The sequence below is a fragment of the Kribbella aluminosa genome (assembly GCF_017876295.1).
Lineage (GTDB): Bacteria > Actinomycetota > Actinomycetes > Propionibacteriales > Kribbellaceae > Kribbella > Kribbella aluminosa.
Map to the genome: position 1 here is coordinate 3,814,253 of NZ_JAGINT010000001.1, position 228,483 is coordinate 4,042,735.

Here is a 228,483-nt window from a genome sequence, read left to right on the forward strand (position 1 = left end):
GGCGAGCTGCTCGACGACGTCAAGCGCCTGGCGGGCGAGCTGGCCGGTGCGCTCGGGCAGCAGTTGTCGGAGCTGATCACCACGGTCGAGCTGACCGCGACCCGGGAACGCTGCGCGGCCCTGCTCAAGACTGGGATCTTCCCGTTCCCGAGCGACGAGTGGCCCGCGATTCCCTGGCCGGCCTTCTAAGGCTGCACGGAGACGTTCCCGACGCGGCCGTGGTCGTCGAAGTCGACCGTGATCGTGCTTCCGTTCGGCGCCGTGGCGTGGAGCATGTTCGGGCCTTCGTCGGACGTCAGGCCGAAGTGCTGGAAGTAGCCGCGGACGACCTGCCGGTGGTCGCCCGGGAACACGCTGACCGCGGTCATCAGCAGCCGCGGCGTGGCGATCGCGTCGAAGCCCGCCAGCGGCAGCTGCTCGTCCGCGACGTGCAGGTACACGTGCCCTCGGCCCTCGTTGATCGCGGTCGACCAGACGCCGCGCCCGCCGAGAACGGTACCGGCCGTGATCGCGAGCATGATCGCGGCCTGCGCCGGCTGCTCGAACCCGCCGAGCTCGAGGGTCTCGGCGGTGAACTCGGCGATCGCGTGCCGCTCGCCGAACTCCCGGATCGCGCTCGCCGGCGCGACCGCGGGCGCATCCGGGCCGAAGCCCGGGTTCGCCCAGCCCCACAGCCAGGTCCGGTCGAGCTCGGAGAAGCTGCCGAGCAGCGTGACGCCGCTCAGCACGCCGCGGTCGCTGCTGAGCGTCCGTTCGTTCAGGTCGGCCTCCAGGGAGTCCGGCCCGACGACGTCGTTGAACAGGTCCTGCTGCTGGATCGCGGCCGCGGCGATCCAGCCGCCGTACGCGCGAAACTCGGCACTGAAGTCGGCAGTCATCGCCCAGGAGGGTATCCGCCGGCAGGGTGCACGCCGCGCTCCGGCCCACGGACTGGAACCGTGTCGCGTCATTGAAAATGGGACTGGCATAAGCTCCGATACATGCAGGCGTGGACGAAACCAGACATCCCGGTCGTACCCGGGCCGGCCCGGCGGCTACGCCTCTACGACACCGCCTCCGGCGGGCTGGTCGAGGTGGAAGCCGGCGACGGGAAGACCGCCCGGATGTACGTGTGCGGCATCACGCCGTACGACGCGACGCACATGGGGCACGCGGCGACGTACGTCACGTTCGACCTGGTCAACCGGCTGTGGCGGGACTCCGGGTACGACGTGGTCTACACGCAGAACATCACCGACGTCGACGACCCGCTGCTGGAGCGCGCGACCGCGACCGGCGTCGAGTGGACCGACCTCGCGGCGCAGGAGATCCAGCTGTTCCGGGACGACATGACGGCGCTGCGGGTGATCCCGCCGCAGCACTACATCGGCGTGGTCGAGTCGATCGACCTGGTGGCGAACGCGGTCGAGGACCTGCGGCGGGCGGGGGCGGTGTACTCCGTCGACGGTGACCTGTACTTCGCGGTGAAGACGGATCCGGAATTCGGTGGGGTCTCGGGGTACGACCGGGAGACGATGACGTCGCTGTTCGCGGAGCGTGGTGGGGACCCGGACCGCGAGGGCAAGCAGGATCCGCTGGACAGCCTGTTGTGGCGGCACGAGCGACCGGGGGAGCCGGCGTGGGACTCGGCGCTCGGGCGCGGTCGGCCCGGCTGGCACGTGGAGTGTTCGGCGATCGCGCTGAAGTATCTCGGGATGACGTTCGACGTGCAGGGCGGCGGGTCGGACCTGATCTTCCCGCACCACGAGATGTCGGCGAGCGGCGCGCAGGTCGCGACGGGAGAGCACCCGTTCGCGCGGGCGTACGTGCACCAGGCGATGGTCGGGCTGGACGGCGAGAAGATGTCCAAGTCCAAGGGCAACCTGGTGCTGGTCTCGAAGGAGCGGAACGCCGGCACCGACCCGATGGCGATCCGGCTGGCGCTGCTCACCCACCACTACCGGACCGACTGGTTCTGGACGTCGTCCGACCTGGCCGACGCCCAGGCCCGGCTTCAGCGTTGGCGCACCGCCGTCGCCCGCCCCTCCGGCCCGGACGGAGCAGCCGTTGCAGACGCCGTACGCGCGGCCCTCACCAACGATCTGGATGCGGCCGGAGCCCTGGCAGCCGTCGACGCGTGGTCGGAGGCCGACGGCGACGACCCCGAGGCCCCCGCCCTGATCGCCCAGGCCTGTGACGCCTTGCTGGGCGTCAAGCTCTAGCCGGAAGTCGGAGCAGGGCCTGCGCGTCGGAGGCGTTGAACATGAAATAGCGGGTGCTCAGGCACCACTTCCTGTTCAGCGCCTCGGTGCGCGGTCAGCCGGTGACCGGCTGGTGGGTTTTCACCGGGGTCGGGACCGGCGCCGCGGGTGGGGTGTTGACCTGGGGCGGGGCGGGGTGGTCCACCGGGGGTTTGGGGGTGGGCTTGGATTTGGCGGCGGGCTTCGCGCAGGTGGCGGAGGCCAGGTTGATGGTTTCGGCGCCGGCCAGGTTGATGGTCAGGCCGGTGACCGTGAAGGCGCCGTCCGAGTGCTTCGCCTGGCTGTTGACCTTGATCGACGCCAGCGGGTTCGACGGCAGACTCGCGCCCTGCTTCGTGGTCGGCAGCTTGACCGTCTGGCCGAGCAGCGTCAGCGCGCCGATGTCGATACCGCCGGTGTCACCCGAGCACCACACGTTCAGCGAGTCGATCGCGAGCAGCGACTTCGGCGGCGTGAGCAGCAGGTTGCACAGGTCCGGCAGGTTCTTCACCGGCAGGTCCGCGGTGCTCAGCTTCGGCAGGCCCAGGCCCAGGTCCGGCAGCGCGAGGTTCGGCACCGGGAGGTTGTCGGCGCCGGTCTTCGGCAGGTTCGCGCACTGCTGCTTCAGCTCCGGCGGGATCTTCACCTGACTGAGGATGTCCGGCCCGATCACGATGTCGAACAGCTCCACCGACGCCGAGTCGTTGCCCGCGGTCGCCGTCCCGGCCCGCACCGAGATCAGCGGGTTCTTCGGCAGTTCGAGCGCGGACGTCGTCTGCCGCTTGCCGTCCAGCGACTCGGCGTACGGCGTCTTCGCGACCGGCACCTGTCCTTCGGCGCTCACGGCGTACGCCGAGGACGGGCGCGCCGCCGCGTTGCCGACCGGGGCACTCGCGACCAGGCTGAACGTCACGACGCCCGCCACGGCCGCGGCCGTGAGCACCGTCGGAGCCAACTGTCGTCGCATCGGATTCTCCTTATTTGCTGTCGATCAGGACGAGCGTCCCGAGCGGAACCTGCTGCAGATCGGCGAGCGCGGCCTTCGGCACCCGGACGCAGCCCGCGCTGATCGCCGCACCGAACACGTGCGGATTCGGCCAGCCGTGGATCGCGACGGTACCAGGTCCGCCACCGAACGTGTCCAAGGTGGGACTGTGCGCACCCAGCGGAAGCACGATCGGCGACGCCGAGCGTTTGTGGTCGATGATCGAGCCGAGCAGGAACGTCCGGCCCGGGGGCGTCGGCGTCTTCTTCGCGCCGACCCCGGCCTTCCAGGTCCCGAGGCTCTTGTTGTCCAGGAAGAGCTCGAGCGTCCGCGAGCTGGTGTGCACGCGGACCAGGTACGACGAACTGGCCCGCTCGAGGTCCGTGTCCTGGAGCCAGCCGGTGGACCGGTTCGGCTTGGAGGGCAGCAGCACCCGGACCCAGCCGTCGGTCTGGTCCACCACCGGCAGCCAGGTCGGCCCGAACTGGGTCGGCCCGATCTTCCCGAACGCGTCGCCCGCGTCGGGCGAGGTGAACAGCGCGGCCTCGGCCCGGGGGTGCACGACCACCCCGCCGGTCCCGGCGAACGGGTTGGCGTCCAGCGGCGCGGTGGCGATCGTGGTCGCGGTCGTCGACGCCGTCAGCGTGCTGAGGTCGACCGTCTTCGCGCTGCCGGCCTTGTTGCCGAAGATGCCGATCGCGGCGACCACCCCGAGCAGGACGAGCACAGCCAGTGCAGGGACCGAACTACCACCCCGCTCGTTGCGCATGCCCCGCATGTCCCGGCTCCCAGCGATCCCGGTGACGGCGCGCCGTCACCCCCCAGTTGTCCGGTCGAATATAAACCCACTGGTAACAACGCGCCACACCCCGAGCGGTTACTCTCCTGGGCGGTTCTTGTTCCGCCGCTTGAGGTACCGCTCGAACTCGGCCGCGATCGCCTCGCCGGTGGCCTCCGGCAGGTCGGCGGTGTCGCGCTGCTCCTCGAGCGACTGCACGTACTCCGCGACCTCCGGGTCCTCCTCGCTCAGCTCGTCCGCGCCGCGCTGCCAGGCCCGCGCGAGCTCGGGCAGGTCACCCTCCGGGATGGTCAGGTCGAGCAGCTCCTCGACCTTGCCGAGCAACGCCAGCGACGCCTTCGGGCACGGCGTACCGGCGATGTAGTGCGGGATCGCGGACCAGATCGACACCGACGGCACGCCGAGCGTCGTGCACAGGTCGGCGAACACGCCGGTGATCCCGGTCGGGCCCTCGTACGTCGACGGCTCCAGGCTCCAGGCCGCGGTCAGCTCCTCGTCAGACGAGGTCGCGGACACCGGGATCGGCCGGGTGTGCGGCGCGTCCGCGAGCAGCGCGCCGAGCACGACGACGATCTGCGCGTTCGACTCGTCGACCAGCTCCAGCAGCTCCCGGGAGAACGCGCGCCAGCGCATGTTCGGCTCGACGCCGCGGATCAGCAGCACGTCCCGGCCGGTGTCGTCCGGGCGGGCCAGGTAGATCCGGGTGGTCGGCCAGGTCAGCTGCCGGGCGCCGTCGTCGTCGATCGCGACCCGCGGCCGGTTCACCTGGTAGTCGTAGTAGTCCTCGGGGTCGATGGCCGTCACGAGCTCCGCGTCCCACTCGTCGATCAGGTGGTCGACCGCTCCGGTGGCCGCCTCGGCCGCGTCGTTCCAGCCCTCGAACGCGGCGATCACGACCGGGTCCCTCAGGTTCGCGAGGTCAACCACTCGCAGGCCCCCTGTCGTCTCTCAAGCCAACACCGGCGGGTTGCCGGAATCCGGACTGCAAGCCTACGTGCTGCGACCGGGTCATGCGGCCGGTTTCACCCCGGGCGGAACGTGTCGCGACGGACCAGGGAGAATGGATCGAACGGATCTCGGGAGACGACGTAGAGGAGCTGTAGTTGCCGGCCCTGCAAGCGGTGCTGTGGGACATGGACGGGACGTTGGTCGACTCCGAGAAGGTCTGGGCGGAGGTCCAGCTGGAGCTGCTCGCGGAGCTCGGCGCGGCCTGGACGCTCGAGGACTGTCTGTCGTTGATCGGCAGCGACCTGCGGGACGCCGTGCAGGTCTGGATGGCGCGGATCCCGGAGGGCGTGATCACCGGCGACGAGCTCGCGCACCGGATGTTCTCCGAGGTGGTCGAGGCGCTCCGGCGAGAGGTCACGTTCCAGCCGGGGGCGCTCGAGCTGCTACAAGCGCTGCGTAAGGAAGACGTCCCGTGCGGGCTGGTGTCGGCGTCGTACCGGACGATGATCGACGCGGTGCTGGGGCACCTGCCGCCGGATCCGTTCGACGTGATCGTGGCCGGCGACGAGGTGACGCTCGGCAAGCCGAACCCGGAGCCGTACCTGACCGCGGCCGAGCGGCTCGGCGTCGACCCGGCGTACTGCGTCGTGATCGAGGACTCGATGACCGGTACCCAGGCCGGTACGGCGGCCGGCATGTACGTCGTCGCCGTACCGCAGTGGATCGGCATCCCCGACGCCCCGCGGCGGCTCGTGGTGACGTCCCTGGAGCCGCTGACACCGGAGTCCTTGCGCGCGCTGCTCCGTTGAGGGGCTACCGTCACTTGGTGCCCTCGGGGGTCGTTGATTATGCAGGTGGGGTAACGGGCTGGGGAAAGGTGAGACGGTGAGTGACTGGGTGCGCCGGTTGTCGGCGGCCGTGGCTGTCGGTGCGCTGGGGATCTGCCTGGCTGCCTGTGGTCAGCCGGACGACAATGCGCCGCACCCGGGGGAGCAGACGCCGAAGCTGATGCTGCTGCGGCTGGCGACCACGGACTCGGTCACCTCGCTCGACCCGGCCGGCCAGTACGACGTGGCCTCGCGGACCGTCCAGGCGAACCTCTACCAGACGCTGCTGACGATCCTTCCGGACAAGCCGACGCCGGTGCCGGACGCGGCGGACTGCCAGTTCGACTCGCCGACGACGTACACCTGCAGCCTGAAAGAGAACCTGACCTTCCCGAACGGGCACCAGCTGACCTCGTCGGACGTGAAGTTCAGCTTCGACCGGCTGGTCAAGCTGCGGACGCCCGGGGGACTGGCCCCGCTGTTCGCGTCGGTGAAGTCGGTGAGTACGCCGGATCCGCTGACCGCCGTGTTCAACCTGACCAGCCCGGACGCGCGGCTGCCGTACCTGCTGACTACGACCGCGGCGTCGATCGTCGACGAGCAGTCCTACCCGGCGGACGCGCTGCTGCAGGACAAGGCGATCGGCAGCGGGCCGTACCAGCTGGCCGGATTCAAGTCGGGCGCCGAGGTCGCGCTGACGAAGTTCACCAACTACCACGGTCCGCGGGCGGCGCAGAACGACGGCGTCACGATCACCACCGTGCCGAGCGCTGAGGACCTCTACCGGCAGATCGCCACCGGGAAGACCGACCTCGCGTTCCACGGTCTCGGCCCGGCGCTGCTCGACAAGCTCCGCACCGCCGGCGGCGTCCAGGTCGTCGACGCGGGCGCCGCGGAGATCCGGCTGTACGCGTTCCAGATGAAGTCGCTGCTGTCCCGCAACCCGGCGATCCGGCGCGCCGTGGCGCAGGTCGTCGACCGGGCCGCACTCGCGAAGACGGCGTACGGCGATCACGTGTCGCCGCTGTTCTCGGTCGTACCGCCGGGCTTCGGCGGACAGGTGGACGCGTTCAGGACGGAGTACAAGCAGCCGAACAAGACCGTGGCCGCCGCGATGCTGAGGAACGCGCACATCGCCGTACCGGTGCCGTTGACGGTCGGCTGGACGCCCTCGCAGTACGGCGTGGGCGCGAAGGCCGAGGTGCTGGAGCTGAAGCGGCAGCTCGAGGCGTCCGGGCTGTTCCGGATGACGCTGCGGAGCGCCGAGTGGCCGCAGTACCAGCAGGCGACGGCGGCCGGGGCGTACGACGTGTTCATGGCCGGCTGGACGCCGGACTACCCGGACGCCGACGACTACCTGCGGCCGTTCGTCGCGACCGACGGTGCGTTCGCGTCGAACGGGTACCGGTCGGCGGCGGCGACGAAGCTGCTGCAGCAGGAACGCGGCGAGCAGAACGGTCTGCAGCGCGACGACCTGATCGGTCAGCTACAGGGAGTGATCGCGCGGGAGGCACCGGTGATCCCGCTCTGGCAGGGACACGTCACCGTGGTGGCCGGCAAGGACCTGCAGAACGTGAAAACCGCGCTCGACCCGCTGTCGTTCCTGTATTTGTCCGGATTACGGCACTGACACAAAAATGCCATGGCAGTAACGGTTCGCGAGGTCCCGGCGACCGTCGGTGCGACGCCGTGGTTTACTGCGGAATGTCCACGATACGGGACGATTTCCTGACGATCACGATCGGGCAACGCAGCACTTTCCGCGTTTGACTCCGGGGTGTAATGGCGGCAGGTTAAGGCGGCAGTCATACCGGATTTCGTTCCGGTTCATCCGACGAACGAGGTAGGGGTACAGATCGCGTGAGCGCGCCACTCGAGGTCGATCCCGCATCATCGTCAGCCCAGCCGGAGGCGGTGCTCGAAGGCGTCGGCAAGATCGAGGGCAGGTCGCTCTGGCAGATCTCCTGGATGCGGCTGAAGCGGGACAAGGTCGCGATCGCCGGCGGGATCTTCGTGATCATCCTGATGCTGGTCGGGGTGTTCGCCCCGCTGCTGTGCAAGCTCGTCGGGGTCACGCCGAACGACTTCCATCAGGACCTCGTGGACGCGTCGCTGCAGACGCCGATCGGCAAGTTCGGCGGGGTCAGCTGGAGCCATCCGCTCGGCGTCGAGCCGGTGAACGGCCGGGACATCTTCGCCCGGATCGTCTACGGCGCCCGGATCTCGCTGCTGATCGCGTTCCTGGCGACGCTGCTGTCGGTGGTCATCGGGGTCGTGATGGGGATCGTCGCCGGGTACTTCGGCGGCTGGGTCGACACCCTGATCAGCCGGCTGATGGACATCTTCCTGGCGTTCCCGCTGGTGCTGTTCGCGCTCGCGCTGGTCGGCGCCGTACCGGACTCGATCCTCGGCCTCCAGGGTGACGCGCTGCGGGTCGCGCTGATCGTCTTCATCATCGGCTTCTTCAGCTGGCCGTACATCGGCCGGATCATCCGCGGCCAGACGCTGTCACTGCGCGAACGCGAGTTCGTCGACGCGGCCCGCAGCCTCGGCGCGGGCCGGCCGTACATCCTGTTCACCGAACTGCTGCCGAACCTGATCGCGCCGATCCTGGTCTACGCGACCCTGCTGATCCCGACCAACGTCCTCTTCGAGGCGGGTCTGTCGTATCTCGGCGTCGGCGTCCGCCCCCCGACCGCCAGCTGGGGCGACATGCTGTCGATCGCGGCGAAGTGGTACTCGGTCGACCCCTGGTACATGATCTCGCCGGGTCTGTCGATCTTCATCACGGTGCTGGCGTTCAACCTGTTCGGCGACGGGCTGCGCGACGCGCTCGACCCGCGGTCGCGGTAGGACTTCTCTCCAACCAGGGAGCCTGGGCTCTCACAAATAAAGGGGTGCAAGAAGAGATGAGATGGAATCGCATCACGACGGCCACCGCCGTCAGTGCGGCCGTCGCCCTGAGCCTGGTGGCTTGCGGGGGACCCAAGGCGTCGCCGGGCGGCGGATCCAGTGCCGGCGGCGCGACGGCCGAGTTCAACGCCGCTGTGGGCAAGGACTTCAAACCCAGCGACAAAAAGGGTGGCACGCTGCGGATGGCGATCACCCAGCAATGGGACTCGACCGACCCGGGTGACACCTACTACGGCCTGTCCTGGAACCTGGTGCGCAACTACGTCCGTCCGCTGATGACGTTCAAGGCGGCGCCGGGTGCGGAAGGAGCCAAGCCGGTTCCGGACCTCGCCGAGGCGCCCGGTGTGCCGAGCAACAACGCCACGACCTGGACCTACAAGATCCGCAAGGGGATCAAGTTCGAGGACGGTACGCCGGTCACCTCGAAGGACGTCAAGTACGCCGTCGCGCGGTCGCTGGACAAGGTCACGCTGCCGAACGGCCCGACGTACTTCAACGACTTCCTGCTCGACATCCCGAAGGGCTACAGCGTCTACAAGGACAAGACGCTGGCCGGGGTGGCGAAGGCGATCGAGACGCCTGACGACAACACGATCGTCTTCCACCTGAACAAGCCGTTCGCGAGCTTCGACTACTTCGCCCAGCTGCCGTCGACGGCCCCGGTGCCGCAGGCCAAGGACACGGGTGCGAAGTACAAGGAGCACCCGATCGCGACCGGTCCGTACAAGTTCGGCACCTACAACCCGAACAGCGGCTTCGACCTGGTCCGCAACGACCAGTACGACCCGGCGACCGACCCGGACTCGGGCCGCAAGGCGCTGCCGGACAAGATCACCATCGCCTACAACGTCGAGGGCACCGACATCGACAACCGGCTGCTGGCCGGTGACCTGGACGTCGACCTCGCCGGTACCGGTGTGCAGCCGGAGACCCAGGCGAAGATCCTCGCCGACCCGAAGCTGAAGGCACACGCCGACAACGTGCCGGCGCCGCGGCTGAACTTCACCGTGCTGAACAGCCAGGTCCCGCCGCTGGACAACATCCACTGCCGCAAGGCCGTGCTGTACGCCGCCGACCACGAGGGCTACCAGCGTGCGTACGGCGGTCCGATCGGTGGCGACATCGCGACGAACCTGATGCCGCCGGGCGTCAGCGGGTCGGAGCAGTTCGACGACTACGGTTTCAAGACCGACAAGAACGGCAACGTCGACAAGGCCAAGGCCGAGCTGCAGCAGTGCGGTCAGCCGAACGGCTTCGCGATGAACGTCACCTACCGCACCGACCGGGCCAAGGAGAAGGCGGTCGCCGAGATGCTGCAGCAGTCGCTGAAGCGGGTCGGCATCAACCTGACCACCAAGCCCTACCCGACCGGTGACTACACCAAGCTGTACGCCGGCAAGCCTGACTTCGCGAAGGCGAACAAGCTCGGTCTGATCGTCTACAGCTGGGGCGCGGACTGGAACGACGGCTTCGGCTTCCTGAGCCAGATCGTCGACAGCCGGGTGATCCGGGACGCCGGTGGTAACACCAACCTGGGTATCCGCATCCCCGAGGTCGACACGATGATCGACCAGGCGCTGAAGACGACCGACGAGACCGCCCGGAACAAGATCTGGGTGGACATCGACAAGAAGGTCATGGAGCAGGCGGCCGCGCTGCCGGGCATCTGGGCCAAGGGCCTGCTGTACCGTCCGGACACGCTGGCCAACGTCTTCACCAACGACGGTCAGAACATGTACGACTACGCGGCGATCGGTGTCGCGCAGAAGTAGTTGCTCCGACCAACCATCATTTCGCCAGCAGAGGTAGGTGAAGGCTGACGGTGACCGGTGATCAGCGATGATCACCGGTCACCACGCCGCGCACGGTGCTCGCATATCTGATCCGCCGGCTGATCGGGGCAGTGATCCTGCTCTTCATCGTCACGGCAGTCACGTTCTCGATCTTCTTCCTGGTCCCGCGGCTCGGCGGTGCCACGCCGGACGACCTGGCTTCGCGGTACGTCGGCCGGAGCGTCGGCAAGGAGCAGATCCACGAGACCGCGGTCAAGCTCGGCTTCACCGATCCGCTCTACGTCCAGTACGGCCGGTTCGTCAAAGGACTGGTCGCCGGCACGGAGTACAACTACGGCCCGGGCACCGAGCACTGCCCGGCACCGTGCTTCGGGTACTCGTACCTGACCCAGACCCCGGTGTGGCCCGACCTGGTCGCGCGAATACCGGTCACCGCCTCGCTGGCGGGTGGTGCGGCGTTCATCTGGCTGATCACCGGTGTCGGCACCGGCATCATCTCCGCACTGAGACGCGGGTCCGTGCTCGACCGATCACTCATGTCGGTGGCGCTGGCCGGTGTCTCGCTACCGATCTTCTTCACCGGCCTGCTGTCGCTGTCGATCTTCAGCTACGGTCTCGGCTGGACGGTCCAGGGTGGTACCAACCCACTCGACGAGACGAACCCGTTGTGGTGGGCGTACGACCTGATACTTCCGTGGGTGACGCTCGCGTTCCTGTACGCCGCGGCGTACGCGCGACTCACTCGGGCCGGCATGCTCGAGACGATGAACGAGGACTTCGTCCGGACCGCGCGGGCCAAGGGCCTGAAGGAGCGGGACGTGGTGATCAAGCACGGGCTGCGGTCCGCGCTGACGCCGATCCTGACCATCTTCGGCCTGGACCTGGGGCTGCTGATGGGTGGCGCGATCTTGACCGAGACCACGTTCTCGCTGCCGGGCATCGGCCAGTACGCCGTCATCGCGCTGCAGGCCAACGACCTGCCGAAGGTGCTCGGCGTGACGCTGGTGGCGGCGTTCTTCATCGTGTTCGCGAACCTGGTCGTGGATCTCCTGTACGCCGTTGTCGACCCGAGAGTGCGGATCTCGTGAGTGAGCCCATCGAAGTACAAGACGCCCCGAAGCAGCGGGTCGAGCGCGGTGAGGCGTTCCTCGACGTGCGCGATCTCAAGGTGCACTTCCCGACCGACGACGGTGTGGTGAAGTCGGTCGACGGGGTGTCGTTCAAGCTCGAGCGCGGCAAGACGCTCGGCATCGTCGGCGAGTCCGGCTCCGGGAAGAGCGTCACCAGCCTGTCGATCATGGGCCTGCACAAACCGGGCGTCGCGAAGATCAGCGGCCAGATCTTCCTGGACGGCCAGGACCTGGTGTCGTCGTCGCCTGAGGAGGTCCGGCTGCTCCGCGGCAAGCGGATGGCGATGATCTTCCAGGACCCGCTGTCCGCGATGCACCCGTTCTACACGGTCGGGCACCAGATCATCGAGGCGTACCGGGTGCACAACCAGGTCAGCAAGCAGGTCGCCCGCAAGCACGCGATCGAGATGCTGGACCGGGTCGGCATCCCGCAGCCCGACCGGCGCGTCGACGCGTACCCGCACCAGTTCTCCGGCGGCATGCGGCAGCGCGCGATGATCGCGATGGCGCTGTCCTGCGACCCGGACCTGCTGATCGCGGACGAGCCGACGACCGCGCTGGACGTCACCGTGCAGGCGCAGATCCTGGACCTGATCCGGGACCTGCAGCGGGAGTTCAACTCCGCGGTCATCATCATCACCCACGACCTCGGGGTGGTCGCCGAGCTGGCCGACGACATCCAGGTGATGTACGCCGGGCGCGCGGTCGAGTACAGCACCGCGGAGGACATCTTCGACCGGCCGCAGCATCCGTACACCTGGGGTCTGCTCGGGTCGATGCCGCGGATCGACCGGGAGCGCAGCGAACGGCTGATCCCGATCAAGGGCACGCCGCCGAGCCTGATCAACGTGCCGAAGGGCTGCGCGTTCAACCCGCGCTGCAACTACGCGCACCTGAACGACGGCCTCAGCGAGACCGAGCGGCCGGAGCTGCTGGACACCGGCGACGGCCACATGGTGGCCTGCCACCTCTCCCCGCAGAACCGCCGCGAGGCGTGGGAGACCGACATCAAGCCGAAGCTCTGAACGGGACGACTGTGACTACTACTGACACGGGATCAAGCTCAGGACCGACTCCGAACGCCCCGAAGGCGAACGAGGAGCTGCTCTCGGTCGACGGCCTCGTCAAGCACTTCCCGATCCGCAAGGGGCTGCTGCAGCGCCAGGTCGGCGCCGTGCAGGCGGTGGACGGCCTGTCCTTCGGCGTGAAGCAGGGCGAGACGCTGTCGCTGGTGGGGGAGTCGGGCTGCGGCAAGACCACGACCGGTCGGCTGCTCACCCGGCTGGAGACGCCGACCGCCGGGAAGATCGTGTTCGAGGGGCATGACATCAGCCACCTCAGCGAGGGGCGGATGCGCCCGCTGCGCCGCGACATCCAGATGATCTTCCAGGACCCGTACGGTTCGCTGAACCCGCGGCACACGGTCGGCAAGATCGTCGGCGCGCCGTACCACCTGCAGAACGTGAAGACCGAGCACGGCGTGAAGAAGGCCGTGCAGGAGCTGCTCGAACTCGTCGGCCTGAGCCCGGAGCACTACAACCGGTACCCGCACGAGTTCTCCGGCGGCCAGCGGCAGCGGATCGGCATCGCCCGTACGCTGGCCCTGCGCCCGAAGCTGATCGTCGCGGACGAGCCGGTGTCGGCGCTGGACGTGTCGATCCAGGCCCAGGTCGTGAACCTGCTCGAGGACCTGCAGGACGAGTTCGACCTGACGTACGTGATGATCGCCCACGACCTGTCCGTCGTACGGCACGTGTCCGACCGCGTCGCGGTCATGTACCTCGGCAAGATCGTCGAGCTGGCCGACCGGGTCAGCCTCTACGAACGCCCGATGCACCCGTACACGGTCGCCCTGCTGTCCGCCGTCCCGGTCCCCGACACCAAGCGCAAGGGCAAGCAGGATCGCATCCGCCTCCAGGGCGACGTCCCCAGCCCGATCAACCCACCCCCCGCCTGCCGCTTCCACACCCGCTGCTGGAAGGCCCAGGAAATCTGCAAAACCCAAGAACCACCCCTGCTCGAACTGGCCCCCGGTCACCAAACAGCGTGCCACTTCCCGGAGAACCTGGAACCCCCGGCCGCCAAGACCGTTCAGGACAGCTGATCCAGACGGACGAGCCGAAGGGGCAGGTGCTGCCTGCCGGGTCAGTGCAGTGCGGCGGGCAGTCCGAAGGGCGTGAAGTGGTCGGGGCCGATGAACGAGGTGAGATCGGAAATGTGTTCGCCTCGCAGCGTCAGCACGGTGATCGACCAGGCGAGGTGCGGGCCGGTGGCGTCGTTTCCCAGGTAGAACGCCACGGCCGGTTGGCCGTTCGCGCTGGTCGGGACGTGCCGCCAACTGGGGCAGCGGGTCAGCGGGACCTGTACGGCGAAGTCTGTGACGGCCTCGATGCCGTGGTACCAGTGTGGCAGCGGCGGCATCGACCAGGTGACATCGTCGGTCAGCAGCGCGACCAAGGCGTCGGCGTCGCCGTTCTCCAGTGCGGCGGCGTACTCGGCGACGATCTTCCGCAGGCGGCCGTCGTCGACGTTCCGCAGCGTCTGCTGCTGGGTGCGGGAGGGCACCTTTTCCGCGACGATCTTGCGGGCTCGTGCCAGAGCGGAGTTCACCGACGTGGTCGAGGTGTTCATCGTGGTGGCGATCTCGGCGGCGGAGAAGCCGAGGACATCGAAGAGCAGCAGGGCAGCGCGCTGGTTGCCCGGCAGGTGTTGCAGCGCGGCGACGAAGGCGAGTTCGACGGCCTCGCGTTGCTCGTAGCGCGCGTCCGGGCCGGCTTGGCTGCCGGAGAGGTTCGCGTCGGGGTAGGGCCCAAGCCAGGCGACGTCGGCCAGCGGGGCGTTGCCGTCGAGCACGGCGTGGTCGCTGGACGGGCCGAGGTCGACGGGCAGGGCACGCTTGCCGCGGGTTTCGGCGACGTCCAGACAGGTGCGAGTCACCACGGTGTAGAGCCACGTGCGCAGTGAACTGCGGCCCTCGAAGCGGGCGAGCCCCCGCCATGCCCGCAGCAGGGCGTCCTGCAGGGCGTCGTCGGCGTCGTGAGTGGAGCCGAGCATGCGGTAGCAGTGGGCATGCAACTCTCGGCGCAGTGGTGTCACGAGGCGTGTGAACGCGCCGTTGTCCCCGTCACGCGCCTTGCCCAGGTCGACATCCTCGGCACCCATCGCCGCCGTGTCCTGTGCGGGGAAAGAAAATTCGCTCACAAGCGACGATTCTGGCCCGCGGTGGGAGTCCCACCTCAGACAGGTCACGGCCGCTCCGGCCAGGCGCAGTGAAGAGCACGACCCACGACAGGAGACCCTTCCGACATGGCCGAGACAGAACCGAAAGCAGGCTACCACCGCGCGACCGACATCTGGCCGCTGATCCACGCCGAGCGGGCCGCGCTGGCAGTCGACCTCGCGGATCTGACCGGCGAGCAGTGGGTGACGCCGTCGTTGTGCACCGGGTTGTCGGTGCGTGAGGTCCTTGCGCACCTCACCGCGGCGGCGAGCCTCAACCCCGTGCAGTGGCTTGCGGGCGTGATCCGGTGCCGGTTCGACTTCGACAAGCAGGTGGCGATGCGGCTGGCCGAGCAACTGGGCGGGACCGCGGCCGAGACGCTGGAGCGGTTCCGCCGCGTGGTCACGAGCACGACCAAGCCACCCCTCCCGATCATTGCGATGCTGGGCGAATCGATCGTGCATGGGGAGGACATCCGACGGCCGCTGGGCATTCGCCGCGACTACCCGATCACGACGGTCACGGCGGTGGCCGAGTACTACCGGGGCTCCGACCAGGTCGTCCTCGCCAAGGGACGGATCCGTGGCCTTCGACTCGTCGCAACCGACGGGCCGTTCGCCGTTGGTTCCGGCGCGCTCGTGTCCGGTACCAGCCTGGCGTTGACGATGGCGATGACCGGGCGCAGAACCTACTGCGACGAACTCGAAGGCGACGGTGCCGCGACCCTACGTGACCGCTGCTAAACGGTGTGACCGCGGGGCGTGTCTACTTTCCCTGGTGCGGGGGGTGAGGCAAAGGGTTGGGTGTGGAGGCGAGGAGGACGCTGGCGATCAGGGAGTGGCCGGCGGCGTTCGGGTGGTCGCCGTCGGCGGCCAGCAGGGAAGTGATGTTCGAGCTGTCTTTGAACGGGGTGTAGATGTCGACGTACGTCGCGTCGTCGGCGGCCGCAGCGGAGTTGATCGCGCCGTTGGTGCGGAGCGTGAGCTGGTCGCTGGCGACCCGGCCGCTGGCGGGGTACTGGCGGGCCGCGACCTCGCCGTCCTCGAACACGTTCCAGTAGCCGGTCATCAGGATCGTGGTCGGCCGGTTGTCCCGGAGCGCGTGGATCCGGGACAGGATCTTGCCCAGATTCACGGTCAGCTGCTCGAACTCGTCGGCCACGCAGTCGGCCGAGCACTGCCCGCTGGTGACGTCGTCGTGGTGGTCGCCGAAGTCGTTCGCCCCGATCGTCAGCAGTACGACGTTCGCGGACGCGGTGGCGACCTCGGTGGGGGAGTTGGGCTGGTCCAGCGTCTGCAGCAGCCCGGTCGAGTCCAGTCCGCCGACGCCCAGGTTGGTGACGCCGACCGTGGTGTCGCTGCGGTCCTGGAGCAGGTCGCCGTACATCTGCGGGAACGCCGAGCAGTTGCAGTTGGAGCCGGACGTGACCGAGTCACCGAGGGCCACGACCTGGACCTGACCGGCTGGGGGCGGCCGGAAGACTCCACTCACCGTGTCGGCGTTGCTGATCACGGTGACGACGATGAGTACGACCAGGCCAACGGATAGCCGTCGAAGTGTCTGGATCACGCGGGTTTCGTGCGCCTCGTTTCGTGGTGCCCGGGAAGGGCGAGCTGACTGGTCGGGTGGTGTTGCTGGGACCCCGGGAGGGCCAGTTGGTTCGCAAGCCAAGGATAGGCCGTCGCGAAGGCGGGCGCTGCGAACTGCCACACATGCGTCCCGGGGGAGATCTGGACCTGGGACCAGATCCCGACCTTGGCGGCGGCCTTGGACAGCTCATGCGCCTCGCGCTGGTGGCGGTGTTCCTGGGTGCTGGTCAGGAACAGACCGTTCACGCCCGTGTACTTACCGTGTGCCTTCATCACCAGGAGCGGCTCGTTCTGGTGCTGGAGCGTCACGTTGCCGCCGTACAGGTCGTGCAGGGTGGCGGACGGCGTGCTCGTGTACGGCGCGAGGTCGCCGGAGACGTCGATGAAGTGCCTGAACACGTCCGGGTGCTCGACGACCAGGTCGAGCGCGCAGGTTCCGCCCATCGAGAACCCGGCGACCGCCCACTGCGCCGGGTCGGTGGAGGCACCGAAGGTCTTCTGGATGTACTTCGGGATGTCCTGGTCGAGGTGGTCGGTGGCGTTCCCGCGCGGGCCGTTCACGCACTCCGTGTCGTTGGTGAACCGCGCCGTCGCGTCGGCGAACACCAGGATCGGCGCGTACCCGTGGTGCAGGCGGGCGTACTGGTCGGACACCTGGACGGCATTGCCGAGCCGGACCCAGTCGCCCGGGCCGCCGCGCTCGCCGCCGATCAGCTCGACGACGGGCAGGGGATGCCGGTGCTCGGCCTTTACGAACCAGATCGGCGGCAGGTAGACCAGTTCCGGCCGGTGCTTGAAGTGGCTGTACGTCGCGGGAATGACGACCTGGACGAGCTTCCCGACGCCCGGAGGCTTCACCGCGTTGGCCTCATGCCGGAGCCTCGCGATCGACACCTGCCCCGCCAACGGGGTGTTGGTCCAGTCGCTCACGGCGGAGTCGATGGTCGGGTAGTACCCGACGAACTGGTTCACGCCGTTCGCGCACACCAGCGCGGCGAGCGCCGCGGCCACGACCGCCATGCCCCGTCGCCACCACCGCGCGGTCCGCCAGCCGGCGGCCAGCACGAGCAGGGCGGCGATGGCGAGACCCAGCCACAGCCACACCGAGAACGGCAGCGGATCGGTCACCCCGAGCGCCTGGGACCCCGGGTACGCCGCCAGCAAGGTCAGCAGCACCGTGACGCCTGCGATGAGCGGGAGCATCCGCCAGTGCCACTTGTGGTCGCGCCAGCCGACGGCCGCGATCAGCGCACCGGCGGCGAGCACGTCGAGCATCGCCGGAAACCAGCCCCCGAGCAGCGATACGTTCATCAATTTCCTCCGAAGCCGAGTAGACCCAAACCCCAGACGCCGCACAACCCCGGTTGGTTGGCATGCCGGTGCGGGGACCACTCAGCGTCCGCTCAGATTCGTACATCTGAGTGATCAGTCAGTCACCGAGTGTCGTAACCAGAAGCTCGGTGGCCGTCGTTCGACAATGTCGAACGGCAGGCGTTGTTCCGCGCGCGGTTCGCTCTTACATTCCAGCCAGCCGTGGTCGTCACGGCGAGGAAGGGAGGTTCGGTATGGCTACGACCGAGACGGTCAAGGCGAAGACCCTTCTGGGGGAGTGTTCCGCCGAGTTCCTGGGCACGTTCATCCTGATCCTGTTCGGCGTCGGCGTGGTGGCGCAGGTGGTCGCCGGTGGGATCGGCAACCACGACTCGATCGCGTGGGCGTGGGGTCTGGGCGTCACCTTGGGCATCTACGTGGCGGGCCGGATGACCGGCGCGCACCTGAATCCGGCGGTCACCATCGCGCTGGCGGCGTTCCGCGGGTTCAGCTGGAAAAAGGTGGCGCCGTACGCGGGGGCGCAGTTCCTCGGGGCGTTCCTGGCGGCGCTCGTGGTTCGCTGGAACTACACCGAGGCACTGAACAAGTTCGACCCGGGGCTGACCCGGAAGAGCCAGATCGTGTTCTCGACGCTGCCCGGCAACGGCTCGGACATCGGCGTACACCTCTGGGGCGGCTTCCGTGACCAGATCATCGGTACGGCGATCCTGATGCTGCTGATCCTGGCCATCACCGACCTGCGGAACACGGCCCCGGCCGCGAACCTGACACCGTTCATCGTCGGTCTGGTCGTCGTCGGCATCGGCATGGCGTGGGGTACGAACGCCGGCTACGCGATCAACCCGGCCCGTGACTTCGGTCCGCGGCTGGCATCCTTCATCACGGGATACGGCGGGGCGTTCAAGGACCAGTTCGGCGAGGTCTATTTCTGGGTACCGATCGTGGCGCCGATCCTCGGCGCGCTGCTCGGCGCCCTGATCTACGACCAGCTGATCGGCCGCTTCCTGCCGATCGCGGACGCGGACGAGGAGCCGGGCCGGATCCCGGAGGAGAAGACGAGCGCATGACATCGTTCTGTGAGGAGAGGAACTTCCATGGCTGACTTCGTCGGTGCTGTCGACCAGGGCACCACGAGCACCCGCTTCATGATCTTCGACCACTCCGGCAACGAGGTGGGCAAGCACCAGCTCGAGCACGAACAGATCCTCCCGCAGGCCGGCTGGGTCGAGCACAACCCGGTCGAGATCTGGACGCGGACCTCCGCGGTCATCCAGACCGCGCTGAACGCTCAAGGCCTGCACGCGAGTGACCTGGCGGCGCTCGGCATCACCAACCAGCGCGAGACCGCGGTGGTCTGGAACCGCAAGACCGGCCGGCCGTACTACAACGCGATCGTCTGGCAGGACACCCGGACCGACCGGATCGCCTCGGCGCTGGACCGCGAGGGCAAGGGCGACGTGATCCGGCAGAAGGCCGGGCTGCCGCCGGCGACGTACTTCTCGGCCGGCAAGGTGCAGTGGATCCTGGAGAACGTCGACGGCGTCCGCGCCGCCGCCGAGGCAGGGGACGCGATCTTCGGGAACACCGACACCTGGCTGCTGTGGAACCTGACCGGCGGCACCGACGGCGGCGTACACATCACCGACGTCACCAACGCCAGCCGCACGATGCTGATGAACCTCGAGACCCTGGACTGGGACGACGAGCTGATCAGCTTCTTCAACATCCCGCGGTCGATGCTGCCGGAGATCAGGCCGTCGTCGGACCCCAACAAGTACGGCGAGACGCTGGCCAACGGTCCGCTCGGCGGCGTCGTGGCGCTGACCGGCGACCTCGGCGACCAGCAGGCGGCGACCGTCGGGCAGGTGTGCTTCAACCCTGGTGAAGCGAAGAACACCTACGGCACCGGCAACTTCATGCTGCTGAACACCGGTACCGAGCTGGTCCGCTCGAAGGCCGGCCTGCTCAGCACGATGTGCTACAAGTTCGGCGACGAGGCGCCGGTGTACGCGCTGGAGGGCTCGATCGCGGTCACCGGTTCCGCGGTGCAGTGGCTGCGTGACCAGCTCGGCATCATCTCCGGTGCCAGCGAGACCGAGACGCTGGCCAGGCAGGTCGAGGACAACGGCGGCGTGTACTTCGTGCCCGCGTTCTCCGGACTGTTCGCGCCGTACTGGCGGTCCGACGCCCGTGGGGCGATCGTGGGATTGTCGCGGTTCAACACCAACGCGCACCTGGCGCGCGCGACACTGGAGGCGATCTGCTACCAGAGCAAGGACGTCGCGGATGCGATGGCCAAGGACTCCGGCGTGCACCTCGACGTACTGAAGGTCGACGGCGGGGTCACGGCGAACGAGCTCTGCATGCAGATGCAGGCGGACATCCTCGGCGTACCGGTGAGCAAGCCGGTCGTCGCGGAGACGACCGCGCTGGGTGCGGCGTACGCGGCCGGGCTCGCCGTGGGCTTCTGGAAGAACAAGGACGAGCTGGTACAGAACTGGAACGAGGACAAGCGGTGGGAGCCGCAGTGGAACGACGAGCAGCGGACCCAGGGGTACGCCGGCTGGCAGAAGGCCGTGCAGCGCACCCTCGACTGGGTCGACGTCGACTGAATCAGCGATTCAACTAGCTCGGAAGGACGAAACACAGTGGCTGTAGTGGCTCTGTCACCGCAAGCAAGGGCCGACGCGATCGACGCGCTGGCGGACGGACGCGAACTGGACGTCCTGGTGATCGGTGGCGGGGTGGTCGGCACCGGGTCGGCGCTCGACGCCGCCACCCGCGGCCTGACCACCGGACTGCTGGAGGCCCGCGACTTCGCGAGCGGTACCTCCAGCAGGTCCAGCAAGCTGATCCACGGCGGCCTGCGCTACCTGGAGATGCTCGACTTCCGGCTCGTGCACGAGGCGCTGCAGGAGCGCGGTCTGCTCCTGCAGCGCCTCGCACCGCACCTGGTGAAGCCGGTGCCGTTCCTGTACCCGCTGCAGCACCGCTGGTGGGAGCGGTTCTACGCCGGTGCCGGTGTCGCGCTGTACGACGGTATGGCGGTCAGCTCGGGCCTCGGCGCCGGGCTGCCGATCCACCGGCACCTGACCCGGCGGGGGGCGATGCGGCTGGTCCCGTCGCTGAAGAAGTCCGCCCTGATCGGCGCCCTGCTGTACTACGACGCCCAGGTCGACGACGCACGGCACACGATGGAGCTCGCCCGGACCGCGGCGTCGTACGGCGCCCTGGTCGCGAACCGGGTGAAGGTGACCGGGTTCCTGCGGCAGGGCGAGCGCGTCACCGGCGTCCAGGCGAAGGACCTGGAGAGCGGGCGCGAGTTCGAGGTCCGCGCGAAGCAGGTCGTGAACGCGACCGGCGTGTGGACCGACGACACCCAGGCGATGGTGGGGGAGCGCGGGCAGTACCACGTGCGCGCGTCGAAGGGCGTCCACCTCGTCGTACCGAAGGACCGGATCCAGTCCAGCACCGGGATGATCCTGCGGACCGAGAAGTCGGTGCTGTTCATCATCCCGTGGGGCCGGCACTGGCTGATCGGTACCACGGACACCGACTGGCGGCTGGACAAGGCGCATCCGGCGGCGACCAGCAAGGACATCGAGTACCTGCTCGACCACGTGAACGCCGTACTCACGACGCCGCTCACCCGTGAGGACGTCGAGGGCGTGTACGCCGGTCTGCGCCCGTTGCTGGCGGGGGAGTCGGAGAGCACGTCGAAGCTGTCCCGCGAGCATGTCGTCGCGCACGCGGCCCCCGGCCTGGTGGTAGTTGCCGGCGGCAAGTACACGACGTACCGGGTGATGGCCAAGGACGCGATCGACGCGGCCGCGGACGCGCTCGACGGACGGGTACCGCGGAGTGTCACGAAGAACATCCCGCTGGTCGGCGCCGACGGGTACCAGGCGCTGTGGAACCAGCGTCAGCTGATCGCGCAGCGCTCGGGGCTGCACGTGGCGCGGATCGAGCACCTGCTCAACCGGTACGGCGCGCTGGTCGACGAAGTACTCGACCTGGTCGCCGAGGACCCGACGCTGGGCGAGCAGCTGCCCGGGACACAGGACTACCTGAAGGCCGAGATCGTGTACGGCGCCAAGGCCGAAGGCGCCCGGCACCTCGACGACGTCCTGGCCCGCCGGACCCGGATCTCGATCGAGGCCTGGGACCGCGGCGTCGGCGCCGCCGAGGCCGCCGCCCGGCTGATCGCCCCGATCCTCGGCTGGGACGAGCACACGATCGAGCGCGAGGTCTCGTTCTACGTGAAGCGCGTCCAGTCCGAACGTGACTCCCAGGACCAGCCCGACGACGAGTCCGCCGACAAGGTCCGCCTCGAAGCCCCCGACATCGTGTCGCCGGCCTGACCCGGGAACGGGTCAGGGCTGACGCCATTCCTCGGCCAGTAGACCGAGGATGAGTTCGTCGCTGAAGGATCCGCTGACCCAGGCCGAGCGGCGCAGCACGCCTTCCCGGACGAACCCTGCCCGGGTGGCCGCCGCGATCATCGGCGCGTTGTCGGCGAGGGTTTCCACTTGCAGTCGGTGCAGCCCGAGCGTGACGAAGCCGTAGTGGCACAGAACGCTGGTTGTGTCGCCGCCATATCCGCGACGACGAAAGGCCGGAAGCAGGGCGACTCCTAGATGGGCCTGGCGGTTGTGGAGGTCGATCCCCCACAGCAGTGCCTCGCCCGCGAGGTCTCCGGAGGTCAGCTCGATCACCGAGAACGCGGCGACGTCCTCGGCTGGATCGGCTACGGCGTACGGCGAAGCGGCCGAGTCGGGCGGGACGGGTCGCCAGGGTCGGGAGTCTGCCCTGGAGCGGGTGGGGATGTCGTCGTACAGCCCGGATTGCAGGGGCGAGACGTCTTCTGCGTGTCGGGCTCTGAGCCCGACGCGTTCGCCGCGCAGCATGCGACCTCCTGGAGTAAGTGGGTGGGTTCGAGGCCGTACAGTCGAATCGGCATTGTCCTGGGTACGGGTCACACTCCGGTCGCCTCGGCCGTCGTCCGCGGGACGGGCACACTGCCGAAGCCGAGTTGGCCGGCCGGAACCATCCACGTCAGGATCTGCGGCGTAAGTCGCCCCGCCCGTACCGCCGGGTCCTGCGCACACAGTCGCCCGGCGGTGTCGGCGTCGACGGACCATACGGAGATGCCTCTCATCCGCGCGGCCGCTGTACCGACAATGGGGCCGGCCGCCATGACGTGGCCCTGCGCGATCATGTCGGCTGTGTAAGAAAGGTGCGCGTTCTGTAGCGCCGCCGTCTCGTTCTCCGTCATGACCGGCGCGTCCGGATCCAGGGTCAGGAGGACGACAGTGTGTTGGTCAAAGCGCATGCTGGCCTCCGGTACGCGTGGGTGGATGTTCGGCCGACGCGGAGGCGACGGCTCGCGACCGGACGCTGGCTACCACGTCGTGGTGGTTCAGGTAGACCACGATGCGCCAGCGTCCGCCGTCGAGGCGGAGCACGAACGTTGCCCCGAACTCCAGGGGCTCGGTGGACCGTGCGTTGGCGCCGAACCGGACCGCCCAGGTGGTTTCCGCCAGCGCGTGCCGGTCATCGAGCGGTGTCTCAGTGAGAGTGGTGAGGTCCATTCCCCGGGCGCCGATGGAGTCGAACAGCTTCTGCCGCAACGGCAGTGAACGGATCAGCAGGTCTCGGGCGATCGGCGCGGCGTTCGTGGGATCGAGGTTGAGGAACACCTCGTGGAAGCAGTCGTTGAGCGCCACGGTGTCGAGTGTGTCGCCGGCCTTCGCATACTGCTCGAAGAAGGCTCGGATCTCTGGTCGGACGGTGGATGTCACGGTCGCTCCGTTCGTGTCACATCATGTCGGCGAGCTTGTTGAGCAACGGGATCACCGCTTCGAGGCAGCGGCGTTCGGTGGCGGTGAACGAGTCTTCGAGCGCCCGGCCAAGGCCGCTCATGACGGCGAGTTCGCGGTCGCCGATGACCGCCGTACCTGCGGAAGTGATCGTGATGACGGTCCGGCGGCCGTCATCGGGATGTGCGGTTCGCCGGACCAGTTTCCGGCTCTCCAGTTCGCGAATGACAGCTGTGATCGCCTGGGTGGTCACCCGCTCGCGGCCGGCAAGTTGAGTGGGCGAGGTCGGGCCCTCGCGGGCGAGGTGCACCAGGACGGCGACCTCGGTGAAGGTGGGGCCGGCGCCGTCATGCATCGCATAGATCTGCCGCATCCGCCTGGCGACCCGCCCGATCGCGATCCGCAGCTCCTGCGCCTTCGCCGCAGCGTCGTTGCTGGTCATCTAGGAAACCTAGCTTACGTAAGTTGGATTACCAACTCTCGCCCGCGGAGTGGTCGAGAACGGTGTCAGAGTTCCTGGTCCTCGGGGCGGATCCAGTTGAAGGTGCGTTGGACGGCGGCCTGCCAGTTCGCGTACTCGGTGGCACGCCGTACCGGATCCATGTGCGGCATCCACTGGCCGGCGCGGTGCCAGTTGCTGCGGAGTCCTTCGAGGTCGGGCCAGTACCCGACCGCGAGACCGGCAGCGTACGCGGCGCCGAGGGACACCGTCTCGGTGACCATCGGCCGGACCACGCGGACGTCCAGGAGGTCGGCGAGGAACTGCATCAGCAGGTTGTTGGCCGTCATCCCGCCGTCGACCTTCAGGGCGGTCAGCGCGATCCCGGAGTCCGCGTTCATCGCGTCCACCACCTCGAGCGTCTGGAACCCGGTCGCCTCCAGGACCGCGCGGGCCAGGTGCCCCTTGGTGATGTAGCCGGTCAGGCCGGCGATCACCCCGCGGGCCTCGCTGCGCCAATGCGGCGCGAACAGGCCCGAGAAGGCCGGCACGATGTAGGCGCCGCCGTTGTCGTCGACCGTCCGCGCCAGGGTCTCGATCTCGGCGGCCGTGTGGATCATCCCGAGCCCGTCACGGAACCACTGCACCAGCGATCCGGTGACCGCCATCGACCCTTCGAGCGCGTACGTCGCCGGGTGGCCGGCGATCTGGAACGCGACCGTGGTGAGCATCCCGTGCTTGGAACGGACGATCTCCTGCCCGGTGTTCATCAGCAGGAACGAGCCGGTGCCGTACGTGCACTTCGCCTCGCCCGGGCTGAAGCACGTCTGCCCGAAGAGCGCGGCCTGCTGGTCGCCGAGCGCGGCGCCGATCCGGACGCCGGGGAGTACCTCGGTCGCGGTTCCGAAAACCCCTGACGACGGGCGGATCTCCGGCAGGATCGCCCGCGGTACGTCGAACGCCGCGAGCAGCTCGTCGTCCCATTCAAGCGTTTCGATGTTCATCAGCATCGTCCGGCTGGCGTTGGTGACGTCGGTGACATGCAGGCCGGGTCCGTTCTGGCCGCCGGTGAAGTTCCAGATCAGCCAGGTCTCCATCGTGCCGAACAGGATCTCGCCGCGCTCGGCCCGCTGCCGCAGACCGGGGGTGTGGTCGAGCATCCAGCGGATCCGCGGCGCCGAGAAGTACGTCGTCAGCGGCAGCCCGCAGCGGTCCGCGAACCGGTCCGGGCCGGCGTCGCCCGCGAGCTCGGTGACCAGCCGGTCGGTACGGGTGTCCTGCCAGACCACCGCATGCCCGATCGGCCGGCCGGTGACGCGGTCCCAGAGCAGGCTGGTCTCGCGCTGATTGGTGATGCCGATGGCAACGACCTGCGACGGATCGGCCCCGATCTGCCGGATCGCCGCCGGCACCACCCGGCTCACGTTCGCCCAGATCTCCTCGGCGTCGTGCTCCACCCACCCCGGCCGCGGGAACAACTGCCGATGCTCCCGCTGCGCCACCGAGACCAACCGCCCCCGCCGGTCGAACAGGATGCACCGACTCGAGTTGGTCCCCTGATCCACCGCCGCCACATACTGCTCAGCCATCCCCCCACCCCCCAATCACCCAGCCACCCCCACCACAACCCCCACACCAGTACGCCCGCCAACCCCCGCGCCGGCACGCCCGCCAAATCCTCCGGCGGTACGCCGGCCAACCCCTCTGGCGGTACGCCGGCCAACCCCTCCGGCGGTACGCCGGCCAACCCCCGGGGCAGACCCCACCGCCGTACACCCGCCAACCTCCGCCGCTGCGCTCCCGTCAACCGCGCCAGTCCGCCCGCGGAGTCTCGCCGTACCCGGCGTCGCGCCTGGTGCGATTTCAGGGGTTAACCCCTCAGTTGTACCGTTCGCGGTGCGCATACCGGGGGGAGAACCGGCCAGCTGAGGGGTTAACCCCTGAAATGGTCGGCCGGGGGGCTGTGGGTGCGGGATCACGTGTCGTCCCGGAGGTCGCGGGCGATGGCGTCGGCCGTGGCGCGGACCATGGTGACCAGGTCGTCGCGGTGGCGCATGCGGCTGTCGCAGATGCGCTCGATCCGGCCGGTCAGGCCGACGGCGCCGACCACCAGGCCACCGAGGCCGCGGATCGGGGCCGCGATACTCGCCAGCTCGACCGTGTGCTCCTCGAACTCGGTGGCCCACCCCCGCGCGCGGACACCCGCCAGCTCGACGCCCAGCCGGACCGGATCGGTGATCGTCCGCGTCGTGTACGCCTCCAGCGCCCGCGGTCGCGCGGCCCCGCTCGTGTCGTACGCGAGTACCGCCTTGCCCAGCGCGGTCGCATGCGGCGGCAACGTCGTACCGACATCCAGGTCCTGGTCGCTGTCGTCCGGCCGGAAGACGTGATGCACGACCACGACCCTCCCCTCGACGAGCCGGCCGACCCGGACCACCTCACCGCTGCGCGACGCCAGCGAGTCGGCCCAGTTGATCGCCCGGCTGCGCAGCTCGTTCGGATCCAGGTAGCTCTCGCCGAGCCGCCCGAACGCGTCGCTCAGGTGGTAGTGCGCGCCGCTCCGGTCCTGGTCGACGAACCCGACCTGATGCAGCGTCCGAAGGATCCCGTGTACGGTCGGCTTCGCCAGCCCGAGCGCGTTCGCGAGATCAGCGACCCCCAGCCCGTCAGACGCGGCGGCGAGCAGTCGCAGCACCGCCGCGGCCCGCTCGATCGACTGCACGGTGCCCGGCACACCCGCAGGCTACCTGTGAATCACTGGTCTGGCTCCACCTCACTCGGACGCGATCGCCCGCAACACATCCAGCCGAGCCGCCCGCCGGGCCGGCCACACCGCAGCCAGCACCCCGAACCCCACCGCAACCAGCACCGCGATGACCAACTGCAGCACCGGGATGTCCCGAACCGCCAGTCCGTTGTCCACCAACGTCGACTGGATCGAGGCCGCGACCCCGACACCGATCACCACACCCAGCAACGAGCCGAGCAAAGTGATCGCGATCGACTCGACCCGGAGCATTCGGCCGAGCTGGCGACGGTCCGTCCCGATCGCCCGCAACAGCCCGATCTCCCGGGTCCGCTCGACGACACCGAGGGCCAGCGTGTTCACGATGCCGAGCAGCGAGATGAGGATCGCCATCGCGAGCAGGAACCCGACGCCGGCCAGGACGCCGTTCACCGGTTGCCGAGCAGCGGCGGCGTACGCCTGCTGGTCGCGGACCTGGAGTGTCGGGTAGTCCTTGCTCAGCTCACCGAGGATCCCGGCCCGGACCTGCGCCACCTCATTGCCCTGGGCAACGTCGACGTACAGCAGGTTGTCGGTGCCGGCCCCGCCGATCTTCTGGTACGCCGGAAGCGACAGGAGGACCGCGTTGAGCAGCCGGTTCGGAGCCAGGATGCCGCCGACGGTGAGGCGGTGCGTGCCGGTGGAGGTCTTCAGGTCGAAGCTCTTGCCGACGGTGAGCTGCAGCGTCTTGGCAAGGTTGCGAGGGACGATCACCTGCCCAGCGCCGAGCACCGCCGCGGATCCGGAGTCGAACGTGGTGCTGATCGGCCCGCCGAGCGTCCCGTCGCTGACGCCGCTGACCTCGACGTTCGAGATGCCGACCTGGGCCGACTGCTGCCGGACCCGGTGCACGGCCACGACGCCCGGTACCTTCGCCGCCCGGTCGCCGACCTGGGTACTGAACGCGGGCGTGCCGTCGCTGGTGACCACGATGCCGGAGGTGCCGAGCGCGTCGGTGATGCTCTGGTCGATCGACGCCTTCGCGGAGGCCGCGATCACCAGCAGCCCGGCGATCAGCGACACCGAGATCATCAGCGCGGACGCGGTGGCCGACGTACGGCGGGGGTTCCGCTCGGCGTTCCGGCGGCCGAGGGTGACGGCGGCCGCGCGGCCGAACGGGTACATCAGCGCGCGGACGATGTACCGGCTGATCAGCGGGCTGAGCATCACGACGGCGAGAACGGCGATCCCACCGGCCAGGACGACGAGTACGGTGCCGGGGAGACCGCCGAGGTTCATCGCGATGCCGTACAGCAGGGCGGCCATCAGCAGCATGAAGGCGCCGATCGAGATCCGGGTCAGCAGCGAGCGCTCCGGAACGCCGACGTCGTCGCGCATCGCGGCGACCGGCGGCAGGTTCCCGGCTCGGCGGGCGGCCGGGGCGGCGGCGGCGACAGTGACACCGATGCCGAGCACGTAGCAGGTGATGATCGTGGTCGCGCTCACCTGTAGCGAGGCGGACGGGATCGGCAGCTCGAGCAACTGGTACGCGTACCGGATCGCGACCGCGACGCCGATCCCGATCAGCAGCCCGATCGTCGAGCCGAGGAAGCCGATGACGGCGCTCTCCGTGAGGATCGACCAGGTCACCTGGCCGCGGGAGGCTCCGATCGCGCGCAGCATCGCGAGCTCCCGGGAACGCTGCGCGACCACCATCGCGAACGTGTTGACGATCAGGAACGTACCGACGAACAGTGCCAGGCCGGCGAACAGCGCCAGGATCGTGCTGAATCCGCCGAAGGTGTTGTCGAGGTCGTGCTGCCCTTCGGCGGTGACCTGCTGTGCGGTCCGTACGTCGACGGAGCTGCCGACCGTCTTGGAGATCGCCTGCTGTACGGCGTTCTGGTCCGCGCCGGGCTTGAGCGAGACCGCGATCGAGGTCCAGCCGGGTTGCCCGAGCAGCAGGAGCTGGGCGCTCGCTCCGTCGAAGCTGACCAGCGGCGCGCCGGCTGCCACACCCGCGGCGGCGGGTGTGGTGAGCGCGGTCAGCGTCGCGGTCAGGGACCGCGCCGGCGTGACGATCCGTACCTGGTCGCCGACGTGGTACCCGACTCGGGACGCTGTCGACTCGTCAAGCGCGAGCTGTCCGGCACCCGCCGGGGGAGTGCCGCTGATTTGCCTGAACGGCGCGGTGCGCGCGTCCCGCGGCCAGGAGGCACCGAAGCTGGTCAGACCGTAGTTCTCGATCAGCTTGCCGTCCGGGCCGAGGATCTGCACATCGCTGACCAGCAGCTGCGGTACTGCGTCGGCGACGCCCGGCACGGTCCTGATCTGGTCGGCGACCGAGGACTCGAACGTCGGCGGCCGGTCGGTGCCGGTCGCGATCGGCGACGACGGTGTGACGGTGATGTCCGCCGTACTGACCTCGAAGTTCTTCTTCAGGGCGGTGGACAGTGTGTCGGTGAACACCATCGCGCCGGCGGCGAAAGCTACGCCGAGGGTGACGGCGATGGTGCAGAGGACGAAGCGGAGGCGGTGGGCGAGGACCGAGCGGAGGCCTAGCTTGAACATCAGCCGGCCAGCTCGCCGGCCGGGTCCAGTTGCTTCATCCGGTCCAGGACGGATTCGGCGGTCGGGTCGATCAGTTCGGACTGCAGCTTGCCGTCGGCGAGGAACAGGACGCGGTCGGCGTACGACGCCGCGGACGGGTCGTGGGTGACCATCACGACGGTCTGCTCGAAGTCGCGCACGGAGCGGTGCAGGAAGGCGAGGACGTCGCCGGAGGAGCGGGAGTCCAGGTTGCCGGTGGGTTCGTCGGCGAACACCACGTCGGGGCGGGAGGCCAGGGCGCGGGCGCACGCGACGCGTTGCTGCTGACCGCCGGACAGCTCGGACGGCCGGTGGCCGAGGCGGTCCCCGAGGCCGATCGTGTCGACGACCGTGGCCAGCCAGTCCTGGTCGGGTTTCCGGCCGGCCAGGTCGAGCGGGAGCGTGATGTTCTCCAGCGCGGACAGCGTCGGGACCAGGTTGAACGCCTGGAACACGAAGCCGATCCGGTCCCGGCGCAGGTGGGTGAGCTGCTTCTCGGGGAGCGTGGTCAGGTCGACGTCGCCGAGCAGCACCTTGCCGTCGGACGGCTTGTCCAGGCCCGCGAGACAGTGCAGGAGGGTGGACTTCCCGGAGCCGGACGGGCCCATGATCGCGGTGAACCGGCCCTTGCCGAAGTCCGCGCTGACCCCGGCCAATGCATCCACCTGCGTCGAGCCGCCGCCGTACCGCTTCCAGACCTCGATCGCCCGGACTGCCAGATCGCCCACACTCATGCGACGAACCGTATCCACCCAGGGTTCCTCGCCCGGGCCCAGGCCGGTGTCAGCCGTCGACGGTGATCAGATCGATGCCGGCGGACTCGGCCGCGACCTCCTCGACCGAGCGGGTCGGGAGCGGCGGTGGGGTACCGCCCCAGGCGGGGCAGATCGCCTTGTGGTCGCACCAGTCGCAGAGCGGGCCGGGGCTCGGGCGCCAGTCGCCGGAGTCGAGCGCGCGGGTGATCGCGACCCAGAGCGCGGAGACCTTCCGCTCACAGGCGCGCAGGTCGGCCTCGTCGGGGACGTAGCGGACGATCTCGCCGTTACCGAGGTACACGAGCTGCAGCATCGCTGGAACCACCCCGCGGAGCTTCCACAGCACGAGCGCGTAGAACTTCATCTGGAAGAGCGCCTTCGCCTCGAAGAACTCCGACGGCGAGCGTCCTGTCTTGTAGTCGACCACCCGGATCTCACCGGTCGGCGCGACGTCCAGCCGGTCGACGTACCCGCGGAGCACCAGGCCGGAGTCCAGCGCGGTCTCGACGTACAGCTCCCGCTCGGCGGGCTCCAGTGCGTTCGGATCCTCGAGGGTGAAGTACTTGCCGAGCAGTTGGTGCGCCTCGGCGAGCCACTTGGCCAGGTCGTCGCCGCTCGCGTCCTCCGCGAACAGCTCGCCGACCTCCGGCTCCTCCTCGAGCAGCCGCTGCCACTGCGGCTCGAGCATCTCCGCGGCCTGCTCCAGCGTCCGCTGCCCGCGCGGCAGGTCGAACAACCGCTCCAGCACCGCATGCACGACGGTCCCGCGGACTGCGGCCGGCGACGGCTTCTCCGGCAACCGGTCGACCACCCGGAACCGGTACTTGAGCGGGCAACTCATGAAGTCCGCGGCCCGGGACGGCGACAGGGCACCCCGCGGATGCGGATCGGCTACAGCTGCTGCAACGCTCATGCCCCAAACCCTAGGCACAACCACCGACACTTCGCGCGCACCCCACCCCGGCCTGTGGATAACCAGGGCCGTAGCAGCCAGTTACCCCGGGCCAAGTAGCGTTGCCTCGATGGCTGACTCGCGCGACCCCGACAACCCGGCCCCGCCGGCCGGCCCGACGCCGCCGGGAACGTGGGTGCTCGGTCGTGTCCGCGGGATCCGGCTGACCATGCGGTTCACCTGGCTGCCGGTGGCGATGCTGCTGGCGCTCGGCTTCGCGACCATCATCGGCCAGCAGTTCCCGTCGCTCGGCGGCTGGCGGTACGTCGCCGCGTTCGCGTTCGTGGTGGCGTTCACGTTCTCGATCCTGGTCCACGAGCTGGCGCACGCGCTGATGGCGATGCGGTTCGGGATCGGGGTCACCGAGATCAACCTCGGCTTCTTCGCGGCCGGTACGCACATCGAGGGCGAGCGGAAGTCGCCGCTCGAGGAGTTCGCGGTCTCGGTCGTCGGACCGGTCGCGTCGCTGCTGGTCGGCGGCGTGGCGTACTTCGGCTCCCGCGCGCTCGACGAGGGTGTCGGATACGTCGCGCTCTGGGAGCTCGGTATCGCGAACCTGATCGTCGGCGTCACGAACCTGCTGCCCGGCCTGCCCCTGGACGGCGGCTGGGTGCTGCGCGCGATCGTCTGGAAGATCACCGGGAACATGCACACCGGTACGGTGGCGGCGGCCTGGGCGGGCCGGGGGCTCGCGATCCTGGTGCTGGCCGGCCCGGTGATCGCCGAGCAGCTCTGGGGCTGGCAGCCGTCGATCATCGACTTCGTGATCGCGCTGCTGATCGGGTTCTTCCTCTGGTCGGGTTCCACCGCGTCGCTGATGCAGGCGCGGCTGCGGCGCAAGCTGCCCGCCCTCCAGGTCCGGACGCTGGCCCGGCGAGCCGTCGCCGTACATGCCGGTACGCCGCTGTCCGAGGCCGTCCGGATGGCCGGGGAGGCGCAGGCGGGAGCGGTCGTGGTGATCGACGGCGACGGCAAGCCGCACGCGCTGGTGTCGGAGTCCGCGGTCGCCGCCGTCGCCCCGAACCAGCGCCCGTGGACCATGGTGAGCGAGGTTTCGAGCCGGATCGGCGCGGGCCACATCATCGGCATCAACGACACCGGCGAGGAGATCCTCGCCACACTGCGTGAACAACCCGCCTCGGAGTACCTGGTGCTCGACGCCGCCGGCGGCGTGTACGGCGTACTCGCCACGGCGGATGTCGAACGAGCGTTCCGGGCCCGCTGATTACGGGGTTCCGGTGACCGAAAGTTAAGGTGAGCGCCTTATGGCTGACATGGCTGACTTGCGCGACTTTCCCGACCAGGCGTACTCCGGCGTCCACCACGGACCGCTGCAGGAGGGCGAGTGGATCACCCTGCAGGACTCGAAGGGCCGCCGGCACTCGGTGAAGCTGGAGCGCGGCAAGATCTTCCACACGACCAAGGGCGGGATCGAGCACGACGACCTGATCGACGGCCCGGACGCGGTCACGATCCGGTCCAAGGGCAACGTCGAGTACCTGGCGCTGCGCCCGCTGATGGCCGACTACTCGGTGTCGATGCCGCGCGGCGCCGCGGTGATCTACCCGAAGGACACCGCGCAGATCGTCACGATGGCCGACATCTTCCCGGGCGCGAAGGTGGTCGAGGCGGGTGCCGGGTCCGGTGCGCTGACCACCGCGCTGCTGCGTGCGGTCGGGATCCAGGGGCAGGTGATCTCGTTCGAGCGCCGCGAGGACTTCGCCGAGGTCGCGCGGAAGAACGTGACCGGCTTCTTCGGCGCCGAGCACCCGGCCTGGCGGCTCGAGATCGGGGACCTGGTCGAGAAGCTGAACGAGCAGGACGTCGACCGCGTCATCCTCGACATGCTCGCCCCCTGGGAGTGCGTCGACGTCGTTGCTGAGGCACTTTCACCCGGCGGGGTGTTCTGTGCCTATGTGGCCACCACGACGCAGCTGAGCCGGGTTGTCGAGACGCTCAGGGCACATGGCGAGTTCACCGAACCGCGCGCCTGGGAGTCGCTCGTGCGAGACTGGCACGTAGAGGGTCTCGCCGTACGTCCAGGGCACCGGATGCAGGGACACACGGCGTTCCTCGTCACCGCCCGGAGGATGGCGCACGGCGTCCAGGCGCCGCGGAAGAAGCGCCGTCCGGCACCGGGCGCGTACGGCGACGACTACGCCGGCCCGCGACGCGCGGAGCCGGGTAGCGAAGCATCGGCGGAACAGCCGGTGCAAACTTCCGGCGACATGCCGTAGGCAACCTGCTCATCCGCAACCGACACGTGATGGGATTCAGCTTGCCCGTCGAGGTTTTCTGGGTAAGGTCCATAGGGTCGAGCCCCACATGGTGAGGTGATGATCGTGGCTGGAGACGAGAGTCCTACCGCGGCAGAACTGCGTAACCAGGTCCGGTACCTGGAAGCCGAAGTCGCGGCGTTGCGACGTCGGCTGCTCGAGCACCCGGCTGACAGCCGGTCGCTCGAGAGCAGGCTGTCCGAAACCCAGGCCTCCTTGGCGAGTGTCACCGCTCAGAACGAGCGGCTGGCGGACACGCTGCGGGAGGCGCGAGAGAAGATCATCGCCCTGAAGGAGGAAGTCGACCGGCTGGCGCAACCGCCGTCCGGATTCGGCACCTTCCTCGGACGGAACGAAGACGACACGCTCGACGTGTTCACCGGCGGCCGGAAACTCCGGGTCGCGGCGAGCCCGTCGGTGGAGCTGGACGAGCTCCGGCTCGGCCAGGAACTGATGCTGAACGAGGCGCTCAACGTCGTCGAGGCCTGCGAGTTCGAGGTCGTCGGCGACGTGGTGATGCTGAAGGAGCTGCTCGCCGACGGTGAGCGGGCGCTGGTGATCGCGCAGGCAGACGAGGAACGGGTGGTGCGGCTCGCGTCGCCGCTGATGGACGTACCGCTCCGGGCCGGCGACTCGCTGCTGCTGGAGCCGCGCTCCGGGTATGTCTACGAGAAGATCCCGAAGTCCGAGGTCGAGGAGCTGATCCTCGAAGAGGTCCCGGACATCGACTACACCCAGATCGGTGGCCTGTCCGGCCAGATCGAGGCGATCCGGGACGCGGTCGAGCTGCCGTACCTGCACAAGGACCTGTTCCTCGAGCACGAGCTCAAGCCGCCGAAGGGTGTGCTGCTGTACGGTCCGCCCGGCTGCGGCAAGACGCTGATCGCCAAGGCCGTGGCGAACTCGCTGGCCAAGAAGGTTGCGGAGAAGACCGGCGCCGCCGGGCAGAAGTCGTTCTTCCTCAACATCAAGGGCCCCGAGCTGCTGAACAAGTACGTCGGCGAGACCGAGCGGCACATCCGCCTGGTCTTCCAGCGCGCTCGGGAGAAGGCCTCCGAGGGCATGCCGGTGATCGTGTTCTTCGACGAGATGGACTCGCTGTTCCGGACCCGCGGTTCGGGTGTCTCCTCGGACGTCGAGAACACCATCGTCCCGCAGTTGCTGAGCGAGATCGACGGTGTCGAGGGCCTGGAGAACGTCCTGGTCATCGGCGCGTCCAACCGTGAGGACATGATCGACCCGGCGATCCTGCGGCCGGGCCGGCTGGACGTGAAGATCAAGATCGAGCGCCCCGACGCGGAGGCGGCGCGGGACATCTTCTCGAAGTACCTGACCAGCGGACTGCCGCTGCACGTCGACGACCTCGGCGAGTTCGGTGGCGACCGGCAGGCGTGCGTGGACGGCATGATCCAGCGCACCGTCGAGCGGATGTACACCGAGGCCGACGAGAACCGGTTCCTCGAGGTCACCTACGCGAACGGTGACAAGGAGGTCCTGTACTTCAAGGACTTCAACTCGGGCGCGATGATCCAGAACATCGTCGACCGGGCGAAGAAGATGGCGATCAAGGCGTTCCTGGACGAGAACCAGAAGGGCCTGCGGGTGCAGCACCTGCTGCAGGCCTGCGTGGACGAGTTCAAGGAGAACGAGGACCTGCCGAACACGACGAACCCGGACGACTGGGCCCGGATCTCCGGCAAGAAGGGCGAGCGGATCGTCTACATCCGGACGCTCATCTCCGGCAAGCAGGGCACCGAGCCCGGCCGGTCGATCGACACCGCGACCAACACCGGGCAGTACCTGTAACACGCCGTACGACCGACCGCCCTCGCACCGTTTCGGTGCGGGGGCGGTGTCGTCGTCCCTGGTGGGGGGTGGAGCTAACCCCCGGTGCGATCGGGGGGTTTCCCCCATTGGAGGACTGCTCCGGCGGTCGTAGCGTGCTGCTATGGCGACGGACGATCTGCGCAAGGACCTGCGGGCAGCGGTGGCGGCGCGGCAGGAGCTCGGCTCGGAGTACGAGGCCGAGATCATCGACGGCTTCCTGGACAAGCTGGACCAGCGCGACCTGCACCGCCGTGCGGGACTGCTGCCCGAGCCGGTGCCGGGCCGGCCGGTGGCCAAGGCTCCGAGCCGCGAGACCGACCCGGGCGGGCTGGCGCTGGCGATCATCTCGATCGTCGCCGCGATCCCGATCACCGCGATCGCCGCCGGCATGATGGGCAAGTTCGGCGTACTGATCTGCTGGGCCGGCCTGGTCGGCATCAACTACGCCCGTATCCTCGCCCGGAGGCGCTAGCCGAGCTGCTTGCCCTGGGCGCCGAAGGCGCGGACCTCCGTCGTCAGGTTCTGCCCAGCGGTGAACGCCCGGACCTCCGTGTAGGCGATCCCCACAGCTCCTGGTCGCTCGCTGATCCTCCCGTAGCCGTCGACGGCTCCGTATCGTCAGTCGGGATGAGCTTCACATCAGCTAGTGATCGGACGCGGGCCGGATGGTCGCATCAGAGCTGGCTCCGGATCTCGCGCAGCCCGCTCGCGACCTCGTCGGCCAGGTGGAGCCGGAGGCCGCGGTGGACGCCGTACCAGGGGGATAGGCGGGCCCAGTCCTTGGAGCGCTCGACCAGATCCGGGGCAGGCCGGTAGGTCTCGAGGACGCCTGCGCGCACTGCTTCCGGCGCGCCGTTGAGCGGCCAGCAGAGGTCCAGCGCGGGGTCGCCGATGACAGCGTCGGTCCAGTCGATGATGCCGGTGATCCGGCCGTCGGCCGTGAGGATGTGCTCCGGTCCGAAGTCGCAGTGGATCAAGGAGGTCCGGACCTCTGCGACGCGGTCGAGCAGCTGCGCGGCCCGGTCGTGGACCTCGGCCGGGAGCAGCGGCACGATCTGCGACCGGAACTCCGCCAGCTCGGCCGTCTTCGCGGCTGTGGCGGTCGCTGCGTCGAGTGCGCCGTACGCCACGGCCTCCACCGGGTCGACGCCGTGCAAAGCCTTCAGGAAGGCGCCCAGCGCCCGTCCTATTTCCACGTCCCCGTCCGCCAGCGGTTCACCGGGAAGCGTCAGATGCCGTACACCGTCTGCTGTCCGCTCGGGTACCGGTACCGGAAGGGGCAACTGCGGGCCGAGCCAGGGGAGAAGCGTGACCTCGGCGAGCAACCGGGGCCGGACCTCCGGGCGACGCGGCGCGCGATGGATCCACGGGCCGTCGATCCAGGCGCGGCTGTCCCACCCTTCGAGGATCGTCATACCAGGCTCCGGACGTACGCACCCAGCAGCCCGACGCTGTCCGGCATGAACGCCCACTCGTCGAACTTGGTCACCAGCTCGGCCGGCGACATCCACGCGCCCCACGCGACCTCCTCCGGCTGATGCCGCACCGGACCGTCCCAGACGCAGGTGTACAGGTACGCGTGGTACCGCGTGTTCTCGTCCGCGTAGTCGCCCTCCGGCAGCCGCTTCAGCTCCACGCCCGCGATCCCGAGCTCCTCCTCGAGCTCCCGTACGACGGCATCGAACGGGTCCTCGCCCGCCGCCACCACGCCGCCCGCGGCGAAGTCGTAGCGGCTCGGGTAGACGTCCTTGGTCGGCGTCCGCCGGTGCACGTAGATGTCACCGGCCGGATTTCGGACGAGTACGCCGGTCGCCGAGTGCCGCAGGTTGTCGCGACGCATGACGGACCGCGGCGCCGCCCCGATCACCTGGTTGCCGTCGTCCAGCAGCGCCACCAGTTCGTCCGTCGAGCCGTTCATCCGGGCAGTCTCACACGTAACCCTGTGGACACAGCAAACACTTTCGTCGCCGGTACCGCGTAGGCTCAAGTCCATGAGTGTTCGGCGGATCATGGGTACCGAGACCGAGTTCGGGATCTCGGTGCCGGGCCAGCCCGGGGCGAACCCGATGCTGACCTCGAGCCAGGTGGTGAACGGCTACGCCCAGACGCAGCCGCTCGCGCGCAAGACCCGGTGGGACTTCGACGAGGAGCACCCACTACGGGACGCGCGCGGCTTCGACCTCAGCCGGGAGGTGGCGGACTCCAGCCAGCTCACCGACGAGGAGACCGGCCTGGCGAACGTGATCCTCACCAACGGCGCCCGGCTGTACGTCGACCACGCCCACCCGGAGTACTCGGCGCCCGAGACGACGAACCCGCGGGACGCGGTGGTCTGGGACAAGGCCGGCGAGCTGGTGATCATGGAGGGCGCGCGGCAGGCCCGGCTGATCCCCGGTGCGCCGCAGCTGAACCTCTACAAGAACAACGTCGACAACAAGGGCGCGTCGTACGGTGCCCACGAGAACTACCTGATGCGCCGGTCCACGCCGTTCGCGTCGATCGTCCGTCACCTGACGCCGTTCTTCGTGAGCCGTCAGGTGGTCACCGGCGCCGGCCGGGTCGGGATCGGCCAGGACGGCGCCACGCACGGTTTCCAGATCAGCCAGCGCGCGGACTACTTCGAGGTCGAGGTCGGGCTGGAGACCACGCTGAAGCGGCCGATCATCAACACCCGCGACGAGCCGCACGCGAACCCGGACCGCTACCGCCGCCTGCACGTCATCATCGGCGACGCGAACCTGTCCGAGATCTCGTCGTACCTGAAGGTCGGCACCACGTCGCTGGTGCTGGCGATGATCGAGGACGGCTGGCTGACCGACGACCTCGGCGTCGACCGCCCGGTGACCGCCCTGCACGAGGTCAGCCACGACCCGACCTGCACGCACCTCCTGACCCTGAAGGACGGCCGCAAGATCACCGCCGTCCAGCTGCAGACGGAGTACCTGGAGCAGGCGCGGAAGTACGTCGAGGACAAGTACGGCGACGACGCCGACCGGCAGACCAAGGACGTGCTGCACCGCTGGGAGCAGCTCCTCGACCAGTTGGCGCTGGACCCGATGAAGTTGTCGGACCAGCTCGACTGGGTGGCGAAGTACAAGCTGCTCCAGTCGTACCGCGACCGCGACGGGCTGGACTGGGACGACCCGAAGCTGCACCTGGTCGACCTGCAGTACGCCGACCTGCGCCCGGACAAGGGGCTCTATTACAAGTTGGTGAAGTCCGGGCGGATGCAGCGGATCGTCACCGACGAGGAGATCCGGATGGCGGTCGCGCACCCGCCGACCGACACCCGGGCGTACTTCCGCGGCCGCTGCATGCAGCAGTACGCGCCGCAGGTCGCGGCCGCCTCCTGGGACTCGGTGATCTTCGATCTGCCGGGCAAGGAATCGCTGCAGCGGATCCCGACGCTGGACCCGCTGCGCGGTACCAAGGCGCATGTCGGAGCACTTCTTGACCAATGCGACACCGCCAGTGACCTGGTTCGCACCATTACTGGGGGTGCGGCCGGGTAGGGTCGCTAGTGAAGGTCGATTTGGGCGGCCTTCCCAGCGGTTCTAGGAGGTGGCCAGATGGCGAAGGACGGCGGTCAGCAGCACAAGCAGCCGAAGCGTTCGTCGACCGAGGAAGAGGTCGAGCAGGTCGAGGCGTCCGAGGACGTCCAGGAGCGGAAAGAACGGCTCGACGAGGACGTCGACTCGATCCTGGACGAGATCGACGAGGTTCTCGAGGAGAACGCCGAGGAGTTCGTCCGCGGATTCGTGCAAAAGGGTGGGGAGTGAACCGCTCGATGACTTCTGATGCCTCCGGCCGGCTGCCGGAAGCCTTCCTGACCCCGGGTGGCTCGTCGTTCATGGACTTCCTGGCCGGGCACGCGCCCGACCTGTTGCCCGGACGGCGGTCGCTCGGGCAGGGCGACCTGTCCAGCGAAGTCCCGCACGGTACGACGATCGTCGCCGCCACCTTCCCGGGTGGTGTCGTGATGGCCGGCGACCGGCGGGCCACGATGGGCAACATCATCGCCCAGCGTGACATCGAGAAGGTGTTCCCGGCCGACGAGTACTCGGTGGTCGCCTTCGCCGGCTCGGCCGGTTTCGGGATCGAGATGGTCCGGTTGTTCCAGGTCGAGCTGGAGCACTACGAGAAGCTCGAGGGCGCCACGCTGAGCCTGGACGGCAAGGCGAACCGGCTGAGCGCGCTGATCCGCGGCAACCTGCCGATGGCGATGCAGGGCCTCACCGTGGTGCCGCTGTTCGCCGGGTACGACGTGGACCTCGAGGGCGGCCGGATCTTCTCCTACGACCCGACCGGCGGGCGGTACGAGGAGACCCACTTCTACAGCGTCGGCTCGGGCTCGCTGTTCGCCCGCGGCGCGCTGAAGAAGCTGTACCGCGCGGACCTGTCCGAGACCGACTGCGTGACGGTGACGATCCAGTCCCTGATCGACGCGGCCGACGACGACTCGGCGACCGGCGGACCGGACATGCTACGGCGGATCTTCCCGGTGGTCGGTGTGGTCACCGCGGCCGGTTACCGGCGGCTGCCCGAGGACGAGGTGGCGGCGCTCGTCGACGCCGTCTGGCACCAGCGGCACGAGCGCCCCGACGGCCCGGCCACGGCGTCCCTCACCTGACACCTGCCCTTCGACTGATTAGAGGACGACACCTTCGATGAGCGTTCCGTTCTACGTCTCGCCCGAGCAGCTGATGCGGGACCGGGCCGATTTCGCCCGGAAGGGCATCGCCAAGGGCCGCAGCGCGATCGCGCTGCAATATGCCGACGGCATCCTGTTCGTCGCGGAGAACCGCTCGCCCGCGCTGCACAAGGTGGCCGAGATCTACGACCGGATGGCCTTCGCCGCCGTCGGCCGGTACAACGAGTTCGAGAACCTGCGGATTGCCGGCGTCCGGCTGGCCGACATGCGCGGGTACTCGTACGACCGGCGTGATGTCACCGGGCGCGCGCTCGCGAACGCGTACGCGCAGACCCTCGGTGCGATCTTCTCCTCCGGCGGTGAGAAGCCGCTCGAGGTGGAGATCCTGGTCGCCGAGGTCGGCGCGAATGTGAGCGACGACCAGATCTACCGGCTCACGTACGACGGCTCGATCGCCGACGTCCAGGGGTACGCCGTGATGGGCGGCCCGGCCGACACGGTCGCGGAGTACATCGGCGAGCATTTCCAGGAGGGCATCTCGCTGGCCGGTGCGCTCCGGCTCGCGGTCGACGCCCTCGGCCACGACGGCACCGAGGTCCGGCAGCTGACCCCGGACCAGCTCGAGGTCGCGGTCCTGGACCGGACCCGGTCACAGGTGCGCAAGTTCAAGCGAATCTCCGAGCAGACGCTCGAACGCATTCTGTCGGAGTCCCACCCGGCAACCGACGACGAGGGCTCCGACGGCGGAGGCTCCGACGACGAGGGCTCCGACGGCGGAGGCTCCGACGACGAGGGCTCCGACGGCGGAGGCTCCGACGACGCGGGCTCTGGCGGCGGGAGCGGCGCGGACGGCGCGGCCACGGCCGGGGAGTCTTCGGCGAAGACCGAGGACGCCGGGTCCACCGAGACTCCGGTTGCTCCGCCTTCCGACGATGGCGACGTACCGGTCGCCCCGCCAGAAGACCCCGACGGCAACCGTCCGCTGTGACGGACCGGATCGAGGACTCAGCTGCCACCGAAAACGTGGCGGCTGAGTCGTCTGTGGGGTCGTCCGCGGGGTCGTCCGCATCGAGCGCGGCGCAGGCTGGGGGCGCGGCGTCCAGCCGCGCGTCGGGGGTGGCGTCGATCGACCCGGCGTCCGGTCGCGCGTCGGCGGCGGTGCCGGCGGATCCGGCGCCGTGGGAGTTGTTGGGGGAGGAGCTGGGGTTCGAGCGGTTCCTGTCCGTCCGGCTGCGGCGGTACCGGATGCCCGACGGGCGCGAGGTCGAGTGGGACGTGTTCGGCCGCGAGGCCGGGATCAACGCCGGCGTGACGGTGCTGCCGTTGACGCCGGAGGGGCGGATCGTGACGATCCGGATGTTCCGGGCCGGACCGGACAGCGTGGTCACGAACCTTCCCGGCGGTCTCGTCGAGCCTGGCGAGGACGTCGCCGTGGCGGGCGCGCGGGAGCTCGAGGAAGAGACCGGCTACACCTGCGAGACACTCGACGTGGTCGGCTGGCAGTGGTCCGGCGCGTCCTCGACGTTCCGCAAGTACGTCGCAATTGCCCGCGGCTGCCGCCCCGACGGCAAGCAGCAGCTGGACGAGGCCGAGGACTGCGTACCGGTCGAGCTGACCGTCGACGCCTTCCGCGCGGAGCTCCGCAACCCCGGCGCGATGACCGGCATCGACGCCGCCTACCTGGCCCTGGACCACGCCGGCCTCCTCTGACGATCGGGTTGCCCCCTCACGTGGAGGGTTGCCCCCTCACGTGGAGGGTTGCCCCCTCACGTGGAGGGTTGCCCCCTCACGTGGAGGGTTGCCCCCTCACGTGGAGGGTTGCCCCCTCACGTGGAGGGTTGCCCATTCACGTGGAGGGTTGCCCAGTGAAAATCTGAATGGGCAACCCTCCAGCTGAGTGGGTATGTGCGCGGGGCGCGCGGCGGCGGGCTGGCGAACCCTCGCCGTTCGACGAGCGGGCCGCCCTCGGCAGCAACTCGGCGGACGTGCGGTCCCTGCCTGCGCCGAGGTCCTCCGCCGCGCGCAGGGCTGCGGTTGACGGAAGGGCTTGCCGGGACGGGATCACGAAGCCTCCACTGGCCCGCCGGATACGGTCCAGCAACGCGCCGTGCCCATGGGTGGAGACAGGAAACCGTGCGAGGAGACCTGCAATGCCAGGTCCGCAGGCACCGTTCCTTGTGTCCGGTCCCGACCGCCGACCCCCGACCGCAGACCCCCGACCCCCGATCGCCGACCCCCGACCGGCTGTGGCGGAGGCCCTCGGAGTCGGGCTGTCGCGGGACCTCTGACGGGATATCCTGGAGCCGGACCGCGACTGGCGTTGAGGTGGACGAACCACCGGGGAACGGTCTGCCATCCGGCTTCGCCGCGCGCCTGGGCACCTTCGAACTCTGAGGAGTGCGCGCATGAGTGCTGAGCTGATGATCGGTACCGACCTCGCCGCCGGCATGGTGGCCACGGCGGCGGAGCGGGCGAGTGCCCTGCAGGAGAAGTACGGCGTGCAGCCGTGTCTGGCGACCGTGCTGGTGGGTGACGACCCGGCGTCGGCGACGTACGTGCGGATGAAGCAGAACCGGTCGAAGAAGGCCGGCATCGCGTCCCGGAGCGTCGTCCTGCCGGCCTCGACGACCACGGAAGAGCTGGTCGCGGAGATCACGAAGCTGTCCGAGGACCCGTCGGTACACGGGATCCTGCTGCAGCACCCGGTGCCGGCGCAGATCGACGAGCGGGCCGCGTTCGAGGCGATCGACCCGGCCAAGGACGTGGACGGCGTCACGATGCGGTCGTTCGCGGCGACGGCGTTCGACAGCCCCGGATTCCGCTCGGCCACGCCCGGTGGGATCCTGCGGTTGCTGGCGGCGTACGACGTACCGCTGGAGGGTGCGCATGCGGTGGTGATCGGCCGCAGCCCGATCCTCGGGAAGCCGGCCGGCATGTTGCTGCTGGCATCGAACGCGACCGTCACCTACGCGCACTCCCGGACCCGGGATCTCAAGGATCTGGTGCGGACCGCCGACGTGGTGATCGCCGCGGTCGGCAAGCCGAACTTCGTTCGCGGCGACTGGCTGAAGCCGGGCGCGGTGGTCGTCGACGCCGGGTACAACGAGGGCAACGTCGGCGACGTGCACTTCGCCGAGGCGGTCGAGGTCGCACGGCTGATCACGCCGGTCCCGGGCGGTGTCGGCCCGATGACGCTCGCGCTGCTGCTGGAGCAGACTGTCGACGCCGCTGAGACGGCTGTCCACTCTCTGACTGCTCTGAACTAGGGTTGGGGGAGACGAACTAGGAGGAGAGACGTGGCGGTACGCGCGATCCGGGGCGCCACCCAGCTGGACGTGGACGAGCGCGAGCACCTGCTCGAGCGGTCCGCGGAGCTGGTGAAGGCGGTCCTGGAGGCGAACGATCTGGAGAACGAGGATCTGATCAGCATCCTGTTCACCGTCACGTCGGACCTCCGATCGGAGTTTCCGGCGGTCGCCGGCCGGCAGATCGGGCTGACCGACGTACCGCTGATGTGCATGCAGGAGATCCCGGTGCCGCACGCACTGCCGCGCGTCGTCCGGCTGATGCTGCACACCGAGACGCCGCGCTCGCGGGACAAGATCCAGCACGTGTACCTGCACGGCGCGGTAGCTCTCCGCCCGGACCTGACCGGCGCCCAGTGAGTGGACTGACAGGCCCGGTCCGGATCGTGGGGACCGGGTTGATCGGGACGTCGATCGGGCTGGCGCTGGCCCGGCTGGGCGTGGTCGTGGAGCTCGTCGACGGGAACCCGGACAACGCGCTGATGGCCGAGCGGATCGGGGCCGGTTCGCGGCTGGTGCAGATCGAGCCGCAGCTCGTCGTGGTCGCCGTACCGCCGGACCACGTCGGAGCCGTCGTCGCCGAGCAGCTTGCGCAAACCAGCGCTGTGGTGACGGACGCGGCGAGCGTGAAGAGCAAGCCGCTCGCGGACGCGCGCAGCCTGGTGCAGGACGTCAGCCGGTACGTCGGAAGCCACCCGATGGCCGGCTCCGAACGCAACGGCCCGCTGGCCGCGCGCGCCGACCTGTTCGACGGTGCGACCTGGGCGATCACCCCGCACGACACCAGCGATCCGGAGGCCGTCGATCTGGTACGGCGGCTCGCCGAGGCCTGTGGTGCCCGGACGGTCGAGATGTCCGTCGCGGACCACGACCTCGGTGTCGCGCGCGTCTCGCACCTGCCGCACCTGATGTCCGCGCTCGCGGCCGGGACGCTGGCCGACGCCCCGTCCTCGCACCTCGAACTGTCCGGCCAGGGCGTCCGCGACGTCACCCGGATCGCGGCCGGCGACCCGAGACTGTGGACCCAGATCGTGTCCGCGAACTCGACCGCTCTGACCGGCCTGCTGGAGCAGATCCGCGGCGAGCTCGACCGGCTGCTCGTTGCCCTTGGCAAGGAAGAGGCCGGTGAGGAGCTGACCGCGATCCTCGGCCAGGGGGTGTCCGGCGCGATCCGGGTGCCGGGCAAGCACGGCGCCCCGCACATCGACCTGGTGACGGTCCTGGTCACGATCCCGGACCGCCCCGGCCAGCTGGCGAAGCTGTTCGCCGACGCCGCCGAGTCCGGCGCCAACGTCGAGGACCTCCGCATCGACCACAGCCCCGGCCGCCCGGTCGGTGAAGTCGAACTCTCGGTCAAACCCGGCACCGTGGACCAGCTGGTCGACGTACTGACTGACCGCGGGTGGGTAGTCCACACCTGAACTGTCCCCGTGCGACGGTAATCTTCGGGCATGATCATCGCTGTGGACGGGCCGAGCGGCTCCGGTAAGTCGAGTACCGCCCGCGGAGTGGCCACCCGGCTCGGACTGCGGTACCTGGACACCGGTGCGACGTACCGCGCGGTGACCTGGTCGGCGGTCGAGCGCGGGCTGGACCTGGACGACACGGCGGCGGTCGCGCAGCGTGCGCGGGACCTGGAGCTGGAGGTCAGCACCGACCCGGGCCGGCAGTTCGTGGTCGCCGACGGGACAGACATCACGGCCGCGATCCGGGAGCCCGGGATCAGCGAGGTGGTGTCGAAGATCGCGACCAACCTGGACGTCCGCCACGAGCTGATCCGGCGCCAGCGGGCGATCATCGACGACGCCCAGGAGACCGGCGGGATCGTCGTCGAGGGCCGCGACATCGCCACCGTGGTCGCGACCGACGCCGAGCTGAAGGTGCTGCTGACCGCCGACCAGGACGCCCGGATGGCACGCCGCGGCGCCGAGGTCAGCTCGTTGACCGCGGACCAGTTGCGGGACCAGATCGTCCGCCGGGACGCCGACGACTCGACCGTGTCGGAGTTCCAGGTCGCCTCCGACGGCGCGGTCACCATCGACTCCACCGACCTGACCCTTGAGGAGGTCATCGACGTGATCAGCCGACTCGCAAAAGAGACCTCCGCTCAAGGTCGGGAGCTATGACGGCGGAGGTCACCGGGCACAAGGACCTGCCCCGTACCGACGATCTGCCGGCGCTGCCGTACCGCTTGGCGCTGCCGATGCGGACGCTGGCCAAGCCGTACTTCTTCCGCAAGTACCACCTGACCATCCACCACCAGGACCGGTTCCCGCTGACCGGTCCGCTGCTGATGACGCCTAACCACCTGAGCCTGCTGGACGCGCCGCTGCTCGGGGCGGTCGCTCCGAGGATGCTGCACCAGCTCGGGAAGATCGAGGTGTTCGGCGGTTTCCAGGGCGCGTTCCTGCGCCGGGTCGGGCAGATCCCGGTCGACCGGTCGGCGTACGACATGCTCGCCGTCCGCCGGTCGATCCAGGTCCTGCGGGACGGCCGGGTGCTGAACGTCTACCCGGAGGGCACCCGCGGGCCGGGCGACTTCGGCCGGATCCGGCTCGGGGTGGCGTACCTGGCGATGGTCACCGGCGCGCCGATCCTGCCGGTGGCGCTGATGGGTACGCGGTTGCCGGACGGCGGCGTGGAGCGTCATCCGCCGACCGGAAGCCGGATCGACGTGGTGTACGGCGAGCCCTTCTCGGTCGAGCGCGTACCCTTTCCCAGGAGACATTCCGACGTACAGGCGGTCGCCGACCAGATCGGTGACGTGCTGCGCGCCCACGTGAAGGCGGCCGTCGAAGAAACCGGCCACCCGCTTCCGGGCTGGCGAGACCAGAGGGACCCCCATGACTGACCTGCCCACCGAACTACCGACGCACGACCGTGACGACACGGGACCGGTCCCCGTGCTCGCGATCGTCGGCCGGCCGAACGTGGGCAAGTCCACGCTGGTCAACCGCATCATCGGCCGCCGCGAGGCGGTCGTGGAGGACACCCCGGGCGTCACCCGGGACCGGGTGTCGTACGACGCCAACTGGGCCGGCCGCGAGTTCACGGTCGTCGACACCGGCGGCTGGGACCCGGACGCGGTCGGGATGGCCGCGCTGGTCGCGGCGCAGGCGGAGGTCGCGATCAACGCGGCCGACGCGGTGCTGTTCGTGGTCGACGCGGTGGTCGGCATCACGGACGCCGACGAGGCCGTCGTCCGGGTGCTGCGCAAGTCCGGGAAGCCCGTCGTACTGGCCGCCAACAAGGTCGACGACCAGCGGATCGAGTCCGAGGCGATGAACCTCTGGGCGCTCGGCATCGGCGAACCGTTCCCGATCTCGGCCATGCACGGCCGCGGGACCGGTGACATGCTGGACGCGATCCTGGCCGCCCTGCCCGACGCGCCGGCGGAGCGCGACGAGGCGCCCGGCGGTCCGCGCCGGGTGGCGATCGTCGGCAAGCCGAACGTCGGCAAGTCCTCGCTGCTGAACAAGGTCGCCAAGGAGGACCGGGTCGTCGTCAGCGACGTCGCCGGTACGACGGTGGACCCGGTCGACGAGCTGATCACGCTGAGCGGCACGGAGTACCGGTTCATCGACACGGCCGGCATCCGGCGCAAGGTGAAGAACGTCCAAGGTCACGAGTACTACGCGTCGCTGCGGACCAACGCGGCGATCGATCGGGCCGAGGTCGTGGTGGTGGTGATCGACTCGTCGGAGTCGATCACCGAGCAGGACCTGCGGATCATGAACGCGGTCGAGGAGGCCGGCAAGGCGCTGGTGATCGCGTACAACAAGTGGGACCTGATGGACGACGAGCGGCGCTACTACCTGGAGCGCGAGATCGACCGCGACCTGGTGCAGTTCCGCTGGGCGCCGCGGGTGAACGTCAGTGCCCTCACCGGCTGGCACATGGACAAGCTCGTCCCGGCCATCGAAGCCGCCCTCGAAGGCTGGCAGACCCGCGTCCCCACCGGCCAGCTGAACGCGTTCCTCGGCCGCCTGGTGGCCGCCCACCCGCACCCGGTGCGCTCCGGCAAGCAGCCGAAGATCCTGTTCGGCACCCAGGCCACCACGATGCCCCCGACCTTCGCGATCTTCACCTCCGGCCAGATCGAGGCGTCCTACCAACGCTTCATCGAACGCCGCCTCCGCGAGGACTTCGGCTTCGTCGGCAGCCCCATCCACGTCCAAATCCGAGCCCGCCAAAAGAACAAGAAACGCTGACCCAACCCAGTAAGAACCACCCCACCGAATGCTGTAGGGTTTACCCCGGTCGGCTGTTCGGGCGGACCATTCGGGCTGTGGCGTAGCTTGGTAACGCGTCTGGCTGGGGGCCAGAAGACCGCAGGTTCAAATCCTGTCAGCCCGACTTGATGAGGGGCACCGAAATTGTCGGTGCCCCTCTTTAGGTTTCCCCCATGACGACATCGGGAGATCGGCGAACCTGGGACGACGACGACCTGCGCCGAGCGGTCGAAGACAATCATTCGTGGCGCGGCGTTGCTCGGGCCCTCGGCTTGAAAGGCACGTCGGCGGGCACCGTACGAGCGCTCAAGAAGCACGCTGAGCGGCTTGCCCTGGATACACCGCACTTCACGGGTCAACGACAGTGGTCCGACCGGAAGCTGCGTGAGGTGATGCGTGACGCCACCTGCTGGTCGGATGTGATCGCCGGGCTTGGAGTCAGCGATGGCAAGGAGTCCCGGGTCCGCATCAAGGGGCACGCCGTTCGGCTGGGTCTGGACTGCACGAGTCTCCGGCCGTCCCAGCCGTCGCGCCCGGCTGACGAGCTGCACATGCTGCCTGTGCGCCCGGAGATGCTGCGGGCTGCCGCTCCGGCGCTGGCGACGGCCTGGTTCACACTCCATGGCTGCGCTGTCGCGCTACCGATGGAGCCGGAGGTGTACGACCTCTTGGTGACCACGAAGAACGGCATCCAGCGTGTTCAGGTCAAGAGCTCGGAGCGACCGGGCCGCGGTGGCCATTGGGAAGTCGGGATCGGGCGCCGTCCGTACGTGCTGGACAAGTCGGCGACCAAGATGCCGTACGACCCGGACGACATTGACCTGTTCTTCATCGTCCTCGGTAACGGAAGCATGTACCTGATCCCGAGCGGGGTGCTGGCGGGGCGAATTCGCATCTATGTAGACACCTACGCGTCGTACCGAGTTGCCGATGCGTCGGGGCTGGTTCGTGACGGGGCGTCAGCAGGCACTGACGCCCCGCGGCGGGTGTCAGCGTACGCCTGCGAGTTCGTCGGTTCGCGGGGTCTCGTCGACCCGAAGGTTTTCGCCTTCGATGTCTACGCGGGGAGTCAGGCGGTCTAGCCACTTCGGGAACCACCAGGCGCGGTCGCCGAGGAGGCTGAGGATGGCGGGGACGAGGGTCATCCGGACCACGAAGGCGTCGATGAGGACGCCGATCGTGAGGCCGAAGCCGATCGCCTTGATGATCGGGTCGTGGACGAGGATGAAGCCGGCGAAGACCGAGGCCATGATCAGAGCGGCGGCGGTGACGACGCGGGCGCCGTGGCCGAGGCCCTGGACGGTGGCGTCGTTCGCGTGCCGGCCGTGCACGAACTCCTCGCGGACGCGGGACACGATGAAGACCTCGTAGTCCATCGCCAGCCCGAACAGGATGCCCATCATGATGATCGGCAGGAAGCTCACCAGCGGGCCGGGGGAGTCGACGCCGACCAGCTTCGCCAGGTGCCCCTCCTGGAAGACCGCGACCGTGATCCCGAACGTCGCCCCGATCGTCAGGACGAACCCGAGCGTCGCCTTCAACGGCACCAGCACGGACCGGAACGCCAGCAGGAGCAGCAGGAACGACAACCCGATCACGACGAACAGGTACGTCGGCAACGCGTTGGACAGCTTGTTCGACACGTCGACCCCGACCGCGGTGTTGCCGGTGACGGAGATCTCGGCGCCACTCGTGGTGAGCGGGTGCACCGCCGATCGCAGGTTCTTCACCAGATCGGCAGTCTCCGAGCTGGCCGGCCCGCTCTTCGGGATCACCTGCAGCAGCCTCGTCGTGTGGTCCGCGCTGGCCGCGGCCGGCTGTGCCGCGACCACGTCGGGCAGCCCCTGCGCCTTGGCGAGCACCTGCTGTACGACGGCTTCGGACGTCGCCGCATCGTTGCTCTTCACAACGACCACGAGCGGCCCGTTCGCGCCCGGCCCGAAGGCCGCCGCGGTGAGGTCGTACGCGACCCGCTGGTTCGTACCGGCGGCCGCCGACGCGCCGTCCGGCAACGCGAGCTGCATGTTCTTCGCCGGGATCGCAAGCAGCCCGAGTCCGATGATGCCGACGGCAACAATTGGTACCCGGAGGCGAGTGACGAGACGTCCCCAACGGAATCCGAAGCCCTCGACGGGTGCAGCCGCGGTCGGCGACTTGCGCAACTTGCGCGGCAGTACCCGGTTTCCGACGAAGCCGAGCAGCGCCGGCAGCAACGTCAGCGCGACCAGTACGGCGGTCAGCACCGTCGCCGCCGCGGCCAGTCCCATCGCGGTCAGGAACGGTACGCCGACCACCGACAGCCCGGCCAACGCGATCACCACGGTCGCCCCGGCGAACAGCACCGCTGACCCGGCCGTCGCCGTCGCCCGCGCGACCGACTCCTCCGGATCCATGCCCTCACCCAGCTGCGACCGGTGCCGTGAGCTGATGAACAGCGAGTAATCGATGCCCACCGCGAGCCCGAGCATCAACGCCAGGATCGGCGCCGTCGAGGACACGTCGGTGAACGCGGTCACGACGAACAGCCCGGCCATCCCGGCCAGTACGCCGAGCAGCGCCGTCACCAGCGTCATCCCGGCGGCGACCAGCGACCCGAACGTGACGACCAGTACGACGGCCGCGACCGCGACGCCGATCACCTCGGTCGCACCGATCTCCGGGACGCCGGGCTTGATCTGGCCACCTGGCACCACCTGGAGGTCGCCCGTGCTCAGCGCGCTGAGTCCGTCGTACCCGTCGCTGCTCTCGTGCGACAGCTGGTCGGCCGGCTTGTCGAACTGGACGCTGATCAGCCCTGTCGTGCCGTCCGGACTGATCGCCTTGCTGGTGAACGGGTCGATCGCGGCGACCACCTCGGGGACCTTCGCGGCCTTGGCGACGGTGGTGCCGACCGCGGCCTTCACGATCGGGTCGGCGAGCGTCTTGCCCGCCGGCGCTTTCACGACGATCGTCGCGGACGCGCCGCTGGCGGCCGGCAGTTCGTGCTTGAGGGCGTCGAGCGCGCGCTGCGACTCGGTGCCGGGGATCGAGAACGTGTTCGCGGTCTTGCCGCCCAGGGTCAGGGCACCGACACCCAGCACCACGAGGAACAGCGCCCACAGCGCGGCGACCAGGCGCCGGCGCTGGTACGAGAACCGGCCGAGCCGGTAGAGCAGATTGGCCATCGGGAGGTGCGTCCGTTTCAGGTCGGTACGGCGTACGGGCAGAAGTGATCACCCCGCGGCGGCGGGAGAGTCGGGGTAGGGCGTCAGGCGCGGCGGAGGAGGAGTCTCCGCAGGGCGGTGTCGCAGAGTCTTCGGAGTTCGTCGTCGGTGCGTTCGCCCGGGTAGCGGCACTCGCCGAGCAGGCCGTTTACGGCGAACTTGGCGAGGTCGCGGTCGAGCGGGTCGTCGGAGCCGGCGAGGTACTCGGTGAGCTGGATGCCGTCGGCGACCAGGCCGGCGATCTCCGGCACGTTCTCGATCACCGGGATGACGTCCTGGATCACGTCCATCACCCCGCGGTGCTGGACCGCCAGGTCGGTGAAGCGCCGGATCGCGAACTCCTGCGCCTCGGACCGGCGGACTTCCGCCAGCTGCTCGACCAGCGCGGCCACGTCCGCGGCGGCGGGTTCGAGGACGGCGGCGAGGACGGCGGGCTTGCCGCTGAAGTGGTACAGCACCGTCGCCTTCGAGCAGCCGGCCGCGGTGGCGATGTCCTGCAGTGACGTCGCGTTGTAGCCGGCCGCCTGGAACAGGTCCATCGCCTGACGCACGATCTCGCGCCTGGTCCGCTCCCGGGCTGGGGTGGTAACTGCCATGTCATGCAGCTTGACTGACCGATCGGCCAGTTTTCAACCGATCGGTCAGGATTGTGTCCCGGTTCACGCCATGGCCTCGATTTGCTTGCGGTGTAATCCTGTAATTCAGGAGGCGAGGCGGATGCCTGAAGACGATGTGCTGGACGCTTACTCCCGAGTGGTCTCGGGGGTGGCCGAACACCTGATCCCGCGGGTCGCGAGCCTGCGGATCCACAGCCGGCGCGGCGACTCGTCCGGCTCCGCGGTGGTGCTGACCGGCGACGGCCACCTGCTCACCAACGCCCACGTGGTCGGCGGCGGCACCGAGGCGTCGGCGGAGTTCGCGGACGGTACGACGGCGCAGGGCCCGGGTGGTCGGCATCGACCGGCTGTCGGATCTCGCCGTACTGCGGGCCGACCGGGACGTCCCGGATCCGCCGGAGTACGGCGACGCGGACCACCTCAAGGTCGGGAACCTGGTCGTCGCGGTGGGCAACCCGCTGGGTCTGGCGGGCAGCGTGACCGCGGGCGTGGTGAGCGCGCTCGGCCGGTCGTTGCCGGTCCGCAGCGGTGCCGGCAACCGGATCATCGAGGACGTCATCCAGACCGACGCCGCGCTGAACCCGGGCAACTCCGGCGGCGCCCTTGCCGACGGCAACGGCCGGGTGATCGGCATCAACACCGCGGTCGCCGGGATCGGGCTCGGCCTCGCGGTCCCGATGAACCCGACGACCCGCCGGATCATCTACTCGCTGCTCCACGACGGCCGGGTGCGCCGGGCGTACCTCGGTCTGGTGAGTACGCCGGCGCCGTTGCATCCGGCATTGGCCGAGCGCTTCGCCCAGCGCACCGCGCTGCGGGTGGTCGAGGTGATCCCGGCCAGCCCGGCCGCCGCCGCGGGACTTCGGCAGGGTGACCTGGTGCTGGCGGTGAACGGCGTACCGCTGCGGGATGCGCAGTCGTTGCAGCGGCAGTTGTTCGAGGACGCGATCGCGCGGCGTACCGAACTGACGGCGATCCGGAACAACGCGCTGGTCGACGTGATCGCCTATCCCGCGGAGCTCACCGACTGATCGGGGCCCGGAGGAGTACGCAGGTACCAGGCTTGAGTGGAGCGTTCGGGAAGCTGAAGTCGCGGGTCACCTCGGTGAACCCGAAGCTCAGGTGGAGGTCGAGGGTTGCGCCGTTCGCGACGTTGGCGAAGTAGTAGACCTCGTCCGCGCGCTCCGCGGTCCAGCGGATCCGCTCCTGGGTGAGCAGCTCCCCGATCCCGTGCCGCCGGTGCTCGGGCGCGACGATCAGCCCGATCAGGTAGTACCCGCCGGGGGCCGTGTTGGGTGGGTCGGTGGGGGAGATCTGGTGCCGGAGCACCAGGGCGTACCCGACGACCTCACCGTCGATCTCGGCGACCACGGTGTACCGGTCCGGACGCTCCAGGTCCGCGACCAGCCGCGCCCGCCGTACGTCCACCGGCCCACCGGTCCGCGACACGATCAACTCGGCACACCGGGTCAGATCCGCGTCCACCGCCGCCCGCACCACAACGTCGACCACCTGCCGCCCGGCCCCCGGCCGATACTCCGCAAATCCGCTCATACCCGCCACCCTAGGATCAGCCCGGTGGACGAGCGCGCTGGCGGTCGTCCACCAAGACCCCGACGTGCGGTGACAGGTAGGAGTCGTGGAGCGTGGCCCAGCCGTGGTTCTCGAACACGGCTACCAGCCGCGCTCGCGCCATTCGGCGACGTTGGGGCGTTCGGTGCCGAGGGTGGTGTCGGAACCGTGGCCGGGGTAGACCCAGGTTTCGTCGGGGAGGGTGCCGAAGACCTTGGTCTCCACGTCGTCGATGAGCGACGTGAAGCGGGCCTTGTCGCCCTGGGTGTTGCCGACGCCACCGGGGAACAGGGAGTCGCCGGTGAACAGGTGCGGTGCGCCGTCCGGGTCGTCGTACACCAGGGCGATCGAGCCGGGGGTGTGGCCGACCAGATGGATCACGCGCAGGCTGCACCGGCCGACGGCGATGTGGTCGCCGTCGTCGACGAGCTGGTCGGTCGGGACCGGGATGCCCTCGGCGTCGTGGCGGCCGGCGACCGTGGTGGCGCCGGTACGGGCGACGACCTCGGCCAGCGCCTCCCAGTGGTCCTGGTGGCGGTGCGTGGTGATGACCCGCGCCAGGCCCGCCTCGCCGATCAGGCGGAGCAGGGTGTCCGCCTCGTTCGCGGCGTCGATCAGGACCTGCTCGTCGGTCTGCCGGCAGCGCAGCAGGTAGGCGTTGTTGTCCATCGGCCCGACGGCGACCTTGGTGATCATCAGCTTGGCCAGCTCGTGGGTCTGCGCCGGTCCGCCGACCTTGACGTTTCCGTGGTACTCGGACATCTCGCCTCTCCCTGAAACTCGGTGACACCGCAGATCCTTGCACCTCCGGCCGGGTTGGATCGAGCACGGCCGACGATCGAATATACTTTCGAAGCAGTCGCCGGATCAGGCAGCGCATCCGGCGGCGGAAGTTTTTGTCGGTGGGCCTCGTTAGCATGACCGGGCATGCCGGAGAACCGTCCGGAAACCCTCGAGAACGGCTGAGAGTGAGCTTGTGTCTGACCGTCTGATCGTGCGCGGAGCGCGTGAGCACAACCTGAAGGACGTCTCGGTCGACCTGCCGCGGGACGCCATGATCGTCTTCACCGGCCTGAGCGGCTCCGGGAAGTCCAGCCTGGCCTTCGACACGATCTTCGCCGAGGGCCAGCGGCGCTACGTCGAGTCGCTCTCGGCGTACGCACGGCAGTTCCTCGGCCAGATGGACAAGCCGGACGTCGACTTCATCGAGGGTCTGTCCCCGGCGGTCTCGATCGACCAGAAGTCCACCTCGCGGAACCCGCGCTCCACGGTCGGCACGATCACCGAGGTGTACGACTACCTCCGGCTGCTGTTCGCCCGGGCCGGCCGCCCGCACTGCCCCGAGTGCGGCGAGCCGATCGCGCGGCAGACCCCGCAGCAGATCGTCGACCGGGTGCTCGAGCTCGACGAGGGCACCCGGTTCCAGGTGCTCGCCCCGGTGGTCCGCGGCCGCAAGGGGGAGTACGTCGACCTCTTCCGGCAGCTCACCGGCCAGGGCTTCTCGCGGGCGCGGGTCGACGGCGAGACGATCCAGCTGACCGAGCCGCCGAAGCTCGACAAGCAGAAGAAGCACAGCATCGACGTGGTCGTCGACCGGCTCGCGGTGAAGCGCTCGGCGAAGCAGCGGCTGACCGACTCGGTCGAGACCGCGCTCGGCCTGGCCGGCGGCCTGGTCGTGCTGGACTTCGTCGACCTCCCGGAGGACGACCCGCACCGCGAGCGCCGGTTCTCCGAGAAGCTCGCCTGCCCTAACGATCATCCGCTCGCGATCGACGAGCTGGAGCCGCGGTCGTTCTCGTTCAACTCGCCGTACGGCGCCTGCCCGGTCTGCGTCGGCCTCGGGACGCGGATGGAGGTGGACCCGGAGCTGCTGGTGCCGGATCCGTCGAAATCGCTCGACGAGGGCGCGATCCAGCCGTGGTCGGGGCAGAACGTCACGCAGTACTTCGAGCGCCTGCTCGAGGCGCTGGCGCGGGACCTGAAGGTCAAGACCAGTACGCCGTTCGGGGAGTTGCCGGCGAAGGCGAAGAAGGCGCTGCTGACCGGTCACGACAAGCAGGTCCACGTCTCGTACCAGAACCGCTACGGCCGCGAGCGGTCATACTACACCAGCTTCGAGGGCGTGATCCCGTACGTCGAGCGCCGGCACGCGGAGGCGTCCAGCGACACCGGGCGGGAGCGCTTCGAGGAGTACATGCGCGAGGTGCCGTGCCTGGCCTGCAACGGCGCGCGGCTGAAGCCGATCTCGCTGGCGGTCACGCTCGGCGGGAAGAACATCGCGGAGATCAGCGCGATGTCGATCGACGAGGTGCACGGCTTCCTTTCGCAGATGGAGCTTTCCCCGCGGGAGAAGCAGATCGCGGAGCGGGTGGTGAAGGAGATCGGCGAGCGGCTGCGGTTCCTGCTCGACGTCGGCCTGGACTACCTGGCGCTGAGCCGGCCGGCGGGTTCGCTGTCCGGCGGCGAGGCGCAGCGGATCCGGCTCGCGACGCAGATCGGGTCCGGCCTGGTCGGGGTGCTGTACGTGCTGGACGAGCCGTCGATCGGCCTGCACCAGCGGGACAACCGGCGGCTGATCGACACCCTGGTCCGGCTCAAGGAGCTCGGCAACACCCTGATCGTCGTCGAGCACGACGAGGACACCATCGACCATGCCGACTGGGTCGTCGACATCGGCCCGGGCGCCGGCGAGCACGGCGGTCAGGTGGTCGTGTCCGGCACGGTCGAGGACCTGCGCAACCACCCGGACTCGATCACCGGTCAGTACATTTCCGGGCGCCGGGAGATCCCGATCCCGGCGGTCCGGCGGCCGCTGACCGAGGGCCGCGAGCTGACCGTGTACGGCGCCCGGCAGAACAACCTCAGGGATCTCGACGTGACCATCCCGCTCGGGGTGTTCGTCGCGGTCACCGGGGTGTCCGGCTCCGGCAAGTCGACGCTCGTCAACGACATCCTCTACACGTCGCTGGCCCGGCAGATCTACGGCGCCCGCGCGGTGCCCGGGCGGCACACGAAGATCTCCGGCATGGAGCTGGTGGACAAGGTGATCCACGTCGACCAGTCACCGATCGGCCGTACGCCGCGGTCGAACCCGGCGACGTACACGGGGGTCTGGGACCACGTCCGGAAGCTGTTCGCGGAGACGCCGGAGGCGAAGGTCCGCGGGTACCAGCAGGGCCGCTTCTCGTTCAACGTGAAGGGCGGCCGCTGCGAGGCGTGCTCGGGGGACGGCACGCTGAAGATCGAGATGAACTTCCTGCCGGACGTGTACGTCCCGTGCGAGGTGTGCCACGGCGCGCGGTACAACCGCGAGACGCTCGAGGTGCACTACAAGAGCAAGACGGTCGCCGACGTGCTGGACATGCCGATCGAGGAGGCGTCGGAGTTCTTCCAGGCGATCCCGGCGATCTCGCGGCACCTCAAGACGCTGGTCGAGGTGGGCCTCGGGTACGTCCGGCTCGGGCAGCCGGCGCCGACGCTGTCCGGTGGTGAGGCGCAGCGCGTGAAGCTGGCGTCGGAGCTGCAGCGGCGTTCGACCGGCCGCACGGTGTACGTGCTGGACGAGCCGACCACGGGTCTGCACTTCGAGGACATCAGCAAACTGCTCGGCGTGCTGAACGGCCTGGTGGACAAGGGCAACTCGGTGCTGGTGATCGAGCACAACCTCGATGTGATCAAGACCGCCGACTGGCTGATCGACCTCGGCCCGGACGGCGGCCGCCGCGGCGGCACCCTGGTCGCCGAAGGCACGCCTGAGGAGGTCGCCGCCAACCCGGCGTCGTACACCGGCCAGTTCCTCGCCGAGATCCTGAAGGGCCGCGCCGCGAAGCCGAGCGCGAAGAGGGCAGCAGCCGAGCCCCTCCCGGCCACGAGGGTACCGGCCAAGAAGACCGCGGCGAAGAAGACCGCCGCCAAGAAGGCCGTCGCCAAGAAGGCAGCCGCGAAGACGGCACCTGCGACGACGGCACCTGCGAAGACGGTGGCTGCCAAGAAGGCGGCACCTGCGAAGAAGGCGGCAGCCCGGAAGCGGGCCGCCGGGTAGTCAGTGGCGGAAGAGCTGCTGCCACAGATGCCACAGCCAGGTACGGCGTGGTGTCGGCAGCAGCGCTGCCGGCAATACGACCGTCGGCGGCGCCGCAAGGGTGACCGGTACCTGCACCATCCGGTCACCCTGCAGCCAGTAGAGGTCCGGGCTGCACTGATCGGCCGCTCCCCGGTACGTGTCGGCAACATACTGCGCCAACCGGTCCGCCACTTCCTGCCCGGCGTCCGCGGCAGCGAACGCGACCCTGCTCAGTCGTGGTACGCCGACCAGCAGGCCCATCCCGACGGCTGCCAGTGGCATGAGCTTCTCCCGGTCGACGATCGCCATCGACACCAGCGGGTCGTCGTCGCGGGCGATCACGGAGAAGCCGTCGTGCTCGACCGGTCGCAGATTGGCGATCTGGCCCAGGGTCAGCTGCACGGGTGACGGTACGTCGGGATCACCGAGCCCGAGCATGGACCGCCGTACGACGGTCAGCCGGCGGTAGTCGTTCCCGGTGCCGATGAACACCACGACCTCGAAGTGGTCGCCGAACGGAATCAGCGCGTCCGCGACCGGGCCGGCCGTCCGCGCGGACCAGCCGCGTTGCAGCAGCATCGCGCGCTGCCGGCCCGCGACATCGCCGAAGCGATGTTCCTCGGTGGCCAGCTCGCCCTCCGCCACCACTGCCCGCAGCCACGCCTCGATCTGGTCGGCCCACAACTGCTGCGGCAACTGGAGACAACGCTCGATGATCTCGCCCAGCCCGACGACCGCAGACATCTGCAGCGCTCCACGGCCCCAGCCGACCTCGACCGTGCGGTCAGCGGTGTCCACGACGCATCCCGGCATCCACAGCGGCGCCAGGTCCGCGATCGCCTTCAGGACGGTCGAGTCGTTCGTCGTACCAGTCATGTCATGCCTCTCCCACCACCACAGTGTGCCGGGCCCGGTAGCGGCGGGTCCGGTCACCGGAGGAAACCCTAGTGTCCTGCCGGTCGACGCTGGGCAGCGACTCCCAGCTGATTCACAGCGAACCTTCAAACTGCGGTTGAATCCGGACCCGGTGAACCATCCGGGCGATCCGGTCGTTTGACTGGGTGACTAGCGTTCAACTACTTCGATCAGCAGGCTCCTGGAGGTCCGGATTCATGAGCGATGACACGACGGCATCGGCCACCCCATCCGCAGCGGAGGGCGGTCTTCGGGACCGCAGGACGGTGCTGCGCTGCGCGGCGATGGTCGCCCTGGCGGGTGCCGGCGCGCCGCTCCTCGCGGCCTGCGGTGGCAGCGACACCTCCGGAAGTGGGCCTACCGGAGGCAGCACCAGCACCGGCGGTACCAGCACCGGTACGTCGCCGTCCGCGACCGGCTCGAGCTCCGCGCCCAGTGCGAGTGCGTCGTCGAGCGGCGGTGGCGGTACGGTCCTCGGCCCGGTGTCCGACGTACCGGTCGGTGGCGGGAAGGTGTTCACCGACGCGAAGGTCGTGGTGACGCAGCCGACCGCGGGCACGTACAAGGGTTTCTCCGCGGTCTGCACGCACCAGGGAAACCCGGTCGGTTCGGTGCAGGGCGGCCAGATCGTCTGCCCGTTCCACAACAGCCACTTCAGCATCAAAGACGGAAGCGTGGTCAGCGGACCGGCGCCGTCCCCGCTGCCGGCCGTGAACGTGAAGGTCCAGGGCAGCAACATCGTCACGTCCGCGTGATCCCCGGGCGGTAGACATGGCGAAGGCCCGGCCACCGGGGGGCCGGGCCTTCGGTCGAGGATCAGGACTGGTCGGCAGCCCCGACGTACAGCAACTTGTTCGGCGAACCGGTGCCCGGGCCGCCCACCTTGTCGGCCGTCGAGTTGGCGACCAGTGCCTTCGCGACCTCGGCCGGGGTGGCGTCAGGGTGGTCGGCCAGGTAGAGCGCGATACCGCCCGCGACGTGCGGTGTCGCCATCGACGTACCGCTCATCTTCGCGGTCGCGTCCGGGCCGGTGATGCCGACCGACGTGATGTCCACGCCCGGCGCGAACAGGTCCACGCACTTGCCGAAGTTCGAGAACACGGCGCGCTGGTCCTGGTCGTCGGTGGCGCCGACCGTGATCGCCGACGGCTCCTTGGCCGGCGAGCTCTGGCAGGCGTCCGCATTGTCGTTGCCGGCCGCAACGGCATAGGTGACCCCGGCGTCGACCGAGGCCTTCACCGCCGCGTCCAAAGCGTCGTCCGCGCCGCCGCCGAGGCTCATGTTCGCGACCGCGGGCTTCTTCGCGTTCTTGGTCACCCAGTCGATCCCGGCCACCACGGACTCGGTCGAGCCGGAGCCCTTGCAGTCGAGCACCCGGACCGCGATCAGCTTCGCGGCCTTGGCCAGCCCGTACGTCGTACCGCCGATGGTGCCGGCCACGTGGCTGCCGTGGCCCATGCAGTCGACGCCGTTCTGGCCGTCGCCGACCGTGTCGGTGCCGACCGAGGCGCGGTCGCCGAAGTCGTTGTGCTTGGCGTAGATGCCGGTGTCGATGATGTAGACGTTGACGTTCTTGGCGTCCGTCGACGGCACGTACTTCTTGTCCAGCGGCAGGTCCCGCTGGTCCGCGCGGTCCAGGCCCCACGGCGGGTCGTCCTGGGCGACGGTGATCTTCTGGTTCTGCTGGACGTACGCGACCCGGGAGTCACCGGCGAGCTTCTTCGCCTGGTCCTCGGACATGGTCGCCGAGAAGCCCTTGATCGACGAGTCGTACTGGTCCTTGACCTTGACGTCGTAGCTCGCCGCCAGGCTCTGGGTGGCGACCCGGGTCTGAGCCCGCGTGGTCTGGCTGGACAGGACGACGATGTAGCTACCGGGGATCGCGTTCGGGTTGCCGGCGCCACGGATCGACACCGGGGCCGGCTGCGCGGCGTTGCTGCCGGCGGCGCCGGCGACGAGTCCGGTGACGGCCAGTGCGGACGCCGCGATCGCGGCGAGCAGTGCGCGTGGTCTGGTCAGACCGTGTCCATTTGTGGGGAACATGGGCGGATCTCCCTCGAGTCAGCGCAAGGCCTTGTTGCCTCACGCAAAGGACCTGCGCATCTACCCTTGTCCACAAGTAGGACAGCTCGATCATCCCAGCCGGGGATAAATCTCGCCTTATGAGCCAACCCGAAACAGGACCGCAATCTTCATCCGGTGTGGCGGGTCTGCTGGTTGGAGTACTTCCGGGCCGCGAACCGGTACGCCTCCTCGATCAACGGCAGCAGCTGGTCCAGACCGGTCGGGTTGACGATCGCGACCCAGTACTGCGAGCCGTAGAACGGATGCGGCATCAACGTGTCCCGGGCGGTGTAGTCGTGGCCGGAGTCGAGCACCCAGTCGGCGTCGCGTTCGGTCGGCACCGGCCCGAGCAGTTCGCCGTACGTCGCCTTGGTCAGGCCGAGGTTCAGCCGCCAGGCGCCGGGCTCGTCGAGGTTCGACACCTTCTCGTAGTGGTCGCCGGTGACAATGGTGGCGAACGGTTGCTGCCTTTCCGGTGGCAGGTCGCCGGCTGGGTCGTACAGGTAGAACAGGTCGTCCTGGGCCTCGAGTACCCGGACGCCGTCGTACGCGCGAATCGTCCGATCAACCTCTTCGACAGTCATACCTTCAAGTCTGTCATTCATGTTGCAGTTGAAGCTTTTCGCCGATTCCGGATTTGTCGGCGGGCCGAACTAGGGTGGTTGGGTGGCTGATCCGTCCTCCTACCGTCCCGCTCCGGGTTCGATTCCCGACTCGCCCGGCGTCTACCGCTTCAGCGACGCCGCCGGACGGGTGATCTACGTCGGCAAGGCGAAGAACCTGCGCGCCCGGTTGTCGTCGTACTTCCAGGATCTGGTGAACCTGCATCCCCGGACGCAGGCGATGGTGACGACCGCCGCGAAGGTCGAGTGGACCGTGGTCGCCACCGAGGTCGAGTCGCTGCAGCTGGAGTATTCCTGGATCAAGGAGTACGACCCGCGCTTCAACGTGAAGTACCGCGACGACAAGTCGTACCCGTGGCTCGCCATCACCCTCAACGAGGACTACCCGCGGGTCATGGTCGGCCGCGGTCAGAAGAAGAAGGGCGTGCGCTACTTCGGTCCCTACAGCCACGCCTGGGCGATCCGCGAGACCGTGGACCTGCTCCTCCGGGTGTTCCCGATGCGCTCGTGCAGCAAGGGCGTCTTCAACCGGCACCGCCAGATCGGCCGGCCCTGCCTGCTGGGGTACATCGGCAAGTGCGCGGCGCCCTGCACGGGTCAGGTCAGCCAGGAGGAGCACCGGAAGATCGTCGACGACTTCGCGGCGTTCCTCTCCGGCCAGACCGCGACGTACGTGCGCAGGCTGCAGAAGGAGATGCAGGCCGCGGCCGCCGAGCTGGAGTACGAGCGCGCCGCGAAGATCCGCGACGACCTGGCCGCCCTGGACAAGGCGCTGGCCAAGAACGCGGTGGTCCTCGGCGACGGCACCGACACCGACGTGATCGCGCTCAGCGAGGACCCGCTCGAGGTCGCGGTGCAGATCTTCTACGTCCGCGGCGGCCGGATCCGCGGTGAGCGCGGCTGGATCGCCGACAAGGCCGACGGTACGGCGACCACCGGCGACCTGGTCTCCCGCTTCATCCAGCAGATGTACGCCGACGACTCGGTCGAGGCGATCCCGCGGGAGATCCTGGTCCCGACGATGCCGGAGGACGCCGACGTACTGACCGAGTGGCTCGAGGGGATCCGTGGCGCCAGGGTGTCGATCCGGGTCCCGCAGCGCGGCGACAAGAAGGCGCTGATGGAGACCGTCGAGCGGAACGCGCTGCAGACGCTGACCATGCACAAGACCAAGCGCGCCAGCGACCTCACGACCCGCAACCAGGCGCTCGAGGAGATCCAGGCGGCGCTCGACCTGCCGGAGGTGCCGCTGCGGCTGGAGTGCTACGACATCTCGAACCTGCAGGGCACCGAGGTGGTCGCGTCGATGGTCGTGTTCGAGGACGGTCTGCCGCGCAAGAGCGAGTACCGCCGGTTCGTGATCAAGGGCGTCGACGGCCAGAACGACGTCGCCTCGATCGCCGAGGTCCTCACCCGCCGGTTCAAACGCCTCCTCGACGAACGCGCGACCCACTCCGAGGAAGGCGACCCGTCCGGCACCCTCATCGATCCCGAGACCGGGCGAGCGAAGAAGTTCGCCTATGCGCCAGGGCTCGTCGTCGTCGACGGTGGTCCGCCCCAGGTCGCGGCGGCCCGCCAGGCGATGGACGAGCTCGGCGTCGGCGACATCCCCGTCGTCGGCCTGGCGAAGCGCCTCGAAGAGGTGTGGGTGCCGGACGAGGAGGACCCGGTCATCTTCTCCCGTACGTCGGAAGGCCTCTACCTGCTGCAACGCCTCCGCGACGAGGCGCACCGGTTCGCGATCACGCACCACCGCAGCCGCCGGTCGAAGTCGATGGTCGAGAGCACGCTTGACGAAGTCCCGGGGCTGGGAGACGTCCGGCGCAAGACGCTGCTGCGGCACTTCGGGTCACTGAAGAAGTTGCGCGCCGCGACGGTCGGCGAGGTGGCCGACCTCCCCGGTTTCGGGCCCCGGCTGGCGGAGTCCGTCGTACTGGCGGTTAACGCTGCTGCAACGAAGGCGGAAACCGGCCGTGCTCCGGCGGTCAACACCGCGACAGGCGAGATACTGGGCGACGACGTCCCGGCGCCGGCCGGGACGCCTGACGGGGATCCAGGGAGAACTGAGAACTGATGGACGACACGGGCGGCAACCTGATCATCGTGTCCGGCATGTCGGGCGCGGGCCGGAGTTCGGTCGCCGACGTACTGGAGGACCTCGGCTGGTTCGTGGTGGACAACCTGCCGCCGATGTTCCTGACCACCCTCGTCGAACAGGTCGTCGGGACCGGCGCGGCGCCGCGGCTCGCGGTTGTCGTGGACGTCCGGACCGGCCTGTTCTTCGACGAGCTGAGCTCCGCCATCCACGACCTGCGGCTGAAGGGGTACCGGCCGCTGACGCTGTTCCTGGAGGCGTCCGACGACGTGATCGTGCGCCGGCAGGAGAGCGTCCGCCGGCCGCACCCGTTGCAGGGCGAGGGCCGGCTGCTGGACGGCATCCAACGCGAACGCGAACTGCTCGGCGACATCCGGGCCGGCGCCGACCTGGTCATCGACACCTCCAGCCTGAACATCCACCAGCTGGCCGCGAAGATCGTGAACGCGTTCGGCGACGAGGAGAACGCCGAGCTCCGGGCGACCGTGGTGTCGTTCGGGTTCAAGTACGGCATCCCCGTGGACGCGGACGTGGTCGCCGACATGCGCTTCATCCCGAACCCGTACTGGCAGCCGGACCTGCGCCCGATGACGGGCCAGGACAAGCCTGTGTCAGACTTCGTGCTCGGCCATCCGCTGGCCCAGCAGTTCCTGCAGAACTACGTGGACGTGCTGGACACCCTGCGGACCGGCTACCTGAACGAGGGCAAGCGCTTCGTCACCATCGCGATCGGCTGCACCGGGGGTAAGCACCGCAGTGTCGCGATGGCCGAGGAGATCGCCCGCAGGCTGCGCGAGAAGGGCTCACCGACGTTGGTAGTGCACCGAGACCTGGGGCGGGAGTGAGCCAGGGCGACCGGGTCAGTCCTGCCCGCGGACAGCGCGGGCAGGGGCTCCCTGGCGTGCCGTCTGGGGGGCGACCCGCGGGCCCCCGAGTGGCTCCACGGGTCGTCGCATTAGGCGGGGGACATGGCCTGGCCGCGTCGCTGTCCGCGCTTCGGCATGTCACCGACCAGCTGACCGCAGTCGTCACGGTCGCGGACAACGGCGGTTCCTCCGGGCGGCTGCGGCGCGAGCTCGGCGTACTGCCGCCGGGCGACCTGCGGATGGCGCTGGCCGCGCTCTGCCGGGACGACGAGTGGGGCCGGACCTGGGCCGACGTACTGCAGCATCGCTTCCGCAGCAACGGTGAGCTGCACGACCACGCGGTCGGCAACCTGCTGATCGTGGCGTTGTGGGAGCTGCTCGGCGAGGCCGTCGACGGACTCGACTGGGTGGGCCGGCTGCTCGGCGCACAGGGCCGGGTGCTGCCGATGTCCGCCGTACCGCTGGACATCACCGCGCGGGTGCTCGGCCTGGATCCGGAGCACCCGGAGGCGATCGCCGAGATCCGCGGCCAGGCCGAGGTGGCCTCCACCGACGGCCACGTGGTCGATGTCGCGCTCGACCCGGCCGACCCGCCGGCCTGCCCGGAGGCGCTGATCGCGGTCGCGGAAGCCGACTGGGTCGTGGTCGGTCCGGGATCGTGGTTCACCTCCGTCATCCCGAACTTGCTGGTCCCCGAGCTGTGCCGCGGCCTCGAGCAGACCAGCGCCCGCCGCCTGCTCACGCTGAACCTGGGCGAGCAGAAGGGCGAGACCGACGGCTTCTCACCCGAAACCCATCTGGAGGTCCTGGCCGGCCACGCGCCGGACCTCCGCATCGACGTCGTCCTCGCAGACGTCGGTCACGTGCCCGACCCCGAGTCGCTCCGCCGTACCGCGGAGTCCCTCGGAGCCGAGCTCGTGATCGCCGACATCGCCGACGACGACCGCGATCTCCACCACGCCCCCGACAAACTGGCCAAGGTCTACCGCGAGATCTTCAGCTAGCCGGCAGGACGAGCCGGCGTTGCATCACGAGTCGGCCCTCGACGTCGTAGCCGCGAACCACCGCTGCCGGCGCGGCCGGGTCGATACCCGCCGAACCGAAGGTGAAGAACCCGTCCCGGCCGACCAGGCCGAGGCGCAGGTACTTGCCGTCGGCTGTATCCGCGACCACCCGAGCGAGGCTCCCCGGCCCGCGACCCTGGTTCGTCCAGAGCGGTAGCGATCCGGTGCCAGCGCCGGTACACCTTCACGAGTGCGTCCTGGGCAGCGTCCTCCGCGCGGTGCCAGTCGCCACACATCAGGTACGCCGTACTCCGCAACCGGCGGACCATCGAGGCGGCGAACTCGGTGAACTCGGCTTCGTCCGATGCCTTCATGCCCCTCCTGTCAGGTTGTCGCCGAGGGAACGGGACCAGCAGCGAAGAAGGTTGCAACGTAACCGCGGCGACGTGCTGGGAGTTGGTCCTCCGACGGTCTTTGACATGGGTGGGAGGATGCTTTCTATGGCGATGACAGCACAGGTGAAGTCCGAGCTGACCAGCATTCAGGTCACGAAACCGTGTTGCCGCAAGGCAGAGGTCTCGTCGATCCTGCGGTTCGCCGGCGGGCTGCACCTGGTGTCCGGGCGGATCGTCGTGGAGGCAGAACTGGACAGTGGCGCCGCGGCCCGGCGGTTGCGCAAGGACATCGCCGAGATCTTCGGGCACCCGTCGGACGTCGTAGTGATCTCCCCGTCCGGCATCCGCAAGCAGACGAAGTACGTCGTACGCGTGGTCCGCGACGGTGACGCGCTCGCGCGGCAGACCGGCCTGGTGGACAACCGCGGCCGGCCGGTCCGGGGCCTGCCGCCGGCGGTGGTGTCCGGTGCGTCGTGTGATGCGGTCGCTGCTTGGCGTGGCGCGTTCCTGGCGCACGGTTCGCTGACCGAGCCGGGCCGGTCGTCCTCGCTCGAGGTGACCTGCCCCGGTCCGGAGGCGGCGCTCGCGCTGGTCGGCGCGGCCCGGCGGCTCGGCATCGGTTCGAAGGCGCGCGAGGTCCGCAACGTCGACCGCGTGGTGATCCGCGACGGCGACGCGATCGGCGCGCTGCTGACCCGGCTCGGCGCCCACGAGTCCGTGCTGGCGTGGGAGGAGCGCCGGATGCGCCGCGAGGTCCGCGCGACGGCGAACCGGCTGGCGAACTTCGATGACGCGAACCTGCGCCGCTCGGCCCGGGCCGCGGTGGCCGCCGGTGCGCGGGTGGAGCGGGCGCTGGAGATCCTCGGCGACGACGTACCCGATCATCTGCAGGTGGCCGGCAAGCTCCGCCTGGAGCACAAGCAGGCAAGCCTCGAGGAGCTCGGTCAGCTGCACGAGCCCGCCCTCACGAAGGACGCCGTCGCCGGCCGGATCCGTCGCCTGCTGGCGATGGCCGACAAGCGCGCCGCCGACCTCGGCATCCCGAACACCGAGGCCAACCTGACCCCGGAAATGCTCGACCCTGCCTGACCAGATCGTTATCTCCCACGGCCCGTGGGACCCTTGCGTCGTTGGTTGGATCTTCCCGACGGGGATTTCCATCCGATGAACAAGTGAGGACACCGATGGGTACCCAGGAAGAAGAAGCGAAGGCGCTGGCCGACCTCGAGCGCGTCCGGACCGAGAACGCGATCAGAGACATGCAGCGGCAGGAAGAGCTCAAGAAGCTCCAGGAGCAGCAGAACAAGATGGTCGCGGATCCTGGCGTCGGTGGTGTGGCCTGGCCGGACAACGAGGTGCAGGCCAGGCCGCAGACCGGCATGGACAAGGTCGCCGGTGCGCTGCGGGTCGGGCAGGCCGGTGACCTGGCCTTCGCCCGCGATCTGCTGAACAGTGGGCAGCCGCCGCTCGGTAGTGTCAACACGCCTGACCAGGCCACCGACGGCGCCAAGGAGAGTGCGGCCGGTACGCCGACCGCGAAGCCAGCGCTGGGCCTCGGCTGACGGCAGTTCAGACACCAGCTGCTCAACTGGTATTCACAACGAAGCCCCGGAGAGTTTCCGGGGCTTCGGCACGTCAGGGTGGTCTGCTTGCGGGGCTACTGCCGTGTGGTGGTGGTCTGATGTGGACGCTACCAGTTGGCCAGGTGGGCTGTTGGGCTAGTGTTCGGAATGTAGCGGCAGTGAAAAGCCAGTTCAGAGGAGACGTAGTCCCGTGACCGTACGCGTAGGTATCAACGGCTTCGGCCGGATCGGCCGTAACTTCTTCCGCGCCGCGCAGGCGTCCGGTGCCGACATCGAGGTCGTCGCCGTCAACGACTTGACCGACAACCAGACCCTCGCTCACCTGCTGAAGTACGACTCGATCCTGGGCCGCTTCCCGGGTGAGGTCTCCGCCACCGACGACGAGATCACCGTCGCCGGCCACAGCTTCAAGGCGTTCGCCGAGCGCGACCCGGCCAACCTGAAGTGGTCCGACGTCGGCGCCGACGTCGTGATCGAGTCCACCGGCTTCTTCACCGACGCCACCAAGGCCAAGACGCACGCCGACAACGGCGCCAAGAAGGTCATCATCTCCGCCCCGGCGAAGAACGAGGACCTCACCGTGGTGGTGGGTGTGAACCACCACCTGTACGACGCGGACAAGCACACCGTGATCTCGAACGCGTCCTGCACCACGAACTGCCTGGCCCCGCTGGCCAAGGTCCTGCACGACGCGTTCACGATCGAGAAGGGTCTGATGACCACGATCCACGCGTACACGCAGGACCAGAACCTGCAGGACGGCCCGCACAAGGACCTGCGCCGGGCCCGGGCCGCCGCGCTGAACGTCGTACCGACCTCGACCGGTGCCGCGAAGGCGATCGGCCTGGTGCTGCCGGAGCTGCAGGGCAAGCTCGACGGCTACTCGCTGCGGGTCCCGGTGCCGACCGGCTCGATCACCGACCTGACCGTCGACGTCTCCCGCGAGGTGACCGTCGACGAGGTCAACGCCGCCTTCAAGACCGCGGCCGAGGGACAGTTCAAGGGCATCCTGCGCTACAGCGAGGACCCGATCGTGTCGTCCGACATCGTCACCGACCCGGCGTCCTGCATCTTCGACGCGCCGATCACCAAGGTGATCGGCAACCAGGTCAAGGTGTACGGCTGGTACGACAACGAGTGGGGCTACTCGAACCGCCTCGTCGACCTGGTCAACTACATCGGCGCCTCGCTCTGACGCCGTTCCCGATCACGTTGCGTCCGAAGAACTGTGGCCTCCACGGCGCGGTTCTTCGGACGTTAGCGGTTTGAGCTGAAGGAAGCTGAACTGTGAAGACCATCGAAGATCTCGGCGACCTGGCGGGCCAGCGGGTACTGGTCCGGTCCGACCTGAACGTGCCGATCAAGAACGAGGTGATCGGCGACGACGGCCGGATCCGCGCCTCGCTGCCGACCCTCGTCAAGCTGGCCAAGGCCGGTGCGAAGGTGATCGTCACCGCCCACCTCGGCCGTCCGAAGGGCACACCGAACCCGGAGTTCACCCTGGCCCCGGTGGCCAAGCGGCTCGGCGAGCTGCTGCAGCCCGAGGGCATCACCGTGCACTTCGCCACCGACGTCACCGGTGACGCCGCCCAGACGGCCGTCCAGGACCTGGACGAGGGCGAGGTTCTGCTGCTGGAGAACGTGCGCTACGACCCGCGCGAGGAGAGCAAGGACGAGACCGAGCGTGCCGCGCTGGCCGAGGAGCTCGCCGCGCTCGCGGACGTGTTCGTCAGCGACGGCTTCGGTGTCGTGCACCGCAAGCAGGCCAGCGTGTACGACGTGGCCCGCAAGCTCCCGCACGCGGCCGGCGGCCTGGTGCTCGCCGAGGTCGGCGTACTGAAGAAGCTCACCGAGAACCCGGCCCGGCCGTACGTCGTGGTGCTCGGTGGCGCGAAGGTGTCGGACAAGCTCGCGGTGATCGACAACCTGCTCGCCAAGGCCGACAAGCTGCTGATCGGTGGCGGCATGGTCTTCACGTTCCTCAAGGCCCAGGGCCACGAGGTCGGCAAGAGCCTGCTCGAGGAAGACCAGCTGGACGTCGTCCGCGGCTACCTGAAGCAGGCCGGCGACAAGATCGTGCTGCCGACCGACATCGTGGTCGCGCCCGAGTTCAAGGCCGACTCCCCGGCGACCGTGGTGGCCGCCGACGCGATCCCGGCCGGCGAGCTCGGCCTGGACATCGGCCCGGAGTCCGGCAAGGCGTTCGCGGCCGAGATCGCGACCGCGAAGACCGTGTTCTGGAACGGCCCGATGGGCGTCTTCGAGGTGGCGCCGTTCGCCGGCGGAACCAAGGCGGTCGCGCAGGCGTTGACCGAGGTGGACGGCCTGAGTGTCGTCGGCGGCGGTGACTCCGCGGCCGCCGTCCGGCAGCTAGGCTTCGCCGACGACGCGTTCGGCCACATCTCCACCGGTGGCGGGGCGTCGCTCGAATACCTGGAGGGCAAGGAGCTCCCGGGTCTCGCCGTACTGGAAGAGGACTGACTGCGATGGCTGCGCCTGATTCCACAACTGCCCGTACGCCGTTGATGGCGGGCAACTGGAAGATGAACCTCAACCACGTCGAAGCCGTGCACCTGCTGCAGAAGCTGAGCTGGACGCTGCAGGACAAGAAGCACGACTTCGACCGGGTCGAGGTGGCGGTGCTGCCGCCGTTCACCGACATCCGCAGCGTGCAGACGCTGGTCGACGGCGACCGGATGAAGATCAAGTACGGCGCCCAGGACGTGTCCAGCAAGGACTCCGGGGCGTACACCGGCGAGATCTCGGCGTCGATGCTCTCCAAGCTCGGCTGCACGTACGTGCTGGCCGGGCACTCGGAGCGCCGGCAGTACCACGCCGAGGACGACGCGACGGTGAACGCCAAGACCGCGAAGGCGCTCGAGGCGGGGCTGATCCCGATCGTCTGCGTCGGCGAAGGTCTGGAGATCCGCAAGGCCGGCGACCAGGTGCCGTACACGCTGGCCCAGGTCGACGGTGCGCTGGCCGGACTGAAGCCGGACGACGTACGCAAGCTGGTGATCGCGTACGAGCCGGTCTGGGCGATCGGTACCGGTGAGGTCGCGACACCGGAGGACGCGCAGGAGGTGATCTCCGCGATCCGGGGCCGGATCGAGGAGACGATTTCACCCTCGGTCGCCGACTCGGTACGGATTCTTTACGGCGGATCGGTGAAGATGGCCAGTGCAGGTGGCATCATGGCCCAACCGGATGTCGACGGTTGCCTGGTCGGAGGCGCGAGCCTGAAGGCCGACGAGTTCGCCGGCATCTGCCGTTACCTGGACCTTCAGTTAGGCTACTCCTCGTGATTCTCGCTTTCTCGATCGTCGTGATCGTCTGCAGCCTCATGCTGACGTTGCTCGTCCTGCTGCACAAAGGCCGCGGTGGCGGTCTGTCGGACCTCTTCGGTGGGGGTGTGTCGTCCAGTCTGGGCGGCTCCTCGGTCGCGGAGCGGAACCTGGACCGGATCACCATCGGTATCGGTCTGGTGTGGTTCGCCGCCATCGTCGCGCTCGGCCTGCTCTACAAGCTCGGCTGAGGGGAGTAGGTTCCCGTGGCTGGTGGTGGCAGTGCGATTCGTGGCAGCCGGGTCGGTGCCGGGCCGATGGGCGAGGCGGAGCGTGGCGACACCGCGCCCCGGCAGCGCATCGTGTTCTTCTGTGCGAACGGGCACGAGACCGCGACCTGGTTCGCGGTCGAGGCGGCCATCCCGGAGGAGTGGGACTGTCCACGGTGCGGTCTGCCGACCAGCACCGATGTGAACAACCCGCCTCCGCCGCCGAAGATCGAGCCCTACAAGACCCACCTGGCCTATGTGAAGGAGCGCCGCTCCGAGCAGGAGGCCCAGGAGATCCTCGGCGAAGCACTCGAGAAACTCCGCGCCCGTCGCGCCCGCGGCGAGGTCATCTACTAGCAGCACTCACGATCCGCAGCCCTGGCCCCTTCGGTCCGGGCTGCGGCATATCCGACCGCCCACCGGCCATTTGAGTGGTGAACCATCGAGTTCGCCCGTTCGCCAGGTGCATGCAGCAGGTGAAGGGTGCATTTCGGAGGTTAACCACTCAAACGTGGCAGGGGTGGGTTGTACCGTTTGTGGTCGGGCGGCTGCGGGGCGCTAAGGTCGGCGGCATGAAGTCGCCGATCTCGCCGGTCCGCTGGACACCGCCGCCCGCGCCGCCGGTGCGGCACCCGACGAACCTCGACGTCGAGGTCGTCGCGCTGCCGGGCGCCGGCCCCGAGGACACGTTGATCGACGCCGACGGCAGCGTCCTCACCGGCCTGTACGACGGCCGCATCCTGCGCGTCTCCGCGGACGGCCGGACGATCAGCACGCTCGCCGACACCGGCGGCCGGCCGCTCGGGCTGGAGTGGCTGCCGGACGGCAAGGTGCTGATCTGCGACGCGAACCGCGGGTTGCTGACGCTCGACCCGAGCCTTGACGCGGACCACCGGATCGCGACCCTGCTGTCCGAGATCGACGGCCGCCCGATGCGGTTCTGCAACAACGCCGACGTCACCGAGGACGGCACGATCTACTTCACCGACTCGTCGACCCGGTTCGGCATCGACGAGTGGATGGCCGACCTGCTGGAGCATTCGACGACCGGCAGCGTGTACCGCCGTACGCCCGACGGCGAGGTGACCCGGCTCGTGACCGGGCGCGGCTTCCCGAACGGCGTGGCGCTCAGCGCCGATCGCCGGGCGTTGTTCTGGGCCGAGACCGCGATGTACGGCCTCTACAAGCTCGACCTCACCACGGACGGCGCCGAGCCGGTGCAGGTCGCCACCATCCCGGGCCTCCCGGACAACATCGCGCGCGGCTCCGACGGCCTGATCTGGGTCGCCGTCGGTTCGCCGCGGAACGCCGTACTCGATCTGCTGCTGCCGAAGCACCCGGCGTTCCGCAAGCTGGTGTGGTCGTTGCCGGACACCCTGAAGCCGAAGGCCGCGGACATCATCGAGATCCAGGCGTACGACGAGACCGGCGCGCTGGTGCACGACCTGCGCGCGAAGCACCCGTCCTTCCACATGCCCACCGGCGTCCGCGAACGCGACGGCAAAGTCTGGCTGGGCAGCATCGGCACCAGTTCCCTGGCTTGGTTCCCCACACCCGACCGGAGCTGATTCAGCGAGGTTCGAGAAGCTCCGCCGGATCGAACGAGAACGCGAAGGGCTCCTCAGACTGGAAGACCTGCCCGGAGCGCGCCTGGGCTTGCAGAGTCCAATGACCGCCGTCCAGGCGAAGAAGCTCGATCAGTACGTCGTTGGGTCGAATCTCGACGTGCATGTAATAAGGAATTCCCATCGCGGCGCAGATGGCGGGCTTGTCGATGCGATCCCGATGGAACGACGACGGCGAGATGATCTCGATCGGGCACAGCACCTGAGCCGACTCGATCCAGGTCTGCTGCCGCACCGGCTCACGGAGCAGGACAAGGTCGGGCTCGATCCACCCGCTGAGCCCGGTGCGGACGTTCAACGCGGTGTACATCGCGTGTCCCGCTGCGCGCGCAGGTGACCGCAACAAGGCGTAGAGCTCGCCCGCTGCCCAACTGTTCGCGCTGCCCTCGCGTGGGCTCGTCCTGAGTCTTCCCTCGACGGCCTCGTACCGCGCCGGCGGCATACCTTCGATGGGCAGGTAGCGCTGTGCCAGCTCAACGGTCCACAGACCGTCGAGGTCGATCAGCGGGTCGAACGAGTACTCGGGTGCCGGGGCTGCCATGCCTACCTCCTTGTCCGCGGTCATCTTAGGTCACCCTCCGCAAGCTTTGGACGTAAGGTGCGAGCATGCGTTTTGGGATTGCGATTCTTCCGGAGTACCGGTGGCGGGATGCCGCGTCGCGGTGGCGGCGGGCGGAGGAGTACGGGTTCGACCATGCCTGGACGTACGACCATCTGACCTGGGCGGGGTTGCAGGACTCGCCGTGGTACGGGACGACGCCGACGCTGACGGCGGCCGCGACGGTGACCTCGACGATCAAGCTCGGCACGTTCGTGACGTCGCCGAACTTCCGGCATCCGCTGGCGCTGACCCGGGAGATCCTCGCGATCGACGACGTGTCCGACGGCCGGTTCCTGTGCGGGATCGGCGCCGGCGGCAGCCTGGACGCGACGATCCAGGGCGGCCTGGACCTGACCCCGCGGCAGCGGCAGGACCGGTACCAGGAGTTCGTGGAGCTGCTGGACATCCTGCTCACGACGGACGGCGTGGACTTCAAGGGCGAGTACTACGAGACCCGCAACGGCCGCACGTTACCGGGCTGCATCCAGCAACCCCGGGTGCCGTTCATCCTGGCCGGCAACGGCCCGCGCTCACTCCGCTTCGCCGCCGAGCACGGCGACGGCTGGATGACGACCGGGGGAGCGGGTGACGATCTGGACAGCTGGTTCCAGTCGGTCGCCGATCTCAGCCACCGCCTCGACGACTTCTTAGCCGGCCGCCCCTTCGACCGCTACCTGTCCCTCGACTCCGTGGTCTACGCCCTGTCGAGCCCCGCCGCCTTCGAGGACGCGGTCGGCCGGGCAGCCGCCCTCGGCTTCACCGACGTCATCACCCACTGGCCGCGCGCCGAAGGTGTGTACGCCGGCTCGGAGGACGTCCTGGAGCAGGTCGCGACGGACGTGCTCCCAAGGCTGCGCTGAACAAAGGCTGCGCTGAACATGACGAAGGGGCCGCACGCCGGTCGGTGTGCGGCCCCTTCGTTGTGTGCTGGAAAGGGCGATCAGGAACCGATCGCGCGGATGTTCTCCGCCTGCAGACCCTTCTGGCCCTGCGTGATCTCGAACTCGACCCGCTGGTTCTCGTCCAGCGAGCGGAAGCCCGACATCTGGATGGCCGAGTAGTGCGCGAACACGTCCGCGCCACCGTCATCCGGGGTGATGAAGCCGAAGCCCTTGTCAGCGTTGAACCACTTGACAGTACCGACAGCCATTTGTCTATCTCCTCGATGGCTATTAACAATCCGTGGCCCACACCTCATGGACCACGCGTCGCCGAAAGGCCCCAGACGACAGACCGGCCATGCAGCACAGCAAAGTCAGGGAGTCCAAAACTGCAACGCCATAACTGTAGCCGTTCTGCGGGCTGATGGTAGGGGTGACCACAAACACGTGTCGCTGATTGTCGCGAATCGCTACCCTCCGTGCGCGCCGGTTCCGGGCCGCCGGAGAACCGTTCCGGAACCGGAAATCCGGCGCCGACCTGCTGTTTCGCGGACGGCGGTGGGTGCGGGATGTTGGCAACGAAGGACAATTGACCGGCACGCCGGGTGATGAGCGCAGGATTCCGATCGAATTTCCCGGCGTGTCGCGCGCCTGCGGACAGTTGCACGAAGCGCAACAGCAAGGAGACGGAAATGATAGTGACAGTAACGCGAAGTGGTGGTTTCGCCGGGCTGACCAAGCATGGCGAACTCGACACCGCGGGTCAGCCGGACGCAGGCCGCCTCGAGTCCGCGGCCCGCGCGCTGGCCGCCAAGGACCTCGGCTCCGGCAGGCCGCAGCCGGACCGGTACGTGTACCGGCTGGAGGTCCGTGACGCCCAGGGCGCGGACGCCACGCAGCACACCGTCGCCGAGCAGGACGTGGACCCGACCACCGCCTGGCTGCTCGACCGGGTCCTCGACCGCTAGGCCCAGTCGATCTCCGGTGCCCGGTAGAAGTTGACGCCGAGCACCTCCCAGCGGGGTCCCTGCTCGGCGAGCCGACTCTTGTACGCCGTCCAGTCGAGCGCGTCCTCCGTGGACCACCCGAGCTCCGCGATCCCCGGCAGCCGCGGGAACACCATGAACTCGACCTTGGGCAGGTCGTCGAGGGTCTCCGTCCACAGCGGCGCCTCGACGCCGTCGATCGCGCTCGCGGGCACGTTCGGGATCAGCGTGGCGGGGTTCCAGCTGTACGACTGCTCGACGCTGACCAGCCCCGCCCAGTCGAGGCCGAGCGGCGTCTCGGCGTGGTACTTCATGTCGAGGTACGACCGGTTCGCGGGGGAGAGCACCAGCGTCGCGCCCTGTTCGACGGCCTTGACCGCGAGCGCCTGCGCCTTCTCGTCCTCGGTGCCCCAGTACTGCACCACGGTCCCGGCCGGCAGCGGTGCGTCCGCGATCTCGTGCCAGCCCATCACCCGCTTGCCCTGCTTCACGACCAGCTCGGCCGCCTTCGGTACGAAGGTCAGGTAGTCCGAGTGCGGTGTCGAGTGCGCCTCGTCCCCGCCCAGGTGGACGACCTCAGCAGGCGTCTGCTCCGCGACCTCACGGAACACGTCGTCCAGGAACTCGTACGTACGGTCCAGGTCGACCGTCAGCGTGCTGAAGCCGACCTCGGTCTCGGTGTAGAGCTTCGGAGCGACCCCGTCCGCGTTCAGCTCCGGGTACGACGCGAGCGCCGCGTTGGTGTGCCCGGGCGTGTCGATCTCCGGTACGACGGTGACGTAGTGCTCCCCGGCGTACCGGACGAGCTCGGCGTACTCGTCCTTCGTGTACGAACCGCCCGTACCGCCTCCCACCTGCAGGCTTCCGCCGTACTCGGTGAGACGTGGCCAGGAGTCCACCTGGATACGCCAGCCCTGGTCGTCGGACAGGTGCAGGTGGAGCCGGTTGATCTTGTAGAGCGACACCAGGTCGATGAAGTGCTTCACCTGGTCGACGGTGAAGAAGTGCCGCGTGACGTCGAGCATCACGCCGCGGTACCCGTACCGCGGGGCGTCCGAGATCGACGTACCGGTGATCTCCCACGGCCCGTCCTGCTGGGTGGAGGCCTCGGCCTTCGCGGGCAGGAGCTGGCGGAGTGTGGTTACTCCGCGGAACACGCCCTCGGCGGTGCCTGCCGTGATCGTCACGCCGGACGCGTCCGCGCGGAGCTCGTACGCCTCGCCCTCGTGGGTGCCTTGCGTGGACAGCGTGATCGTGCCGGCACCGTCCTGCACCGGCAGCGCGAACCCGGTCGAGCGTCGGAGCTGTACGGCGAGCCGGTCGGCGATCGGCCGGGCCGCCGCGTCGGCGCCGATCGTGGCGTCGGGCGGCAGCGTGAAGGTCTGGTCGGGAAGCGCCTGCTGCGCCGTGGGCTGCGGAATCATGATCGAGAGTGTTCGCGGCCCGCGTCGGTTACGTCAAGAGGCTTCGATATCGCCGTACGACGGCGAGTCAGCAGAGGCTCGCTGAACATCACAAGCGCTGCAGCCCCGGTCAGCAACCCGCCGACGAGCGCTACAGCCCGTACGGACGTGTGGTCGATCAGTGCGCCACCTACGAATGCTCCGGCCGCGATGCCGATGTTGAATGCCGAGCTGGTCCCGGCCGACGCGATGTCCGTGCTGCCAGGAGCCAGCTGCAGTGTCCGGCTCTGAGTGGCGACGGCCAGGCCGCTGAAGGCCAGCCCGATCACCGCGATCAGGGCGACCGCGACGACCTGCACCTGGCCCAGCGCGAACAACAGGAACAAGCAGACAGTGAGCAGGCCCAACGGGATCACCACAGCACCCCACGGGTACCGGTCGAGCACACGCCCGACGATCAACGTGCCGGCCAGCCCACCCGCGCCGCTCGCCAGCAGCATCGGCCCGAGCGCGCCGCGCGAGAACCCGGTGATGTCCAGCAGGAACGGCGTGACGTACGTGTTGAACGTCAGGAACCCGGTCACACCGACAGCCGACGTGACCAGCAGTACGACGTACCGCCTGCGGTCGGGGGTGATGCCCCGCCGCGACGGGTTGTCCGCCACCTCGGTACGCGGCAGCAGTACGACGACGCCCACGCAGGCGGCGGCGCCGAGCACGGTCATCACCACGAACGGCACCCGCCAGCCCGCCTGCTCGCCGAGCCAGGTGCCGAGCGGGATGCCGAGGATCGGCGCCAGCGCAGTACCGATTGCCAACCGTGCGACCACGCGGCCGCGGAACTCGGGCGGGAACAGGCTGGTCGCGATCGGTGGTGCGATCGCCCAGAACAGCGCCTGCGAGAGTGCGATCACGAGCCGCGCCGCGAACAGCAGGTCGTACGACGGGGCCGCCGCGGAGAGCGCGGTGGCGACGGTGAGGACCCCGAGCGTGCCGGACAGCACGAGCCGCCGGGGGAGATGGTGGGTGAGACGGGCGAGCGGGATGGACGCGAGTACGACGACTGCGGCGTACCCGGTGACGAGGAAACCGACCTGCGAGCGCGACCGGTGCAGATCGTCCGCGATCACGGTCAGCAGGCCGATCGGGAGCACCTCGATGGTCACGAAGGAGAAGGTCGAAACGCCGAGGAGCACCAAGGCAGCGGTGGCTCGACGGGACGAGAGGGGCATGGGTCACCTGATCCCGGCATGAGTAGTGTTACTGGTAGCGTCTCACCTATGGCCGACCGGTTTCACGGGGAATACCGCATCGTGGGCGGGCACCCGGCGCTCGACCTGGTGAACACCGTCAGCCCGCGGCTGCGCGGCGGCGAGCCGGAGTGCGACTACCTGACGTCGGCGGCCGAGCTGCTCGCCTGGAGCCAGCGGATCGAGCTCATCGACACGCGCGATGTCAGCTCCGTCGAGGGCACCTGGCGGACGGCGCCGGAGCTGGCCGCGAAGGCGCTGCGCGCGACGCTGGAGATTCGCGAGGCGACGTACGACGTGCTCGCGCCGAGCGCCGACGGCGCCGTGATCGCGGGCGACGGGGTCAAGCGCAGCACGGGTTCCGCGTTCGAGCGCTTGATGTTGCGGTGGTCGGCGGCCGCCGCGCGGTCGATGCTGATCCCGGACCGGACCCGCGAGCGCGGGGTGGCCGAGCTGGTCATCGGTACCTCGCCGGCCCAGCTGATCCCGGACCGCCTGGTGGTGGCGGCGGTCGAGCTGGTGCGGACGGTCGACGTACGGCAACTGAAGGCGTGCCCGGTCGGCGACGGCGGCTGCGGGTGGCTGTTCCTGGACCGCAGCCGGAACGGTTCCCGGCGCTGGTGCGCGATGGAGGACTGCGGCACGCGGGCGAAGATCCGCAAGCTGGGCGAGCGGCGGCGTGCTACCGGTGTAACCACCGTTCAGTAGTAGTAATACGGTCAGCAATCGGCTCACTACGCGAGAACGCGTGTCGAAAGGTGCGATTTGTCCCCGCGACCTGTCATCGTAGGCGGCCGGGCCTTCCGACAAGTGGGCCTTGGCATGCCCTGCCCCACCCGCGGAGCAGGGCGCACGAAACAGCACGGAACAGGATGTGGAGGACAGATGACGCAGGTGGCAGAGCAGCCGGGCAGCACCGCCGGGCGGCTCGGCTCGGTGGTGCTGGACTGCCCGGACCCACTCGAGCTCGCCCAGTTCTACTCGGCGCTGCTGGGGCTGGACATCGACGAGAACGGTGACAAGGACTGGCGGAGCCTGACCGGCCCGGGTTCCTCGCTGGGCAACTCGTCGCTGGCCTTCCGGCGCTCGGAGGAGTACGTGCCGGCCACCTGGCCGGGCACCGAAGCGCAGGACCTTCACCTCGACCTGATCGTCGAGGACATCTCCAGCGGTCACGCGACGGTCGTCGCCCTCGGCGCCGAGCCGCTCGACCCGCTGGACCCGCCACCGGCCGAGACCGCCCGCGGCTGGCGGATCTACGCCGACCCGGCCGGGCATCCGTTCCGGATCTGCCTCGAATAGGCTCGAACAGGCAAGCCAGTCGAAGGGCCCGTCGCAGCAGACGGGCCCTTCGCATGTCACGCGCCCCGGAACGGGAAGTGCTTGCCTTCGACGTACTGCGGCCGCGGCTGGTAGCTGTTCACCCCCGGCTCGCCGCGCAGGTGGAAGGCGCTCGCGTACGGCGTCTCCGGGTCGGTGATCCGCGTCGACGTCGGGATGTACCGGATGGTCAGCCCGCAGCGCCGCTTCGGGGAGGTGTTGGCGTTGCTGCCGTGCACGATGTTCGGGTGGTGCACCTCGACGTCGCCCGGCGCGAGCACCATGTCGACGGCCTGCGCCTCGTCGACCTCGACCGCGATCTCCTTGCCGAGCACGCTCTCCACGTCGGTGTTGTCGCGCATCCGCAGTACGTCGGAGCGATGGCTGCCCGGGATCACCCGGACACAGCCGTTCTCCGGCGTCGAGTGGTCGACGGCCAGCCAGAGCGTCACCACCTCCATCGGGTCGAGCGGCCAGAACGCGGCGTCCTGGTGCCACAGCACCGGCTGACCGGAGTACGGCGGCTTGGAGATGTAGTGCGACGCGAACAGCGCGATGTCCGGCCCGACGAACTTCTCGGCGATGTCGACCAGCCGGTCGTCACTCACCAGCCGGACCCAGAACGGGTCGTCGCGCAGATAGGTGTGCCCGAGCTGCTCGGGCCGTACGTCGGGATGCCGCGCCTGCAGCCACTCGACATGATCGTTCACTTCCTTGATCAGGTCCTGGTCGATGACGTCACGGAAGATGACATAGCCGTCTGTTTCGAACATGCATCAAGCGTGCGGGTCGGGTGGTGTGTGGGACTAGCAGCGGTACGACGAGTATTTGTACTGTGTTGAGGTGGACCAGGTACTGCGGTTCGAGGCGCACGCGTTCGGGCGGCCGTACCACGCGGCCCGGGTACGGATCCCGGCCCGCGCCCGGGACACGGAGATGCACACGCACGCGGACTTCCACGAGTTCATGGGGGTCGTCTCCGGCGGTGGCGAACACCTGCTGACCAGTGGTGCCTCGGAGCTCCGGGCCGGCGACGTGGTGCTGGTCCGGCCGAGCGACCGGCATGCAGTACGTGGGTCAGCGCCCGACGGTCTGGAGTTCGTCAACGTTGCGTTCCCGAGTTCGCTCTGGCAGGGCTTCCTCGATCTGACCCGGACCTCCCGCGGACCGATCAGCGTCCACCAGCCGGCCGCGATCCCGGTCTTCGAGCACGCATTGGCCCGCTTCCAGGACAACCCGACGACGTACGACCTGATGCGCTTCTGGATCGATCTGCTCGACCTGCTCGTCCCGCGCGATTCGGGTGGCCCCGGCGTACCCGATTGGCTGGCCAAGGCGTGTACTGCGATGCGCGCCGAGCAGAACCTTCGCAGTGGAGTCCCGCGGCTGCTCCAACTGGCGGGTGTCAGCGCCGCGCACCTGTCGCGCACGATGCGAGCGGCGTACGGCGTGACGCCGACCGCCTTCGTCACCGACCTGCGGCTGGAGCACGCCGCATCCTTGCTCGCGGCAACCAACACCTCGATCTCCGGTATCGCCGGCCGCTGCGGCTTCAGCAGTCAGTCCTACTTCTCCCGCTGCTTCACGACCGCGCACGCACTGACCCCGAGCGAGTTCAGGCACCGCTCCCAGCGCGCGTTCGTGCCCTGAGGTAGTCGGCGACCTCCGGCTGCTGGAAGAAGTCCGCCCAGCCGAGGACGTCGACGTCGTACTGCGTGTCCTTCAGCGAGAGGTCCGCGCCGCGGTCGATGAGGAAGCGCAGGGTGTCGAGCTCGCCCGTACCGGCGGCGAGATGTGCCGCGGTCATGCCGCCCGCTGTCCGTTCGTTGACACCGAAGCCGCGGTCGGCGAGCTGCCGGACGACGTCCCACTGCTGCGCTGCCGCGGCCTCGGCGAGCAGCGCGGGACGGTCGGCTGGGATCAGGTCGCCGGCGAGCGCGGCCGGAAACGGATCGTCGGCGCGCAGCCCGCGGTACAGGTCGCGGACGGTGCCGACCTCGGCACCGTGGTGGATGAGTTCGTCGATGATGTGCAGCGCGAACGACGTACCGTCGCCCTCGGCGTACGGACCCGCGATCGGGCCCATCGCCCGGTCCAGATCGTCCTGGCTCAGCGAGGCGAGGCGCCCGCGCCAGATGTCGTACGCCCGGTCCAGGGCGGCCAGCGCGTCCGCGGCGGACCCGGGCACGCGTGGCGCCTCGTCGGTCGCCGGGTGCCCGAACCAGGTCGCCGTACGTTCTGATTGTAGAACGTCGACAATGTGCGTGATCCGCCAGGCGAGGGTCGTGAACGGGGCCGGCGCGGGCGGGAGCCGCGACCCGTCGGCGACGTACCCCTCGGCGATCCTGCGCACCGTCCAGCAGCCGTCGAACGGTTCCCAGAAGTACTCGTCGTCGGTCAGCCCGTCGAGCCGCTGCCGCAGCCGTTGCCCGGCGAAGTCCGACAGGTCCAGGAGGTTCTGCGAAAGCGTCGTCATGTCTTCACGGTAGAGCGACCTGCGGACAGGATCGGTCCGCAGGTCGGAGACAATCTTCTCGAGATGGACACCGAGACCCGGTTCCTGCGCCGCTGTTCTCGCTGCACTCGCGCCCGCAGTGGGCCGGCCCTCTCGTCGTCCAGGTCACCCGGATCTACTGGCCGTTCGAGATCCTCGACCCACCCGAACTACGCACCGCCGTCCACGGACACGCCCGCCGCCTGCTCGACTCCTAGCTTTCGGTCAGCGCCTTCCGGACGCGCTTCTCGGACACGGGGTACGGCGTACCGAGCGTTTGGGCGAACAGGCTGATCCGGAGTTCCTCCAGCATCCAGCGGACCTCCAGGAGACCGGGGCTCGGGTACTTGCCGGTCGGGACGGCGCGGAGCTTCTTGCGGTACTCGTCGGTGAGCATGTCGACGACGGCCATCCCGGAACGGTCCCGGGCCGCGTTCGCGCCGAGCTTGTCGAGACGCTGCTCCATCCCGCGCAGGTACCGAACGAGGTCGGGCAGCCGCTTGGCGCCGGCCTCCGTGATGAAGCCTGGGTGCACGAGACCTTCCAGTTGCCCGCGGACGTCCGACAGCGCGGCGAGCAGCGCCGGCGACGACGCGCGCGAGATCTGCTTGTCGACGGTCCGCGCGTGCGCCAACACCTGCTCCACCTGTTGCAGGATCGTCAGCACGGTGTCGGCGAGGTCCGACCGGACGGCGTCCCGCAGGATCGAGAACGCGGTCAGGTTCCACGCCGGTCCACCCGCGGCCGCCATCAACTGATCGACGGCGGCGGCGATCGCATCGTCCAGCAACTCGCCGACGTTGCGGTGCGGCCCAGCCAGTAACGTCAGCTTCTGCGCACTGCTGAGCTGACGCTGGACGACATCGATCACCGACGGCATCGTCAGCAACAGCAGGCGGCGCGTACCGGCCCACATCGCGGCGGCCTGGTCGCGCTCGGTCTCCTGCAGGCGGATCGCGACGCTCTTGCCCTCGTCGTACAGCGCTGGGTAGCCGGCCACGGTGAGACCGTTGCGGTGCTCGGAGAAGCTGCGGGGGAGATCCCCGAACGTCCAGTCGGTGAGCCCGGACTTCTCCAGCCCGTTGACCGCCTTCGACGCGACCTGCGAGATCGCGGCCGTCGTCTTCGGCTTCAGCTTCTCCTTGAGCCTGGCGAGATCCTTGCCCTCGGCCACCGTCTTGCGCTTGTCGTCCTCGACCCGGAACGTCATCCGCAGGTGCTCCGGCACCCGGCTCCAGTCCCAGTCGGCCGGCTCGATGACCACGCCGCGGAGTTCGTGCAGCGCTTCGGCCATCGCATCCGTGAGCGGCCCGGACGCCGGATCCAGCTCGGGCAGGATCTGCCGGGCGTGATCCGGGGCGGGCACGATGTTCCGCCTGACGGACTTCGGCAGCGACTTGATGAGAGTGGTGACGAGTTCCTCGCGGAAGCCGGGCACGGTCCACTCGAAGCCGTCCGCCGTTACCTGGTTCAGCACCAGCAGCGGGATGTGGACCGTCACGCCGTCGGCGTCCGTGCCCGGCTCGAACGCGTACGTGAGGTCGAACGTCATCCCGTTCTGCGTCCAGCGCAGCGGGAACTCGTCCTCCTTCACCTCGGCGCCCTCGCGGACCACCAGCGACCGCTCGAAGTCGAGCAGGTCGTGGTCGCGCTGCCGGGCGGTCTTCCACCAGGTGTCGAAGTGCCGTCCGGTGACCACCTCGGCGCCGATCCGCTCGTCGTAGAACGCGAACAAGGTCTCGTCGTCGACCAGCAGGTCGCGCCGCCGGGTCCGTTCCTCGAGCTCCTCGACCTCTTCGACCAGCCTGCGGTTCTCGTGGAAGAATTTGTGGTGCGTGTCCCAGTCGCCCTCGACCAGCGCGTGCCGGATGAACAGCTCGCGGGACACCTCCGGGTCGACCTTGCCGTAGTTCACCTTGCGGCGGGCAACGATCGGTACGCCGTACAGCGTGACCTTCTCGTACGCCATCACGGCGCCGGCCTTGCGTTCCCAGTGCGGCTCGGAGTACGAGCGCTTGATCAGGTGCGGGGCGAGCTCCTCGGCCCATTCGGGCTCGATCTTCGCGTTCACCCGGGCCCAGAGCTTCGAGGTCTCGACCAGTTCGGCGGCCATCACGAACTGCGGCGGCTTCTTGAACAGCCCGGAGCCGGGGAAGATCGCGAACCGCGTTCCGCGGGCGCCGAGGTACTGATGCTGGTTCGCCGGGTCCTTCATGCCGAGATGGCTGAGCAGGCCGGACATCAGCGAGATGTGCACGGTCTGCGGATCCGCCGGTGCACCGGAGTTCAGCGAGACGCCGATCTGCGACGCGACCTGGCGGAGCTGCGCGTAGATGTCCTGCCACTCGCGGACGCGCAGATAGTTCAGGTACTCGCTGCGGCACATCCGGCGGAACTGGTTGCCGGACAGCTCCTTCTGCTGCTTCTTGAGGTAGCTCCACAGGTTCAGGTACCCGAGGAAGTCGCTGTTCGGGTCGCGGAACCGTGCGTGTGCCTGCTGAGCTTGAGCCTCGGCGTCCGTGGGTCGTTCGCGCGGGTCCTGGATCGACAGCGCGGACGCGATCACCATCACCTCGCGGACGCAGGCGTGCTTGTCCGCCTCGACGATCATCCGGGCCAGCCGCGGGTCGAGCGGGATCTGCGCGAGCTGGCGGCCGATCGGGGTCAGCCGGCCGCCCTTCGGGTTGTCGATCGCGCCGAGCTCGGTGAGCAGTTGCAGGCCGTCGGTGATGCTGCGCTTGTCCGGCTCGTCGAGGAACGGGAACGCGGCGATGTCGCCGAGCCCGATCGCGGTCATCTGCAGGATCACCGACGCGAGGTTCGTGCGCAGGATCTCGGGATCGGTGAACTCCGGCCGGCTGCTGAAATCCTCCTCGGAGTACAGCCGGATGCAGATGCCGTCGCTGGTCCGGCCGCTGCGGCCCTTGCGCTGGTTCGCGCTCGCCTGCGAGACGGGCTCGATCGGGAGGTGCTGGACCTTGGTGCGGTGGCTGTAGCGCGAGATGCGCGCCGTACCGGGGTCGACGACGTACTTGATGCCGGGGACGGTCAGCGAGGTCTCGGCGACGTTCGTGGCGAGGACGATGCGGCGGTTCGAATGCGGCTGGAAGACGCGGTGCTGCTCGGCGTTCGAGAGCCGCGCGTACAGCGGGAGGATCTCGGTGGTACGGCGTTCGGCGCGGTACTTGTCGGTCAGCGCGTCGGCGGTGTCGCGGATCTCGCGCTCGCCGGACAGGAACACCAGGACGTCGCCGTCCGCCTCGTACTCGAGCTCGTCGACGGCGTCCAGGATCGCCTGGGTCTGGTCGCGGTCGATCGTGCCCGGGTCGTCCGGGTCGTTGACCGGGCGGTACCGCACCTCGACCGGGTAGGTCCGGCCGGAGACCTCGACGATCGGCGCCGGCGTACCGTCGGCGGCCGCGAAGTGCGCGGCGAACCGCTCCGGGTCGATGGTCGCGGAGGTGATGATCACCTTCAGGTCCGGGCGCCGGGGGAGCAGGCGTTTCAGGTACCCGAGGATGAAGTCGATGTTCAGGCTGCGCTCGTGCGCCTCGTCGATGATCAGCGTGTCGTAGCGGGTGAGGTCGCGGTCGCGCTGCAGCTCGTTCAGCAGGATGCCGTCGGTCATCAGCTTGACCAGCGAGCGTTCGCTGACCTTGTCGGTGAACCGGACCGCGAACCCGATCGTCTCGCCCAGCTCGGTGCCGAGCTCCTCGGCGATCCGCTCCGCGACCGTCCGCGCCGCGATCCGCCGGGGCTGGGTGTGCCCGATCATGCCGTGGATGCCGCGCCCGAGCTCGAGACAGATCTTCGGGATCTGCGTGGTCTTGCCGGACCCGGTCTCACCCGCGACCACGACGACCTGGTGGTCCCGGATCGCGGCCGCGATCTCGTCCTTGAGCTGGCTGACCGGCAGCTCTTCCGGATACGAGATCTCCGGCACGGCCTGCCGCCGTACCTCGACCCGCCGCTCGGCCTGCTCGACCGCCCCGACCACAGCGCTGAGCTCGTTGGCCCGCTTCCGCTCTTCCTTGGTACGCCGAACCCGCTCAAGCCTCCGCCCGAGCATCTCCCGGTCGTACGCCATCAGCCCGTCCAGCCGACCGGCGATCTCATTCAGGCTGGAGCCGTCGACGACCTCAGGACCGCCGCGACCACCCTCGGTGGTTCCATCGGCGCCGCTTTCAACGCCTCGGGGAGTACCGGATGGGGTTTCGGTGGATCCTCGGCTCCTTCCACCGCGGCGGCGTCGGCGGGAAGCCGGGGCTGGGGCGGGGGCGGGGGCGGGGGCGGGCGCGGGGGGAGTGGACTCGGTCCGGGCATCAGGCATAACCAGTCCAGTTTAGGCGGGCCACGCCAACCCCTCACCCCGTTTTGCCCCGGCCCCCACCACCGTTTCAGGGGTGAACCGCTCGAATCGCCCCTTCACCGTCTGCATACAAGGGCTGAACGGACATCGCGGGAGGTTAACCACTCAAACGGCCCAGGGGGCGAGACTGGGGCACCGGGCGCTGGATGCGGTCCGCGTGTGGCCGGGTCAGTCGTGGGGGGAGGCGACCTTGACCGCGAGTACCGGGACGGGCGACTCCAGCAGGACCCGCTGGGCGGTGCTGCCCAGGATGAGCTTGCCGACCGGGCTGCGGCGGCGGAGGCCGAGGACGATCAGCGCGACGTCGTCGGCGGCGGCTGCCTTGAGGAGGGCGCCGGCCACGTCGCCCTCGGAGAGGGCCTGCTGGATCGTCACCTCGACGCCCTGTTCGCGCAGCTTCGCCGCGGCGGCGGCCAACTCGTCGGCGTTGGCGTAGCGGGCGTCGATGTAGGAGTCCCCGCGGCTGGTGTTCAGCAGCAGGATCGAGGCCCCGCGCAGCTCGGCCTCGGCCGCCGCTGCGGCCAGCGCCGCCTCACCCTCGGGCGTTGGTACGTATCCGACGAGAATCTTCACGGCCCCCACTCTCCCATCAATCGCCCGCGCCGTCGGACAGGCGGCCCACATAGGGTCGTCACATGCCCGAACTCCAAGTGGTTCTCCCGGACGAGTCCGCCGCGATGCCGCCCGAGCGTCTCGTCGAGCTGGCGATCGCCGCCGAACAGCTCGGCTACGGCACGGCGTGGTTGCCCGACCACCTGCTCCCGCCAGGCGAGTTCGGTCCGACGTACGGCGGCGTCTACGAACCGCTGGTGACGATCGGCTACCTCGCCGCGCGGACGACCCGGATCCGGTTCGGTACGTCGGTACTCGTGCTCCCGCTGCGCAGCCCGTACGTCGTCGCGAAGCAGGCCGCGACGCTGCACCGGCTCTCCGGCGAACGGATCGTGCTCGGCATCGGCGCGGGGTGGGCGGAGGCCGAGTTCGCGGCGGTGGGTGCGGTGTTCGAGGAGCGCGGGCGGCGTACGGACGAGTCGCTCGGGATCATCCGCGATCTGTTCGAGGGCCGGGACCGGGGCGGCGTGTTCGAGCCCGCGGTGCGCGCGCCGCTGCCGGTGATGATCGGCGGTACGACGGGACCCGCGCTGCGTCGGGCCGCGCGGTACGGGGACGAGTGGCAGGGGCTCGGGCTGGACGGCGCCGGGTTCGCGGCGGCGGTCGAGAAGCTGCGGTCGTACGGCGACCGGCCGGTCCGGGTCGGGACGCGGCTCGACTGGTCCGCGGGTGAGCCGGACCCGGTCGTCGCGATGGCGCATGAGCTGGCCGATGCGGGGGCGGAGACGGTGGCGGTGTCGTTCGGGGACGAGAGCGGGGCGCTGGAGCGGATGACCCGGTTCCACGCCTTGTTCACGGCAGGGTTCACGGCAGGGTTCACGGCGGGGTTCACGGCGGGGTTCACGGCGGGGTTCACGGCGGGGTGAGGCGGTTGCGGAGCACCTTGCCGGTGGCGTTGCGGGGGAGTTCGTCGAGGATGACGACCTGGCGCGGGGTCTTGTAGCGGGCGAGGTTCGCCTTCACGTGGGCGATGAGTTCGTCCTCGGTGGCCGGCGCGGTGAGTACCACGTACGCGAGCAGCCGCTGGCCGAACTCGTCGTCGGGTACGCCGGTGACGACCGCCTCCGCGACGGCGGGATGCGCGGCGAGGCACTGCTCGACCTCGACCGGGTACACGTTCTCGCCGCCGGACACGATCATGTCGTCCTCCCGCCCGTCCACGTACAGCCGGCCGGCGGTGTCGAGGTGGCCGAGGTCGCCGGTGCTCATCCGGCCGTCGACGACGGTCTTGTTCGAACCGTCGGAGTACCCGCCGAACACCAGACCGCCGCCGGCGAAGATCCGTCCGGTCGTGCCGGGCGGCACCGTGCGGTCGAGGTCGTCGAGGATGCGGATCGAGCTGCCGAGACACGGGCGTCCGACGGTGCCCGGCGCTTCGATCAGGTCCGCCGAGGTGGCGATGGTGGCGATGCCGACCTCGCTGGATCCGTACGCGTCGCACAGCACCGGGCCGAACCGTTCGATGAACTCCGTGGCCAGCGGTGCGCCGAGTTGTGCGGCACCGGAAACGACCGCGCGAAGCGAACGCAGGTCGTACTCCGCGGTCGCCGTCGGGCCGAGGTCCAGCAGGCGCCGCAACATCACCGGTACCGCGACGACCGATCCCGCCCGGGTCGCCTCGACATCCGCCAGCAGCGTGGCAGCGTCGAACCGTGGCCGCAGTACCAACGGAGAGCCGAGGAACAACGCCAGCATCGAGGTCAGCAACCCGACCCCGTGGAACAACGGCGGAGCGATCACCATCGGCTCCGCGGCCCGAAGCCCGAACCGCTGCAACGCACTCCCGGTCAACCCCGCCAACCCCAACGCACCAGTCACCCGCGGCGCCCCCTTCGGCGCCCCCGTAGTCCCCGAGGTAAGCAGCGTGATGCGCCCAACCCGCACTCCGACGGGCGCCTCCGGAGTATCACTCCGAGCCAGCTCGTCCAAGGCGCCGGCGGACGTAACGGACGGGATGGTCGGGGATGGGGTGAACTCTGGGTCGTGGATCAGCAGGTCGGGGTGGTGCTGGTCGAGGACTGCTTGGAGTTGGGGTGGGGCGAACTCGGTGTTCACGAAGAGCACGTCGGCGCCGAGGCGGGAGGCTGAGAGCGTCGCCTCCAGGAAGCCGGCGTGGTTTCGGCAGAGGACCGCTACCTTGCGGCCGGCAACGATTCCGTACTGTGCATGCAGCCCGGCGGCGATGCGTTCGCACCGGGCGTCCAGCTCGGCGTACGTCAGCCGATCCTCTCCGCAGATCACCGCCGCCCGGTCCGGGAAGCGGATGGCGGCGACCGCGCCGAGGGTTGCCATCGACTGGCCCCACGTCCGCAGCGCCCGCTCGATCCGCACCAGCTGTGCCGGGCCGGCCGAGCGCCACACGCCAGATCTGACCAGCGCCACCGGCAACCCGCCGACCTCGGCCGCGCTGCGCACCAGCCATCCGGGCGGGCGCACCGGTCCGATCGGGTGGATCATCGCCTCTTCCCGCCTCCCGTACGCCGGAAGTACTGCTCCAGCAGCCGATCCGTCGGCACCCGCAGAAGGTTGCCCATGGCATCGGCCGGGCGGACGAACGGCGGCGTGATGTTGTGCGGCCGCTCCGCCACCGCCGTACACACCTGATCGGCGGCCTGCTCCGGCGACAGCCCGGGCAGCTTGTTCAGCAACGGCGTCGGCTCGCTCATCCGCGTGTGCACCAGCCCCATGTAGACCGTCGACGTCGTCACCCCGTCGCCGCGCACCTCCTGCGCCACGCACCGCAGCCACACGTCGAAGGCACTCTTCGACGCCAGGTACGCCGACCAGCGGGCCATCGGCGGCGTCCGCACCCCTGCGGTCGACACGTTCACGATGTGCCCGGACTGCCGCTCCCGCATCGAGGGCAGCAGCTCGAGCACGAGCTTCGCCGGCCCGAGATAGTTGACCGCGTTGGTCCGTTCGATGTCGTGGAACCGCTGGTAGGTGTCCGCGATCGACCGCCGGATCGACTTGCCCGCGTTGTTCACGAGTACGTCGACCCGCCCGTGCTCGGCGAGCACCGTCCGCACCAGCTCCTCGACCGCGCCCGGATCCGCCAGGTTCGCCGGGTACACGTACGCCGACCCGCCGCCGGTGCGGATCTCGTCGGCCACCACCTGCAGCTGCTCCTCGGTCCGGGCCACCAGCAACACGGTCGCCCCGGCCGCGGCCAGCCGCCGCGCGGTCGCCTCACCGATCCCGTACGACGAGCCGGTCACCAGGACGACCTTCCCGTGCACAGCAGCAGCGAGCCGTTCGTCGGAGATCCTGGTGTGTCCGTTCGTCAGCGCGACCAGCAACGACCACCCGACCGGACGCTTCGAAGCCACCATACAGGCGACATTACCCGCTGGTAGCGATCAACGGGAGCCCTCAACCCACTCTGAGCAACCACTCCCTCACGAACGCGCGCAGCAGCTCCGGCTGCTCGATCTGCAGGTTGTGCCCGGCCACGTCGACGACGGCGTACGTTGCCCGCGGATAGTGGGGGAGCAGCGTGAACTGGTCCTCGAACCCGGTCACCGCGTCCTGCCGCCCGCACAGGATCAGCGACGGCCCGAGGTACGGCGGACCGCTCTCCGGCGCGATCGTCAGCGCCCAGTTCTTCTGGATGCGCTCCATCGCGGCCTTGTCGGCGATCGCCAGCCCCGGCACCACATCGGAGCGGTACGCCGCCAAAGCCGCCGCGGTCTGCACCACCGCCAGGTCGGTGAAGTCCTCGCCCTCCTCGAGCGACTCGAGCACGCCGGGCTCGGTCCGCAGGACGACCTGCTCGGGCAGTTTCCGGTCCTTGTGCCAGAGCTCGCCGATCGGGCAGATCATCGCGAGACCGCGGACCTGCTCCGGTCGCTCGGCGACCAGTGCGCGCGCGAGGTACCCGCCGTACGACTCGCCGAGTAAGAGGAACGGCACGTCGCCGATCTGCTCGTCGATGAACTCCCGCAGCGCCGTCATGATCCCGTCCGAGCTGTCGATGTCGCCGGCTGGGCTCTGCCCCATCGCAGGCAGGTCCGGGTAGATCCTGCGGTAGCCGGTCAGCTCACCGAAGATCGGCTCCAGACAGCCGGTCATCAGCCGGTGGTCCGGCGACCAGCCGTGCAACGCGAGAACCGGGACGCCGTCGCCGTGAGACACGAAGTGCAGTGTCATCGAAGTGCCTTTCGCCGAGCAGGGGTTTAAGCGAAACCCAGTTGTAGCAAGCCCTTCCGACAGTTTTAGAGTCTGACCATGGCCCGTCGCTCAGCACTTCCCCCGATTCCCGCTGCCGCCGTACTCCGTGCTCGCCTGGACCGCGCCCGGGAGGCCGCGGCCGGGACTGGTTTGGTGATCGCGCCGGGCTCCGACCTGCGCTACCTGATCGGTCAGCCGGGCGGCTCGTTCGAGCGGCTCACCGCGTTGCTGATCCCGGCCGACGGCGCCCCGGCGCTCGTCGTACCGAAGCTGGAAGCGCCGGGGTACGACGGCTTGCCGCTCGAAGAGCTGGGCGTCGAGGTCGTGACCTGGGTGGACGGCGTCGACCCGTACAAGCTGGCCGCGGACCGGCTGGGCGGCGCGGCCAGGGTCGCGGTCAGCGACTTCACGCCGGCACTGCACGTGCTGGCGATCCGGGACGCGCTACCGAAGGCCGAGCAGGTGCTGGCCGGCCCGATCGTCCGCGAACTCCGGATGCGCAAGGACGCCGCCGAGATCGACGCGCTCCGGAAGGCGGGCGCCGCGATCGACCGCGTCCACGCCCGGGTCGGCGAATGGCTGCGCCCCGGCCGGACCGAGGCCGAGGTCGGCGCCGACATCGCGGCCGCGATCGTCGAGGAAGGCCACACCGGGGCAGACTTCGTGATCGTCGCCAGCGGCCCGAACGGCGCGAGCCCGCACCACGCGCTGTCCGACCGCGTGATCGAGGCCGGCGACGTGGTGGTCGTGGACATCGGCGGACCGGTCGCCGAGGGCTACAACTCGGACTCCACCCGGACGTACGCCGTCGGTGCGCCGCGGGACGCCGACGTGGCCGCGACGTACGCCGTCCTGCAGGAGGCGCAGCAGGCTGCCGTGGACGCCGTACGGCCAGGTGTGACCGCGGAGTCGATCGACGCGGCCGCGCGGAACGTGATCGCGGCGGCCGGGTTCGGCGACTACTTCATCCACCGGACCGGGCACGGGATCGGGCTGGACGTGCACGAGGAGCCGTACATCGTCGCGGGCAACGACCTGACGCTGGAGCCGGGTATGGCGTTCAGCGTCGAGCCAGGCATCTACCAGGCCGGCCGCTGGGGCGCGCGCATCGAGGACATCGTCGTCGTCACCGCGGACGGTGTGGAGCCGATGAACAAGCAGCCGCACGACCTGGTCGAGCTCTGAGAGGGTGTCTGAGCACCCTCTAACTCGCCCGGAACGTCTTGCGGTAGGCGAGCGGGGAGACCCCGAGCTCCGACCGCAGGTGGTGTCGCAGGGAGGCCGCCGTACCCAGGCCGGCCTCCTCGGCGATCCGGTCGACGGGCAGGCCGGTCGTCTCCAGCAGGTGGCACGCGTGCCGCACCCGCTGCTGCAGCAACCACGTCCCGGGCGACTGCCCGGTCTCGGCCTTGAAGCGCCGGCTGAACGTCCGCACGCTCATCTGCGCGTACGCCGCCATCGCCGACAGGCTCATCTCGGTGCTCAGGTGCCGCAGTGCCCACGCCCGGGTCGGCGACGTACCCTCGCTGCCTTCCTCGGGTACGGCGTGCTCGATGAACTGGGACTGGCCGCCGTCGCGCCAGGGTGCCACGACACAGTGCCTGGCGGCCCGGTTGGCGACCTCGCTGCCGAAGTCGCGGCGGATCAGGTGCAGGCAGAGGTCGATGCCTGCGGCGAGACCGGCCGAACTCAGGACGTCGCCGTCGTCGATGAACAGCCGGTCCTCGTCGAGCTTCACCTGTGGATAAACGCTGCGGAACAGCTCGGCCCGCTCCCAGTGCGTGGTCGCTGGACGGCCGTCGAGGTACCCGGCGGCGCCGAGGACGAACGCGCCGGTGCAGATCGACGCGATCCGGGTGCCGGGCCGGATGGTGGCGAGCGCGGCGGCGAGGTCGTCAGGCAGCGTCCCGTCGTACCGCGGCTGGCGGATGTAGGTGCCGGGGACGATCACGGTGTCCGCCGCCGCGAGGGCTTCGGGGCCGTGATCCGGGGTGAGCGTGAACCCGGCGCCGGCCCGGACCGGTCCGCCGAGGCCGCAGACGCGGACGTCGTACAGCTTGCTGCCGTCGGCCGTGGTGGCGGCGCCGAACACGGTCGGCGGGATGGTGAGGTCGAACCCGACGACCGGTTCGAGTGCGAGCACCGCGATCACGTGCGGGTTCGAGGACGACGGGCGACTCATGGCCATATCTTGACACAGGTTGACTATGTGGCCACTAGTTCGATGGGCGTCGAACTGGCACTCTGGTCCGGTGACGCAGATTGTGGAGACGAAGAAGGCTCCCCGGGTGCACCTGGCCTGGGCGGTCGCGGTGGTCGGCTTCGTGACGCTGATCGGGGCGGCCGGCTTCCGGTCGGTGCCGAGCGTGCTGCTCGACCCGTTGCACGAGGAGTTCGGCTGGTCGCACGCGACGATCTCGACGGCGGTGTCGATCAACCTGCTGCTGTACGGCGGCATCTCGCCGTTCGCGGCCGCGCTGATGGATCGGCTCGGGCTGCGGAAGGTGGTCGGCGGGGCGCTCGTGCTGATCGCGTTGGGCAGCGGGCTGACGGTGTTCATGACCGCGCCGTGGCAGTTGCTGCTCTGCTGGGGCCTGCTGGTCGGTGTCGGTACGGGCTCGATGTCGATGACCTTCGTCGCGACGATTACCGGCCGCTGGTTCGTCCATCGTCGCGGTCTGGTGACCGGAATCCTCACCGCGGCGGGTGCTACCGGTCAGCTGATCTTCCTGCCGCTCATCGCGTCTCTTGCCGCGCGGTACGGGTGGCGGGTCCCTGCGCTTGTGGCAGCCGGTGCTGCGTTGGCCGTCGTACCGCTGGTGCTCCTGTTCCTGCGGGACTTCCCGAGTGACGTGGGGCTCCGCGCGTACGGCGCTCCGGAGGGCAGTACTGCGGGGCAGCGGGTCGTGGCGACCGGTAGTAGTGCCATGCGGGCGTTGAACGCGCTGCGGTTGGCGGTGCGGCGGCCGGCGTTCTGGATGCTGGCTGGTGGGTTCGCGATCTGTGGTGCGTCGACGAACGGGCTGGTCGGTACGCACTTCGTCACGGCCGCACACGACCACGGGATGCCTGCGACGACCGCTGCCTCGCTGCTGGCGCTGGTCGGCCTGTTCGACGTGGGCGGGACGATCTTCTCCGGGTACCTGACCGATCGGTGGGACCCGCGGTACCTGCTGATCGCGTACTACTCGCTGCGTGGCCTGTCGCTGCTGGTGCTGCCGTCGCTGCTAGGCCCGACCGCCGCTCCCAGTACGTGGGTGTTCATCATCTTCTACGGGCTCGACTGGGTGGCGACAGTGCCGCCGACCGTGGCGTTGTGCCGGGAGTGGTTCGGGCAGGACGGGCCGATCGTGTTCGGCTGGGTGTTCGCGTCGCACCAGGTGGGTGCCGCGCTGGCTGCGACGGGTGCGGGTGTGATCCGGGACGCGCAGGGCAGCTACAACCTGGCGTGGTACCTGGCCGGCGGGCTGTGTGCTGGGGCCGCGTTGATGTCCGCGAGCATCGGGCGCCGGGTCGTGCCTGCCTGATCCCGTCCGCTAGCCTCGATCTAAGTTGAGGTTGGAGGGCAGGGCGATGGACATCGAGCCGGGTGAGCTGACTGTCGGGCAGCTGTCGCAGCGCAGCGGGGTGGCGATCTCGGCGCTGCACTTCTACGAGCGCCAGGGGCTGATTCTCAGTCGCCGTACGTCGGGGAACCAGCGCCGCTACAAGCGCGACACGTTGCGGCGGGTGGCGCTGGTCCGGATCGCCCAGCGGGTCGGCATCCCGCTCGCCGAGGTGGCCGCGATCCTCAACCTGCTGCCGGAGAACCGGACGCCGACCCGCGCCGACTGGGAACGGATCTCGGAGTGCTGGCAGGTCCAGCTCGACCGCCGGATCCTGCATCTCGAACAACTCCGCGACGACTTCAAGGACTGCGTCGGCTGCGGCTGCCTGTCCATCGACCGCTGCGCCCTCGCCAACCCCCACGACACCCTCGCAACCACCGGCCCCGGCCCCCGCCGGCTCCTCGCCGCCGACGGCGAACCCTGCCATCCCGGCAAGTGCGCCTGACCTGTTATCCACAGGCGGACTGTCGCGGCGAGCGGGTTGGGGGTGGGGGCGTCTAGGGTTTCCGGCATGAGCGAGACCGACTCGATGGTGATGCTGACCGAGGCCCGGGCGAAGGTTGCGGGTGACGTGATCCATGCGATCGCGGGTGCCGACGCGCGGTTGCGGGCGGATCAGGAGACCGCGGTCGCGGCGCTGTGTGAGGCGGCGGCGCGGGTGCTCGTGGTGCAGGCGACCGGCTGGGGCAAGTCCGCGGTGTACTGGGCCGCGACCGCGATCCGCCGGGCGGAGGGATTCGGGCCGACGCTGGTGGTCTCACCGCTGCTCTCGCTGATGCGGGACCAGGTCGCCGCCGCCAGTCGCGCGGGGCTGCGGGCCGCGACGTTGAACTCGAACAACATCGACGCCTGGTCGGAGATCGAGCACGACCTGCGCTCGGGCGGCATCGACGTACTGCTGGTGTCCCCGGAGCGCCTGGCGAACCCGGGATTCGGGCGGCGGGTGCTGGACGGGCTCGCCGGGAACATCGGGCTCCTGGTGATCGACGAGGCGCATGCGGTGTCGGACTGGGGGCACGACTTCCGGCCCGACTACCGGCGGGTGTCCGACGTACTGCAGAAGCTGAACCCGGACACTCCGGTGCTGGCGACGACGGCGACCGCGAACTCGCGGGTGACGGACGACGTCGCGAAGCAGTTGGGCGCGTCGACGTTGGTACTGCGCGGTCCGCTGGCGCGGTCGAGTCTGCAGCTTGCGGTGGTGGATGCGCTGTCGCCGCTGGACCGGTTCGCGTGGGTGGTCGACGTGCTGCCGCAACTGCCGGGGTCGGGGATCGTGTACGCGCTGACCGTTGCGGATGCGCAGCGGCTGGCGGCGGTGGTCCAGGAGGTGCACGGGCGGGACGTGCCGGTGGCGGCGTACACCGGCCAGCTGGAGGCGGGGGAGCGGGAGAGTCTCGAGGATGCGCTGCGCGACAACAGGCTGAAGGCGTTGATCGCTACCTCGGCGCTGGGGATGGGGTACGACAAGCCGGATCTCGGGTTCGTGGTGCACGTCGGTTCGCCGCCGTCGCCGGTGTCGTACTACCAGCAGGTCGGGCGTGCCGGTCGCGGGATCGACCATGCGGTGGTGGCGCTGCTGCCGTCGGATGCCGACTCGGGCGTCTGGGACTACTTCGCGACCGCGACGATCCCGGTGCCGGAGAACGTGCAGCGGCTGTTGCGCGCCCTGGAGAGCTACGACCCGGATCAGCCCGCGACGGTGCCGGCGCTGGAGGCCGAGACCGGGCTGCGGCGGACGCGGGTCGAGCTGATGCTGAAGCAGCTGGCGGTGGACGGGGTCGTGGAGCGGGTCGAGCGCGGGTGGTTGCGGACCGCCGCCGAGTGGACGTTCGACGCCGCGCACTACGACGGCATCGTGTCGGTGCGGCGGCGCGAGGCGGACATCATGCGGGCGTACACCCGCGGCGACCGTTGCCTGATGCAACTGCTCCAGGAGTCGCTGGACGACCCGTCCGCGGAGCCGTGCGGGCGGTGCTCGGTGTGCCTCGGGGAGTTGCCGGAGCCGCTGGTGTCACGGCCGGATCCGGAGACGGTCGCGGCGGTGACGCGGTTGCTGCGCGGCGAGGTGCACGTGCTGGAGCCGCGGAAGATGTGGCCCGGCGGGGCGTTCGGTGCCCGCGGCAAGATTCCGCCCGCGCTGTCCGCCGAGCCCGGCCGGATCATCGTGTACGCCGATGCGCCGGAGTGGCGGGAGGTGTTGCAGGGCGCGTTCAGCGGTACGCCGACGCACGACGCCGTCGAGGCGCTGAAGGCGGGCGCCGTCGCCGCGCTGTCCCGCTGGCGCGGCGCGTGGTCGGCCCGCCCCGAGGTCGTCGTACCACTGGCCGCCGGCGGCCACCCCGACCTGACGTCGGTCGTAGCCGACCACGTGGCCGGAGTGGGCCGCCTCGACCGCGCCGAGCTGACCGTCAACCGCACCGGCTACACCGACGATCTCTCCTCAGCAGAAGAAGCCAAGGTGTGGCGAGACGGCATCGTGGTGGACCCCACCACAACTCAATCCGTCACCGGCCGCACAATCCTCCTGCTGGTAGACGCAACCTCATCCCAGTGGCCAGTAACCGTAGCCACCGCCAAACTCCGCGAGGCAGGTGCCACAGCCGTCCTCCCCCTGATAATCCACAAGCGCCCCTAGGCGGCGGCTGAGGTCTCCAGCAAGGATTTCAGGTCCGCCAGCAGCCGCGGCCAGCCGTCCTGCACCATGGTCCGCGTCGTGCTGCCCGGCTCGAACCCGGTGTGTACGACGGTCAGCTTCACCTGGTCGTCGACCGGCTCGAGCTCGAACACCGCCGTCGACAGCGGCTCCCGGCTGGTCGCCTCGTACACCTCGTCGGTGAACCCGACCGAGTCCGCGAACTCCCGCGTGATGTGGTGCCAGGTGTAGGAGAGCCGCGTGTACGGCGTGTGCTCGACGACGACCTGGCCCGGCCCGGCGATCGCCACGTCGCCCTTGTGCCAGATCATCTCGGAGCCGGGCTTCCAGTCGGTCTCGTGGTGCAGCTCCCAGTACTGCTCGGTGAACGCCGGATCGGTGAGCGCCTGCCACAGCCGCTCGGGCGTGGTCCGGATGTAGGTCGTGTACACGAAGTCGTTCACAGTCGTCTCCAAGGAGGTCTTGAGGACGGCCAGCAGCTGGACCCGTCGTCGGTCGTACTGCTGGATCCACCGGTCCGCGATCGCGTTGATCGGCTCGGCGTTCAGGTGGTGCAACTTCTCCCGCCCGCGCCACACGGTGGTGATCAGGTTCGCGCTCTCGAGGACGGCGAGGTGTTTGCTCACGGACTGCCGGGCAATGTCCAGCTCGGCGCACAGCTCCCGCAGGGTCTGCCCGTTCCGCGCGTTGAGCAGGTCGAGTAGCTGCCGCCGGCTGGGGTCCGCCAGCGCCCGGAACACCTCGTCGTCCATCGCACTCCCGATCCAGAAAGGCAGCCGTCCGGCTGCATGACCAGGATAGGCAGCCGGTTGGCTGCACGTCAAACCCGGTTGACGGATGGGTGAGGATGGCTGCGTGGAGATCACCAGCCTCGGCTTCCGTACCGACCTGCTGCTGCTCGAGCAGGGTGGCAGCGTGTTCCGCGACACCGGCGAGTACGTCGTCGTCCGCACGCCGCAGAACCCCGGCTTCTGGTGGGGCAACTTCCTGCTCTACCGGACGCCGTTCGCGCCGGACGACACCAAGCTCCGAACGGACGACTTCCGCCGCGAGTTCCCGGACGCGAAACATGTTGCGTTCGGCATCGACAGCACCGACGGCGACCCGGGTGCCGTGGACGAGCTGACCGCGGCCGGGTTCGACGTCGAGCCCAATGTGGTGATGACCGCGGACCGGGTCGTCCCGCCGCCGCGCCCGAACGAGCAGGCGACGTACCGGTTCCTGACCAGCGACGACGACTGGGAGCAGGTGTACGAGCAGAGCCTGGCCTGCTCGGTGTTCACGGTCGACGACGACCACCAGGAGTTCACCCGGCGCAAGCTCGCGGCGAAGCGGGACGTGGTCGACTCGGGGCACGGCGAGTGGTTCGGCGCGTTCGACGGGGACCGGCTGCAGAGTTCGCTCGGGCTGATCTTCGACGGTAGCGGGCTGGCCCGTTTCCAGAACGTGCAGACCTCGCCGGAGGACCGCGGCCGCGGCCTGGCCGGCACGCTGGTGCACCACGCGTCGACGTACGGGCTGACCAAGGCGCGGAGGCTGGTGATGGTGGCGGACCCGGAGTACCTGGCGATCCGGGTCTACCGGTCGGTGGGCTTCACGGACTCGGAGACCCAGCTCGGGATCATCCGCCCGCCTGCGTGACAGACTGGCCCGCATGAGTCGGGTTGTGCTGGTCACCGGAGGAAGTCGCGGGATCGGGGCGGCCGCCGCGCTCGCGCTGGCCGCGGACGGTTGGGACGTCGGGGTGAACTACCGGACGCGGGCCGACGAGGCCGCGGGGGTGGTGAAGGCGTGCGAGGAACGCGGCCGGCGGGCGATCGCCGTCCAGGCCGATGTGGTCGAGGCGGACCAGGTCGAGCGACTGTTCGACACGGTGACCGCCGAGCTCGGCCCGATCGGTGCCGTGATCAACAACGCCGGCGTGGTCTCGCCGTCCGGCCGCGTCGCGGAGTACGACGCCGCGCGCCTCGAGCGGGTGTTCCGGATCAACTCGATCAGCGCCTTCCTGGTCGCCGGCGCCGCGGTCCGCCGGATGTCCACGGCGTACGGCGGCAAGGGCGGCGTCATCGTCAACGTATCGTCGCGCGCCGCGGTGCTCGGGTCGGCCGGGGAGTACGTCGACTACGCCGCGAGCAAGGCGGCCGTGGACGCGCTGACGGTTGGCCTGGGCAACGAGGTCGCGAAGGAAGGCGTTCGCGTGCTCGGCGTCCGCCCCGGGCTGATCGCGACCGGCATCCACGAGCCCGGCCGGCTGGACCGGATCGGTACGACGCCGCCGCTGGCCCGTCCGGGGAAGGCCGAGGAGGTCGCCGAGGTGATCGCGTTCCTGGCGTCGGACCGTTCGTCGTACATGACCGGGTCGACCGTTGACGTCGCCGGTGGCCGCTAAAGCACTGCGCCCCGTCGACCTGGCCCGTCGCGCCGGGGTCTCGACCCAGCTCGTCCGCAACTACGAGGCGGACGGCATCCTGCCGCCGTCGCCGCGCTCGGACAGCGGGTACCGGCAGTACGGGCCGGAGCATGTCCAGGCGTTGCTGACGTACCGCGCGCTCGCGCCCGGGTTCGGTGCGGAGACGGCGACGGCGATCATGCGCGCCGTACACAACGACGACGAAGCGCTCGCGTACAGACTCGTCGACGCGGCTCATGCCGCGCTCCACGAGCAACGACGGGCAACGGACGCCGCGAGCGATGCGCTCGCCGCGTTGGCGGCGGAGTACGTCGACGAGCAACCGGTGACGGGTCCGTCGTTGCTCGTGGGGGAGTTGGCGCATCGGCTCGGCATCCGGCCGTCGGCGCTCCGCGTCTGGGAGGCTGCCGGCCTGCTGGCGCCGACGCGTGAGCCGGGGACGAAGTACCGCCGCTACGGCCCCGAGGAGGTCCGGGACGCGCGGATCATCCATATGCTCCGCCAGGGCAGGTACTACTTCGAGCAGATCAAGCCCGTCCTCGACGGACTACGCCGTACCGGCAGCACCGAGGCGCTCCGGACTGCGATCGCCGAACGCCGAGCCGCCCACGACCGCCAGACCAAGGCGATGCTGTACGGCGCCGCGCTGCTGCATGAGCTGATCACCCAGGCTGATCACCCAGGCTGATCACTGAGGCTGATCACTGAGGGACCGCGAGCCGTGTCGGCACCGACCGTCCCCGCACCGTGACCAGGTCGCTCGGCTGCCACTGATCCGACTCGGCCGTCTCCGCTTCCTCGACGGCGGTCATCGACGCGATCAGCCGCCCGGGCGCGGTCTTCGCAAGCTCACTCAGCCGGGCCGCCTCGTTCACCGGATCACCGATCACCGTGTATTCGTGCCGCCGTACGTCGCCCACCGTGCCGGCCACCACGATGCCCGCGGTGATCCCGAGCCCGGCCGTTGCCTCGGGCAACTCGTCGGCCAGCCGCCGGGCCAGCTCCCGCCCCGCGGCGAGCTCACTGCCCGCCGGGTCCGGCAGCTCGGCCGGCGCGCCGAAGATCGCCAGCGCGGCGTCGCCCGCGAACTTGTTCACGAACCCGCCTTGCCGGTCCACCTCGGCGACCACGATCGCGAAGAACCGGTTGAGCAGCTGCACCACCTCGGTCGGCGGCCGCTGGTTCGCCAGCTCGGTCGAGCCGACCAGGTCGACGAACAGTACGGCGGCGAACCGCTCCTCGCCGCCGAGCCGGTCGCTGGTCAGCGCCTCCCGGACGACGCCGGGACCGACGTACCGCCCGAAGACGTCCCGGATCCGCTCGCGTTCGCGGAGCCCGTCGGTCATCCGGTTGAACCCGGCCTGCAGCGACCCCAGCTCGGTGCCGTCGAAGACCGGGATGGTGACGTCCAGCCGGCCCTCGCCGATCAGGCTCAGCGCGTCCCGCACCGAGCGGACCGGCGCCACCACGGACTTCGCCGACAACCAGGTGAGCAGGTATCCGTTGCCGAGCGCCACGATGCCCAGGGCAAGGACCACGACGGCCATCCGGGTCGTGGTCACGTCCCGCTCGATCAACGCGAGTACGGCGGCCAGCATCAGGCCAGCGACCGGTACGGCGGATCCGACCGTCCAGAAGAACAACGTCCGCGCCTTCAACCCGGCCGCGAGCAGCCGCCGCGGAGGCGACGAGTCGGCCAGCGCCCGTGCCGCGACCGGACGGAGCGCGAACTCGGTGAGCAGGTACGACACCGAGCAGGTGATGATCGCACCGTCGATCACCGTCAGCGCGACGCGCAGCGCGTTCGCGGGCTGCAGCATCAGCGTCATCACGGTGAAGAACACGGCGGCGACCAGCCAGAGGCCCGCCTCGATCAGCGTCAGCCGCAGCGGCAACTGCAGCGTGGCGATCTGCTCCTGCCGGGTGGCCGGCCGCCCCAGCTCGATCCAGCGGGTCACCCGCCGCGTCAGCCGCCGGCTCCAGACGACGCCGATCGTCATCGCGATCACGAGGTACGCCGGAATCACGATCGCGTCGACGAGTTGCAGCTGGTCGACCAGCGACGGGCCGGGCAGCACGAAGACCGCCAGTACGAACACGACCAGCGCGCCGATCAGGTTGGTACCGATGCAGAACGTGGCCATCAGGATCTGCAACCGGATCCGCAGCCGCCGGGTGCTCTGGTCGGCCGAGCCGAGCAGCCAGGACCCGAACGGCCGTCTACTCAGCACAGGCTCAGGATTCCCCTGGACGGTCCGCTGGATGGTCATACGCCCTAGTCTGCCAAGTCAGGACCGAAGCGGGGTTTTGGCACGGTGGTGCGTTTGGCCCAGATTGGCCGCCCGATCCGGCCGGGACGTGGGTACTGTTCCTCGGACGCCTCACTCGGGGAGCTTCCCTTGACGCACGATCGCCACTCCTATGCCGAGCCGGACCGGGTTCGGACGACCCATCTCGAGCTCGACCTCGCGCTCGACTTCGGTCAGCAGGTGCTGTCCGGCAGCGCGACGCACACGCTCGCCTGGACAGACGCCGCCGGGGACCGACTGGTTCTCGACACCCGCGACCTCACGGTGCTCGGTGTCGAGGGGCAGACCAACGACGGCTGGGTGCCGTTGCAGTACAGCCTCGCCGACGCCGATCCGGAGCTCGGTTCCGCTCTGACGATCACGACCGCGGGCCATCCGCGGGTGAAGGTCAGCTACCGGACCGCGCCGACCGCGACCGGTCTGCAGTGGCTGGATCCGGCGATGACGGCCGGTGGTGTACTGCCGTTCATGTTCAGCCAGTCGCAGGCGATCCACGCCCGCAGCTGGGTCCCGGTGCAGGACACCCCGAGCGTCCGGTTCAGCTACGCCGCGCACGTCACGGCGCCGCCGGAGCTGATGGTGCTGATGAGCGCCGACAACGGGACGGCCTCGCGGCGTACCGGCTCGTACGACGTGGTGATGCCCGAGCCGATCCCGTCGTACCTGCTGGCGATCGCGGCCGGCGACCTGGTGTTCGAGCCGCTCGGCGAGCGGTCCGGGGTGTGGGCCGAGCCCGCGACGGTGCGGAAGGCGGCGACCGAGTTCTCCGACACCGAGGAGATGATGCGGGTCACCGAGGAGCTGTTCGGCCCGTACCGCTGGGGCCGCTACGACCTGCTCGTGCTCCCCCCGTCCTTCCCGTACGGCGGGATGGAGAACCCGCGGATGACGTTCGCGACACCGACCGTGGTGATCGGCGACAAGTCGCTGGTCAGCGTGATCGCGCACGAGCTCGCGCACAGCTGGTCGGGCAACCTCGTCACGCAGGACAGCTGGGACGACATCTGGCTCAACGAGGGCTTCACGTCGTACGTCGAGAACCGGATCGTCGAGGCCGTGTACGGGACCGAGTTCTCGGTGATGGAGACCGCGATCAAGCAGCACGCGACCGTGGTGAAGCTGGACCCGCTGACGCCGGCCGAGCTCGCGGTCGAGCTGCCCGGGCTGCACCACCGGTCGGAGTACCACGGGACGACGTCGACCGGGCCGCTGAAGGGGTCGTGGTTCCTGTCCTGGCTGGAGGAGCGGTTCGCGCGGGAGGTGTTCGATCCGTTCCTGCGCGGGTACTTCGACCGGTTCGCGTTCCGCAGCATCAACACCGACGACTTCGTCGAGCACCTGCGCGAGCACCTGATCACGCCGCGCCCGGACGTGGTGACGGATGCCGAGCTGGCCGCGTGGCTGTACGAGCCGGGCATCCCGGCGTTCGCGGAGCGGGCGGTGTCGGCGCGGTTCCAGGTCGTTGACGAGGCGCGCAGTATGTGGCTGACGACGGGCGAGCTGCCGCACGGCGCGGAGCGGTGGACGACGCAGGAGTGGCTGCGGTTCCTGGACGCGGCTCCCGACGTACTGAGCCCGTTGTTGCTGCAGCAACTGGACCGCGCGTTCGGCCTGACCGGCACCGCGAACGGCGAGATCGCCCGCCGCTGGTACCAGATCGTTGCCGCCAGCAGCTACGAGGCGGCGTACGCCGAAATGGCCGAGTTCCTGACCATGGTCGGCCGGATGAAACTGGTCCTGCCCGTCTACCAGGCCCTGGCCGGCACCGACCGAGCCTTCGCCGCCGAAGTCTTCGCCAAGGCCCGCCCCGGCTACCACCCCATCACAACAGCAGCGGTGCAGAAGATCCTGGGTCAATGAGGTCCAGCTTGCGGCGGTGGACCTGGCGCTGCGGGCGGTAGCCCAGGCGGTCGTTGGTGCGGCGCATCGGGGTGTTGGTGTCGACGGTGTCGGTGAGGAGGCCGTCGAGGTCGGGGAAGCGGTGGCGGACTTCGTGGATCTGGGCGGCCTTCATCCACAGCGCCAGCCCGCGGCCGCGGTGCTCCGGCAGGACGGCCGTGCCGTACAGCTGACCGTCGCCCTTCCCGTCACCCGGTACGACGACCTCGGTGAAGCCGGCCATCCGCCCGGCGCGGTCCAAGGCCGCGACGACGGACAGGTGGTCGCCGCGCTGCTCGATCAACCGTGCCGCGTGCCGGGTCCGATCGACGTCCCACACGTCGGCCCCGGCCGAGATCGACCCGGTCGGAGCGTCGGCCATCCCGGCTCGCGCATCGGTGAACGTCTGCACGAGATCGTCCGGCGCGACCCCCTCCCACGACACCAGCCGATACCCGGGAACAGCAGGTACGTCGGGTGTCCGGTGGGCGAGGTCGAGCCGCGCGTAGACCAGCGTCAGCCCGATCCCGAACCCTTGCTGCTGCAGGAACCGGTCGCCGGCCGACCCGGCGTCGACGTCGGTGATCAGCGTCCGTATGTCGTGGTCGCGCGCGCTGCCGGCCACCGCGCGCAGCAGCAGCGTGCCGATCCCGTGCCGGCGTTCGGCCGGATGCACTGTCAGCTCGAAGTCCGCGAGATGCGCATGCGTACCGCGGCTGTCCAGCCGGAGGAACGCGGATCCGGCCGGCGTACCGTCGCCGTGCGCGGCCAGCCACGCGATCCGGCGGCTGAACGGACGGTAGTCGGGGTCGGTGAGCGGAATCAGTGTGATGGTCAAGCCGTCAACATAACGCGATCAGCGGCCGACGGCGTAGCCCTGCATGCCGCGGGGGTTCGCGGCTGCTGCGAGGATCCCGTCGGATTCCTTGCGTACGGCGCACAGGCGGCCGAGGCTCCACGGATCCGACTCGGTGACGACGTGCCCACGCCGTACCAAGTCGTCACGGACGTGCGCGCCGACCCGGCTCTCCACGACCAACCCGCCCGGCTCGGTCGCCCGCGGGTAGAACGACGACGGGAATCCGGTGGTGTGCCACGCCGGCGCATCGATCGCCTCCTGCAGCTCGAGGCCCGCACCGAGATGCCGCAACAGGAACAGCAACTGCCACTGATCCTGCTGATCACCACCAGGCGACCCGCACGCCATCACCGCCGCCCCGTCGCGCAGTACGAGCGTCGGAGTCAGTGTCGTCCGCGGCCGCTTGCCCGGGGCCAGTGACGCCGGCAACCCCTCCTCGAGCCAGAACATCTGCGCGCGACTCCCGAGACAGAACCCGAGCTCCGGAATCGTCGGCGACGACTGCAACCACCCGCCGCTCGGCGTCGCCGAGATCATGTTCCCCCACCGGTCGACGACATCCACATGACACGTGTCTCCCCGCATCTCGCCGACCGGCGACACCGTCGGCTCCCCGGTCGTCGCATCGCCCGTCTCGTTGCCGGCAGCAACCGACGGCAGCACCGGCGCGCGTCCGTCCGGCCGACCGGGACGGAGCTCCAGCGACGCGTCCGCTCCGACCAGCTTCGCCCGCTCGGCGGCGTACGCGGGGGAGAGGAGCGTCTCCAGCGGTACGTCGGCGGCGTCGCCGTACCAGGCCTCGCGATCGGCGTACGACAGCTTCATCACCTCGACCGTCGTGTGCACGCCCTCCGCGCTGTCGAGGTCGACCTCGCCGAGTGCCGCGAGTACGGCGAGCGACTGCAGCAGCGCCGGGCCCTGGCCCCACGGACCGGTCTTCGCGACAGTGTACCCGTTCCAGTCGTACGTCGCCGGGTCCTCCCAGCTCGCCTCGAACGCGGCCAGGTCCGCGCCGGTGATCAGCCCGCCATGATCCTCGCCGCTCGAGTCCCGGTGCGGAATCCGCGAGAACCTGTCGATCGCGTCCGCGACGAACCCTTCCCGCCACGCCTTCCTGGCCCCCTCGATCTGCTCCTGCCGATCGGCGCCGGTGGCTTCCCGCACCAGCCGTTCGAGGGTGTCGGCGTACGCCGCGTTGCTGAACCGCCCCGTCACCGGACGCCCGTCCTTCAGCCAGAGCGCGGCCGACGTAGGCCAGTGCTGCTCGAACAGCTCCTGCACCGTCGCGATCGTGTCCGCGATCCGCGGCACCAGCGGGTGCCCGTTCCGCGCATACTCGATGGCCGGCTCGAGTACGACGCTGAGCGGCAGCGTGCCGTGATCGCGGAGCAGGAGCAGCCAGGCGTCGACCGCGCCGGGAACGGTCGCCGCGAGCGGTCCGGACCCGGGAACGAGGGTGAGCCCGAGCGACCGGTAGTGCTCGATGGTCGCAGCGGCCGGCGCGACACCTTGCCCGGACAGCACCCGCGGCGCCGGGTCGTCCGCGGTCGCGATGATCGCCGGTACCTCACCGCCCGGGCCGTTGAGGTGCGGCTCGACCACGTGCAGCACGAACCCGGCAGCGGCGCCCGCATCGAACGCGTTCCCGCCGAGCTCGAGAATCCGCATCGCCGACTGCGACGCGAGCCAATGCGTGGACGAGACCATCCCGAACGTACCGCGCAGCGTCGGACGGGTGGTGAAGGTCATGGGGCCTCCCGGCCTGGACTGAGGAGTGGAGGGAGCGAAGTGACCGGAGCGACGAGGGAAGATCGGGAGCAACAGCCCCGTGACATCGCCGGCGCCGGGGGCCCGGCAATATGCACTGTCATGGAGCGGCTCCTTGGGTGCGGCGTACGTCTGGTCCGGTTCCGTCGTCGGTCACGAGGTGGCAGGCCACCTGGTGTCCACCTTCGCCGATCGTGCGCGGTTCCGGCGCGACCGTCCGGCATGTGTCCACCGCGACCGGGCATCTGGTGTGGACGCGGCAGCCGGGCGGCGGGTCGATCGCCGACGGGAGGTCGTCGCCGAGCGGCCTTGCTGAAGCCGGAGTGGCTCGCCGCCGATGTCGCCGACCGAGGATCCGGCCGGTTCGCTCGACCCGGGGTCAGAACCAGCGCGACCACGGCCGCGCCGGTCCCGACAAGGTTCCCGCGGCCGGTACCAGCCTGCACAAGTGATTCGGCGAGCCCTTGCGACCTGCCGCCGGGACCGTCAGACCAGGCCGTCAAACCGTGACCGGATAGGTCAGGTCCCCTTGAGGTACGGCATGGTCGCCGAGTGCGAGCGCCATCAGGTTCGGGCCGTCGTACTGCGGGTGATGGATGCCGAACCCGGTCGCTTGCCGGAAGCCGAACCGAGGGTAGTACTCCGCGTGTCCGAGCACGACGACAGCAGGCTCGACGCGATCACGCGCCGTCGCGAGCGCGGCCCGCACGGCGGCGCCACCGGCCCCTCGGCGCTGGTACGCCGGCAGCACGGCGACCGGTCCGAGCGACAGGATCGGTACGTCGCCGACGTGACAGCGGGTGAGCAACGCGTAGGCGACCGGCCGGTCGTCGGGGGTGGTGGCAACGAACATCAGCCCCGGGATCCAGGCGGCCGGCTCGGCGCGGTGCGCGTCGAGGAAGCCGACCTCGAACTCGCGGCCGAAGGCGTCCCGGGTGATGTCGCGAAGGGTTTCTACGTCGGATTCGGTCTCGACACGGGTGTTCCAGGAGTTGGACAACGGAGGTCCCTTTCAAGAGTCGGAGAGTGCGGTTGAACGACCGTGTTCGCTGCCGGACGTGCGGCAGCGCGGAATCGCGCGATCATCAACCCACCTCCTTCACTCCGAAACCCGGACCAACTTTAGGCGAGTGTGGGGCGTCAGTCATGCGAGTTTGCCGACGCCGCCGAACGAGGCGAACTTCAGGAGAGGCGCTCGCAGGTCTGCTCGCCATGAGCCCAGTCCTGACTCACCACTCGACGACGAGCGGGTCCTTGGACGGCGGCCCGCTCGGCGTCCAGATGCCGTCGATCAGCCGGTACGGATGCCACCGACCTTCACGATCGAGGCGGAGCTGCGTGTCCGGACCGAGCGTCAACTGGTTGGCCCACGCGGTGATGGTGAGGTCGTCGTCGGCCGCCTGCAGCTCGGTCCGCCCTCGGTTCAGCTCGGCCGCGTCGGGCGTCCAGGTGTGTGCCAGTACGTCGAGACCGGGCGCACCGCCGTACCGCCAGGCTTGGATGCCGAGGGCAAGCTCTTCGCCGGCGCCGAGGTGGGGAAAGTCGGCGGCCAAGCGGATGGTGTCGTGCCACTCGTCCAGCGGCTGCGGTACGGCGGCGTTGTGCAGCAGCGCGCCCAGGATCGACCGGGCACGCCGGGCCGCGTCGAGAACGAGCAGCTGCAACGTCGCCGGGCCGAACCCGTCCGGCGGCTCGATCCCCACGACGGCGAGCTGCTCGATCGTGACCTTCGCTGGCAGTTCGGGCGGCTCGGGGAGGTCGGCGGTCGGAGTCGTGACGACGTCGGCGATCGGGACACCGGCTTCGACGGGACGGGTCGACGAGGCCTGCAACTCGTCGAGGAGCGCTTCCCGCGTACGCCCGCGGAGCAGGAGCAGTACGAACGGATCCGCGTCGAGGAGCCACGCGACCTGGTAGCAGAGCGCCGCCGCGTGCTGGCAGGGGAGCTCCCACGCGTCGCACGTGCAGCTCGGATCGAGGTCGCCGATCCCCGGCAGCAGCGTGACACCCGCGTCGGACGCCGCCTCGACCAGGTCGTGCGGCATCTCGCCGTCGAGCAGCGCCGCGATGTGCCCGGCGCGCGCGGCGACCTGCTCCTGGAACCGCTGCCAGTCGTCCGCACTCAGCTCGTCGACCTGGACGACGGACTCGTACGTGTCCTCGGGGGCGTACACGGTGGCGGCGATCCGGCCCGGGCTGATCGTGATCGTGCCGACCTGCCCGGAGTTCGCGTACCGGCGGCCCCTGCGGAGCTGATCGTTGTCCAGCGAGGTGTCCTCGAGCGCCTGCACCCACGCCTTCGCCCACCACGAGCGTCCGCGCGTACTCCGCGACTGCGCGGAGAACGCCGGGAACCCCTGCGCGGCGGTCATCGCGCACCTCCGCGCAGCTCGACGAGATCGGCCAGCTCGGTGTCGGAGAGCTCGGTCAGCGCCGCCTCGCCGCCGGACAGCACCGCCGCGGCCAGCGCGCGCTTGGTCGCGAGCATGCCGGCGATCCGGTCCTCGATGGTGCCCTCGGCAATCAATCGGTGCACCTGCACCGGCCGGGTCTGCCCGATCCGGTACGCGCGATCGGTCGCCTGGTCCTCGACCGCTGGATTCCACCAGCGGTCGTAGTGCACGACATGCTCGGCGCGGGTGAGGTTCAGCCCGGTGCCCGCGGCCTTCAGCGACAGCAGGAACACCGGCACCTCACCGGCCTGGAAGCGGTCGACCATCTCCTCGCGCTGCGGGATCGGCGTACCGCCGTGCAGCAACTGGGCGCCGATCCCGCGCTCGGCCAGGTGCCGCTCGAGCAGCCGGGCCATGGCGACGTACTGCGTGAAGACGAGCACCGCGCCGTCCTCGGCGACGATCGTCTGGAGGAGTTCGTCGAGCAGCTCGAGCTTGCCGGAGCGGCCGGTCAGCCGGGCGTCGCCGGGCTCCTTGAGGTACTGCGCCGGGTGGTTGCAGATCTGCTTGAGCCCGGTCAGCAGCTTCACGATCAGGCCGCGGCGCGCCATCCGGTCGCTCGCCCGGACCTCGTCCATCAGCTCGCGGACCGTTGCCTCGTACAACACCACCTGCTCGCGGGTCAGCGACACCGGCTGGTCGGTCTCGGTCTTCGGCGGCAGCTCCGGCGCGATCCCGGGGTCGGACTTCTTCCGGCGGAGCAGGAACGGCCGGACGAGTTTCGCCAGCCGCGCGGCGACCTCCTCGTCCTTGTCGGCCTCGATCGGCGTCGCCCACTGGTTGCGGAACGTCCCGAGCCGGCCGAGCAGGCTGGGTGTGGTCCAGTCGAGGATCGCCCACAGCTCGGACAGGTTGTTCTCGACCGGGGTGCCGGTGAGCGCGACCCGTGCCTTGGCCGGGATGGTCCGCAGCGCCTTCGCCGTACCGGACGACGGGTTCTTCACGTGCTGCGCCTCGTCGGCGACGACCAGCCCCCACGGATGCCCGGCCAGTCGTACGGCGTCCCGGCGGAGCGTGCCGTACGTCGTGAGCACGAAGCCGTCCTGCGCCTCGTCGAGGGAGCGGGACGTGCCGTGGAAGCGGCGTACCGAGGTACCGGGGGCGAAGCGGCGGATCTCGCGCTCCCAGTTGCCGAGCAGCGACGCGGGACAGACGACGAGCGTCGGGCCGGCGGTGTCCTCGGATTGCCGGCGGTGCAGGTGCAGCGAGATCAACGTGATCGTCTTGCCGAGGCCCATGTCGTCGGCGAGGCAGCCGCCGAGGCCGAGCGACGTCATCCGGGTGAGCCAGCGCAGACCGCGGAGCTGGTAGTCGCGCAGTGTCGCCTCGAGACCCGGCGGGGCGGCGATCGGGTCGTCGGCGCGATCCGGGTCGGCGATCCGGGCGCGGAGGTCGTCGAGCCACTTGGCCGGGGTGACCGTGATGTGCTGACCGTCGACCTCGGTGGTGCCGGTGAGTGCGGCGCCGAGCGCGTCGATCGCGGTGACGGGTTTGAGGATCCGCTCGCGGGCCTTGCGGGCGAGCTCGGGGTCGATCAGCATCCACTGGTCGCGGAGCCGGACGACGGGGCGGGTGGACTCGGCGAGCTGGTCGAGCTCGGCCGCGGTCAGCGGGTCGTCGCCGAGCGCGACCTGCCAGCTGAAGTCGAGCGTCTTGTCGCCCTGGAAGAAGCCGGGCAGATCGCTGGGCGGACCGTCGGCCGAGGTGATCGCGGCGCGCGCGGTGAGCGATCGCCCGAGGCTGCGCGGCCAGTGCACGTCCACGCCGGCCGCCGCGAGCCGTTGGGCGGACCCGGCGAGCAGATCGGCGACGTCCTCGTCAGCCAGGTCCAAGCGATCGGGTACGGCGGAGTCGAGCAGCTGACCGAGCGGCCGCCAGACCCGTGCGGCCCGGCGGATCGCGAGCGTCGCGTCGATCCGCGCCCGCGGGCCGAACCCCGGGACGTCGGCCGACCAGACGTCGTCCGCGTCGCTGACCAGCGTCGGGTCCTTCAGGCTGTGCAGCTGTACGACGGCATCGAACGACTGCTCGGCACCCATCTCCACCCGCAACGAAATCCGCACGCCCGCGTCCAGCCCCGCGGACACCTCGTCCGCCCAGCCCCGCAACCGCTCGGCGCGTTGCGGCGCGGCCGCGGCGAACAGGTTCGTCTGATGCAGCTTCGCGGCCGCGGGTGACCGCGGCATCCCGTCCGCCACCGCATCCAGAAACTCCCGCACCAGCTCCTCACCCACCGGCAACCGCACCTCGTGACCGGATCCGCCCGACCGGGCGCCGGGCGAGCCGCCAAGCCGAGGAGCCCCGGCGTCGGGCGTGCCGGCGAGGCGAGGAGACCTGGCGCCGGGTGCGCCGCCGAGGGGAAGAGCCCGGGCGGAGAGGGGCATGGACTCGGCCAGGTCGAGGATCCGGGTGATGTCATCGGGGTCCAGCGGACCGACACGCCAGGCGTCGTGCCCGCCGGGGGAGACGCCCGGCAGGAGCTTGCCCCGCGCAACCAACTGCAGGGCGACCAGCGACGCAGCACCCCAGAACGCCGCCGACGGATGCGCCCCGGCCACCCGTCGCAGCCGCCCAAGCACCGGCACCGCCTCCGCCACAGACAACTCGACCGCCCGCACCGTCTGCAACTCCACGCCACGCGCGCGCTGCTCTACTCGACCCGCGGACTGCTCCGCCTCCGGCGTATCCAGCGCGCTCGCGCCGGGGGACACCACGCGGCCCGTGGACGCGGGGTGTGGGGAGCCGGCGTCGGGGTTGAGGGCGAGCGTGAGGTCTACCTGTCGGCCGAGGTTGAGGGGGAGGGGGGCGCCGGCGGGATCCCAGAAGGCCAGCCGGCTTGTGCGTGGTGGATCGGACGGCCGGAAGACGACGGCGTATCCGGCCAGTTCCTGCCCTGCGCCCAGCAACCCCGTGAACCTCCGTGTCGAATCGGAACAACAGACCCCAGGCATCCTCCCTCACCACACAAGGCGAACGACCACGGCGAAGGACCGGCGCCTGGATCAGACCGGCGCCTGGAGGCCCGGCAGCTTGCCGTCCCCCTCGCAGGTCCGGCACTCCTCGAGCACCCAGGCTGTGGCCGCCGGACCGGTAGGGCGGTTGCCCTGCAGATGAACGATTGCGCGGGCTACCCGAATCCCTCCACTGCCGTCACAGGTCGGGCAAATGGTGTTGATCGTCCCTTGCTCGTCCACAGCACAGTCTCTCCGGTCACCCCGCCGATGACAAAGCGTCAGCACCGTGCCCGGCCGTGTCGTACTGCGTCCGGTACAGCTCCGCGTATCGCCCGCCGGCCGCGAGCAGCTCGGCGTGCCGCCCGCGCTCGACGATCTGGCCGCCCTCGATGACCAGGATCTGGTCGGCAGCGCGGATCGTGGACAACCGGTGCGCGATCACCACCGCCGTACGGCCCGCAAGTGCCTCCGTCAGCGCCTCCTGTACGGCGGCCTCGTTCGTCGAGTCCAGCGCCGCCGTCGCCTCGTCGAGGATCACCACCCGCGGCTGCGCCAGCAGCAACCGGGCGATCGTCAGCCGCTGCCGCTCACCACCGGACAACCGGTACCCGCGCTCGCCGACGACCGTGTCCAGCTGATCCGGCAACGACCTGATCAGCTCACCGAGCCGCGCCCGCTCCAAGGCGTCCCACAGGTCCTCCTCGTCGGCCTCCGGACGCGCGAGCAGCAGGTTCTCCCGGATGGAGTCGTGGAACAGGTGCCCGTCCTGCGTCACCATCCCGAGCGTCTGCCGCAACGACTCCGCCGACACATCCCGTACGTCGGTCCCGGCCAGCCGCACCGCACCGGAGTCCACGTCGTACAGGCGTGGAATCAGCTGCGCGATCGTCGACTTGCCCGCGCCCGACGATCCGACCAGCGCGATCATCTCGCCGGGCTCCGCGCGGAACGAGACGTCGTGCAGCACCTGGACGCCGCCGCGCGTGTCCAGCTTCGCGACCTCCTCGAGCGAAGCCAGCGAGACCTTGTCCGCCGACGGGTACGCGAAGCTCACCCCGGCGAACTCGACCGCGACCGGCCCCTCCGGCACCCGCCCGGCGTCCGGCTTGTCCTTGATCAGCGGCTCCAGGTCCAGCACCTCGAAGACCCGCTCGAAGCTGACCAGCGCGGTCATCACCTCGAGCCGCGCACTCGCGAGCGCGGTCAGCGGTGAGTACAACCGGGTCAGCAGCAACGCCATCGACACCACCGCGCCGGCCTCGAGCTGGTGCCGCAACGCCAGGAAACCGCCCAGCCCGTACACCACCGCGAGCGCCAGCGCCGACACCAGCGTCAACGCGGTCACGAAGATCCACTGCACCATGGCGGTCCGTACGCCGATGTCCCGGACCCGCCGCGCCCGCACCGCGAACTCCGCCGACTCGCGCGCCGGCCGCCCGAACAGCTTCACCAGCGTCGCGCCCGGCGCCGAGAACCGCTCGGTCATCTGCGTACTCATGGTCGCGTTGTAGTTCGCCGCCTCGCGTTGCAGGCCGGCCAACCGCCCCCCGATCCGGCGGGCGGGAACGACGAAGATCGGCAGGATGACCAGCGCGAGCAGCGTGATCTGCCAGGACACGGTGAGCATGACTCCGAGCGTGAGCCCGAGCATCACCAGGTTGCTGACCACGCCCGACAAGGTGTCGCTGAACGCGCGCTGCGCCCCGATCACGTCGTTGTTCAGCCGGGAGACCAGGGCTCCGGTGCGAGTCCGGGTGAAGAACGCGATCGGCATCCGCTGGATGTGGTCGAACACCGCCGTCCGCAGATCCAGGATCAGCCCTTCGCCGATCTGCGCCGACAGCCACCGGGTCATCATGCTCAGCCCGGCCTCCGCGATCGCGATCACCGCGATCAGCACCGCGAGCCTCAGCACGACGCCGAAGGCCTTGCCGCCGACGATCGCGTCGACGACCTTGCCGGCGAGCACCGGCGTCGCGACCGCGAGCACGGCTGCCCCGACGCTCAGCACGAGGAACCAGACCACCTGGGTCCGGTGCGGGCGTGCGAACGCCAGGATCCGCCGCAGGGTCGCGCGGGAGAACGGTCTCTTGTCGTCCTGGGCGTGCATTGCGTGGTACAGCGAGTTCCACGCGGTCATTTCCATGCTCACGGCAGTGCTCCGCAGGTTCGGTCGGCTGGGGACGTCGATGATTCCGTACTCCACCGACAAAAACCGACCGTAGGACCTCGACATTGCTTGAGGTCAATCCCTCCGGGAGCAACTCGTCGCCAAAATGGAGTTGTGAGTGAGTACTCACTCAGTTACCTTGGATCGCGTGAGCCCACGAGCGACCCCACTGCCCCCCGAAGAGCGCCGCGCCGCGATCATCGAGGCGACGCTGCCGTTGCTCGAGGAGTTCGGTCCCGAGGTCAGCACCAAGCAGATCGCCGAGGCCGCCGGGGTCGCGGAGGGCACGATCTTCCGCGCGTTCGGCAGCAAGGACGCGCTGATCAGCGCGGTGATGATGACCGCGCTGGACACCTCGGAGCTGATCAGCGGCCTGGAGGCGGTCGAGCGCTCGCTGCCGTTGCGCGAGCGGACGATCGCCGCCGTCGAGGTCGGCCAGCGGCGACTGAGCAGTGTCTTCCGGCTGATGCTGTCGATGCGGTTGCGGCAGCCGCCGGACTTCAAGCAGACGCCGATCGACGAGGCGCGCCGCAAGCGGCAGTCCGACCAGGCGAACTCGGCGTTCGCCGATCTGCTGCGGCCGGACGCCGACCAGTTGCGGCGGCCGCCCGAAGAAGTGGTCCGGATGATCGGCCTGATCACGTTCTCGGCCACCCACCCAATGATTTCCGGCGGCCACGTGCTGACCGCCGAGGAGATCGTCGACCTGGCGTTCGACGGTCTCCTCAAGCACGACAGGAAGCAACACACCGGTCAGCCACCGGCCACCGAGGACGTCGTCGAGTTCGCACCCGTCGGCGCCCGCCGTCACGACTCTGGGGATGATTGATGTTAGTTCGAGTCTTGCGTACGCACTTGCGTCCGTACGCGGGAAACCTGCTCCTGGTGGTGGTCCTGCAGCTTGTCGGGACGATCGCCTCCCTCTACCTGCCCACCCTGAACGCCGACATCATCGACAACGGGGTGGCCAAGGGCGACACCGGCTACATCGTCGGCACCGGCGGCTGGATGCTCGGCGTCAGCCTGGTGCAGATCGCCTGCACGATCGTCGCGGTGTACTTCGGCGCGAAGACCGCCGCACTGTTCGGCCGCGACGTCCGGGCGGCCGTGTTCCACCGGGTCGGGGAGTTCTCCGCCCGTGAGGTCAACCAGTTCGGCGCGCCGACGCTGATCTCCCGCAGTACCAACGACGTACAGCAGATCCAGATGCTTGTCGTGATGACTACGACGATGCTGGTGGCGGCGCCGATCACGATGATCGGCGGCGTGATCATGGCGGTCCGTCAGGATGTCGGGCTGTCCTGGCTGGTCGTGGTGGCCGTGCCGCTGCTGGCCGGCTGCGTCGGGTTCATCGCGAGCCGGATGGTCCCGCAGTTCCGCAAGATGCAGAAGAACATCGACGGCGTGAACCGGGTGCTGCGCGAGCAGATCACCGGGATCCGGGTGGTCCGGGCGTTCGTCCGCGAGCCACACGAGGTCGAGCGGTTCGGCGAGGCGAACGCGAACCTGACCGACACCGCGATCCGCGCGGGCCGCCTGATGGCGCTGGTGTTCCCGACCGTGATGCTGATCCTGAACGTCTCCAGCGTCGCGGTGCTGTGGTTCGGTGCCTCGCGGATCGAGGACGGCAAGATGCAGGTCGGGGCCTTGACCGCGTTCCTGAGCTACCTGATCCAGATCCTGTTCTCGGTGATGATGGGCGTGTTCGTGATGATCATGGTGCCGCGGGCTTCGGTCTGCGCGGACCGGATCTCCGAGGTCCTGGACACCGAGTCGTCGGTGCGGCCGCCGGTCACGCCGATCAAGAGCTTCACCGGTCGCGGTCAGCTGGTCTTCGAGCGGGCCTCGTTCAAGTACCCGGGCGCCGCGGAGCCGGTGCTGCGGGACATCAGCTTCGTCGCCTCGCCGGGTCAGACGACCGCGATCATCGGTAGTACCGGCGCGGGAAAGACCACGTTGCTCTCGCTGGTGCCGCGGTTGTTCGACGCGACCGACGGGCGGGTGCTCGTCGACGGTATCGACGTACGTGACATCGAGCCCGAGGCACTCTGGGAGCGGATCGGGCTGGTGCCGCAGCGGCCGTACCTGTTCTCCGGGACGGTGGCGAGCAACCTGCGGTACGGCAACCCGGACGCGACCGACGAGGAGCTCTGGGAAGCCCTGACGATTGCTCAGGGCAAGGACTTCGTCGAGGCGATGCCGGACGGCCTGGAGTCCTCGATCGCGCAGGGCGGTACGAACGTGTCCGGCGGTCAGCGGCAGCGGCTCGCGATCGCGCGGGCGCTGGTCCGGAAACCGGAGATCTACCTGTTCGACGACTCGTTCTCGGCGCTCGACCTGGCGACCGACGCCCGGCTGCGGGCGGCGCTCCGGCCGATCACCCGGGAGGCGTGCATGGTGATCGTGGCGCAACGCGTCTCGACGATCATCGACGCCGACCAGATCGTGGTGATCGAGGACGGCGCGATCGTCGGCAAGGGCACCCATGAGGAGTTGCTCGACAGCTGTCCGACGTACGTCGAGATCGTCGAGTCCCAGCGTTCCGCGGAGGAGGCGGCATGAGCGAGAAAGAGAAGCCGTCCTCGAACGGTGAGCGTCCGCAGGACCAGATCGCGAACGGGCAGGCGCCGAACGGGCAGGCATCGAACGGGCAGGCACCGGAGGGTGGCGGGCCGGCGACCGTGAAGGCGACCGAGCGGCCGACCAGCGGTCGCGCGTTCGGGCCGCCCGGAGGTATTCCGGGCGACAAGTCCATGAACTTCCTGCCCTCGGCGAAGCGGCTGCTCGGCCGGCTGCGTCCGCACCGGGTGCAGGTGGCGGGCGTCGTCCTGCTGGCGATCTTCAGCGTCGGCCTGTCGGTGCTCGGCCCGAAGATCCTCGGTCGCGCGACCGACATCATCTTCGCCGGCGCGATCGGCAAACACCTGCCGAGCGGGCTCACCAAGGCCCAGGTGATCGAGCAGACCCGTGCCTCCGGCAACGGCCGGCTCGCGGACCTGCTGCAGGGGATCGACCTGGTCCCGGGCGTCGGCATCGACTTCAGTGCCCTGCGCAACGTCCTGCTGCTGGTGCTCGTGCTGTACGTGGGCGCGTTCTTCCTGTCCTGGGCGCAGGGCTACATCCTGAACGGTGTCGTCCAGCGGACCATTCTCGGTCTGCGGGCCGAGGTCGAGGAGAAGCTGAACAAGCTGCCGCTGAGCTACTTCGACGGCGCGCCGCGCGGTGAGCTGCTCAGCCGGGTCACCAACGACATCGACAACATCTCCACCAGCCTGCAGCAGACGCTGAGCCAGCTGCTCACCTCGCTGCTGACGGTGATCGGCGTGATCGCGATGATGTTCGTGATCTCCCCGGTGCTGGCGCTGATCGCGCTGGTCACGATCCCGATCTCGATGGTGCTGACCGCGGTGATCGCGAAGCGCTCGCAGGTCCGGTTCGTCGCCCAGTGGCGGCACACCGGCGCGCTGAACGGCCAGATCGAGGAGGCGTTCACCGGGCACGAGCTGGTCAAGGTGTTCGGCCGCCAGAAGGAGATCGAGGCCAGCTTCAACGCGAAGAACGACGAACTGTTCAAGGCCTCGTTCGGTGCGCAGTTCATCTCCGGGCTGATCATGCCGCTGATGATGTTCATCGGGAACGTGAACTACGTGGTGATCGCGGTGATCGGCGGTCTGCGGGTGGCGTCCGGCACGATGTCGCTGGGCGACGTCCAGGCGTTCATCCAGTACTCCCGGCAGTTCACCCAGCCGCTCACCCAGGTGGCCTCGATGGCGAACCTGCTGCAGTCGGGTGTGGCATCGGCCGAGCGCGTCTTCGAGGTACTGGACGCGGAGGAGCAGGTGCCGGAGGACGCGACCCCGGAGAAGGTCACCGACGCCCGTGGGCGGGTCGAGTTCGAGCACGTGTCGTTCTCGTACGACCCGGCGAAGCCGCTGATCACCGACTTGAGCCTGGTCGCCGAGCCCGGCCAGACGGTCGCGATCGTCGGCCCGACCGGTGCCGGCAAGACCACGCTGGTGAACCTGATCATGCGGTTCTACGAGCTGAACGGCGGCAAGATCACGCTCGACGGTGTCGACATCACCGACCTCACCCGGCACGATCTGCGGTCGCGGATCGGCATGGTGCTGCAGGACACCTGGCTGTTCGGCGGCACGATCCGGGACAACCTGCTGTACGGCAACCTGGACGCCACCGAGGAGGACATGCTCGCGGCCGCCAAGGCGACGTACGTCGACCGCTTCGTGCACAGCCTCCCCGACGGCTACGACACGGTCATCGACGAGGAAGGCAGCAACGTCAGTGCCGGTGAGAAGCAGCTCCTCACTATCGCCCGCGCGTTCCTGGCCGATCCCCAGTTGCTGATCCTCGACGAGGCGACGAGCTCGGTCGATACCCGTACGGAGGTGCTGGTCCAACGCGCCATGGCCGCCCTGCGCTCCGACCGCACCAGCTTCGTCATCGCCCACCGCCTGTCCACCATCCGCGACGCCGACCTGATCCTCGTCATGGAGGACGGCGCCATCGTCGAACAGGGGACCCACACCGAACTCCTCGCCCTGAACGGCGCCTACGCCCGCCTCTACAACGCCCAGTTCAGCGGCGCAGTAGTAGACATCGACGAAGAAGCGGCCACCCTGGCAACCCCGGCCCCAGCAGGCCGCCCGATGTCCCGTTAACCACACCGGAACGGGGACGCCACAGCGGCGTCCCCGTTCTGCTGCCTGTGGACAACTTCCGCGAGACTTGCGCTGACCGTGGCGTACTTGAGCCATGGCGACTGACGCGGGCCCGGTACGGCGACGTGGCAACCAACGGCCGCAGCTGGTCGGATCGAAGCTGCACCATCAGGGGCTGAAGTTCCCGCAGGTCGACGGAATCCGGCGGGTCGCGTCGCGCGTGGATCCAGCGGACACGGTCGGTGGCTTTCGGCTGTTGAGTGACTACTTGCAGATGCGCCGAGTGCCGGTGGGCCGGACGTGACGTTCAACCCGGCGATGGAGATCACCACGAGTCCGCGCTCTACCAACGCTGGGGTCGGCCGGACGCGCGTCCGTGGGAGCGGGTGCTGCGCGAGCACCTTGACCGCTGGATGGCGAAGTACCCGGGATCCATGCAGCACGACGCGATGTCGATCTCGGCTGACTATGTCGCCTTCAGGGAGTGGCTGGCGGCGGCGCTCGGTTAGCGGGGAGTGCGGCGGGCGTAGGCGCGGGCGGCTCGGGCTCGGTCGCCGCAGCGGGTGGAGCACCAGTGGCGGCGGCCGTGCGGGATCAGGTACCGGTTGCACGGGGTGGCTTCGCAGGCGATCAGGGGTTCCCTGCTGGTCAGGAGGTCGGCCGCGTTGGCTGAGATGGTGGCCATGGCGTGTTCGAGGATCTTGTTCGTGGGGCAGGGTGCGGCGCGGTAGGGCCCGGTTTTGTCGTCCCAGCGGAGGAGCGGCGCGGTGGGGATCCGGGTCAGGGCATCGTTGACGGCGTCGAGGGCCGTCGGGAGAGCCGGAGCGTCGGCCAGGCGGGCGGCGAAGAGCGAGCGGATGTGTTCGCGAAGGGCGCGGAGTTGAGTCGCACACAGCTCCTGTACGTCGGCGTTCTCGGAGGCGAGGTTGTGCGCGGCCAGCCAGCTGTTGACGGACGCGGGGTTGCCGAGCAGGTCGACGTACTGGCCGTTGGGGAGGGCGATCGCGGTGTTCGCGAAGTCCAGCGCGAGCCAGGTGTCCGCGCCGGGCGCGGGCGGAAGCGGTGCATCCAGCATGCCTCTCATGGTACAGGTTGCCATTATCCATGAGAACGATCTACCGTGTCTCACGGATACTGAAGTCGTCAACCGTGAGGTGATCGTGAAGCTGACAGCGTTGCTGGTGTGCGTGTTCGGGGTGACCACGGGGGAGTTCGTGGTGGCCGGGATTCTGCCCGCAATGGCGGGGGACCTGAACGTGCCGATCCCGGCGGCCGGCCTGCTGGTGACGGCGTACGCGCTCGGCATGATCGTCGGCGGTCCGGTGCTGACGGCGATCACGGCCGGCCGGCCGCGGAAGCCGCTCGTCATCGGGCTGCTCGTGGTCGCGGTCACCGGCAATCTGCTGTCCAGCATCGCGCCCGGGTACGGCGTCCTGTTCGTCGCGCGGATCGTGACCGCGCTGGTCACCTCGACGTTCTTCGCGAATGCGATCGTCATCGCGACCAGCTCCGCGCCGCCGGAGAAGAAGGCGTCGACCGTCGCCAAGCTTGCCTTCGGCATGAACCTGGCGATGATCCTCGGCGCGCCGCTCGGCACCTGGATCGGCGAGGCGTTCGGCTGGCGTGCGACGTTCGCGGCGATCACGGCCTGCTGTGCGGCGGGCCTGATCCTGGTCGCCCGCTTCGTGCCCAATGATCAACCTGGCGTCCGGACCCGGGCACTGGGGGAGTTCGCGGTCTTCCGCAACCGTGACCTGCGTCTCGCGATCACCATCACAGCCGTCGCCAACATCGGCGTACTGATGGTGTTCACCTACCTCGCACCATTGCTGACTGGTCCCGCATCGTTCCCCGCCGCTGCCGTTGCCCCGATGCTGCTGGTGTACGGCGTCGGCGCGACGATCGGGAACCTGGTCGGCGGCCGCCTGGCGGACCGTGCCCTGTTGCCGTCCCAACTCGGCGCGCTCGCAATCGTCGTCCTGCTGCTCGTCGCACTCCGCCTCAGCCCGACCGCGATCACCACCGGCGTGCTCGTCTTCGCCCTCGGCGCCGTCGGCTTCTCGGTCATCCCCGGTATGCAGGCCCGTGTCCTCGCCACAGCCGCCGAGGCCCCGACGCTCGCGATCGCCGTCAACGCTTCGGCGTACCAGATCGCGGCCGCCTGCGCCGGCTGGCTGGGCGGCCGGGTCGTCGCCGGACCCGGCCTGTCCGCCATCTACCTGGTTGCCGCCGCAGCCACGGTTCTCGGTCTGGTCCTGACCGGATTCGTATCAGCGCGCCAGGCGGCGTACCGCAAGCTCGGCCAGCAGGGCTGAGGCGTCGGGGAGTACCGAGTCGTCGAAGTTGGCCAAGGGGGAGTGGTTGTCGGCGGCTGCGTCCGGGTCGTCGGCGGCGCAGGCGCTGAGGTTCAGGTAGACGCCGGGCACCTCGTTCAGGACGTACGACATGTCCTCGGCGCCGCAGCGCGGGTTCGGGCGTTCGCGGAAGCAGTCGGCGCCGAACAGGTCCTCGATCACCGAGCGGGCGAACGCGTACTCGGCCTCGTCGTTGACCGTCACCGGATAGCCGACCTGGTACTCCGCCTCAACCTGCAGGCCGTGTGCCGCCGCGAGGTTCTCGACGAGCTGGATCGACGACTTCTGCATCTTCGCCCGAGCCGTCTCGGAGAACGTCCGTACGGTCGCGTCGAAGAACGCGTCGTCCGGGATGATGTTCTCCTTCGTCCCGCCGGCGATCCGCCCGACCGTGAGCACCACCGGGTCGAACACGTCGAACTGCCGGGTGATCATCGTCTGCAGGGCGGTCACGATCTCGCACAGCACCGGGATCGGGTCCTTGCCGCGGAACGGCGTCGACCCGTGCGTACCCTCGCCGATCACCCGGACGTGCAGCTGGTCGGCCGCGGCCATGAACGGCCCGGGCTTGCTGCTCCACATCCCGAGCGGCTGCGACGACGCGCCGACATGCAGCCCGTACGCCGCGTCCGCCCGCCGCCCGGCCGCGTCGAGCACACCCTCGCGGATCATGATCGGCGCCCCGCCGGAGGTCTCCTCGCCGGGCTGGAACATGAACACCACGTCGCCCGGCAGCTCGTCCTTCAACGCGCACAGCACCTTCGCCGCGCCGACGAGCCCCGCGACGTGCAGGTCGTGGCCGCAGGCATGCATCATCCCGGTGTGCTGGGACGCGAACGGTACGTCGACGCGCTCGGTGACCGGCAGCGCGTCCATGTCCCCGCGCAGCAGTACGACCGGACGTGTGGATGACAGCTGCCCGCGACCGCCACGGAGTACGGCGGTCACCGAGGACAGGTCCTTGCCGAGCGTGATCTCCAGCGGCAGGCCGTCGAGTGCGTCGAGGACCAGTTGCTGCGTCTTCGGCAGGTCGAGGTCGAACTCCGGCACCTGGTGCAGCGCACGCCGCAGCGTGACGATCTCCTCGCGGAACCCTTCCGCCAGCTCGCGGGTACTCATGCTTTCGGGCCCAGGTCGAGGGCGGACATCACGCGCTGCGCGCTGCTGCCGAGTTCGAGCAGTTCGACCAGGTCGAGCCAGCGTTCCGGGTCCTTGATCTCGCGCGGCAGCGTCGCGTCGTACGTCCCGACCGGGGCGTCCTTCGCGACCGCGACCACCTTGGGCGCGACGTCGAGGTAGTCGCTGTCGGCCAGGATCTTCTTCTTCACGCCAGGCGCCATCGGCGTACTCGGGTCGGCGGCCGCGGCGCGGATCGCATCCAGATCGCCGTACGACGTGACCAGCGCGGCGGCCGTCTTCTCGCCGATGCCCTTCACTCCGGGCAGCCCGTCGGACGCATCACCACGCAGCGTGGCGAAGTCGGCGTACCGCTGGGCGGGGATGTCGTACTTCGCGAGCAGCGCGGCCTCGTCGTACACCTCGGCGCGTCCGACGCCGCGGGCCGCCGTGTAGACGATCCGGACGCCGCGGATGTCGTCGATCAGCTGGAACAGGTCGCGGTCGCCGGTGACGACGTCGACCGGCATCGTCGCTTGGTGCGAGAGCGTCCCGATCACGTCGTCGGCCTCGTGGTCCGGGGCGCCGACGACCGCGATCCCGATCGCCTCCAGGCAGGCGCGGATGTACGGCACCTGCACCTCCAGGCGGTCCGGTACGTCCTCGATCTGCTCGCCCTTCGGCGACACGAACTCGACCCGCTGCGCCTTGTACGACGGAATCAGCGCGACCCGCCAGGAGGGACGCCAGTTGTCGTCCCAGCAGGCGACCATGTGGGTCGGCCGGTGGTTCTCGGCGAGCCGGGCGATGAAGTCCAGCAGCCCGCGGATCGCGTTCGTCGGCGTACCGTCGGCGGCCTTCATCGTGTCCGGCACACCGAAGAACGCGCGGAAATAGAGCGACGCGGTGTCGAGCAGCATCAGCCGCTGTGTCTCAGCCATAGGCCGATGCTTTCATGCCGGGCGCTCGGGGCAGTAGGGTCTTCGGGATGGAGGACCTGGACCGCAAGATCGTCGGGCTGCTCGCGTCCGACGGCAGGATGAGCTTCACCGACCTGGGCAAGGCGACCGGCCTGTCCACGTCGGCCGTACATCAGCGGGTGAAGCGCCTCGAGCAGCGCGGCATCATCCAGGGGTACGCCGCCACCGTCGACCACACCGCGCTGGACCTGCCGCTGACCGCGCTGATCTCGATCCGGCCGATCGACCCGTCCCAGCCGGACGACTCCCCGGAGCGGCTCCGCGACGTCCCCGAGATCGAGTCCTGCTACTCGGTCGCGGGCGACTCCAGCTATGTCCTGGTCGTCCGGGTCGCCTCACCGGCCGCGCTGGAGAACCTGCTCGCGGTGATCCGCGCCCGCGCGAACGTCTCCACCACCACCACGATCGTCCTCAGCACACCGTACGAACGCCGCCCGCCAGCCCTGTGAAGGTCCTGCTGACGGACCTGTTCAGCACCCTGATCCCCGGCGGCGACGCGTCCCGGGATGCGGTGAACGCCCAGATGGGCGCGGTGCTCGGCGTCGACCCGGCGGCGTTCCAGCGCGCCTTCGACGCGTCGTCGTACGACCGCTTCATCGGCTCGTACGGCGACCTGCCCGCGACCCTCCGGGTGATCGCCGAACGCTGCGGCGGCGCGCCGACGACGGCCCAGGTCCAGGAGGCCACCAGCCTGCGCCGGGCCCTCGCCCGCAACCTCCTGAGCGCCGCGCCGCCGGCGACCCTCGACACCCTCGGCGCGTTCAAGGCAGCCGGCTGGCGGATCGGCCTGGTCAGCAACATCACCGCCGAAACCCAACTCCAGTGGCCCAACAGCCCGATGGCGCAGTACTGCGACGCAACGATGTTCTCCGCCGAAGTCGGCGCCGCCAAACCCGACCCAGCGATCTACCGGGCAGCCTGCACGGCCCTCGGCGCCGACCCGACCGACTGCATCTACGTAGGCGACGGCAACGACGGCGAACTCCCCGCCGCGGCCGCCCTGGGCATGTACACCATCCGCACCCTCGAACACGCGGACAACGACCCAACCTGGCAAGGCCCAACAATCAAAACCTTCGCGGAACTGACGACCCACCTACCCTGACCACCGCCCGAACTCCACCGAAGCCCCCATCGCCGACCATCTTTGAGAAGCCACCGACCACGGAGCGGCCGCGAAACTGGTCGGTGGCTTCTCAAAGTCGGATGGGACGGGCGGAAGGTGCGGTACTAGTTCAGCTCGAGGAGGGTTTGCGCCTCGGCTGCGGTGCGGGAAGCGGCGGCTCGGGCTTCGGCTTCGGCCAGGTGGTTGCCGGCGTGCTGGCGCCACCAGTTCTGGCCGTCGGTGGGGAGGGTGTCGATCGGGTCGTAGTACTCGTAGGTGCGGTTCAGCGCCTCGGGGTCCTGCTGTTCGATGCCGGTGCGGTAGTTCTTCTTCCAGTACGAGATGCCGCGGACCTCGTCGTACTCGGACAGCTGGTGGACCCAGCGCTTGCCGACGTACGGGACGTCGCAGACGATGCGCGGGGTCGCGAAGCCGGGGAGGTAGCCGAGGATGCCGTGCTGGAGGTGCTGGGCGTCGCGGACCGAGACCCGCCAGTGCTCGGAGAACGGGATCATGTCGCACATGTAGAAGTAGTACGGCGTGATGTTCGCGCCGTCGAGCAGCGCGAAGCACAGGTCGAGGAGCTCCGGGATCGAGTCGTTGACGCCGCGCATCAGCACGCCCTGGTTGCGGACGTCACGGAGGCCGGCCTCGAGCATCGCCTTGGAGGCCTCGGCGACCAGCGGGGTGATGGACTGGGCGGCGTTCACGTGGGTGTGCATCGCGACCATCACGCCCCGGCTGCGCGCGACCGACGCGACGCGTTCCACCCCGGACAGGACGTCGGACGACAGCCAGTGCTGTGGCATGCCCATCAGTGCCTTCGTGGCCATCCGGATGTCGCGGATGTTCTCGATCTCGAGCAGGCTCATCAGGAACGCCTCGAGCCGCGGCCACGGCATGTTCGCCACGTCGCCGCCGGAGACGACGACGTCCCGGACGCCCGGCGTACGGCGCAGGTAGTCGAGCATGTCGTCCAGCCGGGTCTGCGGCTTGGCGACGAACTTCAGCTTCTCGATCACCGGCGTCGAGTTGCCGACGAGGTCCATCCGGGTGCAGTGACCGCAGTACTGCGGGCAGGTCGGAAGGATCTCCGCGAGGACCTTCGTCGGGTAGCGGTGGGTCAACCCCTCCGTGGCCCACATCTCGTGCTCGTGCAGCGAGTCCCGGGTCGCGTGCGGATGCGACGGCCAGTCGGTACGGCGGTCACTGAACACCGGGAGCATGTACCGGCGGACCGGGTCGGCGTAGAACGCGGCCGTGTAGTCCGGGGCGCCGGTAGGGACGATCGTGTTCAGCATCTGCGGCGGCAGCAGCATCGACATCGTGGCGCGCTCGGCCTGGTCGCGGGTGAGGTCCTCGTACAACCGGTCCTCGAGCAGGTCGCCCATCACGTCACGCAGCTGCTTCACGTTCTTCACGCAGTGCGACCGCTGCCACTGCACCGAGCGCCACTCCTCGGCGGTGACGTCCTTCCAGCCGGGCAGCCGGGTCCAGTCGGGTTCCACGAGCTCGGCCTGCCGGTAGACGTACGGCTGGCCGTCGCCGGGCTCCGAACGGGCCAGCTCCGGGGTGATCAGGTCGGTCACGGGTGCCTCCGTGGCGTCAAGGGATGGTGCGGTCAGATGCGAGGATAGCGATAGAACTTCCCTTAAATCCAACAGTGCGCCGTAAGAATTCTCGTCACGGCCTACTTTGAGTAGTATTTTGCCTGACCGCACCGGCAGCACGAAGGAGGCCAAGTGTCATCGAGCCCGGTAGGACTGCACCGCGTCCTCGCCCCGTCCGGCGTACTGCCGCAGGCGGCGGAGAAACTCGACGCGCGCCCCGAGATCTGGCCTGACGAGGTCCGGATCTCGGTCGAACGCCTGAACCTGGACGCCGCGTCGTACCGCCAGCTGGCCGAGACGCACGGCGGCGACGGTACGGCGATCCGCCGCGCGGTGCTGGACATCGTCGCGACCCGCGGCAAGATGCAGAACCCGGTCACCGGCTCCGGCGGGATGCTCGTCGGCGTGGTCGACGAGGCCGGCCCGGACTCGCCGCTCGGCGTCCGCAAGGGCGACCGGGTCGCGACCCTGGTCTCGCTGACGCTGACCCCGCTGCGGATCACCGACGAGCTGAAGGACTGGGACGGCAAGAGCGAGCAAGTCCCGGCGCAGGGGCACGCGATCCTGTTCGCCCGGTCGATCGTCGCGAAGCTCCCCGATGACTTGAAGCCCGAGCTGTCGCTGGCCGTGATGGACGTCTGCGGTGCGCCCGCATTGACGGCGCGGGTGGTCCGCGCGTATGTCGACAAAGGCATAGAGCCTGTCGTGTCAGTAATTGGCGGCGCAGGGAAGTCCGGCTCGCTCTCACTGGCCGCCGCGCGCAGGGCGGGTGCGGCGCGCACGATCGGGATCGTGCCGTTCCAGGCCGAGCACGACCGGTTGACGGCGGCCGGGCTCGCGGACGTGGTCGCGCTGGCGGACGCGCGCGATCCGGTCGCCCTCGCACAGGCGGTGGGGGAGCCCGCGGACATCACCGTTGTGTGCGTCGACGTACCAGGGTGTGAGCACGGCGCCGTACTGTCGACCGCGGCGGGCGGCACCGTGATCTTCTTCTCGATGGCGACGTCGTTCTCGGCGGCGGCGCTCGGCGCGGAAGGGCTCGCCGCGGACGTGACGATGCTGGTCGGTAACGGGTACGTGCCCGGCCACGCGGAGTACGCCATGGAGCTGTTGCGGTCCGAGCCGGGTGTCCGTGGTCTGTTCGAGAGCAGGCTGGCGGAGGATTAGGCCGTGCGCACACTTCTGACGAACGGTTCCGTCTACTCGCCCGCCGACCCCCACGCGACCGCGATCGCCTTCGACGACGGGGTGGTGACCTGGCTCGGCGACGACACCGGCGCCGGCTCGTACGCCGACGGCGCGGACGAGGTGATCGACCTGGACGGCAAGCTGGTGACGCCGGCGTTCGTGGATGCCCACGTCCACGCGGCGGGTACGGGCGCGGTGCTGACCGGTCTCGATCTCGCCGGTACGACGTCGTTGACCGGCGCGCTCGACAAGCTCAAGGCGTTCGCGGCGAACCTGCCCGCGGATGCGGTGATCGACAGCGCCGGGTGGGACGAGACCAAGTGGCCGGAAGGTCGCGCGCCGACCGGGCAGGAGCTGGATGCGGCGGCCGGTGGGAGGCGTGTGTACCTGTCGCGGATCGACGGTCACTCGGGCGTGGTGTCGTCCGCGTTGTTCGACGTCGCGCGCGGTGAGGGTTTCGACGAGAGCGGACGCGTCGAGCGGCACGCGAACCACCTGGTGCGGGACGCGTTGAGCGAGCTGGTCGGGCCGGAGCAGCGGAGGACGGAGATCGAAGCAGCCCTGCGGGCGATGGCCTCGAAGGGTATCGGCGCGTTCCACGAGATGGCGGCGCCGCACATCGGGCCGCTGTGGGAGCTGCCGATCGTGCGGGAGGTCGCCGAGGAGCTGGGACTGGCGGCGACCCTGTACTGGGGTGAGCCGGGGGCGTTCGAGCACATCGGTACGTACGGGCTGGCGGGCCTCGCCGGTGACCTGAATGCGGACGGCGCACTCGGCTCCCGGACCGCGGCCCTGAAGGAGCCGTACGCCGATCGGGCCGACCACCGTGGACACGCATACCTGACCCCGGAGCAGATCGCCGAGCACGTGATCGCGTGTACGGAGCGGAACGTGCAGGCCGGGTTCCACTGCATCGGGGACCAGGCCATGGAGAACATCGCCCGCGGGTTCGAGCTCGCCGCGGAGAAGGTCGGCGTGCAGGCGCTGGTTGCCGCGCGCCACCGTCTCGAGCACGTCGAAATGGTCGACGAGGCAACTATCGCGACACTCGCCCGCTGTGGCGTGGTGGCCAGCGTGCAGCCGATGTTCGACGCCCACTGGGGAGGTCCGGACGGCATGTACGCCGAGCGCGTCGGCGACCGCTGGCGGGGCATGAACCCGTTCGGCTCGCTGGCCCGCGCCGGCGTCGTACTGGCGTTCGGGTCGGACGCCCCGGTCACCGAGCTCGGCGGCTGGGAGGCCGTACGCGCGGCCGCGTTCCACCACGAGCAGTCCGAGCGGATCACCGTCCGCGCCGCGTTCCAGGCGCACACGCGCGGCGGTTGGCGGGCCGTCGGGATCGACGACGCGGGAGTACTCGCACCCAGCACCGCCGCGACGTACGCGATCTGGCAGACCGACGCCGACCTGGTCGTGCAGACGCCGGACCAGCGGGTGGCCGCGTGGTCGACGGATCCGCGGGCGGGCGTACCGGTGCTGCCGGATCTGAGCGAGGGCACTCCTGTCTGCCTGCGGACTGCCGTCGGCGGTCGCGTCATCTATGAAGCCGAGGGATGGTCCCAGTGAGTGGTACTGCGAAGAAGCTCGACCTCGATCCGGTCACCGTCCGGAAGGCGCGTAGCCTCGCGCGCAAGGCCGGCAAGCCGATCGTGAACCTGGCCCGGCAGCACACCACGGTGTCGGTGGAGCGAGCGGTACTGCGGCTTGCCGGGCTGACCGGCGCCGACACCGAAGGCATCCCGTGGGTGAACCGCCTCGCCGACACCGTGCGCGCCGACGTCGGGCTCGAGCACGGTCTCGCCCTGCCGGTCTGGGACGCGCTGGTCCGCGGCGAGGCCGAGGACCTCGCCGTACTGGCGCAGAAGGCCGCATCGGGGTCCGTGGCCTTCCGGATGCCCGAGGGCCGCGACGCCGTGCGGGCGCGGTCCGCGGCACGGAGGTCTGCGGCCGCCGGGATGAAGCGGATCGACGGCCGGCGGCGCGAGCGGGACCGGCTGGTCAAGCGGCACGGCGACCCGGAGCAGCGGCCGTGGATCTACCTGATCGTTGCCACCGGCGACATCTACGAGGACATCCCGCAGGCGCAGGCGGCCGCGCGCGAGGGTGCGGACATCATCGCGGTGATCCGGTCGACCGGGCAGTCGCTGCTCGACTACGTACCGGAGGGCGCGACCCGGGAAGGTTTCGCAGGTACCTACGCGACGCAGGAGAACTTCCGCCTGATGCGCGCCGCCCTGGACGAGTCCTCGCGCGAGTTGGGTCGCTACGTGCGGCTGACGAACTACGCGTCCGGGCTGTGCATGCCGGAGATCGCGACGCTGGCCGGGCTCGAGCGGCTCGACATGATGCTGAACGACTCGATGTACGGGATCCTGTTCCGCGACATCAACCCGATCCGGACGTTCGTCGACCAGCGGTTCAGCCGGCAGATCCACGCCCGCGCCGGGATCATCATCAACACCGGCGAGGACAACTACCTGACCACCGCGGACGCGGTCGAGGCGGCGCACACGGTCACGGTGTCGCAGCTGCTGAACGAGTACTTCGCCAAGGAGGCCGGGCTGGAGGACTGGCAGCTCGGGCTCGGGCACGCGTTCGAGATCAACCCGGACATCCCGGACTCGTTCCGGCTGGAGCTGGCGCACGCGATGCTGGCCCGGCAGCTGTTCCCGAACGCGCCGCTGAAGTGGATGCCGCCGACCCGGCACATGACCGGCGACGTGTTCCGCGGGTACCTGCTGGACGGGTTCTTCAACCTGGTCGGCGCGATGACCGGGCAGGGCATCCTGCTGGTCGGCATGATGACCGAGGCGGTGGTCACGCCGTGGATCTCGGACCGGGACCTGGCGCTGCAGAACGTCCGGTACGTGTTGGGGGCCGCAGGCAACCTTCACGAGGACTTCCGCCCGGAGCCGAACGGGTTCATCGCGCAGCGCGCCCGGCAGGTGCTGGGTGAGTCGGTGGAGCTGCTCGACCGGATCGTCGACGACGGTCTGCTGAACGCGATCGGCGACGGCACCTTCGGACTGATGAAACGTCCTCAGAACGCCGGCCGTGGCCTGGACGGGGTCGCCCGCAGGTCGGCCGAGTACTACAACCCGGCGATCGAGCTGCTCGAGGAGGGCTCCCGATGAGCATCATCCGGCCGTACGGCGATACCACCGGCGACGGCATGGTCCAGCTGTCGTTCACGCTGCCGGTTCCGCACGACAAGCGGGCCGAGGGTGCGGCGGTGCAGCTGGCCAACAAGATGGGCATGGACCCGGCGCTGGTCGTGCACTCGAAGCCGATCGGCCCGGACTTCACGTTCTTCGTGGTGTACGGCCCGGTGAACCACCTGGTCGACACCTCGAAGGTCGAGGTGATCGAGCGCGACTACCCGCTGCTGTCGCCGAAGGAGGTCAACCTCGCGATCCGCAAGGGTCTGCGCCGCCGGCTGACCGTGGTCGGTGCCTGCATCGGCACGGACGCACACACGGTCGGTATCGACGCGATCCTCAACATCAAGGGTTTCGCCGGCGAGAAGGGCCTGGAGTACTACCGCGAGCTGAAGGTGGTGAACCTCGGCGCGCAGGTCGCCGTACCGGAGCTGGTCCGGCGGGCGAAGGCCGACAAGGCGGACGCGATCCTGGTCTCGCAGGTGGTCACGCAGCGCGAGGCGCACGTGCTGAACACCAGGGAGATGTCGGCGGCGTTCCGGGAGGCGTACTCCGAGGACGCGCGGCCGGTGCTGGTTGCCGGTGGCCCCCGTTTCACCGAGCAGATGGCGGGCGAGCTCGGCGTCGACCGGGTGTTCGGCCGCGGGACCACGCCGGGCGAGGTGGCCAGCTATCTCGTTGACGCGCTAGTGACCAAACGCCACTCCTACAGAACGGTTGCATAAAGGTGTCGAAGGCAACTATTGGTCTGACCGTCAAGCATCGCCGGTACGTCCCGTACAGCCACGCGCACTACGCCGGGAACCTGGTCGACGGCGCCTACGTGCTCGCGCTCTTCGGCGACGTCGCGACCGAGGTGTGCATCCAGGCGGACGGTGACGAGGGCCTGTTCGCGTCGTACTCCGACGTACAGTTCCTGCAGCCGCTCCGGGCCGGCGACGTGGTCGAGGTGTCCGCGACGATCAGCCGGGTCGGCAACCGCAGCCGGGACCTCGATTTCAGCGCGTACGTCGTCTGCCGCGGTCGTCCGGACCGATCCGCCTCGGCTGCCGAAGTACTCGGCGAACCGCTGGAGATCACCCGGGCCAAGGGGACCGTTGTCGTCCCGGTTGGGTGACGATTGGTTGCCCTGGGTAACGATCACGTGGAGTGCCGACATCGCTCTGTAACGTGACTTGACTGAGGGTTCCTCGTTTTCCCTTGTAGCACAGGCGATAGTGTTACAACGGGCTCAAAGAGCCGGGGGAGAGGTTGACACCGTCGCCGCCAGCGAGCATCGTTTTGGGAGTCGTCATATCCCGTTTGTTCAACGGTCACACGAAGTTCGGCCGCCGGATGATCCCGCGACGCTGACCAGGCCAAAGCCAGGCTTGAGTCGACGGGGGCTGAGATCGCCGGCGGTGAGCCCCCCGCGGGGCAGAGGTGGAAGAGGCTCGGCGGCCAGTAGACAACAGCCGGACGGTGCGCAGCCAGCGTATCGCCGGTTGGTCCGAAGGCACGCCGAGCCTCTTTCCTCTGGACGCGCCCGGACTCCAGTCCGATTCGGTCCGCTCCGGTGACATTTCCCGGCGCTGACAACGACCGACACCTTTTGGCTACTGACCGGATACATTGGCGTGTCCAGGACGTTGTACGGTCGTGCGACCGGCGTCCGCCGGTGAGTGAGGACAAGGGGTTACCGCGTGGACCGGTTGAAGGCGCTGGGGCGGCTGCTGCCGCGGGTGGCGGCGGCCGTGGCGGCCGGGGCGATGCTCGGTTTCGCGTTCCAGCCGCACGACCTGCCGTGGCTGACGATCGTCGCCGTTCCGCTCTTCCTGGCCGCGCTGCACGGGATCTCGATGAAGGCCGGCTTCCTGGTCGGCGCCGGCTTCGGGATCACCTACTACGCCGTCCTGGTGCCCTGGCTGAGCGTGATCGGCGGGGACGCCGCGATCGCGCTGGCGGTTCTCGAGGGGTTGTTCTACGCGGTCTTCGGGTTGTTCGCGACGCAGGTGCTGAAGCTTCGGCTGTGGCCGTTGTGGATCCCGTGCCTGTGGGTGGCGACCGAGTTCGCGACCGCGTCGGTGCCGTTCGGCGGGTTCCCGTGGGGGCGGCTCGCGTGGGCCTTCTCGGACGGGTCGCTCGGCAAGCTGGCGGCGTACGTCGGGATCCCGGGGCTGAGCTTCGTCGTCGCGTTCGTCGGCGTCCTCGTGTACGCCGTACTGCGCCGGGGGACCGCGCTGCGGATGCGGGCGGTGGCGCTGGTGGCAGGGCTGGCGATCGTGTTCGGGAGTGCGCTGATCCACCTGTCGCTCGCCGGTGACGGGAAGAGCGTGACGACCGCGATGGTGCAGGGCAACGTGCCGGGCAAGGGGCTCGAGTTCCTCGGCCGGGCGCGGACCGTGACCCGCAACCACCTGCAGGCGACGCTGGACCTGCAGAAGGAGATTCAGGCCGGGACCGTGAAGAAGCCGGACCTGGTGATCTGGCCGGAGAACTCCACCGACATCGACCCGTACAAGGACGACGAGACCCGGGCCGACATCGAGGAGGCCGTGAAGGCGGTGGACGTACCGATCCTGGTCGGCGCCGTCACCGAAGGCCCCGGGCCGAACGAGCGGCAGACCGCCGGGATCGTGTGGGACCCGGCGACCGGACCGGGTCAGCGGTACGCGAAGCGGCATCCGGTGCCGTTCGGCGAGTACATCCCGTTCCGCAACCAGCTGCTGCCGTACATCCACCGGCTGGAGATGATCGGCGCGCAGACGGTGCCCGGTGTCGGGCCCGGCGTGATGCCGATCCGCGGTGTGACGTACGGCGACGTGATCTGCTTCGAGCTGGCGTACGACAACGTGATCCAGGACGTCGTGAAGGGCGGTGCCCAGGTCCTGATCGTGCAGACCAACAACGCGACGTACGGCGGCACCGGGCAGCCCGAGCAGCAGTTCGCGATCACCCGGATGCGCGCGATCGAGACCGGCCGGACGATCCTGATCGCGTCCACCAGCGGGATCTCCGGGGTGATCCGCCCGGACGGGTCGGTCGAGCACAAGTCGGCGCAGTTCACCCGGGACGTGTACGTCGCGAACGTGCCGCTGAAGGACGGCCACACGCTGGCGACGACGCTCGGCGGCTGGCCACAGTGGGTGCTGACGGCGCTCGGGCTGCTCGGGCTGGTGGTCGCGATGGTCGAGCGTCGCCGTACCCGCGGGGACAAGACCCCACCGCCCCCGGCCACAGGTTCCACGAAGGAACGCGAGAAGGTGCCCGCCTGACGTCGGGGTATCCCCTGAACGCCCCCCGACGACCTCGGCGGACCTGGGAACGCCTGCCGCGACCTGTAACACTGGGGTGAACTTGCGGGAAGGGACAGAACATGCCGTGGTTGATCGGGCTTGCACTGCTGGCCGTACCGATCGTGGAGATCTTCGTGATCATCCAGGTAGGCCACGCCATCGGCGGCTGGCCCACCGTCGGCCTGCTCGCCCTGGAAACCGTCTTCGGCGCCTGGCTCCTGAAGCGCGCCGGCCGCCGTGCCTGGACCACCCTCCAAGCAGCCGTCCAGTCGGCCAACCTCCCGGGAGCCAACCTGACCGGCGCCACCGTCACCGACGGGAAGGGCACCGGTGGCAGCTCGCCCGGCCGTGACCTGACCGACAGCGGCATGGTGCTGATCGGCGGAGCCCTGGTGATCATCCCCGGCTTCATCTCCGACGCCGTGGGACTTTTCTTCCTCCTCCCGTTCACCCGGCCCCTGGCCCGGCGCCTCACCACGCGCTTCCTGACCCGCCGCGCCGCCACCCTCACCCCACCCGACTTCACCCCGTTCATGCCCGGCGCCACCCAGCCCCGCCGGCCCGCCTCCGGCGACGTCATCCAAGGCGAAGTAGTCGACCCGGAGAAGTAGGCCCGCTAGCGGCACACTGGTGCAGGCGGCGGGGGAGGTCGGGTAGCGAGGAGCGCGGATGCGGGTGCTCGGTGGACGGCTGATCGGTGGGCCGGCAGCTGGTGGAGGGCCGGCCGCTGCGCGGCTGTCGGGGTTGGTCGGGTGGTTGCGGCGGCGGGATCCCGGGCTGGCGGCGACGCGGCGGGCGGCCCGGACCGCGGTGGTGATGCCGTTGTTGTTCGCGTTCTGTGCGGGGGTTCTGAAGGCGCCGACGGTGGCGAGCTTCGCGGCGTTCGGGGCGTTCGCGATGTTGCTGCTCGTCGACTTCCCGGGCAGTGCCGGGCAGCGGATCCGCGCGCAGCTCCAGTTGGCGGTCGCGTGGCTGGTGCTGGTGTCGCTCGGGACCTTCGCCGGGTACTCCGTGTGGTCAGCGGTCGTGGTGACCGCCGTCGTCGGGTTCGCCGTACTGTTCTCGGGCGTCGTCAGCTCGGTGCTTGCCGGCGCCGGTACGTCGTTGCTGCTGTCGTTCATCCTGTCCGTTGCCACGCCCGGCTCGCTGTCGACGCTGCCTGACCGGCTCGCCGGTGTCGCGATCGCCGCCGTCGCCGCGGTCTTCGCCGTGTCGTTCCTCTGGCCGCGGACGTCGATCGACCCGCTCCGGGCGCCGGCCGCGCGGGTGTGCCGGGCCGCCGCGGCGCAGTTGCGTTCGGAGGCGCTGGACTCCGTCGACGTGTGCGCCGTCCGCACGCGGGAGACCGCGACACTGATCGACGAACTCCGCCGTACGTTCACCGCGACGCCGTACCGCCCGACCGGGCTGTCCACCGGCTCGCGCGCCCTCGTCCGGCTCGTCGACGAACTCACCTGGCTGAGCGGCATCCTCGACGAACCGGGGCCCGAGGCAACGACCTGTGACGCGGAGTCCGCGGCCGTGCATGTCGCGGCCGCCGGCGTCCTCGCGTGCAGTGCCGAACTGCTCGACGACGGATCGCAGAATGTTGACAATCTGACGAGCGCAGCACAGGTACTGCGGGACGCGGTGACGAAGCTCGAGGATGGCGCCGCCGGCCGGCTGCCGTCGACGTACCGCTCGGAGGCCGACCTGCTCGGCAGCCTGAACGTGTCGTTCCGTGCGCAGGAGGTCGCGTTCGGGGTGCTGCTGATCGCGCAGAACGTCGAGACCGCCCGACGTTCTGATCAGCGCAGCTGGACCGACCGCCTCCTCGGTCGCGAGCCGAGTGCGCTCGCAGGCCCGTTCGCCAGCGCCACGGAACGCGCCGCCGCGCATCTCGAACCACATTCGGTCTGGCTGCACAACAGCATCCGCGGCGCGGTCGGTCTCGCCGCGGCGGTGGCGCTCGCGAACGTGACCGGCGTACAGCATGGTTTCTGGGTGATCCTCGGGACACTGTCGGTACTGCGGTCCAACGCGCTGAGCACCGGCCAGAACGCGTACCGGGCGATCGGCGGCACGGTCGTCGGCTCGATCGTCGGAGCCGTCCTGCTGCAGCTGATCGGCGGCAACCGGACCGCGTTGTGGATCCTGCTGCCGATCGCAGTACTCGTGGCCGGGATCGTGCCGGCAGCGATCTCGTTCGCGACCGGGCAGGCGGCGTTCACGGTGACGCTGGTGATCCTGTTCAGCATCGCGCAGCCGGAGGGCTGGTCGTTGATCCTGTTCCGGATCGGCGACATCGCGCTCGGGTGCGCGGTCAGCGTCGCGGTCGGCCTGCTGTTCTGGCCGCGCGGGGCGTCGAAGGCGGTCGGGAAGGCGCTGGCCGAGGCCTACCTCGACAGCGCGCGGTACCTCGTCAGCGTCGTCGGGTACGCCGTGTCGTGCTGCGCGCCCGGTCCGCGGATGCCGCAGGACGGGCGGCGCGCGGCGGCCGCGGCGCGGCGGCTGGACGACACGTTCCGCACGTACCTCGCAGAGCGGGGCGCGAAGACGGTTCCGCTGAGCGAGATGACGGCGCTCGTCACCGGTGTGGTCGCGGTCCGGTTGGCCGCGGACGCCGTACTCGAACTCTGGGAGCGGTACGCCGACGGGCGACCACCGTCGGACGACCGCGCCTCGGCGCAGGCGGCACTACTCGCGTCAGCGGACCGGCTGCTCCAGTGGTACTCGAACCTGGCCGGCGCCCTGGACGGCCAGGCGTCGGTACCGGAGCCGTTGCCCCACGACCACCCGGCGAAGACGCGCCTGGTGGACGCCGTACGGAACGACCTGTACGACGCCGACGACCAGGCGACGCCGACCGCGATCCGGATCCTCTGGACGAACGACCACCTGGAAGTCGTACGCCGCCTCCAGCCGAGCCTCGTCACCGCCGCCCAGCGGACCTAGACAACCGTTCAGCGGGAGTGGACGAGGCGCCAGGTGTTGCCGTCGATGGTCACGGCCTGGTCGTCGTCGATGGAGACGAAGTGCTCGGCGCCCTGCTCGGTGAGCTGGCGGTCGTGGCGGGCGGCGCGGCCGCGATTGCGGTGCGCGAGCACGAGGAAGGGAACCAGGGACAGGCCGGCGGTCGACCCGGTGACCCGTGGATCGCCGGGATCGATCGCGGCGTCAGGTTCCCGGAAATAGGCCAGATCCGGTGCCGCGAGGGCGGCGCCGGCGGAGATGCCGACGTAGTCGAGGCGACCGCTGCGCACCGCGGGTACGACGAGACGCGCAAACCCGGAGTGCATCGCGTGCTCGAGGAGGAACAGCGGAAACCCGCCCGCGACGAACACCAGCTGTGCCTGGCCGAGCGTCCGCCGTACCTCGTCCTCATCAGCGTGTTCGACATCCAGCTGGTCGACCCGGATGCCGGCACCGGTCAACAACTCGTGAGCCGCATCGACCCACGGTGCCGACGGCAACGGGTTGGCCGCGGTGGGGATCAGAACCGCTCGCGTCACCGGGCGGGGACCTGCTGCGAGCCAGTCCGGGAGCGCACCCAGCCCGGCCGAGCTGGGTGCCGGTGACGACGCTGCCGGTCGCGGCCCGGCCGCCTCCGAGGTCCTGGGCGATCGTCGCGAGCAACGGTTGCGCGTAGTAGACGTTCGCGATCGTGATGCCACAGGTCAGCGCCAGCAGGCGCACCTCAGTACGTGACGACGACACGCACACTCCCAACCCACGAGGCTTCCACTGAACACCGGCGCAGTCGAGCGCCGGAACCTCTGGGATCAGCCAGCGGGTTCGTGCCGGACCCCGCGGATCAGCGACCGGTCCGGCCCCGGTCGACCCCACCCACTCAACGGGTCCTGCACCGCGAGAGCCGAAGTACGTCGGCAGATCCCCGTATATGTCGTAATCGGTATATAGTACTGGCGTGGACTCGTTCGGTGTCTTGGCCCAGCCGCAGCGGCGCCTGATCCTCGACGCGCTGATCCAGGGCGAACGTCCGGTGGGCGACCTGGTCGACGAGCTCGGCCTGAGCCAGCCGGTGGTGTCCAAGCAGCTGCGGATCCTGCGCGAGGCCGAGATGGTCGTGGTGCGCGGGGACAGCCAACGGCGGCTGTACCGGATCAATCCCGCCCCGTTCGCCGAGATCGATGCCTGGCTGGATCGCTACCGCCAGTTCTGGGCACGCCGGCTCGATGCCTTGCAAGCACATCTCGAGACAGAGGAGCACCAGTGACCGACGACGGCACCATCGAACGCGGCGCCGACCGGGTGACGTTTCGCTACGAACGCCGCCTCACGCAGCCGATCGAGTCGGTGTGGAAGGCGATCACCGATCCGGCCGCGATCGAGCAGTGGACCGGCATGCGGCCCGAGCTGGACCTTCGCGAGGGTGGGTCGTACGTGACTCGTCATCAGGGTGATGTGCGCGTCGTGGACCGGGTCCTGCGGCTCGATCCGCCGCGGTTGTTCGAGCACACCTTCTGGGAGCACGTGAATCCCAGCGCGGTCGTGACCTGGCAGTTGAGCCCGCTCGAGGACCAAGGCTGCCGGCTGGAACTGACCCATGTGCTGAGCATGGACGACGTGCGTGCGGCGATGGAGCTCGGATCGTCCGGGGTCGACCCGATCACCGTCCTGTCCCGCAACGCCGCCGGCTGGCATCATCTGCTCGACCGGCTCCAGGCCAGTCTGGGCGAAGCCGTCCGGCCGCGGTCGACAGAGGAGCGAAAGGCGCTGCAGGACCACTACGCGGAGCTCAGCCGGTAACGAACGGACCCTTCGAGCTGAACGCATGCTCGGTGAAACGGTCGGCCATCACCTGGTGCGTGGCGGCGTCCGGGTGCAGGTCGTCGCTCAGCCGGTGCGCGGCATTGTCCGGTTCGCCGTACAGGGTGCGGCCGTCGAGGTAGTGCAGGTTGGGGTCGTCGAGAGCGCGCTGGGCCACGATGCGGGCGAGTTCGGCGCGGATGACCGACAGGGTGAGTTTGCCGGCCGGGACGTCGTCGGGGTTGCCGGTCGCGGTGAACCGTAGCTGACCCGCGGCGAGGGCCTCGAGGTTCCAGCCGGTCGGGCCGGGGGTGTCCTCGTGGATCGGGCAGAGGATCGAGGAGACGACCAGCAGCGGCGTTTCCGGGTGGCCGTCGCGGATGGTGTCGAGGAAGCCGTGGACGCCGGGCGTGAAGGTGCGCAGCCGGAGGCTGTCGGAGTTCACGATGTTGATGCCGAGCTTCAGGCTGATCAGGTCGGCGGGCGTGTCGCGGATCGTGCGCGCGATGAACGGCTGCAGGTACGCGCTGCCGCCGAAGCCGAGGTTCAGCAGTTCGACGTCGGCCTGTGCCGCGGCGAGGGCCGGCCAGGTGCCGGTCGGGTGGGTCGCGTTCGAGCCGTGGCTGATCGAGCTGCCGTGGTGCAGCCAGACGCGGCGGGCGGACGGTACCGGTTCGACCGGCTGGTCGGTGCGCAGGGCAACCAGTTCGGTGGTCTCGTCGTGCGGGAGCCAGATCTCCACGGTCTTCGGCGCGGCGGCGAGGCCCTCGATGCGGAGGGTCTGCGGTGTGCCTTGCCGGGTCTGGGTGGAGCCGGTCACCAGGTCGATCGTGATCACGTCGCCGTCGGGGGCGGTGAGCTGGGTGAACAGCCGGCCGTCGACGAGTACGTCGTACACACCGTCGGGGCGTGCGGGCGCGCCGACGTAGTCGCGCTTGGTCGGGAGGGTGTCGAGCTCGATCCGCGTGGCTGCGGTGCGGAAGACGAGCCGTACGCCGGACGGCTGGGAGTCGACCATGTCCATCTGGGGGTCGTCGTACTGCGTTCGCGCCCAGGCGGGGAGGCGGTGCGGCAGGACGCCGCGCGCGGTCGGCTCGAGGTCGAGGGCTCCGCGGAGGAGGTCGATGGTGAGGGGGACGGTGTGCATATCAGCTCCAGGTACGAAGGAGGGCGTCGAGGGCGTCGAGGATGCGGGGCCAGCTGTCGGCGCTGTCCGGCGCGCTGTAACTGAAGGAGCCGGCGAGCTCGAGGGTCACGTAGCCGTGCACGACACTCCCGATCAGCCGCACGGCATCCGTCTGCGCCGGCTCGCCCAGGTTGTAACCACGCAGCACTGCCCGCCACAGCTCCGAATGCCTCCGCCCAGCAGCCACGTAGTCAGCTGAGCTCACAGCAATTGGATTGTGGCGGGAGGCCGCGTAGCGGCCGGGGTGTTCGTGGGCGTAGGTGCGGTAGACGTTCGCCATGGCGGTCAGTGCATCGGCGCCGGCCCGGCCGGCGAGGGCGGCTGCGGCCTGGTCGGCGAGTTCGCTGAGGGCGACGGTGGCGATCCGGGTCTTCAGGTCGTCGGAGTTGCGGACGTGCGAGTACAGGCTGGCGACCTGCACGTCGAAGCGGCGGGCCAGGGCCGAGACGGTGACCCGGTCGAAGCCGGCCTCGTCCGCCAGCTCCGCGCCTGCCTGCGCCAGTCGAGCGCCGCTCAACCCCACTCTTGCCATACCTCATTATGTATTTGCCTAAAGACATTAGGCAAATCGGATCAAAGAGAAACCCTCACCGCGCCATTGCGATGAGGGTTCCGGGGGATGTGGCTCAGGCGGTGCGCTTGGTCCGGTGCAGGTGCGCCGGGCCGATCTCACCCTTGCGGAGCAGCTCGACCCGCTCGGCCAGCAGCTCCTCCAGCTCCGAGATGCTCCGGCGCTCGCGCAGCATGTCCCAGTGCGTACGGGCCGGCTTCTCCTGCTTCGGCTCCGGCTTCTCGCCGGTGGAGCGGGCGGCCTCGCTGCCGCAGTGCGGGCACTCCCAGATCGCGGGCACCTCGGCGTCGTGCGCCATCGTGACCTCGACCACATGGCCGCGGGGGCAGTCGTACGTGATCATCTGGCGGGGAGCGAACTCAACACCACGGTCATCCTCGAAGCTGACCCCACCCAGCCCCGAACCACGCAGTACGCGATTAGACATGTCAAACCTCCGAGATCGTCATCCGGGCCAACGGTCGGCCGGCCCGGATCATTCCCATTTTGGCATGTCCGAGCCATATGTTCGCACCTGACAGCCCGTCGTGACCTGCTGTCATCAGCTGTTCACAGATCCCGCTCTGTCGCCGTGTGTCCCGGGCCGACCGGGGTACGACGTTCCGAATCGATATCCGGTTCACAGCCTGTTGCCAGGAAGCGAGGATCTCCTCCTCAGTAATCGACCATAGCGTCAGCGTCCATGGTGCTACCCCGCCACAAGCTCCGTGGCCTCAGTTTCGTGAACGTGGCCCTGGTGGCCATTGTGCTCGTCATCGGCGTGACCGCCTACTTCCTGTTCTTCAAGAAGGATCCACCGGCCGCCGGCGCGACCCGGCCGTCGGTCGCCGTCCAGCGCGGCGCGGTCACCGCCAGCGTCAGCTCCAGCGGCACCCTGCAAAGCTCGACGACTGCTGCGCCGCAGTTCGAGACCTCCGGAACCGTCACCCAGGTCCTGGTCAAGGTCGGCCAGGTGGTCGCGAAGGGCGCGGCGATCGCGAAGATCGACCCGTCCGGCGCCGAACGGCAGCTGGTGATCGCCCAGCAGAACCAGATCGCCTCGGCGAACTCGGTGACCGCGGCCGAGGGCTCACTGAGCGACGCGCAGAACGCCCTCACCGCTGCGGAGGCGGCGTCGGCCTCCCCGTCGCCGACCCCGACGCCGAGCAACGGTCAGCAGCAGACCCAGAGCCAGTCTCAAGGTCAGAGTCAGGGTCAGAGCCCGGAAGTTGCCGTCAGCAACGCGGAGGCCGGCCTGGCGAAGGCGAAGGCGGACAAGGAACAGGCCGACCAGAACGTCGACGCCGCCGAGGCCGCGGTCGCGGCGACCACGCTGAAGGCTCCGATCGCCGGCACCATCACCGCGGTGAACGGCGCGGTCGGCTCGGCATCCGGCGGCTCCAGCTCAGGTTCAGGGAGCGGGAGCAGCGGCGGGCAAGGCTCGACCTCAGGTCAAGGTTCATCCTCGACCTCCAGCAGTACGTCGAGCACGTCGGGCACCGGCTTCGCCGACATCGCCGACCTCAAGTCGCTCCAGGTGGTGGCGGCGTTCGCCGAGGCCGACGCGATCAAGATCAAGGCCGGCCAGTCCGCGACCGTGACCCTGAACGCCGAGCCCGGTACGACGCTGACCGCCTCGCTGGCGGCCGTGTCGCCGACCCCCACCACGACCAACGGCGTCGTCTCGTACTCGGCGACGTTCAGCCTCGCCAAGCTCCCGGCGAACGCCCGGATCGGCCAGACCGCGAACGTCACGGTCCAGACCGCGAAGGCCGCGAACGCCCTCTATGTCCCGAGCACCGCGATCGCGACCAGTGGCACGACGTACACGGTGACGATGGCCGACGGCAGCGGGTCCCGTGACGTCAAGATCGGTGTCCGCGGCGACAGCTACACCCAGATCGTGTCCGGCGTGAACGAGGGCGACCAGATCGAGCTGCTGCAGGGCTCCATCGGCGGCACCGGTACGCAGACCGGCCAGAACCGGCAGGGCCAGCTCGGCGGCGGCCAGTACCCCGGCGGCGGCGCCGGTGGTGGGCTCGGTCGTGGAACTGGCAGCGGAGCCGGTGGCGGTGGTTTCGGTGGCCGCTGACGCCCTGATCGAGATCCGGGAGGTCACCAAGACGTACGGCCACGGTGAGACGGCGGTGCGCGCGCTTCGGGGCGTGTCGCTGCGGGTCGAGGCCGGGGAGTACGTCGCGGTGATGGGCTCGTCCGGCTCCGGCAAGTCCACGTTGATGAACATCCTCGGCTGCCTCGACGTACCGTCGCGCGGGGAGTACTGGCTCGACGGCAGCGACGTGGCCCGGCTGACCGAGGACCAGCAGGCGCTCGTCCGCGGCCGCAAGATCGGGTTCATCTTCCAGTCGTTCAACCTGATCCCGCGGACCACCGCGCTCGCGAACGTCGAGCTGCCGCTCACCTACGCACACCTGCGCCGGGCGGAGCGCCGGCGGCGGGCGAACCGCGCGCTCGAACTGGTCGGCCTCGCGGACCGCACCACGCACCGGCCGAACGAGCTGTCCGGTGGTCAGCAGCAGCGCGTCGCGATCGCCCGCGCGCTCGCGACCGGCCCGCGGATCCTGCTCGCCGACGAGCCGACCGGCAATCTGGACGCGCACTCGACCGACGAAGTACTCGGCATGTTCGACCAGCTGCACGCCGAGGGCCGGACGATCATCGTGATCACCCACGAGCACGACGTGGCGGCCCGCGCCCGGCGGCTGGTGCACGTGACCGACGGCCGGATCGACTCCGACGAGGTGACCCGCTGATGTCACCACGTGACCTGATGGGCGCCGCGCTCCGCGGCCTCACCGCGAACAAACTCAGATCCCTGCTGACCGTCCTCGGCGTGTCGATCGGCGTCGGTGCGGTGATCGTGCTGGTTGCGGTCGGCAACGGTTCCGGCAAGGCGGTGCAGCAGCGGCTGGAGGCGATGGGTACGAACCTGCTCACGGTCTCCACGACCGGTGGTGGCGGCGGTTTCGTCCGTGGTCAGGCCGGTCCGGCGAATCAGCAGTACAGCCTGACGCTCGAGGACGCGAGCGCTCTCGCGGACAAGAACCTCGCGCCCGACATCGCGTCCGTCGCACCGGTGATGACCAGCTCCGGTACGGCGACCAACGGCGACACCAGCTACACGGTCAACCAGGTGATCGGTACGACACCGGCGTACATGCCGGCCACCAACACGCCGGTGCAGATCGGGCAGGCGTTCACGCAGGCGGACGTCGACAGGTCCCAGCGGGTGATCCTGCTCGGGCAGACCGCGGCGACCGAACTGTTCACGCGGCCGGCCAGTGCGGTCGGTCAGACGATCAAGCTCGGGGCCGTCGACTTCACCGTCCTCGGCGTACTGGCGAGCAAGGACAGCACCGGGTTCAACGACCCGAACGCGACTGCGATCGTGCCGATCAGCACGCTGCGCGCGACCCAGGCCGGGTACGGCGCGCTGAACCAGATCGTCGTCCAGGCGTCCGACCAGAACCGCGTCGACGCCGCGCAGGCCGAGGTCACCCAGCTGCTGACCGCCCGGCACCAGGTACCGGCGACCGAGACGACGTCGCCGTTCCGGATCACGAACTCGGCGCAGATCCTGCAGACCAGCCAGGACACCGCGGCGACGTTCACCGCACTGCTCGCGACCGTGGCCGCGATCAGCCTGCTGGTCGGCGGGATCGGGGTCACCAACATCATGCTGGTCACGGTCACCGAGCGGACCCGGGAGATCGGGATCCGCAAGGCGCTCGGGGCTCGCCGGCGTACCGTCCTCGGCCAGTTCCTGATCGAGGCGACGCTGCTCAGCCTGATCGGCGGCGCGGTCGGCGTCGGGGCGGCGCTGATCGTCACCCGCTTCCAGCTGGCCGGTGTGCAGCCCGTGCTGGTGCCGTCGTCGATCGGACTCGCGCTCGGCGTGTCCGCGGCGGTCGGCCTGTTCTTCGGCAGCATGCCGGCGCACCGAGCCGCCGGTCTCCGTCCCATCGACGCACTACGACATGAGTGAGAGGCCCCTGCTATGAGTGACCAGACCCCCGACGAGTTCGCCCAGATCGGGTCCGACGAGGAGGTCGACGCGGCGCTGAAGCCGAAGAAGACCCTCAACCTGCCGCTCGCGACTGCGATCCTGGCCGGCATCGTGGTGCTCGCCATCGGCCTCGCGGGTGGCGCCGGGTTGCACGCCGCGTTCGCGTCGACCAGCACGTCGAACCAGCCGCAGGCCGGTCGCGGCGGCTTCGGCGGGTACGGCGGCTACCGCGGGACGAACGGGCCTGGCACCGCCGGTGGTGGCCAAGGCGGTGGGCAGGGTGGCGGGACGATCGGTACGGTCGTGTCCGCGAACTCGTCGCAGCTCGTCGTGAAGACGCAGTCCGGCAACGTCACGGTGAAGCTCACCGGCGACACGACGTACGAGATCACCTCGAAGGGCACCGCGGCGGATCTGAAGGCCGGCGAACAGGTCGTCGTCAGCGGGCAGGACTCGAACGGCACGATCACCGCGAACACCGTCCGCCAGGGTTCGTTCGGCGGCGGGTTCCGCGGGCCGAACGCGACGCCGTCGTCGCGCTGAGGATCCCCAGGCCATCACAATTGGGCCGGCCGCGCGCCGCTGAGCGTGACGCGCGGTGCTCGTGGCGAATTGTGATGGCCTGGCGGTCCGCCTCCGATCCGTGCGCCCGGGTCGCGAAGAGTGCGACGCCGGTTCGCTCGAGTACGGAGTCGAGCTTGCCTGCGTCGGCGAGCGGCTGCGCTATGCCGCTGGTGCGGAGCTGGTCGAGCCATTCGTCGCGGGTTTAGTGCGGGACCACGGGAAGGTCGGGCGCTCGACGGCGGTGAACGCGGTGCCGAGGCCTTCGGCGGTTCGACCCAGTGCCAGGTCATACCCGCGACCAGCGCGTCGTACGTCCGCCCCTTCGGGTCCCACGACGCGAACGGCGACACCTCCACCTTGACCCCGGTGGTCCGCGCGTAGGCAGCCATTCGCTGGTCGACTTCCACACCGAGCACCCGGCCGCCTGCAGTTGCCGAGCTGCAATCCCAGTCCCACAACCGACATCGACCACCTCCAACTCCGGGCCTTTGCTGCACGCGCAGGGTGAAGTGTTGCTGCGGGGCGCGCCTGCGGAAGGACGTGCCGACCGGCGTACCGATCCTGACCGAGGCCGGCCAGGTCATCCGGGACTACCTGGCGGCGGAGCAGACGTACGGCCGGATCCCGGCGAGCGCCGACACCGACGTCCTCGGGCTGACGCTGATCGGCTCCACCCAGCTGCTGTTCGCCGACCGTACGGGCGTCCGCCCGACCGCGGATCAGGTGCGCGCGTTCGTGGGCTCCGTCGTACCTGCCTGAGCACCCCAGAGATCCGATGAGTCATTGACGGCTGCGCTTGGAAAGCGCTATCTTCCGACGAAATGAGGCCCAAAAAGTACAAATTGGCCTCTCGAGACGGAAGTTGGCACGACTGTGATCAGGTCATTCAGAGTCCTGGCCGCGGGGGTGGGGGTTGCCCTGACGCTGGCCGCCTGCGGTACGAACGGAGCCGCGAAGGCGGAGCAGGATCCGAAGGCACCGCTCGAACTGTGGGCGCGGACGACGCCAGGCGGCGACGGCGAGAAGGGCATGAAGAAGCTCGCGGCCGCCTTCGAGCAGGCGACCGGGCAGAAGGTCGAGGTGACCGCGATCTTCGACGACTTCGAGACCAAGCTGGCCCAGCGCGCCGCCCAGAAGGACCTGCCGGACATCGTGATGAACGACTCGTCGCAGCTCGGCACGATGGTCAGCCAGGGCATCGTGCGCGAGGTCGACCTGTCCGCGATCAAGGGCAGCGACCAGTTGCTCGAGCCGGCTCTGGCCGCAGCCCGCGCCGCCGACGGCAAGACGTACGGCGTCCCGTACTCCGCGCAGGCCTCCGCGCTGCTGATCCGCAAGGACTGGCTGAAGAAGGTGAACCTGCCCGCCCCGACGACCTGGGACCAGATGGTCACCCTGGCGAAGGCCTTCACCACCCAGGACCCGGACGGCAACGGCAAGGCCGACACGTACGGGCTGGCCGTCCCCGGCTCGACCAAGCGCGGGTATGCCTCCTGGTACTTCTCGAACTTCCTCTGGGCCGGCGGCGGTGACTTCGTCGCGAAGGGTGCCGACGGCAAGTACAAGCCCGCGATGAGCACGCCGGAGTCGGAGGCCGCGACCAAGTGGTTCCGCGACCTGGCCTGTACGTCGAAGGTGATCCAGCCGGGTGCCGCGACGATGGACACGCCGCCGGCCAACGAGACGTTCGAGGCCGGGAAGACCGGCATGTACGTCGTCGGTCCGTACCTGATGCCGCGGTTCGACTCCTCGCTCGGCAAGGACAAGTACGAGGTCGTCGCGATGCCGCAAGGCCCGAAGGACTCGACCGTGCTGGCCGAGGGCGGCAGCGTCTACCTGATGGCGGGCTCCAAGAACGAAGCCGCGCAGAACGGGTTCGCGTCGTACGCCATCTCCGAGGCCGGTCAGAAGGTCGGCATGGAGGGTGAGAAAGCGTTCATCGTGCAACTGCCGGTGAACAAGAACGTCGACATCAGCACGGTCCGCCCCGACCCGCGCTGGAAGCTGTACGCCGACGTGTACAAGGAGCACGGCCGCTATGCCCCGTCGGTACCGAACTGGACGCCGATCCGGCAGAGCACCGCGGACACGGTGAACGCGCTGATCGCGGACTGCGGCCTGGACCTGGACTCCGAACTGAAGAAGCTCGACCAGAAGCTCGGTGACACGCTGAACCAGCAGGGCATCGGCGCGTCGTGAGTGTTCGGGAAGCAACGCGGTTGCCGGCCCCGGCGCAACGCGCGCCGGCGGCTGCCGGCCGGCGCCGGCGGAACGGCCAGTGGTGGATCCCCTGGCTGTTCCTGGCTCCGGCGCTGGTGCTGTTCGCGTACTTCAAGTTCATCCCGATGGCGCAGGCGATCGGGATGTCGGTACAGGACGTCCGACCGTACCTCGGCAACCGGTGGGTCGGCGGCGCGAACTACTCGGAGATCCTCGGCGACGACGGGTTCCGCTCCGCCGCCTGGAACACCGTGGTGCTCGCGGTCGGCCAGACGGCCGGCTCGATGCTCCTCGGGTTCTGCCTCGCGCTGCTGGTCGAGGGACAGACCCGCAAGCTGAGCTTCATCCGGTCGGCGGCGTTCCTGCCGGTCGTCGTACCGCTGGCCGTCACCGCCGAGCTCTGGCGGATCATGTACCACCCGACCGGCGACGGCCTGATCAACCAGGTCATCGGTCTGGTCGGCCTCGGACCGTCCGGGTTCATCAACGACCCGCACACGTCGCTCGCCTCGATCGCGGTGACCGGGATCTGGCGGGGTGCGCCGTACGACATGATGATCTTCCTCGCCGGGCTGGCAGGCATCGACCGCGGGCTGTACGAGGCCGCGACAGTGGACGGCGCGTCGACCTGGAAGCGGATCGTGCACGTCACGCTGCCCGGGCTCCGGCCGGTGTTCGCGATCCTGTTCGTGCTGGCCGCGGTGCGCGGGTTCCGGACCTTCACCGAGGTGTTCCTGCTGACCAACGGCGGACCGAACGGCTCGACCGAGGTCGTGATGACGCTGATCTACAAGCTGGGCCTGGAGCAGAGCCGGCTCGGTGTCGGCTCGGCCGGTGCGGTGCTGCTGTTCGCCGCGACGCTCGTGCTGACCGTCTGCGTCCAGCTGCTGCGACGGAGGAGATCCGCATGAGTGCTGCCACCGAGACCGCGCTCGGTCTCACCGAGAGCAAGGGCGTCGGCGCCCGGATCGCCAAGTTCGTGATCTACGTCGGATTGTTCACAATCTTCGCAGGGCCGCTGCTCGCGCTGCTGGTCGGCTCCTTCAACCACGTGTCGGACCCGACCCAGCTGAGCGTCGTACCGAAGACGCCGACGCTGGACAACTTCCGGATCGCGTTCGGCCACGGCGTACTGCGGTACCTGCTGAACTCGTTCTTCGTGGTCGGCTTCGGACTGCTGCTGCAGGTGGCGGTGTCGGTGCTGGCCGGGTACGCGCTGGCCCGGAAGAAGTTCCCGCTGATGACGCTGGTGATGGTCGCGATCCTGGCCACGATGATGCTGCCCGAGGAGATCCTCGCGCTACCACTCACGCTGGTGCTCGCCGACCTGCCGCTGGTGCACCTGAACCTGATGGGCACGCTGGCCGGGATGATCGTCCCGCTCGGCGCCTGGGCGTTCTCGATCCTGGTGATGACCGAGTTCATGAAAGATGTACCGCCGGAGCTCGAGGAGGCGGCCCGGATCGACGGGGCCGGCGAGTTCCGGATCTTCGGGCAGATCATCCTGCCGCTGTGCAAGCCGGCGCTCGGCGTGATCGGGGTGTTCGGCTTCACGATGATCTGGGACCAGTACCTGCTGCCGCTGCTGGTCGCCCAGAACGCCAAGGCCTACACGCTCCCGCTCGCGCTGCGGACGTTGCGGATCGACCCGGCGGTCACGCCCGGTGTCGTCCTCGCCGCGTCGTTGCTCGCGCTGCTTCCTTCCGTACTGGTGTTCCTCTTCTTCCAGCGTTCGTTCGCCCGGGGCCTGACCTCCGGCGCACTCAAGGGGTGAGACATGGACCGTCGTACCTTCATCGCGACAACCGGCGTGGCCGGGGTAGCCGGCATCGGCCTGATGGCCGCGGCCGGCACGCTGCCCGCCGCAGCCGGAACGTTGCCTGCGGCACCCGGAACGTTGCCTGCGGCACCCGGCCCGACTGGCCGGCTCGTTCACTCGCTCGACGAGCTCCGCGCCGCGATTGCCGCGGCGAAGCCGGGCACAGTGGTCACGGTTGCCAACGGCACCTATGAGGTGACATCGCCGATCGCGATCACCGGCACGCGCGGCACCTGCGACGAGCCCGTCGTCGTACGGGCGGAATCCGTCGGCGGCGTCGTACTGACCGGCGAGCAGAGCTTCGTGCTGAGTGCGTCGTCGGACGTCACGATCAGCGGGTTCGCGTTCCGCGGGCAGACCACGACGTTCGACGTACCGCCGGACTGCAGGCGGATCCGGCTGACCCGCAACGACTTCCAACTGGCCGATGTCGAGGGCCTGCACTGGGTGATGATCCGGGGTGACCACACCGAGTTCGACCACAACGAGTTCCACGACAAGTCGAAGCTCGGCATCTACCTGGGCATCGAGGGCGCCGGCACCGACCAGATGGCCGTCGGTGTGCACATCCACCACAACTACTTCCGCGACCACACGTTCCCGGGCGACAACGGCGGCGAGCCGATCCGGCTCGGGGTCAGTCCGCGGGCGTTGTCCACGGCCGCGGCCGTCGTCGAACTGAACCTGTTCGAGCGCTGCAACGGCGACCCCGAGGCGGTCTCGGTGAAGTCGTCCGGCAACACCGTGCGGCACAACACGTTCCGCGACAGCATGGGCGGCATCGTGCTGCGGCACGGCAACGGGACCCGCGTCGACGGCAACTACCTGCTGTCCGGCCAGAACGGGATCCGGATCTACGGCAACGATCATCTGATTGTCAACAATTACCTCGAGCGGATCAGCAACGCCGGCGTCGTACTGGGCAGCGGCAGCGTGCGCGACCACTACCCGGGCGAGCCGTCGAAGTCCCGGACCGGCAACGACGCCCCCGATCGGGTCCGGATCGCGCTGAACACCGTGCTGGACTGCGAGTCCGGGATCGTCGGCGAGAGCCACCGGACCCTGCCGCCGCTGGACTGCGCGGTGACGGACAATCTGCTGGTGGCAGACAGCGGAGAGTTGGTGAACATGCCGTTCCAGGACGGCATCACCTGGGCGGGCAACATCCACTGGGGACAGGGCACGGACGGCAACGCACCCGCCGTGGCCTTCACCCGCGTCGACCCACGGCTCGCGGCCGGGACCGACGGGGTACGCCGGCTGACGTCCGGCAGTCCCGCGATCAACGCGGCGTCCCGGGCGTACCCGGACGTTCCCCGGGACCTGGACGGTGACCATCGGACCGGTCGGGCGGCGGACGTCGGCGCTGACGAGTACTCGCCGCGGCGCCCGGCGTACCGCCCCTTGACCCCCGTCGACGTCGGACCGCACGCGCGATGAGCACCGCGGTCGGAGAGCAGGAGATCATCCGGTCGTACCTGGACCGGCTGCGACTGGACCTGGTGGTCGCGGCCCGGATCACGAAGGTGCACCGCGAGTGGTCGCGGGCGCTGATGCCCGACCCGTTCTCACGGTTGTACCTGATCCTCGAGGGCGAGGGGCGCCTCGTCGTCGGCGATCAGGAGCTGTACCCGCAGCCCGGCGAGCTCGTGTACACACCGGCCGACGTGCCGGTGTCGTACGAGACCATCAGCGACAACGTGTTCCGCAAGCACTGGCTGCATTTCTCGGCGCTGATCGGCGACCGGGACATCGGCGAGCTGATGACGTTGCCGTACATCGTGCCGAGCAAGGCTCCGGAGGAGGCGGCGGCGCTGTTCGAGCAGGTCGGCGCGGCGGACCGGGATCCGCCGGGTCTGTCGACGCCGCTGCGGATGCGGTCGGCGCTCACCGCGCTGTTCGCGCACTTCCTGGACAGTGCGCCGCCCGGCTCGGTGCGGTTGTCGCCGCAGCAGACGACCGAGTCCGGGATCGTCAAGTACATCCAGGGCAACCTCGCCACGCTGCCGAGCGTGGAGGAGTTGGCCGCGGTGTTCGGGTACGACCTGGCGACGTTCCTGCGGCACTTCCGGACCGAGTTCGGGCTGTCGCCGAAGCAGTACATCAAACGGGCCCGGATCGAGTGGGCCCAGCGTGAGCTGTCGACGACCGCGCGACCGATGGAGGAGATCGCGGCCGCGGTCGGGATGGATCAGTCCTATTTCTCGAAGGTCTTCCGACAGGTGAGTTCGGTGACCCCGAGCGAGTACCGAAAGTTGTACCGCCCAAGCAGCTAGGAGACTCGGATGGATCGTCGTACCTTTTTGATCAGTAGTGGGGCCGTTGCGCTCGCGGTCGGGAGCGCAACGCCTGCCTTTGCAGCTCCTGTGACTTCGCTGGCGCAGTTGCAGCAGGCAATCGACAGTGCGACGGCCAGGACCACGATCACGGTCGCCAACGGTACGTACGCCGTACCGTCGGGGTCGCCGATCACGGTCAGCGGCCGGCACGGCAGTAGTGCCGCGCCGATCACGATCGTGGCGCAGAGCCGGGGCGGCGTCGTGCTGACCGGCGAGCAGAGCTTCGTGTTCAGCGGGTCGTCGGACGTGACGATCAGCGGTTTCGCTTTCCGGCAGAGTACGACGCTGGAGATCCCGGTGGACTGCGCGCGGATCCGGCTGACCCGCAACGACTTCCAGCTCGCGGCCGCGGCCGGGCACTGGGTCGTGGTGCGCGGCGACGACGCGAAGATCGACCGGAACACCTTCCACGACAAGTCCACGGCCGGCGTCTACCTGGTGATCGACGGCCCGGGATCCGAGGCGATGGCGCAGCGGACGTACATCCTGCGCAACTACTTCCGCGACCACACGTACGGCGGTGCGAACGGCGGCGAGCCGATCCGGTTGGGGGTGAGCAGCCGGGCGCTCAGTACGGCCGACGCGATCGTGGAGTACAACCTGTTCGAGCGCTGCAACGGGGATCCCGAGGCGATCTCGGTCAAGTCGTCGGGGAACACGATCCGGTACAACACGGTCCGGTCGTCGGTGGGCGGGATCGTATTGCGGCACGGGAACAACAACCGGGTCGAAAGCAACTATCTGGTGGCCGGGAGCAACGGGATCCGGATCTACGGGAACGATCATCTGATTGTCAACAACTATGTGGACGGGGTCGGTAGTGCGGGGGTGGTGCTCGGGAGCGGGACGGAACGGGACCACTACGAGGGGGAGCCGCCGAGTTCCCGGACCGGGAACGACGCGCCGGACCGGGTGACGATCGTGCTGAACACGCTGCGGAACAACGGTCAGGCGGTCGCGGGGGAGAGTCAGCGGACGGTGCCGCCGTTGGGTTGTGTGATTGCCGACAATCTGATGGTCGGCAACAGCGGTCAGCTGGTGTCGATGCCGTACCTCGACGGGATCACGTGGTCGGGCAACATCACGTGGGGCGCGGCGACGGACGGGAACCTGCCGGCGGCCGGTTTCACCCGCGCCGATCCGAAGCTGGCGGCGGGGACCGACGGTGTGTACCGGCTCGGCGCAGGCAGCGCGGCCGCGAACGCGGCGAGCCTGAACCATTCGGGCCAGGTCGCCGATGACCTCGATGGGGAGGTGCGGACGGCGCCGTACGACGTGGGAGCGGATGAGTACTCGACGGCGCAGCCGGTCCGACGACCTCTGACGACTACAGACGTAGGCCCGAACGCGGCGTAGCCGCGACGCCTGGCTGGGCGCCGGTCGACGCCTGGCCGGGTGTCGAGGACCGGGCGTCGAGGGCCGGGTGCCTAGACGACGCTTGGCTGGGTGTTGCCGGCTTCGCGGATGCCGCGGCGCATGTCGACGCGGGTGAGCAGGGCGAGGCCGATCACGAAGAAGATGCCGAGGGCGACGATCGCGGGGCGGTACGAGCCGGTGAGCTGGTGGACGAGACCGAACACCAGCGTGCCGAGCCACGACGTTCCGCGTTCGCCGGCCTGGTACAGCGCGAAGTACTCCGCCTCGCGGCCCTTCGGGATCAGCTGGCTGAAGGCGGACCGGGACAGCGCCTGGGTCCCGCCCAGCACGATCCCGATCGCGGCCCCCATCGCCAGGAACGGCACGATCCGGTGCGCCGGAAGCAGGAACCCGGCGATCACGATCAGCATCCAGATCACCAGCCCGCCGGTGATCGTCCGGTGCGCGCCGTACCGCGCCGCCACCCGCCCGAACACGATCGCCCCGAAGAACGCGACGAACTGGACCATCAGGATGGTCGCGATCAGCACCTGCGTCTGGAACCCGAGCTGCTTCTCGCCGTACGTCGACGACACCGAGATCACCGTCTGGATCCCGTCGTTGAAGAACAGGTAGGCGACCAGGAACAGCAACGTCATCGGGTAGGTCCGGATGTGCCGCAGGGTCGCCGCGAGCTGCCCGAAGCTCTGCCGCACCAGCCCGCGGCTGCCGACCGGCTCGACGCTCACCGGCGGCCGGTTCCGCAGCCGGACGAACGGGATGATCGTGAACAGTCCCCACCACACGCCGGCGCTGAGCAGGCTGAGCCGGACCGCGGCGCCCTGGCTCATCCCGAGCGCGTCGTGCGCGGTGACCACGGCCAGGTTGATCGCGAGCAGGAGGAAGCCACCGGCGTACCCGAACGCCCAGGCCCGCGACGAGACCGCGTCGCGCTGGTCCGGGGGAGAGATGTCGATCAGGATCGAGTCGTAGACGACCAGTGCGGAGCCCAGACACACGTTGCCGATGAAGAGCAGTAGCGCGCCGAGCCCCCAGCGCCCGCCGCCGACGAACACCATGCAGCAGGCGGACACCGACCCGACCCAGGCGAACCCGCACATCAGCAGCTTCTTGCGGGCCATCCGGTCCGCGATCGCCCCGACCACGGGCAGGAACAGCGCCGACGCCAGTGTCGCGACCGTGACCACGTAGAACGCCAGCGAGCCGGGGGAGATCGCGAGCCCGAGAACGTGCAGGTCGGTGGTGCACGGCCGCTCGGTGGTACCGACGTACCCGCAGGCGTCGGTCTCGGCGACCGAGGTCAGGTACGGCGCGAACAGCACCGTCGCGACCGTGGTGACATAACCGGAGTTCGCCCAGTCGAACAGGCTGAATCCCCAGTACTCACGCTTGTCCACACCGTCCGGGGCGGAAAGAAGTCCCATGCGCGGAAGTGTGTCATCACCTGGGTACGTCGCGGCGTACCGACGGATAACACTTCAGTGCCCGATTAACGCCACTGATCCCGTTCGATCAGTACGTCGCGGAGGATGTCCGTTCGGTCGGTGATGATCCCGTCCACCCCGGCGTCGAGCAGCCGGCGGATGTCGTCCGCGTCGTCGACGGTCCACACGTGCACCTGCTTGCCGCGCGCGTGCGCCCGCTCGATCAGCCCCGGCGTGAGCAGGTGCAGGGCGCCGTACCGCTCCGGGATCTGCAGGCAGGCGCCCCGCGACGGGAGCGCGATCGGCAGGAACCGGATCAGCGCGATCTCCCACTGCCCGTACCCCGTGCAGAGCCGCGGCCCGAGCAGCTTGCGCATCCGGTTGACGCGGGACTGCGAGAACGACGAGACGCAGACCCGGTCGATCGCGTTCGCGGCCCGCAGTACGGCGGCCGACGGCTCCAGGCCGCCCTCCGCCTTGACGTCGAGGTTGAACCGGACGTCCGGGAAGTGCTCGAGCAGCTCGTCCAGGCGGGGGATCGGCTCGTGGCCGTTGATCCGCGCCTTGCTGACCTCGGACCAGGGCAGCTCGGCGATCGGGCCGGTCCGGTCGGTGACCCGGTCCAGCTTGTGGTCGTGGAACGCGATCACCACCCCGTCGCTGGTGGCGTGCAGGTCGGTCTCGACGTACCGATATCCGAGGTCCACGGCGTGCTGGAAGGCGCGGAGCGAGTTCTCGTAGCCGACCAGGTCCGGGTGGTCGGCGCCGCCGCGGTGCGCCATCGCGATCGGGCCGTCGTGGACGAGGTACGGATACACATCCTGAAGTATGTACCGTTGGGTCGGTGACGGTACTCAGCCCCCGCCCCGATCTGTGGACCCTCGATCCGGACGTCCTGCACCTCAACCATGGTTCGTACGGCGCCGTGCCGCGCCGCACCCAGGAGGTGATGGCCGGCCTGCGGACCGAGATGGACGCCAACCCGATGGTCTGGTTCCGGACTGTCGCCGACCGCCTGACCGCGAGCCGGCTGGCGCTCGCCGCGTTCCTGGAGACCGACCCGGCCGGGTTCGCCCTGGTCCCGAACGCCAGCGCCGGAGTGACGGTCGCGCTCCAGACCCTGCCGATTGCGGCGGGCAGCCGGATCGTGCTGACCGACCACGCGTACGGCGCGGTCCGGTACGCCGCCGAGCGGTTCGCGGAGCGGTACGGCGCCGAGGTCGTGAACGTGGGGATCCCGCTGGAGGCCGACGACCGGACCGTGGTCGCGCTGATCGCCGACCAGCTGGACAACGCCGCGGTGCTGATCGTGGACCAGATCACCTCCGGTACGGCGAAGGTGTTCCCGGTCGAGGCGCTGGTGGCCGCCGCCCACGACCGCGGCGTACCGGTCGTGGTCGACGGCGCGCACGCTCCGGCCCTGATCGACGCGCCGGCCGCCGCGGGAGCCGACTTCTGGACCGGGAACTTCCACAAGTGGCCGGCCGCGCCGCGGGCGACCGCCGGGCTGGTCGTCGCGGAGCGCTGGCGGTCGGCGTCGATGCCGCTGATCGTGTCGTGGTCGGAGTACGACGAGCGGATGCCGGAGCGGTTCGACATGCAGGGTACGTACGACTACGCGCCGTGGATCGCCGCACCGGAGTCGCTGCGGGTGCTGGCCGAGCTGGACTGGCCGGCCCGTCGCCCGCAGCTGACCGCGCTGGTCGAGGAGGGCGCGCGGGTCCTCGCGAAGGCGCTCGGGACCGGTGTCGCGGACGTCGCGCACCCGCCGGCGACGATGCGGCTGGTCGAGCTGCCGTCGTCGGTCGACCTGTCCGGCGGTGACGCGCTGAAGATCCGGGTGTCGCGGGAGCTGAAGGCGGAGATCACGTTCACTGGATTCGAGGACCGGAAGTTCATCCGATTGTCCGCGCACGCCTACAACTCACTGGCCGACTACGAGAAACTGTCGGAGGGCCTGCCTAGGCTCCTCGCGTGAACGACATCCAAGGGTCTTACAACACCGCTGCCGCCGACTATCACGCGATTCTGAAGGACTACCACCGGGCGGATCCGTTCGAGACGGGAGCGCTCGACTACTTCGCCGCGCTCGTCCAGGACGGGCCTGTGGGGGATCTCGGGTGCGGGACTGGGCGGATCACGTCGTACCTGGACGGTCTGGGGCTCGATGTGTTCGGGATGGATCTGACCCCGGGGATGATCGAGGTGGCGCGGCGGGAGTACCCGGAGCTCCGCTTCGAGGTCGGGTCGTTGTTCGACCTGGACCTGAAGGACGGCGAGCTGGCGGCGGCGCTCGCGTGGTACTCACTGGTCCACACCCCGCGCGAGGACCTGCCGAAGGCCCTCGCCGAGCTGTTCCGGGTGCTGCGGCCGGGCGGTGTGCTGGTGCACGGGTTCAAGGTCGGCGACGGCAGCCGGCCGCTGACGCAGGCGTACGGTCACGACGTCGACCTGCAGGTCTACATGTACGCCGTACCGGAGGTCGTAGGCCTGCTCGCGGACGCCGGGTTCGTGGAGGTGGCGACACTGACGCGCGCGGCCCTGCCCGCCGAGAAGGACGCCGGGCAGGCCGCGCTCATCGTGCGCAAACCTGCTACCCCTTGATCGCTCCGGAGGTCATGCCGGCGACGATCTGGCGGTTGAAGAACAGGAACATGATCAACGGCGGGATCGTGATCAGCAGGATGTTCATGAACAGCAGGTTGTACTGCGTCGAGAACTGGCTGTTGAAGTTGTAGAGGGTCAGCTGGACGGTCGCGTTCTGGTCGCCGGGGAGGAAGTACAGCGGGTTGGTGAAGTCGTTGAAGACCGCGACGGACTGCACCACGACGACCGTGACGATCACCGATCTGAGCAGCGGGAAGATGACCCGGAAGAACAGCCCGAGCGGGCCGGCGCCGTCGATGACGGCGGCTTCGTCGAGTTCGCGGGGAATGGTGGACACGAAGGCCCGGAACAGCAGGATGCAGAACGACAGACCGAAGGCGATCTCGATCAGGATCAGGCCTGGCATCGTCTTGAACAGGCCCAGCTTCTGCAGCACCCAGATGGTCGGCACGACGGCCGGTGGAATGATCAGCCCGGCCAGGACGAGGAAGTTGATGTACCCGTTCCAGCGGCTCTTCCGGCGTTGCAGGACGAACCCTGCCATCGCGGACAGCACCACCATGCCGGTGACGCTGGCCACGGTGAGGATCGTGCTGTTGATGAAGGCGATGACCAGCATGTAGTCGCGGGCCTGGACGACCTCGATGAAGTTCTGCACGAAGCGGAACTGCTGCGGCCAGGCGAAGTTCAGGTCCGCGGACTGCGTGCGGTCCTTCACCGCGGTCAGCACGATGAACGCGAACGGGACGATGAACACCACGATCGAGACCACGATCGCGACCGCGCTCAACGCCCACTTGCGCGCGGGCCGATGGTTGACGAGTTCTGCGGTGCTCACATGTCCACCTCCTTGCGGTTCAGGAATCGTGAGAGCGGGAGGACGATCGCGGTGACGGTGACGAACAGCACCACGTTGCCCGCGGTCGACAGGCCGTAGAACCCGGCCTGGTACTGCTTGTAGATCACCGACGCGATCACGTCCGAGGTGAATCCCGGGCCGCCCTGCGTCATCGCCCAGATCAGGTCGAAGGACCGCAGCCCACCGATCAGGGACAGGATGATCACGGTGACGGTGGCCGGCCGGGACAGCGGCAGCACGATCCGCCGGAACGTCTCCCAGGACCCGGCTCCGTCGACCCGGGCCGCCTCGATGTACTCACGGGGGATCGACACGATCCCCGCGATGTAGATCAGCGTGGCCAGGCCGACGCCCTTCCAGACGTCGACCGCGGCCACCGACAGCAGCGCCCACTTCGGGTCGGTCAGCCAGCCCGGACCGTTGATGCCGACCACGCTGAGCGCACCGTTGATCAGGCCGCGCTCGGGATTCATCAGCACGGTGAAGGTGAGTCCGACGCCGATCGTGGAGACCAGCACCGGGAAGAACACCACCGACCGGAGGTAGCCGCGGGCAACGATCTGCGAGGTCAGCAGGACCGCGAGCAGCAGCCCGAGCACCACCTTCGACCCGGAGGTGACGACCGCGTAGATCAGCGTGTTGGTGAACCCCTTGACCAGCGCCGGCTCCTGGAAGAACAGCTTGAAGTTGTCCAGCCCGACGAACTTCGAATCGAACAGACTCCACCGGGTCAGGCTGAAGTAGAGAGAGGCGAAGGTCGGGACCAGGAACAGGACGCCGTAGATGATCGCTGTCGGGAGGTAGAACCAGTTCGAGTACGGCCGGTAGACCTTGGATCCGGACGTCGACGTGGTCGCGGCAGTCTGGGCGCTCGCTCGTGGTTTCACCGAGGTGATCGCCACCGACCTCACCAGCCCGCCAGTCCCAGTTGCTGTGCCTGCTTCTTCACGTCCTCGTCGTACCTGGCGGCGCCGTCCTTCGCCTTCCGGATCCCGGAGCCGACCTCGACCGTGATCTGCGACAGCGACGGGCCTTTGACCGGGGACACGAACTCCAGCGCCAGGCTGGACGCGCCCGGCTTGTCGAGGTACGGCTGCATGTCCTTGATCGCCTGCGGTACGTCGGTCGGCAGCGTGCAGCCCTTGACCGCGTACGGACCGGTCGGTGCGCCGGCGGTGGCCTGCGACTTGCAGCCGTCCGGGCTGGCGATGAACGCGAGGAACTTCTTGGCCGCGTCCAGCTTGGCGCCGGTCGTGGTCTTCGGGATGTAGTCGGCGCCCGGGGTCCACACGGTCAGGCCGTTCTTGCTCGCGTCGTCACCAGGCAATGCGAACAGTCCGACGTTCTTGGCCGCGTCGGGGTAGGTGGCGATCATGTTGGCGACCACGCCGGACAGGATCGGGTACTGCGCACCCTGGCCGGTGGCCAGCATCTTGAGTCCGTCCGGCAGCTTGGCCGAGGCGAAGTCCTTGTTCTCGAAGCCCGCGTCGTGGACGGCCTCGGTGTGCACGAATCCCTGCAGCGCCGCCGGCGATGTCGCGTACTTCGCCTGGTTCTTCGTGTACTTGTCGGCGAAGTCCGGCTCCGCGGCCGCGACGTTGTGGAAGTCGCCGAGGACGAACAACTGAGCCGTCCAGGTCTCCCCGTAGGTCTGGATCACCGGCGTGATCCCGGCCGCCTTGATCTTCGCGCTGTTGGCCATGAACTCGGCCCAGGTCTTCGGCGGCGTCAGCCCGAGCCGCTTGTAGATCGGGATGTTGTAGAGCACCGCGCCGCCCATGAACCCGCCGACGGGCACGCCGTACACCTGCCCGTCGGCGGTCACGGTGTTCTTGAAGTTGTCGTCCAGGGTGCCGACATACGGCTGGTCGCTCAGCGACACCAGGTTCTTCTGTGGCGCGATCGCCTGGAACAACGACCCGGTGTTGTAGTTGAACACCTCCGGCATGTCGCCGGTCGACAGCCGCGTCTTGACGATGTTGTCGCCCTCGGTGCCGGCCGGCCGGGTCTCGATCTTGATCGTGATCCCGGCGTTCTTCGCGGTGAAGTCCTTCACCAGTTGCTGCGCGTTCTTCAGATCCTGGTCCTGATTGCCGATCAGGTAGCTGAGCTCGACCGATCCGCTGCTGCCGGAACCGGAGCTGGACCCGAGACTGCCCGCGCTGCAGCCGGCAAGCGTGAGTGAACAGACTGCCAGCAGTGCGAGTCCGCTGGCTCCTGGGCGGAACCTCATCGTGACCTCCAAAGGGGATGTACGGGGCAGCGGGGCGGTCTGGGCTAGTGGGTCAGTGGTGCAGGAGTGCGCCGAGCGCGGCCTTCACGGCCTCCGGGTCGGTGGCCTCGGCGAGGGCGCCGGCCGGTTGGTCCAGGTAGCGCTCGAAGCGGCCGGCGAGTTCGGCGTCGTCGGTGACGAATCCGCTCTCGACCGCGGCGGCCGCGAGCGCGGTCCAGATCGGCAGATTGTCGACGATCTGACGAACGGTGGCGTCCGCGGGCAGTGCTGGCGCCGTGGCGTACGGGTCGTCCACGGTCCACTCGTGCGTACCGTGCCCGACCTCGACGGCCTCCTGCCCGGGTACGTCGACCGTGGCGCGCGAGCCGACCGGGATCGTGACGCTGAGCGTGACGTGTCCGTCAGCGCGGGACCAGCCGACAGACGCCTCGCCGTACGGCGTGAGGTGCTTGGCGGAGGCCTTCGTGAGCTGATCGGTGAACAACGGCCGTACGTCGATGGCCCGGTAGCCCGGCTCCGCCGCCGCGAGGCCCGCGACCCGCCGGTGCATCCAGTCGGCGACGGCGCCGAGGGCGTAGTGGTTGAACGACGTCATCTGGCCGGGGTTGATGCTGCCGTCGGGCAGCATGCTGTCCCACCGCTCCCAGACCGTCGTCGCTCCCATCGTCACTGCGTACAGCCAAGAGGGGCAGCTTGTCTGTAGCAGGAGCCGGTACGCCAGGTCAGGATGACCGGAATCGGCCAGAGCGTCCGCGATCAACGGCGTTCCGACGAATCCGGTACTGATCCGGAAGCCCGACGTACGGACCAGGTCGGCGAGGCGCGCACCGGCACGCTGCCGCTGGGTCTCGGTCGGCAGCAGCGCCCACTGCAGCGCGAGTGCGTAGTTCGTTGCCGAGTCGCTCAATACCCGGCCGCCCTCGGTGGCGTACTCGGCAGCGAAGGCCTGCCGGACCCGCGCCGCCAGGTCGGCGTACTCGCTGGCGAGGTCGGTCTGCCCGACGACTTCCGCGGCCTTGGCGACCACCTCGGCCGAGCGGGCGAGGTGCGCGGTGGCCAGTACGTCGGGGTCGGCCTTGGCGCGGAACGGGTTCTCCGGCGGCGCGGTCGGGTCGAGCCAGTCGCCGAACTGGAAACCGCCGGACCAGAGCAGGTCGCCGCCGGCCAGGCCGGCCATTTTGTCCACCCACGCGCGCATGCTCGGCAGCTGCCGGGCGAGCAGTCCGGCGTCACCGGTGCGCTCGTACAGCACCCACGGCACGATCGTTGCCGCGTCACCCCATGCGGCGGTGGCCGGCGCCTCGTTCCGCAGTACGTCCGGTACGACGAACGGCACGGAGCCGTCCTTCTGCTGCTCGGCCGCGAGGTCGGCGAGCCAGTTCGTGAGGAAGCCGCCGGTGTCGAACAGGAAGCTCGCGCTGGGGGAGAAGACCTGGATGTCGCCGGTCCAGCCGAGCCGCTCGTCGCGCTGGGGGCAGTCGGTCGGTACGTCGACGAAGTTGCCGCGCATACCCCACACTACGTTGTCGTGAAACCGGTCGAGCAGCTCGTTCGACGACTCGAACCAGCCGGTGCGGCGAAGATCGCTGCCGATCACGATCCCCTCGAGGTCCTCTGTGCGCAGGTCTGCGACGCCCTCGACCTCGGCGTACCGGAAGCCGTGGAAGGTGAGCGGCGAGTCGAGGGTGACCTCGTCGGGGCCGGCCAGGACGTAGACGTCGGTGGCCTTCGCGGTGCGGAGCGGGCGGACGCCGAGTTCACCGTTCTCGAGGACCTCCGCGTGCCGGAGCACGACCTCGTCGCCGGCCGATCCGCCGCGGACCTTCAGCCGGACGCGGCCGACCAGGTTCTGCCCGAAGTCGACGAGCGTCTTGCCGGACGGCGAGGTGGTGATCTCGACCGCGGGCAGTACGTCGGTGATCCGGACCGGCGGGCCATCGGGTGCGACGAGGAGGGTCAGGTCGGAGTCGAGTACGTCGACAGGCGCGGGCTCGCCGGGCTGCTTGCGCAGGTCGGTGGTCTGGCCGTCGTACAGGTCGTCGGCGAGCACGTTGCTCTCCCGGGACGTCCAGGTGCCGTCGCTGCCGAACGTGTGCAGCCGGCCGTCCCCGGTGGTGACTTCGAGCTGAGCGAGTACGGCGAGGCGGTCGCCGTACAGCTGGGTCTGGTCCTGGAAGCCGATGCGGCCGCGGTACCAGGCGTTGCCGAGGAGGAACTCGAGCGTGTTCTCGCCAGGTCGAACAAGCTCGGTCACGTCGTACGTCTGGTAGCGCAGGCGGTACTGGTACGCCGTCCAGCCGGGGGCGAGCTCCTCGGTGCCGACGCGCTGCCCGTTGAGCTCCGGGAGGTAGATGCCGTACGACGTCGCGTACAGCCGGGCCTTCACGATGTCGTCCGGAAGGTCCGCCGTACCGGAGATCAGAGGGGCGGGGGAGCCGTGCGGATTGTCGTGCGGGCTGACGAACCGCGCGGTCCAGTCGTCCGCGGCGAGCAGCCCGGTCTCGACGTACGCGGGCTCGCTCCACTCGCTCCAGTCGTCCCCGTTGTCACTGCCGCGGACCCGGACGCGGACCTGCGCGGATTCACGGGAACCGAGCGCTTCGGCCGGCCAGGGCACCAGGACCTGGTCGGGGGACTGCTCGGTATAGACCTGAGTAGAGACCTGAGCGGTGTCGCGGGTGATCTCGACCTCGTACGCCGTCTGTGCGTAGCCGGCGGCCGCGGCCGGGACCTGCCAGGAGATCCGCGGGCTCGCGGTACCGGTCCCGACGACCGGAGCGGCGAGGTGCTCGAAGCGGAGAGCGGTGGGTGCGGCGAGATGCGACATGAGACTCCAACCGACAGTGATGAGCAGGACAGATGAAACGATTCACTGGTCTCTCCGATCCTGCGACCGGTCGTCGTCGGTCACTAGCCCGATGTGCACTCGGTCTAGCACGATCTGCACCTCGGCTCGTATCGTGAAGCATGACCGACGAGCCGGTGACGACGCGCGGCACCGTGCTGCACTTCGTCGAGGGGACGGTCGTGCACGCGGGCCCGCACGTGCACGAGCGGTCGCATCCGCTGCACACGCACAGCTTCTTCGAGCTGGCCCTGGTAATCGGCGGCGACGGCATCCATCACAGCCTGGCCGGCCGCCAGCGGCTCCGGACCGGCGACGCGATCCTGCTCCGGCCGGGGGTCTGGCACGAGTACGTCGAGTGCGACGCGCTCGAGGTGTACAACTGCTGCTTCTCGGCCGAACTGGTCCGCCGCGAGCTCGCCTGGGCGCGCGAGGATCCGCTCCTCGGTTACCTCTTGTGGACCGGGCCGTTCTCCGCGCAGCGCCGCGGGATGCTCGCCACCCACCTCGATCCGGAGACGCTGGCCGAGGCAGTCGGGCATCTGGACGGACTGCGGCAGCTCCGCGACCAGCCGATCGGCCGGCACCGCGGTGAGGTGATCGGCTGGCTGTCACTGTTCCTGAGCTGCGTCGCGCGGACGGTCGCCGATCGGGACGAGCGCCGGGAGGTCACGCATCCCGCGGTCGTCGACGCGATGCGGATGATGGAGGCCGACCCGGCGCGGGAGTGGACGCTGACCGATCTGGCCGGCGAACTGCACCTTGCGCCGGGCTATCTGGTCCGGCTGTTCAAGTCGGTCACCGGGGTCCCCCCGATGGCGTACTTGTCCCGGCACCGGGTCGAGCTCGCGGCCGATCGGCTGCTGCACACGGACCTGCCGATCAACCGGATCGGGGAGTCCGTCGGCTGGCCCGACCAGAACTATTTCGCCCGCCGGTTCAAGTCGCACTACGGGCTGTCCGCGTCGGCCTATCGGCAACGTTTCAATGCCCGGACGTCGAGCCTGTTCTACCGCTGATCAGCAGTTCGAGACCGTCCAGGATCCGCTGCAGCCCGAACTCCAGGCCCTGGTTCTCGCTGCCGGCCGACGTACTCATCGCGGCCACGAGACGGGGGAAGCGCGCGGCCTCGGTGCTGAGGATCTCGGACAGCGACCGCTGCAGATCCTCCTCGGTGAGGCCGGTGCTGCGACCGGGGAACGTCGTCGATTGCTGCGCGATGTTCCGCACGTGGCTGGTGATCACCAGGATCGAATCCAGCTGTTCGCCGCCGGTGAGGCCGGCGCCGGCGAGTCCGGCGAGGCCGCGTTCCATCCAGGCGAGCTCGTTCGGGCCGAGCGGCCGGCGTCCGATCGTCGACTGGAGCAGCCACGGGTGCCGGGTGAACCCGTCGTACAGGTCGAGCGCCCAGGTCTGCAGCGCCTCCCGCCATGGTCCGCCGGGGCGTTCCGGTGGGCTGCTCATCGCCTGGTCGCTCATCACCGCGACCAGTTCGGTCTTGCCGGGGACGTGGCGGTACAGCGCCATCTTGGTCACCGGCAGGTCGTCGGCGACCCGTTGCATGGAGACCGCGTCGAGGCCTTCGGCGTCCGCGATCGCGATCCCGGCCGCGGCGATCTCCGCCAGCGTGATCGCCGGTTTCGGGCCGCGGGTGCGGGCCGGTTCCTTGCCCCAGAGCAGCTCGGTCATCACTTTCCTTCCGCCATGGACTTGAACTGTGTCTACCATACACATTACTGTGTCCGGCAGACACAGTTACTGCTGAGGGAGACGATCATGAAGGTTCTGATTTCGGGTGCGAGCGTGGCGGGGCCGTCGGCGGCGCTCTGGCTGGGACGGGCGGGGCACGACGTGACCGTGGTCGAGATCGCGCCGGCGCTGCGGCAGGGCGGGTACGCCGTGGACTTCCGCGGCGAGGTGTTCACCACGGTCCTGGAGCGGATGGGCGTGCTGGACGAGCTGCGGTCGCTGCAGACCGGCGGCAACGCGATGCGGTTCGTGGACGAGTCGGGGCGCAAGCTGATGCGGCTGCCGGCCGAGTTCGCGGGCGGCGAGCTGGAGGTGCTGCGCGCCGATCTGTCGCGGGTGCTGTACGAGCACAGCCGGGCGCACGCGACGTACCGCTTCGGGGACTCGATCGCGGCTCTGCACGAGCACGCCGCGGGGGTGGACGTGCGGTTCGAGAGCGGGATCGAGGACACGTACGACCTGGTCGTCGGTGCGGACGGGATGCACTCCGTCGTACGCCGGCTGGTGTGGCCGCAGGAGCAGGTGGTCGAGCGGCACCTCAACTACTACGTGGCCGGCTGGGAGGTGCCGAACACGCTCGGGATCTCCGGCGACTCGCTGATGTACAACGTGCCCGGGAAGCTCGCGAGTGTCGGCGCGGACCGGCGTGATCCCGGGCTGGCGGGAACCCTGTTCCTGTTCAAGTCGCCGGTGCTGCAGTACGACCGGCGGGACGTGGACCAGCAGAAGGCGATCATTCGCCAGCAGTTCGACGGGCTCGGCTGGCACGTACCGGAGCTGCTGAACGGGTTGCCCGCGGCAACCGAGTTGTACTTCGACTCGATCAGCCGGGTGCGGGTGGACCGCTGGTCGACGGAGCGGATCGTGCTGCTCGGCGACGCGGGGTACGGCGCGACGTTCGGCGCGCTCGGTACCGGTACGGCGGTGGTGGGCGCCTACGTGCTGGCGGGGGAGCTGGCGCGGGCCGACTTCCGTACGGCGTTCGACCGGTACGAGGCGGCGCTGCGGAAGTCGGTGTCGACGACGCAGGACGGCAGCCGGGCGGGGTCGTTCCTGGCGCCGGCCAGCCGGTTCGGGATCGTCGCGCGGAACAAGATGCTCGACCGGCCGTTCTTCCTGAACCAGATGCTCAAGATGGCGCAGAACATGAGCGAGCTGATCGAGCTGCCTCCCTATTCAGTCAAGGAGGGGCACTTTGTACAGGAATGACTCCCACGAGTCGGGCAGCCAGCCCGGCACACCCAGCACGGCCAGATAAAGCCAGACGCCGACGACCACGCAACCGGAGAGCGCGGCGGTCCCCAGCCCTTTCAGCCAGCCGGGCTGCTTGCCGGTCCAGGTGGTCAGCGACTTCACCCAGTCCTTGACCCGGTACAGCAGCCGCTGCGCCCACTCGAACTCGCTGGCCAGTACGGCGAGGCCCGCGATGAACAACGGGATCCCGCCTGGGCCTGGCAGCCAGCCGGTCAGCGGGGCTGCGATGATCAGCAGACCACCGAGCACGCCCACGCCGATGCGGTAGAACAGCAGCTTCTTCGGGTTCTCCCGGATCCGGCGCCGCCATTCCCACCGGTCGTCCGCAGCGTCCAGCGTGATGTTGTCGTCGGTGCGGTCGGGACTCTCATGCTCGGCCACGCCGCCAGCCTACCCAGGGCTAGGTAGCGGACGGTTGCCCGAACTCCCAGTGCCACGGCTCTTCCCGGTTGCGGCCCGGCTCCGCCCAGGCGGGGTGCACCCAGCCGTACGCAGGGGCCTGCGCCTTCATCCACTGGTACTGCGGGGAGTTGTACTTGTCGATCCCGCCGCAGAGGTCGACCGCGACGCCCCAGCCGTGGTTCGACGTACCGGGAAGGGCGGCCAGCGAGGGCTTGCGCTGGTACAGGCTGACCTGGGCGGCGTACGAGCGGTACGAGTCGGTGATGCACAGCGTCGTACCGAACCGTGCGCGGTAGGCCGCGGCGAGCTTCAGGTACGCCGCGGCGGCGTCGCAGCGCAGCATGTGGCCGGAGGTGATCGCGCAGAGCTTGCTGGCCGGGATCATGCCGTTGCTGTAACCGCCCCAGCCGGTGCTCGCGGACCCGGTCGCCAGGAACGGCATCGGGTTCACCGGGTCGCCGCCGAGCCGGACCTCGAAGTGCAGGTGCGGGCCGGTCGTGTTCCCCTTGTCTCCGACAGCACCGATCTGTTGCCCGGCGGTGACCTGCTGGCCGTCGGTGACGTCGACCCGGCTCAGGTGTGCGTACAGCGTCTCCAGGCCGTTGCCGTGGTCGATCCGGACCAGGTTGCCGGCCCAGGCCGGGTGCTCGATCCGGACGACGCCGGATGTGACGGCGCGGACCGGCGTACCGATGGCGGCTGGGAAGTCCTGCCCGGTGTGGAAGCCGGACGACCACTCGGACCCGGCCTGACCGAACGGCGTACCGATCTCGTAGGTGCCGTCGGGGAGCGGCCAGGTCCAGGAACCGGAGCCGACGTCGTACGACGTGGCGGTGTTGCCGCAGCGGAAGGGGTACGCGTCGGAGGTGGCGACGGGCGCGACCTGGGGCTTGGCGGGGGCGCCGAGCGTCGGGCGCAGGGCGGCGTACAGGTTGTCGGGGACGGTGGTGACGACGACCGCGCCCTTGGACTCGTCGGCGGCGATCATCTCGCCGTTGTCGAGCGCCACGCCGATGTGCACCAGGCCGAGGGATTTGCTGCCCATCACGAGCAGGTCGCCGGGCTGGATCTGCGCGGTCGGGACTGCCTGGTAGTCCGGGTACACCTTGCCGACCAGGTTCGGGAGGGTGGTGTACGGCTCCCAGGCGACCCGGGCGGCGCCGAGGCAGCCGTACTTGTCCGGGCCGGTCGCGGCGACGCCGTACGGCTTGCCGACGAGGTTGAACGCCTGGTTGACCGCGCGGATGGTCTCCGCGGACAGGACGCGCACGGTGCGGCCCGCGGTGGTGACGGACGCGACGCCGGGAACCGCGGCGCCGCGACGGGTGAGGGGCGCGAGGCCGGCCGGCAGCCTGGCGGGGTTCCTGAGTACGGCGGCGGCCGGGGGAGTGACCTTCGCGGCGGTGAGCTCGGTGAGGTACGTCTTCCAGCTGGCGAGAGCCTGTGCGTCGCGGACCGTCTGGAGTTGCTGCGAGACCCCGGACGCCGTGTCGAGGGCGGCCGTCTGGTCGGCCATCGCGGCGGAGGCTGCGGCGGCCTTCTGCTGGACCTGTTTGCTCAGCTCCTGCGCCTTCGCGGCGGCCTCGTTGGCGGCGGTGCGTTTGGTGGTCGCGTCCGACTTCAGCCGGTTCGAGTCCGATTCGGCGGCCAGCGCCGCGTTGTACTGCGCGACCTGCGTGGCTCCGAGCCGGGTGATCGCGGTCTGCCGGTCGGCGATCTCCTGGAGGTTCTCGGCGACCGGGGCGAGCGACCAGAGCATCGACTCGGTGCCCATCACGGTCGGGATGCCCAGCTGGTAGGCCTGCGCCGTCATCACGCCGAGCTTGTGGCGTTCCCCGTCCGAGCGGCTCTTCGACGTACTCGCCGTGGTCTCGGCCTTCTTCGCGGCGGCCTCGGCCGTCTGGGCCTCCTTCAGCGCCTTCGTGTAGGCGATGGTGGCCTTCGCGAAGTCCGCCTGGACTGCCGCGGCCTCGGCCTGGAGCTGCTCGAGCGAGCGGTTCACGTCGGTGACGGACGCGGGTGGCGGCTCGGACCCGGACGGTGTGGACGGTATCGACGGTGTGGACGGCGTGGGGCCGTCGGCGTACGCCGGTACCGCGACGACCGCCAGCAGTAGCCCGAGCGCCGCGAATCGCAGCCCCCGGCGTCTCCCCAGTTCCATCCGTCCCCCATGCAGCTCGCCTCACGCGCGTGCTCAGCGTAGGCGGCGTACGGTGCTTACGGAACCCCGGTTAGCATTCACTTCATGGCCTCGCACTTTGACGTTGTTGTCCTCGGCGCCGGTCCCGGTGGGTACGTCGCGGCGATCCGCGCCGCCCAGCTCGGACTCAAGACCGCCATCATCGAGAAGAAGTACTGGGGCGGTGTCTGCCTGAACGTGGGCTGCATCCCCTCCAAGGCGCTGCTGCGGAACGCCGAGCTGTCGCACATCTTCCGGACGGAGGCGAAGACCTTCGGTATCAGCGGCGAGGTGAGCTTCGACTTCCCGACCGCAGTGCAGCGCAGCCGGAAGGTCGCCGACGGCCGGGTCAAGGGCGTCCACTTCCTGATGAAGAAGAACAACATCACCGAGTTCGACGGCTGGGGCTCGTTCACCGACGCGAACACGCTCGACGTGACGCTGAACAATGGGTCCTCGGAGACCGTGACGTTCGGCTCCTGCATCGTGGCGACCGGCGCGACCACCAAGCTGCTGCCGGGCACCCAGCTGAGCGAGCGCGTGGTGACGTACGAGGAGCAGATCCTGACCGAGGAGCTGCCGGGCTCGATCGTGATCGCCGGTGCCGGTGCGATCGGTGTCGAGTTCGCGTACGTGCTGGCGAACTACGGCGTCAAGGTGACGATCGTCGAGTTCCTGGACCGGATGGTCCCGCTCGAGGACCCGGAGGTCTCCAAGGAGCTCGCGAAGGCGTACAAGAAGCTCGGCGTCGACGTACTGACGTCGACCCGGGTGGACTCGATCGACGACTCCGGTGCCTCGGTCAAGGTCACGGTGACCGGCAAGGACGGCGTACAGCAGACGATCGAGGCCGACAAGGTCATGCAGGCGATCGGCTTCCAGCCGCGGGTCGACGGGTACGGGCTGGACAAGATCGGGGTCGCGCTGACCGAGCGCGGCGCGATCAACGTCGACGGCTTCTGCCGGACGAACGTGCCGAACATCTTCGCGATCGGCGACGTGACCGCGAAGCTGATGCTCGCGCACGCGGCCGAGGCGATGGGCGTGATCGCCGCCGAGACGATCGCCGGGCACGAGACGATGGAGCTCGACTACGCGATGATCCCGCGGGCGACGTTCTGCCAGCCGCAGATCGCCAGCTTCGGGTACACCGAGGAGGAGGCCCGCAAGCTGGGCCACGACGTCAAGGTCGCGAAGTTCCCGTTCACCGCGAACGGGAAGGCGCACGGGCTGGGTGACCCGACCGGCTTCGTGAAGGTGATCAGCTCCGCTAAGTACGGCGAACTTCTGGGCGCGCACCTGATCGGCCCGGAGGTCACCGAGCTGCTGCCGGAGCTGACGCTGGCCCAGAAGTGGGACCTGACCACCAAGGAACTGGCCCGCAACGTCCACGCCCACCCGACCCTGAGCGAGGCCCTGCAAGAGGCGTTCCACGGCCTCGAAGGCCACATGATCAACTTCTGATCAGCTTTGCGGCGGCGGCAGACAACGTCTGCCGCCGCCTGTCGATTTCCGCCGCGCTCGTTCGACGAGACGGACGCCTCCGGCGCGCAGTTGATCGCCTGGACACGGTCCTGCTAGACCGCCGCACGTACCTCGATCCCCGAGCCCTCCTGACCGCCGGCCATCGTCCCACGGTCGCGGCACCGTCCAGCTAGAGACAATCCGCGGCACAAAAACTCCAACTGCCATCTCCTCGCCGACTACCGAGTAGTCCATCTGGCGTGAGCGGCACGAAAGCTGCCATCGGCGACTCAGCGGGCTGAGCCGCGGAGACGTCCGCCTGGTACCGAGCAACCGCGCCTGGCAGCCGTCGTACGACCGCGTGGCCCCGAAGCTGCAGGCCGCACTGGGCGACCTGGCGGTCGCGGTCGAGCACATCGGCTCAACCGCAGTACCGGCAAGCCCATCCTCGACATCGCGATAGGCCCCCGTAGGACGAGTGGCTGTGGCGCGACCGGATACTCTTCCGCGACCGGCTCAGGGCAGACGACGCGCTGCGGGACGTGTACGCCGACCTGAAGGCAGATCTGGCGCGGAGGTTCCCGGACGATCGCAGGGCCTACATCGCCGGTAAGGATGCGTTCGTACTACAGATCCTCGCCGGAGGCGGTCCCTCAGCGTTCGGAGACTTCACCGAGGACCGGTTTCACATCGACGACCGGGGTGCCGTCGAGGGCCTCCAGGTTGTTTACCTGGAGGCGGAGGTCGTCGACGGCCAGGACGGTGACGCGGTGGAGGCCGAGCGGATTGGGGCGGTCCGGCGAGCGCGTGCTGAAGACACCGGTCGCAGGTCGGCTCGCGTCGCCGCGCGGATGCACCTTCTGCACACTCCGATCCGCTCGATCGAACCAGGTGATGAGAATGAGCTCGTCGCCGGGAGCAACATCCGCGAGGGCCTCCCGAACAGACGCGTCGAACACGACCCAGGCGTCCGGCGCACCTTCATCCCCTTGCCGCGGCGCATCCGCGCGCTCGCGTAACTCCGACTCCACCCGCCCGACCACCTGCAGTACAAGCTCATCCGCCATCACACACTCCCGACTCCGGTCGCCGTGCAGCCAGACAGTACGCGCCTGGGCGCACCCGATTTGATAACGAGATAGTAACTCCCTACAATCGAACACATGCTTGAATGTGATCTGGAGGAGCTTTCCGCCACGGACCTGCTGTCCGTGGCGGCGGAGTTCGCCCGGATCCAGGACCGGGCTGCCGTGCGCATAGTCGAGGCAGCGCTCGCGTTCGCCGACCAGAACGCGGTGGTGCCCGGCTACGAGGCCTATGAGCCGTTGCCGGGGTACGAGCGGATCCAGGTGTTCGGCGGTGACGGTTGTCCTGGGGTGGCGGAGTTCGCGCCCATCGAGCTCGGTGCGGTACTGCGCATGTCGTCGGGCGCTGCGGCGGCGTTGATGGGTGAGGCGCTGGCGTTACGTCATCGGCTCCCCAGGATCTGGGCTGCGGTGCTGGCGGGGAACGCGGTGGCATGGCGGGCCCGGAAGGTCGCGCACGCCTGCCTGGCGTTGTCGCTGGAGGCTGCGGCGATCGTGGACCGGCGCGTGGTCGGGATCGTGAACACCGTGACACCGGGTGCCTTGACGAAGATTGTCAATGCTGCGGTCTGGGAGGCGGACCCCGAGTCGGCGAAGGCCCAGGCGGAGGCGGCCGCGCGGGCACGCGGTGTGTTCGTGGCGCCGTCCGACGACCAAGGTACGAAGCGGATCTGGGTCCGGGCCGCTGCGGGTGACGTGATCCGCTTCGACGCCACCATCGACGACCTCGCGCGAGCGTTGAAGACTCTGGGTGACACCGATTCTCTGGATCAACGCCGCGCGAAGGCAATCGGCTGGATCGCCGACCCCGCCGCAGCCCACCACTTACTCGAAGTCGCGCGCCACCTCGCCCACACACAGTCAACCCACAGCGCCCCACCCTCGGACGCTGCCACGCCGTCTCAGCCACGGTCCGCCCCGGAGACGCCGAACTGCGCCAACCACCCCAGCGATCAGCCCGAACACTCCGCCGACAACGGACTTGGACAACAAGTCGAACCACCCGCCGCCGACGACCGCGCGCAAGCCAGGCCAAAGCCGTGTCCCGGGTCCAACGAAAACCCCCACGCCGCCGAGGGCGACCGCGCCGAGGATGGTGGGGAGGCGTTCACGCGGCGGATGCTCGCGGGTGAACTGCCAGCCCGGCTGGCTGCGATCAAACAGGACGCATACCGCAACGGCCTTGGCGCCGGTTCGGCTGTGGGCCGGCGGAGGCGGAACACCCTGTACGTGCACCTCACCGATCGGACACTTGCCACCGGTGACGGCGTACTGCGAGTCGAAGAGCTCGGGCCCCTGCTCGCGAGTCAGCTGAGCGAGCTGCTCGGCCACGACCAGGTCGTGGTCAAGCCCGTGATCGACCTGCACGACCAGGTCAGCGTGCACGGCTACGAGATCCCGGACCGGATCCGCGAGCGGGTGCGGCTGCGTCATCCGGTCGACATGTTCCCGTACGGCGGCGCCGAGGCCACCACCCGGATGGACCTCGACCACGTCATGCCGTACACCCACAGCGACCGCGCCGCACCACCCGGCCAAACCCGCCAAACCGGGCAAACCGGGCAAACCGGTACCCACAACCTCATACCGCTCACTCGGCTCCACCACCGCGCCAAAACGTTCGGCCGCTGGCGCGCCCGACGCCTGCCCACCGGCGCCGTTGAATGGATCAGCCCTCACGGGTTCCGATTCGTCGTCGACCACTCCGGCACCCACCCACTACCAGCCGCCACCGAGGCTGACCCGGTCGGAGGATGAATGCAACCGCAGGGCCAGCCGACCGGCAGCACGGCAGCACGGGGGTCGCCGGCTCGCGGGTGGGCTCGGCCTGACGGAGGAGTTCGCTCAGCTCGGCGACGAGGCCCGGCGCCACAGGTCTTGCCGGCGGCCAACGCGACACGGTCTTGCCGGGACCAACGGGACTTGCAGGCGGCCGAGGGCTTTGGCCCGGACGCGGATTCGACGCGCGGAGGGCCTCCTCGATCCGCACCTCACGGGAGCCAGGCCGGATCAAGCAGGGCGACGACGTCGGTGACCTTCCAGCACGACGGCCGACCGCCAGCACGACGGCGCTGACCGCCGTACCAGCGGCTGAGGCTTGATGCCGAGCAACCCGATGGCCGCCGGTCCAACAGCAGGCCAGTCCGTCCGCGCAGGGCGGTCGCGGTCGACTGGTGGGCTATTGGACTGGGTAGCGGTAGACGGTTTGGAGGGGTTGGCCGGGGGTGTGGAAGTGGAGGGCGAGGCCGGGGTGGGCGGTGGGGTCTACTACCGAATCGGTGTGCGGTTCGAAGGGGAGGGGGACGGTGGAGCGGATGCCGGGGGCGCCTAGGACGGGGTGGCCGGCGAAGGTGGTGGTGATGGCGTTGTGGACGTGGCCGGTGAGTACGGCGGTGACGGGTTTGCCGGTCAGGACCTGCTCGAGGGCGTCGGGGTTTTCGAGTTTCCACTGGTCCATGACGGGGTGGTGGAGTTCGAAGGGCGGGTGGTGCATGGCTACGAAGATCGGGCCGTCGAAGGGATCGGTGAGGGCGGTGTCGAGCCACGCGAGGGTTTCCCCGGAGAGGTAGCCGTGGTCCTGGCCTTCGACTGTGGAGTCGACGAGGACGAAGCGGGCCGCCCCGACGTCGCGGATCTGGTGGACCGGGTGGCCATGGCCCGGGGCGGTGACGAGCGCGCGGAACGCGGCGCTGACGTCGTGGTTGCCGGGGAGCACCAGCGTCGGTACGTCGAAGGTCAGTTCGCGGGCGACCTCGACGTACTCCTCCGGCAACCCGTGGTCGGCCAGGTCGCCGGTGACCAGTACGACGTCCACCGTCGACGAGCGCACGTACGACGTGATCAGCCGGAGCCGGGAGCGCGCCTCCTCGGTGCCGTCGAGGTGCGGGTCACTGAGGTGCGCGATCACATACATGTCAGCACATTAGCCGCAGAAGCCCGCCGGGAGTGCCCCGCACGGCACCAGCCCGCCGCGTTCCAGCACGGGCCGCGCCTGCGACGACCGTACGTAGTCCAGGAACGCCGCCGTCAGGGACTTCGCCTCCGGTGCCACGGGTGGACACCGATCCGGGCGTCGACCTGGACGCGGTACACGAGCCGTTTGCGGCGCCAGACGTACCGGTCGAGCAGCCACACGATCGACGTGCCGGTCGGCGAGACGAGGGCGATGACGGTCCCGAGATCGATGTTTCCGAGCCCTGAGAAATCGAGCAACTCTGTCCTCACTTCTGCGAGATCGGAACGCTGGTGGCCGGTGGTGAACGTCCGCTTACGGTGCGATGACGCGCCGGGTGGGGACTTGGTCCGGACCGGGTGGTCTGAGAGATTTGGCGGCATGGCTAAACAGGTTGACGTGATCGTCGTCGGGCTCGGTGTCGGTGGGGAGGAGACCGCCGGACGGCTGGCGCAGGCCGGGCTGCGGGTGGTCGGGATAGAGTCGCGGCTGGTCGGCGGCGAGTGCCCGTACTACGGCTGTGTGCCGAGCAAGATGATGATCCGGGCCGCGAACCTGATCGCCGAGACCCGCCGCGTCGACGGCATCGCGGGTACGGCGACCGTGCAGCCGGACTGGGCGCCGGTCGCGAAGCGGATCCGCGAGGAGGCCACCGACAGTTGGAACGACCAGGTCGCCGTCGACCGCCTGACGGGCAAGGGCGCGACCGTGATCAAGGACGTCGCGACGATCACCGGCCCGAACACGGTCCGCGCCGGCGGCACCGAGTACGAGGCGGCCCGCGGCATCGTGATCGCGACCGGAACGGTCCCGTCGGTCCCGCCGATCGACGGCCTGGCCGGTACGCCGTACTGGACGAACCGCGAGGCGATCGAGGTGGAGACGCTGCCGGCGTCGCTGCTGATCCTCGGCGGCGGCGCGATCGGTATGGAACTGGCGCAGGTGTTCGCGCGCTTCGGCGTCCAGGTCACCGTGATCGAGGGCGCCCCCGAGGTGCTGGCGATGGAGGAGCCGGAGTCCGGCGTACTGGCCCGCGAGGCGCTGGAGCGCGACGGCGTGACGTTCCGCCGGGGCGCGCACGCGAAGCAGGTCGGGTACGCCGACGGCGCGTTCACCGTGACGCTCGAGGACGGCAGCACCACCACGGGCGAGAAGTTGCTGGTGGCAACGGGTCGTCGGGTGGCGACCGCGGACCTGGGAATCGACAAGCTCGGGCTGGACCCGGCCGCGCGCCGGATCGAGGTCGACGAGCACGTCCGCGCCGGCGACCGGGTCTGGGCGGTCGGCGATGTCACCGGGGTCGGGGCGTTCACCCACAACGCCATGTACCAGGCCGACATCGCGGTCCGCGACATCCTCCAGGAGCCGGACGCGCCGACCGCGAGCTACCACGCGATGCCGCGGGTGACGTTCACCGACCCCGAGATCGGCGCGGTCGGGCTGACCGAGAAGCAGGCCCGCGACGCCGGGCTGAACGTGCGGACCGGTTCGACCCCGATCCCGGCCTCGACCCGCGGCTGGATCCACAAGGCCGGCAACGAGGGCTTCATCAAGGTCGTCATGGACGCCGACCGCGGCGTACTGGTCGGTGCCACCAGCGCGGGCCCGACCGGCGGCGAGGTGCTGAGCGCGCTCGCGGTGGCCGTGCACGCCGCCGTCCCGGTGAACAGTCTGCGACAGATGATTTACGCGTACCCGACGTTCCACCGGGCGATCGGCGAGGCGCTCAAGGAGTTGTGAGACCGCTTGTTGCGATCCGGTCGCAAATAGATCGACAATGTCCGCGTGCATGTTCCTGACGGTTTCTTCGATGCCCCCACGTCCGTCGCCACCGGCCTGATCGCGGCCGGTGCGGTCGGCGTCAGCCTGCAACGGGCCAGCCGCGAGCTCCGCGAGACGGGTCCGGCGCTGGCTGGGCTGACCGCGGCGTTCGTGTTCGCGGTGCAGATGGTGAACTTCCCGGTCGGCGCCGGCACCAGCGGCCACCTGCTCGGCGGCGCGCTGGCCGCGGCGCTGGTCGGGCCGTGGACCGCCGTACTGGTGATGTCCACCGTCCTGCTGGTGCAAGGCCTGCTGTTCGCCGATGGCGGGCTGACCGCGCTGGGGACGAACATCACGCTGATGGGCCTGATCACGGTCCTCGTCGGGTACTTCGTGACCCGTGCGCTGCTGAAGGTCCTGCCGCGGCGCGTCGGCAGCGTCGTACCGGCGACCACGGTCGGCGCGCTGGTGTCGGTCCCGGTCGCGGCGCTGGCGTTCACCGGGCTGTACTCGATCGGTGGCGCGGTGGACATCCCGCTCGGCAAGCTCGCGACGGCGATGGTCGGCTGGCACATCCTGGTCGGCATCGGCGAGGCGGTCATCACCGCCGCCGTCCTGAGCGCGGTCGTCGCGACCCGTCCGGATCTCGTGTACGCCGCCCGGCACCTGCAGCAGGACCTCGTCCTGGTCGATGCCGACGGCAACAGCTCGACGGTGTCGCCGGACCGCCCGGTCGTTGCGAAGCCGGCCGGGCGATCGCTGGGCGTCGGCATCGCGGTCACGCTGCTGGTCGCCGGTGGGTTGAGCCTGTTCGCGAGCGCGCATCCGGACGGGCTGGAGTTCGTCGGCGCGAAGCTCGGGTTCGAGAGCGCCGCGAAGACCTCGGCGGTGGCGAGCAGCCCGCTGGCCGACTACGGCGTCCACGGGATCGGCAACGCGCAGGTGTCCGGCGCGCTGGCCGGGATCATCGGCGTACTGGTCACGATCGTGGTGGGTCTCGCGATCGCGAAGCTCGCCTCGCTCCGGGCCGGCAAAGCGTCGTGAGCGGGGACGGCCTGCTGGTCGCGGTGGACAGCCCGGTGCACCGCATCCCGGCGCAGGTGAAACTCGTCGCGCTGTTCGTCTTCGTGCTCGCCGTCGTCTCCACCCCGGCCGCGATCTTCTGGGCCTTCGGGGTGTACGCCGGGCTGCTGGCCGGCGCACTGGTGACGGCGAAACTGCCCGCCGCCGTGGTGTTACGGCGGCTCGCGGTGGAGACGCCGTTCATCGTGTTCGCGCTGCTCCTCCCGTTCGTTGCCACCGGCCCGCGGATCGACGTGCTCGGACTGCAGCTGTCCGCGTCGGGTGTGTTCGGGGCGTGGAACGTGCTGGCGAAGGGCACACTCGGCGTGATCGCAGCGATCCTCTTGTCGGCAACGACCGCGCCGCGTGACCTGCTCGCCGGGCTCGAACGGCTGCGACTGCCGGCCACGCTGGTGGCGATCCTGACCTTCATGGTCCGGTACCTGAGCGTCGTGTCGGACGACCTGCACCGGATGCGGGTCGCCCGTGAGTCCCGTGGGTACGCGGGCGGCCGGGCCGGGCATCTGAAGGCGGTGGCCGGGGGAGTGGGGGCACTGTTCGTCCGCAGCTTCGAGCGCGGCGAACGCGTGCACCTGGCGATGCGGTCCCGCGGGTACAGCGGCCGGATGCCGCTGCTCAGCGCGCAGGGCGCGTCGAGCGCCCAGTGGGTCGAGGGGCTGGCGATCTCCTTGCTCGCCGTCGCGATCGCCGTCGCCGCCAGGGTGGTGACCTTGTGAGCGGTCCCGCGATTCAGGTCGAGCGTCTGGTGTTCGCGTACCCAGACGGGCGGCAGGCGCTGTACGGCGTGGACTTCACCGTGCAGCACGGCGAACGGGTCGCGCTGCTCGGGCCGAACGGCGCCGGCAAGACCACCCTGGTACTGCATCTGAACGGCATCCTCGGCTCGGTCGCGGGCGGCACCGGCAGCGGCCGGATCCAGATCGGCGGCACCGCCGTGCACCGCGAACACCTGACCGCGATCCGCCGCAAGGTCGGCCTGGTCTTCCAGGACCCCGACGACCAGCTCTTCATGCCGACCGTCCGAGACGACGTCGCATTCGGCCCGGCGAACCTCGGCCTCCGCGGCGCGGAACTGGACGACCGGGTCCACGAGGCCCTGGTCCAGGTGGGTATGCAGGACCACGCCGGCCTCGCACCCCACCACCTCTCGTTCGGCCAACGCCGCCGAGTCGCGGTCGCAACGGTCCTGGCGATGCGCCCCGAGGTACTGGTCCTGGACGAGCCGTCCAGCAACCTCGACCCGGCCGCCCGCCGCGAACTGGCCGACATCCTCGCCGGCCTCGACGTCACGCTCCTGATGATCACCCACGACCTCCCGTACGCCCTCCAGCTCTGCGAACGCAGCCTGCTGATGAACGACGGCCGGATCGTTGCGGACGGCAAGACCCGCGACCTGCTCGGCGATCCGGAGCTGATGGCTGCGAACCGTCTCGAGTTGCCGTACGGCTTCGACCCGCTGTCCGTCGCCGGACCGGAGCGTCCCTGACGATCCGTCGGAGGCTAGTCGGTGACCGTCACCGGGAATGCACGGTGAATTTCTTACCAAGCCCTTGTGTGTTACTCGCCGGTCAGCGAAGGTGACGTGGAGTACTTCATTCGCCACTCCTCGCTCACAAAGGTGGTCCGCCCCATGAAGTCCATCGCCAGTCTGCTGTCCGCTGCGGCCCTCGGCGCGGCGTCCCTGCTGATCCCCGGAGTCGCGCACGCCGCGGCTCCGAACTACGTCGCCCTGGGTGACTCGTACGCCTCCGGCGTCGGCACCCGGACCTACATCTCCTCCAGCGGCTCGTGCCAGCGCTCGACCAAGGCGTACGCCTACATCGACGCCGGCCGGCTCGGCGCGAACCTGACGTTCATGGCCTGCTCCGGCGCCAAGGTCGCGGACGTCACCGCGAACCAGCTCCCGTCGGTGACCAGCGCCGCGAACATCGTGTCGGTGCAGGTCGGCGGCAACGACGCCGGGTTCTCCTCGGTCATCACCGAGTGCGCGAAGCCGTCCTGGCTCGGCGACTGCTCCGGCGCGGTCGCGAACGCGCAGGCGATCATCAACAACACGCTGCCCGGCCGGCTGAACGGCCTGTACGCGTCGATCAAGAGCCGGGCATCCTCGGCCAAGGTCGTCGTGGTCGGGTATCCGCGGCTGTTCAACGGCACCGACTGCAACGCCGGTACGTTCTTCAGCCCGGACGAGATGACCAAGCTGAACGCGACCGCCGACCTGCTGAACTCGAAGGTCTCCGCGGCCGCGAGCGCCGCCGGGTTCGCGTTCGTGAACCCGACCTCGAAGTTCATCGGCCACTCGGTGTGCGGCAGCCCGGAGTGGATCAACGGCCTGTCGAACCCGGTCAGCGAGTCGTACCACCCGAACGTGACCGGCCAGGCGGCGTACGCCGATCTGGTCCAGCCCGCGCTCTGACCCGGTTCGGGGATGCGGAACCGGCGAGTTCGTGGTGTCATGCAGAGGTGACGCGGAGGTCCGTCGACTGGTTGCTGGCGGCCAGGATGCAGGCCAACTGCCTCGCGCGTCCGGTGAACGAGGCCGGCCCCGGAGGGGTGGCCGACGTCGTACGCCGGATGGGGGGACTACAGGCCCAGACCTGGCGCGGTGCGGCGTACGCCGTGCGCGCCCGGTCCACCGCCACCACGCACGCTGACGTGACGTACGCGCAGGTCACGGACCGCTCCGTCGTCCGCGGCTGGTTCATGCGCGGCACCCTGCAACTTGTCGCGGTCGAGGACGCCGGCCCGTTGCTCGGGCTGCTCGGCGCGAAACTGATCAAGGACACCGAACGCCGGTACGGCGAGCTGGGCCTGCCCGAGCGGACCCGCGCCGCCGCGGCCGACGTACTCGAGGAACACCTGCTCGCCCACGGGCCATGCGACCGCGCGGAGCTGGCCGTCGTACTGGTCCGCGCCGGGCTGATCCCTCAGCCGAAGGGGCAGGCCGTGTACGCGCTCATCCGGTACGCCGGAATCCTCGGACGCGTGTGCTACGGACCTGGCGACACCTGGGTCGCGGTGACCGATTGGCTGGGCAAACCCCTCATCCTGGAAGGCGACCTCGAAGCCGTCGCCCACCGCTACCTGACCGCCTACGGCCCGGCCACCGCCCGCGACTTCGCCACCTGGGCCGGGCTACCCGTACCGCAGGCCCGCCGCGCGATCACGTCCGTGGCGACCACCTCCTTCGAGGTCGAGGCCACCGAGCTGTACGCCGTCGAGGACCTGCCCGGCTGCCAGGACGTCCGGATGCTCGGCGAGTTCGACGCGTACCTGCTCGGGTACCAGAACCGCTTCCAGGAGCTGCCCAAGTCGATCTTTCCCGGCGGCGGCATGCTCAGCCCGGCGGTGATCAGAGCCGGCCGAGCGATCGGTGCCTGGCGGCACGCGGACCTCTCGACCGACCTGTTCGAACCCGCGGACCTAACCGACGAGCTGGCCGACCTCGCCCGGTTCTGACACGTACGTGCGGAGATGTTCCGCGGTCACCGTCGGGCTGCTCTCCACCAGATCGGCCGGCGTACCGGTGAAGACGACCTGACCGCCGGCGTGCCCGGCACCCGGACCGATGTCGATCAGCCAGTCCGCCTGCGCCATCACCGCCTGGTGGTGCTCGATCACGATCACCGTGTTGCCCTGGTCGACGAGGGTGTCGAGCATGCCGAGCAGCTTGTCGACGTCGGCGAGATGCAGCCCGGTGGTGGGCTCGTCGAGGATGTAGATCGAGCCGGTCCGTCCCATGTTGATCGCCAGCTTCAGCCGCTGCCGTTCGCCGCCGGACAGTGTCGTGAGCGGCTGGCCGAGCCCGATGTACTCCAGCCCGACCGTCGCGAGCCGGTCCAGGATCGTGCGCGCCGTACCCTTCGGGAAGAACTCACGGGCCTCCGCGACCGTCATCCGCAGTACCTCGCTGATGTTCTTGCCGCGCAACCGGTAGCCGAGCACCTCCGCGGTGAAGCGCGCGCCGTTGCAGTCCTCGCACATCGACGCGACCTCGGCCATCATCGCGAGATCCGTGTAGACCAGCCCGATGCCCTTGCAGGTCGGGCAGGCGCCGACCGAGTTCGCGCTGAACAGGCCCGGCTTCACCTGGTTCGCCTTGGCGAACTCGGCCCGGATCGGGTCCAGCAGGCCCGTGTACGTCGCCGGGTTGCTGCGCTTGGACCCGCGGATCGGTTCCTGTCCCGCGATGATCACACCGTCCCGTCCGGCGAGCGACCCATGGATCAGCGAGCTCTTCCCGGAGCCCGCGACCCCGGTGATCACGGTCAGTACGCCGAGCGGGACGTCGACGCTCACGTTCCGCAGGTTGTGCAGCTTCGCGTTCGTGATCGCCAGCTGGCCGGTGGGCCGCCGTACGTCGTCGCGCACGCTCACCCGGTGGTCGAGGTACTGCCCGGTCAGCGTCCCGGACGTCTTCAGGCCGGCGACATCACCCGCGTAACAGAGCCGGCCGCCGGCCAGGCCCGCGCCCGGTCCGAGGTCGACGACGTGGTCCGCGATCCGGATCGTCTCCGGCTTGTGCTCCACGACGAGGACCGTGTTGCCCTTGTCCCGCAGCTGCAGCAGCAGGTCGTTCATCTGCTGGATGTCGTGCGGATGCAGCCCGACCGTCGGCTCGTCGAACACATAGGTGACGTCGCTGAGGCTCGACCCGAGATGCCGGACCAGCTTCACCCGTTGCGCCTCGCCGCCGGACAGCGTGGACGACTCCCGGTCCAGCGACAGGTACCCGAGCCCGATCGTCACGAACGAGTCCAGCAACTGCCGTAGCCCGTCGAGCATCGGGCCGACCCCGGAGTGCTTGACCCCGGCAACGAACTCGGCGAGATCGCTGATCTGCAGCGCCGAGCACTCACCGATCGTCCGGCCGTCCACGGTGACCGCCCGGGCCGCCGCGTTCAGCCGTACGCCGTGGCACTCCGGGCAGGTGTCCTGCCGGATCGCCCGCTCGGCGAACGCCCGCGCATGGCTCTGCATCGACTGCGGGTCCTTGCTCAGGTACTGCCGTTTGAGCTTGGTGATCAGCCCCTCGAAGGTCAGGTTGCTCTTCCCGACCCGGACCTTCGTCGGCTCCTGGTGCAGGAACTGCTGCCACACCTCGTCCGGGTACTCCTGTAGCGGGAGGTCCGGGTCGAACAGCCCCGACCGCGCCATCAGTTGCCACGGCCAACTGTCGATGGCGTACCCGGGCGCCTTGATCGGGCCTTGGTTCAGGCTCTTCTCGCAGTCCACCAGTTCGTCGAGGTTGAACTCCGTGGTCCGGCCGAGGCCTTCGCACAGCGGGCACATCCCCTCGGCGCGGTTGAAGCTGAACACCGACGGCGGACCGGCGTACGGCGTGCCCGCGCGGCTGAACAGCACCCGGAGCATGGTGTGCGCGTCGGTCGCCGTACCGACGGTGGAGCGGGCGTTCGCGCCGATCCGTTCCTGGTCGACGATGATCGCGGCGGACACGTTCCGCAGTGCGTCGACGTCCGGGCGTCCGAGGCTCGGCATGAAGTTCTGTACGAACGCGGTGTAGGTCTCGTTGATCAGCCGCTGCGACTCGGCCGCGACGGTGTCGAAGACGAGCGAGGACTTGCCGGAACCGGAGACCCCGGTGAAGACGGTGAGCCGGCGTTTAGGGATGTCGAGCGAGACACCGGCGAGATTGTTCTCCCGGGCGCCGCGCACCTGGATGACGTCATGGCTGTCAGCAGGAAACATCCTTCAATGGTGTCATTGAAGCGGTCGTAGGAACTTTGTTCCGATCTCCACGCTGGGAGAGCCTGGCTAACCCTCAACGCTGTCAGGAAGGTTGACGGGCCACCCGGGCGACCTCGTCGAGCAGTTCCTGCAGCTGCGAGGCCAGTTGGGCTCGTCCGCCGGGGGAGAGCGACGCGACCAGTTCGGACTCGCGGGTCAGCACCTGGTCGACGGTCCGCTCGATCAGGTCGTGGCCTGCCTGGGTGAGCGCGACGAGCACCGCGCGGCTCCCGTCGTCCGCGGACCGCCGCGTGACCAGCCCGCTGTCCTCGGCGCGGGCGACCCGCTGCGAGATCGCGCCCGCGGTGACGAGCGTCCGGCGGGTGAGTTCCCGCGTACTCAGCTCGTACGGCGTCCCTGCCCGTCGCAGCACGCTGAGCAGGTCGAGAGTGGCCGGATCGACTCCGGCGTCCGCGAGCACCCGGCGCCGGTCGTCGGCGAACAGCTTCGCCAGCCGCCACAGGGGAGTGACGATCTCGATCGAGTCGGTCGGCGTCCCGGGCCGCTCCCGCTGCCAGGCCTGGGCGATCTCGGCGACCGGGTACAGGCTCGGCGCGTCGAGCGGATAGTCGTCGGTCACAGCCACCATGATAGGTTTAGACCTAAACATTTAGAGCTAAACGTGAGGACCGAGATGCGAACGATCGTGGTGACCGGGGGAGCGACCGGGATCGGGCGGGCGACCGCGGAGCGGTTCCGGGCGGACGGGGACGACGTGGTGATCACCGGTCGGCGGGCCGACGTACTCGACAAGACGGCGGGCGAGCTCGGAGCCAGGGGAGTGGTGTGCGACGCGACCGACCCGGCGCAGGTCGAGCGGCTGCTGGGCGAGCTGCCCGATCGGGTCGACGTGCTGGTCAACAACGCGGGCGGAAACACCGACTTCGGCCGGCCGGACGGTGGTCTCGCGCAGCTGAAGGCGAACTGGCTCGCCAACCTGGAGGCGAATCTGATCAGCGCGGTCCTCACGACCACCGCGCTCGGGCCTCGGCTGACCGCCGCCGTCGTGCATCTGGGCTCGATCGCGGGCGGTCGCGGCCCCGGCTCGTACGGCGCCTCGAAGGCCGCGCTCGCGCTCTGGAACGCCGACGTCGCGGCCGAGCTCGGCCCGCAGGGCGTCACCTCGAACGTGGTCGCACCCGGATTCACCGCCGACACCGAGTTCTTCCAGGGCCGGTTGACCGGCGAGCGCCGCCAGACGTTGCTGCAGGCAACGTTGACCAAGCGCGAGGGCCAGGTCGGCGACATCGCCGCCACCATCCACTTCCTCGCCTCACCGTCCGCCCGCCACCTCACCGGTCAGGTGCTGCACGTGAACGGCGGTGCGCTGGTCACCCGATGACGGCTGACAACGTGCGCCAGGTGTGACAATGGGCGACATGCGTCCCACCGTCAAAGATGTCGCGAAGCTGGCCGGGGTGTCGCCGAAGACGGTGTCGAACGTGATCAACGGCGTCGTCTTCGTCCGTCCGGAGACCCGCGCCCGGGTGGAGAGCGCGCTGTCCGAGCTCGACTACGTGCCGAACATGAGCGCCCGCGGCCTGCGCAACGGCCGGTCCGGCATGATCGCGCTGGCGCTGCCCGACCTGCTCCGGCCGTACTCCGCGGAGATCGTCCACCTGGTCGTCGAGCTCGCCCACGAGCGCGGCTGGGGTGTGCAGATCGAGCAGACGGCGTCCGAGCCGAAGCGCGAGTTCGAGTTGCTGTCCAAGGCTCGTGCCTACCTGGTCGACGGCCTGATCCTGAACCCGGTGAACCTCGACGACAGCGCCGTGATGTCGGTCGGCCCGCTGCCGCCGGTCGTGCTGATCGGTGACGTCGATCAGGACGTCGTCAGCCAGGTCGCGATCGACAACGTCGCCGCAGCCCGCGACCTGACCAGACACCTGCTGGCCAAGGGCTGCCGCCGGATCGCTGCCGTCGGTACGCCGGAGGTCCCGCGCGGATCCAGCGGCGCCGGCATGCTCGTCGGCTCGGCCGAGTCCCCTGGTACGGCGGCCTCGCGGCTGCGCACCACCGGGTACTGCGAGGCGCTCGAGGAGGCCGGCGTACCGATCGATCCGGCGCTGCAGATCCCGCTGGACCGCTGGCGGCCGGAGGGTGCGGCGACCGTGGTGGCGAAGTACCTGACCGAGCACGAGCTGCCGGACGCGTTCTTCTGCTTCACCGACTCGATGGCGTCCGGCACCCTGTCCGCGCTGTGGGGCGCGGGTGTCGACGTACCGGGGCAGACGCTGGTCGCCGGGTTCGACAACATCCTCGAGAGCCAGTTCATGATCCCGCCGCTGACCACGATCGACTTCGACCGCCGCGCGTTCGTCGCCGCCGCGCTGGACCTGCTCGAGGAGCGGATGGCGGACAGCAATGCTCCGGCCCGCAGGGTGATGATCCCGCACCGCGTGGTCGAGCGCGCCAGTACCGCACGCTAACGGATACGTTTCCACAAAATCACACATAAGATCCTTGTGTGCGGCATTCCAACGATGTAATCATCGGTCCCGCCCCCAAAGGAGACCGAATGAGTGAAGATTTCTCCCGGCGCAGCCTGCTCAAAGCGGCGGCTGCGCTGGCCGGTGGCGGGTTGCTCGTCGGCTGCGCGCCCGGTGCGTCGCGCTCGGCGACCGACCTGAGCTACTGGCACCTTTTGACCGGTGGTGACGGGACGGTGATGGCCGGCCTGGTGGACGCCGTCAACGCCGCGCACCTCGGATTTCACGCCACCCAGACCGTGCTGGCCTGGGGCCCGCCGTACTACACCAAGCTCGCGATGGCCTCGGCCGGCGGGCGCGCTCCGGACGTGGCGATCATGCACGCGTCCCGGATCGCCGGGTACGCGCCGGGCGGACTGCTCGAGCCGTGGGACCTCGACCTGCTCGCCGAGGCCGGCGTCCACGAGAGCGACTTCCCGGCCCGGGTCTGGGACAAGTGTCACTACGACGGCAAGCTCTACGCGATCGCGCTCGACACCCACCCGTTCGTGCTCTACTACAACACCGAGCACGCCGAGAAGGCCGGCGTCACCGAGGCGCTGCACTCGCTGACGACCCCGGAGGAGTTCACCGAGGTCGCGACCAAGCTGCAGCAGGTCACCAGGAAGCACGGCCTGTCGTACGGGTACCTCGGTGACGGATCGCAGATGTGGCGGTTGTTCTACACGTTGTACCGGCAGACCGGTGCGGACATGAAGCTCGTCCCGGGTCGGCAGGCGGAGGTCGACAAGGACGCCGCGGTGCGGACGCTGACGTTCATCCGCTCACTGCTCAACGACAAGATCGCCTCCCGCAGCGGCGACGGCGGTACGGCGACCAGCGAGTTCCTGCACGGCGAGAGCGGCATGTTCTTCGGCGGCGTCTGGGAGCTCCCGGTGCTGAAGGACGCGAAGATGCCCGTCGACGCGCTGCCGATCCCGACGCTGTTCGGTACCCAGGCCGCGTACGCCGACTCGCACACGTTCGTGCTGCCGCGGCAGTCGAAGGTGTCGCCGGAGCGCCGCAAGCACGTGTACACGATGGTCGCGGAGATCCTGAAGCGGTCGGTGAAGTGGGCCGGCGGTGGCCACATCCCGGCGTACCAGCCGGTGGCCAAGGGCGCGGAGTACCAGGCACTGAAGCCGCAGTCGAACTACGCGGGCATCCCGGCGTACGTGAACTACGACCCGGAGGTCTGGTTCAGCGGTGCGGGCAGCGACTTCCAGAACTACTTCGCCGAGAACGTGCAGAACGTGTTCCTCGGCAGTGGTGATCCAGCGGCCGGCTTCGACGGTTTCGTCGCCCGGCTGAACACGTTGCTCAATCGTCCGCAGCCGGTGTGAGAGGAGAGCTCAAGATGTCGAAGCGTGATGAAACCCTCGCCGGGTGGGCGTTCGCGGCACCGTTCGCCGTACTGTTCGTGCTGTTCCTGGTCGTACCGGCGGTGTACGGCCTGTACCTGAGCTTCACCGGCGAGACGCTGACCGGGGCCGGCAGCGGACTGGTCGGCTTCGCGAACTACGGCGAGGCGCTGACCGACCCGGACATGTGGAAGTCGCTCGGCAACACGGTGTGGTTCACGGTGCTGAGCACGATCCCGCTCGTGGTGCTGTCGCTCGCGCTGGCGCTGCTGGTGAACCTCGGACTGCCCGGCCGCTGGTTGTGGCGGCTGTCGTTCTTCCTGCCGTACCTGCTCGCGTCCACGGTCGTGGTGATGTTCTGGAGCTGGATGTACAACCCGACCCTCGGACTGATCAACGGCGTACTGGCGAAGGTCGGGGTCGCGCCGGTGGCCTGGCTGCAGGACCCGAAGGTCGCGATGATCTCGGTCGTGATCACCACGCTGTGGTGGACGATCGGCTTCAACTTCCTGCTGTACCTCGCGGCGCTGCAGAACATCCCCGAGCAGCAGTTCGAGGCGGCCGCGCTGGACGGCGCCGGCAAGTGGCGGCAGCTGTTCTCGATCGTGATCCCACAGCTGACGCCGACCACCGCGCTGCTGGTGACGCTGCAGCTGCTCGCGTCGCTGAAGGTGTTCGACCAGATCTACATGCTGACCAACGGAGGCCCGGCCGGGAAGACGCGCTCGATCGTCGAGTACATCTACGAGTCCGGCTTCACCGGCTACCGGTTCGGTTACTCGTCGGCCGTCTCGTACCTGTTCTTCGCGCTCATCGTCCTGGTGTCGCTGGCGCAGTACAAGCTGATCAACCGCAGGAGCGCCGCATGAGCACGTACGCACGAACCCACAAGCCGGGCGAGAACCCGTGGAGTGTGTCCAGAATCGTCGCGCTCCTGATCCTCGCGGTCCTCGCCGTCACCTGGCTCGTTCCGTTCGCCTGGTCGGTCCTGACCTCGTTGAAGAGCGAGGCCGACGCCGGTGCGTCGACGGTCAGTCTCAACCCGCCGGACGGGTTCAGCTTCGCGGCGTACCGCAAGGTGCTGTCGGCGGGTGACATCCCTTCGTGGGGCGTGGAACAGCCTGATCACGTCGGTCGCGATCACGCTGATCACGGTCGCCACCTCGGCGCTTGCCGGATATGCGTTCTCGCGGGTGAACTTCAAGGGCAAAAGACTGCTGTACGCCGCGATCATCGCGGCGATCATCATCCCGCCGCAGCTGCTGATCGTCCCGCTGTTCCGGCAGATGCTGGCGTTCAACCTGGTCGACACCTACTGGGGCATCATCCTGCCGCAGGCGTTCGCGCCCGCGATGGTGCTGATCCTCAAGCGTTTCTTCGACCAGATCCCGACCGAGCTGGAGGAAGCGGCCCGGGTGGACGGCGCCGGCCGGCTGCGGGTGTTCTGGTCGATCGTGCTGCCGTTGTCGCGGCCGATCCTGGCGGCGGTGGCGATTTTCGTGTTCATCGGCGCCTGGAACAACTTCCTGTGGCCGTTCATCGTGACCACGGACGCGCACCTGATGACGTTGCCGGTCGGCCTGCAGACGGTGAAGAGCGCGTACGGCCTGCAGTACGCGCAGAACATGGCGTCCGCGATCCTGGCCGCGCTGCCGCTGGTCGTGGTGTTCCTGTTCTTCCAGCGCCAGATCATCAAGGGGATCGCGACCACCGGTTTCGGCGGCCAGTAGTCGGACCAGTAGTCGGACCAGTGGTTACCTGAGATTTCCTGAGAGTGCGATTCCGGTACTCGGGATTCCGATCACGATCCCTTGAAAACGTCGTCACTCTCAGCGAGGGTTGGCTGATCACTTCCGCGTCGTTTCCGGGTGCGGGAAGGACGGGGAAGTGTACGGCCGTGCTTGAGGATGAGCGCGGTCGTTACCGCCAGCACTCGGGGGCAGTAACGATGAGAAGGGGGAAGTGTGTCAGCGATGAGTAGGCTCGCCGGGCAGTGCCGTGATGTGAGGAGTCACGGCAACGCAGGGCTCGGACGGGCTGCGATCCAACCGGCGGTGTGCACCGGCATCCACGAGGTGAGCTCGTCGAGCCGGTCGGTGCAGCCGCGACGCGTGGCGATGCTCAGGTTGAGCAACGGTATGACGACCACGCTCCGACTCAGGTCCGGTGCCGAGGCACCGGCGCCTGGTAGCACGGTCTACGTCCAAGGTGGCCGGGGCATGGGTGACCAGCCCGCCTCAGGTGGGGTCATCCTCGCGTCGAGCGAGCCCGTCCGGACGTCGACGATCTGAGTCAGTGACTCGCCGGTCTCAGGTGTCCAACGCCCAGCTGAGGCCGGCAAGTCCCTGGACAGTCAGGATTCCGTCGGTGCCGTGAACTCGCGGATCTCGATCGGCGAGTACGGCGCCTCGGGAAGCCGTGCAGCGATCTCCGTCGCGCGCTCGAGGTCCGCGCAGTCCACGACGTAGTAGCCGGCCAGTACTTCCTTGGCCTCGGTGAAAGGGCCGTCGGTGACCGCAGGTACGCCGTCGTGGACGCGGACCACCCGGGCATTGACGGTGGTCAGGCCGATGCCGTCGACCAGCTCACCGCTCGCCTTCAGCTCGGCGCTGAGCTGGTGATGCTGTTCCATCACCCCGTCGATGCCCTGCGCGTGCAAGGTGTCCCAGGTTTCCTGGTTGCCGTAGATCAGCAGCATGTACTTCATTGCCTCACGGTAGCGACTACCAGGTGGCACCGGCAGGCTGGCGCACCGTCGTGTTCAGCCGGTTGAACAGGTTGGTGAGCGCGATCATCAGGATGATCGCGGACAGTTCCTTCTCGTCGTAGTGGTCGGCCGCCGCGTTCCAGATCTCGTCGCTGACAGCGGTCGGGTTGTCCGCCAGCCGGGTCGCGGCCTCGGTCATCTCGAGAGCGGCCCCGCTCGCCGGCGGTGAACAGGTCGGAGTCCCGCCAGGCGGCGACCTGGTGCAGCCGCTCGTCGGTCTCGCCGTTCTTCAGCGCCGACTTGATCCCGCCGAACACACACGGGGAGCAGCCGTTGATCTGGCTGGCCCGCAGGTGCACGAGCTCCAGCACCTTGCCGTCGGTGCCGGACTGCCCGATCGCCTTGTAGATGTTCTGGATGCCCTTGGTGGCGTCCGGCAGGATCATGGCGGGGTTGGTCATCCGTGCTTGCATCGTCGTGTCTCCATCAGGTCTTGGTTGCTTTCACCCCCCTGACGGATGCTGCGCAGCCGATGTGACAGCGAAGCGGAGATCTTTCGCCAGCCGGGTTTCCACCGGTACGGCGGGGTCGGAGTACTGCCCGGTCAGGCAGATCGGACCGGCGTACCCGAGCTGTTGCAGCGCGGCGAACACGGCCGACCAGTCCGACAACCCGTCCTCGGCCTCGACGAAGTACGTCTTCCAGGTGTCGTCGGCGCGGACGTAGTGCACGTTCTTCAGGTTGACGATCCCGAGCCGGTCCACGCCCAGCTCCAGTGTCACCGCGGGATGATCCCCGGCCAACGCGTCGTGCGCCGCGTCCCACACCAGCTTGAACCGGTCGGGCAACCCGTCCAGCAGCTGCAGTACGCCGAGCGTCGACGACACGTACCGCCCATGGTGCGGCTGTACGCCGACCTGCACGTCGTACCGTTCCGTGAGTACGACGGCCTGCTCGAGCAGCTCGCGGTTCCGCCGTACCGAAGCGGCGTAGCCGTCCGCGCCGAGCTCGGCCATGATCCGGATCATCGGTACGCCGGCCTCCGCGCAGGCGGCGAACACTGGCTCGGACAGGTCACTCGCGACGCTGATCGGCTCGATGCCCTCGGCCCGCAACTGCGCCGCGAACTTGGGCAGCTCGGCCTCCGCGTTCGCCGGCGTGACGTACGCCGTGTCGCGCACCGGCACCTCGGCGCCGCCGAACCCCAGTCCGGCGATCAGCCGGCCGAGCTCGGCACCGGGCAGCGCCGCCCACGGTTTGGTAAAGACGGACCACAGATACGACATCAACGACCTCCCAGGCCACTCATGGTGATTCCACGGACGAACCAGCGTTGGGTGAGGAAGAACAGGACGATCAGCGGGATCGTGGTGACGGTGGCCGCCATCAGCAGCAGGTTCCACTGCGTGCCGTTCGTGTCCTGGAACACCTGCAGCCCGACGGACGCCGTCCGGGTCGCGTCGCTGTTCGAGATCACCAACGGCCACAGCAGGTTGTTCCACTGCCCGATGAACTTGAAGACGGCCAATGTCGCGATCGCCGGGACCGCGAGCGGCACGATCACCCGGACGAACGCCTGCCAGCGGTTCGCGCCGTCCAGCCGCGCGGCCTCCTCGTAGTCGCGCGGGATCCCGAGGAAGAACTGCCGGAGCAGGAACACTCCGATCGCGGTGAACGCGTGCGGCAGGATCATCCCCGGCCAGGTGTCGATCCCGTGCAGCTTCGCGACCAGCACGAACTGCGGGATCAGCGTCACCTGCGACGGGATCATCAGCGTGGCGAGATAGACCCCGAACAGCCAGCGGCGACCGGGGAAGTTCAGCCGGGCGAACGCGTACGCCGCGAGCGCCGCCGTGACGGTTTCGAGGAGCGTCGTACCGGCGGCGAAGTAGATGGTGTTCAGTAGGTACTTGCCGAGCGGTACGAGGTCGAACGCCCGGGTCAGGTTCTCCGGGTGCCAGTTGCTCGGCCAGAACGCGGGCTTCGCGGCCATCGACTCGGCGTCGGACTGGAACGCGACCAGCACCATCATCACGACCGGGACCAGCGTGACCGCGGTGACCAGGAAGCAGGTGAAGACCACCAGTTTCTGCCGGATCTCAGTTGTCATAGTGGACCAGCCTCCGCTGGAACAGGAACTGCGTGGTGGTGATCAGGACGATGAACGCGAAGAGCACCAGCGACTGTGCCGCGGCGTACCCCTGGTCGTAGTTCTCGAAGCCGGTCCGGTAGATGTACATCACCAGCGTGGTCGTGCGGGTTCCCGGTCCGCCGTTCGTCATGATCAGCGCCTGGTCGAAGACCTGGAACGAGCCGATCACCGACGTGACGATGACGAAGAACAGCGCGGGGGAGAGCATCGGCAGCGTGATGTGCCGGAAGCTGTTCCACGGCGACGTGCCGTCCACCCGGCCGGCCTCGTAGAGCTGCTGCGGGATCGCCTGGAGTCCGGCCAGGAACACCACCATGCCGAACCCGAAGCTCTTCCAGACGCTCATCAGGATCAGCGCCGGCATCGCCCAGGTGTCCGAGATCAGCCACGACGGCCCGTCGATCCCGAACCAGCCCAGCACGGCGTTCACCAGGCCGTCGTGCGGGATGTAGAGCCAGATCCAGACGAACGCCACCGCCACCGTGATGGTTGCGTACGGCAACAGCAGCAGGCTGCGGAAGACCGCGATCCGTTGCAGTCCCTGGTTGAGCAGCAGCGCCAGCACGAGGCTGACCAGGATCGTCAGCGGGACACTGACGAGCGTGAAGTACGCCGTGTTGCCGAGCGCGGCCCAGAACGTCGGGTCCGGGCCGAGCCGGGCGAAGTTGTGCAGACCTGCCCAGGTCGGGGCGCTGAACAGGTTCCAGTTCAGCAGCGAGATCGCGCCCGCGGCGACGACCGGTCCGGCGGTGAAGATCAGGAATCCGATCAGGCTGGGCAGGATGAACAGCCACGCGGTGAGCGCCTCGCGACGGCGCCACATCGCGGTCACCCCTTCCTGGCCGTGGCTTGGCGGACGGTGTCGAGATGCTGACGCATCAGTACGTCGAGTCGCGGCGTCAGGCCGTGGATCGCGTCCGCGACGGTGACCTGGCCGAGGAACGTCCGCGGCAGGTCCTGGCCGAGGAGCTGCTTGACCTGGTTCCAGTTCGTGGTGACGTCGAACGCGTGCCCGCCGGCGAGCTTGCCGGCCAGGATGTCCCGGACGATGCCGAGGTTGTCCGGCGGCGGCTGGAACGCGCTGCCGGCGCTCAGCCGGGCGGGGTTGTTCCGTCCGGCCTTGGCGTAGATGTCGAGCGCGCCGGTACTGGTGAGTGTCTTGAGCAGCTTCCACGCGAGGTCGAGCTGCGGCCCCTCGCGTACCCCCGATGGAATCGCGAAGCTGGAGCCCGAGACGCGCGGCGTACTGCCCGCCGCGCCGGCCGGGAACGGGATGATGTCCCAGTCGAACGTCGCCTTCCGGGCGTTCACCACCTGCCACGGCCCGTTCTGCATGAACGCGACGTTGCCCTGCAGGAAGTTGGACAGCGAGTTCTCGGTGACCAGGTTCTTGATCGGCGGCGTCACCTGGTCCTTCACGAACAGGTCGATGACGAACTGGAGCGCCTGCATGGCTTCCGGGTCGCCGAGCGTGCTGCGGCCCGCGTCGGCGCTCATCACGTTGCCGCCGGCGCAGTAGATCCACGAGACCAGGTCGTCGATCGCGGGCGCGCAGGTGAAGCCGTACTGCTCGCCGGGCTTGGTGAGCTGTTTGGCAAGGTCGCGGAATGTTGCCCAGGACATCGGTTCGGTCCGCGAGGGGAGCGGGACGCCCTGCTTCTTCAGCAGGTCCTTGTTGTAGTACATGACGGTCGGCGCGACGTCGAAGCCGATCGCGTACGTCCTGCCGTTGAAGCTGGAGATCTTCCGGCTGGTCTCGTAGAAGTCGTCGAGGTGGAAGTCCGGGTCGGCTGCGATCAGGTCGTCGAGTGGACGGTGCGCGCCGCGGGCGGCGTACGTCGGGATCAGCGTGCCGTTCAGCGCGGTGACCAGGCTCGCCGTACCGCTGACGAGTTGCAGGTCGAGCTTGGTCGGGTAGCCGGGGGACGGGGTCAGGGTGGCGATCGACTTCACCTTGAGCTGCTGCTCGACGTACTTGCCGAAGTCGGCCCAGACCTTCTTCTCGGCGGCGCTGCTCGACCACATGGACCAGGTCGCCGTACCCGAGGACGGGCCTGACGAACAGCCGGCAGCCAACCCGATGCCGGCGACACCGGTCATCTGCAGGAAGCTGCGGCGGGACAGCTTGGTGTGCATGGTGCTCCTCACCGGTAGAGCAAGTCGATCGACTCGGCGCGGATGCGCTCCTCGTCGACCTCGACGCCCAGTCCAGGGGCGGTAGGGACCGTCGCGACGGCCTTGGTGATGCGGAGCCCGTCGACGTACAGATCGGTCAGCAGCTCCGGCCCGTTGAGCTCGGCGGGCAGGGCGAGCTCGAGCTGACTGAACACGTGCAGGGCCGCGGCGAACGCGACGCCGCAGTCGGTGAGTCCGCTGGCCAGGATCTCCAGGCCGCCGGCGAGCGCGGTCTGGGCGGTCTTCAGCGCGTTGCGGAGACCGCCGGACTTGCAGACCTTGATCACGACCAGGTCGGCGGCGTCGAGCCGGATCGCGCGGGCCAGGTCCGGCGCGGAGAAGCTGCCTTCGTCGATCGCGATCGGCAGGTCGATCAGCCCGCGGAGCCGCTGCATGGCGAGCGTGTCGGTGCTCGGCACCGGCTGCTCGACGCAGTGGATCGTGCGGATGTCCCGGGTGCGGTCGAGCAGCTGCCGGAGCGCGGCCGGGCGGTACGACTGGTTCGCGTCCAGCCACAGAGGCTTGCCGTCGGCAACTTCCGCGACGGTCTCGATCGCGGCCGTGTCGGCGTCCAGGTCGCCGCCGATCTTGACCTTGTACGCCGCGTAGTCCGACGACTGGAGGGCGTGCTCCCGGACCGCGTCCTGGTCCCCGACGCCGATCGCCGAGCAGAGCGGGATCTCGTCGTACACCTTGCCGCCCAGCAGCGCGTGCACGGGAACGCCGGCGAGTTTGCCGGCCGCGTCGTGCATCGCGACATCGACCGCCGCGCGGGCGAACGGGAAGCCGTTCGACACCGCGGGGCTGAGCCGCTTGGCGGCGCGCTGGTGGAACAGCTCGACGTCGAACGGCGTGAGGTCGAGCAGGATCGGCGCGAGGTGCCGGCGGATCACGACCGCCATCGTCTCGGCGGTCTCGTAGCTCCAGCTGGGCAACGCGCGCTGCTCACCCCAGCCGACGACGCCGTCCTCGGTGGTGAGCTTGACGAACACGACCGCGCCGGACTGGTCCGGCGCCGCGCCGGGGGAGCCGACCGCGCCGCTGCCGAGCACGAACTTCCGGGCGAACGGAACGGCGACCGGGAAGACCTCGACCCGCGTGATGCGGCTCATGCGGCGATCGACCAGGTCGCCGGGTCGACGAAACCGGGTCCGCGCGTGCCGTCTTCGAGCCACTTGATCGCATCGCGAAGCACGTACCCGCCCAGCGCCAGGTGCCCCTCGGCGGTGTCACCGGCGATGTGCGGGGTCAGCAACAGATTCTGGGACTTCAGGACGTGCTCTTCGAAGGCGGGCGGCTCGGGATCGTAGACGTCGAGGGCGGCGTAGATGCGGCCGTCCAACGCGTGGTCGAGCAGCGCCTGCTGGTCGATCGCCGGGCCCCGCGAGGAGTTCACCACGACCGCACCGTCGGGCAGGTTCTCGATCAAGGCCCGGGTGATCATGCCCTTGGTCTCCGGGACGTTCGGCACGTGGATGCTGAGGAACGGCGCGCTCACGGCGTCGTCGAGTGTCGCCGTACGTACGCCGAGCTGGGCCGCGCGCTCCTCCTTCAGATAGGGGTCGTACACGGCAAGGTCGCACCCGAACGGCTTCAGCATCGTGATCAGTGCCCGCGCCGTACTGCTCGCCCCGATGATGCCGACCTTCGCGCCGCGCAACTCGTGCCCGCGGTACTCCGCCTGCTTCCACCCGCCGCCCCGAACCGCCCCGTCGAACCGCGGGAGCCGCCGAGCCAGCGTCAGCATCGCTCCCAAGCAGTACTCACCCACCGACCAAGCAATCCGCGGCCCGGCCGAGAACACCCCAACCCCCTGCTCCAGAACCACGGGATCGAGCAGGTTCTTCACCGTCCCCGCCGCATGAGCCACCACCTTCGGTCCGCTCCCGTCGGCCCACAGCTCCTGTCCCAACCGAGGCGTCCCCCAACTCGTCAACAACACATCCGCCCCGGCTGCCAGCTCCCCGACAGCCGCAGGGTTGATGCCCGGCACGCCGCCGGCCGGTGCCTGGCCACCCGTCGCGGGTGCGTGCTGCTTCGCGGGTGCGGCGACCGTGTGCTCGGCGGCTGCCCACACGACCTCGAACCGCTCCTCGAGCAACGTCCGGGTACTCGCGTCGACCACGTCCTTGGCACGTTCCGGGGAGATCAGTGCGGCAAGTCTCGGTTTCGGATTCGTCACCGGGGCAGCTCCTTAAGGGTGGGGTGTTGGTTGACGGTAGGCGCTTTCCGTTATGCAGGTCCAAGCCCATTTCCGTATGAACCGATACCGTGCACGCATGGACCTGTCGCTCCAGCAACTCCGTGGATTCGTCGCCGTCGCCGAGGAACTGCACTACGGCCGCGCAGCGCAGCGACTCAACCTCACCCAGCCCCCGCTCACCCGCCAGATCCAGGGCCTGGAGCGCACCCTCGACGTCCGCCTCTTCGACCGCACCGGCCGCGGCGTCCGGCTGACCGCGGCCGGCGGCGTCTTCCTCGAGCACGCCCGCCGCGTCCTCGCCCTCCTCGAAGTCGCCCCCGAGGCAACCCGCCGCGCTGCCGACGGCACCACCGGCACGCTGCGTCTCGCCTTCACCGCGATCGGCGCGTACGCCGTACTCGCCGACTTCCTCACCATGGTCGGCAAACGAACCCCGGGCGTCACGGCAGAGCTGACCGAGCTCGTCAGCCCGGCCCAGTTCGAGGCACTCGCGAACCTGGAGATCGACCTCGGCCTGGTCCGCCCGCCGATCCCCGCCCAGTTCGAGTCCCTCCTGGTCCACTCCGAGGACCTCGTCCTCGCCGTACCCGCGACGCATCCCCTCGCGTCGGGCACCGGTCCCGTCTCACTCGCCGACGTCACCGACGACTACATCGGCTACAGCCCGGAGGGATCGCAGTACCTGCACGACATCTGCGCCGCGATGATCGGCATGGACCGGTACGCCGTCAGCCAGCTCGCCTCGCAGGTGCCGACGATGCTCGCGCTGGTCCGCGCCGGCCTCGGCTGCGCGCTGATCCCGCGCTCGATCATGGCGATGGGCGTCGAGGGCGTCCGGTACCGCGAGCTCGAGGCCGCCGACGCGCACTCGGTCACCCTGCACGCCTGCTGGAGCCCCGACAACCCGAACCCGGCCCTGCAACGTCTCGCCGAATCCCTGCGCGCGCACCCACACTTGACTTAGAGCGAACTCTAATTCGTACGCTCGTTGACATGACTGCACAACACAAGATCGGCTCGGGCTTCGGGCACGACAGCACCGCGGACGACGTCCTGGCCGGAATCGACCTGACCGGCAAGCTGGCGGTCGTGACCGGCGGGTACTCCGGTCTCGGCCTGGAGACCACGAAGGCGCTGACGAAGGCCGGTGCGCATGTCGTCGTACCGGCGCGCCGCCCGGACGCTGCGCGGGAGGCCCTGGCCGGGGTCGACGGCGTGGAGGTCGACGAGCTGGACCTCGGGGATCTGGAGAGCGTCCGCGCCTTCGCCGACCGGTTCCTGGCGTCGGGGCGGTCGATCGACCTGATGATCGACAACGCCGCGGTCATGGCGAGCCCCGAGACGCGGGTCGGGCCCGGCTGGGAGGCGCAGTTCGCGACCAACCACCTCGGGCACTTCGCACTGGTGAACCGGCTGTGGCCGGCGATCGCCGCGGACGGTGCGGCGCGGGTCGTCTCGGTGTCGTCGTCCGCGCACCGGCGGTCGGACATCCGCTGGGACGACCTGGAGTTCCGGCAGGGGTACGACAAGTGGGCGGCGTACGGGCAGGCGAAGACCGCGAACGCGCTGTTCGCCGTCCAGCTCGATGCCCTGGGCAAGGATTCCGGAGTCCGGGCGTTCACGCTGCATCCCGGCGGGATCCTGACACCGCTGCAGCGGCACCTGCCACGCGAGGAGATGGTCGCGCTCGGGTGGATCGACGAGGACGGCAACCTGCTGAGCCCGCACTTCAAGTCGCCCGAGCAGGGCGCGGCGACCCAGGTGTGGGCGGCGACCTCCCTGCAGCTCGCCGACGAGGGCGGCGTGTTCTGCGAGGACTGCGAGATCGCGGAGGTGTCGGTCGACGGGCCGTACGGCGTGCGTCCGTACGCGATCGACCCGGCCTCGGCGGCGCGGCTGTGGACGGTGTCGGCCGAACTCACCGGAGTGAACGCGTTCGGATAGGCTCAGCGCTTGGTGATGAATGGATCTGAGGTCGGCGCGATCGTCGAACGGCTGCGGGCGTCCGGCTGCGTGTTCGCCGAGGACGAGGCCGCGCTGATCGCCGAGACCGCCCGCGACGCGACCGAGCTCGCCGCCATGGTCGACCGGCGGGTCGCCGGGGAGCCGCTGGAGTACGTCGTCGGCTGGGCGTCGTTCTGCGGGTTGCGGATCGCCGTCGAGCCCGGGGTGTTCATTCCGCGTCGGCGTACCGAGTTCCTGGTCGCCGAGGCGTTGCGGGTGGTTCGCGACGGGGCGGTGGTCGTCGACCTCGGGTGCGGATCCGGGGCGCTCGGTGCGGCAGTGGCGGCGCGGCGATCGGTGTCGCTGTACGCCGCGGACATCGAGCCGGTCGCGGTGCGCTGCGCCCGCCGCAACCTCGCGCCCTGGGGCGGGACCGTCTCCGAGGGCGACCTGTTCGCGGCGCTGCCGGACGAGCTGCGCGGGCGGATCGACGTACTGCTCTCGAACGTCCCGTACGTACCGACCGACGAGATCCGGCTGCTGCCGCCGGAAGCGCGCCTGCACGAACCGCGCGTGACGCTCGACGGCGGCCCGGACGGGCTCGCCACCCTGCGCCGGGTCGTCGCCGGCGCAGGGGAGTGGCTCACGCCGGGCGGCCACCTGTACGTCGAGATGAGCGACCGCCAGGCGCCGGTGGCCCAAGCCGTGATGGTCGCGGCCGGGATGACCGCCGAGATCGTCACCGACGACGACCTCGGCGCGAACGTGGTCCACGGTCAGACCCGGCGCTGAACGTGTAGTAAGTACTCCTGCCGATTGAGCGGGTCGTGGTCGGTCCGCGGGCGCTCCGGTACGTGGCCGGTCACCGCTTGGTAGCGCTCGAACGCCGACTCCAGCACGCCTTCGCCGCGGGTCAGGGCGGGGAGCTGCTGCTCGAGTTCGTACACCGCGGCCGCGGGGATTTCTCCTTCCAGGGTTGAGGTCTCCGCGGCCAGCGCCGGCACCTGCGGGATCGCCCGGAGCCGGGCGAGAGCCGCGAGTACGGCGCGGGTCGTGGCGGTCGGGATCTCCAGCCGGAAGCGGTGCATCGGCTCGAGCACCGCCGTGCCGGCCTGCTGGAGAGCTGCCATCAGGACCAGCGGGGTGAGGAACCGGAAGTCGCCGGCGGTACTCGACATGCTCTTGTCGAACACCGCATGCGCGTGGCTCTGCCGGGCGGAGTACCCCGAGTGCGTCATCACCACGTGGGCGTCCGGGATCTGCCAGCCGTGCAGGCCCTGGTGCAGGGTCTCGCGGACGGTCTCCTCGACGGCCTTGATGAACGCGTACGGCATCGACCCGAGTTCGACCTGGAGCTCGAACGTGACACCCGCGTCGATCGGCGCGGGTTCGACGCGTAGCCCGACCGTGGCGAGGAACGGGTTCGCGTCCTTCTTGTTGAACTCGACGGCCTCCCCGGTGCCGGTGATCCGCTCGATGCAGATCGTGGTGGTCTCCCGGAAGTCCACCGCGATCCCGTACTCGGTGGCCAGCGTCGTCTCGATGACCTCCTTCTGTACTTCGCCGTACAGCGACACGTACGTCTCCTGGCGGAGGTCGTCCTGGCGCAGGTTGATCAGCGGATCCTGCTCGGCCAGCTGGGTCAGCGCGACCTGCAGGTTGCCCTTGTCGGACGGCCGCCGCGGCGTCACCACGGTCTCCAGCGTGGGCGGCGCGAACCTTGCCTGCAGCCGCCGGGTGGTTGCCCGATGCTGCACATCGGTGATGGTGTCGCCGATCTTGATGTCCGGCAGGCCCCAGAGCTTGCCGATCTGCCCGGCGCTCAGCGTGTCGCCGTACGTCTCGAGCGCGGTGATCTTTCCTTCGGTGTCGCCGTACCGCACGCGGTCGCGGACGGACGCGGTGCCGGAGAACATCCGCACGTACGCGATCTTCTCGCCGGCGGGTCCGCGCTCGACCTTGAAGACCGTGCCGTCGAGTGGACCTGCTGCGGTGTCGGCGCGGGGGAGCAGTTCGCGGATCCCGTCCGTGAGTGCGTCGGTGCCGGCACCGGTGATCGCGGACCCGAAGTACACCGGGTGCACGACCGCCTGGCGGGTCTGGCTCGCGAGTACGTCGTGCAGCGCGAGTGGTGCGCCGTCGACGTACCGCTGGAGGAGGTCGTCGTCGTGCTCGGCGAGAACGTCGAGGAGCGTGTCGTCCTGGACGATCGGCTTGAACGCCGCCTCCGGTGTGCCGAGGTTGGCCGCCTCGCCCATCGGCACGATGCTCGGCGTCAGTTTGGTGGCGATCTGCCGGAGCACGCCGTCGTACTGCGCGCCGGAGCGGTCGAGCTTGTTGACGAAGATCAGAGTCGGGATGCCGAGCCGTTGCAGGGTCCGCATCAGGATCCGGGTCTGTGCCTGCACGCCTTCCACGGCCGAGATCACCAGGACCGCGCCGTCGAGCACGCTCAACGCTCGCTCCACCTCGGCAATGAAGTCGGGGTGGCCCGGGGTGTCGATGAGGTTGATGTTCAGCTCGCCGATCGTGAACGCGGCGACCGCGGACTTGATCGTGATCCCGCGCTGCCGTTCGAGCGCGAGCGAGTCGGTCTGGGTACTCCCGTCGTCGACGCTGCCGACCGCGTCGATCACTCCGGCGGCGAACAGCAGCCGCTCGGTCAGGCTGGTCTTACCGGCGTCGACATGCGCCAGGATCCCAAGGTTCAGTACTTCCACGCAGCTTCATGTCCTTTGAACAGGTGCCATCCATTTCCATGCCAGACATGAAGCGAGGTCGCATGACGGACTCCTTACTCGGCACCTGCTTGTTCGTACGCCGTCGAGTACACCAACCCTCGTGCGCGGGGACAAACCATTTAGATCCCACCTACATGCACGCACTCCGCCGTACCCGCAGTTGACCCACCCAGTCGGCGGCGAATAGTTCCAGCCGCACCTCGACCGGATCGCTGACGCGCTCAGTTGATCAGCGTGCCGAGCGGGGTGCCGGTGGCGATGGTGGTCGCGGCGTGCGGGCGATCGATGTCGAAGACGTGCAGCGGGAGGTGGTGGTCGCGGGCCAGGATGAAGGCGGACTGATCCATCACACCGAGACCGCGATCGATGACCTCCTGGTGCCGCGGAACACGTTTCCGCCGCCGATCACCACCGCGACCTGGACACCGGTGCCGCGCAACGCGATCACCTCGGTGGCGAGATGCGTCAGCCGGTCGCTGCTGAAACCGAACTCGTTCGAGCCGGCGATCGCCTGCCCGGAAAGCTTGAGGACGAGCCTGCGATACATGCCGACAGGTCTATCACGAATGTCGGCGGCCGCCGCTAGCCTCGGGGGATGACGGATTGGCGGAAGCTCGCACAGGCATGGCACACCCGGTTCGGTACGTCGTCACTCGCCGACGGAGCGAAGTTCGCGCAGGCCGTGAGTGCGGACTGCCCCGATCCGGAGCTGCGCCTCGGGCCGACGTACGTCGACGTCGCGACGCAGGATCCCGCCACGGCGGAGCGGATCAGTGTGCTCGCCGCGGAGCACGGACTGACCGCTGACCCGTCGGCCGTCGCGCAGCTGGAGGTCGGGCTGGACACGGCGGACCTGGTGGCGATCGGGCCGTTCTGGGCGGCGGTGCTGACCGGGAGCGCGGACTCGTTCACGGGGAACGACGTCATGGATCCCAGCCGCCGGGTCGCGAACGTGTGGTTCCAGGGGACGACGCCGCACGAGACACCACGCCAGCGCTTCCACCTCGACCTGTGGCTGCCGCCCGAGGTCGTGCCGGCGCGGATCGAGGCCGCGCTCGCGGCCGGCGGCAAGATCGTGTACGACGACGAGGCCCCGATGTTCACCGTGCTCGCGGACCCGCAGGGCAACAAGGTCTGCTTGTGCACGTCGGAGGGCCGCTAGATCTGCTAGCGTTCCTGGTGACTCGAGGAGGTGTGTGATGGCTAGGAAGGTTATCCGGTTCCGCGCCGTTCCCTCCTCGACTGCTGTCTGCTGACAGCTCTTCTCCGGACCGATCGGTGCGTCGCGGCGTCTGGCCGCGGATCACGTACGCCCTCTCTCAGCGGCGTACTCCGTGCCGATCGAACCGGAGATCACCCATGTCCTCCGTGGACACCCAACTTCACGCTGCCCTCGCCCGTGCGCTGCGCGGCGTACCGCATCACGAACTGCGGCATAGAGCCGACGCGCTCTCGCACCGCTACCGCGCCGAGCAGGTCGGCGATGCGACGCCGGGGATGAGCGATGCGCTCGACGCTCTCGCGTACGCCGTCGTACGGATGCCGGCCACCTTCCGCGCTCTGCGGGCGGCGCTCGCGGCTGTCGAGCGCCATGTCGACGGGCCGCTGACCACCCACGTCGATCTCGGCGGTGGCACCGGCGCCGCGGCCTGGGCGTCCGCGGCGCTCCGGCCGGACCTCGCGATCGAGATCGTCGAACGCCAGCCCGCGGCCGTCCGCCTCGGGCAGAAGCTTGCCGCGGGCAACTTCTCGCCCCACTGGCGGTGGACGACCGCCGACGTCCGTACGTGGACCACCGGCCGTCCCGTCGACCTGATCACGATCGGGTACGTCCTCAACGAGCTGACCACCGACGCCCGCCGCGAACTGCTGTACAACGCGACCCGCCACGCCACGACGATCGTCGTCGTCGAGCCCGGCACCCCGCACGGCCACGCCCGTACCCTGGAAGCCCGTGCCCTGCTGATCGAGCACGGCTTCCGGATCGCCGCGCCGTGCCCGCACCAGCGCGACTGCCCGGCCGACTGGTGTCACTTCGCGACCCGCTTGCCACGGACCGAGCTGCACCGGCTCCTGAAGGACGGCACCCGGAACTTCGAGGACGAGAAGTTCACGTACGTCGTGGCGACCCGGCACCCGGTCCGCCCCGCCGCGGCGCGGGTGATCGCCCGCCCGGCGAGCCCGAAGCACCGGGTCGTGCTCGATCTCTGTACGTCGGCCGGCACCGCGGAGCAACTCGTCGTACCGAAGTCGTCGCCCGCCTATCGCGCCGCGCGCAGTACGAGCTGGGGTGATGTTTGGTAGTTGTGTAACCGATTGCAGCTCAAGAGCGCGCTGCTGCGGCGGTGGTCGCGCGGATGATCAGCGAGGTGCTGAGGAGTACCCGGCGGTCGGGGGCGTCCGGGTCCTCCAGGCGCTGGAGGAGGAGGTCGACGGCCGCGGCGCCGGCGTCGGCTGCGTGGGACGAGACCGTGGTGAGCGGCGGATACACCTGGGCCTTCAGTACGTCGTCGCAGCCGACGATGCTCAGGTCGTCCGGCACCGAGAGGCCGTGCTGCACCAGCCCGGCCAGCACCCCGTGGGCGAGTACGTCGTCGAAGGCGACGGCTGCAGTAGCGCGGGTGTTCAGCAGAGCGGGCACGGCCTGCATCCCGGCGTCGTAGTTCGAGACCTGGCCGGGCAGCATGACCGCTTCGATGCCGGCCCGTTCCGCGGACCGTTTCACTGCCTTCCTGCGCTGTGCGTTCGCCCAGGACCGCGACGGCCCGGCCAGATAGGCGATCCGGGTATGGCCGAGCTCCGCGAGGTGCTCGACTGCCGCGCGGACGCCGTCTGCGCTGTCGACGAGCACCCGCGGCAGGCCGGCGAGGTCGCGGTTCACCAGGACGACGGGACGCCGCTCGGCCAGTTCGCGGATCTGCCGTTCGCTCATCCGGCTCGCGGCCAGGACGAAGCCGTCGGCCTGCGGGGCGAGCCTGCCGACCATGGTGTGTTCGCGTGCCGGGTCCTCGTCGGTGTTGCCGAGCAGCAGCGCCAGCCCGGCCGTTTCCGCCCGCCCCTGCGCGGCACCGATCAGCGGCGGGAAGAACGGGTTCGCGATGTCCGGCACGATCATCGCGAGCAGCCCGTGGCGCCCGGTCGACAGTGCCTGCGCCGTCGGGTTCGGCACGTACCTGAGCTGCGCCGCGGCCTCCCGGACCCGCGTTACGGTGTCGGCACGCAGTACCCGCGGATTGCTGAACGCCCGCGAGACCGTCGCCCGCGACACCCCGGCGAGCGCCGCGACGCTGCTGATCGTCGGCGCCGCAGCCTCCTTCGGTGACATGTTGCGCAGCCTAGCTGCCCCCGCAACCGGTTGCACAGCTATCACGGGTGCGCGACGTACGCCGTCTTCTCCTCCGGGTCGAGACCGCAGCTGCGGTAGAACGCGTGGGTCGACTCGCGGCGGGAGCCGGTCTGGAGCATCACCTTGTAGCAGCCCGCGTCCCACGCCGCCTGCAGTGTGGCGGCCATGATCTGCTTGCCGAGGCCGGTGCCGCGATGTGCCTCGTCGACGACGACGTTCTCGATCACGGCGTACGGCGCTCCGCCGCGGCTCAGGTTCGGGATCACGTTGAGGTATGTCGTCGCGACGATCGCGGGGCCGTCCGCGAGTACGAACAGCTGCAGACCCGGGCGTTCGAGGATCGTGGTGAACGTGTCGCGGGCGTCCTGGACCGGCGGGTCGGCTGGGTGGAGTTGGCGGTACAGGGAGAGGATGCCGTCCAGGTCGGCCGCGCCCGCCGGGCGGAACTCGGGCGTCACCGGTCGGCAACCAGCAGGCAGAACGGGTGCCCGGCCGGGTCTGCCATCACGTACAGCGGCTCGCCGGCGTCGGCCGCGCGGTCGTGGAGGACCCGCGCGCCCAGCTCCTCCGCGCGCTGCCGATGCCGTTCCAGTTCCTCGACGGACGGTACGGCGTAGTCGAGGTGCGCCTGCATCGGTACCTCCGGCGACGGCCAGGTGGACTGCTTCAACTCGGCGACCTGCTGGATCGCGAGCTGACGACTGCCGTCGGTGTCGAGCAGCACGATCCAGTCGGAGTCGTCGCCCGGGCGGAACCGCAGACCGAGCAGGTCCCGGTAGAACTCGGCGAGCCCGCGGGCGTCGGTCGCGTCCAGCACGGTGTGCATCCGCCGCGGGTACGCGAGCTCGAAGCGGACGATCAGCAGCTCGTCGCCCGGCTGCAGGTCCGGGTAGTAGCTGCTCAGCCCCGGGATGACGTCGTGCGCACCGGCGAAGCCGTCCTCGAGCGCCTCCTCCTGGGTCACGCTGTCGACCCGCTTGGCGACCGTCGACACGATCCGCCCCGGCAGCCGGACCTCCTCGTCGAACTCGAAGACGAGCGTCGCCGGCCCGACCTCGACGGGATCGTTGTAGCGCATCGTGATCCGCTTCGTACCGTCCCGGACCGCGTCGAGATGCGTGGCGCGGAAGCGCAACTCCTGGAGGCTCATGGCGCCCGAGCCTACGTGCTGCGGAACGAGCGCCGGTACGGGACAATGGCGGTGTCCCTGCTGACCGCCCGCACAGCTGGAGGCACCGCCATGCCCGAGATCCGCCCGTCCCGCCGGACGCTGCTCCACCTCACTGCTGGCGGTGCCGTCGCAGGCACGATCGGCAATGCGCTCCCGGCGTACGCTGACGGGGTCGACTACACCGCGCGTAAGACGTTCGATGACTGGGACCGCCTGTTCCAGAAGGGCGGTCCTGGCCAGCCGGACCAGCCGAACGACAACACGAACCGCGACGGCCGGTCGGGCATGCTCGCCTGGAGCCAGTCGTACGTGCTGCTCGGCCTGGTCCGGATGTACGAGACGTACCGCGACACCTACTACCTGGATCGGCTGATCGACAACGTCGACCAGGTCCTCGGCGTACGCGACAGTACGCGCCGCGTGACCGACTACCGCGGGCTCTCACTGCCCGCCTGGCGCGCCGACCATCCGTACACCACTGGCTACGCGACACTTGCCGACGGCAACGGTCAGCCGTTACTGGATCTGCGCGAGGCACTGTCGTACGCCGAGGACACGACGGTCACGGTCAACGCCGGGAGCCGCCCGGACACGTTCACGGTCCAGCTCGACAACACCTCGGTGAACCGCTCGGTCACGCACACCGACCTGTCGCTCGACCCGGCGAGCCCGGACTATGCGGTCACGCGCATCTACGCTGCCGCACCCGGACCGCTGCAGCTGACCGCGTTCGATCGGCGGCCGAGTCCGCGCGCCGGCGACGTACCGGCGTTCGGCAGTTACCAGATGCACTGCAAGCCGGTGATCTTCGCCGTACACACCGGCATGATCACGTACCCGATCGCCGCCTTCGTCCGGATCGTCGCCAGCTCACCGGTACTGCGCCGGCGGTACTGGCGGAAGGCGTCCGAGTACCTGACCGCCTGCCGCGAGGCGGTCGCGGTGCACGACTGGGAGTACCGCGACGGCGGGTACCTGGTCTGGCCGAAGACCCAGCCGTTGCCGTACGACGGTTGCGAGCAGCCGATCAACCAGTCCGTCGGCCTCGGGCAGACGCTGGTCGAGCTCGCCCTGGTGACCGGCGACCCGGAGTACCGGGCGAAGGTGGCGGCCATGGGGCGGATGCTCGCGGCGCAGCTCACCATCGACAGTGCAGTTGACAGCGGGGACGCGTACGTCTGGCACTACTGGCCGACCGGCGGGCACATCTACGACGGGTTCGCGAAGACCGGGTACCCGGCGACCGACGTGTCGCTCTGCACCCCGTCCGGCGGCCCGGCCCGCCAGTTCGAGGACATCAGCCACGGCGCGATCGACGTCGAGTTCGCGGTCCGGGCGTTCCGCGCGAAACTCGCGTTCACCGGCCGGGACATGAGCCGGATCGCCCGGACCTTCACGCAGAACGTCGCCGCGACCGACGCGGACGGGCTGCCCGCGATCCACAGCACCGTCGGCGGCGGGACCCTCGGCGGACCGTCCGTCGCGGCCCAGGCACCACGCTGGATGCAGGTGACACCGTGGGACCCACAGGTGCATGCTCACTGCCTGGCCCTCTACGACCGCAACCAGCCGACCCCGGAACGCGACGGCCGGCAGGCCATCGGCTTCGGCTGGCTCCTCGCCAACGTCGCCTACCTCAACTGGGGATCCCGGCAGTTATCAGGTGGTTCTCAGCCGGACGACGTACCCTAGCGCCGTGGAGGGGGAACCGCTGGTACGGCGGTCCGTGGGGATCGTGCTCGCCGGATTGTTGCCATGGGCATGGTTCGTGGTGCGGGACCGGCTCGGTGTGGTCACCGACGTGGTCGCGATCGTGCTGCCGATGCTCACCTTGGTCGTGGCTGTCCTGGTCGGCGTATTCGGCCGGCGGCGACGGGCCGCGGTCGCGTTCGCCGTGTCGACGCTGCTGGTCGGGATCGTCGCGACGTTCGGCCCGTGGATCCCGCACGGCACCGGCACGGTCGCCGCGGGCCGCGGGATCCGGGTCGCGGCCGCCAACATCGGAGTCGGTGAGCTCGAGGGTGCCGACACTCTGCTCGGGCTGCGGGCCGACGTACTCGTCGTCTCCGAGATCGGCGAACCGCTCACCAACCGGCTGGCCCAGTCGTACCCGGACCACGTCGCCGACTGGAAGGGCCCGTCGATCGGGATCTTCAGCCGCTGGCCGCTGACCGTGGTGGAGCAGCCGGGTCCAGACCTGCCCGGTTTCGTACTGCGGGTGCACGCGCCGACGGGCGAGTTCGACCTGATCGCGACGCACGTACCGCGTCCGTGGTGGACCTCGGACGGGTCGACGTACACGCGCTCGACCGACACCGGGAAGCCGTACGAGACCACCGTCGCCGGGCACCATCGGCTGATCGAGCAGATCGCGGCCCGCGTCCAGCGCGACGACCGGCCGGTCGTGGTGACCGGTGACCTCAACACCACCGACCGAGGCCGCGACTACCGCGTCCTGACCAGCCACCTGAACGACGCGATGCTGGACCACTGGGGCCGCCCGTCCCAGATCGGCAAGTGGGCCGCGCTGCTGGTCCGGATCGACCACCTGATGGTCAAGCCCGGGTGGTGCTCCGGCGACAGCTCCTGGTATCCGGTGCCGAAGTCGGATCATCATGGGTTGATCTCCACGATCGGGCCGTGCAGCTGATATGGCAGGATTGCCACTGTGAGTAGCGGGACTACGGACGAGCAGCGCCTGCAGGACCTGGCGCGGCTGCGCCGCGTGAAGGATCGGATCGACCGCGAATACGCCCAGCCGCTGGACGTGGAGGCGCTGGCCCGGGGCGCGCACATGTCCGCGGGGCACCTGAGCCGCGAGTTTAAGCGCGCTTACGGAGAGTCGCCGTACGGGTATCTGATGACCCGCCGGATCGAGCGCGCGATGGCGCTGCTGCGGCGCGGCGGGATGAGCGTCACCGACGTGTGCTTCGAGGTCGGGTGCCAGTCGCTGGGCACGTTCAGCACCCGGTTCACCGAGCTGGTCGGGATGCCGCCGAGCGTCTACAAGGACGCCGCGGCCGACGCCACGATCGGGATTCCGTCGTGTGTCGCGAAGCAGGTCACGCGACCGATCAGGAATCGAGAAGCAACCCCGGCGTCCGGCACGTAGCGTGACCTCCATGAGTCTGAAGATCCTGAACAGCTTCCTGCCGCACACCGATCCCGAGGAGTCGCTGAAGTTCTACCGCGACCTGCTGGGCTTCGAGGTCCGGATGGACGTCGGGTACGAGGGGATGCGCTGGATCACGGTCGGCCCGCCCGGTCAGCCGGACACCTCGATCGTGCTCACCCCGCCGGCCGTCGACCCGGGCATCACCGAGGACGAGCGGCGGACCATCTTCGAGATGATGGCCAAGGGCACGTACGCCACCGTGGTGCTGCAGACCGACGACATCGACGGCCTGTTCGAGCGGCTGCAGGCCAGCGACGCCGAGGTCATCCAGGAGCCCGTCGACCAGCCGTACGGCGTCCGCGACTGCGCGTTCCGCGACCCGGCCGGGAACCACGTCCGGATCAACCAGGCCCGCTGACCTTTCGGAGAAGATGACTATGAGTTCCGACGAGCACCTGGCCGACAGCCACGACCTGATCCGGGTGACCGGTGCCCGGGTGAACAACCTCAAGGACGTCAGCGTCGAGATCCCCAAGCGCCGGCTGACCGCGTTCACCGGGGTGTCGGGGTCCGGCAAGAGCTCGCTGGTGTTCGGCACCGTCGCGGCCGAGTCGCAGCGGCTGATCAACGAGACCTACAGCGCGTTCGTCCAGGGCTTCATGCCGACCCTGGCCCGCCCGGAGGTCGACGTACTGGACGGCCTGACCACCGCGATCATCGTCGACCAGGAGCGGATGGGTGCGAACCCGCGGTCCACCGTCGGTACGGCGACCGACGCGAACGCGATGCTGCGGATCCTGTTCAGCCGGATCGCCGAGCCGCACATCGGCCCGCCGACGGCGTACTCGTTCAACGTCCCGAAGCGCACCGCGACCGGCTCGATGACCGCCGACAAGGGCGCCGGTGAGAAGAAGGTTGTCCGCGAGCAGGTGTACGCCGGCGGCATGTGCCCGCGCTGCGAGGGCATGGGCTCGGTCACCGACTTCGACCTGACCGCCCTGTACGACGCCGAGAAATCGCTGAACGAGGGCGCGCTGACGATCCCGGGCTACAGCATGGACGGCTGGTACGGGCGGATCTTCCGCGGCTCCGGCTTCTTCAACCCGGACAAGCCGATCAAGAAGTACACCAAGAAGGAACTGCACGACCTGCTCCACAAGGAGCCGACCAAGATCAAGGTCGAGGGCATCAACCTCACCTACAACGGGATCATCCCGGCGATCCAGCGGTCGTTCCTGTCCAAGGACGTGGACGCGATGCAGCCGCACATCCGGGCCTTCGTGGAGCGTGCGGTGACGTTCACGATCTGCCCGGACTGCGGCGGTACCCGGCTCGGCGAGGAGGCCCGGGCGTCGAAGATCAACGGGCTGAACATCGCGGACCTGACCGCGATGCAGATCACCGACCTGGCCGCCTGGGTGCGGAAGCTGAAGGCGCCGTCGGTCGCGCCGCTGCTGAAGGCGCTCGGCGAGGCGCTCCAGTCGTTCGTGGACATCGGGCTCGGGTACCTGTCGCTGGACCGCCCCGCCGGAACGCTGTCCGGCGGTGAGGCGCAGCGGACCAAGATGATCCGGCACCTCGGGTCGTCGCTGACCGACGTGACGTACGTGTTCGACGAGCCGACGATCGGGTTGCACCCGCACGACATCCAGCGGATGAACGAGCTGTTGCTGCAGCTGCGCGACAAGGGCAACACCGTGCTGGTCGTGGAGCACAAGCCGGAGACGATCGCGATCGCCGACCACGTGATCGACCTCGGCCCGGGCGCGGGTTCCGGCGGCGGCGAGGTGGTGTTCGAGGGGACGGTCGAGAAGCTGCGCACCAGCGGGACGCTGACCGGGCGGCATTTCGACGACCGGGCCTCCGTGAAGGACTCCCTACGCTCGCCGGCGTCGGTGATGGAGATCCGCGGCGCATCGCTGAACAACCTGCAGGACGTCGACGTCGACGTACCGCTCGGTGTGCTGACGGTCGTGACCGGGGTCGCCGGGTCCGGGAAGAGTTCGCTGATCCACGGGTCGATCGCCGGCCGGGACGGCGTGGTGGCGATCGACCAGGGCGCGATCCGGGGGTCCCGGCGTTCGAATCCGGCGACGTACACCGGTCTGCTGGACCCGATCCGGAAGGCGTTCGCGAAGGCGAACGGCGTGAAGCCGGCGCTGTTCAGCGCGAACTCCGAGGGCGCCTGCCCGGCGTGCAAGGGCGCGGGGGTGATCTACACCGAGCTCGGCGTGATGGCGACCGTCGAGACCCCGTGCGAGGAGTGCGAGGGCAAGCGTTTCCAGGCGGCGGTGCTGGAGTACACGTTCGGCGGGCAGAACATCGCCGACGTACTGGCGATGCCGGTGTCGGAGGCGCTGCCGTTCTTCGCCGACGGCGACGCGCGGACGCCCGCCGCGGAGAAGATCCTCGAGCGGCTCGCCGACGTCGGCCTCGGGTACGTGTCCCTCGGCCAGCCGCTGACCACGCTGTCCGGCGGTGAACGGCAACGGTTGAAGCTGGCCACGCACATGGGGGAGAAGGGCGGCATCTACGTCCTCGACGAGCCCACCACCGGCCTCCACCTCGCCGACGTCGAGCAACTCCTCGGCCTCCTCGACCGCCTCGTCGACGCCGGCAAGTCCGTCATCGTCATCGAGCACCACCAGGCCGTCATGGCCCACGCCGACTGGATCATCGACCTCGGCCCCGGCGCCGGCCACGACGGCGGCAAGATCGTCTTCGAAGGCACCCCCGCCGACCTCATCAAGAAGCCGAAGACCCTGACCGGCAAACACCTGGCGGAGTACGTCGCCTGACCTCACTTCACGTCTGCCGACGGCAGCTTTGCGCCCCTTCGTCGGCCGCCCGGACGCGTCGCGCCCAGCGGTCGGCGTCGGAGCCGAGCAGTTCGTCGGCGACGCAGCCCATCACAACGATCAGGGCGACAACACCGGCCATCAGGAGTCCCGCGAGCAACATGTCCTGATCGTCGGATGAATCGACGCGCCGGGACAGTGGCAAGAATGCCTATCTCCGATAGATTCTGGTCATGCATCGGGTCGCGGTGGTGGCGTTCGACGGGATCCACGCCTTCGACCTGGCGATGCCGCTGCAGGTGTTCAGCACGGCGCATTCGCTGGAGAAGGAGCCGGGCGAGTTGTTCGGTCCGCCGCTGTACGACGTACAGGTGTGTGGCGACGGCCGTGACATCGCGGTCACCGGCGTCGGAGGCGTCGAGATGTACCGGTACACGCCGCCGAACCCGCTGGCCGCCGCGATCGAGGCGGACACCATCATCGTCGTCGGGGTCACCGCGAGTCCCGAACCACCGAGCGACGCACTCGAGCTGCTGCGGAGGGCGCACCGGCGCGGCATCAGGATCGCGTCGATCAGCTCCGGGGGAGCGCGCGTGATGGCGGCCTCGGGTCTGCTCGACGGGCGGCGGATCGCGACGCACTGGTCGCGTGCGGACCTCCTTGCCGAGCGCTACCCGCAGCTGATCGTCGACACCGACGTACTGTTCATCGACCACGGCGACGTGCTCACGTCGGCCGGCGCGGCCAGCGGTATCGATATGTGCCTGCACATGATCCGCCAGGACTTCGGGTCCGCCGTCGCCGCTGACGTCGCCCGGCACATGGTCGTACCCCCGCAGCGCGACGGCGGCCAGGCGCCGTACATCGCGCATCCCGACCCCGGCGACGACCACGGATCACTCGAGCCGGCGATGCGGTGGCTGCGGCAGCACCTGGGGGAGCCGGTCACCTTGGGCGACATCGCGTCGTACGTCGGAACGAGCCCGCGGACGCTGAACCGGAGATTCCGGGAGCAGACCGGTACGACGCCGCTGCAGTGGCTGCTGCGGCAGCGCGTGCATCACGCCCAGGAACTGCTCGAAACCACCGACCTGTCCGTCGAGGAGATCTCCAGGCAGTGCGGCTTCGGTACCTCGGTCGCGATGCGCCAGCACTTCGCCAAACACATCAGGACGTCGCCGATGGCGTACCGGCGTACCTTCCGGGCCCGCTCCGACTAGCGGCTGCCGCAACTGGTCAGGAATCGAGAAGCACCGGGTGGTGGTGCGGAAATAGCGTGGGAGTCGTTGAAGGGCAAGACCACAGAAACCGGAGATGACGAGATGACCAGCACGCAAGGTGTCCAGACGATCCTGCACCCGGTGACCGACCTCGAGAAGGCCAAGCCGGTGTACGCCGCGCTGCTCGGCGTCGAGCCGATCGCGGACTCGCCGTACTACGTCGGGTTCGAGGCCGCCGGCCAGCAGATCGGGCTGGTGCCGAACAGCGACATGACCGCGCCGGTCGCGCACTGGCACGTGACCGACATCGAGGAGCGGATCAAGGCGATCGTCGAAGCCGGCGGCACCGTCAAGTCGCCCCCGAAGGACGTCTCCAACGGACGCCTGGTCGCCACGGTGACCGACCCCGACGGCAACGTCCTCGGCCTCCTCCAGGACCCGTCCTGACCATGTGCACCCTCCCTCCGGAGGTCCGCGCCGCCCTGTACGGCGCCCACCGCGAGGCCGACGCACCGCCCGACCCAGCGGAAACCCCAATGCCGGAGGAGGAGCCCGTAGGGCATCATCTGGTGCATGACTGAGCGAGCAGCACATGCCGAACCGGTTCGGCATGTGCTGTTCGATGCGGATGGGGTGCTGCAGGATCTGCCGGGTGGCTGGTACGCCGCGATGGAGGCGTATCTCGGTGGGCGGGCGGAGGAGTTTCTGCACGAGACCTGGTCCGACGAACTGCCGATGCTTGCCGGGCGGGGCGACTACCTTCCGCTGCTCGCGGCGTCGCTGGAGCGGTACGGCGTACGCACACCGGCGACCGAGGTGTACGACGCGGTCTGGAAGAACATCGTGCTGATCGAGGAGTCGCTCGACGTCGTCCGGGCGCTGCGCCGCAACGGGTACGGCGTACACCTCGGGACGAACCAGGAGAAGTACCGCGGCGCGCACATGCGCACGGCACTCGGGTACGACGAGTTGTTCGACGTCAGCTGCTACTCGTACGACCTCGGCGTGGCGAAACCCGACCCGGCGTTCTTCACCCGGGCTGCCGACCGGATCGGCGCCGACCCCGACACGATCCTGTTCATCGACGACACCGCGAAGAACGTCACCGGCGCTCGCACGGCCGGCCTGCGCGCCGACCAGTGGGACTTCACCCAGGGCCACGACACCCTGCACGCGCTCTTCGAGCAGCACGGCGTCGACGCCCGGATCACGGCCTGAACAAGCGCTTGCCTTCCGCGTCAGCGGCAGGTGAGGATTCTCGGCCATGAGACGACGAGACTTCCTCGGCCTGACCCTGGCAACAGCCGCCGCCGGCGCCGCCACCACGCTGCCGGCCCACGCCACCGCACCCGCGCTCGAGCTGACCCGCCCGTACCGCGTCTTCAGGAAGCGCGGACTCAGCGCCGGCGCCTGGGTGACAACGCCTCAGACCGGGCGGTACGTCCCGAGCGCCGCGGAGTGGCTGCAGTCGTCGTTCACGCAGCCGACGTTCTACGAGCGCGACTTCTACAACCCCGCGCTGATGAGTTCGCTGCCGAAGAACACCCCGTGGGGGATCGCGGCGTACCCACGTGACGACAACTGGGGACAGCTCAACCGCGGGCCCGCGCCGGACGAGCAGGTCCTCTGGACGCCGGCGCAGCGCGCGAACGCGAAGAACCTGCTCACGTTCAACGTCGGCGACGAGGAGTCGTACAGCGAGCAGGTGGTCGAGTGGCTGCGGCAGTGGTTCGGCGTCATCCGCACGCAGGTCGGCGACGACGTACTCGTGCACAACAACCAGCCCGGCGTGCTCTGGCCGGAGCCGCAGCTGCACACGTACGTCGAGTACGCGAAGCCGGACCTGCTGACCACCGACTGGTACCACTTCCAGTCGCCGGCGCCGTACGAGACCGGGAACGTCAGCGACCCGTACGACGACATCGCGCACTACCGCCGGGTCGCACTGGCCGGGCTGGACGGGGACTACCGGCGGCCGATCGCGTTCGGGCACTACTCGCAGGGCTACAAGGGCGGCGGCGACGCGTACAACTACGTGCCGTCCGAGTCCGAGCTGGCGTTCCTGTACTTCATGCCGTGGACGATGGGCGCGCGCTGGGTGATGTACTTCCGCTGGGAGCTGGACCCGGCGGTGTTCCTGTTGAACCGGCCGGACGGCAGCCACTCGCCGCAGTTCGGCCAGCTCGGGAACATCGTCCGGCAGAGCCGCACGCTGTCGCCGTACCTGGTGCAGCTGCTGACCGAGGACGTGCACTTCGTGACCGGCGTCCACCGCGATCCGGCGGGCGCGATCGTGCCGAACCGGAAACCGGAGTGGATCGACTCGTTCACGCCGGATCCGGCGGGGATCGTCGGGGTGAGCTCGCGGGACATCGGCGGCGCGAACGATGGGCATCCGGGAGATGTGCTGATCGGCTCGTTCCGGCCGCTGCCGGGGGTCGGGTGGCGGCCCGGGCGGCGCGCGTTCATGGTGCTGAACGGGCTGATCGCGCCGAACCCGTCGGGTGACTTCGACGCCACCGGCGGGTTCGCGGCCGGCGGCCGGCAGGAGATCACGCTGACGTTTGCCCACGGCAAGCAGTTGCTGCGCGCGGACCGGCGTACCGGACGGCTGATCCCGGTTCCTCTGCGTCGTACGTCGGGAACCGAATCGCGGGCGACGATCACCGTCGACGGTGGATTCGCGGACCTGTTGATCCTTGACTGAGTAGGGTCGGGGGAGTGGACCTGCGCGCGATGTACTCCGCTCTGCCGGGCGCGACCGCTCTCGGCGCGATGACCGACGCCTGGCATTGGAGCAACGCGCCCGGGCTCGACTCGAGCGCGGCGCTGTCGGGGGAGCAGGCGTTTCAGGCGTTCGCGCTGGACTCGTACGACGAACGTCTCGCGGTCGCGCTGCTGACCTTCTGCCGCGAGCACAGCGACCAGCTGCTGCGTGATCTCCCGCTGGTGGTGGCTGAAGGGTTCAGCCACCCCGGGTACGGCTTCTCGCTGGTGGTTGCGATGTCCCCTGAGGTCCACCGGCTGTATCCGGATGAGCCGGAGGTGAACGCGGCGGTGCGGGCGGTGGTCCCGGCGTACCGCTGCGAGTTCGCGGGCGACGAGGACCTGCGGGACGCCGACTACCGGCACAACCGCGCGGCCGGCGTGCAGGGTACGAGGTGGGACCGCATCGAGCCCCGCCCGTACTTCAAGGTCCGGTACCGCGGCGACAACGGACACCTGGCTGCCCACCGTGGGTTCGCCCGGCCGGAGTTGATCATCTCCAGGGTGACCAGGGACGCGCGGCGCGACGATCAGTTCATCGAGTTCGAGAACTACCGGCACGAGGTCTACACCGTCACCTGGAAGGACGCCTGGATGCTGACCGGCCCGGACGGCGTACCGACGCCGTACGCCGACCCTGCCGCACTCATCGCCGTGGTCAACTCGATCATCGGGATCTGAGCCACATGTCGACGCACGCAGAGCGAAACCGGGCCGTCTGGGACGAGCAGCAGAGCCGCTGGTTCAGCAGCCGCGCCGAGCAGCAGTGGGCGGCTGAGCCGCACTGGGGGATCTGGGCGACCCCCGAGACCGAACTGCACGTCCTGCCGGAGTTGGCCGGCAAAGACGTGATCGACCTCGGTTGCGGTACGGCGTACATCGGCGCGTGGGTACTACGGGCCGGCGGACGCCCCGTTGGCATCGACAACTCAGCCGAGCAGCTGACGACGGCGCGGGCGCTGCAGAAGAAGTTCGGGATGAGCTTTCCGTTGATCCACGGCAACGCCGAGAACGTCCCACTGCCGGACGACAGCTTCGACCTCGCGATCAGCGAGTACGGCGCGAGCAGCTGGTGCGACCCCGCACTCTGGATCCCCGAGGCCGCGAGACTCGTCCGCCCGGGAGGTCGGCTGATCTTCCTCCGTAACTCGACCCTCGTCGAACTCTGCACAGCCCCGCAAGCGCCGGTAGCCACCCGCCACCTCAGTCGTCCGTACGCCGACGTGGCCGGCATCGCCCGGTCCGACGGCGGTACCCACTTCCAGCTTCCGACCGGGCCGATGATCAACCTCCTCCGGGCGAACGGCTTCATCGTCGACGAGCTCACCGAGTACGTCGCCCCGTCCGGCGCCCAGTCCGCCTTCGACTACGTGACCCCGGAATGGGCTGCGAACTGGCCATCGGTCGAGGTCTGGAAAGCCTCACGCCCGGCGGACCTCAGCGTCGGCTCGCCAGGCGGTGCAGGCGGGCTGCTGAGATGAGGAAGAAGACGCCGCCGAGGAGTGCGTAGCCCGCGACGGTGGTGAGTGTGGGGTTCGCGCCGCCTCCCATCAGGATGAAGCTGGCGCCGGCGAGCACGGAGATTCCGCCGCTGAGGATCATCGGCCACTGGCCCCCCAGGCGGTAGCGGAGGATCGCCACGATCAGCTGGACGATGCCCGCGGTGATCGCCCAGGCGCCCCACACGCGGAGCACGCTCGGGATGCCGGACGCTGCTGCGATCCCCACCCCGACCGCGGCGAGCAGGCTCAGCGCCATGTTGACGTACAGCGGCACCTTCGGGCGCGAGGAGCCCGACGTACGGAAGTCGATGACCGCGGCGGCGACGTCGAACAGGGGATAGAGCACCAGCAGTACGCCGACACCCGGGTTGATCGTCTTCGCGATCGCCATCATCAGGATCGCCCAGACGAGGGCGAACCCGAAGCGGACGTAGTACAGCGTGCGCAGCGTCGTGGTTCCGTCGCCGGTCTTGAGGGTTGCAGTGGACACCAGATCTCCCCAACGGAGTAGATAGAACGATCGGTACACCTGAAGTGTGCACCACCGACGCCTCCATCCGCAAGACCGATCGTTCTATCTGCTACCGTCGACAGCATGGGAACGCAGATCTCGGAAGCGCGGCTGCGGCTGCTCACGACGGCGACCGGACTCTTCTACGCCGAAGGGATCCACGCAGTCGGCGTCGACCGGGTGATCGCCGAGGCGCAGGTCACGCGCGCCACGCTCTACCGGCATTTCCCGAGCAAGGACGACCTGACCGTCGCGTACCTGACCACGGTGGACGAGGCGGTGCGCGCCCGCGTGGAGACCGCCCGCAGCACCGGCAGCACCCCCGACGACGTGATCCGGGCGGTCGCCGAGTCCATCACCGACGACATCAGCAGCAAGGGCTTCCGCGGCTGCGCGTTCCTGAACGCCGCCGCGGAGTACCCCGATCCGACCCACCCCGTCCACCAGGCCGTCCGCAGGCACCGCGACTGGTTCCTCACCACGATGACCGAGCTCTTCACCGCCACCGGAAAACCCGACCCTGAGCCCGCCGCCCAGCACTTCGTGATGCTCCGCGACGGCGCCATGACCGCCGGCTGCCTCAGCGACCCCGAACCCATCTGCGAGACCTTCGAACGCGGCGTCGACGGCCTGCTCAAGTACCGCAGCCGCGAGGCCTGACGCCGCCTGGGTTGACCTTGACCTTAGGGGAATGCCGAAGGTCGGCTTCAGGCGCACCAGCGCCGCAGTCGAGAGGATGGGACCGACGTGCTGAGTATCGGCGAGTTCGCGCGGGCGAGCGGGCTGACCGCCAAGGCGCTCCGCTTGTACGACGAACTCGACCTGCTGACGCCCGCCGCGGTCGATCAGCACAACGGCTACCGGTACTACACCGACGACCAGGTCGAACAGGCTCGCCTGGTCGCCCGGCTCCGGTCGGCCGCCGTACCGCTGCCGCGGATCGCAGCGATCATCCGGGCAGCCACTCCGCAGGCCGCCGCCGACGAGGTGCTGTCGTACTGGCGCCACGTCGAGACGGACCGCGCCTCGGCCCGCGAGGTCATCACTTCTCTCGTTGCCCTTCTCAAAGGACAGGACAACACCATGGCATTACCTGAAGCACTGAACCTCAGCCTCGGCGAACTGATCGCCGGCGTGTACGAGGACCACCCGGACGCGGACGACCTGACGCGGATCGCCGAGGCCCGCCGCCGCGCCCGCGCGCTGACCGACCTCGGCGAGCAGCTCGTCGACCACTACGTCAGCGAGGCCAAGCTGAGCGGCGCGTCGTGGGGCGAGATCGGCGACGCGCTCGGCGTGTCCGACAAGAGCGCCGAGCGTGCGCGTACGTCGGACGTCTTCGCCCGGTACACCAACCTGAACCGGCACTGCATCGTCCTCGCGCAAGAGGCCGCCCGTACCCACAAGCACGACCTCATCGGCACCGAACACCTCCTGCTCGGTCTGCTGTCGGAGCCAAGGGGGCTGGCGTACGACGTACTGACCGCGCACGACACCTCCGAGCAACAGGTCCGCGACGCGATCGAGACCGCGCTGCCGGCCGCGGGGGAGCAGGCGATCCAGGGGCACATCGCGTTCGGGCCGGACAGCAAGGAGTCGATCAAGGAGACCCTCCGCGCGGCCGGCGAACTCGGGCACGACTGGGTCGGCACCGAACACACGCTGCTCGGGCTGATCCGCGTCAAGGACAGCGGCGCGGCGCAGATCCTGCGTGGTCTCGGCTTCACGTCCGACGCTCTGCACGAGACGATCAAGGCCGAGATCGCCGCGCGGCTCGCGGAGTAGTTGCTCAGGACAACGGCAGGAGTGCGTGGCAGGCGTCGACGTTGTGGAGTTCGATGTCGCTTCGGCGGTGTTGTTCCCAGGTCTGCCGGTTGAGCCGCCACCGGTTGAGCAGGGCGGGTTCGCCGCGGCGCGTCGCCCAGTCGAACCCGTCGGGCGCGTACCCGAGGGACCGTGAGATCGCGTTCGATCCCAGGTTGTCGACGAACGCGTCGCTGCTCGCTTCCTTCGCACCGAGCCCCTCGAACGCGAGGTGGAGGATCGCCTGACGCATCTCCTTGCCGAGCCCTCGGCCGCGGTGGTCGACGGACAGCCAGGAGAACGACGTGACGGTCCCGAAGGTGGAGAAGTTCACGCCGATGACGTCCTGCATACCGACCGGTTCGCCGTCGACGACAACCACGAAGTACAGCCGCCACTTGACGGCGTCGATGTTCCCGCGGCCACGCCACATCGAGCGCAACCACTTGGCCACGCGGAGATCCGGGTCGGTTTCGAAGAACGAGATCGGATCGTCGTACGGCGTCGGCTCGGCGTGCATCTTGCCCGCATGAACCACGGGGGCGAGCTGGTCCAGCAGCTCGTCCGTGGCGGCGCGCAACTCCAGTACCGGCGTACCGACGCGCACATCGAGGAGGGGATAGCTCAGCATCACAAGGAACCTTACTGGTTGAAGGCAGGGAACAAGCGCGGCGGGGGATAGGTGGCGTCGGTCCAGCGGGCTGGCCTCGGCCGTACGCAGCCCGGCGGCCTCGCGCCGCAGGTACGCCGGCCCGCCGTGCCCTTCGCCGTCCACGCGCCGCGTCTTGACGATGACCGGCTCGTCGCGGTCGAACAACAGTCGTGTCACCGGCGCCCACTCGTGACCGATCTGCTGCGCACCGACGACATCGGGCCGATGTCCCCAGACGTCCGCGAGCCCGTCGAGTACTGCGTCACGTCGCTCGTCCGTCAACGGATAGTGCATCTCAGCTGTCCTGGTACTCGGCGAAGATCTCGTCCAGGACGTGTTTCGCGCCCGCGGCGGTCTCGGCGTCCTCGGAATCGTCGTACGTGGACCGATAGGTTGCGAGTGCCTTCCAGAGCGCCCAGCCGCGGCCGCGTGCCCAGGTCGGATCGTCCACCGACAGCCGATTCCGGAACGCCTGCCGGCCGTCGGCGGTCAGCAACGTCCAGGCGATCGCCAGGTCGCAGGCTGGATCGCCGACGCCACAGGTCCCGAAGTCGATGACCGCCGACAACTGCCCGTTCTCGAGCAGGAGGTTTCCCTCGGCGACGTCTCCGTGGAACCAGCGGTCGACACGGTCCCAGCGGGCGTCGACGGAGTTCGCCCAGATCTCCCGCGCCAGTTCGACGTCGACGTACGCCTCGAGTTCCTCGAAGGCGGCCTGGGCGTTCTCGTCGTACGTGCGCAGCGTGCCGCCGCGGTACCAGTTGTGAATGCCCGGCTGCGGACCGTCGGTGGCGTCGACCCTCTGCAAGGCGACCAGGAATCCGGCCAGGTCGAGCGCGAACTGCACCGGATCCGCGATCCGGTCCGCCGTAGCAGTCACACCGTCGAGCCACTGGTAGATCGACCACGGATGCGGGTACGCCGACGTTGGCTCACCTTGCGCCAACGGCACCGGGATCGGCAACGGCAGCAGGGGAGCGAACACCGGAAGCCACCGGTGCTCCTTCTCGACAGCCTGGGCGTACTCCGCCGCGCTGGGCATCCGCACGACCATGTCGGCACCGAGGTGAAACGTCCGGTTGTCCCAGCCGCCGTTGTCCACCGGCCGCACGGCAAGAGCAGTCCACTGTGGGAATTGCTCCGCGACAAGACGACGTACCTGAGCCGCCTCGATCTCGATGCGCTCCGGCACGGGACCAAGATCCGGCGTCTCACTCATCCCGACAGCATGCACGACATCGTCCGGCCGATCCTCCGGTTTTCTCGACAGCGCCTCGCCGGTTGCTGTTTGATCGGGTGATGCCGCATCCTCGACGTCGGCTGCGGCTGCGGCTCCGGTCCGCTGTCAGCGGCGTTCCGCGACAAGGGCGCGATCAGGACCGGCTTCGACCAGAGCACCGCCATGCTCGACCTGGCCCGCCAACGCCTCGGCGCTGACGCAGACCTCAGCAACTGGCACCGTCCACTCCAGACAATGACTTCAGCTTCATCTTCTTCACTCTCGAGGCGTCCTGAGACCCGGTTCAGGTGATACGGAGAAAGACCGGCTCTGGGGGCGCGACGCGATCGCGGTTGCCGAGCTGGCATTCGAGGCGTGCGGCCCCACCTGGGCAGAACGGCGTGAGTTCCGTGGAGATCGTGCGGCAGGCCTGCACGACGCGGCTGAGTAGTTGGTGGACGAGGCGCTGATCGCCGCCGGCGTTCCTGAGGAAATTCCATGGCTCTGCTGAGTTCAGGAGCTGATTGGCAAGGTCGACGGCGGCAACCAAGTGCCCGGTTGCCGACCGGAAGTCCGCGATCCTGAGGGCCGCATCGACCTTCGACGGCAGCGCGGCGCAGACGGCGTCCAGACCTGCGCTGTCCCAAGTCGGGCCGATCGCGGGTTCGCCATCGCGGCAGAGCTGCCCGTCGAAGTACTGGTGCAGCAAAGTCACGGTCCGATTGGCGAGGTTGCCGAGGCCGTTGGCGAGGTCGGTGTTGTACGCCTGCCGCAGACGTGCGGTGGTGAACTCCGTGTCGCCGAGCAGCGGAACTTCGCGGGTGATCCACCAGCGAAGGGCATCCGCGCCATAGGTGTCGACCAGGTCGACTGGATCGACGATGTTGCCGGTGCTCTTGGACAGCTTGGCGCCGCCCAGGTTGACGTAGTCGTGCACATGGATGGTGGTCGGTAGCGGCTGACCCGCTGAGAGGAGGAGCCCGATCCAGTACACGGCGTGGAAGCGTGTGATGCCCTTGCCGATCACGTGCACGCGTTCGCCGTCGCCTGCCCACCAGGTCTCGTACTCCTCGCGGGGGCGGTCGACGCCGAGCGCGGTGATGTAGTTGGTGAGTGCGTCCCACCAGACGTAGATCACCTGGCTGGGGTCGCGGGGGACAGGGATGCCCCATCCACCCGCACGGACAGCTGGACGAGACACACTGAAGTCCTCGAGGCCTTTGTCGAGGAACGCGAGTACTTCGTTGCGCTTCTGGGGTGGGTTGATCGCGAGGGCGCCAGAGGTGATCGCGTCCTTGATCTGATCCTGGTAGCGGGTGAGACGGAAGAACCAGTTGGTCTCCGTCACCTGCTCCGGCTCGGTGCCGTGCTCAGGACAGGCTCCGCCGATCAACGCGTCCAGCTCGTGGAACTGCTCGCATCCGACGCAGTACAGACCCGTGTAAGTACGCCGATAGAAGTCGCCCGCATCGGCGCAGCGCTGCCACAGATACTCGACGGCGGGCCGATGACGTGGGTCGGACGACGTACGGACGTAATCGTCGCAACTCAGCTCGAGCTGCCCTTGGAGCGCCTGGAAGCGGTCGGCGGCATGGTTGACGAAGTCCGCGACCTGCTCTCCGGCATTCCGGGCAGCGAGCACGTTCTTCAGCGCGTGGTCGTCGGTCCCGGACAGGAACCGGACCGGCTGACCACGAAGCCGCCGGTGGCGCGCGAGCACGTCAGCCTGCACGAACTCGAGCGCATGCCCGAGATGCGGCGCCGCGTTCACGTACGGGATCGCGGTCGTGATGTAGTACGGGTTCATCAGTGGGATTCCTTCCCTGTCAGATCGGCAGGGACCCACATCAGCTAGAGCCCACCACCGTGGGCTCGCCTCACTCGGTTTCAGCGCGCGACGAGATTGCCCACCAAGGGGCCCATCATCCGCTGCGCAATGAACATGCCCACGACGATACGACCGAACCCAGCATCCGGCCATTTCATTTCTGGCAGTCGAAGGCGGCAACCTGTCAGAGTGCTGGTTATGCCTGAGGTTGTCGTTCCGCTGACCGTTCGCAATCTGACCGAAGATGACCTGCCCGCCTGCGGCTGGTACGGGACAGCGACGGATCTTGCGTACCTGGCCGAAGCGATCCAGCGCGCCCGTCGCGGCGAGGTCGACTACCTAGCGGTCTGCCCACCCTCCGGCCTGTCGGTCGCGGTCGGCGGCGCCGACTACACGAAACCATCCGGCGCAGCGACAATCTGGCAACTGTCGGTCCAGCCGGAACTGCGGTCATGTGGAATCGGCACGGTTCTGATCGCGGCCTTGGAGCAGCGCATCCGCGCCCGCGGGCTCCATTGGGCCGAGCTCGGAGTGGACGACAACAGCTCGCGACCACGCGCCTTGTACGAACGACTGGGCTACACGGCAAGCGGCACCGAAATCGGCTCATGGAACCAGCAGACCGCGGACGGATCCACGACCCGCTACCAAACGCGGATAACGCTGATGCGCAAGCAACTGATCTAGATAACCACGCCGCCCACAAGCACAAGAACGTCCGCCAATGGCTGGCAAAATAGGTCGCCGGAGCAACGAGTTGGAGCAGCGTCGGGCCTCAGCCGACGAACGCGATCGCGTTGCCGTCCGGGTCACGCACGATGAAGTCGGTGCCGCCCCACGCTTGTTTGGTCAGCTTCTGCACGATCTCGGCGTCAGCGGCCAGATACTCCGTGAAAAGTTCGCGCACGTTCGGCGTATCGACGAACGCCATGATGAGCCCTTCTCGTTCCGCGGCACCGGCCGCGAACACCGGCTCGTGTACGAACTTCAGGTGCAAGGTCGCGCCGTCGCGCGACACCGATCCGTAGAACGGCGGGTTGCCGTGCAAGAAGTCGATCCGGAAGCCGAGCTGGTCCCGATAGAACGTGGCCGCGGCATCGACGTCGACGACGTACAGCACCGGTTTGGCGCTCGCGACTGCCGTGTCCTGAGTCTCCGGCTGCTCGTTGGTGGGCGGGGGCCGCTTCCGTGCTCGCCCTGAGTTCGGCCCAGCTGGCGCAGCCCGCTTCGAGGGCGATGATCTCTTGGGCTTCGGTGAGGGGAAACTTCAGCGCGAGTGCTTCGCCGTCGGACAACGCGCGATAGCGCGCGAGCTGTCGGATGCGGCCGCCAATCGAGAAGTTTCCTTCGCGGTGCCAGCGAACGAGCAGTTTCGCCTGCTTCTTGTAGGTTTCGAGCTTGGGCATGGCGCTCCCTCTTCGGTCTTGAAGTAGGTGGGCCTTGCCCTTTCGGCTTGTTGTGCCGTTGCGCCCTACGACCGGGTTTGAACCCGCGCCTGCGACGTCGAGATTATCACAGCGAATTGGCCCTCGGCCGCGTGAGCGCCATCCCTGTTCAGGAACCAACGATGCGCAAGCAACTGATCCAGAAGCTGATGCGCGGGCGGGTTGGTACCGGCTAAGCGGTTGCGACCTGGACGGCGTTGAGGATGCTCGACAGGCTCGCCGGGTGGGCCAGCTTCAGGTTCGCGAGCTCACCGGGCCGGAACCAGCGAAGATCGTCGTGCTCCTCGGGTGCGGCGTTGACAGGTTCTCCGGCCCAGCGCGTGACGAGGAACGCGTGCATGTCGAGGCTCGGGTCGCTGATCGTCATCGGGATGGGTACCGGATCGTGGACCTGGACCCCGAGTTCTTCGAGGCATTCCCGACTGACAGCTTGGTGAGGCAACTCGCCCGCCTCGACATGCCCGCCGGCGAGGTCCCAGCAGTCGGGATACCACCGGCGCGATGGGTGGCGATGCACCAGGAGCACGAGACCATCGCGCACAAGTGCAGCAACTGAGATCCGAGTCGGGGCAACCATGGCGGCACTCTAGACGCGAAAGCACCTTGCATGCCGCGTGCCGTACGCGTGCCGCCGCCTACTGTCCGGCCAGCTTGGCCACGACTGGCGCGAGTGTGTCGGCGAAGTCGGCGCCGATGACGAAATACGAGAAGCCGATCTCTTCGCGTCGGCGTTGGATTTCTTCGGCGGCTGCCGCGGGGTCACTCGGAAGTATGACGAGCGAGTCGGCCGCGCGGAGCGCCGCGGTGTCGAGGTTGGGCGGCGCCATGAACGGCGCGACACCGTCACCGACCGCGGCGACGTGCTGAACGAGTTCGACATCCCGGCGGCCGGCAAAGTCGCGTACCCGCTTCGTGGTTTCGACCCGATCGTCTTCCGGTGGGAGTACGAACGTGACGGCGTCAGCGACTTCGAGGGCGAGCGCCTGCGACTTCGGTCCGCTCACCGCCATGACAACCGGCGTGTGCAGATCGGGGCCGTCAAACGTACGCAGGGCGGCCACGGTATCGCGCATTCTGGTACGCCGCTCAGCCGGCGAGACGGCAGGCAGCCCCAGCTCGACTTCGATCCCGGGTCGGCCGGCGCCGATGCCCATCTCGAAGCGGCCTTCCGTAAGTACTGAGAGTGAGTGAGCTTCCCATGCTGTGCTCCATGGCTCGCGCAGCGCGGCCGCATAGACCCACGAGCCGATCCGCAGGTCGGCGATCGCCGCCGCGGTTGCCAGCGTGGGGCCAAGTGCCGGTTGCCACGTAGGAACATCGGGCATCAGCAACGTTGAGTAACCACTGTCGGCGATACTGCGCACGCGGTCTCGCCACGTCGGCAGGTCAGACGTGAGCGGGGCAACGACCCCGAAGCGGAACGGCCTGGTCGCTCGGCTGGCCTGGTCGGGCATGATTGTTCTCCTTGAGTCTGGGGGAGTGCTCGGTCCGGTTGCCCTGTCTACGATCCGGCCATCCGGAATCCGACACCGCCGCACCAGAACTTTGACAGGTCGGCGGCATCGTCACCACTGAACGCGGCCGCACGTAACCTGCTTCGGGTGATCGACGTACCGGAGGTCTTCGCCCGATCCACGGTCGAGCGCGAGGGCGAGGCCGGTACTGCGTGGCTGGCCGGGTTGCCCGCCTTAGTGGCTGAGCTGCTGGCCCGGTGGGAGTGCGAGCCGGAAGGCAGGCTGCTGTACGGCGGGGTCGGGGTGATCGTCCCTGCGTGGCGCCGGGACGTGGGCAACGTCGTACTGAAGGTGTCGTTTCCTCATCCAGGTAACGAGTTCGAGCCCGATGCGTTCGCGGCGTGGGGCGGCCGTGGGGCCGTCGTACTGCATGAACGGGACGACGAGCATTTCGCGATGCTGCTCGAACGGGCTCAGCTGACGACTCTCGCGATGGTCGACGACGAGGACGAGATCGCCGCTGTCGCCGGCCGGATCAGTCGTCGGCTGGCCGTCCCGGCGCCACAGTACCTGCCTCGGTTGCAGGATCAGGCGACTGCTTGGGCGGAGCAACTGGAACGAGACTCCCGCGAACTGACACATGGTTTGTCACATGCTGCGGTGGAGGCCGCCCGGGCGACGGTCCGCGACCTGGCGCAGGCGCAGCCGGACGTGCTCATCCATGGTGACCTCAACGCGAGGAACATCCTGCGAGCCGACCGCGAACCATGGCTGGCCGTCGACCCCAAGGGCTACGCGGGCGACCCGGCGTACGACGCGGGCATCCTGCTCAAGACCCGCGCGCTGACCATCCTCACCACTGCAGACCCGGCCGCCGGGTTGCGGCGCAGTCTCGACATCTTCGCCGAGTCCGCGGAACTCGACCGTGAACGCGTCGCACGCTGGGCTCAACTACACGCCGTCCAGTCCGCCTTCTGGGGCCGGCGTCATGGCTTCCGCAGAGGCCGCACCGGCGCCGACCGAGACCGGCTGATCGCTCTGGTCGACGGTCTGGTGGAGCTGCTGACGGCGTGAGCCCGCAGTACTGAGGTGGTCAGGGTCGGGCGTTCAGAACGTGAAGACCGAGCACGGCGTCAAGAAGGGTAGGTGACGGCTCGCAGGACCTTCGCCGGTGCGCCCGCCGCGACGGAGAACGGCGGAATGTCCTGCGTGACAACGCTGTTGGCGCCGATCACACACCTCTCGCCGATCGTCACCCCGCTCGTGACGACGACGTTCGCGCCCAGCCAGACGTTGTCGCCGATCCGCGTCGGCCCCTTGGAATCGAACCCCTGCCACGGCACCGGCCGATCCGGATCGTCGAACCGATGATTGGCATCCGTCACGAAGCACCCGTTCGCCAGCATGCAGTGCGACCCGATCTCCACCAGGTCGAGAGCCGCTACCATCACCGCGACGTTCAGGAACGTCCCCTCGCCGATACGCACCCGCCCCTCGTCGCCCATGGTGATCCACACGTTGGGCTCGAACATCGCGTTGGCCCCGACCTCGAGCCGCCCGTCCTGCAAAGCCTCCAGCACGTTCCCGTGCAACGGCCACCGCGCGAACGCCCCGCGCCGCATCAGCTCCCAGTGGATCCGCCCCCGGTTCCACGGCAACGAACTCCGCTGGTACCACCGCCACTTCCGCACCCAAACCTTCACCTGCCCACCAAGCTCCTCCACACCCGCCAGGCTACGCGGGCAAGGACCCCACCGAGCGTCAACTCGACGAAGCACCAGCGTGAGTCAGGAATCCTTCGACCAGTGGGTTTTCGTCGTCGGTGTACCAAACCAGCGCGTAGTCAAAGGTGGCGTTGCCTTCGGGGAGGCCTGTCATCCTGGGGCGCGGCAGAAGCGCTCGGCCTGGGCGCCCACGACGGCGACACCATGGCCGGAGACGACGTACGCCGCCCCGGAGACAACTGGCGCCGCCGGACGTTGGAGTGACGGGAGTTGAAGAGTCGGGATTGGCGGGGGTGCGGCGCCCTGATCCCGGCCACGTGCTGTCGGTCGTTAGGCGGCGAGGCGCGCCGGCTCATCGCTGCGGGTTCAGGCGGTCAACGTGACACCTCAACTAGTGCTTGTGATGGTGTTTGAATCCGACGGTCTATCGAGGTCGGTCATTGAGTTCGAGTGCGATGGCGTCGACGGTCGGGTCGGCTCAGTCGGCCTCGGAACGCTGCCGTGCGTCGCGCCTCGCTACGAGACTGCCTGCACCTAATGCAACTCCCCTGCTTTGTGCGCCGATAATGGACATTATGTCAACTAAAGGTCTGCGTATTGTGTCGCGGCGGGCAGAGGGCGGTGCCGGCGATCGGCGCTCATCTGTCGCGTTCGGCGCTGACGATCAGGAAGTTCGGCAGTGCGACGTAGGACTCGATCGCCTCGATTCCGCTGTCTCGTGCGACCTGTGGATCAAGTCTCGGTTCGCACAGTTCAGTGACGCGACAGCCGAGACCGACGACCTCGTTGATGTAGGCCGACAGCGGGCGGTGGAAGTCGGGTGCATGGCCCTCTGGGATCTCGTACTCATCCAAGTACCGATCAAGTTGGTAATGACCGTGATCCCGCCACGTTGGGTAGAGATTCTCGAACGCCGGATGGGTGATCGAGAACACGAACCGGCCGCCCGGCTTCAGTGCGCCGACGCACGCTGCCATCGCCGACTGCCAGGCGGGTATGGCGAGCAGCACCATGCTGCAGACCACCGCATCGAACGGCTGACCAACGTCCCCCGGCAACGTCGAGAGGTCAGCCTGCACGAAGCTGATGCCCTGACGCCGCTCCTGCTCGATCTTCTGAGCGCGCGCCAGCAGTGCGGCAGCCGGCTCCACACCAACGACCTCGGCTCCGCCTTCGGCCAACAGCCGGCTCAAATAGCCTTCGCCACTGCCTGCATCGAGGACTTTCCGACCATCAACGGGCCCCAGCATCCGGAGCAGGTTCCCATTCATCAAGTGGCGCTTGGGAAAGTCGCCCTGATCGTCGTACGCCTCAATCGCGTCAGTCGGCATCGCCGACCACGCTGCGATCGCCTCTGAGTTACTGATCGTGGACATATGGACACACCTCTCCGACGACAGGTGGGCAGGGACAGCCATGTAACCTACCGCCCCGCCAGCCAGCTCTGCATGCGGTTTCACCACCGGGCTGACGACCACCGGACGCCGAATGCGCACGATCTTGATACGCAGGGTGTCGGGTAAAGGTGGGCCTGCCCCGTTTTGACGGACATCCGAGATCAGGAGCTTGTGCTCCGGAAGGATGTTCATCATGGAGTCCATGGGCAAGAAGAAGCCGCGGCCTCGTCGTTCGTTCACTGCTGAGTTCAAGGCCGAGATCGTCGAGTTGTGCCAGCGCGGCGACCGGTCGGTGGGTCAGGTCGCGAAGGACTTCGATCTGACCGAGACCGCGGTCCGGCAGTGGCTGAACCAGGCCGAGCGTGACGCCGGTACCGGTGACGGTGGGATGACCACGAGCGAGCGAGACGAGCTCAACCAGTTACGGCGGGAGGCTCGCCGGCTGCGTGAGGATGTCGAGATCCTCAAGCGGGCCACGGCTTTCTTCGCGAAGGAGACCCGGTGAACTGTTACCCGTTCATCGAGGCGGAGAAGGCGGGCAATCACAGCGTGAAGCGGGCGTGTGAGTTGCTGCAGGTCTCCCGTTCCGCCTACTACGCCGACCGCACCAGCGGCCCCTCGTTGCGCGAGCAGCGCGACGCCGAACTGACCGGCAAGATCGTCGAGATCCACGACGACTCCCGCTACACCTACGGCTCGCCGCGGGTGCACCGCGAGCTGAGGGCCCAAGGCGAGCGGTGTTCCCGCAAACGGGTCGTCCGGCTGATGCGGGCCGCCGACCGGTACGGGCGAACCCCACGAAGATGGAAGAAGACCACCATCGCCGACCCGGCCGCAGCCACCCGCCCGGACCTGATCGGCCGCGACTTCGACATCGACCCCGACCACCCCGGTCAGCTGGATCGCCGCTGGTGCGGTGACATCACCTACATCCACACCTGGCAAGGCTGGCTCTACCTGGCCACCGTCATCGACCTCGCCTCCCGCCGGGTCGTCGGCTGGGCCGTCGCTGACCATCTGCGCACCGACCTGGTCGCCGACGCGCTCACCGACGCCGTCAACCGGCGCCGGCCCGCGGCCGACGTGGTGTTCCACTCCGATAGGGGCTGTCAGTACACCTCGGCCCAGTTCGCCAACCTGGCAAGGGATCTGTGCGTGACACTGTCGGTCGGTCGCAAGGGTCAGTGCTGGGACAACGCCGTGGCCGAGTCCTTCTTCGCCACCGTGAAGACCGAGCTGATCCACCGCCGTGCTTGGCCGACCCGCAAGGCCGCCAGCAGCGCGCTCTTCGACTACATCGAGGGCTGGTACAACACCCGCCGGCGCCATTCCACCCTCGGCTATCTCAGCCCTACACAGTACGAATCCAGCCTCACGGTCACGGCCGAGCAGGTAGCCTGACCACCTCATATCGACCCTGTCCGTCGAAACGGGTCAAGCCCAAGGCCGATGAGTTGCATCTGATGCGTAACTCATCGCTCCCCTGTGACGGCTGCCCGGTGCGGGCCCTTAGTCCAGCCGTGCAGACAATCTGCTTGGCTGTCGAACAGCTCGGGCTACCGGTTGCAGTCTGCGTACTAGCGAAGCGCGTTCAGCTCGTCGAGGACGCGATGGCCGCGCTTGACCACGCCTGGAACGACATCGTGGCGCCCGTGACGGATGGGCCACTCGAGCTGAGTAAGGATCTGTGTCGCTGCGAGCACCGCCGCCCCCTCCCAGCCGACCAGGTCGAGGATTCTCGTCCACAGCCGCCTTCGGGCACCGTCCAGCCAATTCTGGAAGGTGTGCCACTGGAGGGTGGTGAGATCAGTCGCCCGCGTCCCGCTACCTGCGTTCCCGATATCCACGACCGCCACCACCGCTCCGTCACGGACCAGGACATTGTCGGGCTTGAAATCGGCATGGACCATGTCAGGTCCCTCTCGTGGTGGTGGGATGTCGGCACACACGAGCCGCAGGCGCTCGACCAAGGCCGACACCACGGAGGAATACCCCGAAAGCCCGGCGACAGCCCTCGACAAACTCGGAGCTAGGTCTTGACCGGATTCCCGACCGGTGGCCAGCCGCCAGGCGTACGACCAGTGGTCGTAGGGCTCGGAGGCTTGGCCGGCCTGGAGTTCGTTGATCTCCATCAGCTGCTCAACGAGGGACGGGGTCAGCTCTGCCACGGGAGCGGCGTCAATGAA

220 protein-coding genes, 1 tRNA gene, 3 pseudogenes and 1 riboswitch (2 of these 225 only partly in view) are annotated in these 228,483 nt (G+C 69.0%); of the genes and pseudogenes, 128 read left to right on the plus strand and 96 right to left on the minus strand.

The features are described 5' to 3' along the window. Nucleotides 1-189, plus strand: partial view of an SCO1664 family protein gene (locus tag JOF29_RS18220; protein ID WP_209695374.1) — the 3' portion only. The gene continues 606 nt to the left of window position 1, outside the view; only the last 189 of its 795 coding nucleotides appear in the window; its start codon lies beyond the left edge, outside the window; the stop codon is at nt 187-189. On the opposite strand, the gene JOF29_RS18225 is transcribed toward JOF29_RS18220, so the two are convergent. After that, entirely contained in the window at nt 186-878 is a 693-nt protein-coding gene (locus JOF29_RS18225; protein ID WP_209695375.1) for a DUF6882 domain-containing protein, read from the minus strand. The two genes, JOF29_RS18220 and JOF29_RS18225, sit on opposite strands and share 4 nt — an antisense overlap. Nucleotides 879-980: 102 nt before the next feature. On the opposite strand from JOF29_RS18225, the gene mshC reads away from it, so the two are divergent. Further along, nucleotides 981-2,201 (plus strand): cysteine--1-D-myo-inosityl 2-amino-2-deoxy-alpha-D-glucopyranoside ligase, encoded by a 1,221-nt coding sequence (mshC, locus tag JOF29_RS18230; RefSeq protein WP_209695376.1) that lies wholly within the window; start codon nt 981-983, stop codon nt 2,199-2,201. 94 nt (nt 2,202-2,295) lie between these two features. On the opposite strand, the gene JOF29_RS18235 is transcribed toward mshC, so the two are convergent. From JOF29_RS18235 to JOF29_RS18245, 3 genes are all read right to left on the minus strand, one after another. Further along, nucleotides 2,296-3,186, minus strand: a complete 891-nt coding sequence (locus JOF29_RS18235) for a hypothetical protein (RefSeq protein ID WP_209695377.1) — start codon at nt 3,184-3,186, stop codon at nt 2,296-2,298. Nucleotides 3,187-3,196: 10 nt separating this feature from the next. After that, on the minus strand, nt 3,197-3,982 hold the full coding sequence (gene ldt-CoaP / locus JOF29_RS18240; protein WP_209695378.1) for a L,D-transpeptidase: 786 nt from the start codon (nt 3,980-3,982) through the stop codon (nt 3,197-3,199). A gap of 99 nt (nt 3,983-4,081) precedes the next feature. After that, nucleotides 4,082-4,930: a PAC2 family protein gene (locus JOF29_RS18245; protein WP_209695379.1), complete on the minus strand. Its 849-nt coding sequence runs from the start codon at nt 4,928-4,930 to the stop codon at nt 4,082-4,084. A gap of 176 nt (nt 4,931-5,106) precedes the next feature. On the opposite strand from JOF29_RS18245, the gene JOF29_RS18250 reads away from it, so the two are divergent. From JOF29_RS18250 to JOF29_RS18280, 7 genes are all read left to right on the plus strand, one after another. Further along, nucleotides 5,107-5,760: an HAD family hydrolase gene (locus tag JOF29_RS18250; RefSeq protein WP_245357648.1), complete on the plus strand. Its 654-nt coding sequence runs from the start codon at nt 5,107-5,109 to the stop codon at nt 5,758-5,760. Between the two features lie 76 nt (nt 5,761-5,836). Next, nucleotides 5,837-7,408 (plus strand): ABC transporter substrate-binding protein, encoded by a 1,572-nt coding sequence (locus tag JOF29_RS18255; RefSeq protein ID WP_209695380.1) that lies wholly within the window; start codon nt 5,837-5,839, stop codon nt 7,406-7,408. Nucleotides 7,409-7,638: 230 nt separating this feature from the next. Then, nucleotides 7,639-8,631, plus strand: a complete 993-nt coding sequence (locus JOF29_RS45375; protein WP_209695381.1) for an ABC transporter permease — start codon at nt 7,639-7,641, stop codon at nt 8,629-8,631. Nucleotides 8,632-8,687: 56 nt separating this feature from the next. Further along, a complete protein-coding gene (locus JOF29_RS18265) occupies nt 8,688-10,463 on the plus strand; it encodes an ABC transporter substrate-binding protein (RefSeq protein WP_209695382.1) in 1,776 nt (591 codons plus the stop codon). 95 nt (nt 10,464-10,558) lie between these two features. Next, on the plus strand, nt 10,559-11,572 hold the full coding sequence (locus JOF29_RS18270; protein ID WP_209695383.1) for an ABC transporter permease: 1,014 nt from the start codon (nt 10,559-10,561) through the stop codon (nt 11,570-11,572). Continuing rightward, a complete protein-coding gene (locus JOF29_RS18275; RefSeq protein ID WP_307863435.1) occupies nt 11,569-12,639 on the plus strand; it encodes an ABC transporter ATP-binding protein in 1,071 nt (356 codons plus the stop codon). The genes JOF29_RS18270 and JOF29_RS18275 overlap by 4 nt, the downstream gene beginning before the upstream one ends. 11 nt (nt 12,640-12,650) lie before the next feature. Next, on the plus strand, nt 12,651-13,718 hold the full coding sequence (locus JOF29_RS18280; protein ID WP_209695384.1) for an ABC transporter ATP-binding protein: 1,068 nt from the start codon (nt 12,651-12,653) through the stop codon (nt 13,716-13,718). Between the two features lie 41 nt (nt 13,719-13,759). Here JOF29_RS18280 and JOF29_RS18285 read toward each other — a convergent pair whose 3' ends face one another. Then, nucleotides 13,760-14,815: a sigma-70 family RNA polymerase sigma factor gene (locus tag JOF29_RS18285; protein WP_307863437.1), complete on the minus strand. Its 1,056-nt coding sequence runs from the start codon at nt 14,813-14,815 to the stop codon at nt 13,760-13,762. Nucleotides 14,816-14,920: 105 nt separating this feature from the next. On the opposite strand from JOF29_RS18285, the gene JOF29_RS18290 reads away from it, so the two are divergent. Then, nucleotides 14,921-15,577 (plus strand): maleylpyruvate isomerase family mycothiol-dependent enzyme, encoded by a 657-nt coding sequence (locus JOF29_RS18290; RefSeq protein WP_209695385.1) that lies wholly within the window; start codon nt 14,921-14,923, stop codon nt 15,575-15,577. A gap of 22 nt (nt 15,578-15,599) precedes the next feature. On the opposite strand, the gene JOF29_RS18295 is transcribed toward JOF29_RS18290, so the two are convergent. Both JOF29_RS18295 and JOF29_RS18300 read right to left on the minus strand, forming a co-directional pair. Continuing rightward, nucleotides 15,600-16,403, minus strand: coding sequence for an SGNH/GDSL hydrolase family protein (locus JOF29_RS18295; protein WP_209695386.1), 804 nt, complete (start codon nt 16,401-16,403; stop codon nt 15,600-15,602). Next, nucleotides 16,400-17,734, minus strand: coding sequence for an alpha/beta hydrolase (locus JOF29_RS18300; protein ID WP_209695387.1), 1,335 nt, complete (start codon nt 17,732-17,734; stop codon nt 16,400-16,402). The genes JOF29_RS18295 and JOF29_RS18300 overlap by 4 nt, the downstream gene beginning before the upstream one ends. A gap of 254 nt (nt 17,735-17,988) precedes the next feature. Between JOF29_RS18300 and JOF29_RS18305 the strand changes: the two genes are divergently transcribed. Genes JOF29_RS18305 through JOF29_RS18315 form a run of 3 tightly spaced genes read left to right on the plus strand, consistent with a single transcriptional unit; the run spans nt 17,989 to nt 22,116 of the window. Then, on the plus strand, nt 17,989-18,822 hold the full coding sequence (locus JOF29_RS18305) for an MIP/aquaporin family protein (RefSeq protein ID WP_209695388.1): 834 nt from the start codon (nt 17,989-17,991) through the stop codon (nt 18,820-18,822). Between the two features lie 27 nt (nt 18,823-18,849). Then, nucleotides 18,850-20,367, plus strand: a complete 1,518-nt coding sequence (gene glpK / locus JOF29_RS18310) for a glycerol kinase GlpK (protein WP_209695389.1) — start codon at nt 18,850-18,852, stop codon at nt 20,365-20,367. Nucleotides 20,368-20,403: 36 nt separating this feature from the next. Beyond that, nucleotides 20,404-22,116, plus strand: coding sequence for a glycerol-3-phosphate dehydrogenase/oxidase (locus JOF29_RS18315; RefSeq protein WP_209695390.1), 1,713 nt, complete (start codon nt 20,404-20,406; stop codon nt 22,114-22,116). A 12-nt stretch (nt 22,117-22,128) separates the two neighbouring features. On the opposite strand, the gene JOF29_RS18320 is transcribed toward JOF29_RS18315, so the two are convergent. The 9 genes from JOF29_RS18320 to JOF29_RS18360 all read right to left on the minus strand — a co-directional run bounded on the left by JOF29_RS18320 (nt 22,129) and on the right by JOF29_RS18360 (nt 30,995). Then, a complete protein-coding gene (locus JOF29_RS18320) occupies nt 22,129-22,662 on the minus strand; it encodes a GNAT family N-acetyltransferase (RefSeq protein WP_209695391.1) in 534 nt (177 codons plus the stop codon). 68 nt (nt 22,663-22,730) lie between these two features. Further along, nucleotides 22,731-23,087 (minus strand): YciI family protein, encoded by a 357-nt coding sequence (locus JOF29_RS18325; protein WP_209695392.1) that lies wholly within the window; start codon nt 23,085-23,087, stop codon nt 22,731-22,733. Beyond that, nucleotides 23,077-23,556, minus strand: coding sequence for a hypothetical protein (locus tag JOF29_RS18330; protein ID WP_209695393.1), 480 nt, complete (start codon nt 23,554-23,556; stop codon nt 23,077-23,079). Before JOF29_RS18330 ends, JOF29_RS18325 begins: the two co-directional genes overlap by 11 nt. Before the next feature lie 16 nt (nt 23,557-23,572). Beyond that, on the minus strand, nt 23,573-24,016 hold the full coding sequence (locus JOF29_RS18335; RefSeq protein WP_209695394.1) for a MarR family winged helix-turn-helix transcriptional regulator: 444 nt from the start codon (nt 24,014-24,016) through the stop codon (nt 23,573-23,575). Between the two features lie 65 nt (nt 24,017-24,081). Further along, nucleotides 24,082-25,602 carry a glycerol kinase GlpK gene (gene glpK, locus JOF29_RS18340; RefSeq protein ID WP_209695395.1) on the minus strand — a complete coding sequence of 507 codons (1,521 nt, stop codon included), beginning with the start codon at nt 25,600-25,602 and terminating at the stop codon, nt 24,082-24,084. Between the two features lie 386 nt (nt 25,603-25,988). Continuing rightward, on the minus strand, nt 25,989-26,747 hold the full coding sequence (locus JOF29_RS45380; RefSeq protein WP_209695396.1) for an IclR family transcriptional regulator: 759 nt from the start codon (nt 26,745-26,747) through the stop codon (nt 25,989-25,991). 39 nt (nt 26,748-26,786) lie between these two features. Continuing rightward, nucleotides 26,787-29,309 (minus strand): ABC transporter permease, encoded by a 2,523-nt coding sequence (locus JOF29_RS18350; RefSeq protein ID WP_209695397.1) that lies wholly within the window; start codon nt 29,307-29,309, stop codon nt 26,787-26,789. Then, complete coding sequence (locus tag JOF29_RS18355; RefSeq protein WP_209695398.1) at nt 29,309-30,061, minus strand: ABC transporter ATP-binding protein; 753 nt, start codon at nt 30,059-30,061, stop codon at nt 29,309-29,311. The genes JOF29_RS18350 and JOF29_RS18355 overlap by 1 nt, the downstream gene beginning before the upstream one ends. 49 nt (nt 30,062-30,110) lie before the next feature. Next, nucleotides 30,111-30,995: a RecB family exonuclease gene (locus JOF29_RS18360; protein WP_209695399.1), complete on the minus strand. Its 885-nt coding sequence runs from the start codon at nt 30,993-30,995 to the stop codon at nt 30,111-30,113. A gap of 109 nt (nt 30,996-31,104) precedes the next feature. On the opposite strand from JOF29_RS18360, the gene JOF29_RS18365 reads away from it, so the two are divergent. The 4 genes from JOF29_RS18365 to JOF29_RS18380 all read left to right on the plus strand — a co-directional run bounded on the left by JOF29_RS18365 (nt 31,105) and on the right by JOF29_RS18380 (nt 35,609). Continuing rightward, a complete protein-coding gene (locus tag JOF29_RS18365) occupies nt 31,105-32,259 on the plus strand; it encodes a M50 family metallopeptidase (protein WP_245357650.1) in 1,155 nt (384 codons plus the stop codon). A 49-nt stretch (nt 32,260-32,308) separates the two neighbouring features. Beyond that, entirely contained in the window at nt 32,309-33,271 is a 963-nt protein-coding gene (locus JOF29_RS18370; RefSeq protein WP_209696198.1) for a tRNA (adenine-N1)-methyltransferase, read from the plus strand. A 99-nt stretch (nt 33,272-33,370) separates the two neighbouring features. Further along, nucleotides 33,371-35,116: a proteasome ATPase gene (gene arc / locus JOF29_RS18375; protein ID WP_209695400.1), complete on the plus strand. Its 1,746-nt coding sequence runs from the start codon at nt 33,371-33,373 to the stop codon at nt 35,114-35,116. 142 nt (nt 35,117-35,258) lie between these two features. After that, nucleotides 35,259-35,609 (plus strand): hypothetical protein, encoded by a 351-nt coding sequence (locus JOF29_RS18380; RefSeq protein ID WP_209695401.1) that lies wholly within the window; start codon nt 35,259-35,261, stop codon nt 35,607-35,609. Nucleotides 35,610-35,811: 202 nt separating this feature from the next. On the opposite strand, the gene JOF29_RS18385 is transcribed toward JOF29_RS18380, so the two are convergent. Both JOF29_RS18385 and JOF29_RS18390 read right to left on the minus strand, forming a co-directional pair. After that, the gene (locus tag JOF29_RS18385; protein ID WP_209695402.1) at nt 35,812-36,552 is read right to left on the minus strand and encodes a phosphotransferase; all 741 of its coding nucleotides are present in this window, start codon (nt 36,550-36,552) and stop codon (nt 35,812-35,814) included. Continuing rightward, nucleotides 36,549-37,055, minus strand: coding sequence for an NUDIX hydrolase (locus JOF29_RS18390; RefSeq protein WP_209695403.1), 507 nt, complete (start codon nt 37,053-37,055; stop codon nt 36,549-36,551). Before JOF29_RS18390 ends, JOF29_RS18385 begins: the two co-directional genes overlap by 4 nt. A 73-nt stretch (nt 37,056-37,128) precedes the next feature. Here JOF29_RS18390 and dop point away from each other — a divergent pair, with 73 nt between their 5' ends. From dop to JOF29_RS18455, 13 genes are all read left to right on the plus strand, one after another. After that, a complete protein-coding gene (dop, locus tag JOF29_RS18395) occupies nt 37,129-38,649 on the plus strand; it encodes a depupylase/deamidase Dop (RefSeq protein WP_209695404.1) in 1,521 nt (506 codons plus the stop codon). A gap of 57 nt (nt 38,650-38,706) precedes the next feature. Then, nucleotides 38,707-38,916, plus strand: a complete 210-nt coding sequence (locus JOF29_RS18400; RefSeq protein WP_130448384.1) for a ubiquitin-like protein Pup — start codon at nt 38,707-38,709, stop codon at nt 38,914-38,916. 8 nt (nt 38,917-38,924) lie between these two features. Beyond that, complete coding sequence (prcB, locus tag JOF29_RS18405) at nt 38,925-39,767, plus strand: proteasome subunit beta (protein ID WP_209695405.1); 843 nt, start codon at nt 38,925-38,927, stop codon at nt 39,765-39,767. Between the two features lie 37 nt (nt 39,768-39,804). After that, nucleotides 39,805-40,776 (plus strand): proteasome subunit alpha, encoded by a 972-nt coding sequence (gene prcA / locus JOF29_RS18410; protein ID WP_245357651.1) that lies wholly within the window; start codon nt 39,805-39,807, stop codon nt 40,774-40,776. Beyond that, nucleotides 40,773-41,498: an NUDIX hydrolase gene (locus JOF29_RS45385; RefSeq protein WP_209695406.1), complete on the plus strand. Its 726-nt coding sequence runs from the start codon at nt 40,773-40,775 to the stop codon at nt 41,496-41,498. Before prcA ends, JOF29_RS45385 begins: the two co-directional genes overlap by 4 nt. A gap of 590 nt (nt 41,499-42,088) precedes the next feature. Continuing rightward, nucleotides 42,089-42,174, plus strand: a riboswitch (ZMP/ZTP riboswitch). A 19-nt stretch (nt 42,175-42,193) separates the two neighbouring features. Next, the gene (locus tag JOF29_RS18420) at nt 42,194-43,054 is read left to right on the plus strand and encodes a bifunctional 5,10-methylenetetrahydrofolate dehydrogenase/5,10-methenyltetrahydrofolate cyclohydrolase (RefSeq protein WP_209695407.1); all 861 of its coding nucleotides are present in this window, start codon (nt 42,194-42,196) and stop codon (nt 43,052-43,054) included. A gap of 30 nt (nt 43,055-43,084) precedes the next feature. Further along, nucleotides 43,085-43,453 (plus strand): chorismate mutase, encoded by a 369-nt coding sequence (gene aroH / locus JOF29_RS18425; protein WP_184832232.1) that lies wholly within the window; start codon nt 43,085-43,087, stop codon nt 43,451-43,453. Next, nucleotides 43,450-44,514 (plus strand): prephenate dehydrogenase, encoded by a 1,065-nt coding sequence (locus JOF29_RS18430; protein ID WP_209695408.1) that lies wholly within the window; start codon nt 43,450-43,452, stop codon nt 44,512-44,514. Before aroH ends, JOF29_RS18430 begins: the two co-directional genes overlap by 4 nt. A gap of 30 nt (nt 44,515-44,544) precedes the next feature. Then, on the plus strand, nt 44,545-45,219 hold the full coding sequence (gene cmk / locus JOF29_RS18435; RefSeq protein ID WP_209695409.1) for a (d)CMP kinase: 675 nt from the start codon (nt 44,545-44,547) through the stop codon (nt 45,217-45,219). Further along, entirely contained in the window at nt 45,216-45,944 is a 729-nt protein-coding gene (locus JOF29_RS18440) for a lysophospholipid acyltransferase family protein (RefSeq protein ID WP_209695410.1), read from the plus strand. Before cmk ends, JOF29_RS18440 begins: the two co-directional genes overlap by 4 nt. Continuing rightward, complete coding sequence (gene der, locus JOF29_RS18445; RefSeq protein ID WP_209695411.1) at nt 45,937-47,304, plus strand: ribosome biogenesis GTPase Der; 1,368 nt, start codon at nt 45,937-45,939, stop codon at nt 47,302-47,304. Before JOF29_RS18440 ends, der begins: the two co-directional genes overlap by 8 nt. A 71-nt stretch (nt 47,305-47,375) precedes the next feature. Continuing rightward, nucleotides 47,376-47,449: transfer RNA gene (locus JOF29_RS18450), tRNA-Pro, on the plus strand. A gap of 49 nt (nt 47,450-47,498) precedes the next feature. Continuing rightward, nucleotides 47,499-48,407, plus strand: a complete 909-nt coding sequence (locus JOF29_RS18455) for a group I intron-associated PD-(D/E)XK endonuclease (RefSeq protein ID WP_209695412.1) — start codon at nt 47,499-47,501, stop codon at nt 48,405-48,407. Here the strand turns inward: JOF29_RS18455 and JOF29_RS18460 are convergent. Beyond that, nucleotides 48,315-50,489: an MMPL family transporter gene (locus JOF29_RS18460; protein ID WP_209695413.1), complete on the minus strand. Its 2,175-nt coding sequence runs from the start codon at nt 50,487-50,489 to the stop codon at nt 48,315-48,317. The two genes, JOF29_RS18455 and JOF29_RS18460, sit on opposite strands and share 93 nt — an antisense overlap. Nucleotides 50,490-50,572: 83 nt before the next feature. Then, nucleotides 50,573-51,124: a TetR/AcrR family transcriptional regulator gene (locus JOF29_RS18465; RefSeq protein WP_209695414.1), complete on the minus strand. Its 552-nt coding sequence runs from the start codon at nt 51,122-51,124 to the stop codon at nt 50,573-50,575. A gap of 350 nt (nt 51,125-51,474) precedes the next feature. Here JOF29_RS18465 and JOF29_RS18470 point away from each other — a divergent pair, with 350 nt between their 5' ends. Next, nucleotides 51,475-52,176 (plus strand): S1C family serine protease, encoded by a 702-nt coding sequence (locus JOF29_RS18470; RefSeq protein ID WP_307863443.1) that lies wholly within the window; start codon nt 51,475-51,477, stop codon nt 52,174-52,176. Here JOF29_RS18470 and JOF29_RS18475 read toward each other — a convergent pair. Together JOF29_RS18475 and JOF29_RS18480 are read right to left on the minus strand one after the other, a co-directional pair. Beyond that, complete coding sequence (locus JOF29_RS18475; RefSeq protein WP_209695415.1) at nt 52,166-52,699, minus strand: GNAT family N-acetyltransferase; 534 nt, start codon at nt 52,697-52,699, stop codon at nt 52,166-52,168. The genes JOF29_RS18470 and JOF29_RS18475 overlap by 11 nt on opposite strands. Before the next feature lie 120 nt (nt 52,700-52,819). Beyond that, nucleotides 52,820-53,479 carry an MBL fold metallo-hydrolase gene (locus JOF29_RS18480; RefSeq protein WP_209695416.1) on the minus strand — a complete coding sequence of 220 codons (660 nt, stop codon included), beginning with the start codon at nt 53,477-53,479 and terminating at the stop codon, nt 52,820-52,822. A 214-nt stretch (nt 53,480-53,693) separates the two neighbouring features. On the opposite strand from JOF29_RS18480, the gene uvrA reads away from it, so the two are divergent. Then, nucleotides 53,694-56,759, plus strand: coding sequence for an excinuclease ABC subunit UvrA (gene uvrA / locus JOF29_RS18485; protein ID WP_209695417.1), 3,066 nt, complete (start codon nt 53,694-53,696; stop codon nt 56,757-56,759). Here uvrA and JOF29_RS18490 read toward each other — a convergent pair whose 3' ends face one another. After that, nucleotides 56,760-57,656, minus strand: coding sequence for a hypothetical protein (locus tag JOF29_RS18490; RefSeq protein ID WP_209695418.1), 897 nt, complete (start codon nt 57,654-57,656; stop codon nt 56,760-56,762). A 236-nt stretch (nt 57,657-57,892) separates the two neighbouring features. On the opposite strand from JOF29_RS18490, the gene JOF29_RS18495 reads away from it, so the two are divergent. Beyond that, nucleotides 57,893-58,450 carry a Rieske (2Fe-2S) protein gene (locus tag JOF29_RS18495; RefSeq protein ID WP_209695419.1) on the plus strand — a complete coding sequence of 186 codons (558 nt, stop codon included), beginning with the start codon at nt 57,893-57,895 and terminating at the stop codon, nt 58,448-58,450. A 61-nt stretch (nt 58,451-58,511) separates the two neighbouring features. Here the strand turns inward: JOF29_RS18495 and JOF29_RS18500 are convergent, their stop codons facing one another. Together JOF29_RS18500 and JOF29_RS18505 are read right to left on the minus strand one after the other, a co-directional pair. After that, nucleotides 58,512-59,738: a S8 family peptidase gene (locus JOF29_RS18500; protein ID WP_209695420.1), complete on the minus strand. Its 1,227-nt coding sequence runs from the start codon at nt 59,736-59,738 to the stop codon at nt 58,512-58,514. Nucleotides 59,739-59,887: 149 nt separating this feature from the next. Continuing rightward, nucleotides 59,888-60,343, minus strand: coding sequence for a DUF6194 family protein (locus JOF29_RS18505; protein WP_245357652.1), 456 nt, complete (start codon nt 60,341-60,343; stop codon nt 59,888-59,890). 82 nt (nt 60,344-60,425) lie between these two features. Between JOF29_RS18505 and uvrC the strand changes: the two genes are divergently transcribed. From uvrC to JOF29_RS18520, 3 genes are all read left to right on the plus strand, one after another. Further along, nucleotides 60,426-62,456, plus strand: a complete 2,031-nt coding sequence (gene uvrC, locus JOF29_RS18510; protein ID WP_209695422.1) for an excinuclease ABC subunit UvrC — start codon at nt 60,426-60,428, stop codon at nt 62,454-62,456. After that, on the plus strand, nt 62,456-63,322 hold the full coding sequence (rapZ, locus tag JOF29_RS18515; RefSeq protein WP_209695423.1) for an RNase adapter RapZ: 867 nt from the start codon (nt 62,456-62,458) through the stop codon (nt 63,320-63,322). The genes uvrC and rapZ overlap by 1 nt, the downstream gene beginning before the upstream one ends. Before the next feature lie 89 nt (nt 63,323-63,411). After that, nucleotides 63,412-64,347, plus strand: coding sequence for a gluconeogenesis factor YvcK family protein (locus tag JOF29_RS18520; protein ID WP_209695424.1), 936 nt, complete (start codon nt 63,412-63,414; stop codon nt 64,345-64,347). Here the strand turns inward: JOF29_RS18520 and JOF29_RS45390 are convergent. Both JOF29_RS45390 and JOF29_RS45395 read right to left on the minus strand, forming a co-directional pair. Next, complete coding sequence (locus tag JOF29_RS45390; RefSeq protein WP_307863570.1) at nt 64,340-64,516, minus strand: hypothetical protein; 177 nt, start codon at nt 64,514-64,516, stop codon at nt 64,340-64,342. The genes JOF29_RS18520 and JOF29_RS45390 overlap by 8 nt on opposite strands. A 61-nt stretch (nt 64,517-64,577) precedes the next feature. Further along, nucleotides 64,578-64,721: pseudogene (locus tag JOF29_RS45395) on the minus strand (sigma factor); the annotation flags it as partial. A gap of 126 nt (nt 64,722-64,847) precedes the next feature. Between JOF29_RS45395 and whiA the strand changes: the two are divergent. From whiA to JOF29_RS18565, 8 genes are all read left to right on the plus strand, one after another. Next, nucleotides 64,848-65,831 (plus strand): DNA-binding protein WhiA, encoded by a 984-nt coding sequence (gene whiA / locus JOF29_RS18530; protein WP_167211148.1) that lies wholly within the window; start codon nt 64,848-64,850, stop codon nt 65,829-65,831. 95 nt (nt 65,832-65,926) lie between these two features. Next, nucleotides 65,927-66,304, plus strand: a complete 378-nt coding sequence (locus JOF29_RS18535) for a hypothetical protein (protein WP_209695426.1) — start codon at nt 65,927-65,929, stop codon at nt 66,302-66,304. Nucleotides 66,305-66,515: 211 nt separating this feature from the next. Then, the gene (gap, locus tag JOF29_RS18540) at nt 66,516-67,520 is read left to right on the plus strand and encodes a type I glyceraldehyde-3-phosphate dehydrogenase (protein WP_209695427.1); all 1,005 of its coding nucleotides are present in this window, start codon (nt 66,516-66,518) and stop codon (nt 67,518-67,520) included. A gap of 92 nt (nt 67,521-67,612) precedes the next feature. Beyond that, nucleotides 67,613-68,806 carry a phosphoglycerate kinase gene (locus tag JOF29_RS18545; protein ID WP_209695428.1) on the plus strand — a complete coding sequence of 398 codons (1,194 nt, stop codon included), beginning with the start codon at nt 67,613-67,615 and terminating at the stop codon, nt 68,804-68,806. Between the two features lie 5 nt (nt 68,807-68,811). Next, nucleotides 68,812-69,630: a triose-phosphate isomerase gene (gene tpiA, locus JOF29_RS18550; RefSeq protein ID WP_245357653.1), complete on the plus strand. Its 819-nt coding sequence runs from the start codon at nt 68,812-68,814 to the stop codon at nt 69,628-69,630. Beyond that, a complete protein-coding gene (secG, locus tag JOF29_RS18555; RefSeq protein ID WP_209695429.1) occupies nt 69,627-69,860 on the plus strand; it encodes a preprotein translocase subunit SecG in 234 nt (77 codons plus the stop codon). Before tpiA ends, secG begins: the two co-directional genes overlap by 4 nt. Before the next feature lie 15 nt (nt 69,861-69,875). Further along, nucleotides 69,876-70,235, plus strand: coding sequence for an RNA polymerase-binding protein RbpA (locus JOF29_RS18560; RefSeq protein ID WP_209695430.1), 360 nt, complete (start codon nt 69,876-69,878; stop codon nt 70,233-70,235). A 215-nt stretch (nt 70,236-70,450) separates the two neighbouring features. Continuing rightward, a complete protein-coding gene (locus tag JOF29_RS18565; protein WP_209695431.1) occupies nt 70,451-71,446 on the plus strand; it encodes an SMP-30/gluconolactonase/LRE family protein in 996 nt (331 codons plus the stop codon). Nucleotide 71,447: 1 nt separating this feature from the next. Here the strand turns inward: JOF29_RS18565 and JOF29_RS18570 are convergent, their stop codons facing one another. Then, nucleotides 71,448-72,044, minus strand: coding sequence for a Uma2 family endonuclease (locus JOF29_RS18570; protein WP_209695432.1), 597 nt, complete (start codon nt 72,042-72,044; stop codon nt 71,448-71,450). A gap of 65 nt (nt 72,045-72,109) precedes the next feature. Between JOF29_RS18570 and JOF29_RS18575 the strand changes: the two genes are divergently transcribed. After that, nucleotides 72,110-72,964 carry an LLM class flavin-dependent oxidoreductase gene (locus JOF29_RS18575; protein WP_209695433.1) on the plus strand — a complete coding sequence of 285 codons (855 nt, stop codon included), beginning with the start codon at nt 72,110-72,112 and terminating at the stop codon, nt 72,962-72,964. Nucleotides 72,965-73,044: 80 nt separating this feature from the next. On the opposite strand, the gene JOF29_RS18580 is transcribed toward JOF29_RS18575, so the two are convergent. Beyond that, complete coding sequence (locus JOF29_RS18580; RefSeq protein WP_130385526.1) at nt 73,045-73,254, minus strand: cold-shock protein; 210 nt, start codon at nt 73,252-73,254, stop codon at nt 73,045-73,047. Between the two features lie 423 nt (nt 73,255-73,677). Between JOF29_RS18580 and JOF29_RS18585 the strand changes: the two genes are divergently transcribed. After that, entirely contained in the window at nt 73,678-73,953 is a 276-nt protein-coding gene (locus tag JOF29_RS18585; RefSeq protein WP_209695434.1) for a protealysin inhibitor emfourin, read from the plus strand. Here the strand turns inward: JOF29_RS18585 and JOF29_RS18590 are convergent. Both JOF29_RS18590 and JOF29_RS18595 read right to left on the minus strand, forming a co-directional pair. Continuing rightward, a complete protein-coding gene (locus JOF29_RS18590) occupies nt 73,950-75,395 on the minus strand; it encodes a beta-N-acetylhexosaminidase (protein WP_209695435.1) in 1,446 nt (481 codons plus the stop codon). The genes JOF29_RS18585 and JOF29_RS18590 overlap by 4 nt on opposite strands. Further along, entirely contained in the window at nt 75,392-76,606 is a 1,215-nt protein-coding gene (locus tag JOF29_RS18595; RefSeq protein ID WP_245357654.1) for an MFS transporter, read from the minus strand. Before JOF29_RS18595 ends, JOF29_RS18590 begins: the two co-directional genes overlap by 4 nt. Nucleotides 76,607-76,654: 48 nt before the next feature. On the opposite strand from JOF29_RS18595, the gene JOF29_RS18600 reads away from it, so the two are divergent. Next, nucleotides 76,655-77,332 carry a CGNR zinc finger domain-containing protein gene (locus tag JOF29_RS18600; RefSeq protein WP_209695437.1) on the plus strand — a complete coding sequence of 226 codons (678 nt, stop codon included), beginning with the start codon at nt 76,655-76,657 and terminating at the stop codon, nt 77,330-77,332. Between the two features lie 177 nt (nt 77,333-77,509). Further along, nucleotides 77,510-77,926 (plus strand): VOC family protein, encoded by a 417-nt coding sequence (locus JOF29_RS18605; protein WP_209695438.1) that lies wholly within the window; start codon nt 77,510-77,512, stop codon nt 77,924-77,926. Nucleotides 77,927-77,982: 56 nt separating this feature from the next. Here the strand turns inward: JOF29_RS18605 and JOF29_RS18610 are convergent, their stop codons facing one another. Further along, nucleotides 77,983-78,717 (minus strand): phytanoyl-CoA dioxygenase family protein, encoded by a 735-nt coding sequence (locus JOF29_RS18610; protein ID WP_209695439.1) that lies wholly within the window; start codon nt 78,715-78,717, stop codon nt 77,983-77,985. A gap of 70 nt (nt 78,718-78,787) precedes the next feature. Between JOF29_RS18610 and JOF29_RS18615 the strand changes: the two genes are divergently transcribed. Then, nucleotides 78,788-79,594 (plus strand): helix-turn-helix transcriptional regulator, encoded by an 807-nt coding sequence (locus JOF29_RS18615; protein ID WP_209695440.1) that lies wholly within the window; start codon nt 78,788-78,790, stop codon nt 79,592-79,594. On the opposite strand, the gene JOF29_RS18620 is transcribed toward JOF29_RS18615, so the two are convergent. The 3 genes from JOF29_RS18620 to JOF29_RS18630 form a co-directional block, all read right to left on the minus strand. Then, nucleotides 79,560-80,420 (minus strand): DinB family protein, encoded by an 861-nt coding sequence (locus JOF29_RS18620; RefSeq protein ID WP_209695441.1) that lies wholly within the window; start codon nt 80,418-80,420, stop codon nt 79,560-79,562. The genes JOF29_RS18615 and JOF29_RS18620 overlap by 35 nt on opposite strands. A gap of 232 nt (nt 80,421-80,652) precedes the next feature. Continuing rightward, on the minus strand, nt 80,653-84,558 hold the full coding sequence (gene hrpA / locus JOF29_RS18625; protein WP_281067404.1) for an ATP-dependent RNA helicase HrpA: 3,906 nt from the start codon (nt 84,556-84,558) through the stop codon (nt 80,653-80,655). Between the two features lie 417 nt (nt 84,559-84,975). Beyond that, entirely contained in the window at nt 84,976-85,380 is a 405-nt protein-coding gene (locus tag JOF29_RS18630; protein WP_307863446.1) for a universal stress protein, read from the minus strand. A 62-nt stretch (nt 85,381-85,442) separates the two neighbouring features. On the opposite strand from JOF29_RS18630, the gene JOF29_RS18635 reads away from it, so the two are divergent. Further along, nucleotides 85,443-86,285 (plus strand): LLM class flavin-dependent oxidoreductase, encoded by an 843-nt coding sequence (locus JOF29_RS18635; RefSeq protein ID WP_209695444.1) that lies wholly within the window; start codon nt 85,443-85,445, stop codon nt 86,283-86,285. On the opposite strand, the gene JOF29_RS18640 is transcribed toward JOF29_RS18635, so the two are convergent. Genes JOF29_RS18640 through JOF29_RS18650 form a run of 3 tightly spaced genes read right to left on the minus strand, consistent with a single transcriptional unit; the run spans nt 86,272 to nt 89,568 of the window. Continuing rightward, nucleotides 86,272-87,876, minus strand: coding sequence for an AMP-binding protein (locus JOF29_RS18640; protein ID WP_245357656.1), 1,605 nt, complete (start codon nt 87,874-87,876; stop codon nt 86,272-86,274). The two genes, JOF29_RS18635 and JOF29_RS18640, sit on opposite strands and share 14 nt — an antisense overlap. Then, a complete protein-coding gene (locus JOF29_RS18645; protein ID WP_209695445.1) occupies nt 87,873-88,751 on the minus strand; it encodes an SDR family NAD(P)-dependent oxidoreductase in 879 nt (292 codons plus the stop codon). The genes JOF29_RS18640 and JOF29_RS18645 overlap by 4 nt, the downstream gene beginning before the upstream one ends. Nucleotides 88,752-88,791: 40 nt before the next feature. After that, a complete protein-coding gene (locus JOF29_RS18650; protein WP_209695446.1) occupies nt 88,792-89,568 on the minus strand; it encodes an alpha/beta fold hydrolase in 777 nt (258 codons plus the stop codon). 78 nt (nt 89,569-89,646) lie between these two features. On the opposite strand from JOF29_RS18650, the gene JOF29_RS18655 reads away from it, so the two are divergent. Continuing rightward, complete coding sequence (locus JOF29_RS18655) at nt 89,647-90,774, plus strand: M24 family metallopeptidase (RefSeq protein ID WP_209695447.1); 1,128 nt, start codon at nt 89,647-89,649, stop codon at nt 90,772-90,774. 19 nt (nt 90,775-90,793) lie between these two features. On the opposite strand, the gene JOF29_RS18660 is transcribed toward JOF29_RS18655, so the two are convergent. Continuing rightward, nucleotides 90,794-91,771: a GlxA family transcriptional regulator gene (locus JOF29_RS18660; RefSeq protein WP_209695448.1), complete on the minus strand. Its 978-nt coding sequence runs from the start codon at nt 91,769-91,771 to the stop codon at nt 90,794-90,796. A gap of 70 nt (nt 91,772-91,841) precedes the next feature. On the opposite strand from JOF29_RS18660, the gene JOF29_RS18665 reads away from it, so the two are divergent. From JOF29_RS18665 to JOF29_RS18675, 3 genes are all read left to right on the plus strand, one after another. Then, entirely contained in the window at nt 91,842-93,116 is a 1,275-nt protein-coding gene (locus JOF29_RS18665; RefSeq protein WP_307863447.1) for an MFS transporter, read from the plus strand. Between the two features lie 46 nt (nt 93,117-93,162). Then, complete coding sequence (gene soxR, locus JOF29_RS18670) at nt 93,163-93,642, plus strand: redox-sensitive transcriptional activator SoxR (RefSeq protein ID WP_209695450.1); 480 nt, start codon at nt 93,163-93,165, stop codon at nt 93,640-93,642. Nucleotides 93,643-93,708: 66 nt separating this feature from the next. Continuing rightward, on the plus strand, nt 93,709-95,835 hold the full coding sequence (locus tag JOF29_RS18675) for a RecQ family ATP-dependent DNA helicase (RefSeq protein WP_245357657.1): 2,127 nt from the start codon (nt 93,709-93,711) through the stop codon (nt 95,833-95,835). Here JOF29_RS18675 and JOF29_RS18680 read toward each other — a convergent pair. Then, nucleotides 95,832-96,605, minus strand: coding sequence for an ArsR/SmtB family transcription factor (locus JOF29_RS18680; RefSeq protein WP_209695451.1), 774 nt, complete (start codon nt 96,603-96,605; stop codon nt 95,832-95,834). The two genes, JOF29_RS18675 and JOF29_RS18680, sit on opposite strands and share 4 nt — an antisense overlap. Nucleotides 96,606-96,708: 103 nt before the next feature. Here JOF29_RS18680 and JOF29_RS18685 point away from each other — a divergent pair, with 103 nt between their 5' ends. The 3 genes from JOF29_RS18685 to JOF29_RS18695 are packed head-to-tail and all read left to right on the plus strand — an operon-like array spanning nt 96,709 to nt 98,951. Then, nucleotides 96,709-97,494 (plus strand): GNAT family N-acetyltransferase family protein, encoded by a 786-nt coding sequence (locus JOF29_RS18685; protein ID WP_209695452.1) that lies wholly within the window; start codon nt 96,709-96,711, stop codon nt 97,492-97,494. Between the two features lie 13 nt (nt 97,495-97,507). After that, nucleotides 97,508-98,242, plus strand: a complete 735-nt coding sequence (locus tag JOF29_RS18690; RefSeq protein ID WP_209695453.1) for an SDR family oxidoreductase — start codon at nt 97,508-97,510, stop codon at nt 98,240-98,242. Next, nucleotides 98,220-98,951, plus strand: coding sequence for a TioE family transcriptional regulator (locus JOF29_RS18695; protein ID WP_245357659.1), 732 nt, complete (start codon nt 98,220-98,222; stop codon nt 98,949-98,951). The genes JOF29_RS18690 and JOF29_RS18695 overlap by 23 nt, the downstream gene beginning before the upstream one ends. 13 nt (nt 98,952-98,964) lie before the next feature. Here JOF29_RS18695 and JOF29_RS18700 read toward each other — a convergent pair whose 3' ends face one another. Next, the gene (locus tag JOF29_RS18700) at nt 98,965-100,533 is read right to left on the minus strand and encodes an adenylate/guanylate cyclase domain-containing protein (RefSeq protein WP_209695454.1); all 1,569 of its coding nucleotides are present in this window, start codon (nt 100,531-100,533) and stop codon (nt 98,965-98,967) included. 129 nt (nt 100,534-100,662) lie between these two features. On the opposite strand from JOF29_RS18700, the gene JOF29_RS18705 reads away from it, so the two are divergent. Then, nucleotides 100,663-102,432: a M1 family metallopeptidase gene (locus tag JOF29_RS18705; protein WP_209695455.1), complete on the plus strand. Its 1,770-nt coding sequence runs from the start codon at nt 100,663-100,665 to the stop codon at nt 102,430-102,432. Here the strand turns inward: JOF29_RS18705 and JOF29_RS18710 are convergent. The 7 genes from JOF29_RS18710 to JOF29_RS18740 form a co-directional block, all read right to left on the minus strand. After that, nucleotides 102,395-103,288, minus strand: coding sequence for a GNAT family N-acetyltransferase (locus tag JOF29_RS18710; protein WP_209695456.1), 894 nt, complete (start codon nt 103,286-103,288; stop codon nt 102,395-102,397). The two genes, JOF29_RS18705 and JOF29_RS18710, sit on opposite strands and share 38 nt — an antisense overlap. A gap of 18 nt (nt 103,289-103,306) precedes the next feature. After that, entirely contained in the window at nt 103,307-105,058 is a 1,752-nt protein-coding gene (locus tag JOF29_RS18715) for a gamma-glutamyltransferase family protein (protein WP_209695457.1), read from the minus strand. A gap of 118 nt (nt 105,059-105,176) precedes the next feature. Further along, entirely contained in the window at nt 105,177-105,431 is a 255-nt protein-coding gene (locus JOF29_RS18720) for an oligopeptide/dipeptide ABC transporter ATP-binding protein (protein ID WP_307863564.1), read from the minus strand. A gap of 144 nt (nt 105,432-105,575) precedes the next feature. After that, nucleotides 105,576-106,076 (minus strand): GNAT family N-acetyltransferase, encoded by a 501-nt coding sequence (locus tag JOF29_RS18725; protein ID WP_209695458.1) that lies wholly within the window; start codon nt 106,074-106,076, stop codon nt 105,576-105,578. 229 nt (nt 106,077-106,305) lie between these two features. Further along, nucleotides 106,306-107,448: an SWIM zinc finger family protein gene (locus JOF29_RS18730; RefSeq protein ID WP_209695459.1), complete on the minus strand. Its 1,143-nt coding sequence runs from the start codon at nt 107,446-107,448 to the stop codon at nt 106,306-106,308. Continuing rightward, nucleotides 107,445-110,435, minus strand: coding sequence for an SCO1167/SCO6262 family helicase (locus tag JOF29_RS18735; RefSeq protein WP_245357660.1), 2,991 nt, complete (start codon nt 110,433-110,435; stop codon nt 107,445-107,447). The genes JOF29_RS18730 and JOF29_RS18735 overlap by 4 nt, the downstream gene beginning before the upstream one ends. Before the next feature lie 304 nt (nt 110,436-110,739). Next, entirely contained in the window at nt 110,740-112,623 is a 1,884-nt protein-coding gene (locus JOF29_RS18740; protein ID WP_209696204.1) for an ABC transporter ATP-binding protein, read from the minus strand. 178 nt (nt 112,624-112,801) lie between these two features. Here JOF29_RS18740 and JOF29_RS18745 point away from each other — a divergent pair, with 178 nt between their 5' ends. From JOF29_RS18745 to JOF29_RS18760, 4 genes are all read left to right on the plus strand, one after another. Next, nucleotides 112,802-113,482: a TetR/AcrR family transcriptional regulator gene (locus JOF29_RS18745; protein ID WP_307863449.1), complete on the plus strand. Its 681-nt coding sequence runs from the start codon at nt 112,802-112,804 to the stop codon at nt 113,480-113,482. Beyond that, nucleotides 113,482-115,215 carry an ABC transporter ATP-binding protein gene (locus JOF29_RS18750; RefSeq protein WP_209695460.1) on the plus strand — a complete coding sequence of 578 codons (1,734 nt, stop codon included), beginning with the start codon at nt 113,482-113,484 and terminating at the stop codon, nt 115,213-115,215. The genes JOF29_RS18745 and JOF29_RS18750 overlap by 1 nt, the downstream gene beginning before the upstream one ends. Next, nucleotides 115,212-117,332 carry an ABC transporter ATP-binding protein gene (locus JOF29_RS18755; RefSeq protein ID WP_372446305.1) on the plus strand — a complete coding sequence of 707 codons (2,121 nt, stop codon included), beginning with the start codon at nt 115,212-115,214 and terminating at the stop codon, nt 117,330-117,332. The genes JOF29_RS18750 and JOF29_RS18755 overlap by 4 nt, the downstream gene beginning before the upstream one ends. Before the next feature lie 94 nt (nt 117,333-117,426). Then, complete coding sequence (locus JOF29_RS18760; RefSeq protein ID WP_209695461.1) at nt 117,427-117,636, plus strand: hypothetical protein; 210 nt, start codon at nt 117,427-117,429, stop codon at nt 117,634-117,636. A gap of 201 nt (nt 117,637-117,837) precedes the next feature. Here the strand turns inward: JOF29_RS18760 and JOF29_RS18765 are convergent, their stop codons facing one another. Then, nucleotides 117,838-118,407, minus strand: coding sequence for a CGNR zinc finger domain-containing protein (locus tag JOF29_RS18765; RefSeq protein ID WP_209695462.1), 570 nt, complete (start codon nt 118,405-118,407; stop codon nt 117,838-117,840). A gap of 85 nt (nt 118,408-118,492) precedes the next feature. On the opposite strand from JOF29_RS18765, the gene JOF29_RS18770 reads away from it, so the two are divergent. Then, nucleotides 118,493-119,647 (plus strand): MFS transporter, encoded by a 1,155-nt coding sequence (locus JOF29_RS18770; protein WP_307863451.1) that lies wholly within the window; start codon nt 118,493-118,495, stop codon nt 119,645-119,647. Here the strand turns inward: JOF29_RS18770 and JOF29_RS18775 are convergent. Together JOF29_RS18775 and JOF29_RS18780 are read right to left on the minus strand one after the other, a co-directional pair. Continuing rightward, a complete protein-coding gene (locus JOF29_RS18775; protein ID WP_209695463.1) occupies nt 119,603-120,805 on the minus strand; it encodes a M20 metallopeptidase family protein in 1,203 nt (400 codons plus the stop codon). The genes JOF29_RS18770 and JOF29_RS18775 overlap by 45 nt on opposite strands. Further along, a complete protein-coding gene (locus JOF29_RS18780; protein ID WP_209696208.1) occupies nt 120,802-121,722 on the minus strand; it encodes a 5'-3' exonuclease in 921 nt (306 codons plus the stop codon). The genes JOF29_RS18775 and JOF29_RS18780 overlap by 4 nt, the downstream gene beginning before the upstream one ends. A gap of 68 nt (nt 121,723-121,790) precedes the next feature. On the opposite strand from JOF29_RS18780, the gene JOF29_RS18785 reads away from it, so the two are divergent. Beyond that, nucleotides 121,791-122,231, plus strand: a complete 441-nt coding sequence (locus JOF29_RS18785) for an Lrp/AsnC family transcriptional regulator (protein ID WP_209695464.1) — start codon at nt 121,791-121,793, stop codon at nt 122,229-122,231. Next, nucleotides 122,228-122,887, plus strand: coding sequence for an HAD family hydrolase (locus JOF29_RS18790; RefSeq protein ID WP_209695465.1), 660 nt, complete (start codon nt 122,228-122,230; stop codon nt 122,885-122,887). Before JOF29_RS18785 ends, JOF29_RS18790 begins: the two co-directional genes overlap by 4 nt. Before the next feature lie 125 nt (nt 122,888-123,012). Here JOF29_RS18790 and JOF29_RS18795 read toward each other — a convergent pair whose 3' ends face one another. Further along, on the minus strand, nt 123,013-124,476 hold the full coding sequence (locus tag JOF29_RS18795; RefSeq protein WP_209695466.1) for a KamA family radical SAM protein: 1,464 nt from the start codon (nt 124,474-124,476) through the stop codon (nt 123,013-123,015). Between the two features lie 153 nt (nt 124,477-124,629). Between JOF29_RS18795 and kdd the strand changes: the two genes are divergently transcribed. From kdd to JOF29_RS18835, 8 genes are all read left to right on the plus strand, one after another. Continuing rightward, nucleotides 124,630-125,664 carry an L-erythro-3,5-diaminohexanoate dehydrogenase gene (kdd, locus tag JOF29_RS18800; protein ID WP_209695467.1) on the plus strand — a complete coding sequence of 345 codons (1,035 nt, stop codon included), beginning with the start codon at nt 124,630-124,632 and terminating at the stop codon, nt 125,662-125,664. 3 nt (nt 125,665-125,667) lie between these two features. Continuing rightward, complete coding sequence (locus tag JOF29_RS18805; RefSeq protein ID WP_209695468.1) at nt 125,668-127,251, plus strand: amidohydrolase; 1,584 nt, start codon at nt 125,668-125,670, stop codon at nt 127,249-127,251. Next, entirely contained in the window at nt 127,248-128,819 is a 1,572-nt protein-coding gene (gene kamD, locus JOF29_RS18810) for a lysine 5,6-aminomutase subunit alpha (protein ID WP_209695469.1), read from the plus strand. Before JOF29_RS18805 ends, kamD begins: the two co-directional genes overlap by 4 nt. Beyond that, a complete protein-coding gene (gene kamE / locus JOF29_RS18815; protein ID WP_209695470.1) occupies nt 128,816-129,568 on the plus strand; it encodes a lysine 5,6-aminomutase subunit beta in 753 nt (250 codons plus the stop codon). The genes kamD and kamE overlap by 4 nt, the downstream gene beginning before the upstream one ends. Nucleotides 129,569-129,570: 2 nt before the next feature. After that, the gene (gene kal, locus JOF29_RS18820) at nt 129,571-129,960 is read left to right on the plus strand and encodes a 3-aminobutyryl-CoA ammonia lyase (RefSeq protein ID WP_307863452.1); all 390 of its coding nucleotides are present in this window, start codon (nt 129,571-129,573) and stop codon (nt 129,958-129,960) included. A 565-nt stretch (nt 129,961-130,525) separates the two neighbouring features. Continuing rightward, the gene (lnt, locus tag JOF29_RS18825) at nt 130,526-132,097 is read left to right on the plus strand and encodes an apolipoprotein N-acyltransferase (RefSeq protein ID WP_209695471.1); all 1,572 of its coding nucleotides are present in this window, start codon (nt 130,526-130,528) and stop codon (nt 132,095-132,097) included. A 101-nt stretch (nt 132,098-132,198) separates the two neighbouring features. Further along, on the plus strand, nt 132,199-132,729 hold the full coding sequence (locus JOF29_RS18830) for an FxsA family protein (protein WP_209695472.1): 531 nt from the start codon (nt 132,199-132,201) through the stop codon (nt 132,727-132,729). 58 nt (nt 132,730-132,787) lie between these two features. Continuing rightward, nucleotides 132,788-135,052 carry an FUSC family protein gene (locus JOF29_RS18835; RefSeq protein WP_209695473.1) on the plus strand — a complete coding sequence of 755 codons (2,265 nt, stop codon included), beginning with the start codon at nt 132,788-132,790 and terminating at the stop codon, nt 135,050-135,052. Between the two features lie 8 nt (nt 135,053-135,060). Here the strand turns inward: JOF29_RS18835 and JOF29_RS18840 are convergent, their stop codons facing one another. Beyond that, entirely contained in the window at nt 135,061-135,609 is a 549-nt protein-coding gene (locus JOF29_RS18840; RefSeq protein WP_209695474.1) for a Type 1 glutamine amidotransferase-like domain-containing protein, read from the minus strand. A gap of 416 nt (nt 135,610-136,025) precedes the next feature. Between JOF29_RS18840 and JOF29_RS18845 the strand changes: the two genes are divergently transcribed. Beyond that, on the plus strand, nt 136,026-136,334 hold the full coding sequence (locus JOF29_RS18845) for an ArsR/SmtB family transcription factor (protein WP_209695475.1): 309 nt from the start codon (nt 136,026-136,028) through the stop codon (nt 136,332-136,334). Then, nucleotides 136,331-136,867: an SRPBCC domain-containing protein gene (locus tag JOF29_RS18850; protein WP_209695476.1), complete on the plus strand. Its 537-nt coding sequence runs from the start codon at nt 136,331-136,333 to the stop codon at nt 136,865-136,867. The genes JOF29_RS18845 and JOF29_RS18850 overlap by 4 nt, the downstream gene beginning before the upstream one ends. Here JOF29_RS18850 and JOF29_RS18855 read toward each other — a convergent pair. From JOF29_RS18855 to JOF29_RS18865, 3 genes are all read right to left on the minus strand, one after another. After that, nucleotides 136,857-138,014, minus strand: a complete 1,158-nt coding sequence (locus JOF29_RS18855) for a GDSL-type esterase/lipase family protein (protein WP_209695477.1) — start codon at nt 138,012-138,014, stop codon at nt 136,857-136,859. The two genes, JOF29_RS18850 and JOF29_RS18855, sit on opposite strands and share 11 nt — an antisense overlap. Nucleotide 138,015: 1 nt before the next feature. Continuing rightward, nucleotides 138,016-138,585: a TetR/AcrR family transcriptional regulator gene (locus JOF29_RS18860; RefSeq protein ID WP_209695478.1), complete on the minus strand. Its 570-nt coding sequence runs from the start codon at nt 138,583-138,585 to the stop codon at nt 138,016-138,018. A 94-nt stretch (nt 138,586-138,679) separates the two neighbouring features. Then, on the minus strand, nt 138,680-139,051 hold the full coding sequence (locus tag JOF29_RS18865) for an RNA polymerase-binding protein RbpA (RefSeq protein WP_131296220.1): 372 nt from the start codon (nt 139,049-139,051) through the stop codon (nt 138,680-138,682). Nucleotides 139,052-139,306: 255 nt separating this feature from the next. Between JOF29_RS18865 and JOF29_RS18870 the strand changes: the two genes are divergently transcribed. The 11 genes from JOF29_RS18870 (at nt 139,307) to JOF29_RS18920 (ending at nt 150,928) form a co-directional block, all read left to right on the plus strand. Next, nucleotides 139,307-140,695 carry an efflux RND transporter periplasmic adaptor subunit gene (locus tag JOF29_RS18870; protein WP_209695479.1) on the plus strand — a complete coding sequence of 463 codons (1,389 nt, stop codon included), beginning with the start codon at nt 139,307-139,309 and terminating at the stop codon, nt 140,693-140,695. After that, complete coding sequence (locus JOF29_RS18875) at nt 140,685-141,377, plus strand: ABC transporter ATP-binding protein (RefSeq protein ID WP_307863454.1); 693 nt, start codon at nt 140,685-140,687, stop codon at nt 141,375-141,377. Before JOF29_RS18870 ends, JOF29_RS18875 begins: the two co-directional genes overlap by 11 nt. After that, nucleotides 141,377-142,609 carry an ABC transporter permease gene (locus JOF29_RS18880; RefSeq protein WP_209695480.1) on the plus strand — a complete coding sequence of 411 codons (1,233 nt, stop codon included), beginning with the start codon at nt 141,377-141,379 and terminating at the stop codon, nt 142,607-142,609. The genes JOF29_RS18875 and JOF29_RS18880 overlap by 1 nt, the downstream gene beginning before the upstream one ends. Before the next feature lie 12 nt (nt 142,610-142,621). Then, nucleotides 142,622-143,173 (plus strand): hypothetical protein, encoded by a 552-nt coding sequence (locus JOF29_RS18885; protein WP_209695481.1) that lies wholly within the window; start codon nt 142,622-142,624, stop codon nt 143,171-143,173. Nucleotides 143,174-143,734: 561 nt separating this feature from the next. Then, nucleotides 143,735-143,953, plus strand: a complete 219-nt coding sequence (locus JOF29_RS18890) for a hypothetical protein (RefSeq protein ID WP_209695482.1) — start codon at nt 143,735-143,737, stop codon at nt 143,951-143,953. A gap of 114 nt (nt 143,954-144,067) precedes the next feature. Then, nucleotides 144,068-145,393, plus strand: a complete 1,326-nt coding sequence (locus JOF29_RS18895) for a sugar ABC transporter substrate-binding protein (protein WP_307863455.1) — start codon at nt 144,068-144,070, stop codon at nt 145,391-145,393. Continuing rightward, nucleotides 145,390-146,325 (plus strand): carbohydrate ABC transporter permease, encoded by a 936-nt coding sequence (locus JOF29_RS18900; RefSeq protein WP_209695483.1) that lies wholly within the window; start codon nt 145,390-145,392, stop codon nt 146,323-146,325. Before JOF29_RS18895 ends, JOF29_RS18900 begins: the two co-directional genes overlap by 4 nt. Further along, nucleotides 146,322-147,188, plus strand: coding sequence for a carbohydrate ABC transporter permease (locus JOF29_RS18905; protein ID WP_209695484.1), 867 nt, complete (start codon nt 146,322-146,324; stop codon nt 147,186-147,188). Before JOF29_RS18900 ends, JOF29_RS18905 begins: the two co-directional genes overlap by 4 nt. Before the next feature lie 3 nt (nt 147,189-147,191). Continuing rightward, nucleotides 147,192-148,673: a polysaccharide lyase 6 family protein gene (locus tag JOF29_RS18910; RefSeq protein ID WP_245357662.1), complete on the plus strand. Its 1,482-nt coding sequence runs from the start codon at nt 147,192-147,194 to the stop codon at nt 148,671-148,673. Beyond that, entirely contained in the window at nt 148,670-149,509 is an 840-nt protein-coding gene (locus JOF29_RS18915; protein ID WP_209695485.1) for a helix-turn-helix domain-containing protein, read from the plus strand. Before JOF29_RS18910 ends, JOF29_RS18915 begins: the two co-directional genes overlap by 4 nt. Nucleotides 149,510-149,599: 90 nt before the next feature. Next, nucleotides 149,600-150,928 (plus strand): polysaccharide lyase 6 family protein, encoded by a 1,329-nt coding sequence (locus JOF29_RS18920; RefSeq protein WP_307863456.1) that lies wholly within the window; start codon nt 149,600-149,602, stop codon nt 150,926-150,928. Nucleotides 150,929-150,999: 71 nt separating this feature from the next. Here JOF29_RS18920 and JOF29_RS18925 read toward each other — a convergent pair whose 3' ends face one another. Further along, nucleotides 151,000-152,373 carry an MFS transporter gene (locus JOF29_RS18925; RefSeq protein ID WP_209695487.1) on the minus strand — a complete coding sequence of 458 codons (1,374 nt, stop codon included), beginning with the start codon at nt 152,371-152,373 and terminating at the stop codon, nt 151,000-151,002. A 65-nt stretch (nt 152,374-152,438) separates the two neighbouring features. Beyond that, a complete protein-coding gene (locus tag JOF29_RS18930; RefSeq protein WP_209695488.1) occupies nt 152,439-153,191 on the minus strand; it encodes a glycerophosphodiester phosphodiesterase family protein in 753 nt (250 codons plus the stop codon). 26 nt (nt 153,192-153,217) lie between these two features. On the opposite strand from JOF29_RS18930, the gene JOF29_RS18935 reads away from it, so the two are divergent. Beyond that, the gene (locus JOF29_RS18935; RefSeq protein WP_209695489.1) at nt 153,218-154,351 is read left to right on the plus strand and encodes an aminotransferase class V-fold PLP-dependent enzyme; all 1,134 of its coding nucleotides are present in this window, start codon (nt 153,218-153,220) and stop codon (nt 154,349-154,351) included. Beyond that, entirely contained in the window at nt 154,348-154,977 is a 630-nt protein-coding gene (locus JOF29_RS18940; protein ID WP_209695490.1) for a class I SAM-dependent methyltransferase, read from the plus strand. The genes JOF29_RS18935 and JOF29_RS18940 overlap by 4 nt, the downstream gene beginning before the upstream one ends. Here the strand turns inward: JOF29_RS18940 and JOF29_RS18945 are convergent. Genes JOF29_RS18945 through JOF29_RS18960 form a run of 4 tightly spaced genes read right to left on the minus strand, consistent with a single transcriptional unit; the run spans nt 154,967 to nt 160,899 of the window. Further along, complete coding sequence (locus JOF29_RS18945; protein ID WP_209695491.1) at nt 154,967-155,818, minus strand: carbohydrate ABC transporter permease; 852 nt, start codon at nt 155,816-155,818, stop codon at nt 154,967-154,969. The two genes, JOF29_RS18940 and JOF29_RS18945, sit on opposite strands and share 11 nt — an antisense overlap. Continuing rightward, complete coding sequence (locus JOF29_RS18950; protein WP_307863457.1) at nt 155,815-156,741, minus strand: carbohydrate ABC transporter permease; 927 nt, start codon at nt 156,739-156,741, stop codon at nt 155,815-155,817. Before JOF29_RS18950 ends, JOF29_RS18945 begins: the two co-directional genes overlap by 4 nt. A gap of 5 nt (nt 156,742-156,746) precedes the next feature. Continuing rightward, entirely contained in the window at nt 156,747-158,072 is a 1,326-nt protein-coding gene (locus tag JOF29_RS18955; protein WP_209695493.1) for an ABC transporter substrate-binding protein, read from the minus strand. Between the two features lie 52 nt (nt 158,073-158,124). Beyond that, entirely contained in the window at nt 158,125-160,899 is a 2,775-nt protein-coding gene (locus tag JOF29_RS18960; RefSeq protein WP_209695494.1) for an alpha-L-rhamnosidase, read from the minus strand. A 140-nt stretch (nt 160,900-161,039) separates the two neighbouring features. Here JOF29_RS18960 and JOF29_RS18965 point away from each other — a divergent pair, with 140 nt between their 5' ends. Then, complete coding sequence (locus JOF29_RS18965) at nt 161,040-161,936, plus strand: helix-turn-helix transcriptional regulator (RefSeq protein WP_209695495.1); 897 nt, start codon at nt 161,040-161,042, stop codon at nt 161,934-161,936. On the opposite strand, the gene JOF29_RS18970 is transcribed toward JOF29_RS18965, so the two are convergent. Further along, nucleotides 161,902-162,606, minus strand: a complete 705-nt coding sequence (locus JOF29_RS18970; protein ID WP_209695496.1) for a TetR/AcrR family transcriptional regulator — start codon at nt 162,604-162,606, stop codon at nt 161,902-161,904. The genes JOF29_RS18965 and JOF29_RS18970 overlap by 35 nt on opposite strands. Before the next feature lie 87 nt (nt 162,607-162,693). Here JOF29_RS18970 and JOF29_RS18975 point away from each other — a divergent pair, with 87 nt between their 5' ends. Then, nucleotides 162,694-163,875, plus strand: a complete 1,182-nt coding sequence (locus JOF29_RS18975) for an FAD-dependent monooxygenase (protein WP_209695497.1) — start codon at nt 162,694-162,696, stop codon at nt 163,873-163,875. On the opposite strand, the gene JOF29_RS18980 is transcribed toward JOF29_RS18975, so the two are convergent. After that, nucleotides 163,843-164,301, minus strand: coding sequence for a PGPGW domain-containing protein (locus JOF29_RS18980; RefSeq protein ID WP_209695498.1), 459 nt, complete (start codon nt 164,299-164,301; stop codon nt 163,843-163,845). The genes JOF29_RS18975 and JOF29_RS18980 overlap by 33 nt on opposite strands. 19 nt (nt 164,302-164,320) lie before the next feature. Then, complete coding sequence (locus JOF29_RS18985) at nt 164,321-166,483, minus strand: peptidoglycan DD-metalloendopeptidase family protein (RefSeq protein WP_245357663.1); 2,163 nt, start codon at nt 166,481-166,483, stop codon at nt 164,321-164,323. Between the two features lie 84 nt (nt 166,484-166,567). On the opposite strand from JOF29_RS18985, the gene lpdA reads away from it, so the two are divergent. The 3 genes and pseudogenes from lpdA to JOF29_RS45990 form a co-directional block, all read left to right on the plus strand. Next, the gene (gene lpdA, locus JOF29_RS18990; RefSeq protein ID WP_209695499.1) at nt 166,568-167,965 is read left to right on the plus strand and encodes a dihydrolipoyl dehydrogenase; all 1,398 of its coding nucleotides are present in this window, start codon (nt 166,568-166,570) and stop codon (nt 167,963-167,965) included. Nucleotides 167,966-168,284: 319 nt separating this feature from the next. Then, nucleotides 168,285-168,428, plus strand: coding sequence for a GrpB family protein (locus JOF29_RS45985; protein WP_372446332.1), 144 nt, complete (start codon nt 168,285-168,287; stop codon nt 168,426-168,428). Between the two features lie 19 nt (nt 168,429-168,447). Beyond that, nucleotides 168,448-168,591 (plus strand): annotated as a pseudogene (locus JOF29_RS45990) (GrpB family protein); the annotation flags it as partial. Nucleotides 168,592-168,618: 27 nt separating this feature from the next. Here JOF29_RS45990 and tsaA read toward each other — a convergent pair. Beyond that, nucleotides 168,619-169,032 carry a tRNA (N6-threonylcarbamoyladenosine(37)-N6)-methyltransferase TrmO gene (gene tsaA, locus JOF29_RS45995; RefSeq protein WP_209695500.1) on the minus strand — a complete coding sequence of 138 codons (414 nt, stop codon included), beginning with the start codon at nt 169,030-169,032 and terminating at the stop codon, nt 168,619-168,621. Between the two features lie 96 nt (nt 169,033-169,128). Here tsaA and JOF29_RS19010 point away from each other — a divergent pair, with 96 nt between their 5' ends. Beyond that, nucleotides 169,129-170,808, plus strand: coding sequence for a DUF222 domain-containing protein (locus JOF29_RS19010; protein WP_209695501.1), 1,680 nt, complete (start codon nt 169,129-169,131; stop codon nt 170,806-170,808). Between the two features lie 421 nt (nt 170,809-171,229). Here the strand turns inward: JOF29_RS19010 and JOF29_RS19015 are convergent, their stop codons facing one another. Together JOF29_RS19015 and JOF29_RS19020 are read right to left on the minus strand one after the other, a co-directional pair. Then, on the minus strand, nt 171,230-171,964 hold the full coding sequence (locus JOF29_RS19015) for a metallophosphoesterase (RefSeq protein WP_209695502.1): 735 nt from the start codon (nt 171,962-171,964) through the stop codon (nt 171,230-171,232). Nucleotides 171,965-172,077: 113 nt separating this feature from the next. Beyond that, nucleotides 172,078-172,263, minus strand: a complete 186-nt coding sequence (locus tag JOF29_RS19020; protein ID WP_209695503.1) for a hypothetical protein — start codon at nt 172,261-172,263, stop codon at nt 172,078-172,080. 121 nt (nt 172,264-172,384) lie between these two features. On the opposite strand from JOF29_RS19020, the gene JOF29_RS19025 reads away from it, so the two are divergent. From JOF29_RS19025 to JOF29_RS19050, 6 genes are all read left to right on the plus strand, one after another. Continuing rightward, a complete protein-coding gene (locus JOF29_RS19025) occupies nt 172,385-173,743 on the plus strand; it encodes a dihydrolipoyl dehydrogenase family protein (RefSeq protein ID WP_209695504.1) in 1,359 nt (452 codons plus the stop codon). Nucleotides 173,744-173,788: 45 nt separating this feature from the next. Beyond that, nucleotides 173,789-174,808, plus strand: a complete 1,020-nt coding sequence (locus JOF29_RS45400; protein ID WP_209695505.1) for an energy-coupling factor ABC transporter permease — start codon at nt 173,789-173,791, stop codon at nt 174,806-174,808. Continuing rightward, on the plus strand, nt 174,805-175,563 hold the full coding sequence (gene cbiQ, locus JOF29_RS19035; RefSeq protein WP_307863458.1) for a cobalt ECF transporter T component CbiQ: 759 nt from the start codon (nt 174,805-174,807) through the stop codon (nt 175,561-175,563). The genes JOF29_RS45400 and cbiQ overlap by 4 nt, the downstream gene beginning before the upstream one ends. Continuing rightward, nucleotides 175,560-176,333: an energy-coupling factor ABC transporter ATP-binding protein gene (locus JOF29_RS19040; protein ID WP_209695506.1), complete on the plus strand. Its 774-nt coding sequence runs from the start codon at nt 175,560-175,562 to the stop codon at nt 176,331-176,333. The genes cbiQ and JOF29_RS19040 overlap by 4 nt, the downstream gene beginning before the upstream one ends. A gap of 144 nt (nt 176,334-176,477) precedes the next feature. Continuing rightward, entirely contained in the window at nt 176,478-177,263 is a 786-nt protein-coding gene (locus JOF29_RS19045; RefSeq protein ID WP_209695507.1) for an SGNH/GDSL hydrolase family protein, read from the plus strand. A gap of 47 nt (nt 177,264-177,310) precedes the next feature. Further along, complete coding sequence (locus JOF29_RS19050; protein WP_209695508.1) at nt 177,311-178,306, plus strand: winged helix DNA-binding domain-containing protein; 996 nt, start codon at nt 177,311-177,313, stop codon at nt 178,304-178,306. Here the strand turns inward: JOF29_RS19050 and JOF29_RS19055 are convergent. Together JOF29_RS19055 and JOF29_RS19060 are read right to left on the minus strand one after the other, a co-directional pair. Next, nucleotides 178,271-180,556, minus strand: a complete 2,286-nt coding sequence (locus tag JOF29_RS19055) for an ATP-binding cassette domain-containing protein (RefSeq protein WP_209695509.1) — start codon at nt 180,554-180,556, stop codon at nt 178,271-178,273. The two genes, JOF29_RS19050 and JOF29_RS19055, sit on opposite strands and share 36 nt — an antisense overlap. A gap of 82 nt (nt 180,557-180,638) precedes the next feature. Beyond that, nucleotides 180,639-181,175, minus strand: a complete 537-nt coding sequence (locus tag JOF29_RS19060; protein ID WP_307863460.1) for a MarR family winged helix-turn-helix transcriptional regulator — start codon at nt 181,173-181,175, stop codon at nt 180,639-180,641. Between the two features lie 54 nt (nt 181,176-181,229). Here JOF29_RS19060 and JOF29_RS19065 point away from each other — a divergent pair, with 54 nt between their 5' ends. The 5 genes from JOF29_RS19065 to JOF29_RS43280 all read left to right on the plus strand — a co-directional run bounded on the left by JOF29_RS19065 (nt 181,230) and on the right by JOF29_RS43280 (nt 186,154). After that, on the plus strand, nt 181,230-181,937 hold the full coding sequence (locus tag JOF29_RS19065) for an SDR family NAD(P)-dependent oxidoreductase (RefSeq protein ID WP_209695511.1): 708 nt from the start codon (nt 181,230-181,232) through the stop codon (nt 181,935-181,937). Between the two features lie 37 nt (nt 181,938-181,974). Next, entirely contained in the window at nt 181,975-183,024 is a 1,050-nt protein-coding gene (locus JOF29_RS19070) for a LacI family DNA-binding transcriptional regulator (protein ID WP_209695512.1), read from the plus strand. An 89-nt stretch (nt 183,025-183,113) separates the two neighbouring features. Continuing rightward, on the plus strand, nt 183,114-184,406 hold the full coding sequence (locus tag JOF29_RS19075) for an extracellular solute-binding protein (RefSeq protein ID WP_209695513.1): 1,293 nt from the start codon (nt 183,114-183,116) through the stop codon (nt 184,404-184,406). A gap of 14 nt (nt 184,407-184,420) precedes the next feature. Next, on the plus strand, nt 184,421-185,293 hold the full coding sequence (locus JOF29_RS19080; protein ID WP_209695514.1) for a carbohydrate ABC transporter permease: 873 nt from the start codon (nt 184,421-184,423) through the stop codon (nt 185,291-185,293). Nucleotides 185,294-185,515: 222 nt separating this feature from the next. Continuing rightward, entirely contained in the window at nt 185,516-186,154 is a 639-nt protein-coding gene (locus JOF29_RS43280; protein ID WP_307863461.1) for a carbohydrate ABC transporter permease, read from the plus strand. Nucleotides 186,155-186,777: 623 nt separating this feature from the next. On the opposite strand, the gene JOF29_RS19090 is transcribed toward JOF29_RS43280, so the two are convergent. The 9 genes and pseudogenes from JOF29_RS19090 to JOF29_RS19125 form a co-directional block, all read right to left on the minus strand. Further along, on the minus strand, nt 186,778-187,131 hold the full coding sequence (locus JOF29_RS19090; protein ID WP_209695515.1) for a YciI family protein: 354 nt from the start codon (nt 187,129-187,131) through the stop codon (nt 186,778-186,780). Nucleotides 187,132-187,147: 16 nt separating this feature from the next. Continuing rightward, the gene (locus JOF29_RS43285) at nt 187,148-187,330 is read right to left on the minus strand and encodes a carboxymuconolactone decarboxylase family protein (RefSeq protein ID WP_245357664.1); all 183 of its coding nucleotides are present in this window, start codon (nt 187,328-187,330) and stop codon (nt 187,148-187,150) included. A 73-nt stretch (nt 187,331-187,403) separates the two neighbouring features. After that, nucleotides 187,404-187,604 (minus strand): annotated as a pseudogene (locus JOF29_RS45405) (carboxymuconolactone decarboxylase family protein); the annotation flags it as partial. Between the two features lie 30 nt (nt 187,605-187,634). After that, nucleotides 187,635-188,417: a sugar phosphate isomerase/epimerase family protein gene (locus JOF29_RS19100; protein ID WP_209695516.1), complete on the minus strand. Its 783-nt coding sequence runs from the start codon at nt 188,415-188,417 to the stop codon at nt 187,635-187,637. Continuing rightward, nucleotides 188,417-189,241, minus strand: coding sequence for a carbohydrate ABC transporter permease (locus tag JOF29_RS19105; RefSeq protein WP_209695517.1), 825 nt, complete (start codon nt 189,239-189,241; stop codon nt 188,417-188,419). Before JOF29_RS19105 ends, JOF29_RS19100 begins: the two co-directional genes overlap by 1 nt. Further along, on the minus strand, nt 189,231-190,106 hold the full coding sequence (locus JOF29_RS19110; RefSeq protein ID WP_209695518.1) for a carbohydrate ABC transporter permease: 876 nt from the start codon (nt 190,104-190,106) through the stop codon (nt 189,231-189,233). The genes JOF29_RS19105 and JOF29_RS19110 overlap by 11 nt, the downstream gene beginning before the upstream one ends. Before the next feature lie 5 nt (nt 190,107-190,111). Beyond that, nucleotides 190,112-191,419 (minus strand): ABC transporter substrate-binding protein, encoded by a 1,308-nt coding sequence (locus tag JOF29_RS19115; RefSeq protein WP_209695519.1) that lies wholly within the window; start codon nt 191,417-191,419, stop codon nt 190,112-190,114. An 8-nt stretch (nt 191,420-191,427) separates the two neighbouring features. Next, nucleotides 191,428-192,570, minus strand: coding sequence for a mandelate racemase/muconate lactonizing enzyme family protein (locus tag JOF29_RS19120; RefSeq protein WP_209695520.1), 1,143 nt, complete (start codon nt 192,568-192,570; stop codon nt 191,428-191,430). Continuing rightward, entirely contained in the window at nt 192,567-193,640 is a 1,074-nt protein-coding gene (locus JOF29_RS19125) for a hydroxyacid dehydrogenase (RefSeq protein WP_307863463.1), read from the minus strand. Before JOF29_RS19125 ends, JOF29_RS19120 begins: the two co-directional genes overlap by 4 nt. 97 nt (nt 193,641-193,737) lie before the next feature. On the opposite strand from JOF29_RS19125, the gene JOF29_RS19130 reads away from it, so the two are divergent. From JOF29_RS19130 to JOF29_RS19140, 3 genes are read left to right on the plus strand one after another with little or no spacing between them, the layout of a single operon-like run. Next, nucleotides 193,738-194,625, plus strand: a complete 888-nt coding sequence (locus JOF29_RS19130; protein ID WP_209695521.1) for a LysR family transcriptional regulator — start codon at nt 193,738-193,740, stop codon at nt 194,623-194,625. 29 nt (nt 194,626-194,654) lie between these two features. After that, on the plus strand, nt 194,655-195,605 hold the full coding sequence (locus JOF29_RS19135) for an SDR family NAD(P)-dependent oxidoreductase (RefSeq protein WP_209695522.1): 951 nt from the start codon (nt 194,655-194,657) through the stop codon (nt 195,603-195,605). A gap of 15 nt (nt 195,606-195,620) precedes the next feature. Next, nucleotides 195,621-196,397, plus strand: coding sequence for a putative protein N(5)-glutamine methyltransferase (locus tag JOF29_RS19140; protein ID WP_209695523.1), 777 nt, complete (start codon nt 195,621-195,623; stop codon nt 196,395-196,397). Here JOF29_RS19140 and JOF29_RS19145 read toward each other — a convergent pair. From JOF29_RS19145 to JOF29_RS43290, 3 genes are all read right to left on the minus strand, one after another. Continuing rightward, entirely contained in the window at nt 196,382-198,325 is a 1,944-nt protein-coding gene (locus JOF29_RS19145) for an elongation factor G (RefSeq protein WP_209695524.1), read from the minus strand. The two genes, JOF29_RS19140 and JOF29_RS19145, sit on opposite strands and share 16 nt — an antisense overlap. Before the next feature lie 242 nt (nt 198,326-198,567). Beyond that, entirely contained in the window at nt 198,568-198,693 is a 126-nt protein-coding gene (locus JOF29_RS44615) for a hypothetical protein (protein WP_281067246.1), read from the minus strand. Further along, nucleotides 198,693-198,893 (minus strand): amino acid kinase family protein, encoded by a 201-nt coding sequence (locus JOF29_RS43290; protein WP_245357665.1) that lies wholly within the window; start codon nt 198,891-198,893, stop codon nt 198,693-198,695. Before JOF29_RS43290 ends, JOF29_RS44615 begins: the two co-directional genes overlap by 1 nt. A gap of 48 nt (nt 198,894-198,941) precedes the next feature. Between JOF29_RS43290 and JOF29_RS19155 the strand changes: the two genes are divergently transcribed. Further along, nucleotides 198,942-199,508, plus strand: coding sequence for a VOC family protein (locus JOF29_RS19155; RefSeq protein WP_209695525.1), 567 nt, complete (start codon nt 198,942-198,944; stop codon nt 199,506-199,508). 197 nt (nt 199,509-199,705) lie between these two features. Beyond that, entirely contained in the window at nt 199,706-200,650 is a 945-nt protein-coding gene (locus tag JOF29_RS19160; protein ID WP_209695526.1) for a small ribosomal subunit Rsm22 family protein, read from the plus strand. Between the two features lie 19 nt (nt 200,651-200,669). Here JOF29_RS19160 and JOF29_RS19165 read toward each other — a convergent pair whose 3' ends face one another. Genes JOF29_RS19165 through JOF29_RS43295 form a run of 3 tightly spaced genes read right to left on the minus strand, consistent with a single transcriptional unit; the run spans nt 200,670 to nt 202,842 of the window. Next, nucleotides 200,670-201,671 (minus strand): LacI family DNA-binding transcriptional regulator, encoded by a 1,002-nt coding sequence (locus tag JOF29_RS19165; protein WP_209695527.1) that lies wholly within the window; start codon nt 201,669-201,671, stop codon nt 200,670-200,672. A gap of 41 nt (nt 201,672-201,712) precedes the next feature. Beyond that, the gene (locus JOF29_RS19170) at nt 201,713-202,150 is read right to left on the minus strand and encodes a GNAT family N-acetyltransferase (RefSeq protein WP_209695528.1); all 438 of its coding nucleotides are present in this window, start codon (nt 202,148-202,150) and stop codon (nt 201,713-201,715) included. Further along, on the minus strand, nt 202,147-202,842 hold the full coding sequence (locus JOF29_RS43295) for a VOC family protein (protein WP_245357666.1): 696 nt from the start codon (nt 202,840-202,842) through the stop codon (nt 202,147-202,149). The genes JOF29_RS19170 and JOF29_RS43295 overlap by 4 nt, the downstream gene beginning before the upstream one ends. Nucleotides 202,843-202,932: 90 nt before the next feature. Here JOF29_RS43295 and JOF29_RS19180 point away from each other — a divergent pair, with 90 nt between their 5' ends. The 5 genes from JOF29_RS19180 to JOF29_RS19200 are packed head-to-tail and all read left to right on the plus strand — an operon-like array spanning nt 202,933 to nt 208,776. After that, nucleotides 202,933-204,555 carry a hypothetical protein gene (locus JOF29_RS19180; protein ID WP_209695529.1) on the plus strand — a complete coding sequence of 541 codons (1,623 nt, stop codon included), beginning with the start codon at nt 202,933-202,935 and terminating at the stop codon, nt 204,553-204,555. Nucleotides 204,556-204,559: 4 nt separating this feature from the next. Further along, complete coding sequence (locus JOF29_RS19185) at nt 204,560-205,513, plus strand: endonuclease/exonuclease/phosphatase family protein (RefSeq protein ID WP_209695530.1); 954 nt, start codon at nt 204,560-204,562, stop codon at nt 205,511-205,513. Between the two features lie 18 nt (nt 205,514-205,531). Next, entirely contained in the window at nt 205,532-205,975 is a 444-nt protein-coding gene (locus JOF29_RS19190) for a helix-turn-helix transcriptional regulator (RefSeq protein WP_209695531.1), read from the plus strand. Between the two features lie 10 nt (nt 205,976-205,985). Further along, nucleotides 205,986-206,396 (plus strand): VOC family protein, encoded by a 411-nt coding sequence (locus tag JOF29_RS19195; protein ID WP_209695532.1) that lies wholly within the window; start codon nt 205,986-205,988, stop codon nt 206,394-206,396. Between the two features lie 13 nt (nt 206,397-206,409). Next, the gene (locus JOF29_RS19200; RefSeq protein WP_209695533.1) at nt 206,410-208,776 is read left to right on the plus strand and encodes an ATP-binding cassette domain-containing protein; all 2,367 of its coding nucleotides are present in this window, start codon (nt 206,410-206,412) and stop codon (nt 208,774-208,776) included. A gap of 7 nt (nt 208,777-208,783) precedes the next feature. Here JOF29_RS19200 and JOF29_RS19205 read toward each other — a convergent pair whose 3' ends face one another. Next, entirely contained in the window at nt 208,784-208,939 is a 156-nt protein-coding gene (locus JOF29_RS19205) for a hypothetical protein (protein ID WP_209695534.1), read from the minus strand. Nucleotides 208,940-209,009: 70 nt separating this feature from the next. Here JOF29_RS19205 and JOF29_RS19210 point away from each other — a divergent pair, with 70 nt between their 5' ends. From JOF29_RS19210 to JOF29_RS19235, 6 genes are all read left to right on the plus strand, one after another. Further along, a complete protein-coding gene (locus JOF29_RS19210; RefSeq protein WP_209695535.1) occupies nt 209,010-209,996 on the plus strand; it encodes a GlxA family transcriptional regulator in 987 nt (328 codons plus the stop codon). 102 nt (nt 209,997-210,098) lie between these two features. Further along, nucleotides 210,099-210,443 carry a VOC family protein gene (locus JOF29_RS19215; protein ID WP_209695536.1) on the plus strand — a complete coding sequence of 115 codons (345 nt, stop codon included), beginning with the start codon at nt 210,099-210,101 and terminating at the stop codon, nt 210,441-210,443. 126 nt (nt 210,444-210,569) lie between these two features. Beyond that, nucleotides 210,570-211,214 (plus strand): HAD family hydrolase, encoded by a 645-nt coding sequence (locus tag JOF29_RS19220; protein WP_209695537.1) that lies wholly within the window; start codon nt 210,570-210,572, stop codon nt 211,212-211,214. 46 nt (nt 211,215-211,260) lie between these two features. Further along, nucleotides 211,261-212,703, plus strand: coding sequence for a hypothetical protein (locus tag JOF29_RS19225; RefSeq protein ID WP_209695538.1), 1,443 nt, complete (start codon nt 211,261-211,263; stop codon nt 212,701-212,703). A 14-nt stretch (nt 212,704-212,717) separates the two neighbouring features. Then, on the plus strand, nt 212,718-213,443 hold the full coding sequence (locus JOF29_RS19230; protein ID WP_209695539.1) for a hypothetical protein: 726 nt from the start codon (nt 212,718-212,720) through the stop codon (nt 213,441-213,443). 5 nt (nt 213,444-213,448) lie between these two features. Next, entirely contained in the window at nt 213,449-214,243 is a 795-nt protein-coding gene (locus tag JOF29_RS19235) for a class I SAM-dependent methyltransferase (RefSeq protein ID WP_209695540.1), read from the plus strand. Here JOF29_RS19235 and JOF29_RS19240 read toward each other — a convergent pair. Beyond that, nucleotides 214,200-214,754: a hypothetical protein gene (locus JOF29_RS19240; RefSeq protein WP_307863464.1), complete on the minus strand. Its 555-nt coding sequence runs from the start codon at nt 214,752-214,754 to the stop codon at nt 214,200-214,202. The two genes, JOF29_RS19235 and JOF29_RS19240, sit on opposite strands and share 44 nt — an antisense overlap. A gap of 105 nt (nt 214,755-214,859) precedes the next feature. On the opposite strand from JOF29_RS19240, the gene JOF29_RS19245 reads away from it, so the two are divergent. Then, entirely contained in the window at nt 214,860-215,435 is a 576-nt protein-coding gene (locus tag JOF29_RS19245; RefSeq protein WP_245357668.1) for a TetR/AcrR family transcriptional regulator, read from the plus strand. Nucleotides 215,436-215,522: 87 nt separating this feature from the next. Next, complete coding sequence (locus JOF29_RS19250; protein ID WP_209695541.1) at nt 215,523-216,560, plus strand: Clp protease N-terminal domain-containing protein; 1,038 nt, start codon at nt 215,523-215,525, stop codon at nt 216,558-216,560. A gap of 4 nt (nt 216,561-216,564) precedes the next feature. On the opposite strand, the gene JOF29_RS19255 is transcribed toward JOF29_RS19250, so the two are convergent. Next, nucleotides 216,565-217,524 (minus strand): GNAT family N-acetyltransferase, encoded by a 960-nt coding sequence (locus JOF29_RS19255; RefSeq protein WP_245357669.1) that lies wholly within the window; start codon nt 217,522-217,524, stop codon nt 216,565-216,567. Between the two features lies 1 nt (nt 217,525). After that, nucleotides 217,526-218,449 carry an aminoglycoside phosphotransferase family protein gene (locus JOF29_RS19260; protein WP_245357670.1) on the minus strand — a complete coding sequence of 308 codons (924 nt, stop codon included), beginning with the start codon at nt 218,447-218,449 and terminating at the stop codon, nt 217,526-217,528. Nucleotides 218,450-218,572: 123 nt separating this feature from the next. Here JOF29_RS19260 and JOF29_RS19265 point away from each other — a divergent pair, with 123 nt between their 5' ends. Next, nucleotides 218,573-218,761: a class I SAM-dependent methyltransferase gene (locus JOF29_RS19265; RefSeq protein WP_245359125.1), complete on the plus strand. Its 189-nt coding sequence runs from the start codon at nt 218,573-218,575 to the stop codon at nt 218,759-218,761. On the opposite strand, the gene metG is transcribed toward JOF29_RS19265, so the two are convergent. After that, nucleotides 218,754-220,256, minus strand: coding sequence for a methionine--tRNA ligase (metG, locus tag JOF29_RS19270; RefSeq protein ID WP_209695542.1), 1,503 nt, complete (start codon nt 220,254-220,256; stop codon nt 218,754-218,756). The two genes, JOF29_RS19265 and metG, sit on opposite strands and share 8 nt — an antisense overlap. A gap of 129 nt (nt 220,257-220,385) precedes the next feature. Between metG and JOF29_RS19275 the strand changes: the two genes are divergently transcribed. Continuing rightward, nucleotides 220,386-220,964: a GNAT family N-acetyltransferase gene (locus JOF29_RS19275; protein WP_245357671.1), complete on the plus strand. Its 579-nt coding sequence runs from the start codon at nt 220,386-220,388 to the stop codon at nt 220,962-220,964. An 88-nt stretch (nt 220,965-221,052) separates the two neighbouring features. Here the strand turns inward: JOF29_RS19275 and JOF29_RS19280 are convergent, their stop codons facing one another. The 3 genes from JOF29_RS19280 to JOF29_RS19290 all read right to left on the minus strand — a co-directional run bounded on the left by JOF29_RS19280 (nt 221,053) and on the right by JOF29_RS19290 (nt 223,176). Next, complete coding sequence (locus tag JOF29_RS19280; protein ID WP_209695543.1) at nt 221,053-221,397, minus strand: glyoxalase superfamily protein; 345 nt, start codon at nt 221,395-221,397, stop codon at nt 221,053-221,055. A gap of 497 nt (nt 221,398-221,894) precedes the next feature. Next, nucleotides 221,895-222,299: an NUDIX domain-containing protein gene (locus JOF29_RS19285; protein ID WP_209695544.1), complete on the minus strand. Its 405-nt coding sequence runs from the start codon at nt 222,297-222,299 to the stop codon at nt 221,895-221,897. 58 nt (nt 222,300-222,357) lie between these two features. Further along, nucleotides 222,358-223,176: an LLM class flavin-dependent oxidoreductase gene (locus JOF29_RS19290; protein ID WP_209695545.1), complete on the minus strand. Its 819-nt coding sequence runs from the start codon at nt 223,174-223,176 to the stop codon at nt 222,358-222,360. Nucleotides 223,177-223,323: 147 nt separating this feature from the next. Here JOF29_RS19290 and JOF29_RS19295 point away from each other — a divergent pair, with 147 nt between their 5' ends. Beyond that, nucleotides 223,324-224,250 carry an aminoglycoside phosphotransferase family protein gene (locus JOF29_RS19295; RefSeq protein ID WP_209695546.1) on the plus strand — a complete coding sequence of 309 codons (927 nt, stop codon included), beginning with the start codon at nt 223,324-223,326 and terminating at the stop codon, nt 224,248-224,250. 59 nt (nt 224,251-224,309) lie between these two features. Here the strand turns inward: JOF29_RS19295 and JOF29_RS19300 are convergent, their stop codons facing one another. Both JOF29_RS19300 and JOF29_RS19305 read right to left on the minus strand, forming a co-directional pair. Further along, nucleotides 224,310-224,900 (minus strand): acyltransferase, encoded by a 591-nt coding sequence (locus tag JOF29_RS19300; RefSeq protein ID WP_209695547.1) that lies wholly within the window; start codon nt 224,898-224,900, stop codon nt 224,310-224,312. A 638-nt stretch (nt 224,901-225,538) separates the two neighbouring features. Beyond that, nucleotides 225,539-226,492 (minus strand): class I SAM-dependent methyltransferase, encoded by a 954-nt coding sequence (locus JOF29_RS19305; protein ID WP_209695548.1) that lies wholly within the window; start codon nt 226,490-226,492, stop codon nt 225,539-225,541. On the opposite strand from JOF29_RS19305, the gene JOF29_RS19310 reads away from it, so the two are divergent. After that, nucleotides 226,491-226,802, plus strand: a complete 312-nt coding sequence (locus JOF29_RS19310; protein WP_209695549.1) for a transposase — start codon at nt 226,491-226,493, stop codon at nt 226,800-226,802. The two genes, JOF29_RS19305 and JOF29_RS19310, sit on opposite strands and share 2 nt — an antisense overlap. Beyond that, nucleotides 226,799-227,698, plus strand: coding sequence for an IS3 family transposase (locus tag JOF29_RS19315; RefSeq protein ID WP_209695550.1), 900 nt, complete (start codon nt 226,799-226,801; stop codon nt 227,696-227,698). The genes JOF29_RS19310 and JOF29_RS19315 overlap by 4 nt, the downstream gene beginning before the upstream one ends. Nucleotides 227,699-227,874: 176 nt before the next feature. Here the strand turns inward: JOF29_RS19315 and JOF29_RS19320 are convergent, their stop codons facing one another. Next, nucleotides 227,875-228,483 carry the 3' portion of a phosphotransferase gene (locus tag JOF29_RS19320; protein ID WP_307863469.1) on the minus strand. Its footprint extends 312 nt past the window's final position, so 609 of the gene's 921 nt are visible here — the last part of the coding sequence; the start codon falls outside the window, past its right edge; it ends in the stop codon at nt 227,875-227,877.

Coding starts and splice junctions, on each gene's coding strand:
- JOF29_RS18225 (WP_209695375.1), bottom strand. CDS start 878: ATGACTGCCGACTTCAGTGCCGAGTTTCGCGCGTACGGCGGCTGGATC.
- JOF29_RS18910 (WP_245357662.1), top strand. CDS start 147,192: ATGGACCGTCGTACCTTCATCGCGACAACCGGCGTGGCCGGGGTAGCC.
- JOF29_RS19080 (WP_209695514.1), top strand. CDS start 184,421: ATGTCGAAGCGTGATGAAACCCTCGCCGGGTGGGCGTTCGCGGCACCG.
- JOF29_RS18505 (WP_245357652.1), bottom strand. CDS start 60,343: ATGACTGTCGAAGAGGTTGATCGGACGATTCGCGCGTACGACGGCGTC.
- JOF29_RS19025 (WP_209695504.1), top strand. CDS start 172,385: ATGGCTAAACAGGTTGACGTGATCGTCGTCGGGCTCGGTGTCGGTGGG.
- JOF29_RS18700 (WP_209695454.1), bottom strand. CDS start 100,533: ATGACCATCCAGCGGACCGTCCAGGGGAATCCTGAGCCTGTGCTGAGT.
- JOF29_RS18985 (WP_245357663.1), bottom strand. CDS start 166,483: ATGGAACTGGGGAGACGCCGGGGGCTGCGATTCGCGGCGCTCGGGCTA.
- JOF29_RS18635 (WP_209695444.1), top strand. CDS start 85,443: ATGCCCGAACTCCAAGTGGTTCTCCCGGACGAGTCCGCCGCGATGCCG.
- tsaA (WP_209695500.1), bottom strand. CDS start 169,032: ATGGCGGATGAGCTTGTACTGCAGGTGGTCGGGCGGGTGGAGTCGGAG.
- JOF29_RS18600 (WP_209695437.1), top strand. CDS start 76,655: ATGGCCGACCGGTTTCACGGGGAATACCGCATCGTGGGCGGGCACCCG.
- JOF29_RS18960 (WP_209695494.1), bottom strand. CDS start 160,899: ATGTCGCATCTCGCCGCACCCACCGCTCTCCGCTTCGAGCACCTCGCC.
- glpK (WP_209695389.1), top strand. CDS start 18,850: ATGGCTGACTTCGTCGGTGCTGTCGACCAGGGCACCACGAGCACCCGC.
- JOF29_RS19045 (WP_209695507.1), top strand. CDS start 176,478: ATGAAGTCCATCGCCAGTCTGCTGTCCGCTGCGGCCCTCGGCGCGGCG.
- JOF29_RS18500 (WP_209695420.1), bottom strand. CDS start 59,738: ATGTTCCCCACAAATGGACACGGTCTGACCAGACCACGCGCACTGCTC.
- JOF29_RS18645 (WP_209695445.1), bottom strand. CDS start 88,751: ATGGTGGCTTCGAAGCGTCCGGTCGGGTGGTCGTTGCTGGTCGCGCTG.
- JOF29_RS18595 (WP_245357654.1), bottom strand. CDS start 76,606: ATGCCCCTCTCGTCCCGTCGAGCCACCGCTGCCTTGGTGCTCCTCGGC.
- arc (WP_209695400.1), top strand. CDS start 33,371: ATGATCGTGGCTGGAGACGAGAGTCCTACCGCGGCAGAACTGCGTAAC.
- JOF29_RS18335 (WP_209695394.1), bottom strand. CDS start 24,016: ATGACCAGCAACGACGCTGCGGCGAAGGCGCAGGAGCTGCGGATCGCG.
- JOF29_RS19310 (WP_209695549.1), top strand. CDS start 226,491: ATGGAGTCCATGGGCAAGAAGAAGCCGCGGCCTCGTCGTTCGTTCACT.
- JOF29_RS18300 (WP_209695387.1), bottom strand. CDS start 17,734: ATGAACGTATCGCTGCTCGGGGGCTGGTTTCCGGCGATGCTCGACGTG.
- JOF29_RS19130 (WP_209695521.1), top strand. CDS start 193,738: ATGGACCTGTCGCTCCAGCAACTCCGTGGATTCGTCGCCGTCGCCGAG.
- JOF29_RS18475 (WP_209695415.1), bottom strand. CDS start 52,699: ATGAGCGGATTTGCGGAGTATCGGCCGGGGGCCGGGCGGCAGGTGGTC.
- JOF29_RS19100 (WP_209695516.1), bottom strand. CDS start 188,417: ATGTCGTATCTGTGGTCCGTCTTTACCAAACCGTGGGCGGCGCTGCCC.
- JOF29_RS18880 (WP_209695480.1), top strand. CDS start 141,377: ATGTCACCACGTGACCTGATGGGCGCCGCGCTCCGCGGCCTCACCGCG.
- JOF29_RS18785 (WP_209695464.1), top strand. CDS start 121,791: ATGGAGGACCTGGACCGCAAGATCGTCGGGCTGCTCGCGTCCGACGGC.
- JOF29_RS18605 (WP_209695438.1), top strand. CDS start 77,510: ATGACGCAGGTGGCAGAGCAGCCGGGCAGCACCGCCGGGCGGCTCGGC.
- JOF29_RS18265 (WP_209695382.1), top strand. CDS start 8,688: ATGAGATGGAATCGCATCACGACGGCCACCGCCGTCAGTGCGGCCGTC.
- JOF29_RS19210 (WP_209695535.1), top strand. CDS start 209,010: ATGCATCGGGTCGCGGTGGTGGCGTTCGACGGGATCCACGCCTTCGAC.
- JOF29_RS19235 (WP_209695540.1), top strand. CDS start 213,449: ATGTCGACGCACGCAGAGCGAAACCGGGCCGTCTGGGACGAGCAGCAG.
- JOF29_RS18715 (WP_209695457.1), bottom strand. CDS start 105,058: ATGACCTTCACCACCCGTCCGACGCTGCGCGGTACGTTCGGGATGGTC.
- JOF29_RS18965 (WP_209695495.1), top strand. CDS start 161,040: ATGACCGACGAGCCGGTGACGACGCGCGGCACCGTGCTGCACTTCGTC.
- JOF29_RS18975 (WP_209695497.1), top strand. CDS start 162,694: ATGAAGGTTCTGATTTCGGGTGCGAGCGTGGCGGGGCCGTCGGCGGCG.
- JOF29_RS18350 (WP_209695397.1), bottom strand. CDS start 29,309: ATGTTCAAGCTAGGCCTCCGCTCGGTCCTCGCCCACCGCCTCCGCTTC.
- JOF29_RS44615 (WP_281067246.1), bottom strand. CDS start 198,693: ATGGATCAGTCCGCCTTCATCCTGGCCCGCGACCACCACCTCCCGCTG.
- JOF29_RS18955 (WP_209695493.1), bottom strand. CDS start 158,072: ATGAGGTTCCGCCCAGGAGCCAGCGGACTCGCACTGCTGGCAGTCTGT.
- JOF29_RS18535 (WP_209695426.1), top strand. CDS start 65,927: ATGGGTACCCAGGAAGAAGAAGCGAAGGCGCTGGCCGACCTCGAGCGC.
- JOF29_RS18925 (WP_209695487.1), bottom strand. CDS start 152,373: ATGGGACTTCTTTCCGCCCCGGACGGTGTGGACAAGCGTGAGTACTGG.
- JOF29_RS18465 (WP_209695414.1), bottom strand. CDS start 51,124: ATGGCAGTTACCACCCCAGCCCGGGAGCGGACCAGGCGCGAGATCGTG.
- JOF29_RS18480 (WP_209695416.1), bottom strand. CDS start 53,479: ATGTCCGAGTACCACGGAAACGTCAAGGTCGGCGGACCGGCGCAGACC.
- JOF29_RS18730 (WP_209695459.1), bottom strand. CDS start 107,448: ATGACCGCCGCGCAGGGGTTCCCGGCGTTCTCCGCGCAGTCGCGGAGT.
- JOF29_RS19180 (WP_209695529.1), top strand. CDS start 202,933: ATGCCCGAGATCCGCCCGTCCCGCCGGACGCTGCTCCACCTCACTGCT.
- JOF29_RS18855 (WP_209695477.1), bottom strand. CDS start 138,014: ATGCACACCGTCCCCCTCACCATCGACCTCCTCCGCGGAGCCCTCGAC.
- mshC (WP_209695376.1), top strand. CDS start 981: ATGCAGGCGTGGACGAAACCAGACATCCCGGTCGTACCCGGGCCGGCC.
- JOF29_RS18970 (WP_209695496.1), bottom strand. CDS start 162,606: ATGACCGAGCTGCTCTGGGGCAAGGAACCGGCCCGCACCCGCGGCCCG.
- JOF29_RS18570 (WP_209695432.1), bottom strand. CDS start 72,044: ATGGCAGCCCCGGCACCCGAGTACTCGTTCGACCCGCTGATCGACCTC.
- JOF29_RS19055 (WP_209695509.1), bottom strand. CDS start 180,556: ATGTTTCCTGCTGACAGCCATGACGTCATCCAGGTGCGCGGCGCCCGG.
- JOF29_RS18865 (WP_131296220.1), bottom strand. CDS start 139,051: ATGTCTAATCGCGTACTGCGTGGTTCGGGGCTGGGTGGGGTCAGCTTC.
- JOF29_RS18385 (WP_209695402.1), bottom strand. CDS start 36,552: ATGACGATCCTCGAAGGGTGGGACAGCCGCGCCTGGATCGACGGCCCG.
- JOF29_RS18585 (WP_209695434.1), top strand. CDS start 73,678: ATGATAGTGACAGTAACGCGAAGTGGTGGTTTCGCCGGGCTGACCAAG.
- JOF29_RS19200 (WP_209695533.1), top strand. CDS start 206,410: ATGACTATGAGTTCCGACGAGCACCTGGCCGACAGCCACGACCTGATC.
- JOF29_RS19140 (WP_209695523.1), top strand. CDS start 195,621: ATGAATGGATCTGAGGTCGGCGCGATCGTCGAACGGCTGCGGGCGTCC.
- tpiA (WP_245357653.1), top strand. CDS start 68,812: ATGGCTGCGCCTGATTCCACAACTGCCCGTACGCCGTTGATGGCGGGC.
- whiA (WP_167211148.1), top strand. CDS start 64,848: ATGGCGATGACAGCACAGGTGAAGTCCGAGCTGACCAGCATTCAGGTC.
- JOF29_RS18575 (WP_209695433.1), top strand. CDS start 72,110: ATGCGTTTTGGGATTGCGATTCTTCCGGAGTACCGGTGGCGGGATGCC.
- cmk (WP_209695409.1), top strand. CDS start 44,545: ATGATCATCGCTGTGGACGGGCCGAGCGGCTCCGGTAAGTCGAGTACC.
- JOF29_RS19120 (WP_209695520.1), bottom strand. CDS start 192,570: ATGAGCCGCATCACGCGGGTCGAGGTCTTCCCGGTCGCCGTTCCGTTC.
- JOF29_RS18325 (WP_209695392.1), bottom strand. CDS start 23,087: ATGCGCTTTGACCAACACACTGTCGTCCTCCTGACCCTGGATCCGGAC.
- JOF29_RS18365 (WP_245357650.1), top strand. CDS start 31,105: ATGGCTGACTCGCGCGACCCCGACAACCCGGCCCCGCCGGCCGGCCCG.
- JOF29_RS18380 (WP_209695401.1), top strand. CDS start 35,259: ATGGCGACGGACGATCTGCGCAAGGACCTGCGGGCAGCGGTGGCGGCG.
- JOF29_RS18620 (WP_209695441.1), bottom strand. CDS start 80,420: ATGACGACGCTTTCGCAGAACCTCCTGGACCTGTCGGACTTCGCCGGG.
- JOF29_RS18675 (WP_245357657.1), top strand. CDS start 93,709: ATGAGCGAGACCGACTCGATGGTGATGCTGACCGAGGCCCGGGCGAAG.
- JOF29_RS18750 (WP_209695460.1), top strand. CDS start 113,482: ATGTTAGTTCGAGTCTTGCGTACGCACTTGCGTCCGTACGCGGGAAAC.
- JOF29_RS18320 (WP_209695391.1), bottom strand. CDS start 22,662: ATGCTGCGCGGCGAACGCGTCGGGCTCAGAGCCCGACACGCAGAAGAC.
- JOF29_RS18655 (WP_209695447.1), top strand. CDS start 89,647: ATGGCCCGTCGCTCAGCACTTCCCCCGATTCCCGCTGCCGCCGTACTC.
- JOF29_RS19075 (WP_209695513.1), top strand. CDS start 183,114: ATGAGTGAAGATTTCTCCCGGCGCAGCCTGCTCAAAGCGGCGGCTGCG.
- JOF29_RS18830 (WP_209695472.1), top strand. CDS start 132,199: ATGCCGTGGTTGATCGGGCTTGCACTGCTGGCCGTACCGATCGTGGAG.
- JOF29_RS18765 (WP_209695462.1), bottom strand. CDS start 118,407: ATGCTGGATGCACCGCTTCCGCCCGCGCCCGGCGCGGACACCTGGCTC.
- soxR (WP_209695450.1), top strand. CDS start 93,163: ATGGACATCGAGCCGGGTGAGCTGACTGTCGGGCAGCTGTCGCAGCGC.
- JOF29_RS19245 (WP_245357668.1), top strand. CDS start 214,860: ATGGGAACGCAGATCTCGGAAGCGCGGCTGCGGCTGCTCACGACGGCG.
- JOF29_RS18905 (WP_209695484.1), top strand. CDS start 146,322: ATGAGTGCTGCCACCGAGACCGCGCTCGGTCTCACCGAGAGCAAGGGC.
- JOF29_RS18860 (WP_209695478.1), bottom strand. CDS start 138,585: ATGGCAAGAGTGGGGTTGAGCGGCGCTCGACTGGCGCAGGCAGGCGCG.
- JOF29_RS43295 (WP_245357666.1), bottom strand. CDS start 202,842: ATGAGCCTCCAGGAGTTGCGCTTCCGCGCCACGCATCTCGACGCGGTC.
- JOF29_RS18390 (WP_209695403.1), bottom strand. CDS start 37,055: ATGAACGGCTCGACGGACGAACTGGTGGCGCTGCTGGACGACGGCAAC.
- JOF29_RS19155 (WP_209695525.1), top strand. CDS start 198,942: ATGACGGATTGGCGGAAGCTCGCACAGGCATGGCACACCCGGTTCGGT.
- JOF29_RS18885 (WP_209695481.1), top strand. CDS start 142,622: ATGAGTGACCAGACCCCCGACGAGTTCGCCCAGATCGGGTCCGACGAG.
- JOF29_RS43290 (WP_245357665.1), bottom strand. CDS start 198,893: ATGTATCGCAGGCTCGTCCTCAAGCTTTCCGGGCAGGCGATCGCCGGC.
- JOF29_RS18460 (WP_209695413.1), bottom strand. CDS start 50,489: ATGGCCAATCTGCTCTACCGGCTCGGCCGGTTCTCGTACCAGCGCCGG.
- JOF29_RS43285 (WP_245357664.1), bottom strand. CDS start 187,330: ATGACCGAGGCCGCGACCCGGCTGGCGGACAACCCGACCGCTGTCAGC.
- glpK (WP_209695395.1), bottom strand. CDS start 25,602: ATGGCTGAGCAGTATGTGGCGGCGGTGGATCAGGGGACCAACTCGAGT.
- JOF29_RS19065 (WP_209695511.1), top strand. CDS start 181,230: ATGCGAACGATCGTGGTGACCGGGGGAGCGACCGGGATCGGGCGGGCG.
- JOF29_RS19225 (WP_209695538.1), top strand. CDS start 211,261: ATGAGACGACGAGACTTCCTCGGCCTGACCCTGGCAACAGCCGCCGCC.
- JOF29_RS19135 (WP_209695522.1), top strand. CDS start 194,655: ATGACTGCACAACACAAGATCGGCTCGGGCTTCGGGCACGACAGCACC.
- JOF29_RS18740 (WP_209696204.1), bottom strand. CDS start 112,623: ATGACCGCGTGGAACTCGCTGTACCACGCAATGCACGCCCAGGACGAC.
- JOF29_RS19285 (WP_209695544.1), bottom strand. CDS start 222,299: ATGGTTGCCCCGACTCGGATCTCAGTTGCTGCACTTGTGCGCGATGGT.
- JOF29_RS18360 (WP_209695399.1), bottom strand. CDS start 30,995: ATGAGCGTTGCAGCAGCTGTAGCCGATCCGCATCCGCGGGGTGCCCTG.
- JOF29_RS18690 (WP_209695453.1), top strand. CDS start 97,508: ATGAGTCGGGTTGTGCTGGTCACCGGAGGAAGTCGCGGGATCGGGGCG.
- JOF29_RS19220 (WP_209695537.1), top strand. CDS start 210,570: ATGACTGAGCGAGCAGCACATGCCGAACCGGTTCGGCATGTGCTGTTC.
- JOF29_RS19015 (WP_209695502.1), bottom strand. CDS start 171,964: ATGTATGTGATCGCGCACCTCAGTGACCCGCACCTCGACGGCACCGAG.
- JOF29_RS18640 (WP_245357656.1), bottom strand. CDS start 87,876: ATGATCCACCCGATCGGACCGGTGCGCCCGCCCGGATGGCTGGTGCGC.
- JOF29_RS18590 (WP_209695435.1), bottom strand. CDS start 75,395: ATGATTCCGCAGCCCACGGCGCAGCAGGCGCTTCCCGACCAGACCTTC.
- ldt-CoaP (WP_209695378.1), bottom strand. CDS start 3,982: ATGCGGGGCATGCGCAACGAGCGGGGTGGTAGTTCGGTCCCTGCACTG.
- JOF29_RS18370 (WP_209696198.1), top strand. CDS start 32,309: ATGGCTGACTTGCGCGACTTTCCCGACCAGGCGTACTCCGGCGTCCAC.
- JOF29_RS18495 (WP_209695419.1), top strand. CDS start 57,893: ATGAGCGATGACACGACGGCATCGGCCACCCCATCCGCAGCGGAGGGC.
- JOF29_RS19305 (WP_209695548.1), bottom strand. CDS start 226,492: ATGATGAACATCCTTCCGGAGCACAAGCTCCTGATCTCGGATGTCCGT.
- JOF29_RS19160 (WP_209695526.1), top strand. CDS start 199,706: ATGTCCTCCGTGGACACCCAACTTCACGCTGCCCTCGCCCGTGCGCTG.
- metG (WP_209695542.1), bottom strand. CDS start 220,256: ATGAACCCGTACTACATCACGACCGCGATCCCGTACGTGAACGCGGCG.
- JOF29_RS18440 (WP_209695410.1), top strand. CDS start 45,216: ATGACGGCGGAGGTCACCGGGCACAAGGACCTGCCCCGTACCGACGAT.
- JOF29_RS18490 (WP_209695418.1), bottom strand. CDS start 57,656: ATGACTGGTACGACGAACGACTCGACCGTCCTGAAGGCGATCGCGGAC.
- JOF29_RS18290 (WP_209695385.1), top strand. CDS start 14,921: ATGGCCGAGACAGAACCGAAAGCAGGCTACCACCGCGCGACCGACATC.
- JOF29_RS18580 (WP_130385526.1), bottom strand. CDS start 73,254: ATGGCTGTCGGTACTGTCAAGTGGTTCAACGCTGACAAGGGCTTCGGC.
- kamE (WP_209695470.1), top strand. CDS start 128,816: ATGAGCATCATCCGGCCGTACGGCGATACCACCGGCGACGGCATGGTC.
- JOF29_RS18835 (WP_209695473.1), top strand. CDS start 132,788: ATGCGGGTGCTCGGTGGACGGCTGATCGGTGGGCCGGCAGCTGGTGGA.
- prcA (WP_245357651.1), top strand. CDS start 39,805: ATGAGCGTTCCGTTCTACGTCTCGCCCGAGCAGCTGATGCGGGACCGG.
- JOF29_RS19255 (WP_245357669.1), bottom strand. CDS start 217,524: ATGCACTATCCGTTGACGGACGAGCGACGTGACGCAGTACTCGACGGG.
- JOF29_RS18305 (WP_209695388.1), top strand. CDS start 17,989: ATGGCTACGACCGAGACGGTCAAGGCGAAGACCCTTCTGGGGGAGTGT.
- der (WP_209695411.1), top strand. CDS start 45,937: ATGACTGACCTGCCCACCGAACTACCGACGCACGACCGTGACGACACG.
- JOF29_RS18680 (WP_209695451.1), bottom strand. CDS start 96,605: ATGGACGACGAGGTGTTCCGGGCGCTGGCGGACCCCAGCCGGCGGCAG.
- JOF29_RS18660 (WP_209695448.1), bottom strand. CDS start 91,771: ATGAGTCGCCCGTCGTCCTCGAACCCGCACGTGATCGCGGTGCTCGCA.
- JOF29_RS18455 (WP_209695412.1), top strand. CDS start 47,499: ATGACGACATCGGGAGATCGGCGAACCTGGGACGACGACGACCTGCGC.
- dop (WP_209695404.1), top strand. CDS start 37,129: ATGAGTGTTCGGCGGATCATGGGTACCGAGACCGAGTTCGGGATCTCG.
- JOF29_RS18610 (WP_209695439.1), bottom strand. CDS start 78,717: ATGTTCGAAACAGACGGCTATGTCATCTTCCGTGACGTCATCGACCAG.
- JOF29_RS18420 (WP_209695407.1), top strand. CDS start 42,194: ATGAGTGCTGAGCTGATGATCGGTACCGACCTCGCCGCCGGCATGGTG.
- JOF29_RS19215 (WP_209695536.1), top strand. CDS start 210,099: ATGACCAGCACGCAAGGTGTCCAGACGATCCTGCACCCGGTGACCGAC.
- prcB (WP_209695405.1), top strand. CDS start 38,925: ATGACTTCTGATGCCTCCGGCCGGCTGCCGGAAGCCTTCCTGACCCCG.
- JOF29_RS18760 (WP_209695461.1), top strand. CDS start 117,427: ATGGCGACTGACGCGGGCCCGGTACGGCGACGTGGCAACCAACGGCCG.
- JOF29_RS18915 (WP_209695485.1), top strand. CDS start 148,670: ATGAGCACCGCGGTCGGAGAGCAGGAGATCATCCGGTCGTACCTGGAC.
- JOF29_RS19010 (WP_209695501.1), top strand. CDS start 169,129: ATGCTTGAATGTGATCTGGAGGAGCTTTCCGCCACGGACCTGCTGTCC.
- JOF29_RS18650 (WP_209695446.1), bottom strand. CDS start 89,568: ATGACACTGCACTTCGTGTCTCACGGCGACGGCGTCCCGGTTCTCGCG.
- JOF29_RS18775 (WP_209695463.1), bottom strand. CDS start 120,805: ATGAGTACCCGCGAGCTGGCGGAAGGGTTCCGCGAGGAGATCGTCACG.
- JOF29_RS18780 (WP_209696208.1), bottom strand. CDS start 121,722: ATGCTGCTCGACACCGCGTCGCTCTATTTCCGCGCGTTCTTCGGTGTG.
- JOF29_RS19195 (WP_209695532.1), top strand. CDS start 205,986: ATGAGTCTGAAGATCCTGAACAGCTTCCTGCCGCACACCGATCCCGAG.
- JOF29_RS19115 (WP_209695519.1), bottom strand. CDS start 191,419: ATGCACACCAAGCTGTCCCGCCGCAGCTTCCTGCAGATGACCGGTGTC.
- JOF29_RS19165 (WP_209695527.1), bottom strand. CDS start 201,671: ATGTCACCGAAGGAGGCTGCGGCGCCGACGATCAGCAGCGTCGCGGCG.
- JOF29_RS19070 (WP_209695512.1), top strand. CDS start 181,975: ATGCGTCCCACCGTCAAAGATGTCGCGAAGCTGGCCGGGGTGTCGCCG.
- JOF29_RS18235 (WP_209695377.1), bottom strand. CDS start 3,186: ATGCGACGACAGTTGGCTCCGACGGTGCTCACGGCCGCGGCCGTGGCG.
- JOF29_RS18355 (WP_209695398.1), bottom strand. CDS start 30,061: ATGAGTGTGGGCGATCTGGCAGTCCGGGCGATCGAGGTCTGGAAGCGG.
- JOF29_RS18400 (WP_130448384.1), top strand. CDS start 38,707: ATGGCGAAGGACGGCGGTCAGCAGCACAAGCAGCCGAAGCGTTCGTCG.
- JOF29_RS19090 (WP_209695515.1), bottom strand. CDS start 187,131: ATGAAGTACATGCTGCTGATCTACGGCAACCAGGAAACCTGGGACACC.
- JOF29_RS19110 (WP_209695518.1), bottom strand. CDS start 190,106: ATGTGGCGCCGTCGCGAGGCGCTCACCGCGTGGCTGTTCATCCTGCCC.
- JOF29_RS19275 (WP_245357671.1), top strand. CDS start 220,386: ATGAACATGCCCACGACGATACGACCGAACCCAGCATCCGGCCATTTC.
- JOF29_RS18755 (WP_372446305.1), top strand. CDS start 115,212: ATGAGCGAGAAAGAGAAGCCGTCCTCGAACGGTGAGCGTCCGCAGGAC.
- JOF29_RS19290 (WP_209695545.1), bottom strand. CDS start 223,176: ATGCCCGACCAGGCCAGCCGAGCGACCAGGCCGTTCCGCTTCGGGGTC.
- JOF29_RS18565 (WP_209695431.1), top strand. CDS start 70,451: ATGAAGTCGCCGATCTCGCCGGTCCGCTGGACACCGCCGCCCGCGCCG.
- JOF29_RS18870 (WP_209695479.1), top strand. CDS start 139,307: ATGGTGCTACCCCGCCACAAGCTCCGTGGCCTCAGTTTCGTGAACGTG.
- rapZ (WP_209695423.1), top strand. CDS start 62,456: ATGGACGACACGGGCGGCAACCTGATCATCGTGTCCGGCATGTCGGGC.
- JOF29_RS19205 (WP_209695534.1), bottom strand. CDS start 208,939: ATGTTGCTCGCGGGACTCCTGATGGCCGGTGTTGTCGCCCTGATCGTT.
- lpdA (WP_209695499.1), top strand. CDS start 166,568: ATGGCCTCGCACTTTGACGTTGTTGTCCTCGGCGCCGGTCCCGGTGGG.
- JOF29_RS19260 (WP_245357670.1), bottom strand. CDS start 218,449: ATGAGTGAGACGCCGGATCTTGGTCCCGTGCCGGAGCGCATCGAGATC.
- JOF29_RS19105 (WP_209695517.1), bottom strand. CDS start 189,241: ATGACAACTGAGATCCGGCAGAAACTGGTGGTCTTCACCTGCTTCCTG.